This is a genomic window from Leeuwenhoekiella sp. ZYFB001, from assembly GCF_011784865.1.
In the GTDB taxonomy this organism is placed as follows: domain Bacteria; phylum Bacteroidota; class Bacteroidia; order Flavobacteriales; family Flavobacteriaceae; genus Leeuwenhoekiella; species Leeuwenhoekiella palythoae.
Map to the genome: position 1 here is coordinate 3,495,040 of NZ_CP050460.1, position 230,686 is coordinate 3,725,725.

Consider the following 230,686-nt stretch of genomic DNA (forward strand, 5'->3'; position numbering starts at 1 on the left):
TGCCGGCATCTATAGCGTGTATTGTCATAAATTTTTAATCTTAAACGTTTTGAGTGAAATACTTCGTAGTAAGAATATGAAGCATTAAATCTCGATTATCGAGTAAAACGTCCCTAAAGGAAATTTGTAATAGATTCATTTAGCTTCAGGTCCCACGGTAAAGAATTTCAACTTCATCTGGCTTAAAAAAGCAGACAAATAATGTAAACTCGATTATCAAGACGCGACTTGCAAATTACTAAAAGCACGTTAAATCAAATTTTTTGCCCCGAGTAATTAAGCTATATTTAACAAAGAATCGCTAGTCAGGGCTTTAGCATCATACAATAAAGCCGTATCATAGCAAAAAAATTGAATTCATGTTAGAACTGGGAGGAATCATCATTCTTGGTATTTTGGCGCAATGGGTCGCCTGGAAATTTAAAATACCGGCAATCTTACCCTTAATCTTAATTGGGCTCTTTGTGGGGCCTATTTCTACGTTATTTACCTACGATGGTTCAAAGTGGATTGAACCCATCTGGGACGGTGAAGTAGGTATTTTTCCGGGAGAGCGGCTCTTTAACTTTGTATCGCTTGCCATTGGGATCATCCTTTTTGAAGGTGGTCTTACCTTACGCTTTAGCGAGATAAAAAATGTAGGTCCGGTAATTACAAAGTTGATCATTATTGGTTCTCTGGTAACCTTTTTTGGTGCCGGGGCTGCGGCCTATTATATTTTTGATCTAAGCCTGCGTATCTCATTCTTGTTTGCTGCTTTGATCATCGTTACAGGACCAACAGTAATCACACCGATCTTACGTAATATTCCACTTAAGAAAGATATTTCTGCCATTCTTAAATGGGAAGGTATTCTTATTGATCCTATTGGTGCTTTAGTGGCGGTATTGGTGTTTGAATTTATTAGTGTTGGTGCCGGAAGCGAATTTACCCTTACCGCGCTTGAAGAGTTTGGTAAGATTGTATTATTTGGTTTTACTTTCGGATTCACTTTTGCGCACGCACTAGCGATTTGTATCAAACGAAACATCATTCCGCATTATTTATTAAACGTTTTTACCTTAGCCTGTGTGCTGGGTGTTTTTGTGCTTTCAGACCTTTTTGCACACGAGAGCGGACTCCTTTCTGTAGTGGTGATGGGTATGGTGATGGGTAATATGAAACTTCCTAACATCAAAGAATTACTGTACTTTAAGGAATCACTCAGTGTATTGTTGATCTCGCTGCTGTTTATTTTGCTTTCGGCAAATATTGAAATGCAAGATCTGTATTTGGTTTACACCTGGAAGGCAGCCTTACTATTTGCTGTAGTGGTTTTTGTTTTGAGACCTATTGGAGTTTTTCTCAGCGCAAAAGGTTCGGGCTTAAAATTCAATGAAAAACTTTTTGTGAGCTGGGTGGGACCACGTGGTATTGTTGCCGCGGGTATTGCGTCGCTCTTTGGATTACAGTTGGTGAGTGAAGGCGTTGAAGGTGCAGAATATATTACGCCTTTGGTATTTATGATCGTGCTGGGTACAGTTTTGCTCAATGCTACTACAGCCCGGTTGTTTGCTAAAATTGTTGGCGTATTCCTTAAAGAATCTAAAGGAATTGTCATCATTGGTGCTTCTAAAGCCTCACGAATTATTGGCGAGTATTTAATGCAAAATGGGCGTCACGTGGTGCTTGTAGATAGCAACAGTTATAATATTGAAAAAGCTAAAGATCGTGGTCTCGAAGCTATTGAAGAAAGTATTTATTCAGACAGCTTGATGAATAATATTGAATTGAATGACGTAGGCTATTTAATGGCGTTGACGGGTAATGGGGACATCAATGAATACGCGATCAATCGCTTTAAAAATATATTTGGAGAAAATGGTTCGTTCAGACTTATTACACCTGATGAAATGCGAAGTCCACAGGCATCTCCACACGAAGGGCTCTTCTCTCCTACTGATGATTTTATTCGCCTCACCGAAGTCGCGCGGGCACATCCTACTATTCAGGAAATTGATATCGAATCTAAGGAAGCCTTCGTTAAACTGGTTAAAAGCACCCGTGCCGATGAAAATATCGTTCCTATTTTTCTGAAAAAGGAATCGGGCGAACTAGAAATTTTAAAGTCGAATCTTGATGAGGTTGATGTTGAAAGTTTTGCGAATACCAAGTTGGTTTACTTAGGGAAACCTTTTGATCCCGAAGAAGTCGCTGTCGCTAAAAAAGAAGCTGAAGAAACAGAGACTGAAGATTAAAAGTCTTGTTGAAATACAAAAAAGGAGATCATTTTTGATCTCCTTTTTTATGCTAAGTGCAATGATTACAGTCTATTAAAATTATACTAATGCGTTCTTTTTAAGAATTTTGTAAAGGATTGTTCTGTAACTTTCTACAAAACATTCTTATGAAAAACAGACGCAGCTTTCTCAAAACTACTGGTCTAGCGCTTGCCGCGAGCACTTTACCACTACCCCATTTTGCTAATGGAAATCCTCAAAAGAAGCTTGGTGTTGCTTTATTAGGTTTAGGAGGTTATGCTACTAATAATCTAGCTCCTGCCCTTATGCAAACCAAGCATATTGAATTACGCGGGATTGTAACCGGAAGTCCGGAAAAAATACCAGTCTGGCAGGAGAAATACGGAATCAAAGATAAAAATGTTTACAGTTATGAAACGCTGCCTGAAATTGCTAATAATGAAGATATAGATATAGTGTACATCGTTACCCCTACATTTTTGCATAAAAAATATGCGGTGATGGCTGCAAACGCGGGTAAGCATGTGTTTTGTGAAAAACCCATGGCGATGACTGTAAGTGAGTGTCAAGAAATCATAGACGCTTGTGAGAAGAATAATGTGCGCTTGGCGATAGGATATCGTATGCAACACGAGCAAAACACCCAAACCATAATTAATTGGGCAAAAACCAATCCGTATGGCGCGTTGCAGAGTGTTCATACCGAAGCCGGTTTTAGAATTGGCAGCTCGGGTGGTTGGCGTTTAGATGGTGCAAAAGGAGGCGGCGCTATCTATGATATGGGCGTTTACCCTATCAACGCTATGCGATACGCTACGGGATTAGAACCTATTTCGCTCACTGCTTCACACGAGACGCAAAGACCCGATCTATTTTTAAACGGAGCTCCTGAGATCACGTATTTTGATCTTGAATTTCCTAACGGAATTACCGCTAAAGGCCGCGTGACTTATGCTGATAATGTCAATTTTTTAAAAGTAAACTGCGCTGATGGAAATTATGAGTTGGCTCCTTTTCAAAGTTATAATGGCGTAAGCGGAAGCACGAGTGATGGTAAGTATTTGGCTCCTTGCGAGTGTAATCAACAAGCGATCCAGATGGATGATGACGCGCTTGCGATTATGAATGATAAACCTATGATCGCTCTGGGAATCGAAGGTTTACGTGATATACAAATTGTTGAAGCTGCTTTGGCTTCAGGCCGCAATAATGGCGAAAGAATAGCATTGAAACAGTATTAAACAAAAACCCTCGCATAAATTGCGAGGGTTTTGTTACGTTATTTTTTCTCTTTGGAAGTAAAATAGTCAGAGATCACCATCAGGATTCCTGCTACAGCACCAAGAGCTAACAACCAGACTAAAAATTGATTTTGTGTGGCGTTTGTATACTGACTGATCATTCCGCAGATAATGATCAAGGCTAAACCTATAAACTGAATGCGTTTCATCTAGTCGTTAAGTTTCAGTACCGCCATAAATGCTTCCTGAGGAATTTCAACATTACCTACCTGACGCATACGCTTTTTCCCTTTTTTCTGTTTTTCAAGAAGTTTTCGCTTACGCGAAATATCTCCACCATAACATTTGGCTGTAACGTCTTTACGAAGTGCTTTTACCGTCTCTCTAGCGATGATCTTGGCTCCAATTGCAGCCTGAATAGGAATATCAAATTGCTGACGCGGAATAAGCTCTTTAAGCTTCTCACACATCTTTTTACCTATATCGTAGGCATTGTCTTTATGCAGCAAAGCAGAAAGTGCATCTACAGTGTTTCCGTTTAATAAAACATCTACTTTAACCAAGTGTGAAGCACGCATTCCTATAGGTGCGTAATCAAACGAAGCATAACCTTTAGAAACCGTTTTAAGACGATCGTAAAAGTCAAAAACGATCTCGGCAAGCGGCATATCAAAACTCAACTCAACACGCTCTGGTGTCAAATAAGTTTGGTTAGTGATCTGACCACGTTTTTCGATACATAGTGACATTACCGGACCAACAAAATCAGCTTTAGTAATGATCGAAGCTTTTATAAAAGGTTCTTCAACACGATCCATTCCCGCAGGATCTGGAAGGTCTGAAGGATTATTCACCAAAATAGGTGTTTGCTTATCTTTTATGGTATAGGCCTGGTAAGATACGTTAGGAACTGTAGTGATCACCGTCATATCAAATTCACGCTCTAAGCGCTCTTGAATGATCTCTAAGTGCAACATTCCCAAAAACCCACAACGGAAACCAAAACCTAAAGCTGCTGAACTTTCCGGCTGAAAAACAAGAGACGCATCGTTAAGCTGAAGCTTTTCCATCGAAGAACGTAAATCTTCATAATCTTCAGTATCTACAGGATAAATTCCTGCAAAAACCATAGGTTTTACATCCTCAAATCCTGAGATCATATTGGTTGTAGGGCTCTTCGCATCTGTTATAGTATCACCAACTTTTACTTCTTTGGCCTCTTTGATTCCGGTAATTAAATAACCTACATCACCGGTTTTGATAACTTTTTTAGGAGATTGTTTGAGGTTTAGTGTCCCTACTTCATCTGCGTGATAATCCTTTCCGGTCGCCATAAATTTAATATGCTGACCTTTTGTGATCTCACCGTTAATAACTCTAAAATAGGTCTCAACTCCTCTAAATGGGTTGTAAACCGAATCAAAAATAAGAGCTTGTAGCGGCTCATCAGGATTTCCTTTCGGCGCCGGAATACGCGTAATGATCGCATCAAGAATTTCTTGAATTCCTATACCAGTTTTTGCACTGGCCGGAATTACATCTGCTGCATCGCAACCTAGAAGATCAACAATATCGTCTGTAACTTCCTCAGGGTTTGCACTAGGCAGATCTACTTTATTCAATACCGGAATGATCTCAAGATCATTTTCTAATGCTAAATACAGGTTAGAAATGGTTTGCGCTTGAATACTTTGAGCAGCATCAACCACAAGTAAGGCTCCTTCACAAGCAGCAATACTACGCGAAACCTCATAAGAGAAATCTACGTGGCCCGGAGTGTCGATTAGATTTAAAATAAATGGCTCTCCATTGTGTATATAATTCATCTGTATCGCGTGCGATTTAATGGTAATACCACGCTCGCGCTCCAGATCCATATTATCTAAAAGTTGCTCTTGTTTTTCACGTTCGGTTACCGAACCGGTAAAATCAAGTAAGCGGTCTGCCAGCGTACTTTTTCCGTGATCAATGTGAGCGATAATGCAAAAATTGCGAATGTTCTTCATAAACGTACTTCATCAATGTTCGCAGTAAGCGAACTTTAGCCTGCAAATATACAGTTTAGGTTATGCATTTTCTAATAAATAAATTTTAGTTCAAACAATAGGCTTTCAACAGAAATTCTTTTCTTTTAAATTTATTTTAACAAAGATTTTACATTAGTTTTGAGCATATATGAAGCACCCGATATTACTCTCCGTTTTATTAATTTCATTTGTATCTGTTGCTCAGACCGGAAGTATAACCGGTAAAATTGTTGACACCAATAAACAAGAGGTGTCTTATGCTAACGTCTTGTTGCTTAAAGCAGCAGATTCTTCGTTTGTAAAAGGAGCGGTGAGTGAAGAAAATGGTGCAATTCTTTTTGCTGAAATACCTTCCGGAAGGTATTTGATCAAAGCCAGTTTTGTGGGTTTTAAAGATGGTTTTAGTAATCCGTTTGAGCTGAAAGATCAAATACGTATCCCAGATTTAATGCTTCAGGAAAACTCTGAAGCTTTAGAGGCTGTCAGGGTTAACTATAGAAAACCTACCATCGTACGCGGGATAGACCGAATGGTTTTTAATGTGGAGAATACAGCCATTTCTTCAGGTACCACGTATGATATTTTACAGCGAACTCCCGGGGTGGTTGTCAATCAGGGGCAACTCTTGGTAAAAAATAGACCTGCGCAGGTTTACATCAATGATCGTAAGGTGTATTTGACTAATGAAGAATTGCAGCAATTACTAGAAGGTTTTGCCGGAGTTAACATAAAATCAGTTGAAGTGATTACCAATCCACCGGCGAGGTATGATGCTGAAGGTGGCGCGATTTTGAATATTATAACTTCTAAAAATCTTTCCATAGGATATAAAGGAAGCATCAACGCTTCAAATACGGTAGGGATCAAACCGAAATACAATGCAGGAACCAGCCAATATTATAAAACCGATTGGCTAAATGCATTTGCGAGTTATAATTTCAATTCGCGTTTTGATGTAAAAACTGATGAAGGGTTTGTTCAATTTTACAACCCAAACGGAAGTGAAAAAGCAACTTGGGAAGATTTATTCCAGCGAGAAACCCGAACCATTTCGCACAGTTTAAATACGATCTTAGATTTCACATTAAGTGAAACAGAACTGGTGAGTTTTACGGCTAATATTCTGCATACGCCAAAAGCCAATTCAGAAATTAGCGGAAGAACGGAAACCTATAATCCGCAAGGTCAATTAGATTCTCTTTATACCACGCAAAGCCGATTAGAAAACCAGCGTGACAATTTGCTTTTCAATTTAAATTATGAGAAGCAGTTGGGCGAAAATGGAGCAACGCTTTCAGCCAACGCCAATTATATAGATTATACAGACGATCAAATGCAAGCTGTGGCTACGCGTTATGTTTCGGCTCAAGGCGACCTTTTAAATTCTAATGCATTCAACACCATCCCAACTCAAAAATCCCAGATTTATACGGGGCAATTAGATTATTTAGGTAATTTGGGAAGCTGGGCATTTGAGGCCGGAGCAAAATATTCTGGGATCAATTCTGAAAGTAGACAGGAGTTCTTCAATACTGCAGGAAATGTAAGCGATGCTGATGCGATCTTGAATGATCATTTTGATTATACCGAAGCTATTTATGCGTCGTATTTCAGCTTTGCCAAGGATTGGGAAAAATGGAGTTTTAAAGCCGGATTGCGCGGAGAATACACAGATGCTAACGGGAACTCGAGAACTTTAGGCGTTGTGAATACGCAGGAATATTTAGAGTTGTTTCCTACGGTTTACTTGATGCACAATCCTTCTGATAATCATTCTTTTGGAGTAGACTACAGCAGAAGAATAGATCGTCCTCGTTTTCAAAGTTTGAATCCATTTCGCTATTTTTTAAATGAAAACAACTTTCAAGAAGGAAACCCCAATATTCAACCGGCAATTGCAAACAGGGTTAATCTTAATTACACGTATAAAAACAAGTTGAGTTTTGACCTTTATTGGGATCGTATCGACAATGCGATGAGTAGATTACCCTTTCAGGATAATGAAAATTTAACCTTGAGAAGCGTAAATACCAATCTCAATTATGAGCAACAATACAGTCTGGACGTTAGCTATTCAGAATTTGTAAATAATTGGATGTGGATGAGTATCTATGCATCCTTCTTTAATATGCAAAATGAGTTTACCAGTCTAGATGAAAATCAAAGTAAAATTGAAAATGAGATAAATGGATTTTTCTTTCAAAGCGTAAACTATCTCATTATCAATTCTACCCTTAATGTGACTATTTCAAATAATTTCACCTCAAATTATCTTGTGGGCTCTTATGAATATGATCGTCCTCAATACCGTCTTAATGTCGATATTCAGAAGCGTTTTTTAGATGGGCGCTTGATACTTAATTTAAGTTCTGAAGATGTATTCAATACGATGAAAACACCCCTTAAGTCGCGTTATTTAAATCAAAACAACACCTTCTTTGCAATGCCGGAGTTCCAAAAGATTCGTGTAGGATTGCGGTATAACTTCGGAAACTTTAAGCTGAGTGATAATAACAGAGAAACTTCAGTTGATGAAGAATCCAGATTACAAGAACTCGGTGCTAACTAACGGCATACTACTTAATAAAACATTCCTTAATTTTGCGCCAGAAAGTCTTGGACAAACCTGACTGAAATTTTTTAGGTATTCCAAGAATTTATTTTAAAAAGTATTGCTTTGGCTAAAATAGGAGATATAGATGTAGGAGACTTCCCGTTGCTTTTAGCACCTATGGAAGATGTGAGTGACCCACCTTTTCGCGCACTGTGCAAAGAGCAAGGGGCAGATGTGGTATATACCGAGTTCATCTCGAGTGAAGGCCTCATTCGTGACGCTGCAAAAAGTGTTATGAAGCTTGATATTTATGAGAAAGAACGTCCCGTAGGTATTCAGATTTTCGGAGCCAATCTCGAGTCGATGCTTCAGAGTGTTGAAATTGTTGAAGCTTCAAAGCCAGATATTATTGATATCAACTTTGGCTGTCCGGTTAAGAAAGTAGTTTCTAAAGGTGCCGGCGCGGGGATTTTAAAAGATATTGATCTGATGGTTTCGCTTACCGAAGCCATGGTCAAGCATACCAACTTACCAATTACCGTTAAAACCCGTTTAGGCTGGGATCACGACTCGATCAAAATCGTTGAGGTTGCCGAACGTTTACAAGACGTAGGTTGTAAGGCGATTGCGATTCACGGAAGAACGCGAGCGCAGATGTACAAAGGCAATGCCGACTGGAAACCTATTGCTGAGGTAAAAAATAATCAGCGTATGCATATTCCTGTTTTTGGAAACGGTGATGTTGACACTCCCGAGCGTGCTGTAGAAATGCGGGATCAATATGGACTTGACGGCGCGATGATCGGCAGGGCGAGTATTGGGTATCCTTGGTTTTTTAGAGAGGTAAAGCATTTTTTCAACACCGGTGAGCATATGGTGCCACCAACCATGCAAGAGCGTGTTGATGCTGCTCGCAGACACTTACAAATGTCTATAGACTGGAAGGGGGAAAAACTCGGCGTATTTGAGACGCGCCGGCATTATACGAATTACTTTAAAGGAATTCCTGGGTTTAAGCCATATCGTATGAAAATGGTAACCAGCGATGCACCGGAGGATGTTTTTGCTGCTTTTGATGAGGTTGAAGAACTGTTTGCTGATTATGATTTTGCACAACAAACGTACTAGAGCAGAGAACGCATCAATCTTCTAAAAGCTTCGGTCTAATGGTCGAAGCTGCGAGGTAGGATGCTAAAATTCCCAAAAAAGAAATAGTTAAGAAAACCGCTAAGAAATTTACGAGTGTAAATTCCATGGGATAGGGAAGTGTTGGCGTGATCATTTTAAGCTGAAACTGCAATTGCGCTCCCACAATCAAACTCCCCAAAACCAAGCCGATTATACCGCCAAAAACACTCATCATCGCTCCTTGTAAAAAGTAAATCTTTTTGATGTCTTTTAAAGACGCGCCTAGGCTATGCAGCGTTTTAATATTGGCTTTTTTATCGATGATGATCATAATGATACTTCCCACAAGATTGAAAAGCGCAATGATCAATACCAAGGTAAAGATGAGATAAACAGCCAAGTTTTCAGCATTCAGCATTTTGTAAAGCTTATCATTAAGCTGAAACCTTGTTTTTACTTGGGTAGTAGTACCAAAAATTTGCTGAACCTCACGCTGAACCTTTAAAGGATCTGCATTAGGATTGATTTTAATTTCGATAGCACTTAAGGTTGTATCCTTATAGTTGAGCAGTTTACGGGCGTAATTAATATTGGTAAATATATATTTCTGATCAAGTTCTTCATTTACTTGAAAAATATCAGAAACGACCAATTGCGAACTATTAAAAGCTTGCGTAGGATCTGTGATTTGACCGGTTCCGGGTCTGGGCACCATCACACGAAGCAAGTCGGTATAATTATTTACTCCTAATGAAAGAATGCGAGAAATTCCAAAACCTATAGCTGCTACAGGCTCTTCGGGAGTGATCCAATTGCCATAAAGTAAGGTGCTGTCAATACTATTTACGCTTCGGTAATTTTCATCAACACCTTTAATATAGGCGATGTGGTTTTTCCCTCTAAATTCTAAAAAAGCGCGTTCTTCAATAACCTGAGTATAGCTAGCGATATCAGGATTATCTTCAAGTTCAGTAGCTTGCTCTGAAGTGAATTTTATGATTTTTCCGCTTGCGGGAAGCACTTTTAAATCAGGATCAAAAATGGACGCAAAAGACAAACTAAAATCCTTTAAACCCGAAAATCCGGAAAGTACGACAAACAAAGCCGCTGAACCTGCAATAATACTTACCGCCGAAATAAGTGTTATGATGTTTATAGCATTATTACTGCTCTTAGTAAACAGGTAACGTTTTGCTATAAATACAGGAAATTTCAATAGAGAGGTGACTTATGATTTTTTTCTACGCGGAAGTAAATCTGGATTTTGAATTGGATCTTCAGAGCCTTTAAGAGATTTGTCAATCCCATCTATATATTCTAGAGAATCGTCAACATAAAATTGCAATTCAGGCATACGACGCAATTGATGACGCGTACGATTTGCGATCTCATGTTTTATAAAAGGCTTTACGGCACTGACTTCTTTTAAAATTTCTGAAGCTTTATCGTGAGGAAAAATACTTAGATAGACTTTTGCCTGTGAGAGATCTGTAGTTACATTTACTTTGCTCACAGAGACAATAATATTTTTTACACCTGCCTGCATCAATGCCTTTTGAATAACATCAACCAAATCGCGTTGAAGTACTCCGGCTACTTTCTTTTGTCTATTTGTTTCCATACGGCAAAAATACATTTTTTATAAATGCGCTACCTTTAGCATGAGATGGAAATGCATACTGCATAAAATAGAATGAAACTTTAATAATGAAAAAGATAGAACACATAGGAATTGCAGTTAAAAGTCTGCAAGATTCTAATGAAATGTACACGAAGCTACTGGGAAAACAACCTTATAAAACCGAAGCTGTAGCTTCTGAAGGCGTAACTACTTCATTTTTTGAAATGGGTGATTCAAAAATTGAATTGCTTGAAGCAACTAAAGAAGATAGTCCTATTGCAAAGTTTCTTGAAAAGCGGGGAGAAGGTGTTCATCATATCGCATATGCGGTTGACGATATCAAAGCCGAAATGAATAGATTGAAATCTGAAGGCTTTACCGTTTTAAACGAAACCCCCAAAAAAGGAGCTGATAATAAGTGGGTCGTTTTTTTGCATCCCAAAACAACAGGAGGTGTTTTAATAGAGTTATGTCAAGATATTGTCTAGCTCAGAGCCGAGCCGTGATAAAATGCTTGTGACAAATAAAAATTAATCTTATTTTTGCGCCCGCTTTAATGTCTAAATGATATTGAAAGCAGGTCCTATAGCTCAGTTGGTTAGAGCACCTGACTCATAATCAGGTGGTCCCTGGTTCGAGCCCAGGTGGGACCACTAGTAAACACTAAGCCTCAGAAGATTTTGTCTTCTGAGGCTTTTTTAATTTGCAAGTGATTTATTTACAGGTCTTAACGCGTTTATAGTAAGAAATATAAGACTTTATCCTTAAAGCGGTTAATTTAGCATATTGTTAAGGTTAAAAACCTACAAGAGCCGACAAAATGTAGTGTTAATTAGTTGAAATAATGTATTTTTTCTTAATATTGCGCTGTTCATTCAACTGAAGCCCCCATCTTCTATGCGTTTAAAACTATATACATATGTAGTTACGTTAATCCTCATTGTAGGTGTTAAGACTGTGGTCTATGCTGAAGATAAAAATCCACCACCTCCGGGTGCTCGGAATGCAGCACCCCCGCCACCAGGTTTACAAGTACCAATAGACAACTATATTCCGCATCTTTTCATATTAGGCGTTTTTATAGGTGGATTTTTCTTTTATAAAGCAGATCGTCAAAAAGTTACAAATTCATAAGGCGCTTTACATATTTCCCTATTACGTCAAATTCTAAATTTACTTTTGTGCTTTTTTCAATGAAATTAAATGTGGTGTGTTCATAAGTATAAGGGATGATAGCGACACTAAATTCATTGATTTTAGAGTTGACTACAGTCAGGCTTACCCCATTGATGGTTATAGATCCTTTTTCAATGGTAACATTATTTAAATCAGGATTATAACTGAATGTAAATATCCAGCTTCCATCTTTATTTTCTTTATGAATACACGTAGCGGTTTGATCCACATGACCCTGAACAATATGACCATCTAAGCGGCTGCCTAGAATCATGGCGCGTTCTAGATTCACAAGATCTTGCTCTCTAAGTTCGTTAAGATTAGTCTTGTTTAGCGTTTCTTCAATTGCAGTAACGGTGTACGAATTATCGTTCAAACTTACTACGGTCAGACACACTCCATTGTGTGCAACACTCTGATCAATTTTCAGTTCAGCGGTAAGCCTACTTGAAACTGTAATATGTAAATTATCTCCCTCGCGTTCTAATTTTTCAACCTTCCCTAAATCTTCAATAATACCGGTAAACATGTTTGCGTTTTAATTAAGTACTTTTACATTATAATTTACAAAAGAAAACCAAAGCGGTTTCACATGAAAGAACAAAGTATAAAATTAGGAATTAGCATAGGAGATTTAAATGGAATTGGCGGAGAGGTTGTTCTCAAAACCTTTGAAGACGCAAGAATGCTTGATTTCTGTACACCTGTGATTTTTGCTTCGGCTAAAACAGTAAGTTTCCTTCTAAAGCATTTTGAATTGGATATAAACTTTCAAGGAGTGAAAGAAGCAAGCAATGTGATCGAAGGTAAAATCAACGTGGTAAACGTTTGGAAAGATAATCCTAGAATTAATTTTGGTTCCGAAACTCCAGAGGCGGGTAGTTATGCAATAAAATCGTTAAAAGCAGCGGTTACAGCACTAAAATCTGGAGAAATCGATGCCTTGGTGACCGCACCTATCAATAAAGCGAATATTCAGGGAGAGGAATTCAATTTCCCGGGACATACCGATTATTTGAATCAGGAGTTAGAAGGGCATAGCCTTATGTTTATGGTATCACAAAAGCTCAAGGTTGGTTTACTTACAGACCATGTGCCTGTAAAAGATGTGACAACTAAAATCACAGCCAATTTAATCAAACAGAAGTTTAAAACGATTCATCATTCGCTGGTTCAGGATTTTGGCGTGAGTAAACCTAAAATCGCATTCTTAGGGATCAATCCACATGTGGGAGATAATGGAGTGATAGGTAAGGAAGACGATGAGGTTCTGATACCTACATTAGAAGAACTGCGCGATCAAGGACATCTGACGTATGGGCCGTATGCTGCAGATAGTTTCTTCGGAAGCGGAAACTATAAGAATTTCGATGCGATCATTGCAGCCTATCATGATCAGGGCTTAATTCCTTTTAAAACATTAGCTTTTGGAAAAGGGGTTAATTACACGGCCGGATTGAACAAAGTACGTACTTCTCCAGATCACGGAACCGCATTTGAAATTGCCGGAAAAGGCATTGCTGACATCAATTCGTTTAAAGAAGCAGTATATATGGCGTTAGATATTTATAAGAAAAGAGAAGAATATGCTGTCTTGACCGAAAATATTTTGCAAAAACAACCGCGAAAAAAACAATATTCCGGTCGCTCTCGTGGAAAATAAACATATTTAAAAAATTTATCCACACTTAATTAACAGCTAAATAAAAATTTATATCTTTGCACCCGCCTTTTGCGGAAGTGGAGATTTTAGGAAAGAGAAAGGTAATGAAGCATTTGAAAACGTATACCATACAATTTGTTGGTTTAAAACAAGGGGAACACGATTTTCAATATGATATTGACAATACGTTCTTTGAGCATTTTGATTATGATGACTTCAATAGCATCGCAGTAGACTTAAAGGTAACTTTGATTAAAAAGTCAACCTTGATGGAGTTTTACTTTGATGCTGAAGGTACTGTAAATGTAAATTGTGATTTAACTAATGAACCTTACGATAATCCATTAGAAACGTCGTATAAGTTGGTGGTTAAGTTTGGTCAGGAGTACAATGATGAGATTGATGATATTTTAATTTTGCCGCATGGTGAATACGAAGTAAATATCGCACAGTATATTTATGAAACTTTGGTTCTGGCGATGCCTGCAAAAAGAGTGCATCCGGGAGTTGAAGACGGTACTTTAAAGTCAGACATATTAGATAAACTTGAAGAATTAAGTATAAAAGATAATCAAGAGGAAGAGGAACAAGAACCTCAACCAAAAAAAATAGATCCCCGTTGGGACAAACTAAAAGATTTTTTAACAGATAATTAATAATTAACGGTAATGGCACATCCTAAGAGAAAAATCTCGAAAACAAGAAGAGATAAGAGAAGAACACATTACAAAGCTGCAATGCCTAAAATTGGTGTAGACGCCACTACTGGTGAAGCTCACCTTTATCACCGTGCACACTGGCACGAGGGCAAACTTTATTATAGAGGGCAGGTTGTAATTGATGCAACAGCTGGCGAAGAAGTTGCTTAACAAAGACTTATAAAAAGATTAAACTCCCATCAAAGTGGGAGTTTTTTTTATTTTTTAGAAGGAGCAAAAAACGTTAATTGTAGGCTTTAATTGTTCTATTTTTAGTACTTTTCCTCCCATTTTTTAAGCGAAAAACCTTGTTTTTTCGTAGAAACCAGATTTATATGAGTAAAATCACTGCAGCCATAACTGCTGTTGGCGCTTATGTGCCAGAATATGTGCTTACCAATGAAATTTTGGAAACCATGGTTGAGACCAATGATGAATGGATCACAACCAGAACAGGAATTAAAGAGCGCAGAATCCTAAAAGATCCCGATAAAGGAACTTCTTTTTTAGGTATTAAAGCTGCCGAAGACCTAATCAACAAAAGCGGTATTGACCCATCAGAAATTGATATGGTGATTATGGCTACCGCAACTCCCGACTTACCCGTAGCATCTACCGCTGCTTATGTTGCCACACAAATAGGTGCAACAAATGCATTTTCTTACGATTTACAAGCTGCGTGCTCCAGCTTTTTATATGGAATGTCTACAGCTTCTGCATATGTAGCTTCAGGAAAATATAAAAAAGTCCTTTTAATAGGAGCAGATAAAATGTCTTCTATTATAGACTATACAGATCGTACTACCTGCATCATTTTTGGTGATGGTGGTGGCGCTGTCCTTTTTGAACCTAATGAAGAAGGCCTAGGACTTCAAGACGAATTTTTACGTTCTGATGGTATAGGAAGAGATTTCTTGCGTATCGAAGCGGGAGGGTCTTTGATGCCGGCTTCAGAAGAAACGGTAGCAAATAAAAAGCACTACGTTTTTCAAGACGGTAAAACAGTATTTAAATTTGCCGTCTCAAACATGGCAGATGTAAGCGAGCGCATTATGCAGCGCAATAATTTGAGTCACGATGATGTTAGTTGGCTTGTAGCACACCAGGCAAACAAACGTATTATTGATGCAACTGCCCGACGTATGGGGCTTGACGACAGTAAAGTGCTGATGAATATTGCACGCTACGGAAACACAACATCTGCGACACTTCCCTTGCTTTTAAGCGATTTTGAAAAGCAGTTTAAAAAAGGGGATAATTTAATATTTGCCGCTTTTGGAGGCGGTTTTACTTGGGGCTCCATTTATTTAAAATGGGCCTACAATGCTTAATTTTTAATCTAACTAACGTTATTAATTATGGATTTAAAAGAAATTCAGAATCTTATCAAGTTTGTTGCTAAATCTGGCGCAAGCGAGGTTAAACTTGAGATGGACGATGTGAAAATCACCATTAGAACTGGTGAAGACAGTAAAGGTGAGACCACAATCCTTCAGCAAGTACCTATGATGGGTTCTGCAATGCCACAGCAAGCAGCTCCTGCAGCACAACCCGCAGCACCGGCACCAGCCCCTGCAGCTCCAGAAACTGAAAAGCCTAAGGCAGATGATAGTGACAAATACATTACTGTAAAGTCACCAATCATTGGTACATTCTACCGTAAACCAGCACCAGACAAACCTACTTTTGTTGAAGTTGGAGCAAGTATCAAAGAAGGTGACGTACTTTGCGTTATTGAAGCAATGAAATTATTCAACGAGATCGAAAGTGAAGTTAGCGGTAAGATCGTTAAAGTTCTTGTTGATGATTCTTCTCCGGTTGAATTTGACCAACCATTATTCTTGGTAGACCCTGCATAATTATTTATTTGATCTAAAGTTTCCATTAATGGTAAGCATACGCTGAAACTCGGCGTTTAAAAGATCAAATACTATAGATTAAAGCCTTATGGCTTAAACTATAAAGACAACAGATATGTTTAAAAAGATACTTATAGCAAACAGAGGGGAGATTGCACTACGTGTAATACGAACCTGTAAAGAAATGGGCATCAAAACTGTAGCGGTTTATTCTACTGCAGATGCCGAAAGTTTGCACGTACGTTTTGCAGATGAAGCGGTTTGTATTGGGCCGGCTCCAAGTAGCGAATCGTATTTGAAAATAGCAAATATTATGGCTGCTGCCGAAATTACTAACGCAGACGCCATTCACCCGGGTTACGGATTCCTTTCTGAAAATGCTCGTTTTTCAAAAATTTGTCAAGAGCACGATGTGAAATTCATCGGGGCATCTCCTGATATGATTTCAAAGATGGGAGACAAGGCAACCGCAAAAGCTACCATGAAAGCAGCCGGAGTTCCTTGTGTTCCCGGAAGTGACGGGATTATTGAAGATTTTGAATCTTGTGAGCGCATCGCAGAAGAAACAGGATATCCTGTAATGCTTAAAGCTACTGCCGGTGGTGGTGGTAAAGGTATGCGTGCGGTTTGGAAAAAAGAAGACTTGCGTAAAGCTTGGGATTCTGCGCGTCAAGAAGCTGCTGCATCTTTCGGAAATGACGGAATGTATATGGAAAAGCTTATTGAAGAGCCACGCCATATCGAGATTCAGGTTGTAGGAGACAGCAACGGTAAAGCGTGTCATCTCTCTGAGCGTGATTGTTCCGTTCAGCGTCGTCACCAAAAACTTACCGAAGAAACACCTTCACCATTTATGACCGATGAACTTCGTGAGAAAATGGGAGCTGCAGCCGTTCGTGCCGCAGAATTTATTAAATACGAAGGTGCCGGTACTGTAGAATTTTTGGTAGATAAACACCGCAATTTCTACTTTATGGAAATGAATACGCGTATTCAAGTAGAACATCCTATTACGGAGCAAGTAGTAGATTATGACTTGATTCGCGAGCAAATTCTCGTTGCTGCCGGAGTTGCAATTTCTGGTAAAAACTACTATCCACAATTGCATTCTATCGAGTGCCGTATCAACGCGGAAGATCCTTATAACAACTTTAGACCTTCACCGGGTAAGATTACTAACTTACACGCGCCGGGCGGTCACGGGGTTCGCATAGATACGCACGTTTACAGCGGGTATTCTATCGTTCCTAACTACGATTCTATGATCGCAAAATTGATCACTACGGCACAAACCCGTGAAGAGGCGATCAATAAAATGAAGCGTGCTTTAGATGAGTTCGTTATTGAAGGAATTAAAACAACGATCCCATTCCACAGACAGTTGATGGACGATCCTGCATACATTTCAGGAAACTACACCACTGCCTTTATGGATGATTTTAAAATGAATCCACCGGTAGAAGAATAAAGTCTACCTTTCAATAGATATCAACCCTGAACATTTGTTCGGGGTTTTTTTATGGCTAGCGACAAAGGGTTTTATACCTTAAAGAAGTTTCTTTTGGGCATTACCTGCGCTAACGCTTAGGTCAGGTTTTAATAAGGAATCGCTTTTTGCCAAAAAGGGCAGAAGAGCTCAAACAAATCCTTCAATCCCTAATGCAAAATTCTGCTATCTTTAAGCTGTTATGCAAGAACCCTATTCTAATCTCTCGTATTGGGAATACAAATCCTGGCTAGCAGACGTCGACTTTACCATTGTGGGAAGTGGCATCACCGGGCTCAGTTGTGCATTGCAGCTGCGTAAACGCTTTCCCGAGGCAAAAATTCTAATTCTTGAACGCGGAAGTCTTCCGCAGGGAGCGAGTACAAAGAATGCTGGTTTCGCTTGTTTCGGGAGCGTTTCTGAGCTTTTGTCAGATTTAGAACGTCATAGCGAAGACGAAGTTCTAAAACTGGTTAAAATGCGCGTAGAGGGGCTGAAGCTTTTGAGAGAAACCCTTGGCGATCGCGCTATCGATTTTCAGAAGTGTGGCGGCTACGAACTATTTCTAAATACAAACCTTGGGCTTTATGAAAACTGTTTTAATCAGATCGAATATCTAAATGAATTGCTTGCACCGGTTTTTAAAAAGCCTATTTTCAGTAGTGTTGCGAACAGATTTCAGTTTAAGAATGTTCAAGAAAGATTGCTATTTAATGCTGAAGAAGGTGCGATAGACACTGGGAACATGATGCAAGGCTTGCTCCAAAAAGCACTTCGGCAAAATATTTTGATCTTAAATGGTTGGACGGTTACCGGTTATGAAATGCTATCGAATAGCGTAGAAGTACGAGCAAATTCCATCTCATTCCAAACAGAAAAACTATTCATAGCAACCAATGGTTTTGCAGCACACTTAGGAATTACTCAAGTGCAACCTGCACGCAATCAAGTATTGGTGACCAAACCTATTCCTGACTTAAACATTAAAGGCACGTTTCATCTGGATGAAGGCTATACCTATTTTAGAAATATCGATAACCGAATCCTTTTAGGAGGCGGCCGCAATCTGGATTTAACCGGGGAACAAACCGATGCGCTCGGCACTTCAGCAATCATTCAAGCGCATTTAGAAAAGACACTCAGTCAAATAATTATACCCCAAACTTCAGTTGAAATCGACTATCGCTGGAGCGGAATTCTGGGTGTTGGAGCTCAAAAGAAGCCCATCCTAAAACCGCTTTCTGAACACGTTTTTTGCGGCGTAAGACTTGGAGGAATGGGTGTAGCTATTGGCAGCCAGATAGGGAAGGAGCTGGCTGATTTATTGGACCCGCCAAAAAATATGAAAGTATAGCGCTAGATTAGAGCTTCAGTTTTAAATAAACAAAAGTGTCTTTATCTAAAGCATAAACAGTATTAAAGTAGATCTTTTGTCCTTGAGCTTCAGCTTCCACGAGATAGTAACTTCCTTTAAAATACGATTTAATCACGGTGGCTTTTAACCCGGTTTCAGATTCAGAAACCTCAAGTTGATGCGGCATAATCAAATGTTTTTCACCATCAAGTTCTAGCGTATTCACATCACCAAAAAACGAAGCGACATAAGCATTCTTTGGGTTTTTGAACAAAGCTTTCGGAGTTGCGGTTTGTATAAATTGACCCTCGCGCATCATTTTAATTTCGTCTGAAAAAGAAAGTGCTTCTTCGCTGTCGTGCGTGGCAGTAATACAGGTAATGTTTTCTTTTTTCAGATACGCGTAGAGATTTCGGCGTAAGGCATTCCGTCTAAAGTTGTCGATGTGGCTAAAGGGTTCGTCCAGCAACAATAATTCGGGCTCTTTGGCAATCGCACGCGCGAGTGCAACGCGCTGTTTTTGTCCGCCACTCAAAAGTTTTACGTGTACATCGGCAAAAGCGGTCATATCAACCACTTCAAGAAGTTCGTTGATGCGTTCTTCTCGCTGCTGCATAAAACGACGCGACAGGTGTTTCCCAATATTATCTGCCACTGAGATATACGGCATCAAGTCAAAATCCTGAGCGAGATATTTGATAAAAGGCTCTCCAGGAACCAAGTTAAAATTAGGGCCTAAAAGTTCGTTGTCGTTCCAAAAAATAGTCCCGTTTTCAACGTGAAGTAAGCCATAGATGATTTTGAGCAAGGTGCTTTTTCCGCAGCCGCTTTCCCCTAAAATAGAAATGTGCTTTCCTTTTTCTACCGTGAAATCAAGGTTTTTTAAAACGGTTTCTTCGGTATAGCCGAAGTCGGTTATGTCTACTTTTAGCATAATAGAATATAAAAAGACCTCAAAAGTTATCAAAGCCTTTGAGGTCTTAATTTAAGTGGTTACAAAAGGCTCAGCAGTTAGCCTTTAATCTCTGATTTAGTTTTTTCCGGAAGCACGTCAAAGCCCATATTGTAAAGCGTAAAGGCAAAAATATCTGCTGTTTGCTCAATTTGTTTGCTTACCGGAGTTCCAGCACCATGGCCGGCATCTGTCTCAATACGTATCAAAACAGGCGCATCACCGGCTTGTTTCTCTTGCAATTCTGCAGCAAATTTAAAACTGTGCGCAGGAACCACGCGATCATCGTGATCTCCTGTGGTTACTAAAGTCGCAGGATATTTTGTTCCGGTTTTTACATTATGCACAGGAGAATAACCTTTAATGTACTCAAACATTTCTTCGCTGTCTTCTGAAGTTCCGTAGTCGTATGCCCAGCCGGCTCCGGCGGTGAAGGTGTGATAACGCAGCATATCCATCACACCCACTGCAGGAAGCGCTACCTTCATTAAATCGGGTCTTTGCGTCATCGTTGCACCCACGAGCAAACCACCATTAGAACCACCACGAATGGCCAAATAATCGCTTGAGGTATAGTTTTCTGAAATCAGGTATTCTGCCGCAGCGATAAAGTCATCAAAGACATTTTGCTTTTGCATTTTGGTACCGGCGTCGTGCCATTCTTTACCATATTCGCCGCCACCACGCAGGTTAGGCACGGCATACACACCGCCCATTTCCATCCAAATGGCATTTGTGATGCTGAATGATGGCGTAAGCGAAATATTAAAACCACCATAACCATAAAGAATCGTCGGGTTCTTACCGTTAAGTTCTAAACCTTTTTTAAAGGTGATGATCATAGGAACTTTTGTACCGTCTTTTGAGGTATAAAATACTTGCTTGCTCTCGTAATTTTCAGGATCAAAATTGATCGCCGGTTTACGGAACAATTCAGAAGCTCCAGACTTGATGTCGTATTTGTAAATACTTCCTGGAGTGGTATAGTTGGTAAAGCTGTAATAAAGTTCTTTATCTTCTTTTTTAGCACCAAACCCGCCGGCGCTTCCGATACCGGGAAGTTCAACTTCGCGTACGAGCTTACCCTCGTAATCGTATTGTTTTACTTGCGAAACCGCATCAACCATATACTCTGCAAAAAAGTAACCACCACCGGTAGAGGGCGAAAGCACATTTTCGGTTTCTGGAATAAAATCTTCCCAGTTTTCTGGAGTTGGATTAGCAGCGTCCACGGTAACGATTTTGCGGTTGGGCGCATCTTTGTCGGTAACAATATAAAGTTTGGAGCCTACATTTTCGATCACAGAAGTATTGGTCTCTTCCGTATCAACAATCGCAACAAAATCAGCATTTGGCTTGCTCAGATCTTTGATATAAAGCTTGTTTCCTGACGTTGCATTACTAGCGCTCAAGATCAAGTATTTATTGTCTTCTGTGGTCCCGGCGCCAATGTAGCGATGCTTTTGCTCAGGCGTACCGCCAAAGATCAGTTTGTCTTCTTTTTGAGCCGTATTCAGCTTGTGGTAATACACTTTGTGCTGATCTGTTTTTGCTGAAAGTTCGCTGCCGTCTGGCTTGTCATAACTCGAGTAGTAAAACCCGTCGTTCTCACGCCAAGAGATTCCGCTAAATTTGATATCGACCAAAGTATCTTCGGTGATCTCTTTGGTTTCAGCATCCATAACCAGAACCTTCCTCCAGTCGCTTCCTCCCTCAGAAATACTATATGCAGCCAGTTTTCCATTATCTGAAAAACTGAGTCCGCCTAACGAAACCGTACCGTCTTCGGCAAAGGTGTTGGGATCTAAAAATACTTCTGCAGTTGAAGGGTCTTCACCGATTTTGTAACGGTAGATCACATATTGATTTTGCAGTCCGTCATTTTTATAGAAATAGGTGTAATCACCTTCTTTAAAAGGAGCGCCAATTTTCTCGTAGTTCCAGATTTTTTCAAGCTTTTGCTTGATTTCATCTTTAAACGGAATCTTATCTAAATAGCCAAAAGTGGCCTTATTTTCTGCTTTTACCCAAGCCTCAGTCTCGGCACTGCGATCGTCTTCGAGCCAGCGATACGGGTCGGGAACTTCGGTGCCAAAATAGGTGTCAACGGTATCTACCTTTTTCGTTTCAGGATAAATCATATTTAATTTTTTTGTTCGGATGGTTTGTGCTTGTAGAATTATTCCGAAAGATGCAAAACAATATAGGAGTGTTAATTTTTTCATTTGAAGCAAAATTGAATTCTTTCAAATATAGTCAGTAAACTATCTTATGGCAAGCCCATGACATTGCTTGGAAACGAATTTTTAATTTCCAGAAAAGCCTCGGAGTTTTAAACCCTTTGGCGGTGCCAATAAAAAAACCTCCGAAACGCCAGGTCTCAGAGGTTTATGTAATTATTAGGTTCTTTTGAATTAAACCAATTCTTTAGCCGCTAGATATTCAGCGATTTGAACCGCATTAGTGGCTGCACCTTTTCTTAGGTTATCTGCAACCACCCACATATTTAAAGTGTTTTCTTGAGAAAAATCACGACGTATACGACCTACAAACACATCATTTTTACCTTCAGCATAAATAGGCATTGGGTAGGTATTGGTATCCGGGTTATCTTGAACGGTAACTCCATCTTGCGCCTGAAGCAGTTGGCGAACTTCCGCCAGGTCAAAATCATTTTCAAACTGCACGTTAATCGCTTCAGAATGGCCACCCACAACCGGGATGCGCACCGCTGTAGCGGTAACAGCAATGGTTTTATCACCTAAGATTTTCTGAGTCTCGTTAACGAGTTTCATTTCTTCTTTAGTGTAACCGTTTTCGGTAAACACATCGCAAGCAGGGATTGCATTTCGGTGAATAGGATACGCGTAAGCCATATCACCTTGCTCACCTTTGTATTCATGTTCTAATTGCTGAACCGCTTTAACTCCGGTTCCTGTAATCGACTGATACGTAGAGATCACAAGACGCTTGATCTTGTATTTCTTGTGTAAAGGCGCCAAAGCCAAAACCATCTGAATGGTAGAACAGTTAGGATTAGCGATAATTTTATCTGAGTCTTCTAATTCTGAAGCGTTGATCTCAGGAACAATAAGTTTTTTGTCAGGATCCATTCTCCACGCAGAAGAGTTGTCTACAACGGTAGTACCAACTTCGGCAAACTTAGGAGCAAACTCTAACGAAGTGCCACCACCTGCCGAAAAAATCGCAATATCAGGACGTGCTGCGATCGCATCTTCCATAGAACTAATGGTGTATTCTTTGTCTTTATAGGTAACCGTTTTACCTACTGAGCGTGCGCTGGCAACAGGTATTAATTCGGTTATGGGGAAGTTGCGTTCTGCTAATACTTGCAACATTACGTGGCCTACCATCCCGGTGGCACCTACAACAGCTACTTTCATAATTTTAATCTTTAGCGTGTGTCAATCTCAATATCCTTGAGAAAATTTAGTTTGTTAGTTCCGCTGAAAATCGGCCAGCCTGAAGGCTTTTAGCTTGCGGACGCCAAAAGTAGCAACACTTTATAAAAAAGCAGACTATCTTATTAAAAATATACACATTTGTTTAAAAAGTGACATTTTGTATGTTTTATAAACATTATGTTATTTATATAACAAAAAGAACCCCCGAATTTCTTCGAGGGTTTAGTTAAAATTAGTCTGCAGTGCAGCGGTTTGTGCCTTAAGGCACACGAGTCTTTATTTCTTTCTCAATTCGTCACGAATTTCGATAAGTAATTCTTCTTGAGTAGGTCCTTTAGGAGCAGCTGGTTTAGGCTCTTCTTTTTTCTTGGTTTTCTCATAACCTTTCAATAACCAGAAGATCACAAAACCGATGATGATAAAATCAATCACAGCTTGCAGGAAGTTACCGTAGGTCATAATTGCTCCTCCAGCTTCAATAGCAGCGTCAACCGTTTCGTATTCTCCGCCGTCCAGAGAAAAGAATAGATTGTTGACATTCTTACCTCCCATAATCACACCTATTACGGGCATAATCACATCTTTAACTAAGGAGCCTACAATTTTGTTGAATGCTCCACCTATAATTACCGCAGTTGCTAGAGCAACGATGTCACCTTTCATTAAAAAGGCTTTAAAATCTTTAAAAAATGCCATTATTTCGTTGGTTTAAGTAGTTAAATAAAGTTCTAATATAGGTAAATATTAAAAAGACTAAAAGCAGAAGCTGTTAGTTATTCTATAATTTTTCGTTGTACGCGTTGAGAGATCGCTGTAATCAACTCATACGGAATACTTTTTATGCGTGCTGTTAAGGCTACTGCCGAAGCATCCTTCCCAAAAATAATCACTTCGTCGCCTTCTTCGCAATCAATCTTGGTAACATCAACCATAATCATATCCATACACACATTGCCTATGATTGGTGCTTTCTTTCCTTTGATCATCACATAGCCGCGACCTTTACCGTAAGCGCGTGAAATACCGTCAGCGTGGCCAATAGGTAGTGTTGCGCTTCGCCCTAGTTTTGCAGCAGTATGCGCACGATTGTATCCTACCGTTTCTCCAATGGCAATATCATGAATTTGCGAAATAACCGTTTTTAAGGTAGCCACCGGTTTTAGTTTTAAATCTTCAGCTTGAATGTTTCCGTAGCCATAAAGGCCTATTCCGGTGCGCACCATATCAAACTGTGCCTGAGGATAATTTATAATCGCCGAAGTGTTGCTTTGATGCAACATCGGAGTATAGCCTAAACCGGCAATCATATGTCTTGCATTACTTTCAAAGGCGTCAATTTGCTGCTGGGTAAACGTGCGCTCATTCATATCTTCACTGGCTACAAGATGTGAGAACAGCGATTTAACCTTTAGCGCTTCGGTGGCGTGCAATTGTTCTAGAATATCTTTTTCATTCACATCTTTAAACCCTAGTCGGTTTAAACCGGTATTGAATTTTATATGAATGGGATAATCTTTTAAACCTTTTGCTTCAGCTATTTCGGTAAAAGCTTTTAGTACTCTAAAACTATAAATACTTGGCTCGAGCTTATGCTCAATCACCTGATCAAAATTTTCAATCTGCGGATGTAAAACAAGAATAGGAGTTTTGATTCCTGCATCGCGTAAAGCAACACCTTCTGGGGTATAAGCGACAGCAAAATAATCTATACCTTTTTCTTCCAGTTTACGGGCAACAGCTACAGACTCGCTTCCGTAGGCATAAGCTTTTACGACGGCGAGCATCTTTACATCTGGTTCTAGTTTAGACCGTAAATAGTCATAATTATGGCTTAGGGCATTTAGGTCTATTTCGAGAACAGTGTGCGGCATTTAGTCTTTTGTTTTTGGGTTTTTAAGTTCTTCGGGGTCTTTAACTTCTATAGTTTTTAGACGCTCTCGAAGCATTGCTTTATAATAAGCACTACGGCTTAGGGGTTCGTATTCTTCGGTTTCTCCCAGCAATACAAGATCATCGCTGGTAGCCTTTCTGTAGCTGAATTGCGCCAGATTTCCCGTACGGGTACACACAGCGTGTACTTTAGTAACATACTCGGCGGTAGCCATAAGTGCAGGCATTGGGCCAAAAGGATTTCCTTTAAAATCCATGTCAAGTCCGGCAACTATGACTCTGATTCCGCGATTGGCAAGGTCATTACACACCTTTACGATTTCTTCATCAAAAAATTGCGCTTCGTCAATACCTATCACGTCGCAACCGTCTGCAAGAATAGGAATATTAGCAGCGGCAGGTACCGGAGTTGATCTAATTTCGTTGGCATCATGAGAGATAACCAACTCGTCATCATAGCGGGTATCTATCGCAGGTTTAAAGATCTCAACCTTTTGTTTAGCAAACTTGGCGCGTTTTAGTCGGCGAATTAATTCTTCGGTTTTACCCGAGAACATAGAGCCGCATATGACTTCTATCCATCCAAATTGCTCTTTATGATTAACGGTATTTTCGAGAAACATTTCGTACTTTTCAACCTCTTAAAGGGCAAAGGTGCTATTCTTAGAGGGCTTAGCAAATTTATTAAAAACCCCAGCAAATAAACAGAGCAAACAAAAAACTTATGAAGAAGAAATTAAAATCTGACTTGGTGAGCCTGGCGCACAAGATTTTAAAACTTGACTCAGAGAGTGATTACGAGACCCTAAAAATTGAAGCTCAGAAGATTTATGAAGCACTATCAATTTTAGCTTATGTAGAAGCGCATTTTGACACTGCAAAACCTACCATAGGCAAAGCCGAAATCATCAAAGCTTTAGAGGAAGAAGATAGTGAAGTGATTGCTGAAAGTATACAGGAAATTCAACAAGAACAGGTTGATGAAACTCCGGCTGAAGCACCTCAAAAAGAAGAAACCGAATTAGAACGCATTGCCCGTATAGCCGCTGCTAACGAAGAACTCTTTGAGCGCTTAAGAACACCACAAGAAACACAGCCTAAAGCAGAAGACCCTAAACCAAAAGAGCAAAAAGAGCCCAAGATCAATCAGGCTTCGTTGCACGAACCGGTGATGGAAAAGATCAAAGATATTGTCGCTCAAATGCCGCCTGAAGCAGATGCTATTGAGGCGATGTTTCAGCAAATCACCCAAAAGCCTGATGTGGTTAAAAACGATAAAGACGAGATTGGTGAATATGGTCGCATTGCCGAGTTTGAAGACGATGCAAAACCACAGGAAAGCAAGCCTAGAAAACTGAACGACCGTATCTCTCGCGGACTTTCTTTTGGCCTTAATGACCGCATTGCATTTATAAAACATCTTTTTAACGGAAGCGATACGGATTATAATCGCGTGCTTTCACAACTCAACACGGCAAATTCAGAAGAAGAAGCGTTTAACCTTATCGACCAGATGGTAAAACCAGACTATAACAATTGGGACGGAAAAGAGATGTATGAGATACGCTTTAAAGAGCTGGTAGCCCGCAAATTTGACTCCTAATGGGTAAGCTATTTCTTGTACCCACACCCATTGGCAATCTGGAGGATATGACCTTTAGAGCAGTTAAAGTACTGCAAGAGGCAGATCTTATTCTTGCCGAAGATACCCGCACTAGTGGGAAGTTGCTTAAGCATTTTGAGATCACTACACAGATGCACTCCCATCATATGCACAACGAGCATAAAACGGTTGAGGGTCTTGTAGACCGCATCAAAAACGGTCAAACCCTTGCTTTGATAAGTGATGCAGGAACTCCGGCTATCTCTGACCCCGGGTTTTTATTAACACGCGCTTGTGTAGAAGCAGGCCTAGAGGTTGACTGTTTGCCGGGCGCTACGGCTTTTGTTCCGGCGTTGGTTAATAGCGGTTTACCTAATGATAAATTTGTTTTTGAAGGATTTCTTCCGGTAAAAAAGGGGCGACAAACCCGATTTTTACTTTTGGCGGAAGAAGAGCGCACGATGATCTTTTATGAAAGTCCGCACAAGCTGGTAAAGACTTTAAAAAATATGGTCGAATTCTTTGGCGAAGACCGAAGCATTTCGGTTTCCAGAGAGATCTCAAAACTTCATGAAGAAACCGTGCGTGGTACTGCAGCTGAGGTGTTAAAACATTTTGAGGCCAAAGCGCCTAAGGGAGAAATTGTGATTATCGTAGGGGGGAAGCCTAAAGGCTAAACGGTTTCCGAGGTGTGTTCAGTTTCGGGCTGTAATAAGTCTAGAAGTCGGTTTATGTCAGCTTTTGCATAACCTTCGATTCTAACTTTTTCAGACTTCTTTTTTGAGGTGTAAATGACCAAACGATCTTCGTAAGCCTCCACATATTTTATTTGAGAAAACCTGTAGTGGTAACTTCCGCCTTTTTCTAATTTAAAGGAAATCATCCGTCTGGTAAACCGTACATAGTTCTTCAGCTTAAAAGGAATAAAATGCGGAACAAACATGAGCAGCATACCCAGAGGTTGAATCACCGTCCCTAATGCCGTTTCTTTTAAAGCAAGCATTCCCACTAAAAACAGAACAAAGCCTACCGAAGGAACAGCTAGTCGCCAAGGCTCATTTTGATTGATAAAAGTGATTTTCTTAGCGCTCATGAATAGTTGTTTTTTAAAATCTTCTCAAAAAGAAGCACATCTTCAGTAGCGTAAGACTCTAGATTAAGCACCAATCCCGGACTTGCTTTAAATAAAATTTCAATGGATTTTCCGTTTACTTTAATTTTTGAGATCGCTTTTCTTTTTATGATTTTTTGAACCCCGGCAAGCTGCAGATTAATGCGTTTTTGGTCATATTGAACCCAATGTGCTTTTTGTTTGCGGTAACTATAGATGATAACGGGCAGTACACTAACCAGACTATTAATAATGACGTAGGTGCTTACATCTTCAGTTTCTGAAAAAAGAATTTTATAACTAGAAAAGCCCATCGCCAGCAGAACGACTCCTAAAATAAGTAGATTGCTTGTAGAAAAGGTTTTATAAAATTTAATGCGTTGCATCTGTATAGTATAGGTTTACAATTTACCTGATCTTGACCAAAAATAAAAGGGGTTATTTGTAACTTGGCACAACTCTCATTAATCTGGCACTATGCATATAAAATTACTCGTAAGCTTTTTGTTTTTTTCTGTTTTGAGTTTTGCTCAAGGAGTAGCTTTTAAAAAAGTAAATGAATTTTACTTAAAAGGCGATACACGAGTTATAGGCAATACGATTTTAGGCGATCATCCTACCCGTGCTTATGTGCGTCCTAAGGGCTTAAACGATCGTACAGAAATGGTGTATGTTGATGTAGATAAAAATGCTAACACCTTTAGTTCAAGTAGTGCCACGCTTACAATGCCTAAAGATGCCACTATTAAATATGCCGGGCTTTACTGGGCGGCTACGTATCCCGGAGAGCGCGGTAAACAACGCGTGCGCAATGACCGTATAGAATATAAACTCATTAAGAAACGTAGTAAACCTTTTGACCTTGTTAAACTACAGCTGCCCAACAGCAAAACCTACCATAACATTCAAGGGGAAGTCTTATACGATGGGATGCGCGATGAAGTTATCGAACTCCAGAATGCCGCGCCTTATGTGTGTTACAGCGAAATTACATCGCTTTTAAAATCTCAAAAAGCCTCGTCAGGCACGTACACTCTTGCAAATGTGACTGCATTAGAAGGCTATATGTACGGCGGAAGTTCTGCCGGATGGATGCTGTATATTATTTATGAAGATACGCAAGCACCTTTACAGTATTTTACGGGGTATCATGGGTTTAGCTTTATCAATCCGAATAATTCACAGGAGATAGACTTTAATAATTTTAGAGTAGTCGAAAACGGAGCCGTAAAAACCTCGATCACGCTGGCGGCTTTAGAAGGTGACCTGGTATTGCCCGGAGATGCAGTTTCAATTTTTAGCGAACGAGAAAACGAATTTTTAGAGCTTCAGAGCCGGGTGCGTTATGCCAATAACTTTTTTAATAGCAGCATCACGGTCAAAGACAAAAAGTATGTAAACAGAACTCCTAAGAGCTCCAATACATTAGGCTTTGATCTGGCTAAAGTGGATATACCGAATGAAAACAATGCATTGATCGCTAACGATGCAACCCAAGTAAAGCTTCAGTTTAAAACAGAATCAGACCGATTGTTTGTGTTTTTTAATGCTTTTCAAACCGAAATAAGCACTGCTTATTATCAGCGCGTGGTTGTAGAAGGCAAAGCTGATAGTATTCCATCAAAAATGCCGGTGGAAATTCCGCAGACCAAACAAGATATAGTAGAAGAACCTCTTCCTCAAACCGAAAGCCCTTCGGAAACCGAAGAAGAAGTACAACAGTACGGTAAAGACGGGGAGCCCATACCGTCTAAGTCTTTGAGCACTATTAAAAATAGCACAAGACCTCAGGCGTTGCAAGATATGCTGGCTTCCAAACCTTTAACTGTACCGGGAATGGATCAAGGTTATTACATCGTAAATCACGTTTTTGCGCAACGTGATAATGCATTGCGTTGGCAAGAAAAGATGAAATTAAGAGGTCTTACGCCCGTCAGGTTTGTAAATCCGGCAAACTACTATCATTACATTTATATTGATTACAGTGCCGACCCTGATGCCTTATACGAGCGATTGGTTGAGTATAGAAAGTTGAATGATTTTGAAGATGCTTGGATTATAAAAGTAAATTTGTAATCAAATAGCTGTTGGTTGAGACCAACGAGAATACGAATCCCGCTTAAAACTTGTTGCAGCAATGCGATGGACACTCAAACCTATTCCCGAAACCGAAAAAATCAATGCTTTTGCAAAGCAACTGTCGATTCCAGAAAAAATCGCGCAGCTTTTAATTCAGCGTGGAATAGACACATATGACAAAGCCAAAGCGTTTTTCAGACCTTCGCTTGATGATTTGCACGATCCGTTTTTGATGAAAGATATGGATAAGGCCGTCGCACGCCTTAATCTTGCAATTGCTCAAAATGAAAATATTTTGGTTTACGGGGATTATGATGTAGACGGGACAACAAGTGTTGCGCTGATGAGTAGTTATCTCCAGACGTTGCACCCACAAGTGGCGACCTACATTCCTGATCGCTATGCCGAGGGTTACGGTGTTTCTTATACGGGTATTGATTATGCGCACGACAATGACATTACGCTCATTGTTGCGCTTGACTGCGGTGTAAAAGCAATAGAAAAAGTAGCCTATGCCAAGAAGCTCGGGATCGATTTTATTATTTGTGATCACCACCGTCCCGGTGCTGAAATTCCGGAGGCTGTTGCGGTTTTAGACCCAAAACGGGAGGATTGTGAATATCCGTACAAAGAGCTTTGCGGTTGCGGTGTGGGTTTTAAATTGATTCAAGCAATGGAGCAGGAGAAGGGCCTTCCGGTTAAAACTTTGGTGCCTTATCTTGATCTTGTGGCAACTGCAATAGGAGCCGATATTGTACCCATTACCGGTGAAAATCGCGTGTTGGCATTTTACGGTCTTGACGTGATCAACACCTTGCCTCGAACCGGAATTCAAGCTTTGATCGAAAATGTGAACAAAGACGAACTCACAATCACCGATGTGGTCTTTATCATCGCACCACGCATTAACGCGGCGGGAAGAATCAAACACGGTCTACACGCCGTAGAATTACTTACCGAACAAGATTATGATCGTGCACAGGAAATCGCTTCAGGGATCGAAGGTTTTAACGCAGAGCGGAAAGATCTTGATAAGGTAATCACGCAGGAAGCCTTATTGCAGATTGAAACGAATAAGGAAGAAAACCGAAAAACCACCGTGGTTTTTCAGGAGAATTGGCACAAAGGAGTCATTGGTATTGTAGCCTCCAGACTAACCGAAACCTATTACCGCCCAACCTTAGTATTCACGAAAAGCGGAGAAAAGTTAGCCGCGAGCGCGCGTTCAGTAAAAGGTTTTGACGTGTATGATGCTTTAGAGCAATGTAGCGAACATATTGAGCAGTTTGGTGGGCATAAATATGCTGCCGGACTTACTTTAGCCGAACATCAATATGAGGGTTTTAAAAATAAGTTTGAGGAGGTTGTGGGCAGTTCTATAGATGAGCGCTTGCTTATTCCTGAAATTACTATTGATGCGGAGCTAGAACTTGATGACATCACTCCAAAATTTTACCGTATCCTTCGGCAATTTGCGCCGTATGGTCCGGGAAATATGACACCGGTGTTTATGAGTAAAAACCTTACCGATACCGGTTTTGGTAAATGCGTAGGCGCAGATGAAACGCATTTAAAATGTAGCGTAAAGCAAAAGGACAGCCAGACTATTGGCGCCATAGGTTTTGGGTTAGGTTCCAAATGCGATTTGATTCAGCATAGAAAACCATTTAAAGCTGCTTACTCTTTAGATATCAACGAATGGAATGGCACCAAGAGTATTCAGTTGAAGCTTCGGGATCTACAAGAATAATTAGCATTCTATTTAGATTTGTTCTAAATAACTTTAGTATATTTGTTTCAAACCTTAGGTTATGAAGAATATTGATATCATTTACCGCAACGATAGTGGCATTTCCTTTTACTGGAAAACTTCAAAATACAGCAGTATTAAAGCGCAGGTTGTTTTTAGGGATATGGGTTTTTATTTCTCACTAGATCAGCTTAAAGAATTTGCACATTTAACTCAAGATACTTTAGCGCAATACACCTGTAAAGACTGTCCTGCTCCAAGAGAATGCCGTTCCTTATTGCTCAAAACCCCGTCTCCGGATGTAGATTTAGCGGTAAGTCGTGATGAGGTTTATGAGATTCAAGACCTTTTAGATCAGACCATTTTAAGAATGGAAATGCATTTCTTTATGCAAACGGCTTTAAACTAAATGCTGTATTCTTTTAGCTGAAAAAAGTTCCCATCAAAAACACCGTAAGTGTAATGTGTGATCCAATCGCCTAGATTGTAGTAGGTTGATTGAGGACCTACTTGGATTTCCATAGGCAAATGCCGATGGCCAAAAATGAAGTAATCATAATGTGCGGTTTCTAATTTCCGCTTTGCGTATGCAGCCAACCATTCATTTTCTTCACCAAGGAAATTTTGATCGTCTTCTCCGCTTATCAGTTTATTTTTTACTGAAAGATGCTGTGCTACTCGCACTCCAATATCAGGATGCACCCAACGAAATAACCACTGAAAGAACGGCGAAGTAAACACTTTTTTCATTCGTTTGTAGCCCTTGTCTCCAGGGCCCAGACCGTCGCCGTGGCCTATAAAAAAGCGCTTGTTGTTCAGATCAAAAATGCGGGGCTCGTGATACACAGGAATGTCGAGTTCGGTTTTAAAATAATCTTTCATCCACAAATCGTGATTTCCTACAAAAAAGTAGATCGGGATGCCCTTATCGCGCAGTTGCGCCAGTTTGCCTAGCACGCGTACAAAACCTTTAGGAACCACGGTTTTATACTCAAACCAAAAGTCAAACAGATCACCCAATAGAAAAATCGCTGCAGCATCTGCTTCGATCGCGCTCAACCAAGCGATAAATTTTTTCTCGCGGGGTTTGCTCGCTTCAGCAGTAGGTGCGCCCAAGTGATTGTCACTAGAGAAATACACCTTTTTTCCTTCAGGGATATGTATTGCTGTTATGGCTTGATTCATACTTGAAGATTACGCATTATCAGCGGCATACCATTCAGCAAAACTGGTATCGGTCTCTTGTAATTTCAGTGAAAATAACGTGATGTTTTCCGGAAGGTGTTTCTTTATTTTTTCAGCAAAATCAATCACCATCATCTCGCTGGTGGGTTGATAATCTACCAGCAACACATTGTGACCACGGTCTGAAAGCTCTTTGGCCAGCTCAACGTGCGGTGTGTTTTTATTAAAAACCGTGGCGTGGTCAAACACATCTACGATCTCACTTTTCACAATTTTTTTTAGGTCACCAAAGTCGATCACCATCCCAAACTTCACATTGTTGTTGTCTGAAATAGGCGTCCCGATCACCGTTACCGAAAGCTTATAACTGTGCCCGTGTACATTGCGACACTTACCGTCATAGCCATAAAGCGCGTGACCGGTTTCAAAAGAAAACTGTTTGGTGATGCGTATGTTGCTCATAATTACTTTTTAAATTTTCTAACCAAAACCACTACTATGAGTGCAATCGCAAAGATCAAGTATATGCCGGTTCCGCTTAAAAACTGTAAAATATCCATAAATGATATGATTAATTAGGCAAAAGTAACAAAGTCTAAGCGCCGTACCTAGAAAATAATCAAGGGCTTGAAAATTGCGAAATTCGCAATGTTTTTTGTGCGTTATTTGCGCGCAATTTTCGATCTCATTTTTGAGGATTTTGACGCCTATGAACACGCAGCTTTTTGAGCAGGTAGATTTTATTGAAAACCCAGCCTACGAGCAGGTAATCACAGATTTACTAGAATGTAATTATGCCATTGTTGATGACTTTTTTTCTTCGGAAGAAATTGAGGAATTAAGACAATCGCTAAAGGAAGTTTACGAGGCAGACAGTTTTAAAAAAGCAGCCATTGGCAACAAGTTTAATGAGGAGATCGATAAAACCATTCGAGGAGACTTTATTAAATGGATCAATGAAGCCGAAGCCAGACCTAAAGAACGTCTGTTTTTTGAGAAGATCAATGATCTTGTAGCTTATCTAAACCGCACGTGTTTTTTGGGAATTCTTCAGAAGGAATTTCACTATGCGATTTACCCCAAAGGTACTTTCTATAAAAGGCATCTGGATACCTTTCAAAATGACGATCGCCGTAAACTCTCGATGGTTTGTTATTTAAACGACGACAGTTGGGTGGCGAGCAATGGAGGCGAACTCACGATCTATTTACCTGAAGGAAACGGAGAACGTGCGCTTGATATTATTCCTAAACCCGGGCGCGTGGTGATTTTTGAAAGTCAAATTCTGGAGCACGAGGTAAAGCCGGTATTGGCTTCAGAGCGCTTGAGCATTACAGGCTGGTTAAAGACCCGATAGCTTTTTAAGCGACTTTTGGTTTAAAGCGTTTTCTGAATTTGAGAATCAGCGCGCCGCTTCGCACCATCATCCAAACGGAAAAGGCGATCCAGACCGCGTAGAGTTTCAGGCCAAAATAATCTCCTATAAAAATAGCGGGAACAAAGCCCAGAAATGTGGCGGCCATCAGCACGTTGCGCAGGTATTTCATTTCGCCCATTCCTTTAAAGATTCCGTCAAAAATAAAGGCGAGGGCGTTTAAAGGCTGCATAAGAATTACCACAAAAAACAGCGCTGTAAATCGTGCGATCACTTCGGGTTCTTTGCTGAAAATTAATCCGATAGGTTCATATAAAAAGGCGGAGATAAGCATCAATCCGCCGGCAATGATCAGGCTGTATTTACTTAGTTTTTTACTTAATTCCCAAAGGCTGGTATAATCTTTAGCGCCTAGAAAACGGCCTGCGAGAATATTTCCGGCAGCGGCATAGCCATCAATAAAAAATGCCGAAAATAACCAGATGTTGATCAAAATAGTTTGTGCCGCAATGTAGGAAGCGCCATAATCTGTAGCAAACGAATTGGCGAGATATAAGGCGAGATTTAAAGCGATGGTACGCACAAAGAGGTTGAGCGCCATACCCACGAGCCTCCATAGTTCGGGATGAATCGGAAAGCGCAGTTTTAGGCTTACGTTGGTTTTGATAAGCACAAGAATGAGTGATAAAACCGCCATTAACGCCTGCGCGCCCAGACTGGCATACGCAGCACCTTCAATCTGCATTGCGGGAATGTAGCCCTCGATTCCATAGACCAAAATAAAGTCAAGCAGAATATTCACACCGGCACCAATTATCGCAACCACCATAGGCCAAAAGGTGTTTTGCAATCCTCTAAAAATGCCAAACACAGCAAAGGTGAATAAGGTGAGAGGGAAACCCCAAACCCGAATTGAATAATACTGCACGCAATAGTCGAGGATGAGCCCCGATGCGTTGTACAGTGAAAAAATAGCTTCAATAAAAGGAAGCGTGGTAACCAAGATTACAACACTCAACAGGATATTGAAATAGATCGCTTGCGCCGGAAGCGTGCTGATCTCGTCAATTTTATCGGCACCATAATACTGCGCGATAATGGCTTGCAATGCGCTACGCGTTTGGCCTAAAATCCAAATAAGTGCCGACAAAAACGAACCTACAATACCCACTGCGGCGAGGACTTCTGTAGCATTATCGGGCACATTGCCCACCACGGCCGCATCTGTAGCAGAAAGTATAGGTTCTGCAATACCCGCCAATAACGCCGGAACAGCAAGACGGTTAATATTTTTAAAAGAAAGCGGACTGGTTGTGGTCATGAGTTTTATTGTATGGCGAAAATAAGATTTCTAAAGCCGGTATTTACAACACCAGTTCGTAGCAGTAAAACGGAAATTCACTTTGCTTAGGAAAATAGACCGGATCAAGTTTTTGATAACCCCGTTTAGTATAAAAAACATTATTCCTCTCATTTTTACTGAAGGTGTCCAGCCTAACGGAAGCAAAACCGTGCTCTCGGGCATAATCTTCTGCAAATTGCATCATTTGCTGTGCGATTCCCTGACCCTGCGCTTCAGGATGAACCGCTAGCCGGTGAATGTAGATACAACGGGCTTCAGAAGGTGTCAGCCAGGTGATTTCCTCATAAATCTCATCTTTCAAAGTGGAAACCACAACAGTACCCAGAATACGCTCTTCGTGAGGGTAGATGTAAAGTTCGTTGCGTTTAATATCTTCTTCAAAAGCTGCGCGCGATGGGTAGTGTTCATTCCATTGGTAAATACCATTAGCGATCATTGTCTTTGCGCAAGCGGCGGTCACTTGCAAGATTTCATCAACATCTGCAGAAGTAGCGGGTCGTATCATTTAGGGAGGTTTTTTGCAAAAATGAGGCATTTACGCTGAATGTAAAAAGCATCAGCAGCAAAAATGATAATTGGGATGTTTATTAAGGAATTTGGTTATATTTACGCCCTCCAAATGGGGATGTAGCTCAGTTGGTGTATAGCCGAAAAACTTAGGCGCAAAAAATGGGGATGTAGCTCAGTTGGCTAGAGTGCTTGACTGGCAGTCAAGAGGTCGTGGGTTCGAATCCCATCTTCTCCACAAAAGAAAACCTGAAGCAGTTCTGCTTCAGGTTTTTTGGTTTTATACGATGTTGATTTACTTTGCGTTATACATTTTGAGTTGGTATTAGCAGCTCACAAACTAATCAACGCGCAAAATGAATGTCAGACCCGTATTAATTTCTATTTTAATTTATTTACCCTCAGTGTTGCTCGCTGTCTTTTATGTTCCAACGGCGCTAGACAAATTGCTTGATCCTCATCAAACAGGAAAAATTGTACAAAGCAGTGCGGTGATGCTTACCGCAGGAGTTTTTATTCTTACGGGACTTGCCTTATTTTATTATCACAAAACAATGCTGTGGGGCGTAACGATGCTTTCGCTTTATATGCTTCCGGTTATTGGCATTCACCTGTATAAAGGCAAACCCGCCGAAGTATTAATGCTTATTCTGACGAGTACGCTTTTTGCAGCATACCTTAGAAAGCCAGAAGTGTTTGCGAAGAATTAAAACTCTTTATTTGCTCTTTTCTCGCTGATTTCAGAAAGCAAACTGCCTTTTTCGTTGTTGTAATGGCTGTTTTTAGGACTTCCGATAATTTGCGCAGCGTAAACTCCTGAATGACCAGAAAAGAGGTAAGCGGTGCTACACGCAATGGCGATAAATACGCCAGATTCGATCCCAAAAAGTTCGATACCCATAATGGTGCACGCAATGGGTGTGTTGGTCGCGCCGGCAAAAACAGCAACAAACCCCATACCTGCGAGAAGATCCATTGGTAAGGGAATAAACCAGATCAATGCATTTCCTAAAGTTGCACCAATGTAGAACAAGGGAGTTACCTCGCCACCTTTAAAACCGGCTCCCAGTGTAAATGATGTGAACAATACTTTGACTAGAAAATCATATTTGTTCATCGCTTCGCTAAACGAATCCACAATGGTGGGAACTCCAAGTCCTATGTATTTTGTGGTGCCTATTAAATACACAGCAATGGCGATCACAACACCTCCAATAAACGGTCTTAGCGGCGGATACTTAATGTATTTTTTGAATTGCGAACTCCAAAAATGTGTGCTTTTTGAGAACAGCATACTCACCAAACCGAAAATAATTCCGGCGAGAAGTGCCCATAACAGATTGGCCGGGTTCATTTCGGCAATTGAATTGATATGATAATGCGTGTGACCCACATTCCAGGCTTGGCAGAAATAATCGGAAAGCACGGCGGCAAGAAAACTCGGTACAATAGCATCTAGCCGAATTCTTCCGAGAATAAGAACTTCTAAAGCAAAAATCCCTCCGGCGAGCGGTGTTCCAAAAACCGACGCAAAACCGGCACTTATCCCGGCGATGAGTAGAATTTTTCGGTCTTGATTATTCAGCTTAAAAATTTTGGTAAACTGATCGGCCACTGCGCCACCTATTTGTACTGCCGTACCTTCACGACCGGCTGAACCTCCAAAAAGATGCGTGGCGATGGTGCCAAATAATACCAAAGGCGCCATTTTAAACGGAATCACTTTTTTGGGCGTATGAAACTCTTCCAGCAATAGGTTATTTCCTTTTACGACGCTGTTTCCATAGAGATGATAAGAAAGACCAACAAGGAAACCGCCAATAGGAAGCAACGCAATAACCCATAAATGTGCTTCTCTGTAATTGGTCGCCCATTCTAAACTGAGCAGAAAAAATGCCGAAATACTTCCTGCAATCGCCCCGATCAATGTGCAGATAATAATCCATTTAAAAAGATAAACCAGAGAAGGAATTTGCTCGATTGAAGTGAGCGAGCGCTTGAATTTGTCTAAGTTCATACTGCCGTATATAAATGATTCTACTTTGACCTCGCGTTTGCGGGCCGGTTAAGTAGAAGTCATCAGCTTGCTAAGAAGCGGTTTGAGGCAGACCTCATTGCCTGTGATTGAAGCAACAAAGATAAAATAAATCTTTAAAGCGCTTGATGAAAACAGCTTTTACTGAATAATCAAGATTTAATACTTCGATTCTATTTATTCTGCTCAAACAAAGCTTTTACGTGCGGCTTGTTGATCTCAATAATTGAAAAGATTCCCAGAAGAATTCCCAAAATACCGGTAAGGCAATTGAGAATGGCAACAATAAGCACAAAGGTATAATTGCGTGCTTCACCAATGTATTTAGCGCCCATTAGGGTTACAATCCCAAAAATTAAACTCACGACAAAGCCTATTCCGCAAATGATGCCGAAAAATGTAGTCATATCAAAAGGTGTCTCGGTATTTTGGTTTACTTCAGTGAAAATAAAATTCATAAAGAATCCGTAGCCTATAAAGAAAACTGCACCTAGAAGGTTGAAGATACCTTTTATGATGTAAAGTATGCGGTAGGTGTTGAGGTTGTTGGTTTGAGTTTCCATAATTTGATTGATGTTGATGATTTAAACTATAGGTAGGTAAAATCGAAAATTGTTACATTTCAATAGATCGCATAAAAAACCCCGAAGGCGAAAGCATTCGGGGTTTTACTTTTAAAAAGCTAAACTTAGTTCTGGTATTGTGCTACCGGCCAGCTGTCGTTTGAGAAATTTACATCTGGAAGCATTTTGCTAGGGTCAATAACTACTTTAGAAACTTCCTTATTTGTTTCTAAAAGATAGTTCCATTCATTGCCGCGTTGCCAGATCTCAACAGGAAGTTCTACCATTTGAGTAGTATCATCTGCAAAAGTAACTTGCATTTTTACTGGCATCGGGATATCACCGTTGTTTGAAAGGCTAATCACATAATTACCTTGATATTGACGCACGCTATTTACAGCTAAATCAATATTACCGGTTCCATAAAACCAACCTTTAAAGAACCAAGCTAGGTTTTCCCCGGCCACATTTTCCATATGATTGAAGAAATCACGTGGTTGTGGATGCTTGTATGCCCAGGTTTTAATATAAGATTTAAAGGCGTTGTCAAAGCGCTCCGGGCCTAAGATATACTCGCGTAACATAAATAATCCTTGTGCAGGCTTTGCATAAGCGATCATCCCTAAGTTTCTCAAATTGGTAACATCAGGGTAGGTGTCAATGCCTTCACGATTAGGATTTGTATACCATCCTAGCGCATTTCGGGTTTGATTGAGGTTTGAAGGATATTCGCCGTTATTAAATTTGTTTGAGCTGTAGTGATTGATGAACGTATTGAAACCTTCGTCCATCCAAGCATAGCGGCGCTCGTTTGTGCCAACGATCATCGGGAACCAGTTGTGACCAAATTCGTGATCGGTAACACCCCATAAACCTGCACCGGTAGACTTCCAACTACAAAAACTGAGACCGGGATATTCCATTCCGCCGATCTCTGCAGCAACGTTTACAGCTACAGGATAAGGATATTCAAACCACATCTCCGAGTTGTTTTCAATTGAATGTTTGGTGTATTCTGTAGAACGTGCCCAAGCGCCTTGACCGTCACTTTCAATAGGATAAACCGATTGTGCTAACGCTTTCTTTCCGCTAGGCAAATTGATTTTTGCTGCATCCCAAATAAAGGCTTTAGAAGAAGCAAAAGCAACATCACGGGTGTTTTCCATTTTGAAATGCCACGTGAGTGTACCACTTTGTTTTGCTCTTAACGACATATCGTCAAGCTCGTCTGCTTTTACCAACATCACCGTCTCATCGCTGTTTTTTGCTTTTTCCAAACGATCGCGAAGTGTTGCTGAAAGTATGTCTCTTTCATTTTGCAAAGCGCCGGAAGCAACTACGATGTGATTGTAAGGAGCAGTGATTTTAAAATCATAATCTCCATAATCGAGATAGAATTCGCCAGCACCTAAATACGGCTCGATATTCCATCCTTCGATATCGTCAAGAACTGCTGCGCGTGGAAACCACTGTGCTAATGCGTAGATGGTTCCGTTTTCGGTTTCCAGACGACCCATACGGTCCATTCCTTTCACCGGAATTTTATAGGTAAAGTTCATAGAAACCGTCGCTTCACCACCATCTGCCGGAATAGGTTCGTCAAAAAAGACCTGCATACGCGTGTCTGTAATGATATGTTTTGATGAAGAACTGCGTTTTACTTTAGCCTCCAAATTGGTGATGGTATAACCGCCGTCTACATCACCATTGTAACGATTACCGTTAATAGGTGTTGTTAATGTTCCGCGAGAATCTGCTGTAAAGCGATTTTGTTCTAAATGCATCCAGATGAAGTCAAGCTCCTGCGGACTGTTATTGGTATATTCTAAAGTGAGCTTTCCAGTGATCGTGTGTGCTTGATCATCGAGTGTAGCTTCGATTTTATAATCGGTTTCGTTTTGCCAATAATCTTCTCCCGGTTTACCGGTAGCTGTGCGGAATTCATTTCCGTTATGATCTAAGAATTCATCAAAAAGCGATTGATTGCTTTGCACTTCTTGTGCGTTGATTCCTGCATATCCGCCAAACATAAGAAGGACCGCAGCGATTTTGTTTTTCATTTTATTCATTAACTAAAAGGTTTTACTTTAATTGTTAGATCCACTCAATTTATAGCGGTTTTGGAGCTCTACTCAAACGCTTCGTTGCAAGTATTGCCGGTTGTTGAACTTGAAAAAAGTTATTCTACCGAAAACCAATTGAAAGAATCTGCTGATCCAAATTTAAAATTTAAGCAGCAGCTAAAGCCAACTTCTCTCTTAAATTATGAGATGGCTAGACCTCCTTTTCCATAAATGGCATATCGATATTCAAGAGTTCATCGATGAGTTGTAGCAGGTATTTTTCAAAAGTTTGTAGAAGTTCTTGGGAGACTATGGTGTTTCGGTCTTCCGTAAGTTTTAAAAAGCCTGATTTTAAATTTTTAAAGGAAATGATTCCGGCCTCACAATTGGCGGGCAGCCCCTCATTTTTGGAGATCATAAGCGCATAGCACAAAACTTGAAACGCCTTAGATTGCTTTTTGTAATCTGTGATTAATTCGTCCCAATCTTTAATAACAAGTTGGCCTTTTTCGACCTTTCCGGTTTTATAATCCAGAATTCGGGTTATTCCGTTTACGGCATCTATGCGGTCAACGGTTCCTTTCAGTTTAATCTCAGGGGTTAATTGTGCAACGTGTTTTGCTTCAAGCGCTTTAATGATGATTTCATCTCCGGCTTCAATGCGTTGCAATTCCTGATTCAAAAAATTATGCACAAACTGCTTAGCTACATTAAAAATGATGAGGTTTTTACCGGTTTTAATATTAACCGCATTGTAGTTTTTTTCAAATTGCAGGCTTACTTCGGCATCAACTTTGGCTCGAATGGCTTGCAATATAGGTTTGCTGAGTTGGGTGTTCAAATAAGGTTGATACAACTGATCTAATGTTTCGTGCACAACAGTACCCAATGTGTTGTGGGCTATGACATCTTCAACAGCATCTAATTCTTCAATGCCCAGGACATAATTGTAATAAAAATCAATAGGATTTCTAATGTAGGTGGATAAAGCCGAAGGTGAAAATCCGGAAGCCGCGTGCTTCATCAGGGCTTCAATAATTTCCGGAGTTTTTTTGATCTGTTTTAGGGCTATCGGTTCAACAGCTACCGAAGCTGCAGCACTCTGGTCAACAAAATTATAGTTAGCAGAAGTGTCGGTTGCCAGCTGTAATAAAAATCTACTTTTCTCACCGCTTTTAAGTCCGCCTGCTTCATTGTTGTAAATCAGGTTTACAGAAGCTGCACGTTGCAGGATTCTGAAAAAGTGATAGGCATATATCGCGTCTTTCTCGCGATAGGTGGGAAGCTTGGATTCGATCTTTAAATCAAACGGGATAAAACTATTTTGACTTTTACCTGACGGAAAAGTGCCTTCGTTAAGGGAGGTAATGATAATGTGTTCAAAATCGAGCACGCGAGACTCTAGCACTCCCATAATCTGTAGTCCTTTGTAAGGATCGCCTTTAAAATCTAGCGTTTCTTGACTTAGGATTTCTTTATAAAACTGTTTTAAGGTTTTTAAATCGCCGAGGTATGAGTAGGTTTCGTTTAAGTTTTTCAAGCGAGTAAAAACTTCTAGAAAAGCATAGAGAAATTCAAGTTGTAACCAGTTCTTTTTAGGAAAAAGGAGTTCTTTAAGCTCTTGAATACTACTTAGAATTTGCTGTATTGCGATGCTGCTGTCATTTACCCAATCTTTAAATAAAAGCTTACAATGGGTAGATGCCTGATCATCTAAAAGCTGCAGTGGATCTAGGTAAATCAGATTTTTTTCGGTGATTGATTTTTTTAAAAGTTCGCGTTCCTTATCGAGTAAAAGGATGGCATATTGCTGGTCTAACACAGAGAGAACATCTTTATAGTAATAGCCGTTATGTTGACGATTGATGTGCATTTGAAACCAGCTTTCAAAAAAAGCGGCCTGAGCAACTTGTTCTAGAGGTAATCCCATAGTAACATTCAAATGTGTTACAGATTCCGGCAAGGAATTTAGTAAAGGAAGAAGGAGTGCTTCATCGCCAAGAATAACCGCTGTGTTGTTTAATGCTGTGGCATCTAATGAATTTAATAATTGTCCTACGTATTTAACCTGGCCAATATTTTGTGCAACTCCTGTTGCAGTTATGGTTTTGGTCGTATTAAAATTGCTTTCAGATTTTGGGAAAAATAGATTTTGTTTAGAATCTATTGCCCAGTGTTTCATATAAGATTTGATGAATTTGCTTGCAACGTGATTATCGTCATCTAAAAAATAAGGATCTATGTCCCAATAAATCTTGGTCGAAGGAATTTCTAGAAATCGGGTGATGATCTTTTGCTCGGCAGCATTAAGAGCGTTGAATCCACAAAACAAATAGTTCTGCGATTGATTTGCATCTAGAAAAGGTTCTAAATTTTCAACAGCCTTGCGATAGAGCATTCCTTGATAGCCTAAGCCTAGGCGTAACAGATGCTCTTGAAAGCGATCGTAATATTTATTGATCGACTTCCAAAAAGTAAGATAATTTGAAATCAGTTGAGAATCCTGATCTGTATACCAATGGTTTAATTCTTTGACTGCAGAGAGGTAATTAAAAAAGGGTTTCGTATCGATTAAGTGGCGATCAATTTCATTCAAATCGCCTAATAAGGTTTGTCCCCATCCTAAAAAGTTTAAAAAGGGATCGGGAGTTTCACCCTCATAAACCGTTTGATAAATGTGGTATAACTCAATTTGTAATTGCGTTTGCGAGGCACTAGTTAAACCGGAGATTTCTTCAACAAGTTCTTCGATACTTATAACCTGCGGAAGAAAGCAAACCGTATCACCTAATTGCTGTTGTAAGCTTTGCAGAAAAAAGTTTCCGGCACGCCGAGAAGGCAGCACCACTACGGTTTGAGTAAGAGAAGGAGAGGCAGCTAAAAGGTCTGAGATTACCTCGTCAATAAATGTAGTCATAGACTAAAAATAAAAAACGCCCTGAATATTCAGGGCGTTTTCCATTTATATATTTCAGAATTTAATCTGAAGTGTTTCTTACTTTAAAGTAAGTTTTACACGTCTGTTAAGTTGCATGCCAGCAGCAGTAGTGTTAGGAGCAATTGGCTTCTCTTCACCGTAAGCTTTGATTGAAAGCTGGCTACCGTTTACACCTTCTTTACTAGTTAAGTAATCAACAACAGATTGAGCTCTTCTTTCAGAAAGATCCATGTTGTAAGCATTACTTGCGCGGCTATCAGCGTGACCTTCAACTTCAAAAGAAGCAGTAGGATATTCTTTCACGATGTTAGCAATTCTAGTTAAGGTCTCGTAAGAGCTCTTTCTGATTGTAGCTTTATCAGTATCAAATAAGATACGACCAGCTTCACCATTTAAAGTTTCTAGTACAGCAGCGTCAACTTCTGGGCATCCGTCGTTAGAAGCAGGACCAGCAACATCTGGACACTTATCATCTTTGTCAGCTACACCGTCACCGTCTCTATCTGCAAATGGGCAACCATTGTTAGAAGCAGGACCAGCTTCGTTAGGGCACTCATCTTCTGAATCAATTACACCGTCACCGTCAGCATCTGGGCAACCGTTAGTTGCAGCAGGACCAGCAACATCTGGACAGTTATCTTCATTGTCAGGAATACCATCACCGTCAGAATCAGGACATCCGTTAAATTCTGGAAGACCAGCAACCTCAGGACAAGCATCTTCAGAATCTTTGATTCCGTCACCGTCAGTGTCAGGACATCCGTTGAACTCTTCTAAACCTGGAGTTTCTGGGCACTCATCCTCATCGTCATAGATGCCATCACCGTCAGTATCAGTTCCGCCAAATGCAAAACCTACACCTACGATATGCTGCATGTGTCTTGTGTAGTAAGTACCAGGCATCATTGCGTGCTTGTAAGTAGAAGATAAATCAAGGTTGATGTTATCGCTTAACCAGATCTTTAAACCTACAGTACCGTTAAGAGTTCCGTGACTTGGCATATCACCAATAAACACGTAACCACCACCACCACCTAGGTATGGGTCAAACCAACCGCCTTCTCCAAAAAGAGCATCACGGAAGCTGTAAGAGAACATACCGTCAACAGCGTAGTACGCTAAATCATCAACAGGAAGATCTCCCATTTTGTCAATCTTGTTGATAGATCCTCTAACACCAAGAGCGAAACCTGCTCCAATGTAACGTCCTACGTAAAGTGTAGATACAGATGGAAGAATGTTCCAGTGATCGCTTACATTGTAAAACTCATCAGGGAAACCTCCAGTTAAAGGTCTGTTGTCTGGTGGGTATACAGGATAAGTATCCACTGCATTTACACCAATACTAACAGCCCAAGGGTTGTTTTTGTCTTGTGCGTTTGCAGTGTTAAGACCCACGAAGGTCAAAACTGCAAACAGAAATAATTTAGTAAGATTTTTCATGTTAAGTAAGTAAAATTTAAGTGTTAATTGAAGCAAATGTAATTTGTTAAAATCTAGCAACAAAGTCAAATTTAATAAAAATCATCAGTGCACATTAAAATTGAATCATTTTAGACCTGAATCTGTTGCTAGAATTATAACAGTTGTTTTACATTATTCTATAAGTGAAAGTTCTACACGTCTATTTTGCTGTCTACCAGCGGCAGTAGCATTAGTTGCAACCGGCTTAGATTCTCCAAATCCTTCTGAAGATAATCGTGATGCAGGTAAACCTTGTTTAATTAAATAATCTTTAACTGAAGCAGCTCTTTCATCTGAAAGTTTCAAGTTATAAGCATCAGAACCTTGGCTGTCAGTATGACCTTCTATTAAGAATCTCGTATTAGGATATTCTTTCATAGTTTCTGCAACTGCATTTAAAGTTTCGTAAGACTCAGCTCTAATGGTTGCTTTATTCAAGTCAAACAATACAGTTCTTACTTGAACATTGATTTCTTCAAGTACTTCAACAGTTACTTCTGGACAACCATTATTTGCAACAGTTCCTGGTACAGTTGGGCACTCATCATCTTTGTCTAAAACACCATCGTTATCTTGATCTTCATAAGGGCAACCATTGTTCTCAGCAGGACCTGCTTCGTTAGGACACTCATCTTCAGAATCTTTAACTCCGTCGCCATCAGCGTCAGGACATCCGTTTAAAGCAGCAATACCAGCAACATCTGGACACTCATCTTCTGGATCAGCTATACCATCACCATCAGAATCAGGACATCCGTTAAATTCTGGAAGACCAGCAACTTCAGGACAAGCATCTTCAGAATCTTTAATTCCGTCACCGTCAGTATCAGGACATCCATTAAACTCTTCTAAACCTGGAGTATCAGGACACTCATCTACGTCATCATAAATTCCGTCACCATCAGTATCAGTTCCGCCAAAAGAGAAACCTATACCTGCAGTGTGCTGCATATGTCTGGTATAGTACCCTTCCATTGCGTGTTTGTAAGTAGATGAAAGGTTAATGTTGAAGTTGTCGCTTAACCAGAGTTTTAATCCGGCTGTACCGTTTAAAGTTCCGTGGCTTGGCATATCACCAATAAACACGTAACCACCACCACCGCCTAGGTATGGGTCAAACCAGCTGTCCTCTCCAAAAAGTAAATCTTTAAAACTGTAAGAGAACATACCATCAACTGCGTAGTATGCAAGGTCGTTAGCTGGAGCGTCTCCTAATTTTTCAATCTTATTAAGAGAACCTCTTACTCCAAAAGTAAAACCGCTTCCAATGTAGCGGCCTACGTAAATTGTAGAAATCGAAGGAAGAATATTCCAGTGATCATCAACATTGTAAAATTCATTTGGGAATCCTCCGGTCGTTGGGCGTTCTCCAGGCCATACAGGGTATGTATCGACTGCATTTACACCAACACTTAAATACCAAGGATTATTTTCGTCTTGTGCTGTTGCGTTTTGTGAACCCGCAAATAAAGCAACAAGTATAAGTAGCAAACTTGTATTTCTAATCATATCGGTTTGGTTGTGTTAACAATTATCGGGGTAAAAGTAGTTTGTTAAAATCTACCGACAAAACGACAAGTGATAAAGTTTTATTAAACCTTTATTGTGAGTAATACCCAAGCACAAATAGCTGTTAAACAGAAGTTCATAGTAATTTTAATGTGGATTTACATCCTTAATGCCTAAAAATAAGAGAGTTAAGCTCGGGTGTGGATGATGTTGAAAATGAGCGATTTACTTTGTAGGAATACTTATAAATTGTTAAATCGACACTACAGATTCTGGTGCATTTAAGTAAATTATAGCTTTCTTTTTAATGTGAAGTCCCATTTTTTGCAAGCTTTTTACATATAATTCTAATTGATCCTTATGCGAAATGTTAGGGCTTCCGGTCTTATAATCCAGCAGCCAAACATTATTGTTTTTATCAATTTCTACACGATCAGGTCGTATCATCTGACCTTCTAAATGTATAGCGCGCTCGTTTAAAACAGTATGCCTGTGATCAAAAAATCCGTGCGCTTTTAAGTCTGAAATAAGACGATGTAGCTGTGCCTGCAAGGTTTCTTTTTGATCGTTTTCAATCATTCCTCTGGTGAGTGCCCGTTTGATGGCGATTTCAATATCTGCTTCAGATTTTATGTCAGCCATCAGTTCGTGAATAATGTTTCCAAAAGTTATGGCTTCCTTTCTTTCAAAATCCCACAGGGCTTCAGCTTGAGTTACAATCGCTAGATTATGATCTTCCTTCGCAGTACTTATTAAATCAAGAAACGCAGCATCTTGTTTTAAACGCTTCGGTTGAGAAACGCGAGAAGCGCTTCCAAATGTGTAAACGTTTTGATTGCTATCAAAGAGCTGTTGCTGTTCTAGAAATTGAATAAACAGATCAGAGAAATTCTTTGGTTCTCCCTTGGTTTTACTGGTTTTGGTAATGATGTGCAGTTGCTCTACACTTCGCGTGAGTGCGACATATAAGACATTAATGGTGTCCAGTTGTTGCTGCATACGCTTATATTCATACAACATTGCGGTTTGCTCATTATAGGAGGAGAGCTCTGCTTTTTGACCAATTAATAAAGCCTCAAAGCCTAAGAATTCTTCTGGTTCCGGCAGATACCAATTGTAGGTGTCTGAGCGGTTATCATACAATTCGGTGTGAGCAAAAGGGTAAATTACCACCGGAAACTCTAAACCTTTACTTTTATGAATGGTCATAATTTGTACCGCTTGGGATGCGGGCGGAGTGCTTATGCTCAATTTATCTTGCTTTCGGTCCCACCACGTGATGAATTCTGGAATTCCGCCCGAATGCTTTTGAGAAAAATCATAGACAGCATCTAAGAAAAACTGAAGATAGGCTCCGCCTTTTTGATGAAGATCAAAGGCCCTGATGATATACTCTGCAGATTCATAAATAGGAAGCAACGCACATTGCTCAAAATCAAACCGCGAAGTAGCAGGGAAAATTTGATTAAAAAGAGCTGCGCCGTTTGATTCTAAATGGTTTTTATAAAACGTATGACTATCTTCAAGATCAAAATAGTTTTCGGCCAAAAAGGTCAATATTTTAATGCTTATGGCCTTTGAATTCGGCTCTACGGTATAATGTAAAACATCAACAATAAATTGAACTTGTGGTGATTGTTTCAGCAATAAGCTTTCACTGGAGATCACCGGGATATTTTCTTCTTGTAAGCGTTGTGCGATTTCAATTCCTTCTGCGTTGCGACGAACTAATATGCACAGTTCGTGTAATTCAAACCCATGTTCAACACAACTGTTTACTGTTTTTACTACCTCGTCCAGATATAAAGGTTTTGCTTCTTCGGATTTGTCAGCTTCAATGAAATTTATTGACACATAACCTCCTTTACGATGATTGTATTTTTGGGAATTACCTGATAGATAGAGCTCTTTATATTCCGGATAGGCAAAGTTGTTTGCCACTTGAGTAAAAAACGAATTATTAAAATCGATCACCTGATCATAACTGCGGTAATTATGGGGAAGGGTAATGGTTTTTTTATCTTGATTCTGAAAGGGATTATTCTCATTTTTTGAGAGACTTATAAATTGCTCAGCTTCACCACCGCGCCAGCGATAAATAGCTTGTTTAGGATCGCCAACGATCATCAGGCTATTAGCAAGTGTTTCGGTTTGAGCGGTACTAAGGGCATTGTCTATCAGAGGCACTATGTTAGACCATTGTAAAACCGAAGTGTCCTGAAATTCATCTATAAAATAATTTTCATAACGTTCTCCTAAGCGCTCGTAAATAAAAGGTGTGGGTTGATTCGCTATATTTTTATGTATGAGTTCGTTGAAATCTGAGATCAAAACCAAATTATTTGCAGATTTGATCTTTTCCACTTCTTGCTGAATACTTTGCAGTACAGATAACGGCGTGATTTTTTTGTAAAGTTCGTCTTCTAATTTCAGCTGAAGGATCAACGCCTTTATTGCATTAAACTGTAAGGTGATTTCTGGTGCAATTTGGTCTAAAATAGCCTTGATGCCTTCCTTTTGGGTCTTTGTATATAAAGGTTCTTGCCCTAAATTTTGCACCCATTTCGTATCAAAATTCACGTTAAAATCAGCTTCAGCTATTTTGCTGAGTGTGTTGGGTAAATATTTTCTCGTGAAATGAGCGTGCTCTAATTGGTTTTCAGCAATAAACTGCAGCAAGCGCTGTGCTTTATCAACGATTACTTTTAATTTCTCATTTCGGGAAGTATTGAAATGCTTCTTTAAAGCAGCAAAATCTTTCAAGGACCTTGACTGAATTTTCTTTAGATACTCGCGGTCGTTTTCGCTGAGCAAAAGTTTACTGATCTCATAAAAGTCTCTAGAGATGTCCCAGCTTTTGTCATTATCTATTTTTTCAAAGGCAAAGTCCAAGAGTACATTGGTGATCAACTGATCCCTACCGGCTTTATCAATAAGGTTATCTACAGCTTGTTCTAAGATGTCTTGAGTGTTCAATTCGACTTCAAAATTCTGTGGAATTTTTAAATCGTAAGCAAATGTGCGAATGATGCGGTGCGTAAAATTATCAATAGTCACCACGTCAAAAGAAGCGTAATCTTGAACAATATGTTTTAAAATACGTTTTGCTTTAAGCTGAATTTCCTCCGGAGCAAGACCGGTGGCTTCAACAATGGCGTTAAACATCGCATCTTCTTCAATTTGCTCATCACTTTGAGCAAAAGCTTCTAGATTTTCAATAATTCGAAGCTTCATTTCGGCCACCGCTTTATTGGTGAAGGTAATGGCCAGAATGCGCCTGTATTTAAAGTCGTTTTTACTGCTAAAAAGAATGGTGAGGTAATTTTTGACGAGCGCAAAAGTTTTACCTGCGCCGGCAGAGGCGTTATAAACAGAGATAGAATGATGATCTTGCATTAGGTCAAGTTAATATTTTCTGTCTGAGAAAATTTTGTTTGTAGAGAAAAGAATTACACAAATAAAATTAGAATAGTACAAAACCTTAAGACTATTATAACACGCTAAGCTTTAGATAAGGCGTATGAAGTCTTATCTTTGATTATCAACTATTCTATTAACGAAAAAATATTAAAATATGTCTTTTCAACTTCCAGAATTAAAATATGCGAAAGATGCTTTAGAGCCGCATATTGATTCAAAAACTATGGAAATTCATCATGACAAGCATCATGCTGGATATACAAGCAAATTAAACGCAGCAATTGAAGGAACTGATTTAGAAGGAAAAACTATTGAGAACATCCTGATAAATCTTGATATGACCAATAGCGCAGTGCGCAACAATGGTGGTGGTTTTTACAACCATAGCCTATTTTGGGAAGTAATGTCTCCAGACGGAGGCGGAGAGCCTACAGGAGAATTGGCAGAAGCTATTGATGCTGCTTTTGGTTCTTTTGAAGCGTTCAAAGATAAATTCAGTAGTGCAGCAGGTACTCAATTTGGTTCAGGATGGGCTTGGCTTTGTGTTCACGAAGGTGGTAAAGTAGAGGTTTGCTCAACGCCTAACCAAGACAATCCGCTAATGCCTGAAGTAGGTTGCGGAGGTACTCCAATTTTAGGTATTGATGTTTGGGAACACGCATACTATTTAAAGTATCAAAACCAGCGTCCTGCATATATTGACGCGTTTTTTAATGTAATCAACTGGAAAGAAGTTTCTAGCAGATATGCACAAAATAAGTAAGAAGCACTAAGTTTCTGATGAAAAGCCCGGTTATCCGGGCTTTTTTTATTGGTGCTATCAAGATATATTAGTGTTTATTCTTTGAAATAAATTTTCAATTTCGAGGTATCCCAATACTTAACGGGTGATAGTATTAAACCCTTTGATGGTGCCAAAAAAAAGGTGAAAAATCTCAAGGAGTGAAAACGGCTCGCGGCGCAGGTTCGACATTACTAGAGTAGCAATTATTTTCAGTTTGTTTAGGAATTCTTTTATTCAGATGATAGCTCGCCACCCTAAAAAGGTGGAAAATCGCAAGGAGTAAAAACGGCTCGCAGCGTAGGTTTAGTACTACTAGAGTAAGAATTGTTTTCCGCTAGTTTAGGTATTCTATTATTTAGATTGATGCTCGCCACCCCGATTTGGTGCAAATAAAAAAGGTGGAAATCTCAAGGAGTGTAAACGGCTCGCAGCGTACGTTTGGCATTATGAGAGCAAGAATTGTTTTCGGTTAGTGAAGGAATTTTTTAATTCAGATTGATGCTCGCCACCCCGATTTGGTACAAATAAAAAAGGTGGAAAAAATCCACCTTTTTTGCCCCAAATCTACCATGAACTTAACCTACTTATGTTATGGCAGTCACTAAAATATTATATGTTGCGGGATGCAACCAAATCTTTTAGATAAAGTGCTGAATTATTAGTTAAAGCGCCTGTTTAATACGCTCTCTTTAAATTTCCTTCTACATAATTGATAAAAGCACGGTTTACCACACGATTTCCTCCTACGGTAGGGTAATCTCCTGTAAAGTACCAGTCGCCCAGATTCTTAGGGCACGCCTTATGCAAATCGCTTACTTTTTGATAAATCACGCTAACCTCTGGAGCGATGGTTTCATCTTTTAAAAGCTCAGCAATTTTATTAGAAATTTCTTCATCTGTAAAGGGTTCATAAATTTCTTTGACATAGTTAATTACATCTACATCTTCAAAATCAACCTGACTTACACATTTCTCATAAACCTGATTGATGATCTCTTCTTTACCATTTTCTTTGAGCAAATCAATAGCAGCTCTAAAGGCAATGAAGTCTTGAAGTTTAGCCATATCAATTCCGTAGCAATCCGGATAACGAATTTGCGGCGCAGAAGAAACCACTACAATCTTCTTAGGGTTTAGACGAGAAAGCATTTTTATAATACTCTTTTTAAGTGTAGTACCGCGTACGATACTGTCGTCAATAATCACAAGATTGTCAGACTCTTTAACCACACCATAAGTCACGTCATATACGTGTGCTACAAGATCGTCTCTACTGCTGTCTTCGGTAATAAAGGTGCGTAATTTTACGTCTTTTATTGCGATTTTTTCAGTGCGCAATTTTTTAGACAGAATCGCTTCAAGCCCTTGCTTGTCTAATTCGTTTCTACGTTCTAAAATTTCTGCGGCTTTCTGCTTGTCTAATTCGGCTTGAGCGGCTTCAACCATTCCGTAGAATGAAGTTTCGGCTGTATTAGGAATATAACTAAACACACTGTTCTGCGTGTCGTGATCAATATGCTTGAGCACTTCAGGCATCAATAATCTACCTAATTCTTTTCGCTCTTGGTAAATTTCGGCATCACTACCTCTCGAAAAATAGATGCGTTCAAAGGAGCATGCTTTACGCTCGTGTGGCTCCTGAATCTTTTCAATCGAAGTTTTTCCGCTCTTTTTAATGATCATTGCGTGACCGGGATCAAGCTCTTTTACGTCTTCAAATTTCGCATTAAAAACAGTCTGAATCACTGGGCGCTCACTGGCAACTACAACAACCTCGTCGTCTTTATAATAATACGCCGGGCGAATCCCTGAAGGGTCTCTCAATACAAAGGCATCGCCATGACCTAAAAGACCAGCCATCGCATAACCACCATCCCATTCTTTTGACGCTTTCTTTAGAATTTTTGCAATGTTAAGACGCTCTGCAATTTGAGGAGAAGCTTCAAATTTAGAGAAACCTTCTTTTTTTAATTTCTTATAAATCTTAGCTACCGCGTCATCGAGAAAATGGCCTATTTTTTCCATCACGGTGATGGTGTCTGCTTTCTCTTTTGGGTGCTGACCGAGCTCTACAAGCTTATTAAAAAGCTTAAAAACATTGGTCATATTAAAGTTACCGGCAACGATAAGGTTACGGTGCATCCAGTTATTTTGACGTAAAAATGGGTGAACACTCTCTACACTATTTTTACCAAAAGTACCGTAGCGCACGTGACCTAAAAGCAGTTCGCCCACATACGGAACGTGTCTTTTTTGCAAAGCAACATCATCTGCATACTCCGGGTTTTCTAACAAAACCTGATTGATTCTCGAATTTATTTGCGCAAAAATATCCTGAATAGGCTGTTGCGCAATAGAGCGTTGTCTGCTTATATAACGCTCTCCAGGCTCCATATCTAATTTTATGCTGGCAAAACCTGCACCATCCTGACCACGGTTGTGCTGTTTTTCCATCATTAGGTACATTTTATTTACACCATAAAATGCAGTGCCATATTTTTCTTTATAATACTCTAGGGGTTTTAAAAGACGTATTACTGAAATTCCGCATTCGTGCTTTATTGCGTCACTCATAGCTTGTTTAAATGTTTGCGCCCCCTTCTGGTTAAGAAGAGGGCGCGCGTTGTTTTATAGGTCTAAATTAAATTGCGTTAAGGCTTTAAATTTCAGCAAACGCTTTTCGATTTCTTCGGGTTTTAAATTTTGCATACGCTCGGTTCCAAATTTCTCTACGCAAAACGATGCGAGGTTAGAACCGTGTATGATTGCTCTTTTCATATTTTCAAAAGAAAGGTCTCCGGTACTGGTTAAATAACCGGCAAAACCGCCGGCAAAGGTGTCGCCCGCGCCTGTAGGGTCAAAAACTTCTTCAAGCGGCAAAGCCGGAGCAAAGAAAATTTTATCCTCTTCAAAAAGTAATGCACCGTGTTCTCCTTTTTTTATAACCACAAAGCGAGGTCCCATTGCTGAGATTTTCTGTGCTGCAGTTACTAAAGAATACTCTCCACTTAGCTGGCGCGCTTCTTCATCATTTATTGTGATCACATCTACACGAGCAATCACTTTCTTAAGATCTTCAAGAGCGCTATCCATCCAGAAGTTCATAGTGTCTAGAATGGCAAGCTTAGGTTTTTTGTTCATTTGATCTAATACAGAAAGCTGAACGAGCGGGTGTAAGTTACCCAGCATAACAATTTCAGCATCTTTATAAGTCTCAGGAACAACCGGATTAAAATCGGCCAGAGTATTAAGCTCTGTAATAAGCGTATCTCTAGAATTCAGATCGTTGTGGTAGCGGCCTTTCCAGAAGAAGGTTTTGCCGTCTTTTACAACTTCAAGCCCTTCCATATTGATACCTCTATTTTTAAGCAGGTCAATATATTCCTGAGGGAAATCTGATCCTACAACAGAAACGATCGCTTGGTCAACCTCAAAATTAGAGGCGGCTAGACCGATGAAGGTTCCGGCTCCACCAAGAATTTTTCCGGTTTTTCCAAACGGAGATTCAATTTCATCAAAGGCACACGTGCCTACAATTACCAGTTTATGCATCCAAAAATTTTATGCAAATATACAGTTTTGATAATGCAATTTTAAACTATGGTCGTTAGAGTGTTTCTAAAATTACGGTGCGCTTTTGTCTTAAAAGCAGAACTCGTATTACGTTGATGCTATTACGAATAGGATCTTAGGTTTTTTATTTTCTGCCAAAATCAGCCGGAATTTCGCCCCAGGCTTTCGTTTCCCATTTGACAATTACCGTCTTATAAGTGTTGTTTTGAAGCCAGTTTTCGGCACGACGTACCAGATCGTACACATCTTTATTCTTTGAATTTTCTGTGAGCTTGGTATTGCATTTTTTCTTTTTTACCCAGCCAATGGCGATACGCGAATCTGAATAAATAATGCGGTCGCTGTTTTTTTGTTTGAGTAGCGCAAGACCGTGTACGAGCGCAAGAAACTCTCCTATATTGTTAGTGCCTTGTTTAAACGGACCTTGATGAAAGAGTTGCTTGCCGGTTTGGGTGTCTACACCACGATATTCCATTATGCCGGGATTGCCGGAGCTTGCTGCATCAACAGCAATCGAATATAAATTAGGTTCGCCATATTTAGCTTTTTCTTCGGCAGTGAGCGTTTTTTTCTTCTTAGCAGAACCTTTTACGTCTTTGTAGTCTTTATTATAAGCAGCTTTAGCTTCTGGGAATGTAGCAAACGACTTGTATTGTGCTCCCGCAAAACCGTCTATCATAGCTTTGCAATCTTTCCACGACGTATAAATGCCGGGTTTCTTGCCTTGCCAGACTACATAAAACTTTTCTTTCTTCGCCATAAATAATCAATCTCTTTCATTTCCGCGAAGGCGGAAATCCCTTCAACGCTATGCAGTTATTGGCACCGCCAAAGGGTCTAATACTCCGAGGCTTGCCTCGAAATTGAACATTCGTTTCTAAACAAAGCCTCATTGGCTTGCCCTGAGGTGGTTTATTGGTTTTCTAAAATCTCTGCGATCACACGCGGAAAGTGCTCGTATTCCAGTTCGTGAATTTTTGTCGCTAAACTAGCTGCGGTCTCCTCAGGCTCTAATTGCGTTTTAGCCTGAAAGATGACCGCTCCTTTATCATACTCAGCAGTCACTTCATGAATAGTGATCCCAGATTCTTTTTCGCCGGCCGCTACCACAGCTTTGTGTACGTTCGCCCCGTACATACCTTTTCCACCATAAGCAGGCAACAGTGCCGGATGAATATTTATGATCTTGCCGGGGTAGGCTGCGATAATATTTTTAGGGAATAACCATAAAAACCCGGCCAGTACGATCAGGTCCGGCTGTGTAGCTTTAATAAGATTTAAAACTTGATCTGTCTCATAAAAGGCGCTTCGGTTAAAACTGAAGGCGCTAATTTTAAGATTATTTGCTCGTTCAAGAACTTTTGCAGTGCTTTTATTGCTTAAAATCTGAACAACTTGCGCATCTTTTCGGTCTTGAAAAAACTCTGTTATTCGTTGTGCGTTAGAGCCGCTTCCAGAAGCAAAAATTATGATTCGTTTCATATATTATAGGTGTTGCGAGACTACAAAACAACGCATTATTATTGTTTTAAAAGTGCAGTTTGCGTTTTATGTTCAGGAGGAAATGTTTAAATTAACGACACATTTTAGATAGGTAATGTGGTAAAACGGTAAAGTTTGCTATTTTTGCCTCCTAATTAAAATTTAAAATTAAATATTATGTCAGACATTGCATCAAGAGTAAAAGCCATCATCGTAGATAAACTTGGCGTTGATGAGAACGAGGTTGTTGCAGAAGCTAGCTTCACAAACGACCTAGGAGCAGACTCGTTAGATACAGTTGAGCTTATTATGGAGTTTGAAAAAGAATTTGATATTCAGATTCCAGACGACCAGGCAGAAAATATCGCGACTGTAGGTCAAGCTATTTCCTACATAGAAGAAGCAAAGTAAGAAGAAAGCAAATTACCATATGGAGTTAAAGCGAGTTGTAGTAACAGGTCTTGGTGCGCTTACGCCAATCGGGAACAATATTGAAGAATATTGGGAAGGGTTGAGTACAGGTAAAAGCGGCTGTGCTCCTATTACTTATTTTGACACAGAAAAGTTTAAAACCAAATTCGCTTGTGAGCTCAAAAATTTTAACGCTCAGGACTATTTTGACCGAAAAGAAGCTCGAAAGTTAGACCGTTTTGCACAATATGCATTAGTGTCTTCTGATCAAGCGATTAAGGATGCAGGAATAGATCTTGATGTCGTAGATAAATTTAGAGTTGGTGTGATTTGGGGAGCCGGTATCGGCGGCCTAGAGACTTTTCAGGACGAAGTAATAAACTTTGCCGAAGGTGATGGTACTCCTAGATTTAACCCCTTCTTTATTCCAAAAATGATCGCAGATATTGCCCCGGGTAACATCTCGATCAAACATGGATTTATGGGGCCAAATTATACCACGGTTTCTGCATGTGCGTCATCTGCCAATGCATTGATAGATGCACTAAACTACATACGTTTAGGGCATTGTGATATCATTGTAACAGGAGGTAGTGAAGCAGCGGTAACAAAAGCGGGTATGGGTGGTTTTAATGCAATGCATGCCCTTTCGACCCGTAATGAAGATCCCGCAACCGCTTCAAGACCCTTTGACGCTACACGAGACGGTTTTGTTTTAGGTGAAGGTGCCGGTGCGCTTATTCTTGAAGAATATGAGCACGCAAAAGCACGTGGCGCCAAAATTTATGCCGAGGTCGTAGGAGGCGGAATGTCTAGTGATGCACATCACATGACCGCACCGCACCCTGACGGAATAGGTGTAGAGCGCGTAATGCTTAATTGCTTACGTGATGCAAACATCAAACCGGAAGAGGTAGATGCCATAAACACTCACGGTACGTCAACTCCACTGGGAGATGTGGCCGAGCTTAAAGCGATTACCAAAGTATTTGGAGAGCACGCTAAGGACATCAATATCAATTCAACTAAGTCAATGACGGGGCATCTTTTAGGTGCAGCAGGAGCTATTGAAGCGATTGCTTCAATCCTTGCGATGGAGCATGGTCTTGTGCCACCAACCATCAATCACACGACTGTTGATGAGAACATTGATAGTTCTTTAAACCTTACGCTTAATAAAGCACAAAAGCGCGAGGTTAATGTGGCGATGAGCAATACCTTTGGATTTGGAGGTCACAACGCTTGTGTCTTATTTAAAAAGTATAGCGAATAATCTCAGATGAGTGTAATTCGCAACATATTTACTTCCCGTCCTGAAAAGGGCGGGAATTTTTTTGTTACCGTCAAAAAAATCATAGGCTTTAAACCAAATACGCTAAGGCATTATGAAGAAGCATTTACTCATAGATCTATGGCGCTTCAGGATGATAAAGGCAATGCCTTTAATTATGAGCGGCTAGAATTTTTAGGCGATGCGATGCTGGGTGCTGTGATTGCCGCCTATTTATTTGATGAAGTGGGCAAAGGCGATGAAGGCTATTTGACAAAAATGCGCTCTAAAGTAGTAAGCAGAGAGCACCTTAATGAATTAGGTCGGGATCTGGGTCTGTTAGGCTTGGTGAAATCGGCTATTCCTAAAGAGAATTTTGGAGCCAACATTCACGGAAATCTTTTTGAAGCGCTCGTAGGAGCAATATATCAAGATAAAGGCTATAATTATGCTAAAAAGTTTATCAACAAACGAGTGATAGATCCTTATGTTGATATTGAAAAGTTAGAAGGCCGTGTTATAAGTTACAAAAGCTTACTTATTGAATGGTGTCAGAAAGAAAAGCACAGTTTTGATTTTGATACGTATGAAGACACTGGTCAGGATGTAGTACGTCATTTTTCGGTGCGGTTGTCAATAGATGAGAAACAAGTGGCAAAAGCCAGAGCAACTTCAAAAAAGAAAGCTGAAGAAAAAGCGGCAAAGCGCGCCTACTATGTGTTTCAAAATAAAATAGATGTACATCGCTTTAACTAAAAAGGCAGGCTACTACTAGTCATTTTTACATTTAGATAAAGCCTAAGCCTATTATATCTCTTATAGTTTGATTATATTTAACGCTTATTTAAGAGTATGGCTGCCCTCAAACTTTTGCTAGATGATGCGTTTGATTTTGACTTTAGTTTAATAGCAATACACTGTTCTTTAGAAGATTATAGGCTTGCTTTTATGGCTAATAAATATGCGGGCTTACACTTAAAGAGTTCAAAAGACGTTGACTTTTATATCAAAAAACTAAAATATAGCTTTGCCTCGTTTAAATATGATGATCAAAAAAACTATCAAACCTTTACTTTGATAGCTAATAAATATAAATTAAAACAAGCACAGCGCTTGGTAACCAGCGATTTGTTTGCAGATTCTGAGTCAGAGCACTACAAAACAGTTAACTTGATTCCAGAAGTTAAAAATGCAGATTATCTTTTAAAAATAGAGAGTGACAACGGCAAGTCTCCCAGATTAAAATTGCTTGCTCACTTGAATCAAATACCACAAATAATTACCGCTTACGAGGTTGAGGTAAGCGCGTTAAAATCTAAACAAAATTTAATTTTTGAATAATGTCAAACACAAAGAAAACTAAAATTGTTGCTACACTAGGTCCTGCTACCAGTAAGAAGGAAGTCCTTCACAATATGATCAAAGCAGGTGTAGATGTTTTTAGAATTAACTTTTCTCACGCCGACTATGATGCGGTAAAAGAGCGTATAGATATGATACGCAGCCTTAGCGAAGAGTTTGGTTATAACACAGCAATATTAGCAGATTTACAAGGTCCCAAATTGCGAGTTGGGATTATGAAAGATGAAGTTGTAGTTAACCCGGGAGACAAAATTATCTTTTCAACAAAAGAAGAATTTGAAGGCACTAAGGAGCGTGTTTATATGAACTATCAGCACTTTCCTCGCGATGTAAATAAGGGAGAGCGCATACTTCTGGACGACGGTAAATTGATCTTTGAGGTTTTAAAGACAGATAATGAAAACGAAGTTGAGACTGTTGTAATTCAAGGCGGACCTTTAAAGTCAAGAAAAGGGGTAAACCTTCCTAATACTAATATTTCGCTTCCTGCGCTTACCGAAAAGGATGTTGAAGATGCCATTTTTGCGATCAATCAAAAGGTTGACTGGATCGCCCTTTCCTTTGTGCGTCACGAAGGTGATTTAATTCAGCTTCAGGATTTAATTAAAGAACACTCTGAGCATAAAATCCCTATCATTTCTAAGATCGAAAAGCCAGAGGCAGTAAAAAATATAGATAAGATCGTAGCCTATAGTGATGGTCTTATGGTTGCGCGTGGTGATCTTGGTGTGGAAGTTCCTGCTGAAGAAGTTCCGCTTATTCAAAAGCAATTAGTACTTGCTGCTAAAAAAGCACGTATTCCGGTAATCATCGCAACACAAATGATGGAAACAATGATCGACAGCCTTACGCCTACGCGCGCTGAGGTGAACGACGTTGCAAACTCTGTGATGGATGGTGCAGATGCGGTAATGTTGAGTGGAGAAACCTCTGTAGGTAAATATCCTGTTCAGGTGATTGAGCGTATGGCTTCTATCTTAGCTAAGGTTGAAGATTCACCATTGATCAAAGTACCTCAGAACCCACCTCACATTCGTACTAAGCGCTACATCACAAAATCTATTTGTTATCACGCAGCGCTTATGGCAAATGATATTGATGCTAAAGCCATCACCACACTGACTAACAGTGGTTATACCGCATTTCAAATTTCAGCGTGGAGACCTAATGCGCATATTTTAGTCTTTACCTCAAACCGAAATATTTTAAGTCAGCTTAATTTACTTTGGGGTGTTAAAGCATTTTATTACGATAAGTTTGTTTCAACCGACGAAACTGTGCGTGATGTAAACCGCATCGCTCGCGACAGCGGTTACCTTAATGTAGGTGATATGGTCATTAGCCTTGCGGCAATGCCTATCAGTGAAAAAGGTATGGTAAATACGCTTAGAGTACGTGAGATTCAAGGGAATTAATTATTCCCAATCTCTTAAAAGTTCAAAGCTCTTTCCTGATCGGAAAGAGCTTTTTTTATTGGTGCTGTCAACTAAAATTCAAACTTGAGTTGTACGGCGATTTCCTTTTTTTCAGCGGGTTTCTCGCGTTTATCTTCGGTATTTAAATTGGCCAAGGTTATGCCTAATAAGCGCACGCTGTTTTCCATCTTTTCTTGATACAGAAGTTCTTTTGCGGTCTCGTAGATCACTTCTTTAGACCTGATGTAATATTGAAGTGTTTTGCTTCGGGTTTTCAGAGTAAAATCGCTGTATTTTATTTTGAGCGTCACTGTTTTGCCGGCGACATTAGATTTTTTGAGTCGGCGTTCTATTTCTTCAGCGATATTCTCCAGGCGTTCAAGCATAAAAATTTCCGAAGAAATATTCTCGCTAAAGGTACGCTCTGCACCTAGTGATTTTCTAATGCGATGCGGTTTCACTTCGCTCAGGTGAATACCACGCACCACATTGTAATAGTGGTTTCCACTTTTACCAAATTTCTCCTGTAAAAATTCTAGACTTTTGCCTTTTAGGTCATTTCCTGTAAAAATACCCAGTTGATACATTTTTTCGGCGGTAACCTTACCTACACCATAAAACTTTCTGATGTCTAAGGCCTCTAAAAACGGAAGCACTTCTTCTGGATTGACTGTTTTTTGTCCGTTGGGTTTGTTGACATCACTGGCAACTTTAGCAATAAACTTGTTGATAGAAATTCCTGCGGAAGCATTGAGCCCGGTCCTCTCTTTGATTTTAGCACGGATCTCCTTTGCGATCAACGTGGCGCTGGGATTTCCCTTTTTGTTCTCGGTGACATCCAGATAAGCCTCATCGAGAGAAAGTGGTTCTACAAGATCTGTATATTCGTGAAACACCTCTCGAATTTGCCCGCTGATCTCGCGATAACGATCAAAACGCGTTTTTACAAAAATAAGATCAGGGCAAAGTTTACGAGCCAGGGCACCCGCCATCGCACTACGAACACCAAATTTACGCGCTTCATAGCTTGCAGCACTTACTACTCCCCGTTCTGAGCCGCCACCAACGGCAACAGGCTTTCCGCGCAATTCGGGATTGTCCAATTGCTCTACAGAAGCGTAAAACGCATCCATATCAACGTGTATGATCTTTCTATTTTTAGGAGTTTCTTGCATCAATTCTGCAAATTTAACTACAAAACTTCAGCCAAACTGCGCGACCATTTGATACTTGTGCGATTATAAAATCAAATTGTACCTTGTATACTCATATTTAGATACAGACTTTGAAAAAAACAGCACTTATTCTCGGTATTACCGGCGTTACAGGCACGCTACTTGCGAGACATCTTTTTGATGATGATCGTTTTGAAAAGGTAATCAGTTTTCATCGCCGTAAATCGGGTTTACAGCACCCTAAGTTAGAAGAGCATATTGTTGATATGTTCGAGTTAGACAAACATCAAGATAGGTTTAAGGCAGATGTGGTTTTTTGCTGTGTAGGCACCACGCAATCTAAAACCAGCGATAAAGAAACCTACAAAAAGATCGACTACGGAATTCCGCTGGCGGCGGCAAAACTTTGCGTAGCCAATGGTGTCGAGCGCTTGGTTGTGATTTCGGCATTGGGTGCAGATCCTGAAAGTAGGGTGTTTTACAACAAAACAAAAGGCGAGATGGAGCGTGATGTTTTAGCCGAAAAACCAAATAATACCTATTTGTTAGAACCGGCATTGCTAGCTGCAGATCGAGAGGAAAAGCGCACTGCAGAAAAAATAGGAATTATGGTATTTAAGGTACTCAATCCGTTTTTGATTGGGCCGTTGAAAAAGTTTAGAAGTATCAAACCGGAAGCTTTAGTGAAAACGATGCTTTATTTAAGTTTCAATTCCTATGAAAACGCCCGAATCACTTCAGATGAAATTCAAAAAATAGCTGATAATGCTTGAAATCGAACGAAAATTTTTAGTCAAAACAGATGCTTTTAAGGCGGAAGCATTCCGAAATCACGTGATAAAACAAGGTTATCTCAACAGTAATCCTGAACGTGCCGTGCGCGTGCGTATTAAAGACGCCTCGGGTTTTTTAACTATTAAAGGGAAATCTGATGACACAGGAACCACGCGATTTGAGTGGGAAAAAGAAATAAGCAGAGAAGAGGCCGAAGCCTTGCTCAAATTATGCGAACCGGGAGTTATTTCTAAAGTGAGATTTCTCGTGAAAGCGGGGCAGCACACCTTTGAGGTAGACGAGTTTTTTGAAGAAAACCAAGGCTTATTTCTGGCGGAGATAGAACTGCAGTCAGCTACCGAAGATTTTAATAAACCAGACTGGTTAGGGGAAGAGGTAACAGGAGATCCGCGTTATTACAACTCCCAACTCAGTAAAAATCCGTTTGTATTATGGAAGTAAAAACTATGGTTAAAATAGGGCTTTGGAGCCTGCTTTTATGGGCGTGTAAGGAAAAGGAAACCGAAAAGGAAGTTCCTGTGTTGCAGGAAGAAAACAGCAAAACGGTTTCTGAACTACAAGCAGAACTTAAAGAAGCGGGGTATCTGACGATGAATTATGTTGATGAGAAGACTAGAGATACTGTGATTATGCAGCAGTATTTTATCGCTTTTTTAAAAAGCGGCCCTAATCGGGATCAGCCAAAAGAAGTTGCAGACAGTCTTCAGAACCTACATTTAGAACATTTAGGTAAAATGTATGAGTTGGGCTATGCTGATATTTCTGGGCCTTTTGGTGATGATGGAGAAATCCGCGGAATTACAATTTATAACACCCCAACACAGCAGATGGCAGATAGTCTGGCGAACCTTGACCCTATGGTGCAAGCCGGAAGGTTACAGATTGAAATTCATCCGTGGTGGGCAGCAAAAGGCTTTCCGCTACGGTAATAATCTACTTGTGCGACACCCATAAAAAAATCCGAAGTACTATGAGGCACTTCGGATTTTTTACAATTCAGGAATGAAAGGCGATTTGAGATTTATTGCCAGCCTCCGCCTAAGGCTTCATAAAGGTCAACTACAGATTGTAGTTGCGTTAATCGTGTATCTATAAGGTCAAGACTTGAGTTGAGCGCGTTTTCTCGCGCGGTTAACACCTCTAAATAATTAGCAAGACCATTGTTTAACAGCTCTTCAGAATATTCGGTAGCGGTATTGTACGATTCAAACTCGTTGCGTTTTACTTCTAGTTTTTCGGTTGAAGCCTGATAGGTGTATAACGCGTCAGAAACTTCCTGAGAAGCAGTGAGCAAGGCTTGCTTAAATTGAAGGCGTGCTTGCTCCTGTTGTGCTTGAGCCACCTCATATTGCGTTTTAATAGCTCTTCGGTTAAAAATAGGCTGCGTTAGTCCGCCAATAAGTGTAGCAAAAAGCGAATTTGTATCAAACAATTGATCTAACTGTAGCGCTTGCAAACCGCCGGTCGCACTCAACGTAAGTGAGGGGTAAAAGCTGCTGCGCGCTACATTAGTAAGTTCAAAAGCGTTGATAAGTGCAAATTCTGAAGCGCGCACGTCAGGTCTATTGCTTAACAACTGAGAAGGAACTCCGGTTTTTAAAGGAGTATCTATGCGCTGCTCGCGCAAACTTCCGCGAGTGATACCGCCCGGTTGCTGTGCTAAAAGAATAGAAAAACTGTTCTCTAACAAACGTATCTGATTCAATAGATCAATTCGTAAAGCTTGAGCTGTATAGAGTTGCGCTTCGGTTTGTTTAACACCTACTTCGGTCACATTACCAGCCTCTTTTAGAGCTTTAGTAGTTTCTAGACTGCTGCTGCGCGTTTCAATGGTTTCTTCGGTAACGCGCAATTGCTCGTCTAAAGCCAAAAGCTGATAATATGAGGAAGCGATCATCGCTACCAACTGGGTTTTTACAGCCTTGTGCGCTTCTACAGTTTGCAAATACTGCGCTCCGTATGCGCGCTTATTACTTCTGATTTTCCCCCAGATATCGGCTTCCCAAGAAAGACTTCCGCTTAATTCATACTGATCAAGAGAAGAGAACAAACCACCAAACTGACTATTAGAGGAAAGCTCTTGGTGCGTCAATTGTGCGGTGGCATCAAGTGTAGGGAAATATCCTGCTTTACCTTGTTTAAAATAAGCCTCTGCGGCAAGAATCTGTTGTACCGCGACTCTGATGTCTATATTGTTCTCAAGACCAGTCTCAATATAAGACTGTAAGGTAGGGTCAGAAAATAACTCTTTCCAAGAAACCACTGCCATATTTGTGCTGTCTTGCTCAATAGCATCGGTGCGGTAGTAGGTTTCATCGATCAATTCTTGAGGACGCTCATATTCCTTAGCTGCAAAGCAAGAAGCCAGCAGCATAGGAACAGAAGCGATTAACAATAATCTATATATTAATTGCTTTTTCATATTAATGAGTTTCTTCGGTTTGAGTTGGAGTTCCTGAGATCTTTTCTTGTAGCCACTGGAACATGATGTATAAGATAGGGATGACAAAAACACCAAGCAGGGTTCCTATCAAAAGACCACCTACCGCACCGGTACCAATAGAGCGGTTACCTTCGGCACCAACACCAGTAGCGAGCACTAATGGCATTAAACCTAGAATAAAGGCAAAAGAGGTCATCAGAATAGGTCGTAGTCGTGCCTTAGCGCCATCAATAGCAGAGTCTACTATAGACTCCCCGTTTTTACGCCGCTGTATGGCAAACTCTACGATAAGAATCGCGTTTTTGGCCAGCAGCCCCACCAGCATTATCAGTGCTATCTGGAAGTAGATGTTGTTCTCAAGACCCATTACTTTGGTCGAGAAAAAGGCTCCAAAAATACCTAGCGGAAGCGATAAGATCACGGCTAATGGCAGCAGGTAACTCTCGTACTGCGCCGAAAGTAAGAAGTATACAAAAACCACACAAAGCAAGAATACCACTATAGTTTGGCTTCCTGCACTTACTTCTTCACGTGTAAGACCTGAATACGCGATATCATAATTATTGGCAAGTTTTGCTGCTTCGGCTTCAACAATAGAGATACCGTCTCCCGAACTGTATCCCGGGTTCATCGAAACATTCACTTTCGTTGAATTGAATAGGTTGAAACGCGTAACCGCTTGTGGCCCATATACACGTTCAAAACTTACATATTCGCTCAATGGTGTCATATCGCCGGCACTGGTTCTGATATACATAGAGTTCAAATCATCAGTATCTGCGCGGTAGTCAGGATACGCCTGAATGTACACACGGTATTGTTTACCAAAGCGAGAAAAGTCTGCTGCATAAATTCCACCAATGTAGCCTTGTAGCGAAGAGAATATATCGCTGATCGCGACACCGGTCTGTTTTGCCAGTGGCACGTTGATATCCATTTGATATTGTGGGTATCTGGTGTTGAACGAAGACTGTGCATATTGAACTTCAGGGTGCGCCATAATGTTACCCATAAATTCTTGATTAGCCTGGTCAAGATCTGTGATCGAGCCACTAGCACGGTCAAGTAGGTTTACTTCAACTCCAGAAGAAATACTAAAACCTGGAATACTTGGAGGCGCAAAGAAAATTATGTTGGCGTCAGGATATCCTGCTGCAATTCCAAAGAGTTTTGCAGTAATCGCATCTACAGAAAGCGAATCTTCTTCACGTTCTGAGAAGTCATTAAGTTTGATAAATCCTAAAGCATTGTTGCTACCTTGACCACTGATCAAACCACGTCCTGCAACAGTACTTACACCTTCAATACCCGGCACATCTTTAATCTTATTGTATAAGTCGGTTACCGCTTCATTAGTACGGTCAAGAGACGATCCCGGAGCAAGAGAAAGATCTATAAACAATACTCCACGATCTTCATTAGGAACAAATCCTGTACGTGTAGTAGTGGCAGACCAGTAGATTCCTACACCGGCTAAAATAAGCATAGCAAAAGTGATCCACTTTCTTTTGTATAAGAATTGAAGCGAACTTCCGTAGCGTTTAATTGTTGCGTCAAAACCTTTATTGAACTTGTCATAAAAACGCTGAAGGAAGCTTTTTTTCTTATGCTCGTCCTCTTCATCATGTGCTTTTAAGAAAAGTGCACATAAAGCTGGACTCAAAGTCAATGCATTAATAGCCGAAATTATGATCGCAACGATTAGGGTGATACCAAACTGCTCATAGAAAACTCCGGTAGGTCCTGTGATAAAAGTTACCGGAATAAATACTGCTGCCATTACCAGCGTAATCGAGATGATCGCTCCCGAAATTTCGTGCATAGCAGTCGTCGTCGCAGATTTGGCACTTTTTGCTCCTTCGTCAATCTTTGCGTGAACGGCTTCAACAACTACAATCGCATCATCAACCACAATACCAATAGCCAGTACCAGTGCAAATAACGTAAGTAGGTTTATAGAGTAACCAAAGAGATTCAGGAAGAAGAATGTACCTACAATAGATACCGGTACCGCAATTGCAGGAATTAAGGTAGATCTAAAATCTTGTAAGAAGATAAATACCACAATAAATACGAGAATAAAGGCCTCGATTAAGGTATGGACCACTTTTTCAACAGAAGCTTCTAAGAATTCATTGGTGTTATACGGAATAAAAACCTCAAGCCCTTCCGGAAGGTTGGCCTCAATGGTTTCTAATTCGCCCATTACGGTTTCAATAATTTCCTGAGCATTAGAACCCTTAGTTTGATATATCGCAAAACTTACACTTGGGTATCCTTTTGTCTGCGAACTCGCACTATACGTTTGTGCATCAAGCTGAATATCTGCAACATCTTTTAATCTTAAGAATTGGCCATTGTCAAGAGCTTTGATGATAATATCTTGATACTGACCTTCTTCTTTATAGCGCCCGGGATATTTAATGGTATATGAAAAGGTTTCCCCATTGTTTTGTCCTAAGGTACCGGCAGCTGCTTCTAAACTTTGCTCGTTAAGTGCTGCAGTAACATCAGCAGGTACGAGATTATAAGCTTTTAAACGATCTGGCTTTAACCAAATACGCATTGCATAATCTTGCTGCGAGAATACGTTAACATCACCCACACCATTAATACGCTTAAAGGCAGGCACTACGTTAATGTTAAGGTAGTTGTTGATAAAGGTCGCGTCGTATTCAGGGTTTGTTGAATACATAGACATAAACATCAACGACCCTGTCTGGCGTTTTTGAGTAACAACACCTGCTTGTGTTACCTCTTGCGGTAAAAGCGGACTAGCAAGTGCCACACGGTTCTGTACGTTTACCGCATCAATATCTGGGTCTGTGTCCTGATCAAAATATACCGTGATTTCAGCAGTACCATTATTAGTTGCAGTAGAAGTAATATAGTCCATTCCTTCAACCCCGTTGATTTGTTCTTCAATAGGGATGATCACACTTTCTAGAATGGTTTCGGCACTGGCACCGGTATAGGTAGCAGTCACCTGAACGGTAGGCGGAGCAATATCAGGATATTGTTCTACCGGTAATGAGGTAAGTCCTAGTACTCCCAGAATCACTATGATAATAGAGATTACGGTAGAAAGTACAGGTCTTTCTATGAATGTTTTTAACATGATTTCAGCTTCTTTTTATTGAAATAATTTCTCCACAGGTTTGGCAATACTGTCAAAAGGAACTTCTTGAGGTTCTAGTGCCGTGCCGGGACGTACTTTGTTAGCCCCTTTCGCAATAATTTTATCTCCGGCTTGTACGCCAGATTCAACCACATATAAATTACCAATGGTAGCACGCGTAATTATTTCAGCTGTCTGGGCTTTGTTGTCATCGCTAACTTTGTAAGCAATGATTTTACCTTGTTGCTCAAACGTAGAGTTTAGCGGTACTACAGGTACATCTTTATATTCAATAGGAATTTTTAAGGTTCCGCTGTTACCGTTAGTGATAAGTTGGTTAGGGTTGTCAAAAATAGCTCTAAAGCTAACCGTACCGGTAGTGCGATCTACTTGCGCTGTAACCGTCTGAATCTTTCCTTTTTGCTCATATTCTTTACCATTGGCAAGAACCAGAGTAACCTCCGGGAAATTTTCAATTTTTTCCTGAAGTGAGGCACCTTCAGTTTTCTGAATAAAGTTTAAATATTCAGACTCGTTCATTGAGAAGAAAGCATATACCTGCTCAATATCAGCAACTGTGGTAAGTGGTGTAGTATCAGTAGGTCCTACCAATGCTCCTTCGCGATACGGTATCGCTCCAACATAACCGTCTACCGGACTTTTTACAGTAGCATAGCTAATGTTTGCTGCGATACTTTCATAATTACTTTTAGCCTGCTCTAGTTGAGCTTTAGCAGTTTCTAATTGCACATTACTGATGATGCCTTTGTCTACAAGAGGTTTCAGCTTGTCAACTTCAACCTGAGCAGCGTTTACATTAGCTCGTGCAGCATTAGCATCCTGGCTTAAAGATTGAGTCTCTAGTTTAAAGAGCGCCTGACCTTTGCGCACTTTTGCTCCTTCATCTACAAGTACATTAGAAATGTAACCTTGTATTTTAGCACGCACGCCACTGTTTACAATACCTTCTATACTGGCAGGGTATGAACTGTAACCGGTAAGCGTTTGTTGAGGGATACTAATTACAGGTAATTTTTGCGCTTGTTGAGCTTGCGCCTGAGCCTCACCAGATGACTTGTCTTCTCCACAGGAGGTAGTAACAAGAACTCCCAGTAGGGCGGGAATGAGATAATTAAATATTCTTTTTTTCATGGTTGAGGATTTATTTATTGTTTGTTCTTTTCTAAAAGTCTTTCGCGTATGCGTTTTAAAGATTCACTCGCTTGCTCCAGATAGTTGAGGTAATCCAGATGAAACTCGAGGTCAAAATGCAAATCGATGTTTTCAGGATCTACTTCATTTATCTTCTCTTTATAATTCATTATTGCGATATGAAGATGCTTTTCTTTCTCCCAAGTATCTAGCATTTCCCCCATATGAATGATCATACTATTCGGGTTCATGATGAAATACTTCTTGCGATCTCCACAAACTGTGTAATAGGTGATGGTTTTTAAATGCTGAAGGTTGTTAAGATGTGTAGAAACCGTGCTTTTACTGGCTTGAAGATTGGTGACCAATTCTTCAAAAGTGCAGCCTTTTTTTCCGGTTAGGATCAAAGTCGAAACAATACGCGCAGCAAGTGGGGGAATATTATCCTTCTTTTCAATGTGAACACCTAGGCGTTCTATCAACAATTGTTTTTCTTCATTCAACGCTTCCAACTCCATATCTTGACCATTTGAACGAGCAAAATTAGTATTGGTTCGGAAAAAACCGAACCAAGCGTACTATAAAATTTTGTTAAGAGAAAAGTTAAAACTAGGCAGGCCTTATTTCTAACGTTTGCGCCTGCGTGTTGCCCTGCGCGTCAGTTGCCGAAATCGTGTATTTTCCGGGCTTTAAAGCCATAGAAAGCTCGTGAAATGTAGTTGTAGAGCCCACATAAATGCCATCTAAATACCAATAAACTGTAATGTCAGGATCACGATGTGCAAGTTTAAAAACTACTTCTTGTGTGCCGCTGAAATCCTTCGGAAGTAAAACTTGCTCTCCTTTTTTAGGGAAAATAAAGGCCATCACAGCTTGTTCTTCAGGGGAGCATCCTGGTGCAAAAGGAGGCAGGGTTTTATATTCCGGATGCAGCGGTGCATAATAATATTCCCAAACGGTTGGCAGATCAAACCAGGGTTCTGCAATGAGTTTTCCTATAGGGTAGCAGTTCGCGTTGACTTGTAAACTACGCGCTTCGTTTAAAATTACTTGCTTATGGTAGGAGCAGGCCGTTGTGCGCGTTCCATTTTTAGGAATCCATTCTGTTGTGGTTTCTGGGCAATACAACCCAGCAAGATCGCCGCTTTGCGTGCAAACCGAAGCTTCTACAAGTTCATCATAAGGTGTTTCAAACCAAGAAGCATTAGGCAACAGGTTGAGCACGTCAAAAAGAATAGGCGCTGCGGCTTCGACGCCCGTGATTCCCGGTCTGCCTTCTCCGTCTGCATTACCTACCCAAACCCCAATGGCATATTTTGGAGTCACACCTACTGCCCAGGCATCTTTAAATCCATAGCTGGTACCGGTTTTCCAGGCTAGCGGTTGCGCATCGGTAAAAAACTCCCAGTTTTCTGAGCCCTGAGGGCGGTTCACTTCTTTTAAAGCTTCTAAAGTTTTGTATATCGCTCCCGCGTCAAGCACTTCGGGATTTGGCATTTTTTCGCCATAATTATAATTTGAATCTTGAATGTACACAGGATCTTGAAATGCGTGCTGCGGATATTCGCTCGAAGTATTATTGAAGTGATTGAGTGTTGCTGCTAATCCGGCGTAAGCATTGGTAAGGTCCCAAAGATTGCTTTCGGCACCGCCAAGAATCAAGGATAATCCATAATAATCTGCCGGTCGCTTGATGGGTTTAAAATGCAGCTGATGAAGCTTATTGTAAAATTTTTGGAGTCCGTATTCCTGAAGAAGCGTTACAGCGGGAACATTGAGGGAGCGCGCTAAAGCTTGAGAGGCAGGCACAGCACCTTGATAACTCTGATCAAAATTTTGCGGATTGTACCCGTTGATACTTGTGGGTACATCAGCGACCAAGCTATGAGGTAACAATTGGCCTTCACCCATTAAAGCCGCATATAAAAAAGGCTTTAATGTACTGCCGGTGCTGCGGTTGCTATTGATGATATCTACATAGTTTGCGTGTTCTTTAGTGGTAGGAGCATTGCCAACATAACTCAACACTTCTCTGGTATTTACATCTAAAATCAGAACCGCTAAATTGTGTATTTGATTTTGATTCAGCCTGTAATGGGCTTCTTCGGTGATTTGATTTACGCGTTTTTGAAGATTGAATTGCAACGTGCTGTTAATACGCTCGCCTTGATGTTCCCGGGCCAGTCTTTCGGTGAAATGCGAGGCGATATCCGGAAGCTCTAAAGGTTTTCCCGGAAGGCTTTCTGCAATAGCCAACTCGAAAGTGGTTGCGTCAATAATGCCATCTTTATGTAGTTTTTTTAAGAGGCGGTTTCGCTTAGCTTCAAAAATCAATTCGTTTTTCCCCGGAAATACAAGCGCCGGAGCATTGGGAAGCACCGCGAGTGCCGCTGCCTGACCCCAACTAAGTTCGCTAGGCTCAATACCAAAATACCGCCAACTGGCACTTTGCAAGCCCACGACATTACCACCAAAAGGAGCTTGGGAAGCGTAAAAACTTAAAATTTCTTTTTTAGAATAACCTGCCTCTAAACGTGTAGCAAGAAAGGTTTCAAGAAGTTTTTCAAAATAGGTGCGGTTAGGATTGTTGCGGGAAAGCCGTATGACTTGTTGGGTTATGGTGCTTCCTCCACGTCTTTTAGAAGTGGTTAGGTTTTGCCAAAAAGCTTTAGCCATGGAAACAGCATTAAATCCGGGGTGCTTATAAAAATAGGCGTCCTCAAAATTTAAAATACAAGTCTCAAAACGAGGAGGAACTTCATCAATCGGCGGAAATCTCCATTGTCCATCTTGAGCAATACGTGCACCCATAAGTCGGCCTTCGGTGCTGGTAACCACCGTGGCCGTTGGGGTATTAAAAAGAGGTTTGGGTAACGCAAATAACCACAGGATAAAAACAACTAAAAGCACCGCTAGCGCAATTTTATACTTGTTGCACCAAGCGTAGAGGTTACCGCGAAGGCTTTTGAACTTCAAACCGACTCTTATTGTTTTACTTCAACCCATTGTCCTTTTGAACGTGCAAAATAATCCCGATCGTACATCGCCTCTACTTGAGTACCCGGAAGGTAATAGGTTCCTAAGAAGGATGCATTGAGGTCTACCGTAAAGGTGCGCGTTGCTTTAGGCTTTAAATCAAAATAGAAATTCACTCGATCATCTCTAATGTCTTTATAGCGTGCTTGACCACTGGCACCACCATTTAGACTGGTGAAACTTGTATTTACAATTTCCCATCCACTCGGAAAAATTTGAGATAAAGCCACATTGTCAACGGCGTTTAACGTTGGATTGGTCACCGTGATCTTTGCGGTTATCCCGGTGGCTTGTCGCAGATTGCTGACGTCTATTTTCTTGCCGTTTCCGTCTAAGAATTGTGTGTTTAGAATCAAGTTGTTTTGGCTTGCTAGCTCCTTGCCTAAAGGTAATTGCCCCTGTTGAATCAAGCTTACATAGACACGATTGCTTTCTTTGTTTTTAATAGTCAGGGTATTCTTTCCTTCAGTAACCTTTAGTGCTTTTCGAGCAAATCCTTTAGCGGAACTTAAGGTTTGATCTGCTGCCGTTAGGTTAATGGTTTTTCCGCCGTTGGCGATTAACATCTTGGACAAACTCAATAACGCAAAGGCCGTAGTTTGTGTGCTGTGCCAAGTGGCGGCGTTTAGTTCTTTAGCAATACTGTTAGCCAACTCATTTTGTCTGGTGTCATTCAGTAAAACCATTGTTTCTAAAGCCATCGCTTTATTTCTTAAGACAGAACCATAAGTGTACTGAAGTTCTCGTTTTGTAGCAAAATCTAAAGATGCTTTATTAACGAGTTCTTGTGCCACTTGTTTTTTACCAGCTAACGCATAGGCAGCTGCCAAGCGCCATCTGGAATCATTGTTCAATTCACCCGATTCTCGCAAGCGGTTCATCGCAGCCAATTCCGGCTGCCCGGCTAGAGCTAAGGTGTAAAGTCGGTATGCTTGGGTCAAACTGCTGTTGTATGAGGTAGCACCATTGCGCCATTGTTTAGCTGCATTTTTCTGATAGTTCAGCCAGTTAGAAAGAAAGGTTATAGGCGGAGCATATCCTTGCTTTTGGGCCTCTAAAATAAAATGACCAGCATAACTGGTAGCCCAGGCATCAGACTCTCGTTCACCCGGCCAATAGCTTACACCACCAGATGGATTTTGCAGCATACCAAGACGATCTAACGTCGCTTTGATATTTTTTACGGTTTCTTGATTTTGAGAGGTTTCTAAATCAAAGATCGATGCAAGATACAGCTGCGGGAAGCCACTTGAGGTTGTTTGTTCAGCACAACCATAAGGGTAATCTATCAAATATTGAAGACGTTTGGTAAAGTCTATTTGAGGTAAGGTAGAGAACTCTAGGGTTGCACCATTGCTTCCAGCAACACCAAAGGGCGTAAAATCTACAGACAATTCGGCATCGGGCTCCAGCGTATAATAGGTCGCTTTCTGTGAAATAGGGTTTGGGTTTTCTACATCAAGAGTCACCTCATAACTGGCCTGTTCACCGCCTCCTTTTGCGACGATCTCAAAACGCTGAGGTTCTTGGGCTTCAAGTACCTCAAACTCAAAATTCACCATAGTTTCGCCGGGCTGGCTAAATGTGATTGTTTTCGATTTGGCACCAATCGCTTTGAGGGCGCTACTGCTTTTGATGGTTATGGTAGCTTGTTTCACTTTATCGTCCATTGCAAAAACCGTGACGGGCAATGTGAGTTGTTCTCCCGGAGCCAATCTGCGAGGAATAGAAGCTAAAACCATCAGAGGTTTACGCACCGGAGTTGTCTTTTCGGTGGTTCCGTAGGCACCGGTGGCGTTATCTCCTGCAATTAACATCGTGCGTACCGAGCCCACATAATTAGGCATATGCAATTTATGAGAGGCCGTCTGGCCTGCTTCTAAATGAAACGGACCTAAAAATTGTACTACCGGTTTAAAACGCTGTGCTTTTCGGTTTTTAGCACCCGCAGCCATATCACCACCACCTATTGCGTAAATATTATCAACACTTCCCGAGTAAGCGCCAATAACATAATCATAAATATCAAATGTTTTAACCCCTAAAGCCTGGCGGGCATAAAATGCTTTGTGAATATCAGGTGTTGCAAAACGTGTTAGATCAAGCAATCCTTCGTCAACCACGGCCAAAGTATAAGTCATCTCTTTATTTGACGCTTCGCTGACTTTGATGGTATAATCCGTTTCGGGTTTTAATTCTTGTGGCATTCCAAGTTGAGGTTGCAATACAGTTTGCGGATCTTCTACTAATAGCGGAATGACGCCATAAAGGCGTATGGGCCTGTCGTTCAATGTTTGTGCGTGTGGTTGCAGCAGGCTGATGTGTACATAAACATTTGGAGCCATTGCCTTGGTGATCGGGATGCGTACGACAGTTTCTTCTTTGGTGGTTTTTACCCATTGTTTGGAAAGAACTTCAGTACCATTTTCTAAACTTACCAATGCGTTTCCGGCTTCTGCGGAAGGAAATTTGATCACGGCTTCTTCGCCTACCGTGTACTGTTCTTTATTTGCATTGAAGATCAGCATTTTTGCGCTTTCGGCATTTGCCGAAGGTGCATTGCTCCAATTACGGTAAAAATAGGTGATGAGTCCGGTAGCGTGCCCGGCTTCTTTATCTATCACACGCAGTAAATAACGGCCACCATCTTTCTCGGGAACATTGATCTTTGCTGAGGCTTTTCCTTTAGCATTGGTGGTTACTTCAAAATCTTGAACAGGTTTATACACCGAAGTATTCTCATACCGCGATAGATTATCGTAGCCGCGACTGTACCACCAGCGCCATTCCATTTTAAACAGTTGTACCTGCAGGTTGCGATTAGGGGAAGGTTTACCGGTTTCAGTAAGGCTTACGAGATCAAACTGAACGTCTTCATCTGTAAAATAAGCATCATATTTATGAGGCTCAGGCGCTTTAAGACCTACAAAATGAGAGTACGGAGCGATCGTTTTAGAAAAAACATCTACCGAAAAGTCGCCACCTCCTTCAAAGACCTTGGTTAAAAAGTTGGCTTTTAGCATTCCCGGAGCTTTGTTACTCAATTCAATTTTTTGATTGAAGTTAAGTTTACCATTGGCATCAAGCGTTTTGTCTTTAAGCAGCAGCAACTCTACTTCAGAAAATTTTCGCACAGGATCTGTAAAACGATACTGCTCATAATTTTTAAAGGAAGCTTCGGTAGCTGTTAAGGTCGTAGTTAGCTCAGCTTTTAAGTTTCGGGCTGTGGCGCCATGAAGCCATTGGGCAGAAATGCTTCCGGTAAGTGGTTCTTTAGTCGATAGTATTTCAGAATTAAAATCAAGAGCAATTTTTAACCGGTTGGGTTTTACTGTAGCAACGCGTAAGGTTTTTGAAAATTGAACTCCTCCCACGCTTATGGTCGCGTGCCAATTTCCTGTAGGATCAGTGCTTTTAGTTGGGATGGGGAAATAATAAAATCCGTGGCTGCTTCTGCCGGAAACATTTTTATTAGTCAAGGTTGAACTCAACAAGGTGCGCTGCACTAGTTTTCCTCGTGCATCTGTCACCTCGAGTTTTACAGGGTGTTCTTTAGGTAATGGGTTGGCAATGTCGTTGAGAACAAAGCTAAGATGGATGCTGTCTCCTGGACGATGTACGCCACGTTCAGTATATATAAAACCGCGCAGACCTTTTTGAAGTTGTGTTCCGGCAATATTAAAATTACTTAGCGATAGTGCATTCCCATCATCTAGCTTGGCATAAGCAAAATTGTTGCGTTGTTGTGCGACCACAAAGGCTGCATTTTTATCACTTTTAAATGAAGCAAAACCTTTTAAATCTGTTTTTAGATTTTTAATAAGTTGCTGTTGATAGTTGTATATTCTGATGTCTACACCTATTTCCGGAGCGGCGGTCAGGAGGTTACTGGTCACAAAGTCATAAGAGCCGTTGTCGCTTTCTTTTACGATCAAACCAAGATCAGAACCTATAATGTTAGTCTGTGCAAACCGCTCTTCATTGTAATAAGCCGGGTGGCAAGGGTTGTCCTCTTCTTCCCAGTTGTATACTCTATTTCGCCAAGAATACAATTCGTTATCCCAATAACGCTCTTCTCGTTCTTCTTCCTCGTTATCTAGATTGGTCTTGTAATAATCTTCATAAGATTCTTCAAGATAGATGTCTTCTTTACTTCTGGTAATTTCTTCAGCGTCATCGCTACACGGGTACAGGCTGTATTTTTGATCAAAACTGAATTCAACCCGATACATAGCCCCGGGATCTGCTTTAAATAATTCTGAAAGATCTACGGCATAGGCTTTCCATAATCCGGTTTGGCCAATGCTGTTATTGATTAGAGGAATGGTTTTTTTAGCGACGCGTCTTCCTACGCGCTGTAAATCATAAGTCGAAGTGCTGTTGAGATTTGACTCCTGCAAATACTGAAGCATATTATCTTCAAAAACTTTGATCACACGCACGTCAACCGCAGATAAATTTACTGCCTCAAAGTATAGCGGTGTTTTCATCGATGCGGGTAAAATGCTTCCTTTAGAGAGTAAGCGTACTTGAGGTTTAAGTTGTTGAAAAGATATTTTTTGAGCATAAGTAGCGGGTAGTGCCACGCCTTCAGCATTTTTAATTCCTTTATTTAGCGTGAGATCTAACGTGCCAGAAACCGGTTGCTTGGGATAAATATTGAGCACATTACCCTGTACTTCGTAGCGCAAATTTGTCAAACTGTCTAATTGAACAAGTCCTTCAAAGTTCTGTTCCATCATCAGCGGATCAGAAAAATTAACACTTATTGCACTTTCCGGACTTAAAGCACTTACTACATCGACCACAGTAAATTGAGCTTGGCCAGGAATATTTAAGGTGCTTTGACCTTGCGTAGTACTTTCAATAGGTTCACCATCCCAAGCTATGCGTATTTGAGAATTCTCTTTTTTGCGATGAATACTGTCTATAGTAAAATTAAAAAAGGTGCCGTTTTGTTGCTCATTTGGCCAGTCAATGTGCAGATTTTTTCCTTCTTGGGAAGCGCGCACGAGTTGACTGGCTAGTGTAGCATCAACCTGATCTGAGGTTTCTACAGAGCCCGTGAGGTACTGCCATTCTTTAGAATACGACTGCAGATTACCTAAGTTCAGCTTAAAATTAGGCGTGATGGTTTTAAACCCAAACGTGTAATTTTTGTATTCGGGATCTATGTCTTCAAAAAACCGACTCAATTTAAGTGTTACGCTGTATTCTGTGTCTGGGCGTAAAGGTTCTTCGGGCTTAAAAAGCAGGGTTGAGCCATTTTCTATATAAAAGGAACCTTCAGTTTTAGGATTGATTACCAGATACTCTGACGGAATTTCTTGATTGTTTTGATACTGATCAGTTGGCTGAGCTAGAACTACGCGAATGGGTGAGGCAATTGAAACCTCGCCAAACGTATTGAAGGCGATATATTCTTTGAAACGAAAAATATTATCCGGCTCAGGTTTTGTTTTTGTACAAGAAAGTACAGAAATAAAGACAAGAGCGATATAGAGAAATTTAGTGGTTTTCATAGGAAGAAGTATCAGAATACTTTAAGAACTGAAAATTACTGTATTTATCGTGGAAGTACTGTAATTGTTTACACATTTTACTAGCGCATTAGCCAGAAGGGCGTTGCTAAAGGTCTTGTTTTATTGTACTTGTATAAAATTTATATCCAAATGCGACTCAATTTGTCTTACAAAATAAGAGTTGATAAAACAAACAACGAAGAAGTACATTTAATTATCGATTAAATGCATACTTTTGCGTTGGTAATCGATAAAGTACATTTTTAAACCATCGACAAAATGCATTTTAGAACGCTATAAAGCGTTAAATTTTAGCTTAAATTTGTTAAAATTAGACAAATAATCGATGAAATACACAAAATAACGGTTGAAGTGTTGTAGGAACAAAAAATCCTACTTATGTTTGTGCCAACATAACTCATAAACCCCAAATCATGAGAACTTTTACAACCAACTTGTTGGCGATTACTTTTGCCATTTTCCTTACCAGCTGTTCACAAGATGAAGAGCTAATGACTACTAATGATGAAGCAACATTAGAAGTTTCTGCAGATCTAACTGTTGAAGACGCTTTTGCACAAGAAATTCTTGTGGAAGTAAACAAACACCGCTCAAGCATTGGCCTTTCTGAATTAGCCTTTAACAACGATTCTAAAGTGAAGGCGATTGAGCATTCAAAGTATATGGCTACTAAAAATGAGATCAGCCACGATAATTTCTTTCAGCGTTCAGATTATTTAAAAGCAAAAGGTGCAGCACGTGTAAGTGAAAATGTAGCTTACGGATACCGTAGCGCACAAGAAGTAGTTGCTGCTTGGTTGAAGAGTGAAAGCCATAAAGAAGCGATTGAAGGTAACTTTACCCATAGCGGTCTTTCGGTTGTGAAGAATGAAAAAGGTATTGCATTCTTTACTCAAATTTTTATCACAAAATAAAACGCTTATAATTTTAAGCAGTTTACCCCCCAAATCTTAAATCCCCCAATGACCTGACCCAACAGGTCGCAAAATCAATTACGACACACAACATATTTACAAAATTTACAGCTTTAAGTTGGTTTTGTTATGTTAGATGCAGCAGGTGGGGGCCTGCTGTTTCGCTTTTCTCCTCGCGAGAATTACTTACTGAAAAACCCTTAAGTTTTTACTTAAGGGTTTTTTCATGATTAAATAGTTGAGGTAAGTTACTGCCTTAGTTTTCCGAATTAAAATGATATTCACGTTCTACTTTACATACACGTACCGAATATTTTGAATACCATTTGTCCTTTCCGGTTTTTTGCGCTACGAGATGATCTACTTGATTTTTCCAACCGGCGATGGCAGCTTCGGTTTTCCAATAGGATATGGTAATCCCAAGTTCGCTTCGGGCGTGTTCCATTCCTAGATAACCCGGTTGCTCTTGTGCAAGGTTTTCCATTTGGGCAGCCGTTTCGGCGTAGCCGGAAGTGTTTTCAGCTTGAATTGATGTAAAAATTACCGCGTAATATGATTGATCTTCGGTGAGCTCCACGAGAACTAGTTTTCGCTTTCTTTATAAATACCAAGAGTCAAATCGCCTTGGTCATTCATATAAGCACGGTACATTCCTTCGGTATTAAATTCCATCGAAGGATTTCCGTAGTGATCTAGCGCGACAATTCCGCCAGTACCGCCTAGCTTTGTCAACTTTTCTTGAATTACATTCGCTGTAGCTTCAGACAGACTTTTTTCAGCATATTCCATTTGCGCGCTGATATCATAAGCCACCTGACCACGGATGAAATACTCTCCCCAGCCGGTTGAAGACACGCCGCAAGTTGCATTATTTGCATACGTCCCGGAACCAATAATTGGCGAATCACCGATGCGGTTATAACGCTTGTTGCTCATCCCGCCGGTCGAAGTCCCTGCGGCAATATTTCCGTTTTTATCTAATGCTACGCAGCCAACAGTACCAAATTTTTCATCCTTAATATAAGGATCATAAAAAGCAGTTGCTTTACTGATAGAATCTTCTTTCTCGCGATCAAGCGCACGTTGCAGAGCATCGTATCTATTTTGAGTAAAAAAGTAAGACGGGTCCACGAGTTCAATGCCTTTTTCTTTAGCAAAAGTTTCTGCGCCTTTGCCGCTAAGCATCACATGTTCAGAATTTGTCATGACCTCATAGGCCAGATTGATTGGGTTTCTCACTGTGGTAACGCCGGCAACCGCGCCCGCATTTAAAGTAGCACCATCCATAATAGAGGCGTCTAGTTCATTTTTACCCTCGTGAGTAAACACCGCACCTTTAGCCGAATTGAACAGCGGAGAATCTTCCATCACATTTATAGTGCGTTGTACCGCTTCAAGACTTTTTCCACCATTTTTAAGGATCTCATAGCCAGTTTTGATGGCCTCAGTAAGCTTAGCTTTATAAGCCTGTTCCATAGAATCAGTCATATTCTTTTTAAGAATCGTTCCGGCTCCGCCGTGTATGATAATGGCAAATTCTTGTTGTTGGGGCGTTGGTTCAACAGTTGTTTGAGGTGCGTTTTCTTGGTTACAAGCGAAACATAAAAAACTTAGCAATAAAACGGGTAGCAATGACTTCATAAAGATTGAATTTTAAGCTTCTAAAATACAGAAAAACCTTTGAGAAACTCTGTGTCGCTATTGTTTTATCCCACTTTATTATGTTGTAATTTTAGCCTAAATACGAGATTATGGCTATTGCAAAACCTTTTAACTTAACCCAATGGGTTGAAGAAAACCGGGATTTATTAAAACCACCGGTTGGGAATAAAAATTTATATAAAGACGCAGACGACTATATCGTTATGGTGGTTGCGGGACCTAATGCCCGAAAGGATTATCATTATAATGAGACCGAAGAATTGTTTTATCAACTAGAAGGTGAAATCGAAGTACACGTGCAAGACGAAGGCGAAAAGCGAACGATGAAATTAGGTCCCGGCGATATGTATTTGCATCCTGCAAAAGTGCCGCATTCTCCAGTGCGTAAAGCTGGTTCTATAGGTCTTGTTGTTGAACGAAAACGCGCAGATCTTGACGGAAAAGACGGTTTATTATGGTTTTGTGATAATTGCAATCACAAACTCTATGAGGTTTATTTTCCACTGAATGATATCGAGAAAGACTTTTTAAAGCACTTCAAAGTATTTTATGGAAGCGAAGAATTACGTACCTGCGATAAGTGCGGTACGGTGATGGAAGCTGATGCTCGATTTGTAGAATAGTTGGAATGCTACATGATTTAAAAATGCGCTGTTTTAGGCGCATTTTTAGTTTGCTAATCTTCTAAATTTCACTTTAAATAGAGGTTGGTATTTATTAACTTCGAAGAATACAAACATAAATTATAAGAAAACTATAATATAATGGCTCAAATCACTGATAACGCAGCAATAGCTGAAACGCTAAAAGCATTGGAGATCACCTCTGAAAATGCAGGAACTTCAACCGGTTTAAAAACGAGTAATTCAGGTAAAGTGATTACTTCCGTTTCTCCCGTTGACGGAAAAGACATTGCATCAGTGACGCAAACCACTCCGGAAGAATATGAGCAAGTAGTTCAAACAGCCGCCGAAGCATTCAAAGTATGGCGCGTGATGCCGGCACCACAGCGAGGCGAAGTGGTGCGCCAGTTTAATGAGGAGTTACGCCGACTTAAAGAGCCTTTGGGAAAACTCGTTTCTTATGAGATGGGTAAAAGCTATCAAGAAGGTCTAGGCGAAGTGCAGGAAATGATAGACATCTGTGATTTTGCTGTGGGACTTTCACGTCAACTACATGGCTTGACGATGCATTCTGAGCGTCCCGGGCATCGTATGTATGAGCAGTATCATCCGTTAGGCATTGTTGGAATTATTTCGGCATTTAATTTTCCGGTGGCGGTATGGAGTTGGAATACGGCTCTGGCTTGGGTTTGTGGTGATGTATGTATCTGGAAACCTTCAGAAAAAACACCGCTTACGGGGATTGCTTGTCAAAAAATCGCAGCACGTGTGTTTGCAAAGAATAACCTGCCTGAAGGTATTTCGTGCCTAATCAACGGCGATTATACTGTAGGCGAATTAATGACTAAAGATGAGCGTGTACCACTGGTTTCGGCGACCGGTTCTACCCGAATGGGAAAACAAGTAGCGCAAACCGTTGGTGCTCGATTAGGAAAATCTCTCTTGGAACTCGGCGGAAACAACGCGATTATCGTTACTCCGGATTCTGATCTTAAAATGACGGTGATTGGTGCGGTATTTGGCGCGGTCGGAACTGCCGGCCAGCGCTGTACTTCAACCCGCAGGCTGATCATACACGAGAGCATTTATGATAAAGTAAAAAATGCAATTGTAGATGCATATGGTCAATTACGCATTGGGAATCCGCTAGATGAAAACAATCACGTGGGGCCGGTAATCGACAAAGACACGGTGAAAAATTATCAAAATGCTCTGACTAAAGTAGTTGAAGAAGGTGGTAAAATTCTAGTGGAAGGCGGGGTTCTGGAAGGTGAAGGTTATGAGAGTGGTTGCTATGTAAAACCAGCCATTGCAGAAGCAGAAAATCATTATGAGATCGTACAGCACGAGACTTTTGCTCCGGTACTTTATTTAATGAAATATAGCGGAGAAGTGGAGAATGCGATTCAACTGCAAAACGGCGTACGACAGGGATTGTCTTCAGCGATTATGACCAATAACCTGCGTGAAGCAGAACGCTTCTTAAGTGTAGCTGGTAGTGACTGCGGAATCGCAAATGTAAATATTGGTACCAGCGGTGCAGAAATTGGAGGTGCTTTTGGTGGTGAAAAAGAAACCGGTGGCGGGCGTGAGAGCGGTTCTGATGCCTGGAAGGTGTATATGCGTCGCCAGACCAACACGATCAATTATACCACAGAGTTACCGCTGGCACAGGGGATTAAATTTGATTTGTAAGAGAAAAAAATATTGCAAATAAAAAAGCCGCTACTAAGCGGCTTTTTTTATTGGTGTTGCCCAATACGTTGGTATTCTGATTTATTTACTGAACAAATACACTATTCCAAAAAGGAGAATACCCGCTAATACCGCAAAGAAAATCTTCCAGAAGGAATACGGGCGTTTACCTGAAATGCTTCCGTTTTCTCCATTTACAAAGAAGCTGTATTCTTTTCCTTTATAGCGATACGCCGAGATATAAACCGGCAACAAAATATGTTTGAAAGTTTCTTCTTCCAGGTTGATGTTTAACGTATTTACCCGTTGCTCGTCTCCGCCAATATCGCGACGCGCCCACGTGTCTGCAATGCGACGCATTTCTTCCTGAGCTTCGAGATGCCCATCTTTAAGTGGAATTGTATATTTTTCAGTTACAAAGCCAGCAAGAAAGCTGCTTTCAAAAGGCTGTAGCTTTTTTAAATTCCACAGTGCGACACCACGAGGTACTTTACCGGTGTGTTGCTTTGAGGCGTTGATAAGGGTGTCATCTACAAAACCACTAATGTTTCCGCTGATGGGAATCCAACGAGTTTTGCGCACGCGGCGTGTTTGTCTTCGGCCTTTGCTGTCTTTGTAGGATTGTGTTTCGTAATAATAATCACCCCGAGCACCGCTATATTGACCATACAGTTGCGCGTCAAACGTCCAATAGGGTAAATACAAACCTTTAGTGAACTGCGGGTCTAGCGTTGCTTTTTTTAAATCGTTGGGCGCCCACCAAAGTCCGTTTACCCATTTTTTAAACCGAAGAATCGCCTCTTGTTGTGTAAGCTGAAAAGGCAAAACCGCGCCTGGAAGAATCCACTGTTCTGTTTTTGCGTCTTCTCTGATTAGCGGCGTACCGCAATACACGCAATGCAAAGACTTATAATTCTCTTCAACATGCTGATTGGCGCCACAATTTTTGCAATGCAGTATGCTTATTTCTTCGCTGTTTGCCTGTGCTCCTTTTTCCTGAAGAAATTGCCGAAGCGGTAATTCTTTGATAGGATCGGTTTCCAGTGCGATTTGCTCTTGGTTTCCGCAGTATTCGCACGTAATCGTTGTGGTGCCTGGTTTGTATTTAAGCTCGGCACCACAATTTTTACAGGCTTTTTTGAGTTCAGATTTTTGAATGGAAGGTTCGGTCAAAGCAGCTTTGAAATTAATTATTGACCCGGAAGTGGCGGTGGTGTGTTTCCGCCTAAAAAGGGTTTCAATTCTTCGATCTCCTGAAGTGCTTTCCATTCGCTCATGCCTTGTTTCCAGATCAAGGAATTTCTATTGATCGCACGCGAGGCGAAAAGTGCCTGTAACTGATCAAAACTCACAGGTCCCTGCTGTGCATTATTTTGTGCATAATAATACTGTGTAGCGACCGACATTGGAGGAGGCGTTGCAGCGGCTTGCGGTTGCTGAGCTTGTGGCTTGCTCATTGCATTTCCCATTTGTTGGGCAAGCGCAAAGCCCATTCCCATTCCCATACCGGCACCGGCGGTACCTCCTTCATTATTTGCAGCAGCTTCAATAGCTTTTGCAGTTTTGAATTTGGTTAATTTATCAAGGTCAAGTTTATCAATTCGGCTGTATTCGAAGATCTCTTTTTTGAGCTCTTCAGGCATCGATACATTTTCGATATAAAATTTTTCAAGCGAAATTCCCACCGAAGTAAACTCGGGTTGCATCACTTCTTTACACGTCTCAGAAAGTTCTGTAGTGTTTGCTGCATACAATTCTATCGGAAGGTTGGCTTCTCCTACGGTGTCTGTAAATCGCGTTGCGATCAGACTTTTGAGATGCTCGTTGATCTCAAAGTTGGTGAAGTTATTATCAGTGCCTACAATGTCTTTAATGAACGTTCCGGCGTCGCTTATTTTAAAAGCGTAGGTTCCAAAGGCTCTGATTTCTACCAGGCCAAAACGATCGTCACTTAAGGTAATTGGGTTTTTTGTTCCCCATTTTTCGTCAGTAAATAAATGGGTGTTTACAAAATATACTTCAGCCTTAAACGGACTGTCAAAACCGTATTTCCAACCTTTAAGTGTAGTAAGAATAGGAAGGTTTTGTGTGTTTAGCGTGTAGGTTCCGGGTGTGAAAACATCGGCAAGTTGGCCTTCGTTTACAAAAACAGCAGTCTGCCCTTCACGTACAATGAGTTTAGCGTTGTTTTTAATTTCGTTTTGATAGCGCTCAAAACGATGTGCAATGGTATCTGGCGTATAATCGAGCCACTCGATGATATCGATAAATTCGTGGCTGAGTTTTTCTTTAATCTTATCAAATATTCCCATAGGATGTTTCGGTTTTAATAAAGCTGTATGCTTATGAGTATCAAAAGTCTATATTTTGTTTCAAACTATTTTTTTGATAATCGAGATTTAAGTGCTTCAAAGTCTGCTCTAGGTTTACCCATTTCGGCCTTCTTCATTAGGATACAAGGTGTAAACAGGATCACTTTGCCAGAATTCTTTAGTATCAGCATCTATGATCGAGAGCTTTCCTTTAAAGGCGGCTCCGGTATCTACATTCCAAACATTGGCCATTTGTGTAGGTTCATCTCTAGCGATGCGGGTTACAGGGGTGTGACCAATAAAGATCTCTTTGTGGTATTGCAGCCGCATAGGATATTCCGGGTCATCTTTTTTTATGCGTTTGTCTAAGCTTACCGCCATCTCCCAAAAGGTGCGATCCCAGTAGAATGCGGTGCTGTAATGTTCAAACTCGGGGCCGTTTCGGTTTTGAAATCCAGCGTGAACATACATGCGATTTTGCTCATCGATGTAATAATCTTTGAGGTTTTTATAGAATTCTAAATGCTCTTCTTTGGTTTCTTGAGACGTGTTTTCATAAGACTTTAGTGTACTTCTACCGCCGTGATTGAGCCAAGTGTCATTTTTAGTATTGTCCCGCAACCACTGATAGGTCAGATCATCGTGGTTACCGCGCATAAAAATGCAGTTGTGGGTTTTTGATAATTCGATTAAAAAGGAAACTGTTTGTGCGCTTTCGCTCCAGCCGTCAACATAATCTCCTAAAAAAATCAGTAAGTCGTCTTGGGTTGTTTTAGCGCGCTCAAGAATTTGTTTAAGTGCTCTCAGGCCGCCGTGAATGTCGCCTATGGCGAGGGTACGTGTCATGAATTGTATTTTACTTTTCGCAAAATGCGAATGTTTTCTTTGTATGCATTATAAAGTTTGGTTCCGTATTTTCTAAGATAAGGCCGAATACTTTCTAGCTTGTCAAGCGCCGGTTCAAAGCCATTGAGATAGCAAATCAAATACGTTGCCGGCAGATTGTACAGGTCTTCAAGTTCGCCTTTGTTGAGCTCTTTATTAGCCAATACTTTCTTAAGAATCGTATTGTTATTGTTATAAATGTGATAGAGCAATTTTCGGTCAAATTGTGGCGGCTCAAAAACCAGATTACTGTCAATGGTGTACGAACCATTTTCATTAAAATTGATCGTCAATTCTTCTAAAGGGTAATATTTATATTCATTTTGAAGCCCTAACAATACGTATTCTAAAATGGTAAAATGATCGCTGGTCATCTTGATCGAAACTTCGTCTAAAGCTGAATAAAAAAGGCGCACTTGCTCGTTGATCAATTCGATATCCACACGACTAAAATAGGTGTTGCCCTTAACCTCTTTTTTATTCCCTGCCCAGCATACCACAAATTGCTCTTTAAACACTTTGTACTGCGTAAACAGGTCTGCATGTCGCACGTTAATAAAATCAATCACACCATCTAAAGTCAGCTCAATACTGTTGTGCGCGTGTTTTTCGATCGTAGCGACGATCTCGCTGTTTATATCTAAAATCTCACTTTGAAAGACTTTAGGCATAGAGATGCTTCCGTCTCTAAAAAAGGCAGTGCCACCCCAATATTTCCAGATGTTTTTCTTTAGCGCTGTGAGTTTGTTAATGGGTCTGATCGTGACCAAACCAATCACCTGGTCTGAAGGCAAATGCGGAAACGGAATGTTTTCATAAGAAATCAGCGGCGGATTGGTCAAATAGGCGTTTACCAAATTTTGAATCTTGCTGTCGTCAAAAAACGGAACGCCTAAGATTTCGTTGGTTTCATCTTCAACTCCAATCACAATATAACTGTTGTTTTTGGGGTTTGAATTAGAAAGCGCACAGACGTGTTTTAAAAACTTGGCCTTGCCCTCTTTGGTGCTGATGTCAACTTTTCGCTTTTTGTCATAAAAACTGTTCTCGTCATTATGCGCGAGTAAGTTTTTAATGAGCAGGCGTTTGTTGATCATAGCATAAAGTTACGTGTTACCTGTTTAAAGTTGAACGATCATTCGTTTTAAAAAATTTCTAGATTTTTAAATGAGTTGTGATGTGCTATCTCGCAAGTCAACAAGTGTAATCAAAATAATAATTATTGCTTATTAACCACCGTAGAGGATGCTTGGTCTACACTCATAACCACTAGATCTGCAATGTTTACGTGGTAAGGGCGGGTGACAACAAAATGAATGATATCTGCGATATCTTCTGCTTGTAAAGGTTTAAATCCTTGATACACTTTATCTGCTTTTTCTGAGTCACCTTTAAAACGCACTTCGCTGAATTCAGTTTCAACCATTCCCGGGTTTACTGCGCCTACTCGTATGTTATAACCATTCAAGTCTATGCGCATTCCTTGATTAATTGCATCAACAGCATGTTTACTAGCGCAATACACGTTGCCTTTGGGGTACACTTCCTTTCCGGCAGTTGAACCGATGTTAATAATGTGACCACTGTTTTGAGCGATCATTTTTGGGATGATCATATCACTCACATAAAGTAAGCCTTTTACATTGATGTCCAACATCGCGTCCCAATCTTCTGTGTTTCCCTCTTGAATAGGGTCAAGACCGTGCGCGTTACCCGCGTTGTTGATCAAAATATCTATTTGCTGAAAAGCTTCCGGTAAGCCATTGATCGCATTTGCTACATCTTTTTTATTTCGCACATCAAAAGTCAAGGTGTGTACGTTTACTTGATTTTGCAGTTCAGCCTTTAGCGCATCTAGGCGTTCTTGACGTCTTCCGCAGAGAATGAGGTTGATTCCGTTTTTGGCAAAATACGTTGCTGTTGCTGCTCCGATACCGCTTGTGGCACCGGTAATAAATGCTGTTTTAGTCGTCATAGTTTAGGGTTGTAATACAAATTGAAAATTACAAGAATGTTTTTTGAATGCCTGCTTTAATCCAGATTCATTTATTGATAAAAAATACTAAATCCTGTATCTTTGAGGAGCAATCTGAAAAGGTTGCATTTTTTTTGCAACATTTCTCGTGAAATGTCGTCATTAGAATTACCCCTAAAAGCCTTCCATAAGCCGTGCTTACAGGGGATTTTAACCATTGCTTAACAAAATGGTTAGTAATAAAGTATAACCTTGTAGACCTCAGAGTCATATAAAACGCACATAAAATAAAAGTATGGAAGATACTAGCGCATCTGTTGATATAGGAGCGATTAACGAAAAGATCGAAAAAGAGAGTGCTTTTGTAAAAATACTTACGATGGAAATGAACAAAGTCATCGTAGGGCAAAAGCATATGGTAGAACGCTTGCTTATAGGCCTTTTAGGACGTGGGCATATTTTGCTGGAGGGAGTTCCCGGTCTGGCAAAGACCTTGGCGATTAATACGCTATCTCAAGCAGTTCACGGAAGCTTTAGCCGTATTCAGTTTACGCCAGATTTACTTCCGGCTGATGTTGTGGGTACCTTGATTTACAATATGAAACTGAATGATTTCAGCATAAAGAAAGGGCCTATTTTTGCTAATTTCGTCCTCGCAGATGAGATTAACCGTGCGCCGGCCAAAGTACAGAGTGCATTGCTTGAAGCGATGCAGGAGAAGCAGGTGACCATTGGTGATGAGACCTTTAAGCTAGACAGACCATTTTTGGTTATGGCAACTCAGAACCCGGTTGAGCAAGAAGGAACGTACCCACTTCCTGAAGCGCAGGTTGACCGTTTTATGCTTAAAACCGTAATTGACTATCCTAAACATGCCGAAGAACAACTCATCATTAGAGCCAACCTTAAAGGTTCTTTTGAGAAAGTGAATCCTGTGGTTTCTATAGAGCAGATCTTGCGTGCACAGGAAGCTGTAAAAGAGGTGTATATGGATGAGAAGATCGAGAAATACATTCTTGATATCATCTTTGCAACACGTTACCCTGAAAATTATAAGTTGGCAGATTTAAAACCCTTGATCAGTTTTGGATCTTCTCCACGGGGTAGTATCAACTTAGCAACAGCCTCAAAATGTTATGCGTTTATCAAAGGTCGCGGTTATGTGATTCCTGAAGATGTGCGTGCGGTAGTACACGATGTATTGCGTCACCGTATCGGGATCACTTATGAAGCGGAAGCCGAAAACGTAACTACTGTTGAAATTATAAACAAGATCGTAAACGAGATCGAAGTACCATAAACTAAGCATTAGAAATCAGTTCGCAGTTCTTGCTTGAAAAATAGCAACTACTGCCTACTGATTTTCTTTTTTGATTGATTACTCATGGACACTAAAGAACTTCTAAAAAAAGTACGCAAAATTGAGATCAAGACCAGAAGATTGTCTGATCATATTTTTGGCGGGGAATATCATTCTACGTTTAAAGGGCGTGGTATGACCTTTAGTGAAGTGCGTCAATACCAGTTTGGTGATGATGTGCGTAATATAGACTGGAATGTTACCGCGCGTTACAATGAGCCATTTGTAAAGGTTTTTGAAGAAGAGCGCGAACTTACAATGATGCTCGTGGCAGATGTGAGTGGTTCAGAATTCTTTGGCACAGACCAGCAATTAAAATCTGAAATTGTCACCGAAATTGCCGCAACCTTAGCATTTTCGGCTTTGCAGAATAATGATAAAATCGGACTCATTTTATTTTCAGATGGGATCGAATTATACATTCCGCCTAAGAAAGGTAAGTCGCACGTACTGCGCATCATTCGCGAACTTTTAGAATTCAAACCGAAAAGTAAAAAGACCGATGTGGCACAGGCTTTGAAATTCCTTTCTGGAGTGATGAAGAAAAAAGCCATTGTTTTTGTGCTTTCAGACTTTATTGCAGACGACTATCAGGACACAATGAAGATCGCCGCCAAGCGTCACGACATTACGGGTATACGTATTTACGATCAGCGTGAAGAGGAAATTCCGAGTTTGGGAATTGTGCAGATGGAAGATGAAGAAACCGGCGAATTATTGCTGGTCAATACCACCTCAAAAAAGGTGCGCAACAATTACTCAAAATATTATCGCGATCGTGTGGCGTATTATAAAGACAGTTTTACAAGAAGCGGTGCCGGCGTGATCGATGTGCGTACCGATGAAAGCTATGTCAAAAAATTACTAGGTTATTTTAAACGAAGAGGATAACACAACAATGAACAGTAACCTTAAGAATCATATTCCTAAATCAAGTTTTTATAGCATAAGTACGTTTGCTTCCGCTTTAATAATTGCTTTTTTAAGCGCATTGAATGTGCAAGCTCAGCAGGTTAAAGGAGCGGTTGACACCACGTCAATTCGTATTGGTGAGCAGATCACCTATGAATTTCAGGTAGAAGCAGATTCTACAGATTTGGTGCTGTTTCCTGAAGGGCAAACCTTTCAGCCTTTAGAAATGATCGAAGCCTATCAGGTTGACACTTCGTACGCCGGTGCAAAAATGAACTTGATCAAACGCTACGGCCTAACCCAGTTTGATAGCGGCTCGTACACGATTCCGCGGCAATTGGTGTCTATCAACCAACAACCTTTTTATACAGATTCGGTTGCGATCGAAGTGAACAATGTAGTGGTTGACACGACCAAACAAGGCCTCTACGATATTAAAGATATTGTCGCCGTAGAGCGTGCTACCAGTAAATTCTGGGAGTATTTACTGTACTTTTTGTTGCTTGCCGCCGTTATTGGTGGATTCCTATTTTTCATCATTCGCCGCAGTCGTAAAAAAGCTGCAGCAGAGCAAAAGCTTCCGCCGTTTGAGCAGGCACTATTTTCTTTAAAGCAACTTGACGAAGAGTATAAAGAACCGGCGCGAGGCATTGATGAGCGTGACGCGACTAAAGCATATTACTCAAAACTTACTGATATTGTAAGAAGGTATCTTGATGAAGAGGTTTATGACCGCTCGATGGAAAGTACTTCTTCAGAATTGATCGAGCGCTTAATGCTCGAAAAAGAGGAAGGTAAAATTGATTTGAGCAAAGAAACCATCCTCAAGCTTGACCAAATCCTAAAGCGTGCCGACCTTACCAAATTCGCCCGCACGTCTCCTGGAGCAGGTCAGGCTGAAGCAGACCGTATTGTAGCTGAAGAGATCGTAAAAGAGACTAAAGAAGCGATTCCGCCGCCTACAGAAGAAGAATTGATGCGTGATGCGGCTTACCGTGAAGCCTTGGCAAAGCGTCGCAAGCGTAAGCTCATTTTGACTTCGATCATTGGAGTATTTGGAATTTTAGTGATCGCTACAGGAATTTTGATTGCCACCAAAGGTTTTGATTTTGTAAAAGATAATTTCATCGGGCATCCTTCAAAAGATTTGCTTGAAAGCGATTGGGTGCGTAGTGAATACGGGTATCCGCCGGTGATCATCAGTACTCCTAGAGTTTTAGAGCGCAATGAGATTGCGTTGCCAGATTCGCTCAAGCAACAGATGGATATGAGCACCTTTACCTACGGAAGCTTGATCGACGACTTTTATGTGGTGGTGAATAATACCCGCTTTGGCGGAAAAAATGAAGCCAATTTAGAAGCCTCGGCACAAGGATTCATCAGTACGATTGAAGCCAACGGCGCTAAAAACCTGATCGTAAAAACCGAAAAGTACACCACACCGGAAGGAACCGAAGGTTTACGCGTTTACGGAACAGGAGATTTCCCAGAAACCTTGAACAAAGACGAATTCAGTAAAGGAGAATATGAGATGCTTCTATTTACGGCGCCCGGGGTTTTACAGCAAATTTTAGTAGCCCACCGAGAAGATGACACCTATGCAAAAGAGATGAGCGCGCGCATAATAAATTCAGTAGAACTTCAAAAAACTGTACCTACCGATGTTAAGTAATTTTGAATTTCAAAGTCCTGAATTTTTCTGGTTGTTTCTCCTGCTTCCGGTAGTTGCAGTGTGGTATTTCTTTAAACGAAATAAAATTACGGCTCAGGTTAAACTTTCAAGTTTAAAGGGATTTAAAGCAGGTAGCGGTGTGCTTGCAAAATTTCGTCCTGTTTTATTCGTTCTGCGTCTGTTGGCTTTGGCCTGTTTAATTACAGCTTTGGCAAGACCACGCAATGTTGATGTTTCTACGCGAACAAACACCACTCGCGGAATTGACATTGTGATCGCCATTGATGTTTCGGCGAGTATGTTGGCGCGTGATTTAAAGCCTAACCGTCTGGAAGCGCTTAAAGAGGTGGCTTCGCAGTTTATTGCAGATCGTCCCAGTGACCGGATTGGTCTTGTAGAATATGCGGGTGAGAGTTACACTAGGACGCCCATTACCAGCGATAAAAGTATTGTGTTGAGTTCGCTCAACGATATCGAGTACAACAGCATTATTGAAGGTGGTACCGCAATAGGAATGGGATTGGCGACTTCTGTAAACCGTTTAAAAGACAGTAAGGCAAAAAGCAAAGTGATCATTTTGATGACTGATGGTGTGAATAACGCCGGATTTATAGAGCCAACAACCGCGAGTGAACTGGCTCAGGAATTTGGGATCAAAGTCTACACGATAGGTCTGGGAACTAATGGGACAGCGCTTTCTCCTGTTGCGTTACGCCCTGACGGAAGTTTTCAATACGGAAGTATTCCTGTTGAAATTGATGAAACCTTACTGCAAGAGATCGCAGACAAAACCGGCGGACTCTATTTTAGAGCGACCGATAATGAATCTTTAGAAGAGATTTATGCCGAGATCAACAAGCTTGAAAAAACAGATGTTGAAGAATTTAAGTATACCAATTATGAGGAGAAATTCAGACCGCTGGTTATTCTGGCAGGTTTGCTTTTGTTGTTTGAATTGCTGTTGAGGTATACGGTGTTTAGAAGTTTTGTTTAAAATTTAGATTGAATACTAAATAGTTAATTTGTGTATTTACTAGAAGAAAAAATATGGTTTTGGGCGTTGCTGGTGATTCCGGTGGTGGTACTGCTTTACTTTGCAGTCACCCTTTGGAAACGCAGTGCGCAAAAACGCTTTGTGACTAACCGTGAATTGTTGGAGAAATTAACCCCGCAGCGTTCGGTTTTTAAACCGGTGTTGAAGCTTATCGTTTTGTGTCTCGCTTTGGCCTGTATGGCCGTGGCTTTGGTAAATCCAAAAATCGGTACCAAGTTAGAAACGGTAAAACGAGAAGGTGTTGATGTGGTTTTTGCGGTTGATGTTTCTAAAAGTATGGATGCTGAAGATATCGCACCCAGCCGAATCGATAAAGCAAAACAGCTGGTAACGCAGATCATTAACAATTTAGGCAGTGACCGCGTGGGGATCATTGCTTATGCCGGAAGCGCTTATCCGCAGTTGCCCATCACTACAGATTACAGCAGCGCAAAAATGTTTCTTAATTCGATGAATACAGATATGTTATCGAGCCAAGGAACAGCGATCAGAGATGCGATCGAGTTGGCAAAAACCTATTATAATGATGAGGAGCAAACAAACAGAGTTTTAGTAATTATCTCTGATGGGGAAGATCACGCGGGCGAGGTGGCTTCTATTGCAGAATCGGCTACAGAGCAAGGCATTCGCATTTTTACCATTGGTGTAGGTTCAGAAGCGGGTGATCGTATTCCTATTAAAAGAAATGGAGTTGTTCAGTCATATAAGAAAGATCAGAATGGAGAGACGGTGATCACTAAGCTTGATCCGGCAACACTTCAGGAGATCGCAGCGGAGGCTGATGGTGAATACATCAACGGAAACAGTACGCAAGAAGTGGTTGACAAAATGGCTTCCGCTTTAAATCAAATGGATAAAAAAGAATTTGAGGCTAAGCAATTTGCAGATTTTAAAGACCAGTTTCAGTGGTTTGTTGCTGCGGCATTATTCTTGCTAATTATAGATGTGTTCTTGCTGGAGCGTAAAACCGCTTGGGTGAGAAAACTGAATTTATTCAATGAAAATAAGTCTAAATCTTAATCTTTTTAAAGATGAAGAATTTTATAAATAATCTTTTGAGCTTGACCTTTATTTTGGTCACTGGTGTGGTATTTGCGCAAAGCGAAAAACCGGACCCGGCTATTCTGGAAGCACAGGATTTTGTGGCGGAAGCTAACGATGAGTTTGCTTCAAACGAGTTTGCAGCGGCAGAATCTGCCTACCGAAAAGCAGTTGCTAAAGATCCTGCAAATACGGCGGCCAAATACAATATGGGGAATAACTACTACCGAAACAAAAAATATGGCGAGGGGATGAATCGCTATATTCAGGCTGCAGAGGTAGCCCAAACAAAGGCTGAAAAACATAAAGCTTTTCACAATCTTGGGAATGCCTTTTATCAGCAAAAGGATTTTAAGAAAGCCGTCGAAGCTTATAAAAATGCGTTGCGCAATGATCCTACCGATGAAGAAACGCGATATAATCTAGCACTTGCTAAAAAGGAAGAAGAGAAGAACGGCGGTGGCGGCGGTGATGATGAGAATCAGGATCAGAACAAAGACCAGAATGAAGATCAAAAAGATCAGGATGGTGAAGGAGATGACAAAGAAAGCGACGATGGTAAGCCTAAGGATCAAGATGATCAAGGTGATGAAAAGAAAGATCAGGGCGATCAGAATAAAGACGATAAAGGCAAGCCCGAGGATAAAGATGGAGATCAAAAAGATGAGGGTAAAGACGGCGATAAAGAGAAGCAACAACAACAGCCACAACCCGGTCAGGGACAACTATCTCCTCAGCAAGTAAAGAGTTTGCTTGAAGCGATGAAAAACGAAGAGAATAAAGTTCAGGATAAAATTAATGCTCAAAAGGTTAAAGGAGCAAAAGTGAAAACAGATAAAGACTGGTAATTTAAGCCTGTAAAAAGCAGAAGTTATAATGAAGATGAAGCTAAAATTTTTGCTGATTGTTTTATTTACCGGATTCAGTGCATGGTCTCAGGTAGAATTTGACGCTGTCGTTAGTAAACAACGACTAGGGGTCAATGAACGTTTACGTGTTGATTTTGAAATGAATCAAGACGGAGACAATTTTAGGCCGCCCAGTTTTCAAGGTTTTACGGTAGTTGGTGGTCCTAACCAATCCATCAGTAAGCAGTGGATTAACGGTAAGGCGAGTTTCTCTAAAACCTTCTCTTACTTTCTTCAGCCTAATGCTACAGGTACTTTAAAAATCGGTCAGGCAGAAATTGAGATCGACGGGACGGTGTATAAAACGATTCCTATAGAAATCACCGTGACCGGTGCGGTCGAAAAACCCAAAGACCCTAATGATCCTGTAGCCGCTGCAGAAGATAATGTGCATCTGGTCGCTGAAGTTTCTAAGAATGATCCTTATTTGAACGAGGCGTTTACCGTGGTGTATAAGCTTTATGTAAGTCGGGAAACTGCTGTAAATGGCTGGAACGAGCTCGACGCACCTAAGTTTGCAGATTTCTGGAGTCAGAGCATTGATGAGAAGCAATTTAAAGTTTACGATGGTTCGTATCAGGGTAAACCCTATCGCTATGTGATCTTAAGAAGGACGCTGCTTTATCCGCAAAAAACGGGAGAACTTACCATTGAGCCTCTAGCGTTAAATATCAATGTGGAAGCACCAACCAATCGTAGAGATATTTTTGGAATGCGCATCACAAGACCGGCAAAAATTACGGTAACTGCACCAACCCGTAAAGTAAACGTAAAATCCTTACCGGAAGATGGGAAGCCCGAAAGTTTTACAGGAGCTGTAGGTAATTTTGATTTTGAAGTTACAGCCAGTAAAACGAAACTAGACGCGCAAGAGGCATTAGATCTTACATTAACTGCAAAAGGAAATGGGAATTTAAAACTGTTCACGTTACCGAAGCCTAAATTGCCTAGTGCACTTGAAGTTTATGAGCCAGAAAACCAGCAAGACGTTCGTGTTTCGCTTAACGGAATGGCAGGTTCTAACAGTGCACGTTATACGATTGTTCCACAACAAAAGGGAAGCTATCCTATTCCGCCTATTCGCTTTTCTTATTTTGATCCTGCGACAGAGCAGTATAAAACGCTAAGTAGTGATGAGATCGTGATTGATGTAGAAAATGGTCCTGCTACATTGGCTTCTTCAGATAAGGCCGATAAAATCCCTGTGGAAGAAACTAAGCAATTTGCATATATCAAATCTGACACAAAGCTAAAGTCGATGAATCAAGACCGATTTTTTGGTTCCACTACATTCTGGAGTTTACTGGCGACACCGGTGGTGTTGATTCCGTTAGCGATTTTATTCGGTCGTAAACGCAGAGCTTATCAAAATGATATCAAAGGAAATCGCTTACGTAAAGCGGATAAACTGGCCCGAAAATACTTAGGCGATGCCAAAAAGAGTTTGGGAAATCAAACCGCTTTCTATTTAGCCTTAGAAAAGTGTTTGCATAATTATTTAAAAGCACGGTTGAATATTCAGACGAGCGAAATGAGCAAAGAACGCATCAGCCAGTTGCTGCAAGATCGTGGCGTAACTGTTGAAACCACTGCGGCATTCCTCAAGCTTTTAGAAAGCTGCGAATTTGCGCGCTACACACCTTCAAGCAGTGACGCAATGCAACACGATTATGAGCAGGCGTCGCGTGTAATTTCAGAAATAGATAAACAGTTATGAAAACAATGATAAGATCAAGCTATCGTTTTGTGGTTCTTGTGCTGTTTATGGCTTCGTTGAGCTTAAATGCACAAACGCCGCAACAGCTTTTTGAAACCGGAAACTCGCAGTATGCTCAAAATAATTTTGAGGAAGCTATCAAGAATTATGAGAAAGTTCTTGACGCCGGTTACGAGTCGGCGGCTGTGTATTATAATTTGGCTAATGCCAATTATAAACTCAATCGCATTGCACCAAGCGTTTATAATTATGAGAAAGCTCTTGAATTGAAGCCTAATGATAAAGAGATCAAAAACAATCTGGAGTTTGCTCAAAATATGACCATTGACGCAATAACGCCGTTGCCTGAAAATACCTTTAAAAGATGGTGGAATCAATTGCTTCATATTTTTTCACTAGACGGTTGGGCGATCGTTACTGTGGTGTGCATGCTACTTTTTGCCTTGAGTTTTATCATTTATTACTTCGGAAAAACCACGGCTTTAAAACGCGGTTTTTTTACTACGGCTTTTGTGGCTTTGGGATTGGGATTGTTAAGTCTTACATTGGCGTTTCAGGCGCAATCCAATGAAAATAACAAGCAGTTTGCTATTGTTTTTTCAGCAGAAGCTGAAATTAAAAGCGAGCCTAATTTAGCCAGCGAGGAGGCTTTCGTTTTACATGAAGGAACCAAAGTTCGTGTACTAGAGACCGAAGGCGATTGGCAAATGATTCGACTGGCAGACGGGAAAGAAGGCTGGATTCCTACTACAGATATTAAAATTTTATAAATATTATAAACTCGCTTTATTCTCCGGGAATGAACAAGAGGTAGTTTTACCACTCAAGCAACTTCATTGACCATTTAGATATTCAAATTGGCTTTTTTAGCTTGAGAGCTACTTAATTTCTATTTTTAGCGTCTCTTTAATATAGGAAGACACAAGTAATGCTTAGTTTCACTAATTTTAGGATTGCATTAGCTTGATTTTTAACTAAAAACCAAAGATAGATGGATATTAAGAAGATATTTGAGAACAACAAAGAGTGGGTTCAAGAGCGGTTAAGCGCAGAGCCTGAATATTTTAAAAAATTATCACAGGGTCAATCGCCAAAAATTCTTTATATAGGTTGTAGTGATAGCCGTGTTTCTTCTGAAGAATTGATGGGTGTAGGTCCCGGAGATGTGTTTGTACACCGTAATATTGCCAATATGGTACCTAATACAGACCTTAATTCTATGTCTGTTATTAATTATGCGGTTGAGCATCTTGAAGTGGAACATGTGGTAGTTTGTGGTCACTATTATTGTGGTGGTGTTAAAGCTGCGATGCAATCTTCAGATTTGGGACTATTAAATCCTTGGTTGAGAAATATTCGTGACGTTTATAGAATACATAAGGAAGAGTTAAGTCTAATTGAGGATGAAGAAGAGCGTTATAAGAAATTTGTAGAGCTAAACGTTCAAGAGCAGTGTGTGAATGTTATTAAAACTGCTGATGTACAAAAGGCAATACGTAAACGTAATCTCAGCGTGCACGGGTGGGTTTTTGATATACATTCAGGAAAGCTAATTGATCTCAAAATAGACTTTGATGCCATCTTAGAAAACATTATGGAAATTTACAGGTTAGATGATTGACAGTGAGTTTGTTAACGCATAAAAATAGCGCTGCATTGCAGCGCTATTTTATTTTAAATCAAAAGCTTTTTTTTGAGATCCATTTTAAACAGATTGTAACTCAATTTTGCTTTTATCAGTGTCTTCATTCTCTCGAAACTCTTTTACTTCTTCTAATATACTTGGTAAAACCGCAGGAGCGATAGGCTTGATCAAGCTATAAAGAACCGAAGATTCTCGTGTTTCCTCATCAATGAGATTAAGACTACTGGTCATTGCAGCTAAAAACATCAGAATCACGCTCAGGATAAAAGCAGATTTTAAAAGACCGAATGCTGCGCCTAGAATTCGGTTTACGATGCCCAGCATCGCTAAAGAAGCGACTTTAGTTAAAATTCTTCCGGCGAGTGTAATAACCAAAACAATAATGATAAAAGTTACCGCAAATGCTGCGAGGTTAATCGCCTGAATACTCCAATCTACCTTTTCGGTTAAAAAATCTACCGCATAATAGGAGAAGTGAATGGCGCCATAAATCCCTAAAACTAAAGCGATCAATGAGGCTACTTCAATGAGTAGCCCGTTTTTAAGTCCTTTAAAAAGGCCTAAAAGAAGTAAAATTCCGATTATAATATCCAGATAATTCATTGGTTAAAGATACTATTTAGGGCTAAATAATCTTTTTAGGAGTTGGCTTTATGTTAGTATAGGTATTGTTTGATCTTGATTATATTTGCGGCATGGCTAGAGACGAACAACTTAAAGAACGCTGGGAGCAGGTGGTAAGCAAACTATCTGCACGTTTTGCTGATGGTGAGGTCTTAGATCTCGACGCGATTATTTATCTGATAGGAGTGCAAGAATTAGGCAAGCCAGATAAGCGCTTTAAAAAAGATGATAAGATCAATTTGATGCATATTGCAATTTGCAGACTGTTAGAACCTTTTGGGTATTATCGTTTTGATTATCAGGATGAAGATGGCTGGCCGCACTACGAAATGATTGAGCCATTACCCGCCTTAAAAGCTGGGGAGCAATCTTTGCTTATGAAAGAGGCCATTGTGCAGTATTTTCTAGAGAAAGAACTCGTTCAATAAACTATTTTTTTGCGGTTTTAAGGCTATGTTGCTAAGCATTTTACAAGAGCTGTTCCCTAATGATACGGGACCTATTTACAAAGAAACCATAGCCGGGCGCTTTCCGGTGGAGCCGTTTAATACCTACAGCAATCTTATTTTTTTGTTTATCGTGGTTTATTTTGGGATCAAAATTTACCGCAAGCCTAAAAAACAATGGTTTTTAATGATCGCCTTGCCGTTCATTTTTATAGGCTATGTTGGCGGAACGCTCTATCACGGGTTGCGCAACGCAGAAGCTTGGCTTTTGCTGGATTGGGTACCTATTCGCGGACTGAGCTTTGCAGCTTTGCTTTATTTCATTTTTAAATGGCAAGACACCTGGGGCAAACGCTTGATTTTTGTTTTAAGCATAGGTTTGGCATTTATAGGGTTAAGATATTTACCGCTGCCGAAGCATTTAGAACATAGCATCGGGTATTTGATCAGTGCATTAAGCATTCTGATTCCAATTTTGGGCTACCTCATAAAAACCAAATGGCGCTATGCGAAATCGGCTTTAACCGCTTTTGTGATTTTTGGTTTTGCCGTTTTGTTTAGAGTGCTGGACAACCGTCTGGATTTTGAGTTCTTCTGGATGGGAACACACTGGCTCTGGCATATTTTTGGCGGAACCGCTGTATTTTTTATTCTGCAATATATTTACCGGGACAACAAAGCCCAAGCCGCCGATATTTCATAAATTTGTGCCTCTGATACACTGGTCATTTTTTTGAAGAATGGCAGTTGCTCAGGGAAATTTTGATAAGGCCGATGGGCAGTATACAATAACCCAAAAGGGATTCAATTAGCATTATGTTAGATAAAATTAAGGAGCTTATTAGCGAGGCTGAAGCATTTACGGCGAGTTCGCTTGATGAAGTAGAAGCTTTTAGAATTAAATTTTTAGGAAAAAAAGGACTTTTCAATCAGTATTTTTCTGAATTTAAGAACATTCCTAACGAGCAAAAGAAAGCTTTTGGTCAAACGATGAACCAATTAAAAACTACGGTTCAGGATAAGATTGACACCTTAAAATCAGGTCTGGAATCGGCTGAAGAGCAAAGTGTTTACGGCGATCTTACACGTCCCGGAGATGCGATCACTTTAGGTTCACGCCACCCCATTTCTATTGTCAAGAATCAGATCATTGATATTTTTTCCAGAATAGGTTTTGATGTTTCAGAAGGACCGGAAATTGAAGATGACTGGCACAATTTTACCGCATTAAACCTGCCGGAACATCACCCGGCGCGTGATATGCAGGATACGTTTTTCATTCAGACTAATCCTGATGTCTTATTGCGTACGCATACTTCATCTGTACAAGTGCGTTATATGGAAGCAAACAAGCCACCCATACGCACCATCTCTCCTGGGAGAGTTTTTCGTAATGAGGCGATTTCAGCGCGTTCTCACTGCTTTTTTCATCAGGTTGAAGGTTTGTACATCGACAAAGATGTTTCGTTTGCAGACCTTAAGCAAACGCTTCAGCATTTTACCACAGAGATGTTTGGGAAGAGTAAAATTCGTTTAAGACCTTCTTACTTCCCGTTTACTGAGCCTAGTGCCGAAGTAGATGTGTATTGGGGCTTAGAGACGGAAACCGATTATAGAATGACCAAAGGAACCGGTTGGTTAGAGATTATGGGCTGCGGGATGGTAGACCCTAATGTGCTCGAAAATTGTGGCATTGACTCTAAAGAATACAGCGGTTTTGCCTTTGGTATGGGTATAGACCGTATCGCCTTATTATTACATCAGATCTCAGATATTCGTTTGTTAAGTGAAAATGACTTACGCTTCTTAAATCAGTTTAAAAGCGCTTTATAATCCATCTAGGCTATGAAAAAATATGTAGTTATCGCCGTACTTCTAATCGCTCTTGCGCTTGTCGCATACCTCACATTTGTGATCGCAGCGATCAAGATCATCATTGGTAGTATTTTCTTAGGAATTATGGCGATCGCTATTCTTGCGCTTTGGATTATGTGGAAGGTTAACGACGACTAATCATGAAAAAAGACATCACAATACCTGAAGTTGAAGGGGTGTACGTCGCAGCGGTAAAAGAGTTTAATGAAACACATCGCACCGATGACTGGAACGCATATCTCATTAATGATACCGGCGAACCTCTAGAAATGGTTTTGATTGTATCTAAAGGCTATAGCGCTAAACAGACGACGAGTCAAATGCGACACAAGTTGCAGACCTTACCGGCAAAAGCATTTGCCAAGATCGAGTTTATTGAAGATAGCGTGCTTAAACTTACTAATGAGTTTGCGGTAACCTTTTTTAAAGAAGGAAAACTCTTTGACAAGAAGTTCATTTTTCCGGCAAATAGTATTCAAGATAGCAAGGTGGGACCTTTGCCCTCTATGCTCAAAGAAGGCGTTCTAGCCGAATGATCTAAGTAAGTTTTTCGGTTAATTTTTTAAAAGTACTTTTGGGGTCTTTGCCTTTGTAAAGCACGTTATAAACAGCATTTATTATCGGGGTTTTGGCACCCAACTCTTGATTGATCTTAAAAGCACTTTCGGCAGCATAATAACCTTCGGCAACCATACTCATTTCCATCTGAGCACTTTTAACGGTATATCCTTTACCAATCATATTTCCAAACATTCTATTTCGGCTAAATACAGAATAGCCCGTAACGAGCAAATCTCCTAAATACGCCGAATCATTAATGTTACGCTTCATTTTATGCACTTTCTTGATGAACTTTTTCATCTCTCTTATGGCATTGCTCATCAGCACGCTCTGAAAGTTATCACCGTAACCCAAGCCGTGCGCAATTCCGGCGGCTATGGCGTAGATATTTTTAAGCATCGCGGCGTATTCTGTACCTATGGTGTCGTCGCTTATCGTGGTATTGATATACCAACTTTTAAGGTGATCTGCGACTACCTGTGCGTGTTGCTCGTCTGCACAAGCGATGGTAAGGTAGGATAGTCGTTCTAAAGCGACTTCCTCGGCGTGACAAGGACCGGTGATCACTCCGATATTTTCAAACGGAATATCATATTTATGGTGAAAATGCGCCCCAACGATCTGACCGGTTTCCGGAACGATCCCTTTTATGGCCGAAAAAATGATCTTATCCTTAAAACTTGCGGTCACTTTTTCAAGCTCCTTTCCTACAAAAGCAGAAGGCACGGCAAAAATGAGGTAATCTGCGTAGGCGATGATTTCATTAATGTCATTACTCAGTTTTAAATGAGCAGTATCAAACTCTACAGCGCTTAGATAATTGGGGTTATGTTTTTCTTTTTTAAGATGTTCTAAAGCATACACACTGCGCATATACCAGCCTACTTCTTCTAAGTTTTCAGTAAGCATTTTTACGATCGCAGTTGCCCAGCTTCCGCCGCCGATAACACCAAATTTTAAAGACATATTATTTTATTTTTCTGTAGAAACAGAATTATTTTTCAATTTATGAAGGCATTTGTAAAGCCTTATAAATCCTCAGTTTTAGGGCTGTTTTGCCTCTTTCAAAGATACTCATTTTAGAAGGCTCGTAAAATGCTGAAAGTCACTTTAATATTTTTTTGGCACGCGGTTTGGATATATTAAAATGCTATTCTACAGCACTGACGTCACCGCTAAGAATTTTAATTGACATCGCCCAAAGACATTTTTCCGAGGGCAGTTTAATCTGAATGTATTCAGAACATATTCATCTTTAAAACCGAACGATTATGAGAACGATAAAATTACTTAGCGCTTATTTTTTAATGCTTGGCGTATTTACCTCGTGCTACACTGATGTATTTATCGAGGACGATCTTGCAACACCTGTGGCGCCGTTATCTTCAGTGCTAGCGGATTACGAGTTGTGGTATGTAGATATTGATCAAACACAAGGCAACGGGAGTATCCCTTTTATGGATAAGGCTTTCACCTTTTCTTTCCTCAATGGAACCGTAATGGCCAATAACAACCTCGCCGGAATTGGCGATCAGGGCAGTGGTTTTGGTATCGAGGTGGGGTATTATGATGTTTTTGACTATGATCTAGACATCAGTCACGATATTGATGGTTTCTATTCATTTGAGGTTTCCCTGCTCTCTAATAATGCGATCGAACTGTATAATCGATATACTAATACGTCGTACGTGTTGATAGGTTATCAACGAAGCAATTTTGATTATGACCGCTTGTTTTATGACAACATTCATTTTTTCTTGCAGGAATATGCAGTTTGGGAAAAGGTTCATACCAGCCTAAGCGGAACCTCTAATGCGTTTGATGCAGAAAATTACCTGCAGTTCTTACCGGCAAATTCAGGCGTAAATTTTAGAAGTTCGCAAGACCCTATAGGTAGCTCAACTACTAATTTATATTGGGATTATAGCGGGATTTATGAAGTGAATAATGTCGTTAACAATGCCTATTTAAAAACATTGACATTAGATTATGACTATTTTGCTAACGAGTATTTTGAACTTTCTATACTTGATGATGCGACTATAGCGCTTTATCATCCTGCTTCAGGGAGTGAGTATCGTTTTAGAGGTCGTGGGTATATTCAATACAAAACGCCTTCAGAAGGAAAGAGCAGATTAAAGCAAAGCGAGATCGAACAAAATATTAAGGCGATCAAAGCGTTAGCCTTATAAGCAATAAATATTTTTTGGTTGGTTAGTTGAGATCGCCCCGTTGAGTTATTCGCGGGGCGATTTTTTTGGCGTTGCTTGATGGTAGTTTACTGCAAAAACATTCACATAGTTTTAAAGACCAATACACAAAGGGTTAAATAGGTATTTTGTAAATTGAATCTTTAAAACTAAGACTAACTTAAGAATAAAAACATGGGATTATTTTCATTTATTAAAAATGCCGGAGCAAAAATAGGTATTGGTAAAAGCACTGCCGAAGAAGCTGCGGAAAAGAAAGCTGAGGCTGCAGCAGCCGCTGCTGCTGCAACCAAAAAGGCTGAAGCTTCGCTTAAAGAAACTGTTGCAGATTTAGGTCTTGAAGTTGAAGGGCTAGATATTAAGATTGACGGAGAAACCGCAACGGTAACCGGTAAAGCAAAAGATCAGGCAACTAAAGAAAAGGTAGTACTTGTTGTGGGTAATGTAGACGGAATCGCTCAAGTTGATGATCAAATGAGTGTAGAGCATAAAGAGCCTGAGGCACAGTTTCACACCGTAGTTTCTGGTGATACATTGAGTAAAATCGCTAAAAAGTTCTACGGAAACGCTATGAAGTACCCTGTGATTTTTGAAGCAAACAAACCAATGCTAAAAGATCCAGACAAGATCTATCCGGGGCAAATGCTTAGAATTCCAAATTTGGATTAAGCATTATACGATCTCAAAAAAACAAAAAGCTTCAGTATTACTGAAGCTTTTTTTATATGTGCCATCGTAGGCTAAAAAACCCACGAAGTAGCTTTTTTGATGTGGTTATCTGTAAAAATTCATTTGATCTATATAAACCCATACCGAATGCGGTAGTAGCGGGCGGCAGTTTTTACCGGCTTTGATCGCTTTGCGTATGGCGGTTGAAGATATCTCTACCACAGGAGCATCAACCACGTGCACGTTAGGATGAGCAAGCAACTCAGGTTTAGTCTCTTGTTCTCCTATTCGGGGATAGACATAGATCTCGTGACGTTCTAAAATAACCTCGTAGTTTTTCCACTTGTGCAAGGTGCGCAAATTATCTTCTCCCATAATCAGACAGAACTCGTGCTGTGGGTATTTTTCTTGCAGATGTGCAAGTGTATTTGAAGTATAATTAGGTTGGGGTAGATTAAATTCAATGGTACTCGCTTCAATCTTTGGGTATTCTTCAACAGCTTCAAGAACCAACTGATACCGGTGATTATTATCAAGTAACGTCTTTTTTTTCTTAAACGGGTTGTGCGGCGTAATGACCATCCAGATCTTGTCAAGATCGCTATATTCAGCAAAGTGATTTGCGATAATCAAGTGCCCTATATGCACCGGATTGAATGTGCCAAAATAAAGCCCGATTTTCATATTACGCGTTGATGTGCTTGGTTACAAGTTCGTAAGCTTCAGCAAGCGCAGTATCCAGATCATTATTTTCTATGATGTAATCAAACTGCGGAGCGGTAGCAAGTTCAATACTGGCCTTGGCAACACGCATATTGATACGGTCTTCACTTTCGGTTTTACGCTTTTTTAATCTGATCTTTAATTCTTCGATACTCGGTGGTTTTACAAAAACAGCTAAGGTACGCTCAGGATACAGCTTTTTGATGTCTAGACCGCCCACAACATCAATGTCAAAAATAACGTGCTTACCTTCTTTCCAGATGCGCTCTACTTCGCTTTTTAAGGTTCCGTAGAAATTGTCGCGATAGACTTCTTCCCATTCCAAAAATTCATCTTCCTTGATGCGACGTTTGAATTCTTTAAGCGAAAGAAAATAATAATCAACGCCGTCTTTTTCAGTAGGTCTGGGCTCGCGAGAAGCCGCCGAAATACTAAACTCTAGATTAAGTTCTTTTTTCTCCAGAAGCCATCTTACGATAGTAGTTTTGCCACTTCCGCTAGGTGCAGAAAAAACGATGAGTTTACCCGTATCAGCCATTTTAAAGTACGTTTAAAAGTTGTTCTTTGATCTTCTCCAGTTCGTCTTTCATACGCACAACAACCTGTTGCATAGGCGCATAATTAGATTTTGAACCTATAGTGTTGATCTCACGTCCCATTTCCTGACTGATAAAAGCCAGTTTTTTACCATTAGAATCAGCAGAATCCAGAGATTTTTGAAAGTATTTTAGGTGATTGCTAAGACGTACTTTTTCTTCGGTGATGTCGTATTTCTCTAAGTAATAGGTGAGTTCTTGTTCAAAACGATTCTCATCAACTTCTGTCTTTAGATCGCTCACCGCTTTGGTTAGACGCTGGCGTACACCGGTCATCCGTTCCGGATCTAGAGTGATCACTTCATCAAGATTAGTCGCGATGTTTTTTATGCGTAATTCAAAGTCTTTTTTAAGCGCCTTGCCTTCGTCTACACGATAGGTGTCAATAGCGTTGAGCGCTTCTTCTACACCAGCAAGAATAGATTTATACTCCTCGTCATCAATCTCATCGCGTTCGGTTTTAAGCGCATCAGGAAGGCGGGTAGCGATTTTTAGCAATTCGATATCAGCTGCATCTGGAGTAACCTCACGCAGTTGTTTCATATATTGTTTAACCACATCTGCATTGATTGAGCTGCTGGTTTCTTCGCCATTAAGCTCAACATAAAGACTAAAGTCTATTTTACCACGCTCGAGTCTCTGAGCAACCAAGTTGCGTAGCTCCAGTTCTTTCTCTCTGTAAAAAGAAGGAATCCTCGCGTTTAGATCTTGATTTTTACTGTTAAGAGATTTAATCTCGATCGTTATTTTTTTTGTGGGTAATTGGGTCACCGATTTCCCAAAGCCAGTCATAGATTTAATCATGCACTTAATTTAAAACGGCAAAGATAGGAAAACCTATTGGGTTGCTCGTGAGGTGTAAGTTTATCCTACAAAAATAAAACCCGTAAGCAGGCTTACGGGTTTTCAATTCGTTTAGGGAGCATAGCTTACAGCTTGCGTACCCAGATATTTCTAAAACTTACAGGATTACCGTGATCTTGAAGTTTGATAGGGCCTTCACCGTGCGCCGGATTTTTGGGTTTGCCTATGTATTCGGTAGTACCTTGAATTTCGGTATTATCTTGTACTAGCACTCCGTTGTGCAAAACCGTTACTGTAGCCGCTTTGGTTTTGTTGCCATCTGCGTCAAACTCCGGCTGATGATAGATGATATCATAAGCTTGCCATTCTTCAGTAGGCTTTGTTGCATTAGCCAGCGGAATGCTTTGCTTGTATATCGCAGTTGCTTGTCCGTTTGAATAGGTTCGGTTTTCAAAGCTATTCAATACCTGAACTTCGTATAAACCTTGCAAGAAAATACCGCTGTTCCCGCGGCCTTGACCTTCACCCTCTACAACTTGAGGCGCTTGCCACTCAACGTGTAATTGCATATCGCCAAAACTTTCTTTGGTCTGAATATCTCCTGTGCCGCCCACAACGGTCATAGAACCATCTTTATTGATCTGCCAAGGCGCATTAACCACAGAATCTTTTGTGCTTTCCCAAGCATCCAGATTTTCTCCATTAAAAAGAACCACAGCATCAGAGGGTACGTTATTTTTATTAAAAGAAACCACCTCAGGTTCCGGTTCCCAAACTTCCGTAGCTTCAGGATCTGTGATAGGAGCTTCTTCTTCTACGGCAGTAGTATCTTCAACCGGTGCAGTGGTTTCTTCGCTTTTCTTTTCTGAAGTATCGCAAGAAAAAAGCAAACCAGCTGCTACAAACGGAACTATAAATTTTTTATTCATGACTAGAGTTTTTTAATTTTTATGTTTTTAAAGGAAACTTGATGTCCGTGATCCTGTAATGCGATAAGACCGGTGTCTGTTTTAGCGAAAGCTTCCCAGCTGGCAAACTTTGAATTTGACACTAAATCCTCCCATCCTTCTCCTTTTACAGGAAAGGTCACAACTTCTTCACCATTCAGTACAATAATGCCTTGATTGGTATTGTAATCAATAGTGATCTCGTAGCTGTTCCATTCTCCGGCAGGATTTACAACACCTTCTGGAGCACCTATCATATCATATAAAGCGCCTGATCTATGGCTTGGTCCAGCTTTAGTGTCCGGGTGACGCTCGTCATCCAGAATCTGAATTTCAGGTCCCGTAGCGTATGGCTCGTGGTATTTTGGGTCTTCTTCTACAGCCCACATAATTCCGCTGTTTCCACCTTCAGAGATCATCCAATCCATTTTTAAAACAAAGCTGGTGTATTCTTCATTAGTAACAAGATTTTCAGACCCATCTCTATTTTCTGCAGGAGTAAATACAAGGGCATCATCAACAATTTCCCATTGTGTGGGAGCTTCGCCGTTGTAGGCATGCCATTTGTCAAGATTAGTTCCGTCAAAAAGCACTTCCCATTCGCTATCTTCAGGCTGGGTTGCTTCGGTGGTAGCTACTGCTACTTCTTCGGTTTTTGCCTCTTCTGCTTTTTCTTTACACGAGGTAAAAAGCGCCATAGCAAGGGCTACCGACAGTATTAATTGTTTCATTGTTTGTGGTTTAAAGTCCTAAAATTCGTTTTAATTTGGCTTCGTCGGTTTTTGCTCCTGCAAAATCATCAAATGCTTTTTCTGTAGCTTCAATGATATGACTGGCGATAAACGGTGCGCCTTCGCGAGCTCCTTGCTCCGGAGATTTGATGCAACATTCCCATTCCATCACCGCCCAAACATCACAGCTATATTCGGTGAGTTTAGTAAAAATGGTTTTAAAATCTATTTGCCCATCACCAAGGGAACGATAGCGGCCTGCGCGATCTCGCCAATCACCATAGCCTCCAAATGCACCCTTTTTTCCGGTAGGATTAAATTCTGAATCCTTAACGTGGAACATTTTTATAAACTCGTGGTAATTGTCTATATACTCGATATAGTCTAATTGTTGAAGCACAAAATGACTGGGGTCGTAAAGAATATTAGCACGTTTGTGATTTCCGGTAGCTTCCAGAAAACGTTCAAAAGTTACCCCGTCGTGAATGTCTTCTCCCGGATGCACTTCATAACATACATCAACTCCTTGCTCGTCAAAAGCATTTAAAATAGGAGTCCATCTATTTGCCAATTCTTTAAAGCCCATTTCTACTAATCCCGGCGGGCGTTGTGGCCACGGGTGAAAGGTATGCCAAAGCAAAGAACCGCTAAAGGTACCGTGCACATCAATCCCTAAATTTCTGCTGGCTTTTGCAGCACTCATCAACTGATCAACCGCCCAAGCCTGACGCTTTTTAGGATTGTTCTTGTAATCGTCTGGCGCAAAGTTGTCAAACATCTCATCATAAGCAGGATGCACGGCAACCAGTTGCCCTTGCAGATGCGTAGACAGTTCGGTTATTTCTAGGCCGTAGCTTTGCACTTTTCCTTTTAATTCATCGCAATAGGTCTTGCTTTCTGCGGCTTTTTTCAGATCGATCAAGCGACCTTCCCAAGTGGGTATTTGAATGCCCTTGTAGCCTAGATCACTTGCCCATTTACACAACCCATCAAGCGAATTGAAAGGTTCTTTATCATCCATAAATTGTGCAAGAAAGACAGCGGGGCCTTTAATGGTTTTCATAGTAGTTGATTTATTTTATAAAAAATCAAGCGCCTCCTAAGAGACGCTTTTTTAAGATTATTCTTTTAGACTTACCCAAGCCGAATTGTTATCATTTGACGCCACAGCGGCATAGATAAATTGCATTCCTCTTAACCCGTCATCAATTGTCGGGAAATCGGGTCGCTCGCTAAATGCTGCTCCATCTTTAACCGATAGGACTTCTTTGGCAAAGCTTCGGTAAATGGTTGCAAAACCTTCTAAGTACCCTTCAGGATGTCCCGGAGGAACACGGGTGTACTCTGTGGAAGCTTCATACGTGCCATTTCCGCCAGGTGTGTAAATCTGTTTTGGTTTATCGAGCCAATATGCGGTAAGTTCGTTAGGGTTTTCTTGTCCCCAAGCGATGCTTCCTTTGGTTCCATAAACGCGAATGGCTAAGTTGTTTTCTTCTCCTGTTGCGATTTGCGAAATGCTCAAGGTTCCTTTAGCATTATCCTCTAGACGCAAAAGAATATTACCATCATCATCCAGCACGCGACCGGCACCAAAACTGGTAAGATCTGCTGCAAGCTCTACGATTTTTTTTCCGGTGATGTATTCGGTTAAGTTTTCTGCGTGGGTACCTATGTCGCCAAGCGCACCGCCTATACCAGATTTGCTAGGATCTACACGCCAAGAAGCCCCTTTATGCTCGGTTTCTTCAACAGCGGTTGACATCCAACCTTGTAGGTATTGTACAACAACCTTTCTAATATCGCCAAGCTCTCCGTTCTGGATCATCAAACGCGCTTGCTTTACCATTGGGTAACCGGTGTAATTATGGGTAAGCGCAAACACTTTTCCGCTTTGCTTAACTACTTTTTGTAGGTCAAACGCTTCCTCAAGACTAAGTGTTACAGGTTTATCACAAATCACGTGAAAGCCGTGCTCTAAAGCCATTTTTGCCGGTGGAAAATGCATATGATTTGGCGTTACGATCGAAACAAAATCCATACGCTCGTCTTCAGGAAGTTGAGCTTCCTTTTCGATCATTTCTTCAAAACTTTTATATGCGCGCTCAGGAGCAACGCCTAAAGCTTCGGCAGATTTTAGACTGCGCTCTGCGTTGCTGCTAAAAGCACCACAAACCAAATCTACCATTCCATCTATTCGGCTGGCACGTCTGTGTACATCGCCTATAAAAGAGCCTTGGCCGCCACCGACCATTCCCATTTTTAATTTTTTCATCGTTATACTTTTTCGCCTTTGTATTCTATTTTTTCATTTTTGAATGCGATCAGGAAGAAGACAAATACCGCAGCAGCAAAGGCCGCAGGATACAACCAAATGGTCTTCCAATCGTGAGTTTCTCCCACAAGATAATTATCTGTGATTTGGCCTGCAACCCAAAATCCTATTAACATTCCTACCCCGTAAGTGGCTAATGTTATAAGTCCCTGAGCAGCACTCTTGTTGCTCGATCCTGCTTTTGAATCGGTGTAAATTTGTCCCGAAACAAAGAAGAAATCATAACAAACGCCGTGAAGGGCGATACCGATTAGAAGCATAAAGGAAAGTTCGTCTGCGTTTCCGAATGCAAAGAGTACATAACGAATAACCCAAGCCAACATCCCAAAAAGCAATGTTTTTTTGATACCGAAGCGTAACAGAAAAACTGGAATTAAAAGCATAAACAATACTTCAGAAATTTGCCCGATAGATTGTTTAAGCGTTGGGTTTTCCATTTGCAATTCAGTCAAAAATGGATTGGTGTTTTGATAGTAAAACGCTAATGGAATACAGATCAAGATCGAAGAAATAAAGAAAATCAAGAAGTTTTTATTCTTTAGCATCGTAACCGAACTCAATCCTGTTTTTTCAAGAATTGATTGATTTTCGTCAGATTTAATAGGGGGTGTTTTAGGTAATAAAAAGCTAAAAACTCCTAAAAATGCCGAAGCAATAGCAGTCATTGTAAAGGTGTTGCTCAATAAACCTTCTTGAATTCCGCTTTGCGAATCCCAACCTAAAAGACTGATGATGAATCCGGCAACAATCCAACCTATGGTTCCAAAAACACGAATCCATCCAAAATCTTTTGATGGGTTGTTCATTTGTCTAAACGCTACCGAGTTTACTAAGGCTAAGGTTGGCATATAAGCGATCATATACCCCAAAACATACGGATAGAATACTGCAAAATCTGTAGTCTGACTCATTTGATACATTAAAAATGCACCCACGAGATGCAGCACGCCTAAGATGCGTTCTGCATTGAAAAATTTATCGGCAATAAGCCCAATGATAAAGGGTGCAATGATTGCTCCCCAAGATTGGGTTGAGAATGCCATTGCGCTTTGTGCGCCGGAGGCCTCTAAATTGTTTCCTAAAAATGTTCCCAGGGTTACAAACCAGCCTCCCCAAATAAAGAATTCGAGGAACATCATTAGTGATAATTGAAATCGAACAAGTGGTTTCATGTATGGTATTTTGATATTATTTTAAATTTTGAGCGGTATTAATTAAAAGCTCTTTAGTGAGCATAATGCCTTCTTCTGGTGTGTGGTTTTCGCCTTCATATTCTACACCTATAAAACCGGTGTATCCGGCATCTTTTACCGTCTGAAGAATTTTAGTAAAGTCCATTGAGGTTTCTTCACCGGCTTCATTAAAGTCATAGGTCTTGGCGCTTACGGCAAGTGCTTTTGGCATCAATTCTGCGATACCTTTGTATTTGTCATACTCTTTAACACAAGGCGCGCCCCACATTTCGCCGTTTTCGCGTTCTAGGCAAAAGTTACCAAAGTCGGGCAGCGTACCGCAATTGTCCATATCGATAGCATTGATAACTTCCATCAGCAAAGCAGCGTCAGAAGAAAAGCCTCCATGATTTTCTACGGTAACTTCTATGTTTTGTGATGCACCGTACTCAGCAAGTTTTTTGAGTCCGTCTATTGCACTGTTTTTCCAAATTTCACGGTCGGGTGAGCCTATGAGGTTAACACGAATGGCATGACAGCCTAAATATTTTGCGGCATCTACCCATTTTTTGTGGTCTTCAACAGCTTGATCACGTTCAGATTGGCTTTCGGCTGCGAGGTTTCCTTCACCGTCAACCATGATAAGAACGTTTTGTACCTCAAACTCGGCGCTCTTAGCTTTTAACTTAGGAAGAATAGAATCTAGTGCAACTTGATCGTTGTCGTAAGTTTCCATCATAGGAGTATACAGCTGACTTACGTACTCAATCCCTTCAAAACCCATTTCGTGTGCTTTTTCGGCAAAATCCAAGGGGTTCATTTCGCCATTTCTTATAGCTTCGTTGAGTGACCATTGCGCCAGTGAAATTTTAAAAAATGGCTGTTTTTGGGCTACTACAACGCTTTCATTAGAATTTTTTTCAGTTTTTTTTTCGCTTTTACACGAGAAGACAGCTACTGCAAAAAGAGCTGTCAATGCGAGTTTAACGTTCATTGAATAAGCAATTTAGGTTGTTGTTGGTGGGTTGAAAAACCTGCTTAACCCCCGATAAATATATAAGTTCTCTAAATTATACTTTTTTTGGTTTATCTAAAAAATAACTTAAAATTTATATATTTGATAGCATAGGCTAGATTATATTATTAAAAACTAAATAAAAAGTGAGTAGTATTAAACCTGAAGAGATGTACGATGCCATTGTGGTAGGTACAGGAATTAGTGGTGGCTGGGCTGCCAAAGAATTATGCGAAAACGGTCTGAAGACACTTGTTCTTGAACGTGGTCGTATGGTAAAACATATTGAAGATTATCCCACCATGAATATGGATCCTTGGGATTTTAAATTCAAAGGACAGCCAACCAAAGAAGAAGAGGCTAAACAGTTTAAGCAAGCCCGTACAGGGTATACTACAAACAAGGCGCATAGTCACTTCTTTGTAAACGACCTAGAGCACCCTTATAACGAGACCAAGCGTTTTGACTGGATGCGTGGGTATCACGTGGGAGGTCGTTCTATTATGTGGGGTCGTCAGAGTTATCGTTTAAGCGATATTGATTTTGAAGCCAATAAAAAAGAAGGTATTGCCGTAGACTGGCCGGTACGTTACAAAGATATTTCACCTTGGTATGATAAGGTTGAAGAATATATAGGAGTAAGTGGTGAAAATTTAGGATTGCCACAACTTCCTGATGGTAATTTTGGACCTCCAATGGAGCTTAACTGTGTTGAAGAGCACCTTAAGAAGAACATGGCGCAAAATTATAAAGATCGTCTTTTAACCATTGGTCGTACGGCGCACATTACCTATACAGATAAGACTTTTGAAGGGCGCTCTGCGTGTCAATACAGAAACCGTTGTATGCGTGGGTGTCCGTTTGGGGCATACTTTAGCTCTAACTCATCTACTTTACCTGCTGCAGAACGTACAGGAAATATGACGTTGAGACCTTTTAGTATTGTGAGCGAAGTGATCTATGATGATAACACAAAACTTGCAACAGGAGTAAAAGTAATTGATGCCGAAACTAAAGAAGAAATGATCTTCAATTCAAAGGTTGTTTTCTTATGTGCATCTGCAATTGCTTCGGCTTCCATCTTAATGCAATCTAAGTCAGACCGTTTTCCTAATGGATTAGGAAATGATAGTGGCGAATTAGGGCACAATATTATGGACCATCACTTTAATGTAGGTGCTTCAGCAAAATTTGACGGTTTTGAAGACCAGTATTATAAAGGTCGTCGCGCAAATGGATTGTATATACCTCGTTTTAGAAATGTAGGTGGTGATTCTGATCAAAAGAACTTTAAGCGTGGTTATGGTTACCAAGGTGGTGCAAGCCGTGGTGATTGGACCGAAGCGATCTCTGAAATGAAATATGGTGAAGATCTTAAGAAAGCGATCTCTGAACCTGGAGGTTGGACGATCGGGATCAATGCCTTTGGAGAGTGTCTTCCGTATCACGAAAATAAAATGACCCTTGACTATGATAAATTAGACAAATGGGGACTACCTACTATTACCTTTGATGCTGAGTGGAAAGAGAACGAGTGGGAAATGCGTAAAGATATGAAGCAGCAGGCAGCAGAAATGCTTACCAATGCCGGCTTTAAAGATGTGCAAACCTATGACAATCCTGGAGCTCCGGGTCTAGGTATTCACGAGATGGGAACTGCTCGTATGGGACGTGATCCTAAAACATCTGTACTTAACGGAAACAATCAAGTACATACGGTGCCTAACGTTTATGTAACAGATGGATCATTTATGACTTCTGCAAGTTGTGTGAACCCGTCACTAACCTATATGGCATTTACGGCGCGCGCAGCAAACCACGCAGCAGAACAATTTAAAAACGGAAAATTCGCTTAATTATGAAAAGGAGACAGGTATTAAAAAATTTAGGTCTGGGTGCTGGTTATGTGATAGCGGCTCCGGCGGTATTTAATATTTTACAGAGCTGTAAAAGCGAACCAAAAAGCGATTGGGAGCCGGTTTTTATGAATGCGGCTAATGGGTATGCATTAACTCAGGTACTTGATGTGATTCTACCAAAAACCGATACTCCGGGAGCTTCAGAATTGAATATTGCTCAATTTATTGATAGCTATATGGATGAGGTTGCTGGAGATAAACAACGTGAAGAGTTTAAAGCAGGTGCTAATGCTTTTGCGTTAAGCTTTAAAGAAAACTTTGATAAAGAACTCGAAGATGGTGATGCCGAAGATTTTGAGCAGGCAGTTGCTAAGTACCTTGGGGCAGATGAAGAAACGCGTAATGGATATTTAAAGCGTATTTCAGAAACACAGGATCCCGAAGCGCCTGAAGCTGATTTTGATGCACACGCAGGTTCTTATGCGTATCTCAATGCGGTACGCGATCTGGGTATTTGGGCTTGGAAGAACTCTGAGGCCGTTGGCGAAAACGTACTTTGGTATGATCCAATTCCAGGAGCGTATCTCGGCTGTATTTCTACGGAAGAAGCCGGCGGCGGAAAAACGATGTCACTCTAATGAAAAGAAGAAGTTTTATACAAAAAGGAGCCCTAAGTGGTTCCTTTTTGGCTTTAGGTGGGCCCGAACTATTTGCGATGCAACATAGGCTTGCCGCTATGCCTAAACATCACTTCAACTTAAACTATGCTCCACATTTGGGTATGTTTAAGAATCTGGCAGGCGATGATCCTATAGCTCAAATTAATTTTATGGCAGATCAGGGCTTTACCGCATTTGAAGATAACGAAATGCGCAACAGGCCGGTTGATGTGCAAAATAAAATAGGAGCTGCACTACAAAAGCATTCTATGCAAATGGGTGTGTTTGTAGCGCATAAGATCTATTGGACCGCCCCAAATCTCACCAGCGGTAAACAAGATCTAAGAGCAGAGTTCTTAGCCGATATCAAAGCGTCTATAGAAGTCGCTAAGCGCGTAAACGCGAAATGGATGACCGTTGTGCCGGGTTATGTTGATATGACTCAGGATATCAATTACCAAACCGCACACGTGGTAGAAACTCTACAGCAAGCTTCGGCTTTGTTAGAACCACACGGTCTAACCATGGTTCTAGAACCGCTTAACTTTTTTAATCATCCCGGTTTATTTTTGAAAGAAAGTCCGCAGGCGTATCAAATTTGTAAAGCAGTAGACAGTCCTGCTTGTAAAATATTATTTGATGTGTATCATCAGCAAATTCAGGAAGGAAATCTGATTCCTAATATTGATGTGTGTTGGGAGGAAATCGGATATTTTCAGATGGGAGACAACCCGGGAAGAAAAGAGCCTACAACCGGTGAGATCAACTATAAAAACATTTTTAAACACATACACCAAAAAGGTTTTAAAGGGGTCTTAGGGATGGAGCATGGCAATTCAATGCCCGGTCCAAAAGGAGAGCAGGCGGTGATTGATGCTTATGTGAGTTGCGACGATTTCCTTTAGATCAGGGATAGAGCGTTATAAACTGTTCACATACAATAAGCATTTCCTCATCAAATGAGTCGGATGAATTTTGCATTTCCCGAGTGTAAAACGCTCGGTGAACTTTTTTCCAATAGGCTAGAGAACCATCACCTTCCCCTTCAATCAAGGCAAATTCTGAGGTTACTTGATTAAAAGGAACCAGATCGATTTGTGTGGTTTTAATTACCGCAACTGCGTTTCCGTCCCAATCGGTAACAATGTTGAGATCATTTATTTCAGGAAGAGATTCCTTATGGGTCTCAAACCACCACAGCGAAGTAGCCGTGGCTTGTTTGATTCTTTTCAATACTAAATGGGCACAAGTATTTGCGTCCTTTTCATTATCGCAGAAGTAAAAGGAAGGCGGAATATTCTTGTCTCGATACTCTGGATGTTCATTTGTAAATGCGTCCCAGAGCTGTTTAATTGAAGATTGAATCTTTCCCATAAGTTCTAAAGATAAAAGGCTTCCGGAAATGGAAGCCTTTCAGATTATTTCTTCAAGTCAAGATAGACTCCGTTAGTCCACCCGAAGCCATCTTGAGTAGGATATTCTCCACCTCCGGCGACGAGGGTGGTATCGATCACATTGTATTTTTCCAGCATTTTACCTGTGCGTTTATAAACGCGGTCATTAAGGTGTAACCAGCGGCCGGTAATCTCATTAGCAAGATCGTTCAATCCGTAGGTTTGCAGTCCTCTGATTGCTAACCATTGATGTGGAGGCCAACCATTAGGGCTGTCCCATTGTTGCTTGTTATTGATCAGCGAGGTGACTAAACCGCCCGGCTTAAGAAACTGACTTTCTAAAGTAGTTGCAACGTGTTCTGCTTGTTGCGGAGAGGCTACTTTAAAATATAAAGGGTAGACCATCGCCAAAGAAAGTATAGGCGACAGGGCTTCGGCTTTTAGGTCATAGTCGGTGAACGTTTGTTGCGTAGCATCCCATAACCACTTATCAATAGCGTCTTTGCGGGAAGCCGCAGCTTTCACCATTTGCTCAGCGCCTTCTACATCGTCTGCATATCGACGCACTTTGGCCAAAGTTTGCTCTAAGTTATACATCAGCGCATTCAAATCTACCGGAACAATTTGCGTGGTTTGTATCGTGCTCATCTTGTTAGGATCTGCAAACCATCTGCTGCTAAAATCCCAACCGCTTTCACAAGCCGCGGCTATGTTGAGGTAAACTTCTTGGGCGTCGCGATCAGCTTCTTTAGCAGTGGTAATGTCTTCAAAATAACTTTCTGCACGCGGTGTTTGCGTATTACTAAAATAACGATTCAAAACGTGACTGTCGGGCATTTTAACGACACGCGCTTCGGTTTCAGAAGGCTTTAGACCCTGTGCGCCTTTCATCCAGAATGCATACTCCTTTTCTAGAACATCGTGGTATTTTAGATAGACGCTTTTTTCCTCTTTGATCTCTGCCAAAAGATTTACCATTTCTGCAAAAAACGGCGGCTGCGAGCGCCCCAAATAATAGGTGCGATTTCCGTTGGGGATAAAGCCAATGGTATTGATCTGATAGGCAAAATTGTCAAGAATATTTTCGATGAGATCAATTTCTCCGGCTTCTTTGAGCCCTAATAAGATAAAATAACTATCCCAATAATACACCTCTTGAAACCTGCCGCCGGGAACGATATAAGCGTTAGGTAAAGCGATTCTTGAGCCGTTTTCAACACTGTCTGCGTCACGCTTTAGATAGGACCACAACGCGTTAATATGCTCTTCGGTAGTACGGGTAGTGTCTGCTTCAAAACCTGAGGTTGGCGTGACCGGTAATGTGAAATGCTCCAAAACAAAAGCCTCCAGATCAAAATCTGGCTGCTCTTTTTGCTCTTGATACTTCTCAAGAATTTTCTCTGAAGGAATCTTGGGTTCACAATCAACAAAGGTTTTTCCGTCTGCAAAAACGTGATTGGTTTGTACAGCGACCAGCAGTTCGCCATAGCGATCAATAGGGTTGAGGTCTTTATCAGGAAATTGCGTTTTGGATACCTCGGTATCTTGCTGCTCGTTTTTACAAGAAGAAACAAAAATCATTACTAGGAGGGCGAATATTTTAGAATAAGTTTTAACCATAACGTTTACTCGATTTTCGAGATTTATTGGCGCTGCCAAAGAGTTTAAAAGTCAGGGGCTTGCCTTAAGATTGAAAATTTATTTCTACCGAATGTATCAAGGGTTTGCTCTGGGGTAGTTTACTGCTCTAAGGCATTTTACTAAATAAGCTAAAGCGCCCAAAAACTTATCGATTCAGATAATTTTTTGGGCGCTTAAATTATTGGCATCGCTAAAGGATTTTAATCCTCACAGCTTGCCATAAGGTTCTTTGCTGAAATCGTGTTATTCTACGATGAATTTACCTTTCATAACACTATAATGCCCAGGGAAGCTACAGATAAAGTCATACGTTCCCGGTGCTGGTGGGTCAAACTCGATTGTGTCAGACTGGCCACCGCCAAGCATTTTAGTATGTACGATTACCGCGTCTGTATCTTGAGGAATATATGCATTATCTCGTGCTGCTGAGGCTTTAGCGCCAAAAGCAGGAATTTCGGTTCCTTGGGTTAAAAGCACAAAATTATGCCCCATAACTTCCACGGCTTGTTTACCGGTGTGGCGCAAGGTTAGTTTAACCTTTTTGCCGGCAGGAACGCGAATTTCATTTTTATCAAATTGCATCATATCTGTTGCAAGAAGTACTACTTCAGTAACATTCTCATCAGATTTTTTTGAAGTTGAAGAAGAATTGGAACCTATTTTAACCGTCTCTTTTTCTTCTTTCTTTTTATCGTCTCCGCAGTTTACTAATATTAGCGAAAGCGCAAAAAGAAGTGTGATTTTTAAAGTTTTCATTAGAAATTGTTTAGATAAATGCTAATATACACAAGTTCTACCCGCACTGCAACAGTATTTTTGCGCTTTTTAGTCTAAATACTTTTGAAAAAACTGCAAGGTGCGATGTTCACAATAGGTATGCTCTTGATTTTCAATAAATCCTACATGACCGCCAAACGCGGGGGTTTCTAAAAAAAGTAGTTCGCTTTGAGAAGCTTCTTCAGTAGGATAGCATTTTTCGTTTAAAAATGAATCGTCTAAAGCATTGATTAGCAAAGTGGGAACTTCTATTTGTGGTAAAAATTGCCGACTGCTACTTTTAGTATAATAATCAAGCGCATCTGTAAAACCGTTGGCCGGAGCGGTGTATAGTTCGTCAAAAAGCATCAAGGATTTGATTTTACGATGATTCTCTTTGCTTAATTCGTTAGGAAAAACCTTCAGTTTAGCTTGATATTTCTTTCTAAGATCTTTTAAGAAAGACCAGCGATACACCCAGTTTTTTCGTTGTTCTAAGGCACCCAAAGAATCGTACAAATCTACCGGAGTCGATACCGCAACTGCAGCAGTAATACAATCCGGACGTTTTCGGTTTTCGCCTAAATATTTCAGAATTAGATTTCCGCCAAGGCTGAATCCGCATAAAAAGAGTTGGAGGTATTTTTGTTTAGCAAGAATGTAGTTAATAACATCACACAGATCTTCAGAAGCGCCTGAATGGTACGAGCGTATTTTAGAGTTGTCTTCCCCGCTGCAACCTCGTAGGTTGATGGAAGCGCAGTCAAAGCCGTTGGCATTGAGAATGCGGGCTGTACCTTGCATATAAGGTCGTTTTGCGTGACCTTCTAAACCGTGAACGATGATCGCAATTTTTTGGGTAGATCGCTCTGGCGCAAAACTAAAATCAATATCCAGAAAGTCACCATCACTCAAAGCGATGCGTTCGCGTTCATAAGTTAAGCCTCTGATCTTTCTGATTTTTGCTGCGTAAATGGTATTAAAATGACCATTGGTAAAAGGAACTCTTGGCTTGTATGACGAAGCGATTATGGGCATTAGTATAAAATATCGTCCTTAGGTTCTATTCCTGCGGGTAGGTCTTCTTCATCTAGCATATCGCGCAAATCAATTTCTATGGTGCGGCAAAGCGCAGTCATAGGGACGTCATTTGCTTTTCCTTCAAAAGGGTCTTCACTAGCATCGCCTACATATTCCATCGTGGTGAAAATCCACATAATCAGAATTGTAAACGGGATCATTTGTAAAAACATAATAGATATTTGCTGTGATGGATGCACAGTATCAGTCACGTGATTTTCAAAAATATTGAGCAAGCCTAGTGGCAACAATAACACAAAAATCCATGTAAATACCTTTGAGAAATACCCGTATTGTCTGGGGAATGGAGTGTTTTTGATGCGTTCACACATACCTTGAAAGTCATAGAACTTGGCCAAAGCTTCTTGCAATTGCATCTCTTGAAAACCATCTATCACGCCGTCTTTGCGTAAGCGCTGTACGATTAAACCCTGATTTTTAATAAGGTGTGTTGCGGGATTTACCCGTTTTTTAATTTCATCGTATTCCTCGTGACCTACAAATTGATAGGCTTGATTGCTCTCAATATTACGCTCGTTATGGCGGTCAAAAAGACGTTCTACATACCGGCCTTCTTGTAACGTCCAAGATCTGGGCTGTCGCAGTTGTACGCGTAGTGCATTAAGCCAGGCGATATGCCTATAGATCAGATCGCGTTTGATTTCCTTTTCGGCTTCTGCGTCGTCTAATTTTATAAGGCTCAGCGTACGAATTCCCCAAGTACGACTCCAGTTAACGATCATTCCCCAAATTTTTCGGCCTTCCCAAAAACGATCGTAACTCTGACTGTTTTTAAAACCTAAATAAAAAGAAACCGCAATACCAATCACGGTTAGAGGTTCAAACGGGATGTCTATATCTTCAAAGCCTAAATCGTGGTATGCATAAAATATAACCAGAGAATAAATGAGGAAGAAGATCAGGTTGCGCCAGGTTAGGCGTATGATGAGTTTCCAGCTTATATTCCTTTTAATCAGCATAAAGTTCTATTTGAGATTTAAAGATAAATGTAAACAAGAGAACAGCTCATCGTATTAAGGGAATTTTAAAATATTATGCGCGCATAAGGCTTTTAGGTATCTTTGCTCAAAATTCATTGGTGCTGCCAAAGAATTGATTATGCAGTCCCGAAAACTATCGGGATGCCTCGAAATTGAAATTTTGTTTCCAACTAATGCCTCACGAGTTTGCTCTGAGGTAGCTTACTTTTAAAACTATGTATACTAAAGAATTTGAGATACGCTGGAGTGATATAGATGCAAATAGACATTTAGCCAATAGTGCTTACATCAATTTTATGAGTCATACGCGTATGGCTTTTTTGATGGAAAATGGTTTTGGGCAGCACGAGATGGCCAAGCATAACATTGGCCCGGTGGTGTTTTATGAGCATATGTATTATTTTAAAGAAGTTTTTGCCGGAAAGCCGGTAAAGGTGACGCTTCAGTTAAAAGGACTTTCTGAAGACGGGATGTATTTTGAATTCATACATAATTTTTATGATCATAAAGGGCGAAATTTTGCCAGTTGCGAAATGATGGGCGCTTGGATCGATCTTAAAGAACGCAAACTTATTGGCCTGCCGGAAGCCTTATTTGTTAATCTTTCCTCCTTAAGTAAAACCGAAGATTTTAGAGTACTTACCAAAGAAGATACACGTAAGTTTGGCAAGAAACCTAAGGATTTAGCTTAGGCTGTTTTCTTTGTTCGGGTAGATAAATAGACTCCTAGAAAAATAAGTGCTGCGGCACCCGCACGTACCCAGCTCAAGTGGTCTGCACCTACAAGAACTGCAAATAAGATTGCGATCACCGGTTGCAAATAGATAAAAGCGCCAATGGTTGAAGCTTTAAGCGTTTTGAGCGCGTACAGATTTAAAAGATAGGTAGAAAAAGTAGTGCCCACCACTACAAAAACCATCACCCAAATGGCATGTGCCGGTAGATTGAGCCAGTCTACAGCAGTGAACTCAGTAAGTGTAAAAGGGAGGTTTAAAAGCACTCCAATAAGAAACAGCCATTTCATCAACGTGATCGTGCTGTACTTGTTGCTAATAGGTTTTACCAGAATCAAATAAACGGCGTAAGTCGCGCCATTTACAAAAAACAACAGATTTCCTAACGGAATATTAGGTGCATTGGGTTGTTCTGCAGCACCAAACAATACCAGTACCAGCGCGCCAAACATCCCTATGAGGATCCCTAGGATCTTGGTGAACCCAATACGCTCTTTTAAAAATAGCGCAGATAAAATGAGTAAAATCACCGGGCTTAACGTGATGATCACCGAGCTGTTAATGGGTGTAGAAAGACTTAATCCTTTAAAAAAGGCCAGCATATTTACAAACATGCCAAATACTGCACAGCCCAAAAATCTCCAATAATCAGCACGATCGATTTTTTCAGATTTGCTGAAGATACTCAGTAGCCAGAACAGCGCAGAGGCTCCTAAAACGCGTAGTAAAATAAATCCAAACGCCCCAATATACACCGGCATCACCCCTTTAGCAAGTGTGTGGTTAATTCCGTAGATAGCGCTGGCTCCGGTAGCTGCAGCAAGTGCAAGTACGCGTTGGTTCATAAATGGCTTTAAGGGTGAATAGCTTCTTTAGCGGCGGCAACCGTTTTTTTGCTGTTTCCTATAAAGATCTGGTCGTTATTTACGATCACAGGACGCTTTAAAAATGTGTAATGCTCCAGAATAAGTTCAGCGTAGTTCCCTTCTTCTAGCGTTTCTTTATTTAGACCACGCTCGCGATAAAGTCTGGCGCGTTTGTTAAACAAAGCTTCATAACTTTCGCTAAGGTTGTAAAGTTCGTCTAGTTGCTCTTCGGTAATAGGATCAGTTTTTATATCCTGTTTGATAAATGCAGAAGGCAATTCGATCTCATTCATAATGCGTGTGCAGGTGTCACAAGTAGAGAGGTAATATATTTTTTTCAAAACGTATATTTTTAGTAATTGAGTAAATTTAGTGGTCTTGTTTGCGCTTGCAAAGTAACCGCTTTTCGGTATAAAAAGGTATTTTTGACTCGATAATCGAGATTAAATACTTTGAGACATAGCTCGAGGTGATAGACTAAAAACTTTTCATGGAAGTATCAATAGCGTATACCTTAAAAATCACATATAAAACACGTGTTATTCTCAAGAATTATCTGGAGACTATCGCATTAGAAGATCTGAATAAAATCCCTGAAGGATACAACAATAATATTTTCTGGAACATTGCACATTTGGTCGCAACCCAACAGATTTTGGTTTATAAATTTTCAGAAGTGCCAGCTTTGGTTTCTGATGAAATCATCAATAAGTACCGAAAAGGAACAAAGCCGGAGGCAGATGCTACTCAGGCAGAAGTAGATGAGATCAAAACCTTACTTTTTAGCACGCTAGAGCAAACTGAAGAAGACTATAAAACCGGAAAGTTTAAAACCTATAACACCATCACCACCTCGATGGATAGTACACTTTCTAACGTTGATGAAGCAATCGCTTATAACAACTTCCACGAAGGTATTCATTTAGGTTCAGTGCTGGCGTTGCGTCACGCTATAGGTCTAGTTTAAGAAACTCTTGCACTTCGCTAAACTTAAATCTTAAAATGGTTTGGCCGTCAGCGTAGGATGCAATTTCATACGGATTGTACACCAACACCATTTCGTTTTCAGTAAACCCAATGGCACTAGGTAATGCAAAAACGTCATTCTCAAAATAAAAGCCGGTGCTGTTGATGTTTTCTTCGGCACTTAGCTTTTTTTGATTTCTAAATTGGGTTTCAGCCAATTTTAAAAAGCCGGCATAATCTTTAAATAAGGCCTCATTGTTCAGTGAGGTTTCGGCATCTTTATCAAAATTAAGATACGTAGTACTGCCGTATCCGTGCGCTCCTCCCCAATAAGTGTAATTTTCAAATTTTATACTCAACAATTGCGCACCGTTATAGCTTACTTGAGATGTGCTGTTGATCTCATATTCTGTACCGGCCTCGGGAAAATCACTTTTATATACGCGATAGCTAGAAATAAAATGCTCTAAAGCTTGATCTAGTGTTTTGATATCAGGCTCTTCTTCGGGAGCGATCACGAGGTTATTCAGCAATACTTGATCAACCGCGTTATTAATGGTGTCAGCAAAATGCTCACGACCGAAAGCCTTGATCTTTTCGATTTCTATAATTGGGCATATACCGTCAGCGCAGTGGTCTAAAGTTTCTGCTTTTAAGGTTTCGGTTTTAAACGTTAAGGGAGTCGTTCTCTTTTGGCAACTGCTGATACTAATTATTGTAAGCAGAAGCAATGCGATTTTTTTCAAAGCAATTAGGGTTTCGTGTTAAACAAAGAATAAAGGTACACGCAATTTTGGGAATAGGTCTTTGGCTTCCTAACTTTACCAAGACATTTAATGAAAGATTAAGAAAATGAAATTCAATACTAAAACCATACACGGCGGTCAACACAATACAGACCCTGCTTACGGAAGCGTTATGCCGCCTATATATCAAACCTCTACTTACGCACAATCTACTCCGGGCGGTCACAAAGGCTTTGAGTATTCGCGAAGCGGAAACCCTACGCGTAAAGCCCTTGAAGATGCACTGGCAAGTATAGAGAATGGCAAATTTGGTTTGGCTTTTGGTTCTGGTCTTGCTGCTATAGATGCAGTTTTAAAATTGTTTAAACCGGGAGATGAGATCATTTCGACAAATGATCTTTATGGCGGATCTTATCGCTTATTTACAAAGATCTTTGAAGATTTTGGTTTGAAGTTTCATTTTGTAAGTATGCAGGACACTTCAGCAATTGAAGCCGTTATTTCAGAAAAAACAAAGATGATCTGGGTAGAAACGCCTACCAACCCAATGATGAATATCATCAATATCGAAGCGGTCGCTCAGGTGGCTAAGAATCATAAAATTTTATTGGCGGTAGATAACACGTTTGCCACGCCTTACTTGCAACAACCTCTTGATCTAGAAGCTGATCTCGTGATGCATAGCGTCACCAAATATTTAGGCGGTCATAGCGATCTTGTGATGGGAGGCTTAGTGGTCAAAGATAAAGAGCTTGCAGATAAACTTTATTTTATTCAGAATGCAAGCGGTGCTGTCTGCGGACCTCAAGATAGTTTTCTTGCGCTTCGCGGAATCAAAACACTACACGTGCGTATGCAACGCCACTGTGAAAATGGTAAAGCGGTTGCGCATTATTTAAAGGAGCATCCTAAAGTAGATCAGGTTTATTGGCCGGGTTTCGAAAACCATCCCAATCACGAGATTGCAAAAAAGCAAATGAAGGATTTTGGTGGAATGGTTTCATTTACCACAAAAAAAGATAGCCTTGATGGTGCTGTTGAGGTAGTTGAAAAGCTAAAAGTTTTCACCCTTGCCGAAAGTTTAGGTGGTGTAGAAAGTCTTGCCGGGCATCCCGCAAGTATGACGCACGCGAGCATCCCTAAAGAAGAGCGCCAAAAAACAGGAATTAAAGATTCGCTTATTCGACTCAGTGTTGGGATAGAGGATATTGATGACTTGCTAGAAGATTTAAAACAAGCTTTAGGCTAATACTATTAGCCAGACGTTCTTAAAAATTAAGGTAATAAATATAACCGATATTCAGCCATACGATAGAATCATCGTATTTGTTCGGAGGGTAAAACTCGGGATCAGGATTTAAGCCGTCTACCCAATTGGAGTAGTATTTATGGTATCTCAATTCAAGATTAAGGTCACTTAAAACCGTTAGCTTGTATCTAATTCCTACGCTTCCGGTTAATGCCCAGGTGTTTCCAGAAGCGTCGCTGATTCCGCCAAGCTCCCCGCCGTCACCCACGAGAAAATCATCAAAATAAATATCCTCTGGTGTTGCTCCGGGTATATCTTGCGAGGATTCGTAGGAGGGGTTAAAGCCTACGTAGTGAGCGCCTAAACTAATATACGGGGCTATTCTGAATCCGCCGGCTTGAAAATCCCTAATACTCAACGGAAAATATTCTAGTTGCATACCCAGTTCAAACACAAGGGAGCTTCCGGTATGGTCACGTAGATCGCGACCTTCGTCGGTGTCTTTCTGAGACTCTATACCTTCGTGGGTGAATTTAGTATAATGCAAATCGGCTTCAGAGCGTAATTTAAAATGGTCGTTAAAATAGCGATCACGGGTATAACAGTTACAATCTGCGCGGTAAGAAAAGTTAAAATAATGCACGATACCAATACCCCAACCTTGATTGTTAATGTTGGTGTCTACGTTGTTTCTAAGCCCAAAATCTGATTGAAAAAGTAACGGTCCCGCAATTACACCAACTTCGTTAGAAAACGCAAGTTGTGCTTTACCTGCAAAAGGGATTGATAAGCAGATGATTAATACCGAAAATAGGATTTTGGTATTCATTAGTTTTGGGGACTTATGGTGCAACAAATATAGTAAAATTGAGGTTTTAACCTAGAATTATGCCCGCGCTACTAATTTCATCATAAATGTCGTAAAAACGAAATATCAATATTAAGAATATCTAAAAATAACACACCATTTTTTATTAATATCATATATTTGCATCGTTTTCGTATGTTAAAAATTATAAATTCAAAAAAATCATATAATGACAGATAGCATTAAAAATTTTGTTGATTCTGTTGAGAAAGCTAATCCAAACGAGCCGGAATTCATTCAGGCAGTACAGGAAGTCGCAGAAACTGTTATTCCATTTATAGAAAATAATCCTAGATACCAAGGCAAAAAGCTTCTGGAGCGTATGGTTGAGCCTGAGCGCGCGATCTTGTTCAGAGTGCCTTGGGTTGATGATCAGGGAGAAACTCAGATCAATAAAGGATATCGTATCGAATTTAATTCGGCTATTGGACCTTACAAAGGTGGTTTGCGTTTTCATCCTTCGGTTAACTTGAGTATTCTTAAGTTTTTAGGTTTTGAGCAAGTCTTCAAAAACAGCCTTACCTCACTTCCTATGGGTGGTGGTAAAGGAGGTTCTGACTTCAATCCGCGAGGAAAAAGCGATGCTGAAGTGATGCGGTTTTGCCAAAGCTTTATGACTGAATTATATCGTCATATTGGTCCTAATACTGATGTGCCTGCTGGTGACATTGGAGTTGGTGGTCGTGAAATTGGTTATATGTTTGGTCAGTACAAGCGTATCAAAAACGAATTTACAGGAATTCTTACCGGAAAAGGATTGTCTTATGGTGGTTCTAAAATTCGTCCTGAGGCAACAGGTTATGGTAATGTGTATTTCACAAAATATATGTTGAATAATGTTGGCGAAAAGCTGGCAGGAAAAACCATCGTGATCTCAGGATCTGGTAACGTTGCGCAATACGCTGCAGAAAAAGCAACCCAGCTTGATGCAAAAGTGGTGACGCTTTCTGATTCAGACGGATTTATTTATGATGAGGCCGGTATTGATAAAGAGAAACTTGCTTTTGTAATGGAACTCAAAAATGAGCGTCGCGGCCGTATCAAAGAGTATGTTGAGAAGTATCCTGAAGCAGAATTTCACGAGGGTAAAGCACCTTGGGGAATCAAGTGTGATATTGCATTGCCTTGTGCTACGCAAAACGAATTAGACAAAGAAGACGCTGAGCTGCTCGTTAAAAACGGCGTGATGGCTGTGGGAGAAGGTGCAAATATGCCTTGTACTCCAGATGCTGTTGCTGTGTTCTTAGAGAATAAGATTTTATTCTCTCCGGGTAAAGCGTCTAACGCAGGTGGTGTAGCGACTTCTGGTCTTGAGATGTCTCAAAACAGTATGCGTTACAACTGGTCTGCCGAGCAAGTAGATAAAAAACTGCACGAGATTATGTACGATATTCACAACGCGTGTGTAGAATATGGTAAGCAGGAAGATGGCTTTGTAGATTATGTAAAAGGAGCAAATATCGCCGGTTTTGTTAAGGTTGCCGAAGCGATGCTTGCACAAGGAATTGTGTAAAGGTTGAAAATTATATAAAAGATTTAGCCATAGGCTTCGGTGTACAACCGAAGCCTTTTTTTATAAACATACTGCGCCTTATATTGTATTTTTAGCACAAGACTTGTGCGCTGTTTATGTTCAAAAAGAATCTATACTTACTTCTCTTCCTATTAAATATATGCTGTGCATTTGCTCAAAAGTATTCAGAAGCATGGACGGCTTATTTTTCGTACAATCAGATTACCGCACTTGCAGAGGCTAATGAAAAGATCTTTGCAGCTGCGCAGAATTCGGTATTTAGTTACGATCTGAACACCAATGAAACACAGTTGTACAGCACCATTCAAGGGCTTTCGGGGGAAGCGATTAGCGCTATACATTTCAGTGAAGCTACCGGCATTTTATTTGTGGGTTACACTTCGGGGCTTATAGATGTTGTATTACCGGATGAAAGCGTTACCACTCTGGTCGCTATTCGGGACAAACCGGCGATTCTTCCTTCAGAAAAAACGATTAACAGTTTTGATGAATACAACAACACGCTGTACATCGCTACAGGTTTTGGGATTTCGCTATTTGATCTTTCGCGTTTAGAATTTGATGACTCGTATTTTATAGGAAATAACGGAGCCCGCCTAAACATCAAACAAACTGCTATTTTTGAGGAGTACATTTATGCGGCCTCACCTAATGGCGGACTGCGACGTGCACTGGCAGCCGATGATAATTTAATTGATTTTCAAAATTGGGAAACCTTAGATCCTACCGGTTGGGAAGGTATTCAAACCTTTGGAAATGCACTTTGGGGGGTAAAAAGCAATCAAAGCCTACAGCGTTTTGACGGAACTAGCTTTAATACACAAACTACTTTAGACCGGCTTCCGGTTTCTTTTTTAGCTTCAGAAGATGCGCTTACCATAAGTTTAGATAGTCAAATTTTGATCTATGATGCATCAGGAAATTTGACATCAACAGTGGCTGCTCTTGCTGATTATCCTGGCAGCTATACTTCCGCATTTACTTCTCAGGGTCAAATCTATTTAGGTACTGAAGCTAACGGTCTTTTAATTTCTTCAACCGCAAATACAACGACAGCGCTTCAGGTGTTGCCCGATGGTCCATTGCGCAATGACCCGTTTACTATAGAAGCTGCTCCGGGTCAACTATGGGTAGCGTACGGCGATTATTCAGATACTTATAATCCGTTTCCTTTAAAGCAGCGTGGACTGAGCCATTTTGTGGTAGATTCCGGGTGGTATAACCTTCCTTTTGAGGCGCTTTTGGAAACTAATAGTATCACTAACATAACCTATAATCCCGAGGATAATGCTCAGGTTTTTATGAGTTCGTTTAATGCTGGCCTTCTTGAAATCGTTGAAGAAGTGCCCTTGCAACTGTATGATGAGACTAATAGTGGCTTGAGTGATATTCCTTTCGCACCAACTGATATACGTATAAATGGAGCCGCTTATGACCGTAATGGAGTTTTATGGATGACTAATAGTTTGGTCGAAAATGCACTCGCACGCAAAACAGGAAATCAGATTGAAGGTATCTCCATAGCTTCTATTTTGCCAGACTTTGATGCGGTAAATGGCTATTCCGAATTGGTGATTGGTAGGTTAGGGAATATTTATTTTGGTTCTTCAAACCGAGGTCTCGTTGGTTACGATCCAGACACCAATAGCTTCAGGTTGCTCAATGCTGAGCGATCTAATTTGCCGTCAGATAATGTGCAGTCGCTTGCGGTTGATAATAATGGCGCGCTATGGATTGGTACCAGCTTAGGACTTAGACGACTTTTCAGTCCGGCGCAGATGTTTGAAAATGTCGAAATTCAAACACAACCTATAATCATTGAAGAATCAGGTAGCGCTGTAGAATTGCTTAACGACCAAGTTATTCGAGCCATCGCCGTTGACGGAAATAATAATAAATGGGTGGGAACCGTATCTAGCGGTGTGTTTTACTTTAGCGCTAATGGTCAGGAAACCTTACAACAGTTTAATACTACAAATTCGCCACTTCCTTCTAACAATATTCAAGATATAAGTATTGATGAAGATTCAGGAGAAGTCTATTTTGCGACTTCTTTAGGTTTGGTTTCCTTTTCTGGAAGTGCGGTGGCTCCTCAAGAAACTCTAGAAAATGCTCGGGTTTTTCCTAACCCGGTGCGACCTTCATTTACCGGCAGTGTAACCATTGATGGTTTAACCGAAAACGCCAATGTGAAAATCACTGATTTAAACGGAAATTTAGTCTATGAAGAAGTCTCAGAAGGCGGAAGCATTCAATGGGATACAACCGCTTTTGGAAGATACCGCGTGGCTTCGGGAGTCTATTTTATTTTGATCACCGCCGAAGATGCCGTGGAGACTAAAATTGTCAAACTTATGATCATTCGCTGATGCTGGTAACTACAAAAGCCATCGTGATTTCGGCAATTAAATATGGAGAAGCAGACCTCATTGTACGCTGCTTCACAGAAGAAGCCGGACTCAAATCGTACATTCTACGGCGTATTTTAAAATCAAAAAAAGGCAAACTTCGCACGGCGATGTTTCAGCCTGCAAGTCAGTTAGAACTGGTTGCGGTGCATAAAGACAAAGGCACGCTTGAGAGTATACGCGAGGCAAAAGTGATTCAACCTTATCTAAGTTTACATACTGATGTTTTAAAGTCCAGTGTGGTGCTTTTTCTTTCAGAAATGCTGCGGAATGCGATTCAGGAAGAAGAAGAGAACAGAGCGCTCTATGCCTTTTTAGAACACGCATTTTTATGGTTTGATCTGCACGAACAAACAGCCAATTTTCATCTGTTGTTTTTGTTAGAGTTGACCAAATATCTAGGTTTTTATCCAGATACTTCAGAGTTGCGTCACGCACACTTCAACTTAGAAACCGGAATATTTGAACCGCTAGAGAGTTTTTACAGTATTTCTGAAGAAAATTTACATACGCTCAAACAGCTCTTGGGTATAAATTTTGATGCACTTGCTACGGTAAAATTGAACCAAAAACGCCGCGCAGACTTTGTAAATATGCTGCTCGCGTATTATGAATTACATTTACACGGCTTTAAAAAACCAAAGTCACTTGCGGTGCTAACCGCATTATTTAACTAACCACATTTATGAGATTACCCCTTACTTTGTTGCTTTTTTGTGTTTTTTCGTTGACCCTTCACGCCCAAACGATCAAACTGCTGGATAAAGACACCCAAGCGCCGGTAGCCAATGCCGCGCTCTACAATACCTCAAAAGCAACCTATGTCGTAAGTGATGATGCCGGAAACGCAGATGTGTCTGCCTTTACAAAATCTGAAACTATTTTTATCACGCACGTCTCCCACATCACCTTGAAAACCACAAAGGTGGCGATCGTTGCTGAAGGGAATGTGGTCTATCTGGATGATAACGAGAACCAACTTAACGAGGTGGTGCTTTCGGTGTCAAAATTTGAGCAGGAGTCTAAAGATATCGCTCAGAAAATAGTAAGTCTGGATGCTGAAGATGTTGAACTTAAAAATCCGCAAACAGCTGCAGATTTTCTCAATCAGAGCGGGCAGGTTTTTGTTCAAAAAAGTCAGTTGGGTGGCGGTAGCCCTATGATACGAGGTTTTTCAACCAACCGATTGCTGTTGACGGTAGATGGGGTTCGAATGAACACAGCGATTTTTCGCTCAGGAAATCTTCAGAATGTGATTAATATCGATCCTTTTACCATTGATCAAACCGAAGTTATTTTAGGTCCGGGATCTGTGGTGTATGGTAGTGACGCGGTTGGCGGTGTGATGAATTTTTATACTAAAAAACCGGCCTTTTCTTTTGAAGAGGGTACTGCATTCTCAGGAATGGCGCTTACCCGATATGCTACTGCAAACAATGAAAAAACAGGTCACGTTGATTTTAATATCGGTGCTAAAAAGTGGGCGTTTTTAACCAGTGTGAGTTATTCTGATTTTGACGATCTACGTATGGGGAGTCACGGCCCTGAAGATTACCTGCGTCCCGAATATGTGGTAATCCAAAACGGTGTGGATACGGTGGTAGAAAATGACGATCCCAATGTGCAAACGCCTACCGGTTTTGATATGATCAACCTTACCCAAAAAGTGCGCTATATGCCCAACAGTATTTGGGATTTTAATCTGGGGTTGCATTACAGCAATACTTCAGACTATGCGCGCTACGACAGACTTACACGAACCAGAAACGGGCAGCTGCGTTCTGCAGAATGGTATTACGGTCCGCAATTGTGGTTTATGGGAAATCTTCAAATCGATAAAAAAGGAAACGGCGATTTTTATGATGATGCTAAGCTTACTGCGGCAATTCAATATTTTGAAGAAAGTAGAAACGATCGTGATTTTGGAGCAACTACTTTATTCACCACGCAAGAGCAGGTGAATGCCTATTCTTTAGATCTTGATTTTACTAAGAAAATGGGCTCAAATCAGTTGTTTTATGGGTTGGAATATGTGTATAACAAAATTGGTTCCTACGGAAAGCAAACCGATATCAACACCGGCGACCAGGCAGCAACTGCAACCCGCTACCCTGATGATTCTAGCTGGCAATCACTGGCAGCCTATCTAAGCGGACAGTTCAATTTGGCTGAAAGTTTAACCTTGCAAACAGGCGTGCGGTACAATCATATATTGATCGATGCCACTTTTGACGATACCTTTTATGATTTTCCGTTTGAAAAGGCAGATGTAAGCTTCGGAAACTTCACCGGAAACGCCGGCTTGAATTGGCAAACGGCAGAAAATTTCAATCTTAAACTGAATTTGGGCACTGCCTTTAGAGCGCCTAATATTGACGATATCGGCAAAATCTTTGACAGCGAACCCGGTTCTGTGGTGGTACCTAATCCCGATCTTAAAGCAGAATATGCCTATAATGCCGAGTTGGGTGCCGCGTGGCGTATTGATAAAAAGTTACGTCTGGATGTGGCAACCTACTACACGCATTTAAACAATGCGCTTGTACGTCGTGATTTTAGTCTAAACGGGGAGACAACCGTAGATTATCAAGGCGAGCCGAGTAATGTACAGGCAATTCAAAATGCCGCAAGTGCTGAGGTGTATGGCGTTGAAGCCGGTTTAGAATATTTATTTACCAAAAACATAAAACTCACCTCTCAGATAACAGTTACCGAGGGTAGTCAGGAAGAAGATGATGGCAGCGATGCGCCGTTGAGACACGCCGCACCACTCTTTGGAAATACGCACCTTATTTACCGTATGAAGCGCTGGAAGTTTGACGCTTCAGCCGAATATAATGGGCAGTTTGATTATGACGAACTCGCGCCGTCGCAACAGGGCAACGCCTATTTGTACGCGCTGGATGCTGATGGAAATCCCTACTCACCGCGCTGGTACACTTTGAATGTATATAGTGAATACCAGATTGCTCAAAACTGGAAAGCGACCGCAGCTTTAGAAAATATTACAGATCAACGCTACCGTCCCTATTCTTCAGGAATTTCAGCACCCGGACGTAATCTCATTATGGCGTTGAAGTATACGTTTTAATAGTTAAGAAATCTAAAGAAGATGAAACATTTATTTTTTGTTGTGTTTTTTTTGGTTTTTGCAGGTTGTGAGATTTCAAATGAAAGAAAAATAGTAAGTAAAGAGACTGCTATAAATTCTGAAATAAAAAATGAAGATTCATTTTACCGAGGGTTTATAAAAATAGATAAACAGTATTATATTTCTCAAAACACAAAGTCCATTTCAAATAATGAGCTTATTCAGTTGGGAGATATAGAACCGCCATATTCGCTTATTAAAAACAGGGGTAACGACACGCTTATCGTTATTAAAAATAGCGATACACTATTTTTTAAATTGATTGATTATTCCAAAGACAATCAATACGATCCTACATTTAAAGATTTGATAAGGAGTCTATTTGGTGATTCAATCCAGTAATAAACTTTTTTAAACCGGCTTTTGCAATGCCTGCTTGATCACCTCACTCCAGATCGCATAACCTTTTTTGTTGAGGTGCAAGCCGTCTGACATATACAGTTCAGGGTTGGGTTTGTCGTCTAGCGAGATCATTTGTGAGAACACATTAATGAATTGCGCATCCAAGCCCGTGATCACATATTCTGAAAGCAGTTCGTTAAGTTCCATAAATTGCGGGATGAGATGCGCGCGTTCTACGCTGGGTTTTAAGCTGATGACCGCCAGCGGAACTTTAGGATATTTTGCCTTTACCGCTTTGATAAGTTCTTTAAAGTCAGCTAAAACTTCAAGTGGTGTGCGGCCTTGGGTAATGTCGTTTTCTCCGGCATACAAAATAAGCTTCGACGGATTCACATCTTGAAAGATTTCCTCAAAATAGTGCAAACACCAAGCATACGTGGAGCCTCCAAATCCCAAGTTTAAAGTGTGCATGGGTGCAAGATCTTCTTGCATATGCACCCACAACCGCACCGAAGAACTTCCATAGAAGACATGCAGGTCCTCTTGATTTTTCAGTTTTTCGACACGACGACGCAGGCGTTTGATCTCATTAGCCCACATAACCGGTGGTTCTTCTTCCGGCACCGCCGAAAAATTACTGGTCATTAACCTTTTTACTTTTTCGCGAGCTTCGGCCACATAGTCTGCATACTTTTTTTGATAGTCTTCCACAAAAGCTTTGACCAAAACAGGGTCATTTTTAGCCACGTGATCACTCATTTTAAAAGGCTTCAGGATGTTGCAGTAAAACAACGTATCGTTGATGCGTTTATCAAAATTCACCAAAACAATAGGGACGATGAGCGGTTCGGTTTTGAGATTTAAGGCTAGGTTAAAGGCGCCTGTTTTAAAAGCTCCGGGAGATTCTTCAGAAGTGTACGAAGTGCCTTCCGGACTGATGATGAGATTCTTTTTGTTTTTTAAAAATTCGCTAGCAGCTGTGTAAAAAATACTGCGGTTGCTGGTTTTAGCAGCGGCTTCCGGCAGTTCGGATTCTTTGGTGTACACGTTAATGTAGCCTAGATTCTCATAATAGTTTTGATGTCCGTATTCCTGACCTTGAGCGATGCGCACGGTGCGTATGCCGGGCTCCCCGTATTTATCATCAAGTAAAACGCTGATAAAATGAGAGTCTAAAGTGATCTGAAATTGATTATTCAGTGTGTAAAATGGATGATTCAACAAGTGGTTGTAAATAAAAATATGCCCGGAATCCTCAGGTAGATTCTCTAAACCTTCCACGTGCACCATTACCTGTTTTAGCGCTTCACGTGTGGCTTGCGCACAAGCTTTGCGTTTGTGTTGCGGGCTGGTTTCAGGATTGTTTTCGGCGACAGCCTCATAAATACTGCGCAACGCATTTTTAAACTGATGTTCGCGCCTATCGTGTTTTAAAAACTCGAGACTCAGCGATGCGATATGTCGCTCTAAGCTTGAGCCTTGCGTAACTAAATTCTGTAAGGTTTCATACGCAAACGCTTTGGTGGTTTGATCTTTCAACAAATGAAATACCGAATGCAATCCCGAATTCACGGTAAGCCGCGAACGGTTATTTTCGATCAGTTGATATACGGCATCAATGCTGTGTTTGCCTAAGAGCGAAGTATACCTAATGAACGCCGCATTGATTTGATTGCCAATAAGCCAAATAAGGCGATGGTAAAAGCGTTTTTTGAGTCGGTCGTCTTCCTCCAGAAGTTGGTATAAATCCAGATGATTGATAAAATATACAGCAGTTTTTTCAGTGGTGATGGCATTGCAAATATCAGGAAGGTTGAGCAGGGAAGACCAGCCAAAAATAAATCCGGAATTAGAAATGCTACGTTGACTGATATCTACTTTTCCTTCTATGCGCTTGATGGCCACTTCGCCGTGAATCAAGATGTACAAACCCTCTGAAGCGTGATCTTGCGCATAAATAATTTCGTTAGGCTCATAGTCGCGGCGTTGCGCAAGTTTTGCGAGTTTGCCTAGATGCAGTTCAGAAAACTGATCAAGAAACGGGGAGCGCCGCATCAATTGAACGATCTCAGATTTCTCGATAGATGCATTTACATAATAATGTTCGTCTTTCGGAATCTGAAAATTACGCGGTTGTAAAAGCGAAGCCTGTTTACACAAGGCATTTTTGAGCAAGTGATAATTGTTTTGACCAATAGTGAGAAGCAAGCTGTTAACTTGTGGAATATCCGCTTTAAAATCCTTTAAAGGCACTTTATAAAAACGCGCTTGATCACTGGCAATTTTTGCGCTGAAGGTATAACGTTCAGGAGTAAAAAATCCATTCCAGCCCAGAGTGGTAAAAGGAATTTCGCAATGTGCTACTTGTATTTCTTGCTGCGGATTTTGTTGCTGCGTGTAAAAATCCAGATTCCCGTCAATGAGCCAGAAAAGATGCTTTACTTTTTTATGCATCGTACAAAGCGTATCGCCTTTATGGTGTGTAACGAGTTGGCCGGTGGGCAGAACTTCTTGTAAAAGATCTAGCGAAATTTTAGGAGCGGTGAGCGTTTTCAAATGGCATCGGGTTTTAAGTCTTTACAAATTATCGCATTATGCTTAAAAACCGATCGCCGTCGCACGTTCTCGCGGCATTTTTATGAATATGTAAATTTTAGATATCTAGAATTTTTATTTTGATAAATACCGCGATGCCTTCCATATAAATACAAGAAATCGTCGCTTGTGAAGTTGAGATTGAATATTTTAGATCGTAATTATTTTACGCGACAATCGAGATCGATTTGCGTGAGGTCTACCTCAATTTTTTAATATTTTTCGACTAAATGCTTCTCGGGTTTGCTCCCAGAGATCTGACTCTTTCTATGAATACGTTTACGACTTTTATGCTGTTCTGTTTTACGCTTGGAGCTCTGGCTCAAAATCGAACTTTTACAGCGCCTTTAGATACTCAACCGGTCACAAATGCAATTATTGACGCTCGGGTAGATTCGATTATGAATCAAGCGATCGAAGCAAAAGCATTTCCCGGAGCAACACTTTTAGTTGCAAAAAGCGGAAGCATCATTTTTAATAAAACTTATGGATTTCATACCTATGATAGTGTTCAAAAGGTAGCGCCAGGCGATCTCTACGATTTGGCTTCGGTTACTAAAGTTACCGCTGCCTTACCCGCGATTATGAAACTGATTGATGAAGGAAAACTTGATCTAGATGAGAAATTCAGCACCTATTGGAAACCTTGGAAACGCCGAAAAGATAAGCGGGATTTAACGCTAAGAGAAATACTCGCACATCAAGCCGGTTTGGAGCCGTATATTGTTTTTTTGAATGATGTTTTGAAAGAAGATGGAAGCTTCAAGCGCCGTTTTGTGCGTTCGGAAAAATCACGAAGATTTTCTGTAGAAACCTATAACGGACTTTTTCTTAACAAGCGTTTTGTGCGTAAATTGTATAGAAAGATCAATCGCTCTGAAGTTTCCGAAGAAAAAAAATATAAGTACTCAGGCCTAACCTTTTTGCTCTATCCACAACTTGTAGAAAACCTAACCGGCGTTCCTTACGAGCAGTATGTACAGGAAAATTTTTATACTCCGCTAGGCGCAGAAAATCTAATGTTTAATCCTGAAAAACATCACTTCCCAGAATCGCGTATCATTCCCACCGAAGAAGATTCGGTTTACCGAAAGGCTTATGTTAAAGGCTGGGTACACGATGAAAATGCAAGTCTGTTAGGTGGTGTGTCAGGAAATGCCGGGCTGTTTGCCACCGCAGAAGATCTGGCAAAATTGATGCAGATGTATGTAAACATGGGTATTTATAACAACAAGAGATATATTTCTGAAGCGACGTTGAAAGAATTTACGCGTGTGCAATATTCTGAGAATGATAACCGTCGAGGTCTAGGTTTTGACAAGCCCTATCTCAATAATGCTGAAAATGCCCTATCGGATTCCTACCCTAATCCAGAGGTAAGCGCATCTAGTTTTGGTCACAGCGGTTTTACAGGAACTTTCGTTTGGGCAGATCCCGAGCAAGAATTGGTTTTTGTTTTTCTGTCAAATCGGGTATATCCCACGCGTACACATACGGCCATTTATGATCTTAATGTGCGCCCACGATTGATGCACGTTTTTTATCAAGAGTTGCAATTAACCAAGTAGGATGAAGACTGAAATTATCGCTATGTTAAGGCATTCTTTTTATAGGTTTTTATCTAATCTAAATTCCGTAATTTTGCACACTTATTAGAAAACGCATATCATGAGCACAAAGTTCCCTGAATATAAAGGACTTGACCTGCCAAAAGTGGCTGAGGATATTTTAGCCTATTGGAAGGAAAACGACATATTTGAAAAAAGTATTTCTACGCGTGAAGGCAACGAACCTTATATCTTTTTTGAAGGTCCGCCATCTGCAAACGGAATGCCTGGTATTCACCATGTTATGGCGCGTGCGATCAAGGATATTTTTTGTCGTTTTCAAACCCAAAAAGGAAAGCAGGTAAAACGTAAGGCCGGTTGGGATACTCACGGACTTCCGGTAGAACTTGGTGTGGAAAAAGAATTGGGCATTACCAAAGAAGATATCGGGACCAAGATCAGCGTTTCAGAATACAACGAAGCCTGTAAAAATGCGGTAATGCGCTACACCGATGTGTGGAACAACCTTACCGAGCAGATGGGATATTGGGTAGATATGGAAGATCCCTACATCACCTACAAGCCAAAATACATGGAAACGGTATGGTGGCTGCTTAAGAATATTTATAACCAAGGCCTTATTTACAAAGGCTACACGATACAGCCGTATTCACCAAAAGCCGGTACCGGTTTAAGTTCGCACGAACTCAACCAACCCGGGACGTATCAGGATGTGACCGATACTACGGTAACCGCTCAGTTTAAAGTGGTTGAGGATGAAACCTATAAAGCTTCTCCGCTTGCTGCTTTTGACGGGACAAAATATTTGATGGCCTGGACGACCACTCCGTGGACCTTGCCTTCTAACACAGCATTGACGGTTGGGAAGAAGATTGATTATGTTTTAGTAAAAACCTTCAATCAATATACGTTTGAGCCTATTGAGGTGGTTTGCGCAAAAGCTTTGGTTGGAAAGCAGTTTACCAAGAAATTCTTTGCTGCAGAAAGTGAAGGAGATTTTGCAAACTTCAGTGCGTCAGACAAAAAGATTCCTTATCAAATCCTTTCTGAATTTAAAGGAAGCGAATTGCTAGAATTACGATATGAACCGGTGATCGATTATGTGCAGCCGCATGAAAATCCGCAGGATGCGTATCGTGTGATCGCGGGAGACTTCGTAACTACCGAAGACGGTACCGGTATCGTTCATACGTCACCGACTTTTGGTTCAGATGATGCGATGGTGGCTAAACAAGCCGAACCTCAAATTCCACCAATGTTGGTGAAAGATGAGAATGGTAATTTGGTACCGCTTGTAGACTTGCAAGGGCGTTTTCGTCCTGAACTGAAAGAGTTTGGTGGTAAGTATGTGAAAAACGAGTATTACGAAGACGGCGAAGCACCAGAGAAGAGTGTAGATGTTGAGATCGCGATCAAACTCAAAGAAGAAAATAAAGCTTTTAAGGTTGAAAAGTATGTGCACAGTTATCCAAACTGCTGGCGTACCGATAAACCTATTTTATACTATCCTTTAGATTCCTGGTTCATCAAAGTAACCGATGTGCGTGACCGTATGCACGAGTTGAATCTAGGCATCAACTGGAAACCAAAAGCAACCGGCGAAGGCCGTTTTGGTAACTGGCTGGCGAATGCTAATGATTGGAATTTATCGCGCTCACGGTATTGGGGGATTCCATTACCAATCTGGAGAACTGAGGATGGTAAAGAAGAAATCATCATTGGTTCGGTTTCCGAACTAAAAGAAAAAATAGCAGAAGCTGTTGAAGCCGGGGTGATGGAGAGCGATCCGTTTGCAGATTTTGTGCCGGGTGATATGAGCGAAGCCAATTATGACTTGGTCGACCTGCATAAAAATGTGGTTGATGAAATAAAACTGGTTTCGCCAAGCGGAAAAGTTATGCGTCGTGAAGCAGATTTGATTGATGTGTGGTTTGACAGCGGAAGCATGCCGTATGCGCAATGGCACTATCCTTTTGAGAATAAAGAAATGGTTGAAGAAACCTGGCGTAAAGCCGACTTTATCGCAGAAGGTGTTGACCAGACTCGCGGTTGGTTCTATACGCTGCACGCCATCGCAACGATGACTTTTGACGATGTTGCGTATAAAAACGTAGTTTCAAATGGACTTGTTTTAGACAAGAACGGCCAGAAGATGTCTAAGCGTTTGGGTAATGCGGTAGATCCGTTTACGACGCTGAATACCTTTGGTCCTGATGCGACGCGCTGGTATATGATCAGTAATGCGAATCCTTGGGATAACCTTAAGTTTGATCTAGACGGGATTACAGAGATTCAGCGTAAGTTCTTCGGAACCTTGTATAACACCTATTCGTTCTTTTCGCTGTATGCGAATCTGGATAATTTCACCTATGCGGAAGCTGATATAAAATGGAAAGACAGACCGGAAATCGACCGCTGGATTCTTTCAGAATTACACACGTTGATCGCGCAGGTAGAGAAGTTTTATTCAGAATACGAGCCTACTAAAGCTACACGTGCAATTTCAGACTTCGTTCAAGAAAATCTAAGTAACTGGTTTGTGCGTTTAAGTCGTCGCCGTTACTGGAAAGGCGAGTACGCACACGATAAGATTTCGGCGTATCAAACGCTTTATCAATGTCTGGTAACCGTGGCAAAGCTAGGAGCTCCGGTAGCGCCATTCTTTATGGATCGTTTGTATAAAGATCTTAACGGCTTAACCAACAAGGAAGCTGCAGAAAGCGTACACCTTTCAGATTTCCCTGAAAGCAATACCGCGTTTATAGATACGACTTTAGAACATAAAATGCAGAAAGCACAAACGATCTCATCGTTAACGCTTTCGCTTCGGGCTAAAGAAAAAATAAAAGTACGCCAGCCGTTACAGCGTATTATGATACCTGTGCTTGATGAAGCGCAACGCGAGGAAATTATTGCGGTACAAGATTTGATCAAATCAGAAGTAAACGTCAAAGAGATCGAGTTGATCGATGACGCATCAGGTATTTTGGTCAAAAATATCAAACCTAATTTTAAAGTGCTGGGGCCGCGTTTTGGTCGAGATATGAAAGTGGTGGCAAACGCTATAAACGCGATGAGCGCTCAAGACATCTCAACAATTGAAAATGAGGGCGAAATCACTGTGGACATTAATGGAAAAAGTGTTACTTTGGCGCCCGAAGACGTAGAAATCACTTCACAAGATATTGAGGGGTGGTTAGTTGCAAGCAGCGGCTCACTCACCGTTGCCTTAGACGTTACTTTGACAGACGAATTGAAAAAAGAAGGTATCGCAAGAGAATTAGTAAACAGAATTCAGAATTTGAGAAAAGATTCAGGATTTGAGGTTACTGATAAAATTGAAGTACAATTACAACGTGACGGTAAGGTCGAGCAAGCCGTTAACGACAACTTAGAATATATTAAAAGGGAAACGCTCACCGCAAAACTCGACGTTGCAGAGCAAGTTACTAACGGTATAGCTATAGCATTTGATGATGTAGAAACAAAGCTGGCTATAAAAAAACAGTAAACTACAATGGCGACAGACACTAAAGAACGTTACAGCGATGCAGAATTAGAAGAATTTCGCGTGATCATTCAGCAGAAAATAGATAAGGCTCAAAATGATCTTGACCTTATTAAAAGTGCTTATATGAATGATGGTAATAACGGTACTGATGATACTTCACCTACTTTTAAAGCTTTTGAAGAAGGTAGTGAGACTATGAGTAAAGAAGCAAATTCTGCGCTCGCCATCCGTCAAGAAAAATTTATACGTGACTTAAAGAACGCGTTAAACCGCATACAGAACAAAACTTATGGTATTTGCCGCGTTACCGGTAAACTTATCAATAAGGAGCGTTTAAAGCTAGTTCCTCACGCTACATTGAGCATTGAGGCAAAAAACATGCAGAAATAAGACACGTCATCATTGTTTACAAAAACGCTTCAGTAGAATCTGGAGCGTTTTTTGTTTATAGCGCCTTATGAGATCTATTAATCACATTACCTTATTTTTTGCTTTGCTAACTGTCTTGAATTCCGCTTTTGCGCAAAAGAAGATGGTATTGACGGAGCCTGCGGAACATCTCAAAGGTATTTTTATAGAGTCTGATCAAATTTTTCAGATCTATGTGAAAGCCACAAATTCTGACCAACTGGTTATCAGCACAGAGGTTGAGGGAGAAACTTTTGAAACCCTTGAGATCGACACTGCGCTTCAAAATGACCTGTTATACATCACCACCGGAAGATCGGTAGGTTTTAAAGCGTTTGATGATAAGTTGGCGGCGCACAAGGTATTGTCAGTAGTTTTGCATATTGAATTACCGGTGAATAAAGAATTGTGGGTAAATTCTTCGCTGGCTTCGGTTGAAGCACAAGGTGCATTCTCTTATCTGAATTTGAATCTTTCCGGCGGAAGGGTTAACCTTTTAGATTTTACCGGAAGCGGAGTGGTTAACACGCTTCGAGGGGCCATTGACGTAGAAACGAAAACTACTAAAATAGAAGCTTCAAGCCGCAACGGAAGCCTTCACGTAGCGACAAGCCCTGTGTCGCTTTACAAACTCACTTTAAAAAGTGTTGACGGAAGTATAAGCGTCACCCAATCTGAATAAATTAAGTATTTTTACCGCTCTTAAATACAGCACATGTCATTAAAAAAGGCCGTAGGCATTATCGTTCTTATTCTTCTTATAGACCAGATTAGTAAGATTTACATAAAAACGCATTTTCAGTTACAGGAGCAAATTGTAGTTTTTGATTGGTTCAGAATTCTTTTTGTTGAAAATGAAGGAATGGCTTGGGGTGCTAAAATTCCCGGAAACTACGGTAAGATAATCCTGACGCTTTTTAGAATTGGGATTCTTCCGCTTATAGGTTATTGGCTTTATGACAGCGTCAAGAAAAATGGTTCGCGCATTCTTATCGTGGGCATCGCGTTGATTTTTGCGGGTGCCTTTGGGAACATTATCGACTCTATTTTCTACGGGGTGATTTTTGACAGCAGTGCTGGTCAGCTGGCAACCTTTATGCCTGAAGATGGTGGGTATGCGAGCGTATTTTACGGTCGCGTGGTAGATATGCTTTATTTCCCTATTTGGGAAGGTTACCTGCCGGAATGGCTTCCTATCTGGGGAGGAGATTACTTTACCTTCTTTAATGCGGTATTTAATATTGCAGATATGGCAATAAGTACAGGAGTAGGTTTACTACTGGTTTTTAACAAGCGCGCTTTTGCGAAAGACAAAGCTTAAATGCTGGCGCTATAAGGTGATAATGAATTTGGTTCCGTAGCCTAATTTACTCGTTACCTCAATCTTACCGCCTAACGCCTCAATCTCGTTTTTAACGATGAATAAACCAACCGACTGGCTGTTCTCGTTATTGTCTGAACTGCGTGTCATATGAAAGAGTTGGTCTTTGTTTCGATCTAAATCGTAGCCTTTACCGTTATCCTCAATGATCAGAGACAGTTTCTTCTTATTTTCTAAACAGTAGGCTTTTATTTCAGGCTTACGCGCAGGACTTTTATTGATGATTCCGTTTTTGATAAGCGTAAATAAGATATTATCTAAAAAAGAAGGATTGTATTCAATGGTAGGAACTTCAGAAAAATCACAGTATAAATAGGCTTCTTCTTGTTCAATCAGGTTGCGTAATTTAGTTTTAGCCCGCTCAAAAGCTTCTTCTAGATTAATAGCTTCTAAAGGCTGCGCTGCCCTATTCTGAATGGAAACCACTTCTTTTAAACGTGCGACTGTACCGTTGAGACTTTCAGCAATTTCCTTATAATTATTAAAAAGCTCTTTTTGATCCTGAGGTAGTTTTGTCACATCAACTAATTGACTTGTGAGCTCTAGGTTGTTTACGTGCGATTTGATGTTGTGCGAAACATAATCTGCAAAAGTGAATAAGCGCGAATTGTTGGCTTCCACAGTCTCGATGGCTTTTTCGAGCATCAATTCGCGTTCTTTTTCTTTGTCAACATTAACAACAACGCCTCTTAGTCCTATGACTTTACCTTTTTTATCTTGTATAGGTTTAGAAATGGCGTGTGCCCAAAACGTCTTGTTAGTGTACGTCACCATTTTGATCACTTTATCAAAAGAGGGTGTTCCTGAAGATAATTGATTAAAGCTGTTTACCACAACATCGTGATATTCCATGTCAAAAAAATGCAGCGTGTGTTTTAAGGAAGGGGTGTAATTTTCAGGTGTTTCCAGAATATTACGCATTTGATCATCTATAAAACTTTTTTTGTTGATAAAGTCTATTCGCCAACTTCCGGCACCTACCATTGCGGCAATTTGCTCATAAAAAAAGCTTTCTTCTTGATCTTTAGTGGTCGTAGTAGGCTTTTTATTCAGAAATGAAAAAAATCCGTTTTGAGATTTTTCAGACATGCGCTAAGTATTTTTTGAAATGGGAGGCTGAATATAGTAAAAAAAATGCTGTGACGTTAAAACCTGTAGGTTTTGTTGGGTGTAACACAGTGTGTTAGCGGAATATCATAGGCTGAAAATTCTAATGCATCTTCCGCCTCAAAGAAAGAAAGTCCGATTTTTAAACAGTCGGTTTTGCAGGAAGCTAAAAACCTATCGTAAAAACCTTTGCCATAACCCAATCTATTCCCTTGTTTATCAAAAGCCAGTAGCGGAATAAAAACTACATCTATTTGTTGCGACTGCACTTCAAAACCATTTTGGGGCTCGGGAATTCCCCAGTTATTGATCTTGAGCGTCGTGTTATCGGTAAGCAAAAAATGCTGCATCGTCAACGCTTCAAAATCACTTTTAGAAACCACAATATTCTTGTCTTTACCGTTGAGGATATTCAGAAGATATTCGGTATTGATTTCCTTTAATTTTTCAATAGTGAGAAACACGTGATAGGTTTCAAAACTCCAAATATCAAGCTGAAGCAGGTTATTTGCAATAGCCAGGCTTTTTTCATCACAAGCGACTGGCGTTAAAGCTTCTCGCAATTGTTTGTATTTAGCCCGAAGTACTTTTTTTTCCATGTTAAACCAATTCGGTAGAGATATGAAAAATAGCGTCTCCTTGATACACTAAAGAAGCTTCGTTAGTATTGATGATGTAGCCGTCATTAGAAGCCTTCACTTTGTGTCTAAAAGTTCCGTATGGATCGGTGATGGTGGCGATGACTTCGTTTTTTTCTACAAAATCGCCACAAGTGCTTTTAAGGTGCAGCAAGCCGCTGTACTTAGCTCTAAGCCAAGAACTGCTTTTGATCGTGATAGAATCTTTGCTCTGTTGTGGCGCTTCAAAATCTTTAGAAAGCATTTTAAAGTGACTAAGAATACGCATCACTCCGTGCACGCCGGCACGCGCAATATCTTTATCACTTATTTGAGATTTTCCACCCTCAAAAAGCAACACAGGAATATTCATTTTCTCGCAGGTAGAACGGTAGGATTTTGAAATGTTTTTAGAATAAACAATAAAAGGCGCGCCAAAGAGCTTAGCGTATTGCATTAATTCTTCTTTGTCTGGATCTACGCGTATTTGCGCAACATTAAATCTGCTTCCGCCACCCGTATGAAAATCCATACAAAAATCTGCCAGCGGCAAAATCTTAGTGGTGAATTGATAGGCAAACCTACTTGCTAGAGAACCATTTTGGGTTCCGGGAAAAACGCGATTTAGATCCCTACCATCAGGAAAGGCGCGTTCCATATTGAGAAAACCAAAAACGTTGATTACCGGGATACAGATAATCGTTCCGCGTGCCGGTCTATTTATTTTCTTTGAAATTACCTGACGTACGATCTCTACTCCATTGATCTCATCGCCGTGAATTCCGGCGGTAATTAGAATACAAGGCCCCGGTTTTTTTGCACGTTGAATGATGATAGGCACTTCAACCGAAGTAGTAGTGTACAGCTTCGCCAGATTAAAATTTAGCGTGCGCCGTTGTCCCGGAGCGATTTTTTCACCCAGAATGTGCAGCACATCATTGTCGTCAAAACCAGTCATACTATTATACTCCGCGTTCTATATATCTAATAATGCTTTTAGCGATATCCTTTCCTGTAGCTTTCTCTATGCCTTCTAATCCCGGAGACGAATTGACTTCAAGAATTAAAGGTCCGCGGGCACTTTGTAGCATATCAACGCCGGCAACGCCAAGTCCCATAGCTTTTGCTGCTTTTATCGCCGCGTTTTCTTCCTCATCAGAAAGTGTGATCACCTCAGCGGTTCCGCCACGGTGTAGATTAGAGCGAAACTCGCCCTCTTTTCCCTGACGTTTCATAGCACCTACAACCTGCCCATCAATCACAAAAGCTCTGATGTCGGCACCTTTTGCTTCTTTGATGAATTCTTGCACGATCACCCGTGCTTGTAATCCATTAAAGGCTTCGATCACAGACTCTGCGGCATTTTTAGTTTCTGCCAAAACCACACCTAGACCTTGCGTTCCTTCAAGTAATTTAATGATGAGAGGAGCGCCGCCTACGTGATCGATAATTTCAGCAACGTCCCGGCTATAATTAGTAAAAACTGTTTTAGGTAAGCCTAAACGTGCACGGGATAATATTTGTAAACTGCGCAACTTGTCGCGACTGCGCACTAAAGCCTGAGATTCTGTCGTGGTAAAACAACCCATCATCTCAAACTGGCGTACCACAGCAGTACCGTAGTACGTGATAGATGCACCAATACGTGGGATGATCGCTTCGGTGTCAGAAAGATAGCGACCTTTATAGTATACTGAAGGTTTTTTCTTTTCGATAATCAAATCGCACTTCAGCGGGTCTATGACTTCTACATTATGCTTGCGCTTTTTTGCGGCCTCAATAAGGCGCGCGGTAGAATATAAACCAGAGTTTCTAGATAATATTTTTATGTTCATAGGGTTTGTTGAGCATGGGACACATCGGTCAGTTCTGTGTCTACGATAAATTTTTTGGTGAGAAATTTACGACCAATCAATACAGGAAAGCGCATATCCTCACGAGAACTTAAGGTAAGTGATATTTTGTAAACTTTACCAAACAGTCGGATGTTGCTTTGCACCACATAACGGTATTGAATCTCACCATTACTACTTTTAACGGCAGTGATGTCATAAGACTCAAACTGCATTTCTTTCCCGTTGTATTCTGGATGTTTAGGGTCTAAAAACGTACAGCGTAAGATGTTGTCTTCTTCGCGTATGTGATTACAATGAATAGACGAAGTATAGGCACCGGTATCGATCTTAACATCAATATCTGATAATCCCAATGCAGGGAAATCTGCTCGGTCGGTTCGGCCTATGACAACTTTTTCCATATACTGCAATTTACTAAAAGCATATTTCTTTTTTTAAGGCTCCCATTTAAAACTAGGTTAAACAATGCAACATAGTACTAAGCTGCGGCCATTAAGGCGTAAATATACTATGTTATTGGCATCCCAAACGCTTTAATATTCTATCCTGAAATTTAGGGTAATGTCTTGAAATTAAAATGTGTCACTATCAAACGTCTGATAGGCTTGGATATGTGAGAATTATCTAATGCTCATCGCGGCTTCTGTAAAGGCAGGTTAATAAATTTTTTTAGCGCGCGATAAGCCGTAAATTTGGTTGGTATGGAAACCCCTGAATTAGAAATACAACTTAAAACTTTACCCAACAGTCCCGGCGTTTATCAGTATTACGATAAAAAGGGGAAATTGTTATATGTGGGCAAAGCTAAAAACTTAAAAAAGCGTGTCTCCTCTTATTTCAATAAAAAGCACGACAATGCCCGCACCCATTTACTGGTAAAAAAGATTGCAAACATTAAGCATATTGTAGTTAACAGCGAGACCGATGCGCTTCTGCTGGAAAACAATATGATTAAAAATTATCAGCCGCGCTATAACGTGATGCTTAAGGATGATAAAAGTTATCCTTGGATTTGCATTAAAAATGAGCGGTTTCCCAGAGTGTTTCCTACCCGAAGATTAATAAAAGACGGTAGTGAATATTATGGTCCGTACACCAGTATGAAAACCGTACACACCTTGCTTGATCTTATAAAAGGCTTGTATCCACTGCGTACGTGTAATTATGATTTGTCTAAAGAAAAGATAGAATCGGGCAAATACAAAGTGTGCCTGGAATATCATTTAGGGAATTGTTTAGGGCCTTGTGAGGATAAAATTTCGGCGGAAACCTATCACGACAATATAGATGCGATTCGGGAGATCGTTAAGGGAAATTTTAAAGATTCGTTGCATCGCTTCAGATCACAAATGAAGGCGCATGCCGAAGCTATGGAGTTTGAAGATGCGCAGCGCATTAAAGAAAAAATCGAGGTGCTCGAGGGATATCAAGCCAAGAGTACCGTGGTGAATCCGTCAATCAATAATGTTGATGTTTTTAGTATCGTGTCTGATGAAGGTTACGGCTATGTCAATTTTTTACAACTTTCGCACGGGGCGATCATTAGATCACACACTTTAGAACTCAAAAAGAAATTAGACGAGTCTGATGCAGAGTTGCTCGCCATAGGAATCATTGAGATCAGACAACGCTTCAACTCGCAGTCTTCAGAAATTTATGTTCCGTTTGAACTTGATCTGGGAGATGGCATTCGGGTTACCGTGCCTAAGTTAGGAGACAAAAAACGCATTGTGGAACTCTCTGAACGCAATGCGAAATACTTCAGGATGGAACGTTTTAAACAAACTAAAATCGTTGATCCTGATCGTCACGTAAATCGCCTGATGGCACAGATGAAATCAGATTTGCGCCTTTCAGTAGAGCCACGCCACATAGAGTGTTTTGACAACTCAAACATTCAAGGAACCAACCCTGTTGCTGCTTGCGTAGTCTTTAAAGATGGGAAACCCAGCAAAAAAGATTATCGTAAGTTTAATATTAAAACTGTAACGGGAGCTAATGATTTTGCGTCTATGGAAGAGGTGGTTTTTAGAAGATACAGACGCCTGCTGAATGAAGATGAACCGTTACCGCAATTGATTATTGTAGATGGAGGAAAAGGCCAATTGTCGTCTGGAGTCAAAGCTTTAGAGACCTTAGGCTTACGCGGAAAGATTGCGATCATAGGGATAGCAAAACGCTTAGAAGAATTGTTTTATCCCGGAGATTCGATTCCGTTGTATTTAGATAAGAAGAGTGAAACGTTAAAAGTGATTCAGCAATTGCGTAATGAGGCGCATCGTTTTGGGATTACCTTTCATAGAAACAAACGCAGTAAAGCAGCAATTAATACCGAACTTGAAACCATTCCCGGAATTGGAGAAAAAACGGTGATAGAACTATTGAGACACTTTAGATCAGTAAGCAAAGTGAAAAAAGCTTCAGAAACCGCATTGAGCGAAGTTATAGGTCCGGCTAAAGCCAAGATCATCATTAAACATTATCAGCAAACCACAAATGAAAATTAATTACAGTCTACTTTTATTAGTACTCGTGCATTGGGCAGTGATCGCTCAAGACAGTACGGCTGTAGATTTTTCAAAAATTCCGCAAGGTGAAGAATTAAAAGTTGGTCTTGTGCTGAGCGGCGGTGGCGCTAAGGGTTTGGCGCATATAGGCGTTTTAAAAGAAATTGAAGCCGCAGGTATTGAAATTGATTACATTGGTGGTACCAGTATGGGCGCTATCATTGGTGGTTTATACGCCTCAGGCTATAACGCGCATCAGTTAGATTCTATTTTTGAGTCGGTTGATTTTGAAAAACTCATTCAAGATGATCTGCCACGAAGTGCGCAGTCATTTTATGAGCGGGCAGATCGCGAGCGCTATGCGATTGCGCTTCCTTTTGAGCATTTTAAAGTCTCTTTTCCTTCGGCTTTATCTAAAGGTCAAAATATTTACAACCTGTTTACCCAACTCACGCATCACGTAAAAGAAACCGATGATTTTGCAGCGCTTGACATTCCGTTTTTTTGTGTGGCTACCGATGCTGAAAAAGGCCAGGCGATCATTCTGGATAAAGGCTGTTTACCCGAAGCGATAACCGCTAGTGGGGCGCTTCCGTCGTTATTCAGTCCGGTGCTGCTTGATGATCGCGTGCTCATTGATGGTGGTGTGGTAAATAATTATCCGGTGGAAGAATTGCGCAAACGCGGCGCTAATTTTATCATCGGTGTTGATGTACAAGATGGCTTACGTGGCAAGGACGAATTAAAAAGCGCTCCTGAAATGCTGTTGCAGATCAATAACTATCGTACCACTGAAGCGATGCGGGATAAAGTCGCACAAACTGATATTTACATCAAACCCAATATTGAGGGGTACACGGTCGTTGATTTTGATCGCGGAGCGGAAATCATCAAGGGCGGTCAGGAAAAAGCCGAAGCTTATGATGATGCCTTTAGAAAGTTGGCGGCGCTTCAGCATAAAACCTATACAAAACCGGAGCTCAAGCTCAATCAGCACGATACATTGCGTATTAAAAGCGTTGCGATCAACGGAAATGTGTACTATACCCGCTCTTATATTTTAGGAAAACTAAAGATCAAAACGCCGGCAAAAATGACCTATCAAGAACTTTTTGATGGGATTAATAATCTCGCGGCGACTAACAACTTTCAGCGTATAAATCACCGGTTAGAACAATATGATTCCGGCGAAAGCCATCTGATTATTAACCTTACTGAGAGTGAGACAACCACGTATGCAAAAGCGGGCATTCATTATGATGATATTTATAAAAGTGCGGCGCTGATCAATGTTACTAAAAAACGTTTGCTGTTTAAAAACGATATTGCTTCGTTTGATCTGGCTTTAGGAGATAATATTCGGTACAACTTAGATTATTATAGCGATAATGGATTTTACATAGGTTTTGGTCTGCGCTCGCGGTATAACAGTTTTGAGAGCCGCGTAGATGCCCGTTTTGTTGAGGAAGTGAGCGATCTGCCACTAGAGAATTTCAACAGTTTACAAATTGATTATACAGATTTTACTAATCAAGTCTATTTGCAAACTTTGTTTCAGAAACAATTTGCTTTAAGTCTGGGGCTTGAGCATAAATTTCTTAAAATAGATACCGAAAGTATTCGGGTTGATGAAGACAATGAGGGGAAGTTATACTTTGATAACAGTCATTATTATAGTACTTACGGCCAACTTCTGCTAGACACATTTGATAATAAATACTTTCCTACTTCGGGATGGTATTTTAATGGGGATTTTCATTTGTATCTATTCTCCTCTGATTATAATCAGAATTTTGAAGAGTTCTCTATTGGCAAAGCCGAAGTAAAATATGCTAAAAAGTTGTTTCCTAAATTCTCTATGCAGCTTTCGGCTATGGGCGGATTTAAAATTGGTGCGACCGGAAATGGTACGCTTAACTTCGTTTTAGGAGGTTGGGGAAATGATTTTATCAATAACATCGTTCCGTTTTACGGTTACGAATTGATCAGCAGTAATGGTGACGGACTCGTAAAATCTGAAATTACGTTTGACTATAATTTTTACCGAAAGAATCACCTCAACTTTGGGGCAAACTTTGCCAATCTTGAGAACGATCTTTTTACTACCGGAAACTGGCTTAGCGCTCCTGACTTTACGGGATATTATGTAGGGTATGGACTGGAAACAATCGTTGGGCCTTTGCAAACTAAAATCTCGTATTCTCCGGAGATCGAAGATGTATTTTGGAACTTCAGTTTAGGATTTTGGTTTTAAGAAAATATTAGTCTGTTTAGCTGTGGATTTTACGATATTTGTGAAAAACTATATCGTTTTCGGAGAATGATTCAAAAGATGTAGTTTTTTAAGAACTTTAAAATTGAAACGCTATGCCTTTCTATCATCAATTAGGTAAAATTCCTCATAAACGCCATACGCAGTTTAGAAAACCAGACGGGAGCTTGTACTACGAGCAGCTTTTTGGTACCATTGGTTTTGACGGAATGTACAGTAATATGTACCACGAGCAGCGGCCTACACAAGTAAAAGAAATCAAAGGCAGCAAAAGTGTCAAACCTAAGGTAGCTAAGGCCAATCATATTCAATCGTATCGCTTTAGAGGTTTTGAGATCAAGCCCGAAGCAGATTATCTCGAAAGCCGGAAACCGGTTTTAACCAATAGCGATTGCACGATTATTTTGGCTGCCCCAAAGAATAAAACGCAAGACTATTTTTATAAGAATAGCGATGCAGACGAACTGATTTTTGTGCATCGCGGCAGTGGTAAATTCCGCAGTCATCTGGGGAATCTTGATTTTAAATATGGCGATTATCTGTTGATTCCGCGGGGAACTATTTACAAATTAGATTTTGATACTGAAGATAACAGGCTCTTTATCGTTGAATCTAGAAGACCCATTTACACGCCGAAACGCTATCGAAACTGGTTTGGTCAATTGCTAGAGCATTCCCCATTTTGCGAGCGCGATCTGCGTAGACCCTACGAATTAGAAACCAACAACGAGTCTGGTGAATTTTTAATGAAAATTAAAAAGCAAGACGATCTTTTTGATATGGTGTATGCTTCGCATCCTTTTGATGTAGTTGGTTATGACGGGTACAATTATCCTTATGCGTTTTCTATTCACGATTTTGAACCCATTACGGGCCGCGTGCATCAACCACCACCGGTGCATCAAACTTTTGAGACCGATGCTTTTGTGGTGTGCAGCTTTTGTCCGCGTAAATACGATTATCATCCTCAGAGTATTCCGGCGCCGTACAATCACAGCAACATCGACAGCGATGAGGTGTTGTACTACGTTGACGGTGATTTTATGAGCCGCAATGATATTGAAGCCGGGCATATTTCATTGCATCCGGCGGGTATCCCACACGGGCCACATCCCGGAGCTACAGAGCGCAGTATCGGCAAAACAGAAACCGAAGAACTCGCGGTTATGGTAGATACATTTAAACCGCTGCAAATCTGTGAAGACGCGATGCCAATTGCAGATGAAACCTATTATAAGTCTTGGCTAGAGCATTAATTTTTAAATGAGTATTAGAAGCTATTTCCTGCTTTCCGCTGTATCTTTTTAATGCTTTCGCCTTTAGGCTCAACCAGTAAAAAGGATGCCGCTGCAATCAGGGCTAAAACATAAAAACAATGAGTAAAGAATTGAAATCAGTCGATTACGGACTGGAAAAAATATTTGAAGGAGCGCAAGATTTTTTGCCGCTTTTAGGAACCGATTATGTAGAATTCTATGTGGGCAATGCCAAGCAGGCAGCACATTTTTACAAGACGGCTTTTGGTTTTCAGTCTTTCGCATATAGCGGTCTCGAAACCGGAAAAAAAGATCGCGTAAGCTATGTGCTCAAACAAGATAAAATCAGAATCGTTTTGACTTCTCCTTTAGGAAGTGCTTCGCCTATTAATGAGCATATAGTTAAGCACGGCGATGGGGTGAAAGTTATTGCGCTTTGGGTAGAAGATGCGCAAAGTGCCTTTGAAGAAACCACAAAACGTGGCGCAAAACCTTTTATGGAACCTCAGGTAGAAACAGACGAGTACGGCGAAGTCGTGCGTAGCGGAATTTACACCTATGGAGAAACCGTACATATGTTTGTAGAGCGTAAAAACTATAATGGGCAGTTTTTGCCAGGCTACCGCAAGTGGGAATCAGATTATAATCCGGAGCCTACCGGTTTAAAATACATTGATCATATGGTGGGCAATGTGGGTTGGGGCGAGATGAACACCTGGGTAAAATGGTATGAAGATGTCATGGGCTTTGTAAACTTCCTAACCTTTGACGATAAGCAAATCACTACCGAATATTCTGCTTTGATGAGTAAAGTGATGAGCAACGGTAACGGGCGAATAAAATTCCCGATTAATGAGCCGGCAGAAGGCATTAAAAAATCCCAGATTGAAGAGTATCTTGATTTTTACGAAGGTCCGGGAGTGCAGCACTTGGCTGTTGCTACCGATGATATTGTAAAAACCGTAGCTGCTTTAAAAGCCCGTGGAGTTGAATTTCTTCCGCCGCCACCTCAGACATATTATGATGATATTCCACGTCGCTTGGGTGCGCATATGGATACGATGAAAGAAGATTTGACCAAGCTTCAGGAGCTTTCAATTTTAGTAGATGCTGATGAGGAAGGCTATTTGCTGCAAATTTTCACCAAGCCACTTCAAGACCGGCCTACACTGTTTTTTGAGATCATTCAGCGAATGGGGGCAAAAGGTTTTGGTGCCGGTAACTTTAAAGCACTTTTTGAATCTATTGAGCGCGAACAGGCGCAGCGTGGTACGCTTTAGTTTTTGATAATCAACAGGAAGAACTTCCTTCGGATAAAGCTGAAAAGCTTGCGTTGAGAACGAAATTCTCCATTTTAATGGCTATTGGGTTGGAATATTAAATCCTTTGGCTATGCCAATAAATTTTAAAAATCTCTGTTTGTATTCAAGCAGGGATTTTTAGCTTTTGCTACTTTTGGAACAACTCTTGTAAAAGCATGATATACAACACCTTTGTTGTGCTTTAAAGTAATGTCGCTATGAAAAATAAATACTTAGTATTGTTGATGCTTTTAGTCTCAGGTTTGACCTATGCACAGGAGGCTGCTTTTCAAGATGGAGAATGGTTTCGGTTTAGGATCAGTTATAGCGGCTGGTGGAAAGCCGGGGAAGCAACCTTATCAGTAACCAACGAAATCCTTAAAGGAAAGCCTGTGTATCATGTAAAAGGGAAAGGCGTTACCACAGGGATGACTAAACTCTTTTTTGGGGTTGAGGATTATTATGAGACCTATATCGATAAAAAAACGACATTACCATATCGCTTTATCCGAAAGATCGATGAAGGTGGGCATACTAAAGATAAAATCATTGATTTTAATCAACAATCTAACGTAGCCACCGTAAATGATAAGAAGCATAATGAGGTTAAAACGTTTCAGACCGAGCCCAATATTCACGATATGGTTTCGGCGTTCTATTATTTGCGCAACAGTATTGATTCAGAAAACTTGAAGGATGGTGATGAGACCGTGATCAACATGTTTTTTGATCAGGAAAATTTCAAATTCAAATTGAAGTTTTTAGGTCGGGAAGAGGTGAAGACTAAATTTGGAAAAGTAAAGGCGCTAATCTTTAGACCTTATGTGCAAGCAGGTCGCGTTTTTAAAGAGAAAGAAAGTCTTACAGTTTGGATTAGCGACGACCAAAATAAAATACCTTTGCAAATCAAAGCAGATTTGGCGGTGGGTTCTTTAAAAGCTGATATTGACGCTTATAAAGGGCTTAAACACCCATTCTATATTATACAAGATTAATGACTTCAAAAAGCAGTCGAGAGACCCAGGAACAACTAGATGCGCTAAAGGACAAATTTGATGCAATGGGGCAAAACCTGGATCATCAGCTTGAAGGATTTGTACATAGCAAACCGGTAAATTATTGGGATTATATTCAGGTTGACGCGCTGCTAAGTCTTCAAAATCAACGCACGTTATTACCTGACGAGATGGTGTTTATTATGTACCATCAAATCAACGAACTGCTTTTTAAAATGATTCTGTGGGAAATAGAACAGGTGGCTTATGAACCTGAATTAACCACGGAGTTCTTTTCTGAAAAATTAAATCGCATCAGCAGGTATTTTGATATGCTCACCTCTTCATTCACCATTATGCGAGAGGGTATGAATATGGAACAGTACCTCAAATTCAGACGAACCTTGAGTCCGGCTAGTGGTTTTCAGAGTGCTCAGTACCGGTTTGTAGAATTTGGCTCAACCGAACTTTTAAATCTTATTGATGCACGCTTCCGGAAGGATTTTGCTCAAGAAGATGAGGCAGACCCATTGTATTATGACAAGGCTGTAGAGCATTTGTATTGGCAAGCAGCCGGTAAAGATTTTCAGACCGGCGATAAATCCTATACGTTAAAAGCATTTGAATTAAAATATAAGGAAGATTTCATTCGTTTTCTAAAACGTTACAAAACCTTAAATTTGTGGGCCAGATTTAAAACCTTACCTCTTTCTGATCAAAAGGATGCAACATTGCTTGCCGCAATGCGTCACTACGATTATACGGTTAATATCACGTGGGTAATGTCACATTACCATACGGCGTTGCATTATCTAAACCAAGGTAAAGAGCCTCTAGAGGCCACAGGAGGAAGTGATTGGGTAAAATATATGCATCCCAAATATCAAAAACGCATTTTTTTCCCAGGCTTATGGTCAGAGCAAGAGCGTGCAGAATGGGGCCAAAACATTTAAACAAAAGATAAATTTTCAACATACCCTAAATTGAAAAAACTAAGTATTGTACTACTAGCAATGCTCACATTAATGAGCTGTGCAGATGATGAAAGTAAAGAGAAAGAACCCGTTAAAAAGGAAGTTAAAAAGCCGGTTAATAAGCGGTTTGGTTATGTGCTTGACGACTATGAAGTAGTTTCTGATACGGTACAGTCTGGTGATAGTTTTGGTCAGATTCTTTTTGAAAACGGGATTGATTACGGTACTATTCAGCAAATAACAGACTCTGTAAAAAATACGTTTGATACCCGTAAAATCGTTGTGGGTAAACCGTATACGCTTTTAAAAAGCAAAGATTCTACCAATCAAGCTCAGGTTTTTATTTATGAGCAAAACAGAATTGATTATGTGGTTCTTGATTTTAAAGATGAGGTAGTAAAAGCTGCAGCAAAGAAGCGTCCGGTTACTATAAAAGAACGCGTGGCGCACGGGGTAATCAATGACAACTTATCAAGTACATTTGATGATCTGGGCGTAAATATTCTTGTAGCCTATGGGATGGCTGACATTTATGCCTGGACTATTGATTTCTTCAGACTACAACCCGGTGACAAGTTTAAAGTAGTCTATACCGAAAAATATATAAATGATACCATCCCGGCAGGGTTTGGTGAGATCAAGGCGAGCTGGTTTGAACATAAAGGCAAGCCTGTTTATGCTTTCGCTTATCAAGCTGATTCTATTAACGGAGGTCGAAGAGATTATTACGATCAGGATGCCGATAACTTAAGAAGAGCCTTTTTAAAGAGTCCGCTTAAATTTGGCCGTATTTCTTCGCGCTACAATTTAAAACGCCGTATTGCCTATTATGGAAACCGCATTCGTCCGCACAAAGGTACCGACTTTGCGGCGCCTGTAGGAACCCCAATTATGGCAACTTCAGACGGTACCGTAATCGCTTCAGAATATCGTGGCGGAAACGGTAATTATGTAAAGCTTCGACATAATGGAACCTATGATACGCAGTATTTGCATATGAGCAAACGAGCCGTGAGCCGTGGTGATTATGTGCGCCAAGGAGAAGTGATAGGCTACATAGGGATGACCGGGAATACCAGCGGTCCTCACGTGTGCTATCGTTTCTGGAAAAATGGAAAGCAAGTTGATCCTTTTTCAATAGATTTACCTACATCAGAGCCGCTTGCCGAAGAATTGCAGCCGGCCTATTTTGAATATATAGCTCCATTGCGAGCAGAATTAGATGCTATAACCTTCCAAAAATCAACATAAAATGCAAAAAGTAAATCCCACTCAGACTAAAGCCTGGAAAGCGCTTCAGGCACATTTTGAAGACATTAAAGATGTCAAAATGAAAAACCTCTTTGAAGATCAGTCAAGGGCTGAAGCTTTTACTTTAAAGTGGGAAGACTTTTATGTGGATTACAGTAAAAACCGAATTACTGAAGAAACTAAAACTTTGCTTCTTGATCTTGCTAAAGAGATGAATCTTGAGGAAGCTAAGGCAGCTTATTTTGGTGGTGCAGCCATCAATGAGACCGAAGATCGTGCGGTGATGCATACGGCATTGCGTCAGCCAAGCACTGCTAGTGTAACGATTGACGGTGAAGACGTTATTCCTGAAGTAAATGCTGTAAAGGAAAAAATTAAAGGATTTTGTGATACAGTGATCAGCGGAGCGCATAAAGGCTATACCGGTAAAGCTATTACAGATGTAGTGAATATTGGTATTGGTGGATCTGATCTTGGGCCGGTGATGGTTGCAGAAGCTCTAGCGTATTACCACAATCATCTCAAGGTACATTTCATTTCTAATGTAGATGGCGATCACGTTCACGAATCATTAAAAGACCTAAATCCGGAAACGACACTTTTTGTAATCGTTTCAAAAACATTCACTACACAAGAGACGCTTTCTAATGCAACTACTGCAAGAAAATGGTTTTTGAATAAAGTGGCTGGAGCAGTCGAAGATGGTGAGGCAGTGGCTAAACACTTTGTGGCGGTTTCTACTAATGAAACTGCGGTTAAAGATTTTGGTATAGACCCTAATAATGTATTCACGATGTGGGACTGGGTTGGTGGTCGTTTCTCACTATGGAGTTCAGTCGGACTTTCCATCGCTTTAGCTGTGGGATACAATAATTTTGAAAGTATGCTTGCCGGGGCACATAAAGCAGATGAGCATTTCAAAAATACGCCATTGGATGAGAATATTTCGGTAATGATGGCGCTGGTGACCGTGTGGTATAACAATTTCTTTGGTGCCGAAAGCGAAGCGATCATTCCGTATACACAATACTTGCACCGTTTTCCTGCATATCTTCAGCAGGCGATTATGGAAAGTAACGGTAAAAGTGTAGATCGAAACGGTAAACACGTGGATTACCAAACCGGTCAGATCGTTTGGGGTGAGCCTGGAACCAATTCGCAGCACGCGTTTTTCCAACTAATTCATCAAGGAACTAAAATTATCCCAACCCACTTTATTGGATATAAGGAAGCGTTGCACGGAGATAAAGACCATCATAATAAGTTGATGGCAAACTTTTTTGCGCAAACCGAAGCATTGATGAATGGGAAAACCGAGGCTGAAGCTAAAGCTGAATTAGAAGCTTCAGGTATGGATGCAGCTGCGATTGAGAAGCTAGTTCCATTCAAGGTTTTTGATGGAAATAAGCCTACAACAACCATTCTTATTGATAAGCTAACACCAGAAAGTTTGGGTGCTTTGATCGCGTTATATGAGCATAAAATTTTCACCGAAGGTATTCTGTGGAATATTTTTAGCTACGATCAATGGGGTGTTGAGTTAGGTAAGCAATTGGCTAAAAATGTACTAACCGACTTAAATTCAGATAGTATTGCGTCGCACGATGCTTCTACCACCGCTTTGATTAAAGCCTTCAAAAGCTAAAAATTACCAGCTTATTTAGATTTAGTTTTTTAACTGTTAAAGGTTAAAATAGAATAGTTAAGGGTTAAATGTTGACATTTTATGTCAAGATCTAATCCTTAACATTGCGTTAATATTTAATTAGGTCTTTATTAAGACTTTTGCGCAAAATCTAAATTTAAACAAGCACAATGAAAAAAATTACAAGTTCGCTAACACTTGTGTTTCTTTTGCTTACAGCTTTCATGCAAGCTCAAGGAACTATTCGTGGTACTGTAGTAGACGGTGAAAATGGAACGCCGCTACCTGGAGTAAACGTTGTTGTTGAAGGGACAACTAACGGAGTATCAACAGACTTTGATGGGGTTTTCGAAATCCAAGTTGTTGAGAATACAGGTTCACTACGTGTTTCTTACGTAGGTTTTAAGCCGTCAACACTGGCTTTTGATTTATCTGGTAAAAAAGTGGTTGACTTAGGAACCATCAATCTAGAGATGGATTCTGATGCACTTGACGAAGTAATCGTTAAAGCATACTCTCTTGCAATTGACCGTAAAACTCCTGTTGCGGTTTCTACCATTAAAGCAGAGACTATTCAAAACGAGTTAGGTAGTCAGGAATTTCCTGAGATCTTAAAAACTACTCCTGGTGTTTATGTGACCAGAGGTGGTGGTGGTTTTGGAGATGCAGAACTACGTATTCGTGGTTTCAACTCTGAAAACGTTGCTGTTATGATCAACGGTATTCCGGTTAACGATATGGAAAACGGTCGTGTATACTGGAGTAACTGGGCAGGTCTTTCTGATGTAGCAAGCTCTATGCAGGTACAAAGAGGTCTTGGTGCTGCGATGATAGGTCTTCCTTCTATTGGGGGTACTGTAAACATCGTAACAAAATCTACTGACATCGAAAAAGGTGGAAACGTAATGATGACTACCGGTAACGATGGGTACACCAAATATGGTTTCAAACTTTCAACCGGACTTTTAGAAAATGACTGGGCTGCTACTGTAAGTTTGTCAAGAACTACTGGTGAGCAATTTGTAGATGCAACTACAATTGATGCATATTCTTACTTCTTGAATGTTGCTAAGAAAATAGGTGAAAACCACGAATTATCGTTCACAGCTTTTGGCGCTCCACAACGTCACGGACAGCGTCAAAACCGACTTTTAATTGATGACTATAGAAGAAGTGAGCGTGGAATACGTACCAACACTGATTTTGGTTACAAAAACGGTCAGCTTGTTAATATTGAAGACAACTTCTATCACAAGCCACAAATGTCATTAAACCACTATTGGACCATTAATGATATTTCATCTTTAACTACTGCGGTTTACTATTCATTCGGTACCGGTGGTGGTGGTGGTACTGCAGGAACTAATAAATTTGGCAAGTATGATACAGATTATCGTACTCAAGAGTTTGGCCCTGTAGATCTTGATAAAATCATTGCTGAAAATAAAGCTTTAGGTCAGGCTACAAGTGCTGAAACCTTCTTAAGAGCGTCAAGAAACAACCACCAGTGGTATGGTGCACTTTCAACGTATAACACTGAGTTATCTGAATATATTGATTTAACTGCAGGTGTTGACATACGTTTTTACCAAGGAGATCACTATACTGAATTAACAGACTTATTAGGTGGTGCATTTTATGTAGATAACAATGACGTAAACAACCCAAATAAAGTTGTACGCGTTGGAGATAAGTATAACTACAATGATACAGGTTATACTAACTGGCAAGGTTTATTTGCTCAGGCTGAGTACAACAAAGATGCGATCTCTGCTGTAATCTCTGTTGCGGGTAACAATACTTCATATAAGAGAGAGGACTACTTCAAGTATACTCCAGACGATCCGCTAAGAGAGACTGACTGGGTAAACTTTACAGCTTTCAGTACTAAAGGTGGTGTAAACTACCGTATTGATGAAAAGCACAATGTATTTGGAAACCTTGGTTATTTTGAGCGTGCTCCATTTAGTAATGCTGTATTCCTAAATAATACTAACGTTACTAATGAAGATGCAGTAAATCAAAAGATTTTCAGTGCAGAATTAGGATACGGCTTTAGAGGAGATAACTTTAGAGCTGACCTTAACGTATATCGTACACAGTGGATGGATCGTACATACACAGTGTCTAGAACGGCAAACAACATTCAATACACTGCAAACATTTTAGGTATCGATGCGTTACACCAAGGTGTTGAATTAGAATTACAATATCGTCCTATTGAGACTTTAACCTTAACTGGTATGGCATCTCTTGGAGATTGGCAGTGGGCAAATGACGTAAATAACGTACAGGTATTTGACGATCAGCAAAACCCAATCGGTGATCCAATCGATATTTATCTTGACGGTGTAAAAGTGGGTAACTCTGCACAAACAACCTTTGCATTAGGAGCAGATTATGCAGTACTTGCTTCTACCACAGTAAGAGCTTCTTTTAACTATGCAGCTGACTACTATGCAGATTATGATGTAACCGGTCGTAGTGTTGAAGGACTTCCTCAAACTTGGAAAATGCCAGATTATGGGGTGTTTGATTTAGGTTTAACACACAGATTCAATTTTGGTGGTTTCAATACGCAAATCAATGCTAACATATTTAACGTATTAGGAACTGAGTATATCTCTGATGCACAGGACGGTGATGGTTCTGTAGCAGAAACTGCTTTAGTATATTATGGTCCGGGTAGAACATACACTATTGGAGCAATAATTAATTTCTAAAAAAATTAAGATGAAAAAATTAAATTATTTATTTACCACAATCATCATGGCTGTTTTAGCCTTAGGTTGTGATCCTGTAGAGGATATAAATGAGCGCTTAGAGGCTAATGAGCCGGGGATCAGTACGGTACTAGATTATACACTGACTGATGATGATTATGAGGCATTAGAACTTTCATTCGGAAACTTTAGCAGTATGGATGATGCTCGAGCTTTAATCCCTCAAGTATTAACTGATAATTTTCCGGTATTGGGAGAAGGTTCTTTAGCAAATGTAACTTTTGCTATTTATGATCCTATTCGTGTAGAAAACTATACTGTGGTAGCAGCAGACTATGAGGCTGCAGGGTTATCAAACACTTATTTTTCTGGTTTAGGTGAAATTCAAGATTTTCTTGACCTTCAATATCCTCAAGCAGAGAATGGTGACTACGTTAGCTTGACGTATCAAGTACTTGCTGATGAAATTCAGTACACTTTAGATACTGATGATTTTGATTTTATCGGAGAGGAATTAGCTGATGCTTACCCAGATCCTGCTGCTAATGCGGCTCAATATCATAGTTTTGATTTAAGAGATGACAGAGATAGCTACTGGACTGAAGAAATGATCCTTGAAGCAATTAATGTTGTTTTAGAAGATAACTTCGATAATGTAACTGGTCAAAAGTACAATGTTTCTTACGCAACCTATGATGGTACGACAGCTGCAGAATCTGTTACTCTTCAGTTTGATGGAAATGCTTATGTTGTTGTTGGTGGAACGTCTTATGTATTGACCGCTGCTGATTTTGATGCAATAGGTGTAGAGTTTGCTACAACTTATCCTAATCCTGCTTCAAGTGCTGCGCAATATGACAATTTTGAAAGAAGAGATGGTCGTGATGCTTACTGGAGTGACGCTATGATTCTTGAAGCTGTAAGTTTTATAGTTGATACGCAATACCCTGATGCTGCAGAAGGTGATCAGTTTCAAGTAACGTATGAAATTTATACCGGTAGTGCTGGTACTGAGATTTTATCTATAGTGAAAGAAGGTGATGCTTTTGTTGTTGATGCAACTGCTTCTGTATCTACAATTGAAACCACTACGGTTTACGCATTCACTAACGGAAACTGGAATGAGCCATTTGCATTAGATGCTGAAGACTATACAGAAATGGGACAGTCATATCCTAATTTTGATGATGAGGATGAAGCGATCTATAAATTAGCAATTTTCTTAGGTAGAACATTCCCTTATGCTGAAGAAGGTGACTTCGTAGCGGTGGCCTATGCATTCTATGACGGTTCTACTTCAACAGAGTATGCAAACTTTGTTTTTGAAAACGGTGCTTTTGTAAATATTCCTAGTGTTATTGAAACTTCATTGCAGTTTGGTAACGACGGTACTACTTGGGTTCCTGATAATACTATTGCTTATAGTTTAACTGCTGCAGATTATGCATTTATTGCTGCAGAACTTGGTGATACGTATCCTGCGCAAACTTCAAGTATGGCTAACTACGGCAATATGGATCGTCGTAGTGGTAACGCTGCTTACTGGACAGACGATATGATTCTTGAAGCATTTAATTTATTGCTTGATGATCTTAATCCTTCAGCAGAAGAAGGTCAGAAATACGCTGTTACTTTTGATATCTATAACGGTTCAAATACCACTGAAACGTTCTTATTGATCAAAACTGATGGTGTTTGGGTTATGCAATAATCCATAAGACATTTAAAGTTAAACCTCCTACCTCAAGTAGGAGGTTTTCTTTTCTATACCTATATTGAAATGCAATATTTAGAATTATGAAAAAAAATACGACCCCTAAATTTCTAGCGAGCTTCTTAAGCCTTTTTACACTGATTCTTTTTTTAGGATGTAGTGGTGGTGATGACAGTACGGTAACTCCAGAACCAGAACCTGAAGTTAATGAGCCTGTGGCTGCTGATGATGCCTATACTACTGGCGAAAATGAAGCAATAGTGATAAGTAGTCTTTTAGACAACGATACCATTTTTGATTTTGGTCGTGTGTCAGAGACCGACGCAGAATCTACACAAGGCGGAACCATTTTAGATAATCGCGATGGAACCTTCACATATACTCCACCAGAGAACTTCACGGGTGAAGATACTTTTAACTATACTTTGTGTGATGCAGAAACCCCTGTAAATTGCTCGTCAGCAACGGTGACCATTACCGTTACAGGTTCAGATCCTGTTGCAGTTGATGATACTTATGAAGTAGAAGAAAATGCAACCTTCAGAATTAATAATTTTCTTGAAAATGATGAGCTGCTTGATAATGCTACGGTTTCGGCGCTAGATCTTACCAATACCAGAGGAACTGCGGTACTTAATGACAACGGTTCGATCTCATACACTGCGCCTAACGGTTTTGCTGGCGAAGATACTTTCACCTATACGATATGTGATGATGATGAAACCCCTGTTTGTTCAACGGCTACAATTAGCATTAACGTGATCGATGAGGGAACGCCAATAGCTAATGACGATGCGTATTTCTTTGATCAAAATAATCAAGCATTATTAATTGAAGGGTTTACAGATAATGACGAACTAATTGATGATGCTGTAGTTACTGAGATTAGTTATTCTGGTACAGGTACTGCTGTATTGAATGAGGATGGTAGCATTACCTACACACCACAATCAGGATTTATTGGTGAAGATACTATTGTTTACACGCTATGCGATGATGATGAAACGCCATCGTGTGTAACTGCCGAAATTACAATTGAGTTGGTTGATGCGATAGCGTTCAATATACCGACTGATTTGACCTATTATTATGAGAACATCGCGATAACACAAAATGATCTCGATCGAAATTTTACGGTACTGCGTACACTTACCCAAAATATGCATACTACTATTTTGCAGTATACAGACAGACACCAATTTCTTTACGATGCAGATGCTGACTTAGATAATCAGGCTAATGTGATTTTGATGTATTCCGGCGAAAGCAGAGACCGAAGAGAATACACTTCAGGAAGTAACTCGCATTCACCACAAACGTTCAATACCGAACATATTTTTCCACAATCGCGATTATCAACCGAAGAAGCAGTAACAGATCTACATCACTTACGCTCTACAGATGACGAAGTCAACTCTTTACGATTGAATTATCCGTACACTGATGGTAGTGGTGCGTATCAATTAGTAAATGGTAATTCGTGGTTTCCGGGAGACGAATGGAAAGGAGATGTTGCGCGTATGGTGCTTTATTTAAATGTGCGCTACGGCGAAGATTATACAAAAGTGGGCACGTTAGATTTATTCCTCAAATGGAATCGTGAAGATCCGGTTTCTGACTTTGAACGTCAACGTAATGAAGTTATTGAAGGTGCTCAGGGCGTTCGTAATCCGTTTATTGATAATCCTTATCTAGCTACTTTAATCTGGGGAGGAACTCCAGCTGAAAATACTTGGGAGTAGCAGATTACTGATCAAAATGATTTTAAATAGCCCCTTTTTCATTTGGAGATGGGGCTATTTTTATGCAATGGTCTAAAGAGCGTGTTTCAAGCTAAAAAAGTATCTTTGAGGCTCAAATATTAGGCTATGTATACTACCATTCAATTTGTACACTCGTACTGGGCTTATCTAGTACTCATTGTACTCACATTAACAACCATCAACTCGCTGATATCTTATTTTGGAGGTAAAGAGTTTGGTGCTAGAGATTTCAGATTGGCATTGTTCACGCTGATTGTAACGCATATTCAATTACTCATAGGGATCGTTTTGTATTTTGTTTCACCACTAGGGGCAAAAGCGATCGCTTCCCAAGGTATGAGTGCTGCGATGAGTGATCCTAACCTACGCTTATATGTTGTAGAGCATCCTCTTGCAATGATTATCACTATCGTGTTTGTCACTGTAGGTTATAGCAAGCATAAAAAGAAATTGACCTCTAAACCGAAATTTAAATTGCTAGCTATATTTTATACCTTAGGACTTCTTGTGATGCTTACTAGAATTCCTTGGTCAAATTGGTTTTAGACTAGATTTAAGACTTTAGAAATAAGTATTGAGATAAAAAAATCCCTTGATTAGCTGACTAATCAAGGGATTTTTAATTTTGTTTAACGTGTACTAGCGATTCATCCAATCTTCGATTTCATCAACTTCTAAAGGAATGTTGCGCATCAAGTTGAAAGGTTCGCCATTTTCTTGGATAACAACATCATCTTCTAAGCGTATTCCGAATCCTTCCTCAGGAATATAAATACCTGGCTCTACCGTAAAAACGTTGTTTGCTTGCATAGGTTCGTGAAGCAATCCATAATCATGTGTATCTAAACCAATATGGTGCGACGTACCGTGCATAAAGTATTTTTTATAAGCCGGCCAGTCTTTATTTTCGTTTTGAACATCTACTTTATCTAATAAGCCAAGACCTAACAATTCTGAGGTCATCAATTTTCCTACTTCTTCGTGATAAGGTCCCCAAAGTGTTCCGGGAGTGAGCATTTTAGTTGCTTCCTTTTTTACGCGTAAAACAGCGTTGTAGACTTCTTTCTGGCGTTCTGTAAACTTTCCTGAAACCGGAATGGTGCGCGTCATATCACTGCTATAATTTGCATATTCTGCACCGATATCGAGTAGGATTAGGTCTCCGGCTTTACATTCGGCGTTATTCACTACATAATGCAACACATTTGCATTATTTCCCGAAGCTACAATTGGCGTGTATGCAAAGCCTCTGGAGCGGTTGCGCAGGAATTCGTGCATAAATTCAGCTTCGATCTCATACTCCATTACGCCCGGCTTAGTGAACTGCAAAACGCGTTTAAAGCCTTTTTCTGTAATGTTACAGGCTTGCTGCATCACATCAAGTTCAATGGCATCTTTTACGGAGCGTAAACGCTGTAAAATAGGATTGCTCTTAGCAACACTATGCGCAGGATATTGCTCCTTGATTTTCTTGTTGAAACGTGCTTCGCGTGTTTCCGTTTCCACATTAGCGCGATAGTGCTCGTTGGTGTTGATGTAAATAGTTTCAGCCTGAGTCATGAGTTCGTAAAAAACTTTGTCCCATTCCTGAAGCCAGTATACCGTCTCAACGCCGCTTACTTCTAGCGCTTTTTCTTTGGTGAGCTTTTCGCCTTCCCACACCGCAATATGATCGTTAGTTTCTTTTAAAAATAGTATTTCGCGATGCTTTTGTTTCGGGCAGTCTGGAAAAAGAACCAATATACTTTCTTCTTGATCTACGCCACTTAGGTAGAATAAATCTCTATTCTGCTGAAAAGGCATCGTGCTGTCTGCACCTATGGGATAAATGTCGTTACTGTTAAAAACGGCAAGACTGTTGGGCTTCATAGCCTCCATAAAATTCTTACGATTTTTAATAAACAGTTGGCGATCTATAAGGTCGTATTTCATATCTAAATTGAATTTTGCCAAAGGTAACGGAAATTAAACCGATGCTGAAATAAACTGAGGAAACATCCCCTCCAGACCTCCCCTTCTAAGGGGAGGCAAAACATAGGTTTTATACAAGCTAGTCTGTTTTAAAGGTTTTGGTATTTTTATATATGCCGAATAAGATTATTCCATATTGAAAAGATCTGAAACCATTAGCGCGACTTCTAAGGAAAAATCAAACAGATGCTGAGAAGCTTCTATGGAGTGTACTACGAAGAAAATCTTTAGGCATAGAGTTTCATAGGCAGGTTCCGCTTCTTGACTTTATAATAGATTTTTATTGTCACGAAATAGGCTTAGCTATTGAAGTTGATGGAAGCATACACGAAACTCAATTTTTTGAAGATGCGCAAAGAGCAGAAAAAATTGAGTCCTATGGTGTTACTATAATGCGTTTTACAAATGATGAAGTTCAAAGCGATGTTGAGCACGTACTTCTCAAAATTAGAGAAAAGCTAGAGCAACTACAGTAATACTAAAGTTAAAAGAATTCCCTCCCTTTTGAAGGGAGGGTTAGGGAGGGATGTTTTCCATTTAATTTACTTAGCAATTCTTTAACTAAATGGCTATTTTTAGAAGCATAAAACTTTTCTCTATGCAAACACGATTATTCTTCTCCCTCTTTCTTTTAGGTATTTGTTTTTCCACACAAGCGCAGCAGATGGCTACCGCTGCCCAGCAGGTTAAAACATCGCTTGAAGCTAAAGATCAAATGCTTAAAAATTCTATTGTAAAAAATATTCCCTTTACAAATGTTGGACCCACGATTATGAGCGGCCGTGTGGTAGACATCGAAGTCAATCCTGAAAACAGCACAGAATTTTATGTGGCGTATGCTACAGGCGGAGTGTGGCACACTTCTAATAATGGAAACACCTTTGACTCGGTTTTTGACACCGCACCTACTCAAAATGTTGGGGATATTGCGGTAAACTGGTCGGCAAATATCATTTGGGTAGGAACAGGAGAAACTATTTCTTCGCGCTCTTCTTATGCCGGCATCGGTATTTTAAAAAGTGTTGACGGTGGTAAAACCTGGGAGCAAAAAGGTCTTTTAGATTCGCACCACATTAGCGATATCGTTCTTGATGCGACCAATCCTGATGTGGCTCTGGTGGGTGCTTTAGGGCATTTATATTCTGATAATACAGAGCGCGGGGTTTTCAAAACTACAGATGGTGGTGATACGTGGGAGAAAACGCTTTTTATCAATGATAAAACAGGAATTATAAGTCTGGCTGAAGCTCCGGAGAATCCTTCGGTGCTGTATGCTACGGCTTGGGAGCGCGAGCGTGCCGCTTGGGATTTTAGAGGTTCAGGAGAAAATTCAGGAATTTACAAATCTATAGATGCCGGTGATACTTGGGAGTTGGTGACCACGGGTAATGGTTTTCCGCAAGGCAAAGGCGTTGGTCGTATCGGGGTTGCTGTGGTTGATGAAAACACAGTTTATGCCATTCACGACAATCAAGATATTCGAGAAGAAGCTAAAGAGCGAGGAGTAGAGCGCGATGATAAAGCACTTACACCAGAGACGTTTAAAGGAATGTCTAAAGGCGAATTTTTGGCTTTAGAGAATGAAAGTCTTGCTGATTACCTACGCTCCTATCGTTTTCCAAGACAATATGAGGTGGCCAAAGTAAAAGCGATGGTAGAGGACGACGAACTGAAGCCTTCTGATCTATTTTTATACACGTACGATAAAAATGCCGCGGATGCGGAAGGCGAAGTGATCGGGGCTGAAATTTACTTGACCAAAGATGGAGGAAAAACCTGGAAGCGTACCCACGAAGGATACATTGACGATTTCTTCTTTTCGTATGGATATGTTTTTGCAGAGATGGATGTAAATCCTCAAAATCAAGACGAAATTTATCTCGTAGGTGTTCCGTTAATCAAATCTACAGACGGAGGAAAAACGTTTACTTATATCGATGAGCCTAACGTACACGTTGATCATCACGTGATCTGGGTAGATCCTAAAATGCCGAATCATTTGATTAATGGTAATGATGGCGGACTCAACATGTCTTACGATGCCGGGAAAAGCTGGAACAAGCTTAACTCAATACCTTTGGGACAATTCTATGCGATCAACGTAGATTATGAAAAACCCTATAATGTCTATGGAGGTTTGCAGGATAACGGTACTTGGAAAGGTCCACATACGTATTCTTATTCTAAAGACTATGAGGCCGAAGGGCAATATCCATACAAATCTATTGGTGGCGGCGACGGGATGCAAGTGCAGATAGATCGCCGCAACAGCAATATTGTTTATGCCGGGTCGCAGTTTGGGTATTATAACCGTATGAATTTAGAAACCGGCGAGCGCAGCTTTATAAAACCAAGTCACGATTTAGGGGAAGCGCCTTATCGTTTCAACTGGGAAACGCCCATTTTACTCTCACCACACAATCAAGATATCTTATATATGGGAGGAAATAAACTGATGCGATCTATGAATCAAGGTGATGATTGGACGCCAATTTCGCCAGACTTAACCGCAGGCGGTAAAAAAGGAAATGTGCCTTATGGGACATTGACCAATATCTCAGAATCGCCTTTTCAGTTTGGTTTACTGTATACGGGTAGCGATGATGGGGTTATTCAGGTTACTCAAGACGCGGGCGGCAGCTGGGATATCATCTCCGCAGGATTACCTCAGAATTTGTGGGTGAGTAAAGTAATTGCTTCGTCTCACAAAAAGAGTCGGGTTTACGCAACGCTCAATGGCTATCGTTATGATGACTTCAAGCCTTATGTTTATGTGAGTGATGATTACGGGAAAAACTGGAAGGATATAAGTAGTGATCTTCCCTTGTCTCCGGTGAATGTGATCATAGAAGATCCGGTAAAAGAAAACATCTTGTATTTAGGTACAGATGATGCGAGTTACATCAGTTTTGATCAAGGGGCAAGTTGGCAGCTTTTAGATGGAAGCATGCCTAACGTAGCGGTTCACGATATGGTGGTGCAAACCGAAGCAAATGATCTTGTGATAGGGACTCACGGAAGATCTATCTATATAACCAACCTTGATGAAATCCAGAAATTTGATACAAAAAATGCTTCGGCTTTACAGCTTTTTGAATTAGATGCGGTTGATTATTCTACCAATTGGGGACGTTCTTGGAGCGCGTGGAGAGCAGCGAATACTCCCGAAATTAAAATCGCTGTATATGCCCCGCAAAGCGGAAAAGCAACACTTGAGATTTTGAGTTCCGAAGAAAAATCAATTAAATCTTGGCAGGTAGAGGTAGAGAAAGGCTTTAATTATATTCCTTATGATTTAAGCATTTCTGAAGCAGGAAAGAAACAACTGGAAAGAGAAACTAAAGATCTTAAAATTTCAAAAGCTCAAAACGAGGTGTACTACATTGCGCCGGGCGCCTACAAAGTTCAGGTGAGTCTTAATGGGAAATCGCAAACGACACCACTTAAAATCGATGAAGGAAGCAGACGTCGTGACCGTGCTGAGGCGGCAGCTAACGCTCCTGAAGAAGATTAAAGTCAATACAAATGGAATTAAGTTTAAGTATACCGGCATTGTTATTTCCGGCGATATCGCTAACAATGCTGGCTTATAACGCACGATATCTGGCAATCGCAGCGCTCATCAGGGAGTTGTATAAACGCTATCAGGAAGAATCCTCAAGTCCTATAAAAGCACAGATCTATCAATTGAGACGTAGATTAGGAATTATCAAAGCGATGCAGGCTATGGCGATCGTAAGTTTTTTGCTGGCAGTGATCACGATGTTCTTTATCTATATCGAAAAATCAGTTTGGGCGAATGTTATTTTTGGAGTGAGTTTGGTGGCGCTAATGATTTCACTGGCGCTTTCTTTTACAGAAGTGCAACTCAGCACTCAAGCATTAGAAATTCAGTTGAATGATATGGATGATTGACCGAAGCGTTTAACCAAAAGCTTAGTAGGAAATCGATTGCTTTTTTCAGCGTGTATATCTTATTCAGATTGGTCGAGGAAGATAGATTTTAAACATTCTTTAAATTTTTTGTTCAACAAAAACCCTTGATTTCAAAGGTTTTCGAAAGCTTTGTTGAACATTTTTCTTCTTATTTATAACGATTCCAAAAGCAGCCACAATGTTTGTGAAACAAACCGCTGAGCCGTAAATTTGTGCCACTAAATTAAAAACGTAAATAAATGGGAATCATTTCCTCTTCTATCGCCCGAAAGGTAGCTATGGCACTTTCAGGTTTGTTCCTTGTATTGTTTTTAGGTCAGCATTTTACAATTAACCTTACTTCGACCTTTAGCCCTGAAACCTTTAATGAGTTTTCTCATTTTATGGGGACTAATTTCTTAGTGCAGGCGATTCTTCAGCCGGTACTTATTTTTGGGGTTATCTTTCACTTTGTGATGGGTTTCATTCTAGAAGCGCGTAACCGTTCGGCAAGAAAGGTGAGTTATGTAAGCTATAAAGGAAACACAAATTCGAGCTGGGTAAGTCGCAATATGATTTATACCGGTATTGTTGTTTTAGCCTTTTTAGGACTTCACTTTTACGATTTCTGGTTTCCGGAAATCGCCTACAAGTATATCGAAGCAAACCCGAGCGACGCGACGCGTTATTACGGGGAATTGGTAGAGAAATTTCACAGCCCGGTAAGAACTGGTTTATACGTGCTTTCTTTTGTTTTTCTAGCATTACACTTGTATCACGGCTTCGCTTCTTCATTTCAGTCTGTAGGCTTCAATAACAAGTATGCGAGAGGGCTTAAAAAGTTTGCAAAAGTTTATGCAATCGTGATTCCTGCCGGATTTATTTTCATCGCGTTGTTTCATCATTTTAATCACTAGACGATGTCAGCATTCAAATCAAATATTCCAGAAGGTCCTCTTAAAGATAAGTGGACACAACATAAAAACGATATCAACCTGGTAAACCCAGCTAACAAACGTAACATTGATGTTATCGTTGTGGGTACCGGTCTTGCAGGAGGTAGTGCTGCGGCAACACTGGCAGAGTTAGGATATAATGTAAAGACTTTTTGCTATCAGGATTCTCCACGTCGTGCGCACTCTATTGCAGCACAAGGAGGGATCAACGCGGCAAAAAACTATCAGGGAGATGGTGATTCTAACTATCGTTTATTTTACGATACCGTAAAAGGTGGTGATTACCGCTCACGTGAGGCTAACGTATATCGTCTTGCGGAAGTATCAGCAAATATTATAGACCAGTGTGTGGCGCAAGGTGTTCCTTTCGCGCGTGAATATGGTGGTCTTTTAGATAACCGTTCTTTTGGTGGGGTTTTGGTATCCAGAACCTTCTACGCTAAAGGACAAACAGGGCAGCAATTGCTTTTAGGAGCCTATTCTGCAATGAACCGTCAAATTAACCGTGGAAAGATCAAATCGTACACCCGTCACGAAATGATGGATGTGGTTCTTGTTGATGGCAAAGCACGAGGAATCATCGCTCGTAATATGGTTACCGGTGAGATCGAGCGTCACTCGGCGCACGCAGTAGTATTGGCAAGTGGTGGATACGGAAACGTATTTTTCTTATCAACCAATGCAATGGGTTGTAATGTGATGGCGGCTTGGAGAGCACACCGTCGCGGAGCATATTTTGCAAACCCTTGTTACACGCAAATTCACCCTACGTGTATTCCGGTAACGGGAGATCACCAGTCAAAGTTGACGTTGATGTCAGAATCTTTGCGTAATGATGGTCGTATCTGGGTTCCGAAGAAGAAAGAAGATGCAGAAGCTATTCGTGCCGGAAAACTAAAACCAACACAGCTTAAAGAGGAAGATAGAGATTATTATTTAGAGCGTAGATATCCTGCCTTTGGTAACTTGGTTCCTCGAGATGTGGCTTCACGAGCAGCAAAAGAGCGTTGCGATGCCGGATTTGGAGTGAATAAAACAGGAGAAGCTGTGTATCTTGATTTCTCTAGTGCTATTGAGCGCTACGGAAAGGAAAAAGCGTATACTTCAGGACATAAAAATCCGTCTAAGGAAGAGATTATAAAGCTTGGAAAAGAGGTTGTTGAGGCTAAATACGGTAACCTTTTTCAAATGTATGAGAAGATCGTAGATCAAAATCCATACGAGACTCCTATGATGATTTACCCTGCGGTACATTACACTATGGGTGGTCTTTGGGTTGATTATAACTTACAAACTACGATTCCTGGCTGTTATGCTGTAGGAGAAGCAAACTTCTCAGATCACGGTGCTAACCGTTTAGGAGCTTCGGCATTGATGCAAGGTCTCGCTGATGGTTATTTTGTGCTTCCATATACGATAGGAGATTATCTTTCAAAAGATATTAGAACCGGAAAAATCTCTACTGAAACTCCAGAATTTGATGCAGCAGAAAAAGATGTGAAAGATAGAATCGCACGTCTAATGAATGCTTCAGGGCAACATTCTGTTGATTATTACCACAAGAAATTGGGTAAAATCATGTGGAACAAATGTGGAATGGCGCGTAACGAACAAGGCTTAAAAGAAGCGATTGAAGAAATTGCTGAGCTGCGTAAGGATTTCTGGGCAAATGTAAAAGTTCCTGGAGCTGCAGAAAGCAAAAATGCCGAATTGGAAAAAGCTGGTCGTGTAGCTGATTTCCTTGAGTTAGGTGAACTTTTTGCAAAAGATGCTTTACATAGAAATGAATCTTGTGGAGGTCACTTTAGAGAAGAGTACCAGACTGAAGAAGGTGAAGCGCTCAGAGACGACGAGAACTTTAAATATGTAGCTGCTTGGGAATACAAAGGCGAGCCTAAAGAAGCCCAGCTGCACAAAGAAGATTTAGAATTCAAGAATATTGAATTAAAAACTAGAAGTTATAAATAGATGCCGGTGTTGAGCTACGAAGTGTTAATGCTTAGCGACTCAATACTCAATACTAAAATCTAAAGAAATATGAAACTTACACTTAAAATATGGCGCCAAGAAAACGCTAACGCAAAAGGAAAGATGGTCACTTATCCTATTGACGGGATTGAAGATGATATGTCTTTTCTTGAAATGCTAGACGTTTTAAATGAGGAGCTTATTGCTAAAGGAGATGATCCGGTAGAATTTGATCACGATTGTCGTGAAGGAATTTGTGGGGCGTGTTCTTTACAGATCAACGGGGAACCACATGGTCCAGATCGTCTAGTGACTACCTGTCAATTACACATGCGTAAATTTAAAGATGGCGATACCATCGTTATTGAGCCATTTAGAGCAACTGCATTTCCGGTTATAAAAGATTTGATCGTTGACCGTTCTTCTTTTGATCGTATTCAGCACGCAGGAGGGTATATCTCAGTAAATACTTCGGGGAATACCATTGATGCGAACAGCATTCCTGTGAATAAACACGATGCAGATGATTCCTTTGCAGCAGCTACTTGTATTGGTTGTGGAGCTTGCGTTGCTGCTTGTAAAAATGCAAGTGCGATGTTATTTACCTCAGCTAAAGTTTCGCAATATGCTTTGTTACCTCAAGGTCAGGTTGAAGCTGTAGAGCGTGTTGAGAATATGGTGCGCCAGATGGATCTGGAAGGTTTTGGTAACTGTACCAATACCGGAGCTTGCGAGATTGAATGTCCTAAAGGAATTTCTTTAGAGAACATCGCGCGTATGAACCGTGAATACTTAAGTGCGACCACAAAAGGATAATGGAACCACAGTGCAGATAAAAAGAAAAGCGCCTTGATCAAGGCGCTTTTTTTTATGCATAAGGATTTCTTTTTAGCCAAATAACCATTCTACCACATCGTTCATTTTAGCAACGCGTACGATGGTGATTCCGTAGTTGTTCTTCGGAACTTTACAGTATTTAGAAATCATAATTGTACCGAAGCCTAACTTTTCAGCTTCAAGTATGCGTTGTTCTACACGGGTAACCGGGCGTATTTCTCCGGCAAGGCCTACTTCAGCAGCAAAGCAAATATCTTTAGCAACCGAAATGTCTTCGTTACTCGATAATATAGCAGCAACAACAGCAAGATCTATCGCAGTATCGTCTACTGAAATTCCACCGGTGATATTTAAAAACACATCTTTGGCGCCCAGTCTAAAGCCTGCGCGTTTTTCTAAAACGGCGAGGATCATATTTAAGCGTTTAGCATTATACCCCGTTGCGCTACGCTGTGGGGTGCCATATACCGCGGTGCTTACAAGTGCTTGTATCTCTATCATAAGCGGCCGCATTCCTTCTAAAGTTGCAGCGATCGCTGTTCCGCTTAAATCCTCATCATTTTTAGAGATCAGTATTTCTGAAGGATTAGAAACTTCACGCAAACCACTGCCTTGCATTTCATAAATCCCAAGTTCGCTGGTAGATCCAAAACGGTTTTTATGTGCGCGCAAAATGCGATAAATGTGATTGCGATCACCTTCAAACTGAAGCACAGTATCTACCATATGTTCCAGAATTTTTGGGCCGGCAATGTTTCCGTCTTTTGTGATGTGACCGATGAGAATCACCGGAGTGGCGGTCTCTTTAGCGAATTTAATGAGTTCTGTGGTGGTTTCTCTTATTTGAGAGATGCTCCCAGCTCCACTCTCAATATAGTCGCTATGCAGCGTTTGTATCGAGTCGATAATCACAATGTCTGGATTCACCGCTTCAACTTGCTTAAAAATGTTTTGCGTCTTGGTTTCGGTAAGAATCAAACAATTTTCAGCAGCAGGGTTAATTCGTTCTGCACGCATTTTGATTTGTTGTGCACTTTCTTCCCCAGAAACATAAAGCGTGGTGTACGGTAAGGTTAGTGCTATTTGCAGCATCAGTGTACTTTTACCTATACCGGGTTCACCGCCCAATAGTGTGAGAGAGCCGGGAACGAGCCCGCCTCCTAAAACGCGGTTGAGTTCGTTGTTTTCAGTATTTAACCGGGCATCTTTAGTGGTGTCAATCTCTTTGATGCGTTGTGGTTTAGCTACACGTTTGGTAGACTGCGGTTCTGTTTTCCAGCCGGTTTTTTCAACTTTTTGTACAACTTCTTCTGCAATAGTGTTCCATTCTTTACACGAAGTGCATTGCCCTTGCCATTTAGCAAATTGGGCGCCGCAGTTTTGACAGAAAAAGGTTGTTTTTACTTTTGCCATTAATATCCAAAATCATCTTTAATCTGTTGCGATCGTGCAACAAGAATATCTTTATTTATATCGCCTATTTCTTTTAAGACGAGAGCGCCTTCATAGGTGCGCATAGCTTTTTTAGGCTCGCCATTACCCTCATAAGAACGTCCCAAATAGTAGGGGCCTAAAATCGTTTCCGGGTATTCTTTACTTGCTAATTTACCAAGGTTTTCAAAACCATCCCAATCAGATTTTTTCTCGAGGGCCGCTGCAATCGCAATAAAATCGTTGATCCTGATTTTATCATCTAAGCCAAAAAGATTTTGCATTACCGTGTATTTTTCGATCAAGTAGTCAAAGGGCGAATCTGCTTTAAGTATTTTTTCGGTGAATTCTTTTTTGCTGATGGGGCGGTAAACCGCAAACACTTTTTCTAAAGCTTTAGGAATAGCACGCCCTACCAAAGAATAATGGGTGGCATCTTGAAAATCGTCAAAATAATAATGAAACTTTTCATTTTCTATTCCGCTTAGGGCTTGGTGAAGCGCTAATGTTTCTTCTCTTAAGGAAGGAATGTCTTCAGTTCCTGTTGCTTGATAATAAAAAATTTGTTGTTCGGTTTGCTTCAAAATGGTTGTAAGACGCTCATTCATCTGCGGAGCTAAGTCGGGACTCAACGAAATATAAGCATTGAATAACGGCGGATTTTTCATCAGATAATAATTAGCAAAACCAGCGGTGGCGTCGTGACCTACAACTACATTAAACGGTGCTAAACGGTATTGTTTGTTGAGCCACGGTAAAAGTTCCATTCCTAAAAACTCAAAAAAGTCAGCTCCTTGACCAGTAGGTAAAAAATTAGCATCGTCATAAAAGGTGTCTTCCATGCGGTCAGGCTGCATCACGCCAACGATGATCGCCTGTGGCATGTCTTCCCAATAGCTGTAATAATCGGCGCTTCCGGCTACCGGTTCAAAAAGATAGTCACCGTCAAGAACTAGAATGACCGGGTAATATTTATCTTCGTTTGCTTCGTAATTACGAGGAAGCTGAATTTTTACATTTCGGGGTTCGTTGAATTTTGAAGAAGGTACAGATTCATAAAGCACCTGAGCATTGATACTGCTGTATACAAGCAATATCAGAAGTAATATTTTTTTCATGGAAAAGTAGATTAAGGCAAGGTGAAGTTAAACATTATTCTCAAGTTAACTACGGCCTATTAATCAAACCAAAGCTGCTTATTTTTTCCTGTTGAGAATAGGAAGCAATAAAAAAGAAAGAGCTCCCAAAACCAACACAAGTAAGGTTTGAGACCCCCAAACGATCCACCCAAAAGCTTCACCACCTTCCTTGCTAAAGCCGAAGAAAATAAATAAGGCGCCAATACTTATAGGATATACTCCGATCCCGCCGTTAGTTACTGAAATGGCAAACGAACCAATCACAAACGCAGCAAGGATAACACCTGTAGAGGCATAAGATATTTCAGGAATCGTGAATTTGATCACCCAAAACATCAAGATATACATGATCCAAATAAAGAAGGTGTGTCCTATAAACGCCCATTTGTTCCGCATTTTTAAGATGCTTTTCATGCCTTCTACGAGGCCGGCCATAAAGTCTTTGAGCTTGGCTAAAATTCCTGTTTTGGCTCGTTGTATAATTTTAAAGCCCAGAGCGATGAGTAGTACGCCGGCAGCTAAAAACAATACGGTATATAGTGGATTGATATTTTGTTCGTGTAGGTAGCCTAATAAGGTGTCGGTTTGCAAAACAATAGCAATACCTACGACTAAAAGGAGCATCAAAAAATCGGCAATACGTTCTGAAATTATAGTGCCAAAAGCTTTTTCAAAAGGGACATCTTCATAAGTGGTAAGCAGCGCCCCGCGCAATAATTCCCCACTTCGAGGAATGCCTAAATTAGCCAGATAAGCAGCCATTACTGCCATAAAGCGGTTGCTTAACTTGGGGTGGTAGCCCATAGGTTGCAAAAGATACTGCCAGCGATAAGCTCGGGATAGATGGCTCAAAATGCCAAACATGAGTGAAACAGCGATGTAAACTGGAGGTGCGTCCTTAATGTTGTTCCAAAGGATGGCGCGCTCTTGTGGTGTGGCCGAACTTAACGAATAATAGATCAAAAGTATCCCGATCCCCAACGGGATGGCAACTTTCAATAATTTTATGAGGGATTTTTTGCTCAAGTTAATTGAGCAAATTAGTTTCTTCGTTAGGGAAAACTAGAGAAGGTTTAAACGCTTTAGCTTCTTCCAGCTCCATAAAAGCATAGGTGATAAGAATAAGGATATCGCCTTTTGCGACTTTACGAGCAGCAGCGCCATTTAAGGTGACTTCCCCGCTTTTGCGTGGCCCGGGAATCGCATAAGTCTCCAGGCGTTCACCGTTGGTAACATTTACGATTTGTACACGTTCTCCTTCAATAACACCGGCTGCATCCATAAGATCTTCGTCAATGGTAATACTACCTATATAATGAAGTTCGGCGCCGGTAACTTTTACGCGGTGTATTTTTGATTTTACAACGTTAACTAACATGGTGTAAAAATAAGGTTTTTAATTTAGGGCGATATTATCTATGAGTCGTACATCACCGGCAAAAACAGCGATGAATGCTCTGTATTTGTCTTCGGCTTTTTTGGTCGTGGCGTGCTTCAGTGTAATTGCATTTGCGATTTCAAAATACTCAAGTTCAAGATGCTCTTTTCCTTTAAATTCTTGCTCAACAAAATGTACGACATCTTCGACGCTTTGGTCGTTAAAATGTTCTTTTGCTTGCATTAAGGTTTTGTAAATAAAAGGCGAGGCTTCACGCTGTTTTTCAGTGAGTCTTTTATTTCTAGAGCTTTCAGCAAGGCCATCATCGTGGCGGCTGATAGGGCAACCTACGATCTGTACCGGAAGGTTTTCAATCTCAACTAATTTATTTACGATTTGAAGCTGTTGATAATCTTTTTCGCCAAAGAAAGCCATATCCGGATTCACAATCTCAAATAGATATTTTAATACGGTGGCAACGCCTTCAAAGTGACCGGGTCTAAACGCGCCTTCCATCACTTGATCTAATCCGTCAAAATTAAAATCTAAGGCTTTAATTTCGCTTCCATAAATCGTTGTCGTGCTCGGGGCAAAAACAAGCAGGTTGGGGTTGATGTGCTCTAAAAATTCAAGATCTGCCTGCAAATCTCTGGGATAGGTCTCAAGATCTGCGGGATTGTTGAACTGTGTAGGATTTACAAAGATACTCACAACGACTACATCGCAGTTTTCTAAAGCAAAATTAAATAGACTTCCATGACCTCTATGCAAAGCGCCCATAGTAGGTACAAAACCTATTTTAAGGCCCTTTTCTTTGTGTTTTGCAACAGCACTAGAAATTTCTGGTCTATTGGTATATACGTGCATCCCGATTAAATTAACAGGCGGCAAAATTACTATATTACTGGCAATCTGCATAAAATTTCGTAATTTTGCGTGTTTTTTAGCCTTAACAGAAACTTAGAAGCACATTTATGAAAAATAAGAGGATATTGTACGTATCATCTGAAGTTATACCGTATTTGCCAGAGACAGAGATCGCATCAATGTCGTTTGAGGTTCCTCAAATGGTAAATAGTAAAGGAGGTCAAATTCGCATTTTTATGCCACGTTATGGCAATATTAATGAGAGACGGCACCAGCTTCACGAAGTGATACGGCTTTCCGGAATGAATTTGGTCATAAATGATTTTGACATGCCGCTTATCATTAAAGTTGCCTCTATACCTAAAGAGCGTATTCAGGTTTACTTTATAGATAATGAAGAGTATTTTAAAAGAAAAGCTACGTTTACTGACGAGGACGGAAACTTATTTGCAGACAACGATGAGCGCGCAATATTTTTTGCAAAGGGTGTAGTAGAGACGGTTAAAAAGCTTAATTGGGCTCCAGACATCATTCACGTTCATGGTTGGTTAGCATCACTACTGCCTTTATATTTAAAGCAGTTTTATGCAAGCGAACCGCTTTTTAAGCAAAGCAAAATTGTGACTTCTGTTTATAATACCGGGTTTGACGACACGTTAAATGAGCAATTAATTGATAAAATAGCTTTTGACGGAATAGACAAAGATTCAATCTCTGAGCTTGAAAAGCCTTCTTATGAGAACTTAATGAAAGTAGCGATTAAAAACTCTGACGCTGCCATTGTAGGTTCTGCCGAACTTAGTGAAGATCTTTCCAAGTATTTGAATGTTACTAAAATCCCTGTGCTTCCTTATAAAAAGAGAGAAGAATTTGCGCAGGCGTACGAAGAGTTCTATACCACCAAGGTGCTAGATTAAAAAAACAAAAAAACGAATGAAATTGAATACGGTGTTGACAAGAACATTAGGTTTACTAATGCTTCTATTTGTCTTCTTTTCTTGTGAAGACGATTTTCTGGAGGTGGGAAGCGGTTTAGTTGATGACAGCAACTTCACTTCGGGTAACGAGAGTTATCCGGTAACTGCATATAGCGAGCGTTTTTTTGATTCTTTAGGCGTGCAAACAAATGGACTTAGTGCCGGCGTTTTAGGTTATTATCAAGATTCAATATATGGTTCTACTACGGCTTCGACACTTAGTCAAGTGAGTTTGAGTACTTATAATTCTACTTTTGGAACCAATCCGGTTGTTGATTCGGTGGTTTTTACCATGCCTTATTTTAGCACCGGAAGTGTAAATAGTGAGAATGAGACCGTTTACGAACTTGATTCGGTTTACGGTTCAGATCCTATTCGTGTTACGGCATTCAGATCTAATTACTTCTTGAATTCTAATAACGGACCTGATTTTGAAAACGGCGCGGTATATTATTCTAATGATTTAACCGAATTTAATGGGGTAGAAGGTGATACGCTTATGCAGCAAATCTTTGTTCCATCTAATGAAACTGTGGTGACCACAGTGCCGGCTACCACAGATGGAGAGGATGATGAGGTGACCAGTAATTCGCCTAGATTACGCATTCGTCTTGATGAGACTGCTTACGGTGAAACGTATTGGCAAGAAAATATTTTAGACCGGGGAGGTGAAGACGTACTGTTTAATGCTAATTCGTTTAGAAATTACTTTAGAGGGGTTTATTTAAAAGCCGAGCCAGTAAATGGTAGTGGTTCTTATTTTCTATTCGACAAAGCCAATACTTCTATCGCGATTTACTACACTTCGGGAGAAGAAGATTCAAGAAATCAATCAAGTGTAACTTTAAGCCTTGCCGGAAATGGTGTGGTTGGATATCAGAATGATTTTAAATCTGAGATCAAAACAGAACTGACCGGTATTGATAAAGAAAACGGAGAAGAAAATCTTTATCTAAAAGGCGGTCAGGGAAGTATGGCTGTTATTGAGCTGTTTGAAGATGTAGATGATGACGCTAACGGAATTCCCGATGAGCTTGATGCGCTGCGTGCGCAACCTCGTCTTATTCGAGAAGCTAATTTAGAATTTTTTGTAGATCAAGATAAGATTCAGCAGTATGCTGGCGCTTCAGTATCTGAGCCGCAACGCGTTTATATTTATGACCTGGAGACCAACTTGCCTTTGCGTGATTTTTCAGGTGATGCCACTATTAGTTCGTCAGGAACCATAACAGCGGTTGGAACTACGCATTTAGGTCCGTTAGAAACTGATGATAACGGGCAAGGGGTGAGCTATAAAATCAGAATCACAGAATTTTATAAAGCATTACTAGATCCTGAGAATGATACTCCAACAACTAAACTTGGCTTAGTAGTAACACAAAATGTACTTTCTACAGCCACAGCTACGATAGAAGGTAAAACTGATAGCGACCTCCCTAATAGAGTGCCTTATGCTTCGGTAATTGCTAATCGTGGAACTATTCTCTACGGAAGCAGTGTAAATGTTCCTGAAGCAAAACGACTGAAGCTAAAAGTTTTCTATTCAGAAGCTTCAAATTAATATCATTTTATGTGCGGAATTGTAGGTTACATTGGTCATAGACAAGCCTATCCTGTTGTGATAAAAGGCTTGCAACGACTGGAGTATCGCGGTTATGACAGCGCCGGGGTTGCTTTGTTTGATGGTGAAGAGATTCAGTTATGCAAGACAAAAGGTAAAGTTGATGACCTTAAAACTAAGGTTGAGTCAACCATTACTGCCGAAGGTACTTTAGGTATTGGTCATACGCGCTGGGCAACACACGGGGTTCCTAATGATGTTAACTCGCACCCACATTTTTCAAATTCTGGAGATTTAGTCATTATTCATAACGGGATCATCGAGAATTATGATGCCATAAAGCAAGAGTTGACCAAGCGTGGATATACCTTTAAATCTGACACAGATACAGAAGTGCTGGTTAATCTGATTGAAGATGTACAGCGCAATCAAAAAGTCAAATTAGGTAAGGCGGTTCAGATTGCTTTAAACGAGACCGTGGGCGCATACGCCATTGCGGTTTTTGATAAGAAAAAACCAAACGAAATTGTCGTCGCTCGTTTGGGTAGTCCGCTTGCGATAGGTATTGGTGAAGATGAGTATTTTATCGCTTCAGACGCTTCTCCTTTTATTGAATATACAAACAACGCACTTTACTTAGAGGATGGTGAGATGGCTATTGTGCGTAGAGGTAAAGAGGTGAAAGTTTTCAATATTCAAGATGACGCACTGGTAAGTCAGCCTTACATACAAGAATTAAAACTCAATCTTGAGCAGATAGAAAAAGGAGGGTATCCTCATTTTATGCTTAAGGAGATCTACGAGCAGCCTCAAGCGATACGTGATACGTTTAGAGGACGTATGCGTGAGAATAAAGGAGTTATCAAGATGGCTGGTGTAGATGATCATATTGATAAATTCATCAATGCAAAACGTTTAGTGATTTTAGCTTGCGGAACCTCTTGGCACGCAGGGCTAGTGGCTGAATATATCATCGAAGAATTGATGCGTGTACCTGTTGAGGTAGAATATGCGTCAGAATTTAGATACCGCAATCCGGTTATTGACAAAGATGATGTGGTGATCGCTATTTCTCAAAGTGGTGAAACCGCAGATACTATGGCTGCGATGAAGCTGGCTAAAGAAAAAGGAGCCTTTGTTTTTGGTGTATGTAACGTAGTTGGATCGTCGATCTCTCGAGAGGCACACGCCGGCGCATACACTCACGCCGGTCCTGAAATTGGTGTTGCTTCAACAAAAGCATTTACCACGCAAATTACCGTACTTACGTTATTAGGATTGAAAGTGGCGAAAGCTAAAGGACGTATTTCAACTTCAGACTTGCATATGCATCTTGAAGAGTTGCGCCTGATCCCTGAAAAGGTAGAGGAGGCGTTAAAAAGCAACGATCACGTCAAGGAGATTGCTTCGGTATATAAAAATGCTTCTAACTGTTTGTATCTAGGTCGCGGATTCAATTTCCCCGTTGCTTTAGAAGGCGCTTTAAAACTTAAAGAGATATCATACATCCACGCAGAAGGTTATCCTGCAGCTGAGATGAAGCACGGCCCAATTGCGCTTATTGACGAGCATATGCCGGTAATTGTTATTGCTACGCGCCGCGGTCATTATGACAAAGTGGTGAGCAATATTCAAGAGATCAAAAGTCGTAAGGGGAAAATTATTGCAATTGTTACTAAAGGCGATGTAACGGTAAAAGGGCTTGCAGATCACGTGATCGAGGTTCCAGAAGTGATGGATTCTATGTCTCCGTTATTAACTACGATTCCGCTTCAATTGTTATCGTATCATATCGCGGTAATGCTTGGTAAAAACGTTGATCAGCCTCGTAATTTGGCTAAAAGTGTCACTGTAGAATAGCTGATTTTCGCATAAAACGCAGGTGTTTTTAGAGGGCTGTAATTCTGAGGTTTATCAAGTGGTTTTATGCTTTTGTTAACGCTGAAGAAATTCAATAAAAGTCTTTTAGGTTTTTAAATATTAAAAACTATCTTTGCACGACGAAAAAAATAAGGGATATTTAGGTTTGTTTTGTTTTTTTCGGCTACATATTTTGCTAAACATTAAATAGTTAAGAATGTCAAAAGTTACAGGTAAAGTTGCCCAGATTATCGGCCCTGTTGTAGATGTTGAATTTGCAAACAATGCAGATCTTCCAAAAATTTATGATTCGCTAGAAATTACAAAAGCAGACGGAAGCCTTTTAGTACTTGAGGTACAATCGCACGTTGGTGAGAACACGGTAAGAACGATCGCGATGGATTCTGCTGATGGTTTGAGCAGAGGTGCTGAGGTAGTTGCTACTGGAGCGCCAATTCAAATGCCTATTGGTGACGACGTTTACGGGCGTTTATTTAATGTAATTGGTGATGCTATCGACGGTATTGGTGATCTTCCTAAAGCAGGAAAAGACGGTCTTCCAATTCACCGCGAAGCTCCAAAATTTGAAGATTTATCAACTTCAACCGAAGTTTTATTCACTGGTATCAAAGTTATCGACTTGATTGAGCCTTACGCAAAAGGGGGTAAAATTGGTCTTTTTGGTGGTGCAGGTGTTGGTAAAACCGTATTGATTCAGGAGTTGATTAACAATATTGCAAAAGGTCACGGTGGTCTTTCTGTATTTGCCGGAGTAGGTGAGCGTACGCGTGAGGGTAACGATTTACTTCGTGAGATGCTTGAGTCTGGTATTATTAAATACGGTGAAGACTTTATGCACTCTATGGAAGAAGGCGGTTGGGATCTTACTAAAGTTGACAAGGCTGCAATGAAGGAGTCTAAAGCAACTTTCGTATTCGGTCAGATGAACGAACCACCGGGAGCACGTGCTCGTGTGGCGCTTTCTGGTCTTACTATCGCTGAGTATTTCCGTGATGGAGCAGGAGACGGTCAAGGAAAAGACGTTCTTTTCTTCGTTGATAACATTTTCCGTTTTACGCAAGCAGGTTCAGAGGTATCGGCACTTTTAGGTCGTATGCCATCTGCGGTAGGTTACCAGCCTACACTAGCAACCGAAATGGGTGCGATGCAAGAGCGTATTACTTCAACTAAAAAAGGTTCTATTACATCTGTACAGGCGGTTTACGTTCCTGCGGATGACCTTACTGACCCGGCACCGGCTACAACCTTTGCCCACCTTGATGCAACAACCGTACTTTCTCGTAAGATCGCTGAGCTAGGTATTTATCCTGCGGTTGACCCGTTAGATTCTACTTCTCGAATCTTAACTAAAGAAATTCTTGGTGCAGATCATTATAACTGTGCTCAAAACGTAAAAGAGCTTTTACAGCGCTATAAAGAATTACAAGATATCATCGCGATTCTTGGTATGGAAGAACTTTCTGAAGAAGATAAGCTGGCCGTAAGCCGTGCACGTCGTGTTCAGCGTTTCTTATCACAGCCTTTCCACGTAGCGGAGCAGTTTACCGGTATTCCTGGAGTATTGGTTGATATCAAAGAAACTATCAAAGGTTTCAATATGATTATGGATGGTGAATTAGATCATCTTCCAGAAGCAGCCTTCAACCTTAAGGGTACTATTGAAGAAGCGATCGAAGCTGGTGAGAAAATGCTTGCGGAAGCATAAAAATGAGTGTGCAGTTATCAGTCTCAGTATTAGGTACTGCAAACTGTAAACTGTTTACTGTAAACTGAAAAATATGCATTTAGAAATAGTAAGCCCTGAAGCAACCTTATATAGCGGAGAAGCTACTTCGGTTATTTTACCGGGAACTGACGGAGCGTTTCAGTTGTTAGACAATCACGCAGCTATCGTTTCTCTTTTAGAAGAAGGTGTTGTGAAAGTTAAAGGAGCTACGCTTTCAGATAAAGCTAAAAAGCATTTCACTGCCGGTAAAGAATCTGGTGAGTTTGTACTCGCGATCAAATCTGGGACGGTTGAAATGAAGGATAATAAAGTAATTGTTTTGGCAGACTAACGCCATAAACGAGAAAATAAAAAAGCGCTTAATCTATTTTGGTTAAGCGCTTTTTTTATTGCCATTGTAAAAGTATTTTAGCAACGATGAAATCAGCAGATACATTGATTTTGAATCAAATGAACCGATCTTTGTTCGTTAGGATCTTAGCTGCATTGCTATTCACGTTTGCCTGCTTTTTGCTCTTCCTGATCTATTTTATCACCTTTAAAATCGGTTATGATTTAAGCAAGGAACGTGATTTTGTCAACTGGGGAAAAGATTTAAAATCAGTGCTGGTTTTTCTAATCCTTGCTATAGGTTTAGGTTTTTATTTAGCAAAGCGAAAGCGGATCATTTTCAATACCAAAACTCATAAATACAAGGTTGAATATTATTTAGGGCCGTTTTATTGGGGTAATTGGTCTGATTACGAAGCGCTGAAAATGGTTGGGATCTTCAAGAATTCAAAAGGGATCTACGAAGTGAATATTTGGTTTACGAATTCGAGACACTTAAAATTTGAACGATTTCACAATGAAGAAGATGCACTAGCCGAAGCAAAATATATTGCTAAACTATTTACTCTTAAAGTGTGGAATGCTTCAGACCCTAAAAAGGGATATTATTTAGATTAAAAGCTAGGTTTCAAAAACGGCTACCGCTCTTACAGGAGATCCGGTGCCGCCTCTTATTTTAAGAGGAAGCGCAATAAACTGAAACCTACCACGGCCTACCAACTTGTGCAAGTTGATCATATTTTCATAATGAGTAAAGCCTAAGGCGCCACAAATTTTGTGAACCTCAGTATTCGATATTTTTGGTACTCCCGGTGACATGGTTTCTACACCAAAAGCTGCAATTTTCAAACTTCCTAAATATTGGGCTGCCTCGGCGGTGATTCCGGGGCCTTTGGGCCAATTTTCGGTATCAAAGTGTTTTCGGTAATGGTCTGTGCAAAGAAGCACAGTGTCTCCTTTTTTGATGCTTACATCAGCTTTCAGGCAAGCTTCTTTAATGTCTTCGGTTGTGATGAGTTCTTGCAAACCTTTATACGAAAAATCAAGACAGATTCCTTCGGTAAAGAACATCGAAAGCGGCATAGTATCAATGGACTCGCCGGCATTCTTTCGATCCATATGATTGAGCGCATCTACGTGAGTACCGGTATGCTCACTCATTGTGATTTGATGAACACTGGGTGTTTGAGTTGTAGGATTTTCGTCCCCATCCCATAGCTCGTGTGTTGCGTAAACCCGCATAGAAACCGGTGACAGACTCTTGTACACCGGCATCCCGTCATAGATTTCTTGACTTAGGTCTATTATTTCTTTGCTAGCCATTTTTCTCGGGTTTGTATTACCGATTTTTTAGCATCAGGAGCAATGCTTATTGTATATGTAGGATCAGCAGTAAGTCTAACTTGGGTTGTAAATACTTCACCAAAACGCTCAAAGGTAACCTGAAGCACATCGTCAATATTCTTGCTGTTAAGAAAGTCTTTAAATGCGTCATTTGAATTCATGGCAATCCCATCTATTTTGATGATCAAATCGCCTTTATCTAAGTCTGCTTGATAAGCCGGACTGTCTTTAAACGTATTTCTAGAGATTTCTAGTCCGTTCTCGGTTGCTTTAAAGGAAGCTCCAAAGTAAGGCTTCTCAGAAGCGCGATCCAATTGTAAGCCAACCTGCTCAAAAAGGTTTTTGTAGTCAGGTATTTCACTTTTGTAGATATATTTTCCGAAGAAATCCTGTGCAAATGCTGCATCTGCATAAGCGGCAAGTGTAGCTTCAATATCTTTAACGGTATAGGCAACTTCGGTCTTTCCGAAGCGTTTCCACATCAATTGCATAAATTCGTCCAGATTCAAATTCTTTTCGCGTAAGCTTAGATCTAAAGCCAGGCCTAAAACACTTCCGTAAGAATAATACGAGATAAACATATTCTCGCGATTCACAGGATCAACCGAAGTAGCCGCATCTACAAAAGGCGCTTGATTGCTCATTTCAATAGGATTGAAATACTGTAAAGCAGGCGAATTCCATACATAATTAAAGGTGCCATTCAATCCGTTTACATAATCTTCGGCGCTTATAACTCCGGCACGCTCCAGAATCAAGTTGGTGTAATAGCTCGTAAACCCTTCAGCAAACCAAAGGCAATCGCTCATATTGGCTTGATCAAATTGAAAGGGCTCGAGGTCTGCGGGACGTATACGCTCCACATTCCAGCTGTGGAAAAATTCGTGAGATACAGTACCGATATTGCCGGTCATTCCACCATTAGCAAGGGTTTCGGTATCTGTGAGAATGGTGCTGTTGCGATGTTCCATCCCATCTCCCGAAACGTTAGGCGCATAACACGCAAGAAAAGTGTACTCGCCAAAATCATAGTTTGGCAACTCTCCAAAAACTGCTTTTTCCTGCAAAACAATCGCTTTTACCTTTTCCCAGTAGGTATCAAAATCACTCTCAGGATCAGGATCGTGTAATACAAATTTGATGGTTTGCCCATCTACCTTAAACTCGCGCTCTCGCAAATTGCTTATTTCCGTAGGGCTGTCCATAAAATAATACAAATTCGGACTCATAAATGTGTTGCCGGATTTGTGTTTCAGCTGAGTGGCAACTTTCCAATTCAAGTCTTTTCGAGCATTAAAAGTGATCTCGATAGGGCGTTCCTGTAAAGTTTCGGCATACATAAACGTTGCCGGCATATTAAGGTGCGCGTGCGTGAGATCTACTTGAGAGTACGTCCCGCCACCACGATTGGCAAAGAGAATATATTCAATATTGATTATTCCGTCTGTATTGGTGATGATCCAGCTGTATGGGTCATCACGTTTGATCTCTAGAGTTTCACCCGATCCGTTTGTCGCTTTAAAACCGTACACATTCTTAGCAAACTCGTGAATCGCATAGCGACCAGGAGAAGATCTGCTCATCTGTACGCGCAGTGTTTTTGACTTCACCTCAGGGAACGTGGCTTTGACGATAGCTTCGTGGTGCACGGCATTGTCAAAAGATATTTCGTAAGAATTGGTTTGCGCCTGTAGTGAAAGGCTTAGAAAAAGGAATGCAATCCAGAGTTTCATTTAAAGGAAATTTAGAATGAGCTTTAAAAGTACTCAAACCGCAGCAAAACTAATCCTCGGAATACTCCAAAATATCTCCCGGTTGGCAATCTAAAGCTTTGCAAATTGCTTCCAAAGTTGAAAAACGCACCGCCTTAGCTTTCCCTGATTTTAGGATGGAAAGGTTGGCTTCGGTAATGCCTATGATTTCTGCCAGCTCTTTACTCTTCATATTTCTATCAACCAATACCTGATCTAAGTTGATGATGATGGGCATTATTAGAGGGTTTTAAGCTTAAATTCATTAGAAAATGCGTTACTGAGGAGTAGAAATACTGCGCCAACAAGATGCAGGAATACAAAAAAGCTGAAGTTTAATATACTTAATGAAAAATGGATTTCTCTATCTCCAGTTAGTATCGAATTGACTACCACAAAAACCAACGAGCCCAAACCGCAGGCTGTAAAAAATTGACCGACTTTCTTTGTGCTTTTAATGACTTCTGATGAGAATAGTTTCTTTTTAAGGAGTTGACCTGCGAATTTTCTCAGTTGAAAGAAACCGGCAAAAAACAAGAGAAAAAGTATAAAGAAGCAAATTGTAAAAAGTAATGCCCCGCTTCCAAACACTTGCTCGGTATAGGGTATGTTTACTTTGATAATGCTCTGCTGAGGGAACATAAAAATATACAGGATTGTCCCTGGAAAGAATACCACAATGGGCACCATCAGGTAAAATGCCAGGTCAATAAGCCCTTTAAAAATAGAATTCAATTTCATTTATTATTGTTTTTCGATAACAAATATAAAATAATTATTGAAAAACAATAATTTATTGACGCCGCCAAAGGGTTAATATTTCGAGGCTTGCCCTGAGATAGTTTTCCTTCACTTTTGTTTCTACCCAAACTGTATCTTTGCCCAATGCTGCCCAAAAAATTACAAGAGAAACTCAATCAACGTCGCGAAACAAATGCCTTGCGCCAACTGAAAACACTCGATGTTGAGCTGGTTGATTTTTCATCTAATGATTATCTGGGGTTTTCTAAAAATTCGACTATTTTTTCTCGTGCAGGCGAAATTTTAAAAGAGCATAATCTGGAGTTGAACGGTGCAGCGGGGTCACGCTTATTGTCGGGAAATCATAAATTGTATGAGCTGACTGAACGTTTTATTGCTAAAACACACAAGGTAGAAGCAGCGCTGATCTTTAACTCAGGTTATGACGCCAATGTGGGATTCTTTGGATCTGTGCCACAGCGCGGTGACGTGATCTTGTATGATGAATTTATTCACGCCAGCATCCGTGACGGAATCCAAATGAGTCACGCGAAAGCCTATAAATTTAAGCACAATGATTTAGAAGATCTGGATCGGCTTTTGGCTAAGCAGGATGAGATGCTGAAACAAGTTCAGCATGACGCGTATGCTATCTACGTGGTCACTGAGTCGGTTTTTTCAATGGATGGAGACAGTCCAGACCTTTTAAAATTGGTAGAGCTATGCGAGCAGTTTTCAGCTCAGGTTTTTATAGATGAGGCGCACGCCATTGGAGTTTTTGGAACAGGGATTATAGATGAACTGGGTCTCGGACGCCAAGTTACGCGTTTGGTTACTTTTGGTAAAGCGATGGGCTGTCATGGCGCAGCGATCTTAGGTTCTGAAATCTTAAAAAGCTATCTCGTTAATTTTGCCCGAAGCTTGATTTACACCACTGCTTTACCGCCGCATAGTGTGGCGACCATATTGGCCGCCTACGAACACGCGGCGTCTGACGCAAAAAAGTCAAATTCCGCTTTAATAAAGCTGCGTAAAAACATCCAATATTTCTGTGAAGAGCTCAAAAAGCAACAGCTTCAAGAGTTTTTTATTAAGAGTGATTCGGCGATACACTGTGCGATTCTTCCGGGTAATGCGCGCGTGAAGCAAATTTCGACTGAATTATTAGAAGCAGGATTTGATGTAAAAGCCATTCTTTCGCCCACGGTTCCGACAGGTCAGGAGCGCTTGCGAATTTGTTTACACAGTTATAATTCTCAAAATGAGATAAAAACCCTGCTTGCGCTTCTAGCAAAATCTTTAGAATGATTTTCTGTAGATAAAGTTCGCCGCTGTACCTTTGCAGCACTATGGAAAAACAAACTTTCTTTATCACAGGAATTTCTACGGAAGTTGGAAAAACAGTAGCCTCAGCAATTGTAACCGAAGCTTTGGAGGCCGATTATTGGAAGCCTATTCAGGCGGGAGATTTAGACTATTCGGATACGCATAAAGTCAAAGAATTTGTTGACAATGACAAAACCGTTTTTCACGATAATGCCTTTAAGTTGCATACACCTATGAGTCCGCATGCGGCGGCAGACATTGATGGCGTTTCTATAAAAGCTTCAGAAATCAAAAGACCGGAGACCGAAAATAATTTGGTTATTGAAGGAGCTGGCGGATTGCTTGTACCGATTAGTGAAACCGAAACAATTCTCGATTTGATTCAGCCGGAAGATAAAGTGATCGTTGTTTCGAGACATTATTTGGGAAGCATCAACCACACGTTGCTTACGATTGATAAACTGAAGCAAGCCGTTAAAACCATTCACGGAATCCTGTTTAGCGGCGAAGAACATCCCACAACCGAATCGGTCATTGCAAAAATGAGCGGTGTAGCCATTTTAGGGCGAATAGATGAAGAGCCTTATTTTGATAAAATGGTTGTCAAAGAATATGCAGAGCTATTGAGAGAAAGGCTTCATTAGGTTGTTGTTTTTTGGTCACCCTGAACTTGTTTTAGGGTCTCACAAGCAAATGTTGTTAAGTATGAAACAGAGCTATGTTTATATTCTAACTAATACCTACAGAACCACTTTTTATATAGGTGTTACTTCAAATTTGCAGCAGCGGATTGTGGATCACAAGGAGAAAAAAGGTTCCGCTTTTACATCCAAGTATAATGTTTGTGATTTAATTTACTTCGAAGAGTTTTCAGATATTAATCAGGCTATTTCTAGAGAGAAACAATTGAAAAACTGGAAGAAAGATTGGAAATTGAACTTGATCAAGGAGAAAAACCCAAAACTTCAAACATTGAAAATTTTTAGTTAAAATAAATTACATGATGGGATGCTGAAACAAGTTCAGCATGACGTCTTCATTAAATATATCCTAGAATTTTGAATCTAACAGAACGCGATAAACAACATATTTGGCATCCTTTAACGCAGCATAAACTGCATCCTGAAGCAAAACCTATTGTGAAAGCTAAGGGAGCTTTGTTGTATGATGAAGAAGGTAAAACCTATGTAGATGCTGTTTCTTCCTGGTATACGGCGATGTATGGGCATTGTAATGATTTTATTGTGGAGCGTGTGCATCGTCAAATGCACCAGCTGGATCAAATCATTTTTAGCGGATTTACCCACGAGCCGGCGATTGAACTTTCTGAAAAATTAATGGCGATCTTACCTGATAATCAGCAGAAGTTGATGTTTAACGATAATGGTTCTACATCTACCGAAATCGGGATCAAAATGGCCTTGCAATATCATCACAACAAAGGCCAAACCCGCAAGACGCTTCTAGCTTTTGAAGAAGGTTTTCACGGGGATACATTTGGAGCGATGTCTGTGAGTGGATTATCGGTGTATAATGGTCCGTTTGAAGAGTTTTTTATTGATGTAAAGCGCATTCCGTTGCCTACAGCAGCTAATCAGGAAGAACTCATAAAAGCTATTGAAACGTTTCACGCAGAAACTCCCCTGGCAGGATTTATCTACGAACCATTGGTTCAAGGTGCAGCAGGGATGAAAATGTATCAGGCAGCGCATCTGGAGCCGATTTTACAGAAGTGTAAAGAACTTGGTATTATTTTGATCGCCGATGAGGTGATGACCGGTTTTGGTAAAACCGGAAGCTTTTTCGCTTCAGATTTTATTGAAGTGAAACCCGATGTCATTTGTCTTTCAAAAGCGCTGACAGCCGGTTTGGTGCCTATGGGCGTCACTACGTGTACACAGGCCATTTTTGATGCGTTCTATGATGATGATATTGGCAAAGCCTTGTTCCATGCGCATACCTATTCGGCGAATCCTATCGCGTGTGCAACTGCGATCGCTGCGCTCGACTTGCTTCAGTCTGAAGAAATTCAGCAGAATATAAAACAGATTCAAAGCTGGCACGCTGCGTTTGCTTCAGAGATTGAAAAGCATCCCAAAGTGCATTCCACTAGACAACAAGGAACCATTTTTGCTTTGGAGCTTGATGTGCCGATGGAGCGCTACGGAAACCTGCGTTATCAAATTTATGAGCGCTGTATGGCTGAAGGTGTGTATTTGCGACCGCTGGGATCAACTATTTATATTTTGGCACCTTTTGTGACTTCAGAGCAGGAAATGAAAAGGGTTTATGCTGCGATTAAAAAGGTTTTAGATAGTTTCTAATATGCTCCTTGATCCAACTGGTTTTGGTTTAAATCGATAAGTTCTCCTGTGTTGTCGACTTGAATTTCAAACACTTCGTAGATCAACGCATCATCACTTCCTGAGGTTTTTACGCGCAAGGTAGCGGTGCCGTTAGGTCCTTCGATAGGAATGGTCGCTTCACTAGTTTTGCGTCCGTTTTTGTAGTTCACCGAGTAGCTGCCCATTCCGTCTTTCGTTATGGGTTCGCCGAGTACTTCTATAACTTGCGGGTTGCTTTTTGCGATTTCCAGAGCATCATCGCCGCCGCTGTCGTTTTGAACACTTTTCACAAAGCCAAAAATGGCACCACCAAGAACCAAAACACCTATAACAATGAAGGTGAAACAGCCTCCTACAGGCACGACCCATTTCCAATTTCTTGACCACCAGCTGCGTTCTTCCGTTACGAGTTCGTTCATCTTAACTTCTTTTTGATTGATGCTACTAAACTAAGCGTTTTTGATCATTCTCCATTTTTGATGCCTTATTTTTGCAGCAGATTAAATGGATTTCTGTCTTCCTTTTGGAAACAGCAATAGAATAATATCTGCGGTGCAGATAAAGATTGAAGATGTGAAGCACGTGATCGCAATTACCGGAATGGCTGCAATTTCAGCAGCAGATACCACTGAAAACCAGCTTGGAAAACACGCCCTGTCCTACGACGCCCAGCTTGAGGCTTGGGTAGGCAAGCTTCCGTCAGTGCTTAAAGCTGAGATTGAAGCCATTCGTGCTGAAAACCGAAATTATCAGGCTTTGGATGCTTCGGTGTTGTATGCGATGTACGTCTCAAGATTGGCGACGCAACAAGCGGGTTGGCAAAAGGAAAGTGATTTTGGGATCAACATTGGGTCGTCACGTGGTGCGACGCAGCTTTTTGAACAGTATTTTGAGCATTTCCTTCAAAATAGTAAAAGCGAACCACTGGCTTCTCCAACCACAACCTTGGGAAATCTTTCTTCTTGGGTTGCGCAAGATTTACAAAATAATGGTCCGGATATTTCCCACTCCATCACTTGTTCAACGGCTTTGCATGCGATGCTAAACGGGGTTGCCTGGTTGCAAGCCGGGATGTGCGATAAGTTTTTAGTTGGTGGTAGTGAGGCGGCATTGACGCCGTTTACCATCGCACAGATGAAAGCCATCAAAACCTACTCGCGAGCTTCGGCAGATGCACAATTTCCGTGTTTAGCTTTAGATCTAGATAAAACTGAAAATACAATGGTTTTGGGTGAAGGTGCTGCTGCAGTTTGTCTTGAAAAAGGAAAGAATGAAAATGCACTGGCGTATATCACCGGTGTAGGTTATGCGACCGAAAAGCTCAAACACGCGGTATCGATTTCTGCCGAAGCACTATGTTTTCAAAAATCGATGCGTATGGCGATTGAGGATGCTTTTGGAACTGGTCAAGATGATGAGATTTCCGCCTTCGGGGAAATGGCTAAACAAGTAGATGCTGTGGTGATGCACGCGCCGGGAACGATTGCGGGCGATAAAACCGAATATCTTGCCATCAAAAAAATATTTGGAGAACGCCTTCCGTTATTAACAACCAATAAGTGGAAGATTGGGCACACCTTTGGGGCGAGTGGCTTGCTCAGTTTTGATACAGCGATGCACGTGGTTCAACATGGCGAATATGAGGAAGTTCCCTTTATTTCGGCGCAAAAGCCACCTAAACAAATTAAAAATATCTTGGTTAATGCGGTGGGTTTTGGTGGCAACGCGGTGAGTATTTTAGTAAGCAAGGCGTAGTTTGCGCTATTTATAAACAACATATTTAGTATTTTTGAAACCGCTTCCAGAACTTAAACTTCAGAGCGTTTGATTTTGAAGATTTAGGTTTAAGTAAAAAATTGAATTACATGAGACACAATTGGACCCGCGAAGAAATTCTAGAGATTTACAATAAACCGTTGATGGAATTGCTTTACGAAGCCGCAACGGTACATCGTGAGTTTCACGACCCAAATACGGTACAGGTTTCCACATTACTTTCTATAAAAACAGGAGGTTGCCCAGAAGATTGTGGGTACTGCCCGCAAGCAGCCCGATACCATACTGATATTGAGGGCAACGACTTGATGCGAGTAAGTCACGTAAAAGCGCAAGCCTTACGTGCAAAAGCTGCCGGTAGCTCACGCGTTTGTATGGGTGCTGCCTGGAGAAATGTAAAGGATGGTGAAGAGTTTGATCAGGTTTTAGAAATGGTGCGTACCATAAATAAACTGGATATGGAAGTGTGTTGTACGCTAGGTATGATCACCGAAAATCAGGCGCAGCGTCTGGCTGAAGCCGGTTTGTATGCTTACAATCATAACTTAGATACGTCAGAAGATTATTATAAAGATGTGATTTCTACACGCGCCTTTCAGGATCGTTTAGATACGATAGGCAATGTGCGTAAAACTAACGTCACGGTATGTAGCGGTGGAATCATAGGAATGGGAGAAAAAGTAGAAGACCGCGCAGGAATGCTGGTGGCACTAGCCACTTTAGATCCACAGCCAGAGAGTGTGCCTATTAATGCGCTTGTAGCAGTTGAAGGAACTCCGATGGAAGATATAGAACCTATTTCTATTTGGGAAATGGTGCGTATGGTTGCCACTACCCGTATTGTAATGCCGCAGACTCAAGTGCGACTAAGTGCAGGACGTACACAGATGAGCAGAGAAGGGCAGGCTATGTGTTTCTTTGCCGGAGCAAATTCGATCTTTGCGGGTGATAAATTACTTACCACGCCTAACCCTGATGTGAACGAGGATATGGAAATGTTCAAGCTGTTAGGATTAAATCCGCAAACGCCTTTTGTGAAAAAAGCACAGCCGGAAACTGTTGAAGCAGCAGATTCTAAACATTTGCCTAAAGGCGAAAAACCAAAATGGTCACGACCAGGGCATACCATTCCGCGTAATGAAGAAGCGAAAGCAAAGGCTAAAGCTTAATTAAATTTTAGAACATACTTGAAACTTACCGAAATACATAGGGTAAAAAGCATTACCAAAGCGGAGTTTGTAAAAAACTACCTAAAGCCACAAAAGCCGGTGGTTATAGAGAATCTCATAGGAGATTGGCCGGCGTATGACAAGTGGAGTTTAGATTATATTAAAGAGATCGCCGGCGATAAAGAAGTGCCGCTCTATGATGATCGTCCGGTAACGCACGAAGATGGTTTTAATCAGGCACACGCCAAAATGAAAATGGCAGATTATGTAGATCTGCTGAAGCGTGAACCTACCAACTATCGTATTTTCTTGTACAATATTATGAAGGAAGTGCCTTCGCTTAAGAAGGATTTTAAGTTTCCGAAAATAGGATTGCGGTTGATCAAGCAGATCCCGATGGTGTTTTTTGGGGGTGAGAACTCTAAAGTATTTATGCACCACGACATTGATTGGGCCAATATTTTACACTTTCATTTCCACGGAAAAAAGCGCTGTATTTTATTTCCGCCAGATCAAACCGAAAATCTGTATAAAGTACCACACTCCTTGATCACAAGAGAGGATATCGATTTTGATCATCCTGATTATGAGAAATTCCCGGTGCTTAAAAAAGCCGAAGGTTTAGTGTGTGATTTAAAACACGGAGAAACTTTATATATGCCCGAAGGCTATTGGCATTATATGAAGTATGTAACGCCCGGATTTAGCATGAGCTTGCGTGCATTACCAAGAAAGCCTAAACACCTCTTACAAGCCGTGTATAACGTTTTTATCATGCGTCATTTTGATAACTTGATGCGTCGCCGTAAAGGGCAAGCCTGGATTGATGAGAAAAATGAGCGAGCTATCGCAGAAACGCATAAAAAACACGGGTTGGCAGTTTAAGGAATCAACTCTTTAGCCTTTTCATAAACCCAATCTCCCGGCCAGCCGCGATAAAGGAGGTAATCAGCTAATTTTTTACGCTTTTTGTATTTGTCTTTTTCGGTGAGTGAGTCAAAACGTTTTTGTGCCAAAGCGTCAAACGTATTTCGGTATTCTTCTTCGGGGATTTCGGTAAAGGCTTTGTTTATGAGGTAAGTGCCTATTTCGCGTTGCTTCAATTCTTGTTTGATGCGGTTTTTTCCCCATTTTTTATGACGAAATTTTCCGCGGGCAAAACTACGGGCAAAGCGTTCTTCATCTAGAAATTTATGCTGGAGTAAGTGGTAGATGATCGCGTCTACAGCATCGGGTATCATTCGCATTTGAATCAACTTTTCACGCACCTCTTTGTGACAGCGATCTTGATAGGCGCAATAGGCTTCAAGCTTGCGCTTGGCTTCTTCTACAGTGTAAGTTTTTGTGGGTTGTTGATTCAAAATTCTAGGTTGAGAATTCAAATTTAAGGTCTTTTTAATCCACTACAGACCAATTTAGTTCAAAGCTTCTAATTTTTCTCCCTTTGGGAGAAATGCCCGTCAGGGCAATGAGGGTCCAATAAAAAACCCCCACCGTTTGCACGATGAGGGTTGTTTCAGTTTATCTAATTTCTTTCCCGTCTCTTGTAAAACGGTACTCGAGATACGTGTAAGCATCTCTGGGCATTATTTTAACCCATTTTTTGTGTTCTAAAAACCATTTAGAACGTACTGAAGGGAAGCCTTTTGTCAAGAAGGCTGCTATAAACGGATGCGTGTGTAACGTGATCTTTTTATAGTCTTTTTTGAATAGTTTGATCAAATCTGCTTGTATGCGATTTACAACACTAATAGGCGCTTCGATCTCACCGTCTCCGTTAGGGTCTTTTTCTCGAGTTTTTATATTCATCTCGGGACGCACACGTTGACGTGTGATTTGTATAAGACCAAATTTACTAGGCGGTAAAATTTTATGCTTGGCACGATCGTCGCTCATCTCATCACGTAGGTGATTAAACAGTTTTTTGCGATTTTCGGCTTTGCCCATATCGATAAAATCTACTACTATGATCCCACCCATATCGCGCAGACGAAGTTGTCTGGCAATTTCGGTGGCAGCGATCAAATTCACTTCTAAAGCAGTGTCCTCTTGACTTTTTGCTTTGCTTGAGCGGTTACCGCTATTTACATCTATTACGTGAAGGGCTTCGGTATGTTCTATTACCAGATAGGCTCCTCTACTCATAGAAACGGTCTTGCCAAACGAAGTTTTTATTTGACGCTCTATGCCGTGTTTTTCATAAATAGGCACAGTGTTTTGATAGAGTTTTACGATACTTTCTTTATTAGGTGCAATCTCTTGCAAGTAGTCTTTGATTTGGTAGTACAATGTTTCATCATCTACGCAGATGTTTGTAAACGAGTCGTTAAAGAGGTCTCTTAACATAGAAGAGGCTCTATTCATCTCGCCTAAAACTTTACTGGGCAAATGAGCATTGTGTAATTTTTTACACATGGCGGTCCAGCGGTCCACCAAGTTTTGTAGATCTTTGTCTAGCTCTGCAACCATTTTTCCTTCAGCGACGGTGCGTACAATCACACCAAAACCTTTGGGGCGAATGCTTTGCATCAAGCGTTTAAGTCTTGCTTTTTCTTCTCGGGATTCTATTTTTTGAGAAATAGAAATTCGGTCAGAAAAAGGAACGAGAACCACATATCTCCCGGCGATAGAAAGCTCACTGCTAATTCTTGGGCCTTTAGTTGAGATGGGTTCTTTTACCACTTGAACAAGAATTGACTGGTTAGATTTAACAGCATCTGCTATTTTTCCGTTTTTGTCAATATCTTTTTCTGTAGGAAAGTTTTTTAAGGAAAAATCCTTGAGTTTACCTGTGCTTACACGTTTTACAAATTTCAAAAGAGTGGGAAGCTGAGGTCCTAGATCGTGATAGTGCAAAAATGCATCTTTCTCGTAGCCCACATTGACAAATGCGGCGTTAAGACCAGAAACCGTTTTACGTATTTTAGCGATAAAAATATCGCCTACGCTAAACTGGTTATCTTCCTCATCCTTATGTAATTCTATTAGTTTACCATCTTTTAAAAGGGCAAAATCAACTGAAGTGGAACTGGATCGAATTATTAATTCATTATTCACGCTTCATTAAATTATATCCACAGCATCATCCATAACGGATTGCTGCAAAAGATTAAACATTATTTTTCACAGGAATTTGTGTTTACGTTAGGAGGGTCTGTTTTTCTAAAAATTTAGAAAACGGCTCCTGATGTCAATGAACGGTATTATACTAAACGTATAATAAAAGAAAAAGTAGTGCTAGACTACTTTTTCTTCTTGTGACGGTTAGCACGACGACGTTTTTTACGCTTGTGCGTCGCTACCTTGTGTCTTTTTCTTTTCTTACCACTTGGCATAAGAATTCAATTTAAAATTAATAGTTAGTTTTCGTCTACAGATACGTTTGACTTAACACCTTCAACAAATACCTTTGCAGGTTTAAATGCAGGGATGTTATGAGCTGGTATCTTGATTGTAGTATTCTTAGAAATGTTACGGCCGGTTTTCTCAGCACGAGTTTTAATGATAAAACTTCCAAAACCTCTTAGGTAAACATTGTCACCACCTTCTAAAGAATTTTTTACTTCAGTCATGAAGGTTTCAACAGTTGCTTGTACATCGTTTTTCTCGATTCCTAGTTTCTCAGAAATTTTGGCAACAATATCTGCTTTTGTCATTGCTTGTTATTTTAGGGGGTTAAAAATTTTCAAGGGTGCAAATATACATATTAATAAATCAATATTTCAAGCGTAAAAGATTAAAATATAACTAGATAAACGGTTAATTTGACCAAAAGGTATTTTTTGTGTTAAACTTTTCTAAAAAACTCATACACTGGTATTTACAAAATAAGAGAGAACTGCCCTGGCGACAAACTCAAGACCCTTATAGCATTTGGTTGTCTGAAATCATACTTCAGCAAACGCGTGTAGAGCAGGGAATGCCCTACTATTTTAGCTTTGTGGAGACCTATCCTGACGTAAAAGCACTGGCTGCTGCTCCAGAAGATGACGTCCTTAAATTATGGCAAGGCTTAGGTTATTATTCACGCGCCAGAAACCTGCACGCCACGGCAAAAAAGGTAGCTTATGATCTTGATGGTATTTTTCCGGATACGTATAAAGAATTAAAGAAGCTTAAAGGAGTGGGGGACTACACCGCCAGTGCCATTGCTTCTATATGTTTTAATGAAGCAACTGCTGTGGTTGATGGTAATGTATATCGCGTGCTCTCTAGAATTTATGGGATAGACACTCCTATTAATAGTACACCCGGGGCGAAAGAATTTAAAGCTTTGGCTCAAGGGCTTATAGATAAGAAGGATCCTGCTACGTTTAATCAAGCGATTATGGAATTTGGCGCCACACAATGTAAGCCTAAGAATCCGTATTGTTTGCATTGCCCTTTCAGTGAAAGCTGTGTCGCTTTTCAGCAAGGAAGGATTGCCGATTTACCCGTAAAGAAAGGAAAGATCAAAGTGCGAGATCGCTTTTTTAATTATTTGATCTTCATTACTCGTAAAGGTGAAACCCTGATTCAACAACGTAAAGAAAAAGGAATTTGGCGCGGACTATTTGACTTTCCGCTTTTAGAAACTGAAAAGGACTTGCAGGAAGAACACTTTCGCGAAAGCGCAAACAAGTTGATGATTTTAGGAATGGATAAACCGGTCAAATTTGAAGCGTTGCCGGTAGAAGAGATTATTCTGCAACAACGAGCGCCTATTATACATAAGCTATCGCATCAAAAACTACATGTGAAATTCTGGGTGGTAAAGCTTAGTGAAGCATCTGGTTTGCAGACGATGGCTTATGAGCGTCTAGGTGATTTTGCAATTCCGCGAGTAATAGATCGTTTTTTAGAAGACTTTGATTTTAAAGACTTTTTAGAATAAAATAAAGAATTTTGACCCGTATTTATTGTGAGGTGTTAACGCCATTTTAGTTGAGCAACTCCTTAATTTTAGTTACTTTTGACCTCTAAAACTTAGAGAATATGTCTGGTACGCTAAATAAAGTAATGCTCATAGGGCACACGGGTGATGATGTAAAGATGCACTATTTTGAAGGCGGTGGAGCGATTGGTCGTTTTCCGCTTGCGACAAATGAGACGTATACTAACCGTACTACGGGAGAGCGCGTAAGTAATACCGAGTGGCATAACATCGTTGTGCGTAATAAAGGAGCTGAGATTTGCGAAAAGTATCTCAAAAAAGGAGATAAAGTTTATGTCGAAGGAAGAATCAAAACACGTAAGTGGCAAGATGAATCTGGCGCTGAGCGTTACAGTACAGAAATTCAATGTACAGACTTCACTTTCTTAACACCTAAAGATGCTAGCGGAATGACCTCGCAGTCTACAGGTGTGCAGCCGGCACAAAGTACTGCTCCTGCAAGCACTCCTAAACCTTCTCCATCACCGGTCTCTCCCGGTTATGAAGATGACGATGAAGACGATTTACCATTTTAATTATACCGACTAAACAAATTAATTGCATTGGATCCTGACCCCCCAAGTTTATTAATTATTCAGCAAGGCTTTTCGGTAACTACGGTTATAGAGATTGTTGCTGTGATTGTTTTACTTATTTGTTCTGCACTGATTAGTGGTACAGAAGTCGCATTTTTTGCGCTTACTCCGGCAGATCTTGAGCTTGATGTAGAAAAGCAAACCAAGAAAGAAAGTCTTGTGGTGCGCCTACTCGAGAAGCCAAAAAAGCTGCTTGCGACTATTTTGGTTGCCAATAATTTCATCAACATTGCGATCGTACTCATTTTTGCCAGTCTTGGCGAAACCCTTTTTGCAGGTCTTGAGCAATACCAGTTCTGGATCATCAACCTTAGATTTCTTGTTGAAGTAGTTGCGGTAACTTTTTTAATCTTGATGTTTGGTGAGATTCTGCCTAAGGTTTACGCAAGTAGGAATAAAGTAGCATTTTCCGGTCAGATGGCTTATCCTATGCTGGTTTTGGATGTGATCATCTCGCCTTTGAGTATTCCTATGCGCGCAGTTACTTTGTTTCTTCAGGACCGTTTTGGGAAACAGAAAGCAAATATTAGTATAGATCATCTTGGTCAGGCTTTAGAGCTTACGAGTGAGGATGATACATCGGTAGAAGAGCAAAAGATTTTAAAGGGAATCGTAAGTTTTGGTAACACAGATACCAAGCAGGTGATGAAACCGCGGATGGATATTTTTGCGCTCAATGAGGAGCTGACTTATCAAGAAGTGATTCCGTTGATCATTGAAAATGGGTATTCGCGAATACCTGTTTTTACAGAAAACATCGACAATATTGCCGGAATTCTTTATGTAAAAGATTTGCTTCCGCATATAGATAAAGAGACTTTTGAGTGGACGAGCCTGTTGCGGGATCCGTACTTTGTTCCTGAGAACAAAAAGCTTGATGATCTGCTCAATGAGTTTAAAGACAAGCGTAATCACCTTGCAATCGTCGTTGATGAATATGGCGGGACCAGCGGTTTGATCTCTATGGAAGATATCATCGAAGAAATCGTGGGCGATATCAGCGATGAGTTTGACGATGAGGATATTATTTTCTCTAAACTTGATGACAACAATTACATCTTTGAAGGGAAAACTTCACTGAAGGATTTTTATAAAGTGATCAGGCTTGAAGACAATACGGCTTTTGAAGATAATAAAGGCGAAGCCGAAACGCTTGCCGGTTTTTTACTTGAAATATCTAAAGGTTTTCCGCGGAAGAACGAAATACTAAATTTTGAGCATTACGCGTTCACTATTGAAGTGATTGATCAAAAGCGTATCAAGCAAATCAAGCTTACTATTAAAGATATAGATTAGGCGTAAAATCATTTCCTTGAAGCAATTCAGAACATATTTTTTTATAGCATTTTGTTGCGGAATTCTGTTTTCTTGTAAAGAAGAAGTGCTCCCTAAACCTGATGGTTTTCTCGCGCTCGATTACGATAAACCTGACTACACTGCTTATACAAGTACTGATTGTCCTTATGAGTTTATGAAAAATACCAAGGCGGTCGTGCGTTATAAAAGTGACTGTTCTGCGGTGTTGGAATATCCCGAAATGAACGGTGCATTATACCTTACGTATAGACCGGTAAATAACAATATTAAAGAGTTGTTGGTGGATGCACAAAAACTCACCTATGAGCACGTGGTTAAAGCGGATAATATCGCCGAAGAAAAGTATGTAAATGACTATCACGGCGTATATGGGATGTTTTATGATGTGGCTGGTAATGCTGCTTCTCAATCCCAGTTTTACGTGACTGATAGTACTTCGCATTTCATAACCGGTTCTATTTACTTTAATGTGACGCCCAATTACGACAGTATTCTTCCTGCTGCGGCCTATCTTAAAAACGACATCAGACATTTGATGGAGTCTTTAAAATGGAAGAAATAAGCGTTTCTCGATACTTTTCTGCGTATTAAATCCCAATTTTGCAGCTCAAAATTGAGCTATGCAAGAGACCAATAAAAAGTGGTTGTATCTTTTTATACTTTCGTTGATCTGGGGTACTTCGTATATTTTGATCAAGAAAGGTTTGGTAGGTTTAACACCCTTGCAATTAGGCGCATTTAGAATTGTTTTTACTACGATTTTTCTCTTCCTAATCGGTTTTAAAAAGCTGTTTAAAATCTCAAAGCAGCAGTGGGGTTGGGTTGCTTTGAGCGCGCTACTGGGTACATTTCTACCGGTATTTTTATTCTCTTATGCTGAAACGCAAATAGACAGCAGTATCGCTTCGATCTTAAATTCGTTAGTTCCACTATTCACAATTGTTTTAGGATTTTTACTGTTTAACATCGCTTTTACCCGTAACCAAATTATCGGGGTTGTTTTGGGGCTTTTAGGAGCGGGAATACTCATTTTTCAAGGTGCTGAAGTGAACCCTGAACAAAATTATCTTTTTGCCGGTTTTGTTGTGCTTGCCGCGCTGTGTTATGCAGGCAACGCTAATATTCTAAAGGCGAAACTGCAGGAAGTTTCTTCTTTGGCAATTGCGGTGGGAAACTTTAGCGTAATGCTCATTCCTGCGTTAATCGTGCTTTATTTTTCCGGCGGAACGCAATTGAATATCGAAGACCCTGCAATTAAAAGTTCTTTGCTCTATGTATTGATCCTGGCGTTTTTTGGGACTGCACTGGCCAAAATTTTATTCAATAAATTGGTGCAAATATCTTCGGCGGTGTTCTCGACTTCAGTGACCTATTTGATTCCTATTGTTGGAATCTTTTGGGGCTTACTCGATGGAGAGCGTTTCACCTTAATCCATCTTCTTGGTGCCGGCGTCATTTTAACCGGCGTGTATCTGGTTAATGCGAATAGAAAACAAAAAAAGACCAACGGTTAAGTTGGTCTTTCTTGATTTATTGGCACCGCCAAAGGATTTAAAAACCCTTAGCGCATACGTTTAAAGCTTCTTTCTATTCAAAGTCTGCGTCACTTACACCTTCATTCACTTTGATTTCAGAGAATGTAAATTCGATGTTTTGAGGTCCCATAGATTGAGATAATTTGTAAGGAACAACAATCGCTCCCGCCGGCTTATAGTCATCAAACTGAATGGTCTGTACAAAGGTTTGACCTTGCATTTCTTGTGTGGTCTCTTCTTTAATTTTCAAACCGCTTTCGGTGTCATAAAATGCTTTTTTAGTATCAGTAAGTGCGACTGCGTACGCATTTTTACCGTCAACTTTTTCGATACCTAAAAGATTTATAGAAGCGTCGTTGATCATATTGACTTCCGGGATGATCGCAGCCTCTTTTTTCAATGCTTCAACTTGCTCCGGAGACGGATTCATAGTTTGTCCCTGCGCAGAGATCGAAGCATTATCTCCATTTAAGACCTGCTTAGACATCACATTACCCATTACCGAAATTTCTTGTAAAAATTGGTCTTTATTCGTTTTCTTGATGGTCAGTTTTAAAGGCGTGCCTTGAACGCTACCTTCTCCCATCATAACGATCGAATTAATTCCTGCAACAGCTTCTTTACCACCAATAGCTTCAATATAATTATTAAAAACGGTAGTTGCCGTAACACCTTCAGGAAGCGCTACTTCATAGGTAGGTTTTTCAACCGCATTGGCTTTTTTGTCAAAATACTTAACCGGAATGGTTTTTCCTTTATAGGTTACCTTTTCAAGGTTTTCAAGAACTTCACTTCCTTTACCCGCGATCACGATGCGTGCATTATCACCTAAGAAATATTTTTTAGCGACACGCTGCACATCTGCAACCGTAACGGCGTTTACTTTACTTAGATAATCTTGATAAAAATCATCGGGTAGGTTTTCGGTTTCCTTATTTAATGCAAAGCGCGCAATAGTGCTTGGCTGCTCTAACGAGCGTACAAAGCTTCCTACATATTTTGCTTTAGCATTTTTGAGATCTGTTGCTGAAACAGGCTCTTGACGAATCTTGTCAATTTCTTCTAAGAAAGCAACAACAGAACTGTCTGTTACCATATTACGTACACTTGCCGAAGCGCTAAACGAAGTTTTACCATATTTACTGTCGCTGATGCTTGAATACGCGCCATAAGTATAGCCTTTATCTTCTCTAAGATTTAAGAATAAACGACCTTCTCCGCCGCCGCCTAGAATTTGGTTAGCGATCAATACCGGGAAATAATCAGGATCGCTCATTTTTAAATCTACAAGGTTTTGTACGATTACCTGAGATTGTACGGCGTTAGGCATATCAACAAAATCAATTTCTGGAGTAGAAACGTTTTGAGGAGTTGCAAAATCATTGCTTAATGCAGCACCTTTTTTCCAATCTTTAAAATCGGCTGAAACCCATTTTTTGATGTCTTTAAAATCAACATCCCCAACCACTACGAGGTAAGCATTATTAGGAATAAAAGCCTTGTTGTAAAATGCTTTAGCGTCTGCCAAAGTTATTTTTTCTAAGCCTTCCTGAGTTTCAAACTCCCCTTTAGGATGATTCTTACCATAAAGTAGCGCCCGGCTTACTTGACCAGCTGCTGCCGCAACACTTTTTTCGTTGGTTTTTAAACCTTCGATCAATTTGGTTTGCTCTTTTTCAAATTCTTCCTGTGTAAAATTAGGATGAATTGCAGCGTCTGCGAGTAATTCTAGAATGCGCTCTGCATATTGCGAAAGTCCGCTAGCAGATGCGTATTGTGAGCCAAAACTCATACGAGCACCCATATAATCAACTTCTTCGTTAAAGTCATCTTTGCTGATGCTTTGCGAACCTTGGCCTAATAAAGATCCCGCTAAGGCTGCAGCGCCTGTTTTGTCCCCTTCGGCGATTGGTGGGTTGTCTAAAGTAAGTGTGTAGGCAACTCGTGGTAATTTGTGGTTCTCAACCACGATCACTTTAAGTCCGTTTTTTAAGGTAAAAGTTTCCGGCTCACTTAGATTGATTTCCGGAGCGGGACCAGCCTTAGGTTGAGTGCTTCGGTCTATTTGAGCTACTGCACTTAAGCTGCAGATAAATAGTAAGCTAAAGAATATATTTTTCATCTAAATCGTATTTTAATTCTGTTTCTGAAGTTTAAAGCGGATTATAAACTGAAGATTACTGATCTTCTTTTTTAGGTAAATATTCTACTTCTACGCGTTGGTTAGGCTTCAGGTATTTATTAGCAACTTCTTTGATCTCTTCTCTGGTGATCGAACGGTAAATTTCTATTTCAGAGTTGATCAAATTAGTGTCGTCATAAAGCATGTAATTGCGCGCCAAAGTGTTTGCAATACCCTCTACGCTAGAATTTGAGTTTACAAAATTAGTTTCGGCTTTGTTTTGCAATTTCTCGTAATCAGATTCAGAGATAAGTTCGTTGCGCAATTTGGTTATTTCTTCTTCCATACCTTCTATAAGCGTGTCAAGGCTTGTTTCGCCAAGCGGAAGACCAAAAATGATATACATACCATAGTCTTCTTGCTCAAGGTTTATAGCACCAATTTGAAGCGCTTTTTTCTCATCGTCAACCATCTTTTTGTAAAGCTTAGAACTTTTTCCGTCGCTTAAATAAGAGGATATCATATTGAGAACATAAGCGTCGCGGTCACCATATCCCGGGGTGCGGTATGCGGTTAGAATCGCAGGAACTTGAATGTTAGAGTCGTAAAATTGGCTACGTGTAGCCTCGGTAATTGGCTCTTCGGTAGGATAACTGCGCTCAAGCGCTGGTCCACTTGGGATAGGACCAAAATAGTCTTCGATTAATTTTTTAGTTTCATCAACTTCGATATCACCGGCAACAACTAAAACAGCATTGCTAGGCTTGTAATATTTATCAAAGTAATCCTTGAACTCCTGTAAAGAAGCTGCGTCAAGATCTTCCATATAACCTACGTTTGGATCTTTGTAAGGATGGTTTTCAAAAAGTTGCTCGCTGATTGCAAATAGAAACTGACCATAAGGCGAGTTGTCATAACGTAAACGGCGCTCCTCTTTGACTACTTCGTTTTGTGTATCTACACCGTCTTGCTTGATGACCGGGTGAAGCATACGCTCAGACTCCATCCATAAACCTAATTCAAGGTTGTTTGACGGAAACACTTCATAATAATAGGTGCGGTCTTGAGAGGTGTTGGCATTATTGGTTCCGCCGTTTGAACTTACGATTTCAAACCATTTTCCGTTCTCAATATTTTCGGTTCCCTCAAAGAGTAAATGCTCAAAAAAGTGAGCAAAGCCCGTGCGGCCATCCTCGCGATCTTTTCCTCCCACGTGATACATTACAGAAGTAGTGACTACAGGAGCGGTGTTATCCTGATGTAAAATAACGTGTAAGCCGTTATCAAGATCATATTCTTCAAATTCTACCTCTTGCGCCTGAATTGAAAGGCTCATCGCAAAAATTGAAGCCAGTGAAAAAAGCGTTTTTTTCATGAATAGAGTTTTTATTTTGTTTCGGTAATAAGTAATGGATATGGAGCGAATGTTACATACTGATTCAATTTTAACATTCATAGTAATTTTTAATTAGCAATAAAGTTAAGGTACTGCAAACTGAATTTTTGAATATTTAATTTTAACAAGATGTTAGCTGACATTGAGCGTTTTAATTATGAAATTTAGTAGGAATCAAAAAAAATAAAGTTATGCTTAAGATCGCACTTCCTATACGTTTTGGCATCGCCATATCTGCTGGCTTGATCGCTTACTTTCTCGTTTTAGCCTTATTTGAATTACACACCAATCCGTTGTTCAGTTTGTTTAATGGCGTGATAACCGGTTTTGGAATTTATGAAGCCATTAAATACTACAAACTCAGTAAAGGAAAAGATTTTGAGTACGGTGATGGTTTTTCTGTTGGCGTTGTGACTGGTTTTGTTGCAACGATCATTTTTACCGCTTTCTTTGCACTATATGCAGGTAATCTCAATCCCGATTTTTTAAGCAATATGATCGCGGCTTGGGAAACGACGTACAATACCAGTTTGGGTAGCGTGATTTTTGTAGTGGCCATTATGGGGTTTGCAACCAGTACAGTACTGACTTTGAGTTTTATGCAATTATTTAAGCCCAGCTGGAATTTAAAAAAGAAACCAAAAACTACTCAAGCGTAATTTTACATTATTGGTTTGTATTGTAAGTAAATAGCTGTATATTTGCGCCCTCTTAAATCAGAAGGTTTAAGAATTTTTAAAACTATTTTTTAATAATTACGCTATGTACGCAATTGTAGAGATAGCAGGGCAGCAATTTAAAGTTGCAAAAGACCAGAAGGTTTTTGTGAACCGCTTGGCAGGAGAAGAAGGAGACGAAGTTTCTTTTGATAAAGTTCTTTTGGCAGGAGATGGTGACAACATCACTTTAGGCGCCCCGGCTATAGAAGGAGCTCTAGTAGGAGCAAAGATTTCACGTCATTTAAAAGGAGACAAAGTAATTGTTTTCAAAAAGAAAAGACGTAAAGGTTATAAGAAGAAAAATGGTCACCGTCAATCTTTAACTGAGATTGTAATTGGCGATATTTCTTTAAAAGGAGGCAAAAAAGCTGCTCCTAAGACCGAAAAGAAAGAAGCAAAAGCTGAAGAGCCAAAGGCTAAAAAAGCAAAAGCTTCTTCAAAAGGAGATGATCTTAAAAAGATTGAAGGTGCAGGACCAAAAGCTGCTGAAGCATTAGTAGCTGCAGGAATTGATACTTTCGCTAAAGTTGCCAAGACTTCTCCAGAAAAATTGAGCGAAGTTCTTTCTGAAGCAAGCTCAAGATTAAGCCACATCGTTACTGAAACTTGGCCAAAGCAAGCTGCTTTAGCTGCTGAAGGAAAGTGGGATGAGCTTAAAGAATTACAAGATAGATTAGACGGCGGAGTAGAAAAATAAACGCTGAATTAAGTATAACCATAAAACTAGAATAAGATGGCTCACAAAAAAGGAGTAGGTAGTTCTAAGAACGGTAGAGAATCAGAATCGAAACGTCTAGGTGTTAAGATTTTTGGTGGTCAAGCAGCAGTAGCTGGTAACATCATCGTTAGACAACGTGGTAACACGCACCATCCAGGTGATAACGTTTATGGTGGAAAAGATCATACTTTACACGCTAAAGTAGACGGTATCGTTAAGTTTACTAAAAAGAAAGACAACAAATCTTATGTATCTGTAGTACCTACTGCAGAAGCTTAAGAACTTTGTTTAAGATCTAAAAAGCCTCATTATCGTTAAGATAATGAGGCTTTTTTTATGCCTTGATTTAAACTTAATCTAATAATGCGGTAACATTAGACCATTATATTGCTTGATTAAGCAGAAGCAATGTTGAGGTATTTATTTTTTATTCTTTTTTCTTGCGTAGCCGGCAGTATTCAGGCGCAGCAAATAAAAGAGCGTTTTCAGGTTTTTGAAGATTCTGTTTTTTATGCCTACAAAAACGAACTAGACTCTGCCAAAAAAAGTCAGGATGCAGCGCAGTTGAGTCTTGCGCATTTCAATTTAGCCCGGTTTTATAAGCAAAGTCAGATCTACACAGAAGCGGTCACGCATTATAACGCAGCGCTTGAAAATTCGCAGCAAAGCAGTCAGACTACCGCAACAATACAGAACGAACTCGCTGAAATATACATAGCGCTCAATAATTATACAAAGGCGATAGAGTTTTTAAACAGTAGCTTGGGCTATTCAGAAGCGCAGCAGTTTTTACAGCTTCAGGCGAAGAGTTATCAACTGCTTGGTACCTGCTGGGAAAAACAGGAGCAACCTCAAAAAGCCCTTGAATTTCAGCAAAAAAGTCTACAAATCTATCAAAATCTAGCTGATGTCACGGGTGAAGCTGTTGTTCTTGAAAACATCGGTAGCATTTATGAGGACCTGAAGGATTACGATAAAGCCTATACCTATTTTGAAAAAGCCTTCAGTTATTTTAAAAATACCGAAGACGAAAGGCAAGTTAACGCATTAAACAATCTGGCCGATGTCTACCGGAAAAAAGGAAACTACGCGCAAGCCATTGTTAAGACCACTGAAGCCCTAGAGCTTGCTGAGACGTTTCAAAATGCGCATCAGGTTGAAAGTGCCTATAAAGATCTGTCAAAAGCTTATGCATTAGCGCAAGATTTTAAGCTGGCGCATCACTATGCCTTAGCCTATCAAGATCTGGTAGAACAGCAGTTTTATTCTCAAAACTTTAATCAGCTTAACGCATTGCAAACGGTGTATGAAACCAAAGAAAAACAAGCTAAGATAGATTTGCTTCAGGCGAAAAACAAAACGGCCCAGATCAAGTTTATAGCGCTTTTACTGACCATATTTGTGCTGGTTGCTACTTCCGGATTGCTTTTTTACATACAGAAAAGAAAGCGACAAGCGCGGTTAGCTGTTGAGCTATATAAGCAACGAGCGCTAGAAGCTGAGTTGGAAACAAAAGCCGCTCAGGAGCAAAACCTACAAAATCAAATTCAGCTTAAAACGGCCACGCTTTCCAAATACAGTTTGAGTCTGGCTCAAAAGAACAAGCTGCTTGAAGAAGTCTCAGGAACTTTACAAAAATTGAGCACGCGTAAACGAATGGATATTCCTGCGAAACTCCATGAACTTTCTAACGATCTGAATACGCATTTGCAAGAGGAGAATGAATGGGAACAGTTTATGGGGCTGTTTAATGAGATTCATCCTGATTTTACTCGAAAGCTCAATCAGGCAGCACTACAAAAATTATCGGCTACAGAACTTCGCTTGTGTTTGTTACTTCGTCTTGATCTTTCGTCTAAAGAGATCGCTTCGGTATTGCGCATAACTCCAGACAGTGTTCGGGTGGCGCGTTACCGTCTGCGTAAAAAATTACCGCTAGAACGAGAAGATGAACTCGTGAATTTTATGCTAAAGTTATAGAAACACCTCGAGTTTTTCTTCAAGGTTACGCGTGTGTAAAGTTTAGGTAATTGTTGCCTTGTTGTAGCCTCTAAATTCTGGATTCTTTACAATTTGTTAGACTTTAATTTAGCCCGTGTTTAAAGGGCTCAGGTAAATTTGGTGCAAACAAAACATCAAAAAAATGAAAATAATTACTAGTCTAAAGTTGCTTGTTGTAACGCTGCTTTTTACCTTAAATTATTCCGGATTATCTGCTCAGGAAGGCATTATTCAGGGAGTAATTACAGATGAATACGGTATCAATGTTCCGGGTGCCGCGGTGATGATTGATGACCTTAATAAAGGAGCTGTTTCTAACCAAGACGGGAAATTTACCTTTGTTGAAATCCCTGAAGGCAATCACACACTTACCATAAAATATTTAGGTTTTGCAGATTTTACCAAAGAGGTGATGGTTACTGCGGGCAAAACTACTTCGGTTTCTATTTTATTAGCTTCAGAAGAAACCCAGCTAGACGATGTGCAACTTGTGGGATTTAGTGCCGGCGGTCAGGCCAGAGCATTAAATACGCAGAAGAACAATGTAAACATCACCAATGTGGTTTCTACAGATCAAATTGGGAAATTCCCTGATGCTAATATTGGTGACGCGACAAAACGTATTCCGGGGATCACGATGCAAGTAGATCAAGGGGAAGCGCGTAATATAATCGTGCGTGGTCTTGCGCCACAATTAAACTCGGTAACCTTAAACGGTAGCCGTATTCCTTCAGCAGAAGGAGATAATCGTAACGTACAGATGGACCTTATTCCTTCTGATATGATCCAGACCATTGAAGTGAATAAAGCGGTAACTCCAGATATGGATGCAGACGCTTTAGGTGGGTCTGTAAACTTGGTTACGCGCTCTACGCCGCAGAGTTTTAGACTTTCGGCAACAGGTGGTTCAGGAATCAATTTTATTACTGATAAACGCATTTTAAGCGGATCGTTCTTAGTAGGTGACCGCTCTAAAGACAAAAAGTTTGGTTGGATGGTTTCAGCATCGATCAATGATAACGACTTTGGTAGTGATAACGTAGAAGCAGAATGGGCAGATACGTTTGCTTATACCAATGCCGCGGGCGAAGAGGTTGAAGAAGACGTGAATCCGTATGCGAGTGTTTATGAGAACCGCAAGTATTTGGTACAGCGTGTGAGACGTAGTTTTTCGGCCAATTTTGATTATAATTTTGACGAAAACAACGAGATCTACTTAAAGACGATGTATAACTGGCGCGATGACCGCGAGAATCGTTTTGCGTATTCTAGTGAAGTTTTAGATGCCGAAGACATTATGGAAGGAGATTTTGAGATCGTAAACGGCACACCTTCTCGTTTTCCGGTAGAGGCAAAACGAGAGACTAAAGGAGGTATTCCCGGCGGAAGAATTCAAAACAGACGTCTTGAAGATCAGCGTATGCAAAATTATAGTTTAGGCGGAAATCACCTTTTCGGAAACCTGAAGTTCACCTGGATGGGTTCTTTCGCAAAAGCTTCAGAAGAGCGCCCTAACGAGCGTTACCTAGTGTATGCTACAGAATATGGAATCAATAATGAGATCAACGACACGCGCAAGCCTATTCATACGCCAGCTGCTGCTGAAGATTTAAGCGAATTTGAATTAGACGAGCTTACTGAAGAATACCAGTTTACCGAAGAAAAAGACATCAACTTCTTTGCTAATTTTGAGCTTCCTGCAGATTTCTTTGCTCAGGGTGATGGTAGTGTGAAATTTGGTGTACGAGGCCGTTTTAAAAACAAAAATAGAGCTAATAACTTCTTTGAATATTCACCGCTTACCGGTGCGTTAGATAATCTGGCAATGGTAGATCAGCGTGCGTATACGGGTGATGATTTCTTAGCAGGTGCAAAATACAGACCGGGCGTTTTTGCTTCACCAGAATTTTTAGGAAGTCTTAATCTTAATGATGCTGCTGCTTTTGAAGGTGAAGCGCTTCCTGATGAATATCTTGGTGACAACTTTGATGTGACCGAAAATGTATACGCAGGTTATGTAATGACCAATCAGAAACTTTCAGATAAATTGAGTGTACTTGTAGGTCTTCGGGTTGAAAATACACGAATAGAAAGTACGGGTAACAACTTTGATGTTGACGAGCCGGAAGCCTTTACGCAAATCAACGATGAGAGTTCGTATACTAACGTATTGCCAGGCGTGCATTTCAAATACAACGCTTCAGAAAATACGGTATTACGCTTTGCGTGGACAAACACGTTAGCTAGACCTAATTACATCGACCTTGTGCCTTACAGACAGCGAGAAGATGATGAGGTTTCTATAGGTAACCCACAGTTGAATCCTACCACGGCGATGAACTTTGATTTTATGGCCGAGAAGTATTTTAGTTCAGTGGGGATTCTTTCAGGAGGTGTATTTTATAAAGACTTAAACGACTTTATCTACACTAGCGTTTCAGAAGAAGAAAGTACCGGTTATGAATTGTACCAGCCGCTTAATGGAGATAAAGCACGTATTTTTGGTGCAGAAGTCGCGTTTCAGCGTCAGTTGGATTTCCTTCCAGGTTTCCTAAAGAATTTTGGTATCTACGTTAATTATACCTACTTGAATTCTGAAGCAAAAGGTATCGCTAACGAAGACGGTGATATGCGTGGTGATCTTGATCTTCCGGGTTCTTCGCCTAATATGTTTAACGCGTCACTCTCGTATGCAGACAAGTGGTTTAGCGCGCGGCTTTCAGGAAATTACTCTGATGCGTACATAGACGAATTAGGAGGTAACGCTTTTGAAGATCGTTTTTATGACGAGCAGTTTTTCTTAGACTTTAACGCGACCGTTTTCTTGTCACGAAATCTTCAAGTGTATGCAAACTTGAACAACATTACCAATCAACCCTTACGTTATTACCAAGGTGTTAAAAACCGTACCATGCAAATGGAATACTACAGCACGCGTTTAACTTTTGGTGTAAAATATGATTTATTCTAGAATGAGAAATTTAAAGTATATCGCCGGCATAGGCGCGGCAGTGGTTTTATTTTCCTGCGGAAGCAAAAAGTCGCAATTGCCGGAAATTAAACCTGATATTATTACCGAACATGTAAAGTATGATACCGATGATCCTGCGATCTGGATCAATCCGGAAGATGCATCGCAGAGTATCGTTTTTGGTACCGATAAGGATACAGATGGCGGAATTTTTGCCTTTGATCTCGAAGGAAAGATTATTCCTGAGAAATCAATTCCCAATATTCAACGCCCTAACAATGTGGATCTGCGTTACGGTTTTCCGGTAACCGATTCAACACAAACCGATATCATCGCGTTCACCGAAAGAGAGCGTAAAATGTTGCGTATTTATTCAGTGCCTGATATGAAGCCTTTAGATGGTGGTGGTTTTCCGGTGTTTGCTGATGACGCTAATGAAGCGTTTCAGTATCCTATGGGTGTCAGCTTGTATAAATCGGCTGTTGATGGCGCATTCTATGCGATTGTTGGCCGTAAAACGGGACCAACCGAGAATTACTTGTATCAGTACAAAATCACAACCCAAGCCGATAGTTTGGTAGGTTTTGATTTGATACGCAAGTTTGGGAACTTCAGTGGTAAAAAAGAGATCGAGGCCATTGCTGTTGACGATGCTATGGGGTTTGTGTATTATTCTGATGAGGGAGACAGCGTAAAGAAATATTATGCAGAACCTGCTAAAGGAAATGAGCAACTTGCCGCTTTTGGACAAGAAGATTTCTTAGAAGATATTGAAGGGATCGCGATCGCAGCTTACGAGGACGGTAGCGGAATGATCATTGTGTCAGATCAGCAATACGGTCAGTTTAATATTTATGATCGTAAAACCAATGAGCTGATTAAAGCTGTAAATCTTACCACAACAGAGACCGATGGTTGCGAGGTGGTGACCGTACCTTTAAATGACACGTTCAAAAACGGTTTGTTTGTCGCAATGAATGACGACGGAACCTTTTATTATTACGATTTGGGTAAGCTGAAATAGAAGATACCCCAAGTCATAATCAATAAAAAACCCGCCTGTGTGGCGGGTTTTTGTGTTTTAAAATAATACGGATTACAATCCTGGGTACGTGCCGGTAATGATCTCGATACCATCAATAACCCAACCTACGATAAAGAATCCTGCGGTTAAGATAAAGACAATGTTCCATAAAATCGGACTACCTAAATACCATCTGTGTGCTGCAAAGGCTCCTAAAAATAACCAAAGCAAGATCGCTACAGTTTGACGATCTGCCGCTACCGCAGCAGGAGAAATAAGTTCGCTTGAAGCTTCAGCAGCAGCGTTAACTTCAGTGGTTGCTTTTGCAACGCGCTCTACAGGAAAGCCGGCAAAAGTTGTTGTTGAAATCATTAGCAGAAGTGCCAGTGAAAAGATAATTTTGAAATTCATAAGATCTAAGGTTAATTAAACTACCTAAAATGTACGCTATTTTGAGAAACCCTTCCTTTCGATTATTCTTGTTTTTGATATGTTTAACTTTTGGCAGCAGCTTAAAAGCGCAAGAATATGAGTTCTTTGGCGTCATCAAATTGAACGATACTTCGTTCATCAGTTATAAGGTTTTGTTTGACCGTGTCAACGATTCTATACAAGGTTATTCCCTTACCGATTTCGCCGGGAAGCACGAAACCAAATCCAATATTAAAGGCTATTATAATGAAGCTGAAAACCTGCTAAGCTTCGAAGAGTATGACATCGTATATACTAAATCGCCTGTCGTACAAAAGGATTTTTGCTTTGTAAACTTTGAAGGAAAGGTGCGTAATTTAGATCGCGTGAAAGCCTTCAGTGGGGATTTTAGAGGGCTATATGCAGACGGTACTTCTTGCCTCGACGGAATGATCATTGTAAACTCTGGCCAGGAGGTTAAAAAACGTGTGGAGAAAATAGATAAAGTGGTACAGCGCTCCCGTAAATTTTCAGATTCTATTAAGAAAAATATCAAGGTGGCTAAGGTGCTTGACACCCTCACACGTAACATCATCGCAAAAAATGAAAACCTGAATATCTTCACTCGTGATCAAAAAATAAAACTAGCGATCTACGATGCCGGAAAGGAAGATGGTGATGTGATCAATTTGTTTGTAGACGATAAACCGGTATTAGAAAACTATACCGTGCTGCATGAGATTAAACACTTAGAATTTGATCTTAAAAATGTCGAAACTAAAATTAGAGTAGAAGCAGTAAGTGAAGGAACTTCGTCTCCTAATACTGTGCGATTAGAAGTAGAGGACAGTCGCAATTTTGTGCGTACCATCACCAACTTAAAAGAAGGAGAACACGCGCAAATGACGCTTGTAAAAAAATAACCCCCGCAATACTGCGAGGGTTATTATATCTTAAATCTAATCTCTTCTCTTAAATATTAAGTCTTTGATTAGTATCTGTAATACTCCGGCTTGTAAGGTCCTTCAACGGTTACACCAATGTATTCAGCTTGCTCTTCGTTAAGTTGCGTTAACTCAACGCCTATTTTTTCTAAGTGTAACGCAGCAACTTTCTCATCAAGATGCTTTGGTAGCATATACACTTTATTCTCGTAGTTGTCGCTGTTTTTCCAAAGTTCGATCTGCGCCAAAGTTTGGTTGGTAAACGAGTTACTCATCACAAAACTTGGGTGACCGGTTGCGCAACCTAAGTTTACCAGACGTCCTTCCGCTAGAAGAATAATATCTTTTCCGTCGATGGTGTATTTATCAACTTGAGGTTTGATCTCGTCTTTAGTATCGCCATAGTTTTCATTCAACCAAGCAACTTGGATCTCATTGTCAAAGTGGCCAATGTTACACACGATGGTTTTGTCTTTCATCGCTTTAAAGTGCTCACCACGTACGATATCTTTATTTCCGGTAGTGGTGATCACAATATCAGCTTTGTCAAGAACCGTTTCTAAACGTTTTACTTCAAAACCGTCCATTGCCGCTTGTAACGCACAAATAGGATCAATTTCAGTAACGGTCACGATAGATCCTGCACCTTTAAAAGAAGCAGCAGTACCTTTACCTACATCACCATAACCACAAACTACAACGCGTTTTCCTGCAAGCATAACATCTGTAGCACGACGTATCGCGTCTACTGCGCTCTCACGACAACCAAATTTATTGTCAAACTTAGACTTTGTTACACTGTCATTCACGTTAATCGCCGGCATAGGCAAAGTGCCTTTGTTCATACGCTCGTATAAACGGTGAACTCCGGTAGTGGTTTCTTCAGAAAGACCTTTAATTGCAGCAGCAAGTTCTGGGTATTCATCAAGAACCATATTGGTTAAATCTCCACCATCATCAAGAATCATGTTTAACGGCTCGCGCTCCTCTCCGAAGAATAGCGTCTGCTCGATACACCAGTTGAATTCTTCCTCGTTCATTCCTTTCCAGGCATAAACCGGGATTCCTGCAGCAGCAATAGCAGCGGCAGCGTGATCTTGGGTAGAGAAAATATTACAAGAACTCCAAGTAACATCAGCACCAAGCGCCACTAGCGTTTCGATCAAAACTGCGGTTTGTATGGTCATATGCAAACAGCCCGCAATACGAGCGCCTTTTAAAGGTTGTTCTGCACCATATTCTTCACGCAAAGCCATAAGGCCAGGCATTTCAGCTTCGGCAAGTTCTATTTCTTTTCTTCCCCAAGCTGCCAAAGAAATATCTCTGACTTTATAAGGAACGTACTGCACGGTTTTCGTTGACATAATCTTATATTTACAATTCTTATTTTTTGCAAAAATACGTAATATCTACTAGTTAACGTGCCACTTTTCAAAACTATAACGCCCAATCCTAGCACTCAGGTTTACATCTGGAAGGTGGAAGAATCTGTTGAGGCCTTGTCTGAAAATGTGAATCTTACACCTCATTGTCAAGCGCGTTTTGAGAGTATGAAATCGCAACTGCACCAACGTGGATTTTTAAGTATACGACACTTGTTGCACGTTGCGGGTTACACCGATCAGGACCTGTATTACACCGAAAATGGAAAGCCGCATCTTAAAGACGGCAAATACATTTCGATAACGCATTCTTACAATTTTACCGCGATCATTGTAAGTGAAACGGTTGAGGTTGGTATTGATATCGAAATGCAGCGCGATAAAATCTTGCGCATCGCCTCTCGTTTTACACCACTCAAAGAATATCGCACTTTGGCAAACGACGATGCAGTGATTAGAAAACTTACAATCGTTTGGGGCGCTAAAGAAGCATTGTATAAAATTTACGGAGTGAAAGGCTTGAGTTTTCTTCAGCATATCAACGTTACCGATTTTGATTTTGAGGATTATAAAACCGATGCGGTAATCAATTACCACGGAAAGCACAGCAAATATGCTATTGATTTCTTGGAGTTTGAAGGTTTTACGTGTGTTTATGCTCAGGCATTATGATCGAAAAATTAGCGCATAGCGGAACCAGTATTTATTCAGCGCTTTTAAAATCGATTGAAGCCGAAAAACCGCTTTTTGCTATACTTTTTGATCCCGAAGAACTTTCTGAAACGCTTTTGACGCAGCAGCTTTCAAAACTACCCGAATTCACCACACACATTCTCGTAGGTGGAAGCACCGCTACGCAAGCACAAACCCAGATTGCGGTTAATTTGATCAAGCAAAAGACCTCTTTGCCAGTGCTTTTGTTTCCCGGAGATTACCGGCAAATAACTGCAGAGGCAGATGGAATTTTGTTCTTAAGTCTTTTATCTGGAGAAAATCCGGAGTACTTGATACGGCAGCAAATTCAATCTGTGGGAAAATTGCGTGCTTCAGCCTTAGAGATCATTCCTACCGGTTATATCTTAATTGATGGCGGAAAGCAAACTACTGTGGAACGTGTGAGTCAAACGCAAGCGATTCCGCAAGAGTTGGCGCAACGTGTTGTAGATACGGCGCTGGCGGGAGAATATTCAGGTAAAAAACTCATTTACCTTGAGGCAGGAAGCGGCGCGTTAAATCCTGTTTCATCAGAAATTATTCAAGCAGTAAAAGAAGCGATTTCTATCCCGCTGATCGTGGGTGGAGGCATTCGCAATCCATCAAAATTGCAAGAGATTTACAATGCAGGAGCAGATCTCGTTGTGGTAGGGACGGCTTTTGAACAAGGTGATTTTCAGTATGAATGCAGTATTTGATTTTTTCTTTGGGCAATATGCAGAGTATGAGACTTCATCGATAATTCTCGAAATTATTGCCGTGATTTTTGGATTGCTTTCTGTGTGGTATTCTAAACAGAATAATATTCTCGTTTATCCAACCGGAATGATCAGCACTTCGATTTTTGTGTATTTATTACTCAAATGGGGACTGCTGGGAGATATGATGATCAACGTGTACTATTTCTCCATGAGTGTTTACGGTTGGTATGTCTGGACGCGCAAAGTAGATGCAACGCACGTGACACCCATTGCGAGAGCTACCATGAAAGAACATCTTTGGTCTGTGATCATCTTTGTGGCTACGGTTCTATTTGTTTTTGCGGTTTATACCTATTTTGAAAAATGGACGAGCTGGACCGCTTATGTAGACACGCTGACGACAGCAATATTTTTTGTTGGAATGTGGCTCATGGCAAAACGAAAAATCGAAAACTGGATCTATTGGATCGTGGGAGACATAATCTCAGTACCGCTGTATTTTTACAAAGGTTTCACATTTACCAGTTTTCAATATCTTATTTTTACTGTGCTTGCTATTTATGGCTTAATCGCGTGGAAAAAATACCTCAACAACACTCCGGAAACTGCATAAAAATTGTACTCTTTGGTCCTGAGAGTACCGGAAAAACGACACTTTCTAAGGCTTTAGCTAAGCAATATGAAGCTGCTTGGGTGCCAGAATTTGCCCGGGAATATCTTCAGCAAAAATGGGATCAAGAGCAAAAGATCTGCGAACCTAAAGATATCTTGCCTATTGCAATTGGCCAGATGAAGCTGGAGAATGCAGCTGCAAATTCCCGGAAAAAATTAGTATTTTGTGACACAGACCTTTTAGAAACCAAGGTGTATAGTGAGGCCTATTATAACGGATGGTGCGACGAGCAAGTAGTGGCAGCTGCTTTAGAAAACGAGTACGATCTGTATGTCCTGACCTATATTGATACCCCTTGGCAAGCAGATGATCTACGAGATCGTCCTGAGCAGCGTGAAGAAATGTTTGCTCTTTTTGAAAATGCTTTGATCAAAAATAACCGTCCCTATATTTTAGTAAAAGGCTCAATTGAAGAACGCATAAAACGAATAACTAACCACCTAAATTCTATTTTAAATTGAATTTTACCGACCAAGAAATCAACGAAATCAAAGATCACGGTTTGACTCCAGAACAAGTCAAATCACAAATTGATCTATTTACTAATGGGGTTCCTAATGTTAAACTGGTTGCTCCGGCGACAGTGGCAGACGGGATTTTTAAACTCGCGGAAGAGGAAGAGCTCAAGTATCTGGATTTTTATGAGAGCCATAAAAAAGAGCTTGATCTATTGAAATTTACGCCGGCTTCGGGAGCTGCGAGCCGTATGTTTAAAAAGATCTATCAGTTTTTGGAGGATTATGATGCTTCAAAAGAAACAATAGACGAGTATCTGGAGCGTACCGGCGATAAGCATATGAAAAACTTTTTTGCGGGCTATAAAAAGTTTCCGTTTTACAATCACATTATCGATGGTCTTGATGAGGAAACCAAAAAAGACGAGAACGCTACTAAATATGCGTTTATCAAAACGATGATGGCTGAAGATGGGGAGAACTACGGTAATCTGCCTAAAGGTTTGATTCCTTTTCATTATTACGGGTCGTACATGGCAACCGCTTTTGAAGAGCATTTACACGAAGCAGCGGCTTATGCAGCAAAAAATGGCCACGCCGATTTGCATTTCACGGTTTCACCAGAGCATAAAGACGCTTTTAAAAAGGAATTCGATAAAATTCACGCTTCGGTAAGTAATACGACCAATGTGAGTTTTGATGTAGATTATTCCTTTCAAAAACCGGAAACTGATACTGTGGCGGTTACGATGGATAACAAATTATACCGAAAAGGCGATGGTTCATTACTCTTTAGACCAGGTGGCCACGGTGCACTTATCGAAAACCTGAATGATGTAGATGCAGATGTGGTTTTCATTAAAAATATTGACAATGTATTGGTGCAGGATAATATTCAAGTATTGTCTAGAACGAAGCGTTTTTTAGCAGGTTTACTACTGAAAAAACAAGAAAGTGTATTTAAATACGCCGAACTTTTAGACAAAGATTCTATTGCTGAAGGTGAGCTGGAAGAACTGGTAACGTTCTTACAAGAAGATTTCAGTACGCGTATTGATGAGGCCTATGCATCTTTTTCTACCGAAGAAAAGAAAAGCTATTTAAAAGAACTTTTAGATCGTCCTATTCGCGTATGCGGAATGGTTAAAAACGAAGGCGAGCCTGGTGGTGGTCCGTTTTGGGTTGAAGATGAAAGCGGTAAAGTGGCTTTACAAATTATTGAAAGCGCTCAGGTAAATGACAAAGACGCAAAGCAGGAGGAGATCTTTAAGAACTCTACGCATTTTAATCCGGTGGATATTGTTGCCGGAGTGCGTAATTATAAAGGTGAAAAATACAACTTACTTGATTATGTAAATCCTGATCTTGCTTTTATTGCCTACAAAACCGACGGTGGTAACGAGATCAAAGCTTTAGAGCTTCCGGGATTATGGAATGGTGCAATGGCACGCTGGAACACGCTGTTTGTTGAAGTGCCGCTGGAAACTTTCAATCCGGTTAAAACAGTAAATGATTTACTTAAACCTTCGCATCAGGCACAAGCGTAATGAATAAAGAAGCGCTCTTACAAGAATGTGATTTTAAAGCTGTGCGCAGTAGCGGCCCCGGAGGTCAACACGTAAATAAAACATCTACAAAGGTTATGTTGCATTGGAGTCTCAAGGACTCCAATGTTTTTTCTGAAGAAGAAAAAGAGCTTTTATTTAAGCGGTTACAGTCTAAACTTACGAGTGATGATCAATTGGTTTTGTCTTATGATCAGAGTCGCAGTCAACATAAAAATAAAGATGAGGTTTTTAAAAATCTTGTCAGGCTTTTAGAAAACGGACTCCTAAAACCAAAGCGTCGCAAGAGAACAAAACCAACTCTGGCCTCTAAAAAGCGCAGGCTAGATTCTAAAAAGCGAAATGCTGAGAAAAAAGCCAATCGCAAGCCGCCTTCTTTCTGAGGGATTCAAAGTATTTTAAGTGATTTTTTAAAAAGTGTGGATTATGTCCACACTTTTTTTGTGGAAATCTTTCTTTTCTACAAAAATGGGTAAGGTCTCAGTTTTGATCAAAATGCACATTTACAAGGTTTTAGTTCGTTTGGTCAGGCTTTTTTGATGATGGTATGATTTTGCTACTTATCTAATCGAGCTTTTGATGATAAAGGCTTTTTAAAAACAGATTAAAAACAACAAAACATATTGATTATGAAAAATTTAGTGATGACCGTAGCAGCAGCTGCAACAATGCTTTTTGCTACTCAGAATATAAAAGCACAAGGAACTACTGAAGATGTAGCAATGATGCAAACTGAAGTTGAAGCACCCGTACAAGACGGTTTTGAGAAAATTGAAGCTTCAGCTTTACCTGAAACGGTAACCAATGCAGTAGCAACAGATAAAGCAGGAGCAACTGTAGCAGAAGCCTACTATAACGAAGAACTAATGGTTTACAAGTTAGTGTTAGAAGCTGAAGGTGCTGAGCCAGAAACAGCATACATTAATGAGGAAGGTAAATGGGTGAAAATCCAGAAATAAGAAGAGATTAATAATCTCGAAAACAAAAACTGATAAAAACGCACATAATGTGCATTAAAATATTTGAATTATGAAAAATTTAGTGATGACCGTAGCAGCCGCAGCAACTATGTTGTTTGCAGCAGAAAATGTAACTGCACAAGAAACACAAGATGTTGCAGTAACTACAACAGAATTACAAGCGCCAGTAGAAGGATATACTAAAATTGAAGTAGCAGATCTACCGGTGACCGTAACTGATGCGGTAGCAGAAGATAAAGAAGGGGCCAAAGTAACAGAAGCTTGGGTTGATGCCGAAAACAAGACTTTTAAGTTAACCTTAGAAGCTGAAGAGGCAGAACCAGAAACTGCATACATCAATGCAGCAGGTGAATGGATTGAGCCAAAAGAGTAGGTTAGGTTTCCCTAATTTGAATTTTTAATTGTAGAGTGGTTAAAAATTCAAAATTAAGCCCCGGCGCGAGTCGGGGTTTTTTTATGCGTTTTGGTCAAAAAGTGTTAACTTTTTTTATGATTTTTAACTGTAGCGCAGTACAGGGTATTTGTACTTTTAATCAAAACTTTTCGATTTGTCAAAAATCTTACTCATTGAAGACGACGTAGCATTTTGCAAAATGCTAGAGACCTTTTTGTCAAAAAAAGGATACGAACTCTCCAGCGCTTTTGCAGCTGCTGAAGCCTATAAAATTCTTGCGAAAGATACTGTTGATCTCGTGATTACAGATGTGCGTTTACCTGACGATGATGGTCTAAGTATTCTTAAGCACATTAAGGAAGATCACGGTAACATCCCTGTAATTCTAATGACAGGTTATGCTGAAGTAAACAAGGCGGTCGAAGCGATGAAAGAAGGAGCCTTTGATTACATCTCAAAACCGGTACGCCCAGACGAACTCCTAAAAATCGTGGATAAGGCTTTGCAAACGGAAACGGTATCAAAGCCTGAAACTCCTAAAAGCAAACCGGAAGTCTCTTCAACAACAACGCCAGATGAACCCCTGCAGCCTACCTCTGGATTTATAAAGGGCGTGAGTGATGCTTCGGCAAAACTCAATCAATATATAGATTTGGTTGCGCCTACAAATATGTCTATTCTTATTACCGGAGATAGCGGCACAGGAAAAGAGTATGTAGCCAAAAGCATTCACGATAAAAGCAAGCGCAATGGCGAACCGTTTATTGCGGTGGATTGCGGCGCAATTCCTAAAGAGATCGCCGGAAGTGAATTTTTTGGACACGTGAAAGGTTCGTTTACAGGAGCCGTTAACGACAAAGTAGGGCATTTTGAGGCCGCAAACGGCGGCACGCTTTTTTTAGATGAAATAGGTAACCTTTCGTATGAATTACAAGTGCAATTACTGCGCGCCTTGCAAGAGCGAAAAATCAAACCTGTAGGAAGCAATAAAGAAATAGCAGTTGATATTCGTGTGGTTGCTGCGACTAATGAGGACCTTGAAGAAGCAGTAAAAGAAGGGGAATTTAGGGAAGATCTTTATCATCGTCTCAACGAATTTTCCATTGAAGTTCCGCGGTTAAGTGAACGTCAGGAAGATTTGATGCTTTTCATAAACCTGTTTTTAGATCAGGCCAATAAAGAACTTGAGAAAGATGTAGAAGGTTTTAGTCCCGATGCTGTTGAATCTTTGATTCAGTATGCGTGGCCGGGTAATTTAAGGGAGCTGAAGAATATTGTAAAACGTATGGTGCTCTTGGCTCCTGCGTCACTTATTCCTAAAGAATTGCTGCCTCGCGAAATCCGCATGGCTAAGGTCGAAGATAAGAAGGACGATTATGCGTTATTTAATGCAAAAAATGAGCAGGAACGCATTTTAGATGCTTTAGAAAAAACCGGCGGAAATAAAAGCAAAGCTGCTAGACTGCTTGATATTGATCGAAAAACTCTTTACAATAAACTCAAGCAATACGATATTAAACTATAGATCTTGATCTTGTTTTAATTGCTTTAGAAGTAATTCAGTTTGCTCAATGGTTTGTTGCACTAGATCTTGAATAGCGATCGCCGATCTGTTTACCAAATCTGGTTTTTCTAAAATTACCAGAGGCTGTACGACATCATCAGCTTCCAGTTGCCGCATCATTGGCAGCATTTTATGCGCAACCTGATTAAGTTGTTCTGGATCTTCACGATGCTCTTTCAACTGACTTAAACTTTCTGCAGTACTTTCGGCAAAAACGATAAGAATGTTTTTTAGAGATGCATTATCGTCAGCAGTAAAGGCTTTAAGCTGTTTCAGATCATATAACCTGCCCGACGTTGTTGCAGTTGTTGCTGTTGAAGGAATATTTTGTTGTTCTTCAATTTCCGTTGAGCTTAAACCTTTTAGGATTGCGATCAGTGCAGCAGGTTTGTAGGGTTTTCTGAGATTTGCAGCGAAGCCAAAATGTTTATAATCGGCTTGTTTTAGGGTCTCGTTTCCGCTTAAAGCAATCACCGGAATATCTTGCGATCGGCTATTTGCTTTCAAGGCTTTAATAAATTCAATACCATTCATTACCGGCATTTGAATGTCAGAAAGAATGAGATCATATTCATTTTTTTCTAACTGTTGAAGCGCTTCTTTTCCATTAGAAGCGGTATCTACTTTTAAATTGAAGGGAGCTAGTGTAGCTTTGGTAAGTTGCTGCTGCACGGGTTCATCATCTACGATCAAAATTCGTCGCAGTGCATCAAGTTTAACTTCAGAAAGATCTTCTTCAAAATCGGCAGGTTCTTGTTGTTCGGTTTGCTCTACGGGAACGATCAAAGTAAACGTACTCCCTTTCCCCGGAATACTTTTCAGCTGAAGTTTTCCGTTGAGTAATTCGGTTAATTTTTGCGAAATCGATAGTCCGAGACCAAAACCACCATACTTGCGTTGCGTAGTTTCTTCAGCCTGAGAAAACTCTTTAAAGATCAGCTGTTGTTTCTCTTTAGGAATCCCGCAACCGGTATCGATTACTTTAAACCTCAGGTTTTTTCCGTCTTTATGAAGTGCAATGGTGATGCTTCCTTCTTCGGTGAATTTATAAGCATTGGTGATGAGGTTGGCTAGAATTTGCTTGATCCTAAAAGGGTCGCTTAAAAAAATCGCGTCCAGTTCATCAGGAATTTCGGTACGAATCTCAACACCTTCTTTTAAAGGTTGCGGGAGACTCACTACGATGACATCCTCGATTAACTTCTTAGGGTTAAAGGGGATTTTTTCAATGCTGATTTTTCCGGCTTCCAGCTTTGCAAAATCCAGAAGATCATTGACCAGTTTTAGAATATAATCGCCAGACTTCTGTACGGTATCCAGATAACGCATTTGTTTGGCATCTACAGCGGTTTTTTTCAGCAGATCCGTAAAGCCCAGAACGGTATTGAGCGGTGAGCGCATATCGTGCGTTATGGTCGCCATCAACTGTTCTCTACTTTTCAAAAGCGACTGTGCCGTAGCGTTACTTTGCTCTAAATTTTTGCTGTATTGCTGACTGCGAGATGCGTCCTTAAAAATCATAATTACAAACCCAATAGCCAGCACCACACTTATGATCCCAATGATCTTGAGCGTTTTTGTGATCTCTTGAATTCTGCTGTTCAAAAATGCCTCACGCTGTCTTGCGCTAAAACTTCCTTCGCGCTCAAGCGTGCTTAAGAGATTGCGTATTTTTAGGTTGATGTTTCGGTCGTTAGCCAGCAAGGTGTTTTCGCGATTGATGATATCGATCTCAAGCTCCTTCTTGCGCGCTTCAATATTTGAAAGCGTTTTACGCACGGTTTCAGCCATAGATTTCAAGCCTTGATCTTCATCGCGGGTATCTTTACGGATGTACTCATTAAAATCAACGATCACGCTTTTGATATACGGGTCAACCGAATCTAACCGCGGATCATTAGCATAATCTTCGAAATAGATATCCTCTTTAACGAGTTCGTCAAGCGCTTCATCATAGTAGTTGCGGGAGTATTGCTCGTCCCGCAGGCGCACCATTGCTCTGATGTTGCTAGTTTTGTTAGAAAGCAACATTTTTATGCTGTCTAATTGCTCATTTTGCTCTTTAGTGTCTGTTATACGCTGTAAGGAATCCAGTTCAATTTTTATACTATCTACCAGAACCTGATACTCTTTAAACTGCCGCTGAGAACCGGTGGCCATAGCGGTTCTGCCTATAGTCTCTGCCTCGTAAAGATAACTGAGCGCATTGCTGGTAAAGGTGAGTTTTTGATTTGTTGCTTGTTCTTTTTTAGGAGGATAAATAAAGGTTTTTATCTGCGGGTAGATAAAATAAATAGCAACTACAACCAGCAGACCAATCATGATATAGCCGGTAAGGACCTTAAGGGTAATTGATCGCTTGGTGTTTTTCATAGAATTTTAAAATTAATATTCGCTTTTACAAAAGCCCTTAATTTTTTTATAAAAGCATAAATATTGTATTACATTTGCGCCCTAAATCTCAAAGGGGTGCTTAAACTTCTGTATTTATGCAGAAAGCGAGCTGAGATCATACCCAATGAACCTGGGCAGATAATGCTGCCAAGGGAATCGCTTAAAAAGGCGGGTGACGACCTGCGTATTTTTAAGCAACATTGCATATTAACTTTTAGTAACACAGAATAATTGCCCCTTTTATTCGTAAAACTTTTTACGAATGAAAACTCTTTTATTCGCCTGTGCTGCCACTTTAACGACTTTTGGCGCACTCGCACAACAAACACCACAAGATTCTACCGATGTAGAAAAACTAGATGAGGTGCTGGTACAATCGGTAAGAGTTGATGCCGACTCGCCCATTACGTACAGCAACCTGTCTAAAGCCGAGATCAACGAGCGTAATCTGGGACAAGACCTGCCTATTTTACTCAATTATTTACCTAGTGTAGTCACCACTTCAGACGCCGGCGCCGGTGTGGGTTACACCGGTTTTAGAGTGCGTGGTACCGGTAACCGCGGTATTAATGTAACCATAAACGGAATCCCGTATAACGATGCCGAAAGTCTGGGGACATTCTTTGTGAACTTGCAGGATTTTAGTAGTTCTATCGAGAGTGTACAATTGCAGCGTGGAGTGGGAACATCAACCAATGGTGCCGGAGCTTTTGGTGCCAGTTTGAATATTTTAACCGATGCGGCTACGCCGGAAGCTTATGCAGAAGTAAATGCTTCTGGAGGATCTTTTGATACACGTCGAGCTAATGTGAAATTTGGCACCGGACTTATAAATGATCATTTTAGTTTTTCCGGAAGGCTTTCTGCTATAAAGTCTGATGGGTATGTAGATCGCGCCAGTTCAGACTTAAAATCTTATTACCTTCAGGGCGAATATCGCAATGAGAAAACCTTACTTAAAGCTGTTGTTTTTGGCGGTCACGAGGTAACTTATCAGTCTTGGAACGGTATCGATGCACAGACTTTAGCAACGGACAGAACCTATAATCCTATAGGTTTTCAATACGATGACGACGGCAATTTTCAAGGTTTTTACGAGGATCAGGTTGATAATTACATGCAAGATCACGTACAACTGCATTGGAATCAAAAATATGGTGGAGGCTGGTCAACACAGCTGAGTTTAAACTACACCATGGGGCGTGGCTTTTTTGAAGAATATGTAGACTCGTGGTATTATGCCAATGTCAATTTTTCTAGCGATGCTACTTTTGATTTTATCGGCTGGGAGCCTTATGAGGTTGATGGTGAATTACAAACTGATACTGATCTTATTCGCCGTCGCTGGTTAGACAACCGTTATTATGTGGCAAACTTGACGACCAATTATAAGTCAAATTCAGTTGATTTTGATGCCGGAGTTTTTGGTAGTATTTATAGTGGTGATCATTATGGTGAGATCACTTGGGCACGTTATTTTGCTCAGGATGAAGAGGCGGGTTATCGCTATTATTTTGGCACGGCAGACAAGAATGAGTTTACCACATTTGCTAAAGCGACCTGGCGTATTAACGATATGTGGAGTGTTTTTGGAGACCTTCAAGGACGTTTTATAAGCTATGAAACAGACGGGATCAATAGCGATATTGACGAATTTATCATCGATGAAAACTATTCGTTTTTTAATCCGAAAGCGGGACTAACGCTTACGCTGAATGAGGAGAATAAAATCTATGCCTCTTACGCCAGAGCCAATAGAGAACCTAGTCGTACCGATTTTGAAAATGGAAATCCGGTGCCGGAAACTTTAAATGATTTTGAGTTGGGTTATCGTTTTACTAAAGAACGTGCGCGTGTTTTTGCCAATCTGTATTTTATGGACTATCGCGATCAGCTGGTGCTTACCGGTGCGATTGATGATGTTGGAGCGCCCATTCGTCAAAATAGCGGTTCGAGCTATCGTTTAGGATTAGAAGTAGAAGCAGGATTTCAACTGGGCCGTCAATTTGCGATCACGCCGAATATCGCTTTGAGTACTAATAAAAACCGTGACTTTTTCTTCCAACGAGATGGTGAATTGGAAAATTTAGGGAATACCAATATTTCATTTTCGCCCGAAATCATAGCCGGAAACCGACTTGATTTCTTTCCGGTGCAAAATTTGCGCTTGTCACTACTTTCTAAATATGTGGG

205 protein-coding genes, 2 tRNA genes and 1 riboswitch (2 of these 208 running past the window's edge) are annotated in these 230,686 nt (G+C 40.4%); of the genes, 119 read left to right on the plus strand and 88 right to left on the minus strand.

The genetic code is table 11. The annotated features are described in order from the left end of the window. A protein-coding gene (locus tag HCN54_RS15005; protein ID WP_167598425.1) for an MBL fold metallo-hydrolase crosses the window boundary here: on the minus strand, positions 1-28 show its 5' end (the start). Its footprint begins 830 nt before the window's first position; the window shows 28 of its 858 coding nt (coding positions 1-28); the start codon lies at positions 26-28; its stop codon lies off the left edge, out of view. 331 nt (positions 29-359) lie between these two features. On the opposite strand from HCN54_RS15005, the gene HCN54_RS15010 reads away from it, so the two are divergent. Continuing rightward, on the plus strand, positions 360-2,237 hold the full coding sequence (locus tag HCN54_RS15010; RefSeq protein WP_072980963.1) for a cation:proton antiporter: 1,878 nt from the start codon (positions 360-362) through the stop codon (positions 2,235-2,237). Between the two features lie 149 nt (positions 2,238-2,386). Continuing rightward, complete coding sequence (locus HCN54_RS15015) at positions 2,387-3,481, plus strand: Gfo/Idh/MocA family protein (protein WP_167598426.1); 1,095 nt, start codon at positions 2,387-2,389, stop codon at positions 3,479-3,481. Between the two features lie 38 nt (positions 3,482-3,519). Here HCN54_RS15015 and HCN54_RS15020 read toward each other — a convergent pair whose 3' ends face one another. Continuing rightward, positions 3,520-3,690 carry a hypothetical protein gene (locus HCN54_RS15020; RefSeq protein ID WP_167598427.1) on the minus strand — a complete coding sequence of 57 codons (171 nt, stop codon included), beginning with the start codon at positions 3,688-3,690 and terminating at the stop codon, positions 3,520-3,522. After that, complete coding sequence (gene lepA / locus HCN54_RS15025; RefSeq protein WP_072980967.1) at positions 3,691-5,487, minus strand: translation elongation factor 4; 1,797 nt, start codon at positions 5,485-5,487, stop codon at positions 3,691-3,693. Between the two features lie 169 nt (positions 5,488-5,656). On the opposite strand from lepA, the gene HCN54_RS15030 reads away from it, so the two are divergent. Next, positions 5,657-8,077: an outer membrane beta-barrel family protein gene (locus tag HCN54_RS15030; RefSeq protein WP_167598428.1), complete on the plus strand. Its 2,421-nt coding sequence runs from the start codon at positions 5,657-5,659 to the stop codon at positions 8,075-8,077. Between the two features lie 108 nt (positions 8,078-8,185). Beyond that, positions 8,186-9,190, plus strand: coding sequence for a tRNA dihydrouridine synthase DusB (gene dusB, locus HCN54_RS15035; protein WP_167598429.1), 1,005 nt, complete (start codon positions 8,186-8,188; stop codon positions 9,188-9,190). Between the two features lie 13 nt (positions 9,191-9,203). Here the strand turns inward: dusB and HCN54_RS15040 are convergent, their stop codons facing one another. Together HCN54_RS15040 and rbfA are read right to left on the minus strand one after the other, a co-directional pair. Beyond that, positions 9,204-10,406: an ABC transporter permease gene (locus HCN54_RS15040; RefSeq protein ID WP_167598430.1), complete on the minus strand. Its 1,203-nt coding sequence runs from the start codon at positions 10,404-10,406 to the stop codon at positions 9,204-9,206. A 12-nt stretch (positions 10,407-10,418) separates the two neighbouring features. After that, entirely contained in the window at positions 10,419-10,811 is a 393-nt protein-coding gene (gene rbfA, locus HCN54_RS15045; RefSeq protein WP_167598431.1) for a 30S ribosome-binding factor RbfA, read from the minus strand. Between the two features lie 86 nt (positions 10,812-10,897). Here rbfA and mce point away from each other — a divergent pair, with 86 nt between their 5' ends. The 3 genes from mce (at position 10,898) to HCN54_RS15060 (ending at position 11,945) form a co-directional block, all read left to right on the plus strand. Next, positions 10,898-11,299 (plus strand): methylmalonyl-CoA epimerase, encoded by a 402-nt coding sequence (mce, locus tag HCN54_RS15050; protein WP_167598432.1) that lies wholly within the window; start codon positions 10,898-10,900, stop codon positions 11,297-11,299. Positions 11,300-11,390: 91 nt separating this feature from the next. Next, positions 11,391-11,464, plus strand: a tRNA-Ile gene (locus tag HCN54_RS15055). Positions 11,465-11,708: 244 nt separating this feature from the next. Next, the gene (locus HCN54_RS15060; protein ID WP_167598433.1) at positions 11,709-11,945 is read left to right on the plus strand and encodes a hypothetical protein; all 237 of its coding nucleotides are present in this window, start codon (positions 11,709-11,711) and stop codon (positions 11,943-11,945) included. Here the strand turns inward: HCN54_RS15060 and HCN54_RS15065 are convergent. Then, positions 11,932-12,516, minus strand: coding sequence for a riboflavin synthase (locus HCN54_RS15065; RefSeq protein ID WP_167598434.1), 585 nt, complete (start codon positions 12,514-12,516; stop codon positions 11,932-11,934). The genes HCN54_RS15060 and HCN54_RS15065 overlap by 14 nt on opposite strands. A gap of 63 nt (positions 12,517-12,579) precedes the next feature. Here HCN54_RS15065 and pdxA point away from each other — a divergent pair, with 63 nt between their 5' ends. From pdxA to HCN54_RS15100, 7 genes are all read left to right on the plus strand, one after another. Next, on the plus strand, positions 12,580-13,650 hold the full coding sequence (pdxA, locus tag HCN54_RS15070; protein WP_167598435.1) for a 4-hydroxythreonine-4-phosphate dehydrogenase PdxA: 1,071 nt from the start codon (positions 12,580-12,582) through the stop codon (positions 13,648-13,650). Positions 13,651-13,754: 104 nt separating this feature from the next. Beyond that, positions 13,755-14,306 (plus strand): YceD family protein, encoded by a 552-nt coding sequence (locus HCN54_RS15075; RefSeq protein WP_167598436.1) that lies wholly within the window; start codon positions 13,755-13,757, stop codon positions 14,304-14,306. Positions 14,307-14,318: 12 nt separating this feature from the next. Continuing rightward, on the plus strand, positions 14,319-14,519 hold the full coding sequence (gene rpmF, locus HCN54_RS15080; RefSeq protein WP_040533061.1) for a 50S ribosomal protein L32: 201 nt from the start codon (positions 14,319-14,321) through the stop codon (positions 14,517-14,519). Between the two features lie 164 nt (positions 14,520-14,683). Then, positions 14,684-15,679: a beta-ketoacyl-ACP synthase III gene (locus HCN54_RS15085; RefSeq protein ID WP_167598437.1), complete on the plus strand. Its 996-nt coding sequence runs from the start codon at positions 14,684-14,686 to the stop codon at positions 15,677-15,679. A 27-nt stretch (positions 15,680-15,706) separates the two neighbouring features. Further along, positions 15,707-16,207 (plus strand): acetyl-CoA carboxylase biotin carboxyl carrier protein, encoded by a 501-nt coding sequence (gene accB, locus HCN54_RS15090; protein WP_167598438.1) that lies wholly within the window; start codon positions 15,707-15,709, stop codon positions 16,205-16,207. A 115-nt stretch (positions 16,208-16,322) separates the two neighbouring features. Then, positions 16,323-17,675, plus strand: a complete 1,353-nt coding sequence (gene accC, locus HCN54_RS15095) for an acetyl-CoA carboxylase biotin carboxylase subunit (protein WP_167598439.1) — start codon at positions 16,323-16,325, stop codon at positions 17,673-17,675. A 220-nt stretch (positions 17,676-17,895) separates the two neighbouring features. Continuing rightward, the gene (locus tag HCN54_RS15100; RefSeq protein WP_167598440.1) at positions 17,896-19,047 is read left to right on the plus strand and encodes an NAD(P)/FAD-dependent oxidoreductase; all 1,152 of its coding nucleotides are present in this window, start codon (positions 17,896-17,898) and stop codon (positions 19,045-19,047) included. Positions 19,048-19,054: 7 nt separating this feature from the next. Here HCN54_RS15100 and HCN54_RS15105 read toward each other — a convergent pair whose 3' ends face one another. From HCN54_RS15105 to HCN54_RS15130, 6 genes are all read right to left on the minus strand, one after another. Continuing rightward, positions 19,055-19,981, minus strand: coding sequence for an ABC transporter ATP-binding protein (locus tag HCN54_RS15105; protein WP_167598441.1), 927 nt, complete (start codon positions 19,979-19,981; stop codon positions 19,055-19,057). Positions 19,982-20,058: 77 nt separating this feature from the next. Then, entirely contained in the window at positions 20,059-22,140 is a 2,082-nt protein-coding gene (locus HCN54_RS15110) for a prolyl oligopeptidase family serine peptidase (protein WP_410503574.1), read from the minus strand. Between the two features lie 273 nt (positions 22,141-22,413). Continuing rightward, complete coding sequence (locus tag HCN54_RS15115; RefSeq protein ID WP_167598443.1) at positions 22,414-23,403, minus strand: aspartate-semialdehyde dehydrogenase; 990 nt, start codon at positions 23,401-23,403, stop codon at positions 22,414-22,416. Between the two features lie 297 nt (positions 23,404-23,700). Continuing rightward, positions 23,701-24,120, minus strand: a complete 420-nt coding sequence (gene mscL, locus HCN54_RS15120) for a large conductance mechanosensitive channel protein MscL (protein WP_072980997.1) — start codon at positions 24,118-24,120, stop codon at positions 23,701-23,703. 77 nt (positions 24,121-24,197) lie between these two features. Beyond that, positions 24,198-25,295 carry an alanine racemase gene (gene alr, locus HCN54_RS15125; RefSeq protein ID WP_167598444.1) on the minus strand — a complete coding sequence of 366 codons (1,098 nt, stop codon included), beginning with the start codon at positions 25,293-25,295 and terminating at the stop codon, positions 24,198-24,200. Then, on the minus strand, positions 25,296-25,937 hold the full coding sequence (locus HCN54_RS15130) for a thymidine kinase (RefSeq protein ID WP_072981001.1): 642 nt from the start codon (positions 25,935-25,937) through the stop codon (positions 25,296-25,298). Positions 25,938-26,038: 101 nt separating this feature from the next. Between HCN54_RS15130 and HCN54_RS15135 the strand changes: the two genes are divergently transcribed. Then, positions 26,039-26,917 carry a hypothetical protein gene (locus tag HCN54_RS15135; protein ID WP_167598445.1) on the plus strand — a complete coding sequence of 293 codons (879 nt, stop codon included), beginning with the start codon at positions 26,039-26,041 and terminating at the stop codon, positions 26,915-26,917. Continuing rightward, positions 26,917-27,594: a 16S rRNA (cytidine(1402)-2'-O)-methyltransferase gene (gene rsmI, locus HCN54_RS15140; protein ID WP_167598446.1), complete on the plus strand. Its 678-nt coding sequence runs from the start codon at positions 26,917-26,919 to the stop codon at positions 27,592-27,594. The genes HCN54_RS15135 and rsmI overlap by 1 nt, the downstream gene beginning before the upstream one ends. Here rsmI and HCN54_RS15145 read toward each other — a convergent pair. Both HCN54_RS15145 and HCN54_RS15150 read right to left on the minus strand, forming a co-directional pair. Beyond that, a complete protein-coding gene (locus tag HCN54_RS15145; RefSeq protein ID WP_167598447.1) occupies positions 27,591-28,010 on the minus strand; it encodes a hypothetical protein in 420 nt (139 codons plus the stop codon). The genes rsmI and HCN54_RS15145 overlap by 4 nt on opposite strands. Continuing rightward, on the minus strand, positions 28,007-28,414 hold the full coding sequence (locus HCN54_RS15150; RefSeq protein ID WP_167598448.1) for a hypothetical protein: 408 nt from the start codon (positions 28,412-28,414) through the stop codon (positions 28,007-28,009). Before HCN54_RS15150 ends, HCN54_RS15145 begins: the two co-directional genes overlap by 4 nt. 91 nt (positions 28,415-28,505) lie before the next feature. Between HCN54_RS15150 and HCN54_RS15155 the strand changes: the two genes are divergently transcribed. The 3 genes from HCN54_RS15155 to HCN54_RS15165 all read left to right on the plus strand — a co-directional run bounded on the left by HCN54_RS15155 (position 28,506) and on the right by HCN54_RS15165 (position 32,266). Beyond that, entirely contained in the window at positions 28,506-30,104 is a 1,599-nt protein-coding gene (locus tag HCN54_RS15155; protein ID WP_167598449.1) for a hypothetical protein, read from the plus strand. 61 nt (positions 30,105-30,165) lie between these two features. Beyond that, the gene (gene recJ / locus HCN54_RS15160) at positions 30,166-31,857 is read left to right on the plus strand and encodes a single-stranded-DNA-specific exonuclease RecJ (RefSeq protein ID WP_167598450.1); all 1,692 of its coding nucleotides are present in this window, start codon (positions 30,166-30,168) and stop codon (positions 31,855-31,857) included. 61 nt (positions 31,858-31,918) lie between these two features. Further along, complete coding sequence (locus tag HCN54_RS15165) at positions 31,919-32,266, plus strand: hypothetical protein (RefSeq protein WP_167598451.1); 348 nt, start codon at positions 31,919-31,921, stop codon at positions 32,264-32,266. On the opposite strand, the gene HCN54_RS15170 is transcribed toward HCN54_RS15165, so the two are convergent. After that, complete coding sequence (locus tag HCN54_RS15170) at positions 32,263-33,042, minus strand: UDP-2,3-diacylglucosamine diphosphatase (protein ID WP_240924899.1); 780 nt, start codon at positions 33,040-33,042, stop codon at positions 32,263-32,265. The two genes, HCN54_RS15165 and HCN54_RS15170, sit on opposite strands and share 4 nt — an antisense overlap. A 9-nt stretch (positions 33,043-33,051) precedes the next feature. Then, the gene (locus tag HCN54_RS15175) at positions 33,052-33,504 is read right to left on the minus strand and encodes a 6-pyruvoyl trahydropterin synthase family protein (protein WP_072981013.1); all 453 of its coding nucleotides are present in this window, start codon (positions 33,502-33,504) and stop codon (positions 33,052-33,054) included. A 247-nt stretch (positions 33,505-33,751) separates the two neighbouring features. On the opposite strand from HCN54_RS15175, the gene HCN54_RS15180 reads away from it, so the two are divergent. Continuing rightward, a complete protein-coding gene (locus HCN54_RS15180) occupies positions 33,752-34,399 on the plus strand; it encodes a 2OG-Fe(II) oxygenase (RefSeq protein ID WP_167598452.1) in 648 nt (215 codons plus the stop codon). Positions 34,400-34,403: 4 nt separating this feature from the next. Here the strand turns inward: HCN54_RS15180 and HCN54_RS15185 are convergent, their stop codons facing one another. Both HCN54_RS15185 and HCN54_RS15190 read right to left on the minus strand, forming a co-directional pair. After that, positions 34,404-35,738 carry an MATE family efflux transporter gene (locus HCN54_RS15185; protein ID WP_167598453.1) on the minus strand — a complete coding sequence of 445 codons (1,335 nt, stop codon included), beginning with the start codon at positions 35,736-35,738 and terminating at the stop codon, positions 34,404-34,406. A gap of 43 nt (positions 35,739-35,781) precedes the next feature. Next, a complete protein-coding gene (locus tag HCN54_RS15190; protein ID WP_167598454.1) occupies positions 35,782-36,285 on the minus strand; it encodes a GNAT family N-acetyltransferase in 504 nt (167 codons plus the stop codon). A 166-nt stretch (positions 36,286-36,451) separates the two neighbouring features. Here HCN54_RS15190 and HCN54_RS15195 point away from each other — a divergent pair. Next, positions 36,452-36,525, plus strand: a tRNA-Ala gene (locus tag HCN54_RS15195). Positions 36,526-36,643: 118 nt separating this feature from the next. Next, positions 36,644-36,997: a hypothetical protein gene (locus tag HCN54_RS15200; RefSeq protein WP_167598455.1), complete on the plus strand. Its 354-nt coding sequence runs from the start codon at positions 36,644-36,646 to the stop codon at positions 36,995-36,997. Here HCN54_RS15200 and HCN54_RS15205 read toward each other — a convergent pair. From HCN54_RS15205 to HCN54_RS15235, 7 genes are all read right to left on the minus strand, one after another. Then, positions 36,994-38,304 carry a voltage-gated chloride channel family protein gene (locus HCN54_RS15205; protein WP_167598456.1) on the minus strand — a complete coding sequence of 437 codons (1,311 nt, stop codon included), beginning with the start codon at positions 38,302-38,304 and terminating at the stop codon, positions 36,994-36,996. The genes HCN54_RS15200 and HCN54_RS15205 overlap by 4 nt on opposite strands. 46 nt (positions 38,305-38,350) lie before the next feature. Continuing rightward, a riboswitch (Fluoride riboswitch) is annotated at positions 38,351-38,415 on the minus strand. An 80-nt stretch (positions 38,416-38,495) separates the two neighbouring features. Beyond that, on the minus strand, positions 38,496-38,885 hold the full coding sequence (locus HCN54_RS15210) for a hypothetical protein (protein WP_167598457.1): 390 nt from the start codon (positions 38,883-38,885) through the stop codon (positions 38,496-38,498). A gap of 125 nt (positions 38,886-39,010) precedes the next feature. Further along, on the minus strand, positions 39,011-40,954 hold the full coding sequence (locus tag HCN54_RS15215) for a M1 family metallopeptidase (RefSeq protein ID WP_167598458.1): 1,944 nt from the start codon (positions 40,952-40,954) through the stop codon (positions 39,011-39,013). Between the two features lie 205 nt (positions 40,955-41,159). Then, entirely contained in the window at positions 41,160-43,865 is a 2,706-nt protein-coding gene (locus HCN54_RS15220; RefSeq protein ID WP_167598459.1) for a PD-(D/E)XK nuclease family protein, read from the minus strand. A gap of 78 nt (positions 43,866-43,943) precedes the next feature. Further along, the gene (locus tag HCN54_RS15225; RefSeq protein WP_167598460.1) at positions 43,944-45,329 is read right to left on the minus strand and encodes an OmpA family protein; all 1,386 of its coding nucleotides are present in this window, start codon (positions 45,327-45,329) and stop codon (positions 43,944-43,946) included. Between the two features lie 153 nt (positions 45,330-45,482). Next, positions 45,483-46,856, minus strand: a complete 1,374-nt coding sequence (locus HCN54_RS15230) for an OmpA family protein (protein WP_167598934.1) — start codon at positions 46,854-46,856, stop codon at positions 45,483-45,485. Positions 46,857-47,111: 255 nt separating this feature from the next. Then, positions 47,112-50,255, minus strand: coding sequence for a UvrD-helicase domain-containing protein (locus HCN54_RS15235; protein ID WP_167598461.1), 3,144 nt, complete (start codon positions 50,253-50,255; stop codon positions 47,112-47,114). 178 nt (positions 50,256-50,433) lie between these two features. Here HCN54_RS15235 and HCN54_RS15240 point away from each other — a divergent pair, with 178 nt between their 5' ends. Next, positions 50,434-51,042, plus strand: a complete 609-nt coding sequence (locus tag HCN54_RS15240) for a superoxide dismutase (protein WP_072981024.1) — start codon at positions 50,434-50,436, stop codon at positions 51,040-51,042. Positions 51,043-51,738: 696 nt separating this feature from the next. Here HCN54_RS15240 and HCN54_RS15245 read toward each other — a convergent pair. From HCN54_RS15245 to HCN54_RS15260, 4 genes are all read right to left on the minus strand, one after another. Next, on the minus strand, positions 51,739-53,637 hold the full coding sequence (locus tag HCN54_RS15245) for an amidophosphoribosyltransferase (protein ID WP_072981026.1): 1,899 nt from the start codon (positions 53,635-53,637) through the stop codon (positions 51,739-51,741). Positions 53,638-53,691: 54 nt separating this feature from the next. Then, entirely contained in the window at positions 53,692-54,615 is a 924-nt protein-coding gene (locus tag HCN54_RS15250; RefSeq protein ID WP_167598462.1) for a PfkB family carbohydrate kinase, read from the minus strand. A gap of 145 nt (positions 54,616-54,760) precedes the next feature. Further along, a complete protein-coding gene (locus HCN54_RS15255; protein WP_167598463.1) occupies positions 54,761-55,396 on the minus strand; it encodes a viroplasmin family protein in 636 nt (211 codons plus the stop codon). A gap of 152 nt (positions 55,397-55,548) precedes the next feature. Next, complete coding sequence (locus tag HCN54_RS15260) at positions 55,549-56,118, minus strand: phosphoribosylglycinamide formyltransferase (protein ID WP_167598464.1); 570 nt, start codon at positions 56,116-56,118, stop codon at positions 55,549-55,551. Between the two features lie 177 nt (positions 56,119-56,295). On the opposite strand from HCN54_RS15260, the gene HCN54_RS15265 reads away from it, so the two are divergent. The 5 genes from HCN54_RS15265 (at position 56,296) to pyk (ending at position 60,576) form a co-directional block, all read left to right on the plus strand. After that, the gene (locus HCN54_RS15265; RefSeq protein WP_009778413.1) at positions 56,296-56,529 is read left to right on the plus strand and encodes an acyl carrier protein; all 234 of its coding nucleotides are present in this window, start codon (positions 56,296-56,298) and stop codon (positions 56,527-56,529) included. A 19-nt stretch (positions 56,530-56,548) separates the two neighbouring features. After that, positions 56,549-57,802 carry a beta-ketoacyl-ACP synthase II gene (fabF, locus tag HCN54_RS15270; RefSeq protein ID WP_072981030.1) on the plus strand — a complete coding sequence of 418 codons (1,254 nt, stop codon included), beginning with the start codon at positions 56,549-56,551 and terminating at the stop codon, positions 57,800-57,802. Between the two features lie 6 nt (positions 57,803-57,808). Further along, the gene (gene rnc / locus HCN54_RS15275) at positions 57,809-58,555 is read left to right on the plus strand and encodes a ribonuclease III (protein WP_072981031.1); all 747 of its coding nucleotides are present in this window, start codon (positions 57,809-57,811) and stop codon (positions 58,553-58,555) included. 96 nt (positions 58,556-58,651) lie between these two features. Further along, on the plus strand, positions 58,652-59,140 hold the full coding sequence (locus tag HCN54_RS15280; RefSeq protein ID WP_167598465.1) for an IPExxxVDY family protein: 489 nt from the start codon (positions 58,652-58,654) through the stop codon (positions 59,138-59,140). After that, positions 59,140-60,576, plus strand: coding sequence for a pyruvate kinase (pyk, locus tag HCN54_RS15285; RefSeq protein WP_072981033.1), 1,437 nt, complete (start codon positions 59,140-59,142; stop codon positions 60,574-60,576). The genes HCN54_RS15280 and pyk overlap by 1 nt, the downstream gene beginning before the upstream one ends. A 71-nt stretch (positions 60,577-60,647) precedes the next feature. On the opposite strand, the gene dinB is transcribed toward pyk, so the two are convergent. Next, the gene (gene dinB / locus HCN54_RS15290; protein ID WP_167598935.1) at positions 60,648-61,751 is read right to left on the minus strand and encodes a DNA polymerase IV; all 1,104 of its coding nucleotides are present in this window, start codon (positions 61,749-61,751) and stop codon (positions 60,648-60,650) included. A gap of 110 nt (positions 61,752-61,861) precedes the next feature. On the opposite strand from dinB, the gene HCN54_RS15295 reads away from it, so the two are divergent. Genes HCN54_RS15295 through HCN54_RS15305 form a run of 3 tightly spaced genes read left to right on the plus strand, consistent with a single transcriptional unit; the run spans position 61,862 to position 63,475 of the window. Then, positions 61,862-62,524 (plus strand): NAD(P)H-binding protein, encoded by a 663-nt coding sequence (locus HCN54_RS15295; protein ID WP_167598466.1) that lies wholly within the window; start codon positions 61,862-61,864, stop codon positions 62,522-62,524. Further along, entirely contained in the window at positions 62,517-62,987 is a 471-nt protein-coding gene (locus tag HCN54_RS15300; protein ID WP_167598467.1) for a CYTH domain-containing protein, read from the plus strand. Before HCN54_RS15295 ends, HCN54_RS15300 begins: the two co-directional genes overlap by 8 nt. Further along, entirely contained in the window at positions 62,978-63,475 is a 498-nt protein-coding gene (locus HCN54_RS15305) for a YciI family protein (RefSeq protein WP_167598468.1), read from the plus strand. Before HCN54_RS15300 ends, HCN54_RS15305 begins: the two co-directional genes overlap by 10 nt. A 92-nt stretch (positions 63,476-63,567) precedes the next feature. Here HCN54_RS15305 and HCN54_RS15310 read toward each other — a convergent pair whose 3' ends face one another. The 6 genes from HCN54_RS15310 to HCN54_RS15335 all read right to left on the minus strand — a co-directional run bounded on the left by HCN54_RS15310 (position 63,568) and on the right by HCN54_RS15335 (position 77,817). Continuing rightward, positions 63,568-64,968, minus strand: coding sequence for an efflux transporter outer membrane subunit (locus HCN54_RS15310; RefSeq protein ID WP_167598469.1), 1,401 nt, complete (start codon positions 64,966-64,968; stop codon positions 63,568-63,570). Position 64,969: 1 nt separating this feature from the next. Continuing rightward, the gene (locus HCN54_RS15315) at positions 64,970-68,107 is read right to left on the minus strand and encodes an efflux RND transporter permease subunit (RefSeq protein WP_167598470.1); all 3,138 of its coding nucleotides are present in this window, start codon (positions 68,105-68,107) and stop codon (positions 64,970-64,972) included. A 15-nt stretch (positions 68,108-68,122) separates the two neighbouring features. Further along, positions 68,123-69,259, minus strand: a complete 1,137-nt coding sequence (locus HCN54_RS15320; RefSeq protein WP_167598471.1) for an efflux RND transporter periplasmic adaptor subunit — start codon at positions 69,257-69,259, stop codon at positions 68,123-68,125. Between the two features lie 14 nt (positions 69,260-69,273). Continuing rightward, positions 69,274-69,777 (minus strand): GbsR/MarR family transcriptional regulator, encoded by a 504-nt coding sequence (locus HCN54_RS15325; RefSeq protein ID WP_167598472.1) that lies wholly within the window; start codon positions 69,775-69,777, stop codon positions 69,274-69,276. A 91-nt stretch (positions 69,778-69,868) separates the two neighbouring features. Then, positions 69,869-72,235 (minus strand): penicillin-binding protein 1C, encoded by a 2,367-nt coding sequence (pbpC, locus tag HCN54_RS15330; RefSeq protein ID WP_167598473.1) that lies wholly within the window; start codon positions 72,233-72,235, stop codon positions 69,869-69,871. Positions 72,236-72,243: 8 nt separating this feature from the next. Next, complete coding sequence (locus HCN54_RS15335) at positions 72,244-77,817, minus strand: alpha-2-macroglobulin family protein (protein ID WP_167598474.1); 5,574 nt, start codon at positions 77,815-77,817, stop codon at positions 72,244-72,246. A gap of 434 nt (positions 77,818-78,251) precedes the next feature. Between HCN54_RS15335 and HCN54_RS15340 the strand changes: the two genes are divergently transcribed. Further along, positions 78,252-78,752 (plus strand): CAP domain-containing protein, encoded by a 501-nt coding sequence (locus HCN54_RS15340; RefSeq protein ID WP_072981043.1) that lies wholly within the window; start codon positions 78,252-78,254, stop codon positions 78,750-78,752. 256 nt (positions 78,753-79,008) lie between these two features. Here HCN54_RS15340 and HCN54_RS15345 read toward each other — a convergent pair whose 3' ends face one another. Together HCN54_RS15345 and HCN54_RS15350 are read right to left on the minus strand one after the other, a co-directional pair. Then, positions 79,009-79,329: an antibiotic biosynthesis monooxygenase family protein gene (locus tag HCN54_RS15345; protein WP_167598475.1), complete on the minus strand. Its 321-nt coding sequence runs from the start codon at positions 79,327-79,329 to the stop codon at positions 79,009-79,011. Between the two features lie 5 nt (positions 79,330-79,334). Further along, positions 79,335-80,393 (minus strand): isoaspartyl peptidase/L-asparaginase family protein, encoded by a 1,059-nt coding sequence (locus tag HCN54_RS15350; protein ID WP_167598476.1) that lies wholly within the window; start codon positions 80,391-80,393, stop codon positions 79,335-79,337. Between the two features lie 110 nt (positions 80,394-80,503). On the opposite strand from HCN54_RS15350, the gene HCN54_RS15355 reads away from it, so the two are divergent. Next, a complete protein-coding gene (locus HCN54_RS15355) occupies positions 80,504-81,037 on the plus strand; it encodes a 3-hydroxyanthranilate 3,4-dioxygenase (protein ID WP_167598477.1) in 534 nt (177 codons plus the stop codon). A gap of 141 nt (positions 81,038-81,178) precedes the next feature. Beyond that, positions 81,179-82,732 (plus strand): aldehyde dehydrogenase family protein, encoded by a 1,554-nt coding sequence (locus tag HCN54_RS15360; RefSeq protein WP_167598478.1) that lies wholly within the window; start codon positions 81,179-81,181, stop codon positions 82,730-82,732. Between the two features lie 81 nt (positions 82,733-82,813). Here the strand turns inward: HCN54_RS15360 and HCN54_RS15365 are convergent, their stop codons facing one another. The 5 genes from HCN54_RS15365 to HCN54_RS15385 form a co-directional block, all read right to left on the minus strand. Then, positions 82,814-83,905: a DNA helicase PriA gene (locus tag HCN54_RS15365; protein WP_167598936.1), complete on the minus strand. Its 1,092-nt coding sequence runs from the start codon at positions 83,903-83,905 to the stop codon at positions 82,814-82,816. A 17-nt stretch (positions 83,906-83,922) separates the two neighbouring features. Then, positions 83,923-85,044, minus strand: a complete 1,122-nt coding sequence (locus tag HCN54_RS15370) for an SPFH domain-containing protein (protein WP_167598479.1) — start codon at positions 85,042-85,044, stop codon at positions 83,923-83,925. Positions 85,045-85,158: 114 nt separating this feature from the next. Beyond that, the gene (locus HCN54_RS15375) at positions 85,159-85,890 is read right to left on the minus strand and encodes a metallophosphoesterase (RefSeq protein WP_167598480.1); all 732 of its coding nucleotides are present in this window, start codon (positions 85,888-85,890) and stop codon (positions 85,159-85,161) included. Next, entirely contained in the window at positions 85,887-87,026 is a 1,140-nt protein-coding gene (locus HCN54_RS15380) for an ATP-binding protein (RefSeq protein ID WP_167598481.1), read from the minus strand. The genes HCN54_RS15375 and HCN54_RS15380 overlap by 4 nt, the downstream gene beginning before the upstream one ends. A gap of 122 nt (positions 87,027-87,148) precedes the next feature. Then, on the minus strand, positions 87,149-87,904 hold the full coding sequence (locus HCN54_RS15385) for an SDR family NAD(P)-dependent oxidoreductase (protein ID WP_167598482.1): 756 nt from the start codon (positions 87,902-87,904) through the stop codon (positions 87,149-87,151). Positions 87,905-88,199: 295 nt separating this feature from the next. On the opposite strand from HCN54_RS15385, the gene HCN54_RS15390 reads away from it, so the two are divergent. The 9 genes from HCN54_RS15390 (at position 88,200) to HCN54_RS15430 (ending at position 98,189) form a co-directional block, all read left to right on the plus strand. Next, positions 88,200-89,204, plus strand: a complete 1,005-nt coding sequence (locus HCN54_RS15390) for an AAA family ATPase (protein ID WP_072981053.1) — start codon at positions 88,200-88,202, stop codon at positions 89,202-89,204. 84 nt (positions 89,205-89,288) lie between these two features. After that, positions 89,289-90,155: a DUF58 domain-containing protein gene (locus HCN54_RS15395; protein WP_167598483.1), complete on the plus strand. Its 867-nt coding sequence runs from the start codon at positions 89,289-89,291 to the stop codon at positions 90,153-90,155. Positions 90,156-90,162: 7 nt separating this feature from the next. Beyond that, positions 90,163-91,848: a hypothetical protein gene (locus tag HCN54_RS15400; RefSeq protein ID WP_167598484.1), complete on the plus strand. Its 1,686-nt coding sequence runs from the start codon at positions 90,163-90,165 to the stop codon at positions 91,846-91,848. After that, positions 91,838-92,842, plus strand: a complete 1,005-nt coding sequence (locus HCN54_RS15405; RefSeq protein ID WP_167598485.1) for a vWA domain-containing protein — start codon at positions 91,838-91,840, stop codon at positions 92,840-92,842. The genes HCN54_RS15400 and HCN54_RS15405 overlap by 11 nt, the downstream gene beginning before the upstream one ends. 30 nt (positions 92,843-92,872) lie before the next feature. Beyond that, positions 92,873-93,922 carry a VWA domain-containing protein gene (locus tag HCN54_RS15410; protein ID WP_167598486.1) on the plus strand — a complete coding sequence of 350 codons (1,050 nt, stop codon included), beginning with the start codon at positions 92,873-92,875 and terminating at the stop codon, positions 93,920-93,922. Between the two features lie 11 nt (positions 93,923-93,933). Then, positions 93,934-94,791 (plus strand): tetratricopeptide repeat protein, encoded by an 858-nt coding sequence (locus HCN54_RS15415; RefSeq protein ID WP_167598487.1) that lies wholly within the window; start codon positions 93,934-93,936, stop codon positions 94,789-94,791. A 28-nt stretch (positions 94,792-94,819) separates the two neighbouring features. Then, positions 94,820-96,568 carry a BatD family protein gene (locus HCN54_RS15420; RefSeq protein ID WP_167598488.1) on the plus strand — a complete coding sequence of 583 codons (1,749 nt, stop codon included), beginning with the start codon at positions 94,820-94,822 and terminating at the stop codon, positions 96,566-96,568. Beyond that, positions 96,565-97,338, plus strand: coding sequence for an SH3 domain-containing protein (locus tag HCN54_RS15425; RefSeq protein WP_167598489.1), 774 nt, complete (start codon positions 96,565-96,567; stop codon positions 97,336-97,338). The genes HCN54_RS15420 and HCN54_RS15425 overlap by 4 nt, the downstream gene beginning before the upstream one ends. Positions 97,339-97,559: 221 nt before the next feature. Further along, positions 97,560-98,189, plus strand: coding sequence for a carbonic anhydrase (locus HCN54_RS15430; protein WP_167598490.1), 630 nt, complete (start codon positions 97,560-97,562; stop codon positions 98,187-98,189). Positions 98,190-98,273: 84 nt separating this feature from the next. On the opposite strand, the gene HCN54_RS15435 is transcribed toward HCN54_RS15430, so the two are convergent. Beyond that, positions 98,274-98,816 (minus strand): CvpA family protein, encoded by a 543-nt coding sequence (locus HCN54_RS15435; protein ID WP_167598491.1) that lies wholly within the window; start codon positions 98,814-98,816, stop codon positions 98,274-98,276. 92 nt (positions 98,817-98,908) lie between these two features. Between HCN54_RS15435 and HCN54_RS15440 the strand changes: the two genes are divergently transcribed. The 5 genes from HCN54_RS15440 (at position 98,909) to HCN54_RS15460 (ending at position 101,694) form a co-directional block, all read left to right on the plus strand. Further along, positions 98,909-99,265, plus strand: a complete 357-nt coding sequence (locus HCN54_RS15440; RefSeq protein WP_167598492.1) for a hypothetical protein — start codon at positions 98,909-98,911, stop codon at positions 99,263-99,265. A 25-nt stretch (positions 99,266-99,290) separates the two neighbouring features. Beyond that, positions 99,291-99,986, plus strand: coding sequence for a ceramidase (locus tag HCN54_RS15445; RefSeq protein ID WP_167598493.1), 696 nt, complete (start codon positions 99,291-99,293; stop codon positions 99,984-99,986). A gap of 113 nt (positions 99,987-100,099) precedes the next feature. After that, the gene (gene pheS, locus HCN54_RS15450) at positions 100,100-101,116 is read left to right on the plus strand and encodes a phenylalanine--tRNA ligase subunit alpha (protein ID WP_072981063.1); all 1,017 of its coding nucleotides are present in this window, start codon (positions 100,100-100,102) and stop codon (positions 101,114-101,116) included. A gap of 12 nt (positions 101,117-101,128) precedes the next feature. After that, complete coding sequence (locus HCN54_RS15455) at positions 101,129-101,296, plus strand: hypothetical protein (RefSeq protein ID WP_164916912.1); 168 nt, start codon at positions 101,129-101,131, stop codon at positions 101,294-101,296. Between the two features lie 2 nt (positions 101,297-101,298). Beyond that, positions 101,299-101,694, plus strand: coding sequence for a hypothetical protein (locus HCN54_RS15460; protein WP_167598494.1), 396 nt, complete (start codon positions 101,299-101,301; stop codon positions 101,692-101,694). Between the two features lies 1 nt (position 101,695). Here HCN54_RS15460 and HCN54_RS15465 read toward each other — a convergent pair whose 3' ends face one another. Further along, positions 101,696-102,685, minus strand: a complete 990-nt coding sequence (locus HCN54_RS15465) for an NAD(P)H-dependent glycerol-3-phosphate dehydrogenase (RefSeq protein WP_167598495.1) — start codon at positions 102,683-102,685, stop codon at positions 101,696-101,698. Positions 102,686-102,990: 305 nt separating this feature from the next. Here HCN54_RS15465 and HCN54_RS15470 point away from each other — a divergent pair, with 305 nt between their 5' ends. Both HCN54_RS15470 and lysM read left to right on the plus strand, forming a co-directional pair. Further along, positions 102,991-103,911 (plus strand): nicotinic acid mononucleotide adenyltransferase, encoded by a 921-nt coding sequence (locus HCN54_RS15470; RefSeq protein WP_167598496.1) that lies wholly within the window; start codon positions 102,991-102,993, stop codon positions 103,909-103,911. A gap of 192 nt (positions 103,912-104,103) precedes the next feature. Continuing rightward, positions 104,104-104,598: a peptidoglycan-binding protein LysM gene (gene lysM / locus HCN54_RS15475; protein WP_072981067.1), complete on the plus strand. Its 495-nt coding sequence runs from the start codon at positions 104,104-104,106 to the stop codon at positions 104,596-104,598. Positions 104,599-104,703: 105 nt separating this feature from the next. Here lysM and nadD read toward each other — a convergent pair whose 3' ends face one another. The 9 genes from nadD to HCN54_RS15520 all read right to left on the minus strand — a co-directional run bounded on the left by nadD (position 104,704) and on the right by HCN54_RS15520 (position 112,897). After that, the gene (gene nadD / locus HCN54_RS15480) at positions 104,704-105,282 is read right to left on the minus strand and encodes a nicotinate (nicotinamide) nucleotide adenylyltransferase (RefSeq protein WP_167598497.1); all 579 of its coding nucleotides are present in this window, start codon (positions 105,280-105,282) and stop codon (positions 104,704-104,706) included. A gap of 1 nt (position 105,283) precedes the next feature. Continuing rightward, complete coding sequence (gene gmk / locus HCN54_RS15485; RefSeq protein ID WP_009778464.1) at positions 105,284-105,859, minus strand: guanylate kinase; 576 nt, start codon at positions 105,857-105,859, stop codon at positions 105,284-105,286. A 1-nt stretch (position 105,860) separates the two neighbouring features. Next, entirely contained in the window at positions 105,861-106,721 is an 861-nt protein-coding gene (locus HCN54_RS15490; RefSeq protein ID WP_072981071.1) for a YicC/YloC family endoribonuclease, read from the minus strand. Between the two features lie 125 nt (positions 106,722-106,846). After that, a complete protein-coding gene (locus HCN54_RS15495; protein WP_167598498.1) occupies positions 106,847-107,650 on the minus strand; it encodes a DUF1080 domain-containing protein in 804 nt (267 codons plus the stop codon). 2 nt (positions 107,651-107,652) lie between these two features. Next, positions 107,653-108,399: a DUF1080 domain-containing protein gene (locus HCN54_RS15500; RefSeq protein WP_167598499.1), complete on the minus strand. Its 747-nt coding sequence runs from the start codon at positions 108,397-108,399 to the stop codon at positions 107,653-107,655. Between the two features lie 10 nt (positions 108,400-108,409). Continuing rightward, positions 108,410-109,462, minus strand: a complete 1,053-nt coding sequence (locus tag HCN54_RS15505) for a sugar phosphate isomerase/epimerase family protein (protein ID WP_167598500.1) — start codon at positions 109,460-109,462, stop codon at positions 108,410-108,412. Between the two features lie 57 nt (positions 109,463-109,519). After that, complete coding sequence (locus HCN54_RS15510) at positions 109,520-110,671, minus strand: Gfo/Idh/MocA family protein (protein ID WP_167598501.1); 1,152 nt, start codon at positions 110,669-110,671, stop codon at positions 109,520-109,522. A gap of 2 nt (positions 110,672-110,673) precedes the next feature. Continuing rightward, complete coding sequence (locus HCN54_RS15515; RefSeq protein WP_072981080.1) at positions 110,674-111,903, minus strand: nucleoside permease; 1,230 nt, start codon at positions 111,901-111,903, stop codon at positions 110,674-110,676. Between the two features lie 16 nt (positions 111,904-111,919). Then, positions 111,920-112,897 carry a sugar phosphate isomerase/epimerase family protein gene (locus HCN54_RS15520; protein ID WP_167598502.1) on the minus strand — a complete coding sequence of 326 codons (978 nt, stop codon included), beginning with the start codon at positions 112,895-112,897 and terminating at the stop codon, positions 111,920-111,922. Positions 112,898-113,088: 191 nt separating this feature from the next. Here HCN54_RS15520 and HCN54_RS15525 point away from each other — a divergent pair, with 191 nt between their 5' ends. Genes HCN54_RS15525 through HCN54_RS15535 form a run of 3 tightly spaced genes read left to right on the plus strand, consistent with a single transcriptional unit; the run spans position 113,089 to position 116,341 of the window. Next, positions 113,089-114,774 carry a GMC oxidoreductase gene (locus tag HCN54_RS15525; RefSeq protein WP_072981084.1) on the plus strand — a complete coding sequence of 562 codons (1,686 nt, stop codon included), beginning with the start codon at positions 113,089-113,091 and terminating at the stop codon, positions 114,772-114,774. A 2-nt stretch (positions 114,775-114,776) separates the two neighbouring features. Then, entirely contained in the window at positions 114,777-115,415 is a 639-nt protein-coding gene (locus HCN54_RS15530; RefSeq protein ID WP_072981086.1) for a gluconate 2-dehydrogenase subunit 3 family protein, read from the plus strand. Beyond that, the gene (locus HCN54_RS15535) at positions 115,415-116,341 is read left to right on the plus strand and encodes a hydroxypyruvate isomerase family protein (RefSeq protein WP_167598503.1); all 927 of its coding nucleotides are present in this window, start codon (positions 115,415-115,417) and stop codon (positions 116,339-116,341) included. Before HCN54_RS15530 ends, HCN54_RS15535 begins: the two co-directional genes overlap by 1 nt. Before the next feature lies 1 nt (position 116,342). Here HCN54_RS15535 and HCN54_RS15540 read toward each other — a convergent pair whose 3' ends face one another. From HCN54_RS15540 to HCN54_RS15560, 5 genes are all read right to left on the minus strand, one after another. Then, positions 116,343-116,810, minus strand: coding sequence for an ASCH domain-containing protein (locus tag HCN54_RS15540; protein ID WP_167598504.1), 468 nt, complete (start codon positions 116,808-116,810; stop codon positions 116,343-116,345). A gap of 44 nt (positions 116,811-116,854) precedes the next feature. Continuing rightward, the gene (gene treF, locus HCN54_RS15545) at positions 116,855-118,450 is read right to left on the minus strand and encodes an alpha,alpha-trehalase TreF (protein ID WP_167598505.1); all 1,596 of its coding nucleotides are present in this window, start codon (positions 118,448-118,450) and stop codon (positions 116,855-116,857) included. Between the two features lie 264 nt (positions 118,451-118,714). Then, entirely contained in the window at positions 118,715-119,227 is a 513-nt protein-coding gene (locus HCN54_RS15550) for a plastocyanin/azurin family copper-binding protein (RefSeq protein ID WP_072981090.1), read from the minus strand. Between the two features lie 69 nt (positions 119,228-119,296). After that, positions 119,297-120,265 carry a YheT family hydrolase gene (locus tag HCN54_RS15555; protein WP_167598506.1) on the minus strand — a complete coding sequence of 323 codons (969 nt, stop codon included), beginning with the start codon at positions 120,263-120,265 and terminating at the stop codon, positions 119,297-119,299. Further along, the gene (locus tag HCN54_RS15560; RefSeq protein ID WP_072981094.1) at positions 120,265-121,287 is read right to left on the minus strand and encodes a bestrophin family protein; all 1,023 of its coding nucleotides are present in this window, start codon (positions 121,285-121,287) and stop codon (positions 120,265-120,267) included. Before HCN54_RS15560 ends, HCN54_RS15555 begins: the two co-directional genes overlap by 1 nt. Positions 121,288-121,523: 236 nt before the next feature. Here HCN54_RS15560 and HCN54_RS15565 point away from each other — a divergent pair, with 236 nt between their 5' ends. Next, entirely contained in the window at positions 121,524-122,000 is a 477-nt protein-coding gene (locus HCN54_RS15565) for an acyl-CoA thioesterase (protein WP_167598507.1), read from the plus strand. Here HCN54_RS15565 and HCN54_RS15570 read toward each other — a convergent pair. Both HCN54_RS15570 and HCN54_RS15575 read right to left on the minus strand, forming a co-directional pair. Next, positions 121,997-122,887 (minus strand): DMT family transporter, encoded by an 891-nt coding sequence (locus HCN54_RS15570; protein WP_167598508.1) that lies wholly within the window; start codon positions 122,885-122,887, stop codon positions 121,997-121,999. The genes HCN54_RS15565 and HCN54_RS15570 overlap by 4 nt on opposite strands. Positions 122,888-122,895: 8 nt before the next feature. Then, positions 122,896-123,249 (minus strand): arsenate reductase family protein, encoded by a 354-nt coding sequence (locus HCN54_RS15575; RefSeq protein ID WP_167598509.1) that lies wholly within the window; start codon positions 123,247-123,249, stop codon positions 122,896-122,898. Positions 123,250-123,398: 149 nt separating this feature from the next. Between HCN54_RS15575 and HCN54_RS15580 the strand changes: the two genes are divergently transcribed. Continuing rightward, on the plus strand, positions 123,399-123,875 hold the full coding sequence (locus HCN54_RS15580; protein WP_167598510.1) for a DinB family protein: 477 nt from the start codon (positions 123,399-123,401) through the stop codon (positions 123,873-123,875). Here the strand turns inward: HCN54_RS15580 and HCN54_RS15585 are convergent. Next, positions 123,859-124,620 carry a DUF3298 and DUF4163 domain-containing protein gene (locus HCN54_RS15585; RefSeq protein ID WP_167598511.1) on the minus strand — a complete coding sequence of 254 codons (762 nt, stop codon included), beginning with the start codon at positions 124,618-124,620 and terminating at the stop codon, positions 123,859-123,861. The genes HCN54_RS15580 and HCN54_RS15585 overlap by 17 nt on opposite strands. 106 nt (positions 124,621-124,726) lie before the next feature. Here HCN54_RS15585 and HCN54_RS15590 point away from each other — a divergent pair, with 106 nt between their 5' ends. Further along, positions 124,727-125,869 (plus strand): cystathionine gamma-synthase, encoded by a 1,143-nt coding sequence (locus HCN54_RS15590; protein ID WP_167598512.1) that lies wholly within the window; start codon positions 124,727-124,729, stop codon positions 125,867-125,869. A gap of 19 nt (positions 125,870-125,888) precedes the next feature. On the opposite strand, the gene HCN54_RS15595 is transcribed toward HCN54_RS15590, so the two are convergent. Then, the gene (locus HCN54_RS15595) at positions 125,889-126,698 is read right to left on the minus strand and encodes a THC0290_0291 family protein (protein ID WP_167598513.1); all 810 of its coding nucleotides are present in this window, start codon (positions 126,696-126,698) and stop codon (positions 125,889-125,891) included. Positions 126,699-126,906: 208 nt separating this feature from the next. Between HCN54_RS15595 and gdhA the strand changes: the two genes are divergently transcribed. The 5 genes from gdhA (at position 126,907) to HCN54_RS15620 (ending at position 134,172) form a co-directional block, all read left to right on the plus strand. After that, the gene (gene gdhA / locus HCN54_RS15600; protein ID WP_167598514.1) at positions 126,907-128,250 is read left to right on the plus strand and encodes an NADP-specific glutamate dehydrogenase; all 1,344 of its coding nucleotides are present in this window, start codon (positions 126,907-126,909) and stop codon (positions 128,248-128,250) included. Positions 128,251-128,366: 116 nt separating this feature from the next. After that, the gene (locus HCN54_RS15605) at positions 128,367-130,640 is read left to right on the plus strand and encodes a two-component regulator propeller domain-containing protein (protein ID WP_167598515.1); all 2,274 of its coding nucleotides are present in this window, start codon (positions 128,367-128,369) and stop codon (positions 130,638-130,640) included. Further along, positions 130,640-131,356 carry a DNA repair protein RecO gene (gene recO / locus HCN54_RS15610; RefSeq protein WP_167598516.1) on the plus strand — a complete coding sequence of 239 codons (717 nt, stop codon included), beginning with the start codon at positions 130,640-130,642 and terminating at the stop codon, positions 131,354-131,356. Before HCN54_RS15605 ends, recO begins: the two co-directional genes overlap by 1 nt. Before the next feature lie 8 nt (positions 131,357-131,364). Continuing rightward, positions 131,365-133,770, plus strand: a complete 2,406-nt coding sequence (locus tag HCN54_RS15615) for a TonB-dependent receptor plug domain-containing protein (RefSeq protein WP_167598517.1) — start codon at positions 131,365-131,367, stop codon at positions 133,768-133,770. 21 nt (positions 133,771-133,791) lie between these two features. Continuing rightward, a complete protein-coding gene (locus tag HCN54_RS15620) occupies positions 133,792-134,172 on the plus strand; it encodes a hypothetical protein (RefSeq protein WP_167598518.1) in 381 nt (126 codons plus the stop codon). A 9-nt stretch (positions 134,173-134,181) separates the two neighbouring features. Here HCN54_RS15620 and HCN54_RS15625 read toward each other — a convergent pair whose 3' ends face one another. Continuing rightward, positions 134,182-136,728: a cyclic nucleotide-binding domain-containing protein gene (locus HCN54_RS15625; RefSeq protein WP_167598519.1), complete on the minus strand. Its 2,547-nt coding sequence runs from the start codon at positions 136,726-136,728 to the stop codon at positions 134,182-134,184. 269 nt (positions 136,729-136,997) lie between these two features. Here HCN54_RS15625 and HCN54_RS15630 point away from each other — a divergent pair, with 269 nt between their 5' ends. The 5 genes from HCN54_RS15630 (at position 136,998) to HCN54_RS15650 (ending at position 143,575) form a co-directional block, all read left to right on the plus strand. Beyond that, positions 136,998-138,335 carry a serine hydrolase domain-containing protein gene (locus HCN54_RS15630; protein ID WP_205881692.1) on the plus strand — a complete coding sequence of 446 codons (1,338 nt, stop codon included), beginning with the start codon at positions 136,998-137,000 and terminating at the stop codon, positions 138,333-138,335. Between the two features lie 100 nt (positions 138,336-138,435). After that, positions 138,436-141,846, plus strand: a complete 3,411-nt coding sequence (ileS, locus tag HCN54_RS15635) for an isoleucine--tRNA ligase (RefSeq protein WP_167598520.1) — start codon at positions 138,436-138,438, stop codon at positions 141,844-141,846. 6 nt (positions 141,847-141,852) lie between these two features. Beyond that, positions 141,853-142,236: a TraR/DksA family transcriptional regulator gene (locus HCN54_RS15640; RefSeq protein WP_072981122.1), complete on the plus strand. Its 384-nt coding sequence runs from the start codon at positions 141,853-141,855 to the stop codon at positions 142,234-142,236. Between the two features lie 67 nt (positions 142,237-142,303). Then, complete coding sequence (locus tag HCN54_RS15645) at positions 142,304-142,936, plus strand: hypothetical protein (protein WP_167598521.1); 633 nt, start codon at positions 142,304-142,306, stop codon at positions 142,934-142,936. A gap of 33 nt (positions 142,937-142,969) precedes the next feature. Then, positions 142,970-143,575, plus strand: a complete 606-nt coding sequence (locus HCN54_RS15650; RefSeq protein ID WP_167598522.1) for a lipoprotein signal peptidase — start codon at positions 142,970-142,972, stop codon at positions 143,573-143,575. Positions 143,576-143,584: 9 nt separating this feature from the next. Here HCN54_RS15650 and HCN54_RS15655 read toward each other — a convergent pair whose 3' ends face one another. From HCN54_RS15655 to HCN54_RS15675, 5 genes are read right to left on the minus strand one after another with little or no spacing between them, the layout of a single operon-like run. Further along, entirely contained in the window at positions 143,585-144,724 is a 1,140-nt protein-coding gene (locus HCN54_RS15655; protein WP_167598523.1) for a PAS domain-containing sensor histidine kinase, read from the minus strand. Positions 144,725-144,780: 56 nt separating this feature from the next. Continuing rightward, complete coding sequence (locus tag HCN54_RS15660) at positions 144,781-145,341, minus strand: 5-formyltetrahydrofolate cyclo-ligase (protein WP_167598524.1); 561 nt, start codon at positions 145,339-145,341, stop codon at positions 144,781-144,783. Between the two features lies 1 nt (position 145,342). Beyond that, entirely contained in the window at positions 145,343-146,317 is a 975-nt protein-coding gene (locus HCN54_RS15665) for a succinylglutamate desuccinylase/aspartoacylase family protein (RefSeq protein WP_167598525.1), read from the minus strand. Positions 146,318-146,321: 4 nt separating this feature from the next. After that, positions 146,322-147,194 carry a 30S ribosomal protein S6--L-glutamate ligase gene (gene rimK / locus HCN54_RS15670; protein ID WP_072981134.1) on the minus strand — a complete coding sequence of 291 codons (873 nt, stop codon included), beginning with the start codon at positions 147,192-147,194 and terminating at the stop codon, positions 146,322-146,324. Next, positions 147,191-147,616, minus strand: a complete 426-nt coding sequence (locus tag HCN54_RS15675) for an ATP-dependent zinc protease (RefSeq protein WP_072981136.1) — start codon at positions 147,614-147,616, stop codon at positions 147,191-147,193. Before HCN54_RS15675 ends, rimK begins: the two co-directional genes overlap by 4 nt. A gap of 300 nt (positions 147,617-147,916) precedes the next feature. Here HCN54_RS15675 and uvrC point away from each other — a divergent pair, with 300 nt between their 5' ends. The 12 genes from uvrC (at position 147,917) to HCN54_RS15735 (ending at position 166,162) form a co-directional block, all read left to right on the plus strand. Next, a complete protein-coding gene (uvrC, locus tag HCN54_RS15680; RefSeq protein WP_167598526.1) occupies positions 147,917-149,722 on the plus strand; it encodes an excinuclease ABC subunit UvrC in 1,806 nt (601 codons plus the stop codon). Further along, positions 149,712-151,976: a patatin-like phospholipase family protein gene (locus tag HCN54_RS15685; RefSeq protein ID WP_167598527.1), complete on the plus strand. Its 2,265-nt coding sequence runs from the start codon at positions 149,712-149,714 to the stop codon at positions 151,974-151,976. Before uvrC ends, HCN54_RS15685 begins: the two co-directional genes overlap by 11 nt. 113 nt (positions 151,977-152,089) lie before the next feature. Further along, positions 152,090-153,250: a homogentisate 1,2-dioxygenase gene (locus HCN54_RS15690; protein WP_167598528.1), complete on the plus strand. Its 1,161-nt coding sequence runs from the start codon at positions 152,090-152,092 to the stop codon at positions 153,248-153,250. 119 nt (positions 153,251-153,369) lie between these two features. Then, the gene (hppD, locus tag HCN54_RS15695) at positions 153,370-154,530 is read left to right on the plus strand and encodes a 4-hydroxyphenylpyruvate dioxygenase (RefSeq protein ID WP_167598529.1); all 1,161 of its coding nucleotides are present in this window, start codon (positions 153,370-153,372) and stop codon (positions 154,528-154,530) included. Between the two features lie 239 nt (positions 154,531-154,769). Continuing rightward, the gene (locus HCN54_RS15700) at positions 154,770-155,546 is read left to right on the plus strand and encodes a DUF3108 domain-containing protein (RefSeq protein ID WP_167598530.1); all 777 of its coding nucleotides are present in this window, start codon (positions 154,770-154,772) and stop codon (positions 155,544-155,546) included. Then, positions 155,546-156,499, plus strand: a complete 954-nt coding sequence (locus HCN54_RS15705) for a tryptophan 2,3-dioxygenase family protein (RefSeq protein ID WP_167598531.1) — start codon at positions 155,546-155,548, stop codon at positions 156,497-156,499. The genes HCN54_RS15700 and HCN54_RS15705 overlap by 1 nt, the downstream gene beginning before the upstream one ends. A 30-nt stretch (positions 156,500-156,529) precedes the next feature. Continuing rightward, positions 156,530-157,771 (plus strand): M23 family metallopeptidase, encoded by a 1,242-nt coding sequence (locus HCN54_RS15710; protein ID WP_072981148.1) that lies wholly within the window; start codon positions 156,530-156,532, stop codon positions 157,769-157,771. Between the two features lies 1 nt (position 157,772). Beyond that, on the plus strand, positions 157,773-159,416 hold the full coding sequence (gene pgi / locus HCN54_RS15715) for a glucose-6-phosphate isomerase (RefSeq protein WP_167598532.1): 1,644 nt from the start codon (positions 157,773-157,775) through the stop codon (positions 159,414-159,416). Positions 159,417-159,586: 170 nt separating this feature from the next. After that, the gene (locus HCN54_RS15720; protein WP_167598533.1) at positions 159,587-162,139 is read left to right on the plus strand and encodes a TonB-dependent receptor; all 2,553 of its coding nucleotides are present in this window, start codon (positions 159,587-159,589) and stop codon (positions 162,137-162,139) included. 10 nt (positions 162,140-162,149) lie between these two features. Beyond that, complete coding sequence (locus tag HCN54_RS15725) at positions 162,150-163,850, plus strand: hypothetical protein (RefSeq protein ID WP_167598534.1); 1,701 nt, start codon at positions 162,150-162,152, stop codon at positions 163,848-163,850. Between the two features lie 86 nt (positions 163,851-163,936). Then, positions 163,937-165,595, plus strand: coding sequence for an Ig-like domain-containing protein (locus tag HCN54_RS15730; protein WP_167598535.1), 1,659 nt, complete (start codon positions 163,937-163,939; stop codon positions 165,593-165,595). Positions 165,596-165,721: 126 nt separating this feature from the next. After that, positions 165,722-166,162 carry a hypothetical protein gene (locus HCN54_RS15735; RefSeq protein ID WP_072981157.1) on the plus strand — a complete coding sequence of 147 codons (441 nt, stop codon included), beginning with the start codon at positions 165,722-165,724 and terminating at the stop codon, positions 166,160-166,162. A gap of 93 nt (positions 166,163-166,255) precedes the next feature. Here the strand turns inward: HCN54_RS15735 and HCN54_RS15740 are convergent, their stop codons facing one another. After that, entirely contained in the window at positions 166,256-167,548 is a 1,293-nt protein-coding gene (locus tag HCN54_RS15740; RefSeq protein WP_167598938.1) for an aminopeptidase P family protein, read from the minus strand. 185 nt (positions 167,549-167,733) lie between these two features. Here HCN54_RS15740 and HCN54_RS15745 point away from each other — a divergent pair, with 185 nt between their 5' ends. From HCN54_RS15745 to HCN54_RS15770, 6 genes are all read left to right on the plus strand, one after another. Then, complete coding sequence (locus HCN54_RS15745) at positions 167,734-168,063, plus strand: endonuclease domain-containing protein (RefSeq protein ID WP_240924979.1); 330 nt, start codon at positions 167,734-167,736, stop codon at positions 168,061-168,063. Positions 168,064-168,185: 122 nt separating this feature from the next. After that, positions 168,186-171,101: a VPS10 domain-containing protein gene (locus tag HCN54_RS15750; protein WP_167598536.1), complete on the plus strand. Its 2,916-nt coding sequence runs from the start codon at positions 168,186-168,188 to the stop codon at positions 171,099-171,101. An 11-nt stretch (positions 171,102-171,112) separates the two neighbouring features. Continuing rightward, positions 171,113-171,502, plus strand: a complete 390-nt coding sequence (locus tag HCN54_RS15755; protein ID WP_167598537.1) for a DUF2721 domain-containing protein — start codon at positions 171,113-171,115, stop codon at positions 171,500-171,502. 260 nt (positions 171,503-171,762) lie between these two features. Then, a complete protein-coding gene (locus HCN54_RS15760) occupies positions 171,763-172,419 on the plus strand; it encodes a succinate dehydrogenase cytochrome b subunit (RefSeq protein ID WP_072981163.1) in 657 nt (218 codons plus the stop codon). 3 nt (positions 172,420-172,422) lie between these two features. Next, positions 172,423-174,426, plus strand: a complete 2,004-nt coding sequence (locus HCN54_RS15765; RefSeq protein ID WP_072981165.1) for a fumarate reductase/succinate dehydrogenase flavoprotein subunit — start codon at positions 172,423-172,425, stop codon at positions 174,424-174,426. Positions 174,427-174,495: 69 nt separating this feature from the next. Then, positions 174,496-175,242, plus strand: coding sequence for a succinate dehydrogenase/fumarate reductase iron-sulfur subunit (locus tag HCN54_RS15770; RefSeq protein WP_167598538.1), 747 nt, complete (start codon positions 174,496-174,498; stop codon positions 175,240-175,242). 72 nt (positions 175,243-175,314) lie between these two features. Here the strand turns inward: HCN54_RS15770 and radA are convergent, their stop codons facing one another. The 5 genes from radA to panC form a co-directional block, all read right to left on the minus strand. Continuing rightward, a complete protein-coding gene (gene radA / locus HCN54_RS15775; RefSeq protein WP_167598539.1) occupies positions 175,315-176,676 on the minus strand; it encodes a DNA repair protein RadA in 1,362 nt (453 codons plus the stop codon). Beyond that, positions 176,676-177,812 carry an alpha/beta hydrolase gene (locus HCN54_RS15780; protein WP_167598540.1) on the minus strand — a complete coding sequence of 379 codons (1,137 nt, stop codon included), beginning with the start codon at positions 177,810-177,812 and terminating at the stop codon, positions 176,676-176,678. Before HCN54_RS15780 ends, radA begins: the two co-directional genes overlap by 1 nt. A gap of 78 nt (positions 177,813-177,890) precedes the next feature. Continuing rightward, positions 177,891-178,832, minus strand: a complete 942-nt coding sequence (locus HCN54_RS15785; protein WP_240924901.1) for a YbhN family protein — start codon at positions 178,830-178,832, stop codon at positions 177,891-177,893. 28 nt (positions 178,833-178,860) lie between these two features. Beyond that, positions 178,861-179,211, minus strand: coding sequence for an aspartate 1-decarboxylase (panD, locus tag HCN54_RS15790; protein WP_072981173.1), 351 nt, complete (start codon positions 179,209-179,211; stop codon positions 178,861-178,863). An 18-nt stretch (positions 179,212-179,229) separates the two neighbouring features. Next, positions 179,230-180,129: a pantoate--beta-alanine ligase gene (panC, locus tag HCN54_RS15795; protein WP_167598542.1), complete on the minus strand. Its 900-nt coding sequence runs from the start codon at positions 180,127-180,129 to the stop codon at positions 179,230-179,232. Between the two features lie 56 nt (positions 180,130-180,185). On the opposite strand from panC, the gene HCN54_RS15800 reads away from it, so the two are divergent. The 6 genes from HCN54_RS15800 to HCN54_RS15825 all read left to right on the plus strand — a co-directional run bounded on the left by HCN54_RS15800 (position 180,186) and on the right by HCN54_RS15825 (position 187,171). Continuing rightward, positions 180,186-180,995: a glycogen/starch synthase gene (locus HCN54_RS15800; protein WP_167598543.1), complete on the plus strand. Its 810-nt coding sequence runs from the start codon at positions 180,186-180,188 to the stop codon at positions 180,993-180,995. Between the two features lie 16 nt (positions 180,996-181,011). Next, positions 181,012-182,616: a DUF4270 domain-containing protein gene (locus tag HCN54_RS15805; RefSeq protein ID WP_167598544.1), complete on the plus strand. Its 1,605-nt coding sequence runs from the start codon at positions 181,012-181,014 to the stop codon at positions 182,614-182,616. Positions 182,617-182,625: 9 nt separating this feature from the next. After that, positions 182,626-184,476, plus strand: a complete 1,851-nt coding sequence (gene glmS / locus HCN54_RS15810; RefSeq protein WP_167598545.1) for a glutamine--fructose-6-phosphate transaminase (isomerizing) — start codon at positions 182,626-182,628, stop codon at positions 184,474-184,476. Positions 184,477-184,693: 217 nt separating this feature from the next. Next, a complete protein-coding gene (gene atpD, locus HCN54_RS15815; RefSeq protein WP_009778532.1) occupies positions 184,694-186,202 on the plus strand; it encodes a F0F1 ATP synthase subunit beta in 1,509 nt (502 codons plus the stop codon). A gap of 73 nt (positions 186,203-186,275) precedes the next feature. Next, positions 186,276-186,554: a F0F1 ATP synthase subunit epsilon gene (locus tag HCN54_RS15820; protein ID WP_167598546.1), complete on the plus strand. Its 279-nt coding sequence runs from the start codon at positions 186,276-186,278 to the stop codon at positions 186,552-186,554. A gap of 86 nt (positions 186,555-186,640) precedes the next feature. After that, complete coding sequence (locus HCN54_RS15825; RefSeq protein WP_167598547.1) at positions 186,641-187,171, plus strand: hypothetical protein; 531 nt, start codon at positions 186,641-186,643, stop codon at positions 187,169-187,171. A gap of 3 nt (positions 187,172-187,174) precedes the next feature. Here the strand turns inward: HCN54_RS15825 and HCN54_RS15830 are convergent, their stop codons facing one another. From HCN54_RS15830 to HCN54_RS15845, 4 genes are read right to left on the minus strand one after another with little or no spacing between them, the layout of a single operon-like run. After that, positions 187,175-187,876: a cyclase family protein gene (locus HCN54_RS15830; protein WP_167598548.1), complete on the minus strand. Its 702-nt coding sequence runs from the start codon at positions 187,874-187,876 to the stop codon at positions 187,175-187,177. Beyond that, positions 187,858-189,630: a M61 family metallopeptidase gene (locus HCN54_RS15835; protein ID WP_167598549.1), complete on the minus strand. Its 1,773-nt coding sequence runs from the start codon at positions 189,628-189,630 to the stop codon at positions 187,858-187,860. Before HCN54_RS15835 ends, HCN54_RS15830 begins: the two co-directional genes overlap by 19 nt. A gap of 49 nt (positions 189,631-189,679) precedes the next feature. Continuing rightward, positions 189,680-189,886, minus strand: coding sequence for a helix-turn-helix domain-containing protein (locus HCN54_RS15840; protein ID WP_167598550.1), 207 nt, complete (start codon positions 189,884-189,886; stop codon positions 189,680-189,682). A gap of 2 nt (positions 189,887-189,888) precedes the next feature. Beyond that, positions 189,889-190,389, minus strand: a complete 501-nt coding sequence (locus HCN54_RS15845) for a DUF2975 domain-containing protein (RefSeq protein WP_167598551.1) — start codon at positions 190,387-190,389, stop codon at positions 189,889-189,891. Positions 190,390-190,533: 144 nt separating this feature from the next. Between HCN54_RS15845 and HCN54_RS15850 the strand changes: the two genes are divergently transcribed. The 4 genes from HCN54_RS15850 (at position 190,534) to bioA (ending at position 194,039) form a co-directional block, all read left to right on the plus strand. Next, entirely contained in the window at positions 190,534-191,697 is a 1,164-nt protein-coding gene (locus HCN54_RS15850) for an aminotransferase class I/II-fold pyridoxal phosphate-dependent enzyme (RefSeq protein WP_167598552.1), read from the plus strand. Positions 191,698-191,738: 41 nt separating this feature from the next. Then, positions 191,739-192,359 (plus strand): dethiobiotin synthase, encoded by a 621-nt coding sequence (bioD, locus tag HCN54_RS15855; RefSeq protein ID WP_167598553.1) that lies wholly within the window; start codon positions 191,739-191,741, stop codon positions 192,357-192,359. 61 nt (positions 192,360-192,420) lie between these two features. Continuing rightward, a complete protein-coding gene (locus HCN54_RS15860) occupies positions 192,421-192,705 on the plus strand; it encodes a GIY-YIG nuclease family protein (protein WP_167598554.1) in 285 nt (94 codons plus the stop codon). A gap of 68 nt (positions 192,706-192,773) precedes the next feature. After that, a complete protein-coding gene (gene bioA, locus HCN54_RS15865) occupies positions 192,774-194,039 on the plus strand; it encodes an adenosylmethionine--8-amino-7-oxononanoate transaminase (protein WP_167598555.1) in 1,266 nt (421 codons plus the stop codon). On the opposite strand, the gene HCN54_RS15870 is transcribed toward bioA, so the two are convergent. Further along, entirely contained in the window at positions 194,036-194,479 is a 444-nt protein-coding gene (locus HCN54_RS15870) for a cytochrome c oxidase assembly factor Coa1 family protein (protein ID WP_167598556.1), read from the minus strand. The two genes, bioA and HCN54_RS15870, sit on opposite strands and share 4 nt — an antisense overlap. 85 nt (positions 194,480-194,564) lie before the next feature. On the opposite strand from HCN54_RS15870, the gene HCN54_RS15875 reads away from it, so the two are divergent. From HCN54_RS15875 to HCN54_RS15885, 3 genes are all read left to right on the plus strand, one after another. Continuing rightward, complete coding sequence (locus HCN54_RS15875; RefSeq protein WP_240924903.1) at positions 194,565-195,815, plus strand: beta-ketoacyl synthase N-terminal-like domain-containing protein; 1,251 nt, start codon at positions 194,565-194,567, stop codon at positions 195,813-195,815. 110 nt (positions 195,816-195,925) lie between these two features. Beyond that, positions 195,926-197,005 carry a biotin synthase BioB gene (gene bioB / locus HCN54_RS15880; protein WP_410503575.1) on the plus strand — a complete coding sequence of 360 codons (1,080 nt, stop codon included), beginning with the start codon at positions 195,926-195,928 and terminating at the stop codon, positions 197,003-197,005. A gap of 18 nt (positions 197,006-197,023) precedes the next feature. Further along, the gene (locus HCN54_RS15885) at positions 197,024-197,890 is read left to right on the plus strand and encodes a cupin-like domain-containing protein (protein WP_167598558.1); all 867 of its coding nucleotides are present in this window, start codon (positions 197,024-197,026) and stop codon (positions 197,888-197,890) included. On the opposite strand, the gene HCN54_RS15890 is transcribed toward HCN54_RS15885, so the two are convergent. The 3 genes from HCN54_RS15890 to HCN54_RS15900 form a co-directional block, all read right to left on the minus strand. Further along, the gene (locus tag HCN54_RS15890; RefSeq protein WP_167598559.1) at positions 197,887-198,366 is read right to left on the minus strand and encodes a regulatory protein RecX; all 480 of its coding nucleotides are present in this window, start codon (positions 198,364-198,366) and stop codon (positions 197,887-197,889) included. The two genes, HCN54_RS15885 and HCN54_RS15890, sit on opposite strands and share 4 nt — an antisense overlap. Before the next feature lie 160 nt (positions 198,367-198,526). Continuing rightward, the gene (locus HCN54_RS15895) at positions 198,527-200,062 is read right to left on the minus strand and encodes a ribonuclease E/G (RefSeq protein ID WP_167598560.1); all 1,536 of its coding nucleotides are present in this window, start codon (positions 200,060-200,062) and stop codon (positions 198,527-198,529) included. A gap of 302 nt (positions 200,063-200,364) precedes the next feature. Further along, positions 200,365-200,661: an HU family DNA-binding protein gene (locus tag HCN54_RS15900; RefSeq protein ID WP_009778552.1), complete on the minus strand. Its 297-nt coding sequence runs from the start codon at positions 200,659-200,661 to the stop codon at positions 200,365-200,367. 128 nt (positions 200,662-200,789) lie between these two features. On the opposite strand from HCN54_RS15900, the gene mutY reads away from it, so the two are divergent. The 5 genes from mutY to HCN54_RS15925 all read left to right on the plus strand — a co-directional run bounded on the left by mutY (position 200,790) and on the right by HCN54_RS15925 (position 205,344). After that, complete coding sequence (gene mutY, locus HCN54_RS15905) at positions 200,790-201,878, plus strand: A/G-specific adenine glycosylase (RefSeq protein ID WP_167598561.1); 1,089 nt, start codon at positions 200,790-200,792, stop codon at positions 201,876-201,878. 101 nt (positions 201,879-201,979) lie between these two features. Further along, positions 201,980-202,453 (plus strand): single-stranded DNA-binding protein, encoded by a 474-nt coding sequence (locus HCN54_RS15910; protein WP_167598562.1) that lies wholly within the window; start codon positions 201,980-201,982, stop codon positions 202,451-202,453. A gap of 27 nt (positions 202,454-202,480) precedes the next feature. Then, complete coding sequence (locus tag HCN54_RS15915) at positions 202,481-203,809, plus strand: gliding motility-associated protein GldE (RefSeq protein ID WP_167598563.1); 1,329 nt, start codon at positions 202,481-202,483, stop codon at positions 203,807-203,809. 16 nt (positions 203,810-203,825) lie between these two features. After that, positions 203,826-204,392 carry a gliding motility lipoprotein GldD gene (gene gldD, locus HCN54_RS15920; RefSeq protein ID WP_225599864.1) on the plus strand — a complete coding sequence of 189 codons (567 nt, stop codon included), beginning with the start codon at positions 203,826-203,828 and terminating at the stop codon, positions 204,390-204,392. A gap of 58 nt (positions 204,393-204,450) precedes the next feature. After that, positions 204,451-205,344 (plus strand): DMT family transporter, encoded by an 894-nt coding sequence (locus tag HCN54_RS15925; protein WP_167598564.1) that lies wholly within the window; start codon positions 204,451-204,453, stop codon positions 205,342-205,344. 73 nt (positions 205,345-205,417) lie between these two features. Here HCN54_RS15925 and HCN54_RS15930 read toward each other — a convergent pair whose 3' ends face one another. Together HCN54_RS15930 and HCN54_RS15935 are read right to left on the minus strand one after the other, a co-directional pair. Further along, the gene (locus HCN54_RS15930; RefSeq protein WP_167598565.1) at positions 205,418-207,487 is read right to left on the minus strand and encodes an insulinase family protein; all 2,070 of its coding nucleotides are present in this window, start codon (positions 207,485-207,487) and stop codon (positions 205,418-205,420) included. A 55-nt stretch (positions 207,488-207,542) separates the two neighbouring features. Further along, positions 207,543-208,862 (minus strand): M16 family metallopeptidase, encoded by a 1,320-nt coding sequence (locus tag HCN54_RS15935; protein ID WP_167598566.1) that lies wholly within the window; start codon positions 208,860-208,862, stop codon positions 207,543-207,545. Between the two features lie 212 nt (positions 208,863-209,074). On the opposite strand from HCN54_RS15935, the gene HCN54_RS15940 reads away from it, so the two are divergent. The 6 genes from HCN54_RS15940 (at position 209,075) to HCN54_RS15965 (ending at position 216,316) form a co-directional block, all read left to right on the plus strand. Continuing rightward, positions 209,075-209,542 carry a DUF4199 domain-containing protein gene (locus HCN54_RS15940; protein WP_072981220.1) on the plus strand — a complete coding sequence of 156 codons (468 nt, stop codon included), beginning with the start codon at positions 209,075-209,077 and terminating at the stop codon, positions 209,540-209,542. A 103-nt stretch (positions 209,543-209,645) separates the two neighbouring features. After that, a complete protein-coding gene (rplU, locus tag HCN54_RS15945) occupies positions 209,646-210,299 on the plus strand; it encodes a 50S ribosomal protein L21 (protein ID WP_167598567.1) in 654 nt (217 codons plus the stop codon). A gap of 36 nt (positions 210,300-210,335) precedes the next feature. Further along, positions 210,336-210,599 carry a 50S ribosomal protein L27 gene (gene rpmA / locus HCN54_RS15950; RefSeq protein WP_072981224.1) on the plus strand — a complete coding sequence of 88 codons (264 nt, stop codon included), beginning with the start codon at positions 210,336-210,338 and terminating at the stop codon, positions 210,597-210,599. A 129-nt stretch (positions 210,600-210,728) separates the two neighbouring features. After that, positions 210,729-212,300, plus strand: coding sequence for a tetratricopeptide repeat protein (locus tag HCN54_RS15955; RefSeq protein WP_167598568.1), 1,572 nt, complete (start codon positions 210,729-210,731; stop codon positions 212,298-212,300). 163 nt (positions 212,301-212,463) lie between these two features. Continuing rightward, positions 212,464-215,292, plus strand: coding sequence for a TonB-dependent receptor (locus HCN54_RS15960; protein ID WP_205881693.1), 2,829 nt, complete (start codon positions 212,464-212,466; stop codon positions 215,290-215,292). Between the two features lies 1 nt (position 215,293). Beyond that, positions 215,294-216,316 carry a phytase gene (locus HCN54_RS15965; RefSeq protein ID WP_167598569.1) on the plus strand — a complete coding sequence of 341 codons (1,023 nt, stop codon included), beginning with the start codon at positions 215,294-215,296 and terminating at the stop codon, positions 216,314-216,316. A gap of 72 nt (positions 216,317-216,388) precedes the next feature. Here HCN54_RS15965 and HCN54_RS15970 read toward each other — a convergent pair whose 3' ends face one another. Further along, entirely contained in the window at positions 216,389-216,727 is a 339-nt protein-coding gene (locus HCN54_RS15970) for a TM2 domain-containing protein (protein WP_167598570.1), read from the minus strand. Positions 216,728-216,756: 29 nt separating this feature from the next. Between HCN54_RS15970 and HCN54_RS15975 the strand changes: the two genes are divergently transcribed. Further along, positions 216,757-217,650 carry a hypothetical protein gene (locus tag HCN54_RS15975; protein WP_240924905.1) on the plus strand — a complete coding sequence of 298 codons (894 nt, stop codon included), beginning with the start codon at positions 216,757-216,759 and terminating at the stop codon, positions 217,648-217,650. Between the two features lie 68 nt (positions 217,651-217,718). Here the strand turns inward: HCN54_RS15975 and ahcY are convergent, their stop codons facing one another. Next, entirely contained in the window at positions 217,719-219,035 is a 1,317-nt protein-coding gene (ahcY, locus tag HCN54_RS15980) for an adenosylhomocysteinase (protein WP_167598571.1), read from the minus strand. A gap of 57 nt (positions 219,036-219,092) precedes the next feature. Here ahcY and HCN54_RS15985 point away from each other — a divergent pair, with 57 nt between their 5' ends. The 9 genes from HCN54_RS15985 (at position 219,093) to HCN54_RS16025 (ending at position 226,060) form a co-directional block, all read left to right on the plus strand. After that, the gene (locus tag HCN54_RS15985) at positions 219,093-219,725 is read left to right on the plus strand and encodes a 4'-phosphopantetheinyl transferase family protein (protein ID WP_072981232.1); all 633 of its coding nucleotides are present in this window, start codon (positions 219,093-219,095) and stop codon (positions 219,723-219,725) included. Next, positions 219,722-220,465, plus strand: a complete 744-nt coding sequence (locus HCN54_RS15990) for a geranylgeranylglyceryl/heptaprenylglyceryl phosphate synthase (RefSeq protein ID WP_167598572.1) — start codon at positions 219,722-219,724, stop codon at positions 220,463-220,465. Before HCN54_RS15985 ends, HCN54_RS15990 begins: the two co-directional genes overlap by 4 nt. Further along, positions 220,449-221,081: a nicotinamide riboside transporter PnuC gene (gene pnuC, locus HCN54_RS15995; protein ID WP_167598573.1), complete on the plus strand. Its 633-nt coding sequence runs from the start codon at positions 220,449-220,451 to the stop codon at positions 221,079-221,081. The genes HCN54_RS15990 and pnuC overlap by 17 nt, the downstream gene beginning before the upstream one ends. Continuing rightward, on the plus strand, positions 221,042-221,602 hold the full coding sequence (locus HCN54_RS16000) for an AAA family ATPase (RefSeq protein ID WP_167598574.1): 561 nt from the start codon (positions 221,042-221,044) through the stop codon (positions 221,600-221,602). Before pnuC ends, HCN54_RS16000 begins: the two co-directional genes overlap by 40 nt. After that, positions 221,599-223,143, plus strand: a complete 1,545-nt coding sequence (locus HCN54_RS16005; RefSeq protein ID WP_167598575.1) for a DUF4301 family protein — start codon at positions 221,599-221,601, stop codon at positions 223,141-223,143. The genes HCN54_RS16000 and HCN54_RS16005 overlap by 4 nt, the downstream gene beginning before the upstream one ends. Further along, complete coding sequence (gene arfB / locus HCN54_RS16010) at positions 223,143-223,544, plus strand: alternative ribosome rescue aminoacyl-tRNA hydrolase ArfB (protein WP_167598576.1); 402 nt, start codon at positions 223,143-223,145, stop codon at positions 223,542-223,544. Before HCN54_RS16005 ends, arfB begins: the two co-directional genes overlap by 1 nt. Before the next feature lie 246 nt (positions 223,545-223,790). After that, positions 223,791-224,120: a hypothetical protein gene (locus HCN54_RS16015; RefSeq protein WP_167598577.1), complete on the plus strand. Its 330-nt coding sequence runs from the start codon at positions 223,791-223,793 to the stop codon at positions 224,118-224,120. A gap of 70 nt (positions 224,121-224,190) precedes the next feature. Continuing rightward, complete coding sequence (locus HCN54_RS16020) at positions 224,191-224,514, plus strand: hypothetical protein (protein WP_072981246.1); 324 nt, start codon at positions 224,191-224,193, stop codon at positions 224,512-224,514. Between the two features lie 175 nt (positions 224,515-224,689). After that, complete coding sequence (locus HCN54_RS16025; protein ID WP_167598578.1) at positions 224,690-226,060, plus strand: sigma-54-dependent transcriptional regulator; 1,371 nt, start codon at positions 224,690-224,692, stop codon at positions 226,058-226,060. Here the strand turns inward: HCN54_RS16025 and HCN54_RS16030 are convergent. Next, positions 226,055-228,472, minus strand: a complete 2,418-nt coding sequence (locus HCN54_RS16030; RefSeq protein ID WP_167598579.1) for an ATP-binding protein — start codon at positions 228,470-228,472, stop codon at positions 226,055-226,057. The genes HCN54_RS16025 and HCN54_RS16030 overlap by 6 nt on opposite strands. 283 nt (positions 228,473-228,755) lie before the next feature. Here HCN54_RS16030 and HCN54_RS16035 point away from each other — a divergent pair, with 283 nt between their 5' ends. After that, positions 228,756-230,686, plus strand: partial view of a TonB-dependent receptor gene (locus HCN54_RS16035; RefSeq protein ID WP_167598580.1) — the 5' portion only. 286 nt of this gene lie beyond the right edge of the window; only the first 1,931 of its 2,217 coding nucleotides appear in the window; its start codon is at positions 228,756-228,758; its stop codon lies beyond the right edge, outside the window.

Bases quoted from the DNA above. Each gene is read 5' to 3' on its own strand.
- HCN54_RS15395 (WP_167598483.1), top strand. From the start codon at position 89,289: ATGGACACTAAAGAACTTCTAAAAAAAGTACGCAAAATTGAGATCAAG.
- HCN54_RS15705 (WP_167598531.1), top strand. From the start codon at position 155,546: ATGACTTCAAAAAGCAGTCGAGAGACCCAGGAACAACTAGATGCGCTA.
- radA (WP_167598539.1), bottom strand. From the start codon at position 176,676: ATGGCAAAAGTAAAAACAACCTTTTTCTGTCAAAACTGCGGCGCCCAA.
- HCN54_RS15355 (WP_167598477.1), top strand. From the start codon at position 80,504: ATGGCTATTGCAAAACCTTTTAACTTAACCCAATGGGTTGAAGAAAAC.
- HCN54_RS15430 (WP_167598490.1), top strand. From the start codon at position 97,560: ATGGATATTAAGAAGATATTTGAGAACAACAAAGAGTGGGTTCAAGAG.
- HCN54_RS15860 (WP_167598554.1), top strand. From the start codon at position 192,421: ATGAAACAGAGCTATGTTTATATTCTAACTAATACCTACAGAACCACT.
- HCN54_RS15770 (WP_167598538.1), top strand. From the start codon at position 174,496: ATGAAACTTACACTTAAAATATGGCGCCAAGAAAACGCTAACGCAAAA.
- HCN54_RS15170 (WP_240924899.1), bottom strand. From the start codon at position 33,042: ATGAATCAAGCCATAACAGCAATACATATCCCTGAAGGAAAAAAGGTG.
- recJ (WP_167598450.1), top strand. From the start codon at position 30,166: ATGCGATGGACACTCAAACCTATTCCCGAAACCGAAAAAATCAATGCT.
- HCN54_RS15440 (WP_167598492.1), top strand. From the start codon at position 98,909: ATGGCTAGAGACGAACAACTTAAAGAACGCTGGGAGCAGGTGGTAAGC.
- lepA (WP_072980967.1), bottom strand. From the start codon at position 5,487: ATGAAGAACATTCGCAATTTTTGCATTATCGCTCACATTGATCACGGA.
- HCN54_RS15755 (WP_167598537.1), top strand. From the start codon at position 171,113: ATGGAATTAAGTTTAAGTATACCGGCATTGTTATTTCCGGCGATATCG.
- pheS (WP_072981063.1), top strand. From the start codon at position 100,100: ATGTTAGATAAAATTAAGGAGCTTATTAGCGAGGCTGAAGCATTTACG.
- HCN54_RS15835 (WP_167598549.1), bottom strand. From the start codon at position 189,630: ATGAAACTCTGGATTGCATTCCTTTTTCTAAGCCTTTCACTACAGGCG.
- hppD (WP_167598529.1), top strand. From the start codon at position 153,370: ATGAGTAAAGAATTGAAATCAGTCGATTACGGACTGGAAAAAATATTT.
- HCN54_RS15305 (WP_167598468.1), top strand. From the start codon at position 62,978: ATGGAAGTAAAAACTATGGTTAAAATAGGGCTTTGGAGCCTGCTTTTA.
- HCN54_RS15550 (WP_072981090.1), bottom strand. From the start codon at position 119,227: ATGAAAACTTTAAAAATCACACTTCTTTTTGCGCTTTCGCTAATATTA.
- pdxA (WP_167598435.1), top strand. From the start codon at position 12,580: ATGAAAGAACAAAGTATAAAATTAGGAATTAGCATAGGAGATTTAAAT.
- HCN54_RS15940 (WP_072981220.1), top strand. From the start codon at position 209,075: ATGCTTAAGATCGCACTTCCTATACGTTTTGGCATCGCCATATCTGCT.
- HCN54_RS15910 (WP_167598562.1), top strand. From the start codon at position 201,980: ATGTCTGGTACGCTAAATAAAGTAATGCTCATAGGGCACACGGGTGAT.
- HCN54_RS15700 (WP_167598530.1), top strand. From the start codon at position 154,770: ATGAAAAATAAATACTTAGTATTGTTGATGCTTTTAGTCTCAGGTTTG.
- HCN54_RS15505 (WP_167598500.1), bottom strand. From the start codon at position 109,462: ATGAAAACCATTAAAGGCCCCGCTGTCTTTCTTGCACAATTTATGGAT.
- HCN54_RS15685 (WP_167598527.1), top strand. From the start codon at position 149,712: ATGAAAATTAATTACAGTCTACTTTTATTAGTACTCGTGCATTGGGCA.
- HCN54_RS15720 (WP_167598533.1), top strand. From the start codon at position 159,587: ATGAAAAAAATTACAAGTTCGCTAACACTTGTGTTTCTTTTGCTTACA.
- HCN54_RS15565 (WP_167598507.1), top strand. From the start codon at position 121,524: ATGTATACTAAAGAATTTGAGATACGCTGGAGTGATATAGATGCAAAT.
- HCN54_RS15180 (WP_167598452.1), top strand. From the start codon at position 33,752: ATGAACACGCAGCTTTTTGAGCAGGTAGATTTTATTGAAAACCCAGCC.
- HCN54_RS15360 (WP_167598478.1), top strand. From the start codon at position 81,179: ATGGCTCAAATCACTGATAACGCAGCAATAGCTGAAACGCTAAAAGCA.
- HCN54_RS15930 (WP_167598565.1), bottom strand. From the start codon at position 207,487: ATGAAAAATATATTCTTTAGCTTACTATTTATCTGCAGCTTAAGTGCA.
- HCN54_RS15590 (WP_167598512.1), top strand. From the start codon at position 124,727: ATGAAATTCAATACTAAAACCATACACGGCGGTCAACACAATACAGAC.
- dinB (WP_167598935.1), bottom strand. From the start codon at position 61,751: ATGCAAGAAACTCCTAAAAATAGAAAGATCATACACGTTGATATGGAT.
- HCN54_RS15135 (WP_167598445.1), top strand. From the start codon at position 26,039: ATGAAGAAGAAATTAAAATCTGACTTGGTGAGCCTGGCGCACAAGATT.
- HCN54_RS15075 (WP_167598436.1), top strand. From the start codon at position 13,755: ATGAAGCATTTGAAAACGTATACCATACAATTTGTTGGTTTAAAACAA.
- HCN54_RS15750 (WP_167598536.1), top strand. From the start codon at position 168,186: ATGCAAACACGATTATTCTTCTCCCTCTTTCTTTTAGGTATTTGTTTT.
- pyk (WP_072981033.1), top strand. From the start codon at position 59,140: ATGTCAAACACAAAGAAAACTAAAATTGTTGCTACACTAGGTCCTGCT.
- ileS (WP_167598520.1), top strand. From the start codon at position 138,436: ATGAGCACAAAGTTCCCTGAATATAAAGGACTTGACCTGCCAAAAGTG.
- HCN54_RS15675 (WP_072981136.1), bottom strand. From the start codon at position 147,616: ATGGAAAAAGTTGTCATAGGCCGAACCGACCGAGCAGATTTCCCTGCA.
- HCN54_RS15060 (WP_167598433.1), top strand. From the start codon at position 11,709: ATGCGTTTAAAACTATATACATATGTAGTTACGTTAATCCTCATTGTA.
- HCN54_RS15645 (WP_167598521.1), top strand. From the start codon at position 142,304: ATGAGATCTATTAATCACATTACCTTATTTTTTGCTTTGCTAACTGTC.
- HCN54_RS15165 (WP_167598451.1), top strand. From the start codon at position 31,919: ATGAAGAATATTGATATCATTTACCGCAACGATAGTGGCATTTCCTTT.
- HCN54_RS15595 (WP_167598513.1), bottom strand. From the start codon at position 126,698: ATGAATACCAAAATCCTATTTTCGGTATTAATCATCTGCTTATCAATC.
- HCN54_RS15220 (WP_167598459.1), bottom strand. From the start codon at position 43,865: ATGACTACATTTATTGACGAGGTAATCTCAGACCTTTTAGCTGCCTCT.
- HCN54_RS15655 (WP_167598523.1), bottom strand. From the start codon at position 144,724: ATGTCTGAAAAATCTCAAAACGGATTTTTTTCATTTCTGAATAAAAAG.
- HCN54_RS15690 (WP_167598528.1), top strand. From the start codon at position 152,090: ATGCCTTTCTATCATCAATTAGGTAAAATTCCTCATAAACGCCATACG.
- HCN54_RS15975 (WP_240924905.1), top strand. From the start codon at position 216,757: ATGTACGCTATTTTGAGAAACCCTTCCTTTCGATTATTCTTGTTTTTG.
- HCN54_RS15870 (WP_167598556.1), bottom strand. From the start codon at position 194,479: ATGAACGAACTCGTAACGGAAGAACGCAGCTGGTGGTCAAGAAATTGG.
- HCN54_RS15875 (WP_240924903.1), top strand. From the start codon at position 194,565: ATGGATTTCTGTCTTCCTTTTGGAAACAGCAATAGAATAATATCTGCG.
- HCN54_RS15760 (WP_072981163.1), top strand. From the start codon at position 171,763: ATGGGAATCATTTCCTCTTCTATCGCCCGAAAGGTAGCTATGGCACTT.
- HCN54_RS15960 (WP_205881693.1), top strand. From the start codon at position 212,464: ATGAAAATAATTACTAGTCTAAAGTTGCTTGTTGTAACGCTGCTTTTT.
- HCN54_RS15085 (WP_167598437.1), top strand. From the start codon at position 14,684: ATGAGTAAAATCACTGCAGCCATAACTGCTGTTGGCGCTTATGTGCCA.
- HCN54_RS15110 (WP_410503574.1), bottom strand. From the start codon at position 22,140: ATGATTTATCCTGAAACGAAAAAGGTAGATACCGTTGACACCTATTTT.
- HCN54_RS15765 (WP_072981165.1), top strand. From the start codon at position 172,423: ATGTCAGCATTCAAATCAAATATTCCAGAAGGTCCTCTTAAAGATAAG.
- HCN54_RS15065 (WP_167598434.1), bottom strand. From the start codon at position 12,516: ATGTTTACCGGTATTATTGAAGATTTAGGGAAGGTTGAAAAATTAGAA.
- uvrC (WP_167598526.1), top strand. From the start codon at position 147,917: ATGGAAACCCCTGAATTAGAAATACAACTTAAAACTTTACCCAACAGT.
- HCN54_RS15405 (WP_167598485.1), top strand. From the start codon at position 91,838: ATGTTAAGTAATTTTGAATTTCAAAGTCCTGAATTTTTCTGGTTGTTT.
- HCN54_RS15255 (WP_167598463.1), bottom strand. From the start codon at position 55,396: ATGGCGAAGAAAGAAAAGTTTTATGTAGTCTGGCAAGGCAAGAAACCC.
- HCN54_RS15435 (WP_167598491.1), bottom strand. From the start codon at position 98,816: ATGAATTATCTGGATATTATAATCGGAATTTTACTTCTTTTAGGCCTT.
- HCN54_RS15115 (WP_167598443.1), bottom strand. From the start codon at position 23,403: ATGAAAGTAGCTGTTGTAGGTGCCACCGGGATGGTAGGCCACGTAATG.
- HCN54_RS15640 (WP_072981122.1), top strand. From the start codon at position 141,853: ATGGCGACAGACACTAAAGAACGTTACAGCGATGCAGAATTAGAAGAA.
- bioB (WP_410503575.1), top strand. From the start codon at position 195,926: ATGAGACACAATTGGACCCGCGAAGAAATTCTAGAGATTTACAATAAA.
- fabF (WP_072981030.1), top strand. From the start codon at position 56,549: ATGGAGTTAAAGCGAGTTGTAGTAACAGGTCTTGGTGCGCTTACGCCA.
- HCN54_RS15800 (WP_167598543.1), top strand. From the start codon at position 180,186: ATGAAAAATAAGAGGATATTGTACGTATCATCTGAAGTTATACCGTAT.
- HCN54_RS15350 (WP_167598476.1), bottom strand. From the start codon at position 80,393: ATGAAGTCATTGCTACCCGTTTTATTGCTAAGTTTTTTATGTTTCGCT.
- HCN54_RS15315 (WP_167598470.1), bottom strand. From the start codon at position 68,107: ATGTTAAAAACATTCATAGAAAGACCTGTACTTTCTACCGTAATCTCT.
- lysM (WP_072981067.1), top strand. From the start codon at position 104,104: ATGGGATTATTTTCATTTATTAAAAATGCCGGAGCAAAAATAGGTATT.
- recO (WP_167598516.1), top strand. From the start codon at position 130,640: ATGCTGGTAACTACAAAAGCCATCGTGATTTCGGCAATTAAATATGGA.
- HCN54_RS15225 (WP_167598460.1), bottom strand. From the start codon at position 45,329: ATGAAAAATCTTACTAAATTATTTCTGTTTGCAGTTTTGACCTTCGTG.
- HCN54_RS15465 (WP_167598495.1), bottom strand. From the start codon at position 102,685: ATGTCTTTAAAATTTGGTGTTATCGGCGGCGGAAGCTGGGCAACTGCG.
- HCN54_RS15560 (WP_072981094.1), bottom strand. From the start codon at position 121,287: ATGCTGATTAAAAGGAATATAAGCTGGAAACTCATCATACGCCTAACC.
- HCN54_RS15415 (WP_167598487.1), top strand. From the start codon at position 93,934: ATGAAGAATTTTATAAATAATCTTTTGAGCTTGACCTTTATTTTGGTC.
- glmS (WP_167598545.1), top strand. From the start codon at position 182,626: ATGTGCGGAATTGTAGGTTACATTGGTCATAGACAAGCCTATCCTGTT.
- HCN54_RS15725 (WP_167598534.1), top strand. From the start codon at position 162,150: ATGAAAAAATTAAATTATTTATTTACCACAATCATCATGGCTGTTTTA.
- HCN54_RS15500 (WP_167598499.1), bottom strand. From the start codon at position 108,399: ATGAAACAATTAATACTGTCGGTAGCCCTTGCTATGGCGCTTTTTACC.
- mce (WP_167598432.1), top strand. From the start codon at position 10,898: ATGAAAAAGATAGAACACATAGGAATTGCAGTTAAAAGTCTGCAAGAT.
- HCN54_RS15015 (WP_167598426.1), top strand. From the start codon at position 2,387: ATGAAAAACAGACGCAGCTTTCTCAAAACTACTGGTCTAGCGCTTGCC.
- HCN54_RS15020 (WP_167598427.1), bottom strand. From the start codon at position 3,690: ATGAAACGCATTCAGTTTATAGGTTTAGCCTTGATCATTATCTGCGGA.
- HCN54_RS15370 (WP_167598479.1), bottom strand. From the start codon at position 85,044: ATGGGAATATTTGATAAGATTAAAGAAAAACTCAGCCACGAATTTATC.
- rpmA (WP_072981224.1), top strand. From the start codon at position 210,336: ATGGCTCACAAAAAAGGAGTAGGTAGTTCTAAGAACGGTAGAGAATCA.
- HCN54_RS15825 (WP_167598547.1), top strand. From the start codon at position 186,641: ATGAAATCAGCAGATACATTGATTTTGAATCAAATGAACCGATCTTTG.
- atpD (WP_009778532.1), top strand. From the start codon at position 184,694: ATGTCAAAAGTTACAGGTAAAGTTGCCCAGATTATCGGCCCTGTTGTA.
- HCN54_RS15150 (WP_167598448.1), bottom strand. From the start codon at position 28,414: ATGCAACGCATTAAATTTTATAAAACCTTTTCTACAAGCAATCTACTT.
- HCN54_RS15190 (WP_167598454.1), bottom strand. From the start codon at position 36,285: ATGATACGACCCGCTACTTCTGCAGATGTTGATGAAATCTTGCAAGTG.
- HCN54_RS15100 (WP_167598440.1), top strand. From the start codon at position 17,896: ATGCAAGAACCCTATTCTAATCTCTCGTATTGGGAATACAAATCCTGG.
- HCN54_RS15965 (WP_167598569.1), top strand. From the start codon at position 215,294: ATGAGAAATTTAAAGTATATCGCCGGCATAGGCGCGGCAGTGGTTTTA.
- rpmF (WP_040533061.1), top strand. From the start codon at position 14,319: ATGGCACATCCTAAGAGAAAAATCTCGAAAACAAGAAGAGATAAGAGA.
- nadD (WP_167598497.1), bottom strand. From the start codon at position 105,282: ATGAAAATCGGGCTTTATTTTGGCACATTCAATCCGGTGCATATAGGG.
- panD (WP_072981173.1), bottom strand. From the start codon at position 179,211: ATGTTAGTTAACGTTGTAAAATCAAAAATACACCGCGTAAAAGTTACC.
- panC (WP_167598542.1), bottom strand. From the start codon at position 180,129: ATGCAGATTGCCAGTAATATAGTAATTTTGCCGCCTGTTAATTTAATC.
- HCN54_RS15530 (WP_072981086.1), top strand. From the start codon at position 114,777: ATGAAAAGGAGACAGGTATTAAAAAATTTAGGTCTGGGTGCTGGTTAT.
- HCN54_RS15510 (WP_167598501.1), bottom strand. From the start codon at position 110,671: ATGAAAAAATTAAAAATGGGAATGGTCGGTGGCGGCCAAGGCTCTTTT.
- HCN54_RS15310 (WP_167598469.1), bottom strand. From the start codon at position 64,968: ATGAAAAAGCAATTAATATATAGATTATTGTTAATCGCTTCTGTTCCT.
- HCN54_RS15935 (WP_167598566.1), bottom strand. From the start codon at position 208,862: ATGAAAAAAACGCTTTTTTCACTGGCTTCAATTTTTGCGATGAGCCTT.
- rbfA (WP_167598431.1), bottom strand. From the start codon at position 10,811: ATGGAAACAAATAGACAAAAGAAAGTAGCCGGAGTACTTCAACGCGAT.
- HCN54_RS15850 (WP_167598552.1), top strand. From the start codon at position 190,534: ATGCTGCCCAAAAAATTACAAGAGAAACTCAATCAACGTCGCGAAACA.
- HCN54_RS15555 (WP_167598506.1), bottom strand. From the start codon at position 120,265: ATGCCCATAATCGCTTCGTCATACAAGCCAAGAGTTCCTTTTACCAAT.
- HCN54_RS15390 (WP_072981053.1), top strand. From the start codon at position 88,200: ATGGAAGATACTAGCGCATCTGTTGATATAGGAGCGATTAACGAAAAG.
- HCN54_RS15665 (WP_167598525.1), bottom strand. From the start codon at position 146,317: ATGACTGGTTTTGACGACAATGATGTGCTGCACATTCTGGGTGAAAAA.
- ahcY (WP_167598571.1), bottom strand. From the start codon at position 219,035: ATGTCAACGAAAACCGTGCAGTACGTTCCTTATAAAGTCAGAGATATT.
- rsmI (WP_167598446.1), top strand. From the start codon at position 26,917: ATGGGTAAGCTATTTCTTGTACCCACACCCATTGGCAATCTGGAGGAT.
- HCN54_RS15520 (WP_167598502.1), bottom strand. From the start codon at position 112,897: ATGAACGTTAAACTCGCATTGACAGCTCTTTTTGCAGTAGCTGTCTTC.
- HCN54_RS15925 (WP_167598564.1), top strand. From the start codon at position 204,451: ATGCAAGAGACCAATAAAAAGTGGTTGTATCTTTTTATACTTTCGTTG.
- HCN54_RS15630 (WP_205881692.1), top strand. From the start codon at position 136,998: ATGCTTCTCGGGTTTGCTCCCAGAGATCTGACTCTTTCTATGAATACG.
- HCN54_RS15460 (WP_167598494.1), top strand. From the start codon at position 101,299: ATGAAAAAAGACATCACAATACCTGAAGTTGAAGGGGTGTACGTCGCA.
- alr (WP_167598444.1), bottom strand. From the start codon at position 25,295: ATGCCGCACACTGTTCTCGAAATAGACCTAAATGCCCTAAGCCATAAT.
- HCN54_RS15215 (WP_167598458.1), bottom strand. From the start codon at position 40,954: ATGAATAAAATGAAAAACAAAATCGCTGCGGTCCTTCTTATGTTTGGC.
- HCN54_RS16020 (WP_072981246.1), top strand. From the start codon at position 224,191: ATGAAAAATTTAGTGATGACCGTAGCAGCCGCAGCAACTATGTTGTTT.
- accB (WP_167598438.1), top strand. From the start codon at position 15,707: ATGGATTTAAAAGAAATTCAGAATCTTATCAAGTTTGTTGCTAAATCT.
- HCN54_RS15620 (WP_167598518.1), top strand. From the start codon at position 133,792: ATGAAACATTTATTTTTTGTTGTGTTTTTTTTGGTTTTTGCAGGTTGT.
- HCN54_RS15455 (WP_164916912.1), top strand. From the start codon at position 101,129: ATGAAAAAATATGTAGTTATCGCCGTACTTCTAATCGCTCTTGCGCTT.
- mscL (WP_072980997.1), bottom strand. From the start codon at position 24,120: ATGGCATTTTTTAAAGATTTTAAAGCCTTTTTAATGAAAGGTGACATC.
- gdhA (WP_167598514.1), top strand. From the start codon at position 126,907: ATGACAGATAGCATTAAAAATTTTGTTGATTCTGTTGAGAAAGCTAAT.
- HCN54_RS15900 (WP_009778552.1), bottom strand. From the start codon at position 200,661: ATGACAAAAGCAGATATTGTTGCCAAAATTTCTGAGAAACTAGGAATC.
- HCN54_RS15325 (WP_167598472.1), bottom strand. From the start codon at position 69,777: ATGGAGTTGGAAGCGTTGAATGAAGAAAAACAATTGTTGATAGAACGC.
- HCN54_RS15380 (WP_167598481.1), bottom strand. From the start codon at position 87,026: ATGATCAACAAACGCCTGCTCATTAAAAACTTACTCGCGCATAATGAC.
- rplU (WP_167598567.1), top strand. From the start codon at position 209,646: ATGTACGCAATTGTAGAGATAGCAGGGCAGCAATTTAAAGTTGCAAAA.
- pnuC (WP_167598573.1), top strand. From the start codon at position 220,449: ATGAATGCAGTATTTGATTTTTTCTTTGGGCAATATGCAGAGTATGAG.
- HCN54_RS15260 (WP_167598464.1), bottom strand. From the start codon at position 56,118: ATGAAACGAATCATAATTTTTGCTTCTGGAAGCGGCTCTAACGCACAA.
- HCN54_RS15385 (WP_167598482.1), bottom strand. From the start codon at position 87,904: ATGACGACTAAAACAGCATTTATTACCGGTGCCACAAGCGGTATCGGA.
- HCN54_RS15735 (WP_072981157.1), top strand. From the start codon at position 165,722: ATGTATACTACCATTCAATTTGTACACTCGTACTGGGCTTATCTAGTA.
- HCN54_RS15805 (WP_167598544.1), top strand. From the start codon at position 181,012: ATGAAATTGAATACGGTGTTGACAAGAACATTAGGTTTACTAATGCTT.
- HCN54_RS15970 (WP_167598570.1), bottom strand. From the start codon at position 216,727: ATGAATTTCAAAATTATCTTTTCACTGGCACTTCTGCTAATGATTTCA.
- rnc (WP_072981031.1), top strand. From the start codon at position 57,809: ATGAGTGTAATTCGCAACATATTTACTTCCCGTCCTGAAAAGGGCGGG.
- HCN54_RS15540 (WP_167598504.1), bottom strand. From the start codon at position 116,810: ATGGGAAAGATTCAATCTTCAATTAAACAGCTCTGGGACGCATTTACA.
- HCN54_RS15030 (WP_167598428.1), top strand. From the start codon at position 5,657: ATGAAGCACCCGATATTACTCTCCGTTTTATTAATTTCATTTGTATCT.
- HCN54_RS15335 (WP_167598474.1), bottom strand. From the start codon at position 77,817: ATGAAAACCACTAAATTTCTCTATATCGCTCTTGTCTTTATTTCTGTA.
- pgi (WP_167598532.1), top strand. From the start codon at position 157,773: ATGCAAAAAGTAAATCCCACTCAGACTAAAGCCTGGAAAGCGCTTCAG.
- HCN54_RS15650 (WP_167598522.1), top strand. From the start codon at position 142,970: ATGTCATTAAAAAAGGCCGTAGGCATTATCGTTCTTATTCTTCTTATA.
- HCN54_RS15660 (WP_167598524.1), bottom strand. From the start codon at position 145,341: ATGGAAAAAAAAGTACTTCGGGCTAAATACAAACAATTGCGAGAAGCT.
- HCN54_RS15105 (WP_167598441.1), bottom strand. From the start codon at position 19,981: ATGCTAAAAGTAGACATAACCGACTTCGGCTATACCGAAGAAACCGTT.
- HCN54_RS15340 (WP_072981043.1), top strand. From the start codon at position 78,252: ATGAGAACTTTTACAACCAACTTGTTGGCGATTACTTTTGCCATTTTC.
- HCN54_RS15400 (WP_167598484.1), top strand. From the start codon at position 90,163: ATGAACAGTAACCTTAAGAATCATATTCCTAAATCAAGTTTTTATAGC.
- HCN54_RS15420 (WP_167598488.1), top strand. From the start codon at position 94,820: ATGAAGATGAAGCTAAAATTTTTGCTGATTGTTTTATTTACCGGATTC.
- gmk (WP_009778464.1), bottom strand. From the start codon at position 105,859: ATGGCTGATACGGGTAAACTCATCGTTTTTTCTGCACCTAGCGGAAGT.
- HCN54_RS15780 (WP_167598540.1), bottom strand. From the start codon at position 177,812: ATGAAAAAAATATTACTTCTGATATTGCTTGTATACAGCAGTATCAAT.
- HCN54_RS15830 (WP_167598548.1), bottom strand. From the start codon at position 187,876: ATGGCTAGCAAAGAAATAATAGACCTAAGTCAAGAAATCTATGACGGG.
- HCN54_RS15210 (WP_167598457.1), bottom strand. From the start codon at position 38,885: ATGGAAACTCAAACCAACAACCTCAACACCTACCGCATACTTTACATC.
- HCN54_RS15425 (WP_167598489.1), top strand. From the start codon at position 96,565: ATGAAAACAATGATAAGATCAAGCTATCGTTTTGTGGTTCTTGTGCTG.
- HCN54_RS15130 (WP_072981001.1), bottom strand. From the start codon at position 25,937: ATGTTTCTCGAAAATACCGTTAATCATAAAGAGCAATTTGGATGGATA.
- HCN54_RS15730 (WP_167598535.1), top strand. From the start codon at position 163,937: ATGAAAAAAAATACGACCCCTAAATTTCTAGCGAGCTTCTTAAGCCTT.
- HCN54_RS15185 (WP_167598453.1), bottom strand. From the start codon at position 35,738: ATGACCACAACCAGTCCGCTTTCTTTTAAAAATATTAACCGTCTTGCT.
- HCN54_RS15845 (WP_167598551.1), bottom strand. From the start codon at position 190,389: ATGAAATTGAATTCTATTTTTAAAGGGCTTATTGACCTGGCATTTTAC.
- HCN54_RS15955 (WP_167598568.1), top strand. From the start codon at position 210,729: ATGTTGAGGTATTTATTTTTTATTCTTTTTTCTTGCGTAGCCGGCAGT.
- HCN54_RS15155 (WP_167598449.1), top strand. From the start codon at position 28,506: ATGCATATAAAATTACTCGTAAGCTTTTTGTTTTTTTCTGTTTTGAGT.
- HCN54_RS15320 (WP_167598471.1), bottom strand. From the start codon at position 69,259: ATGAAAAAAAGAATATTTAATTATCTCATTCCCGCCCTACTGGGAGTT.
- HCN54_RS15535 (WP_167598503.1), top strand. From the start codon at position 115,415: ATGAAAAGAAGAAGTTTTATACAAAAAGGAGCCCTAAGTGGTTCCTTT.
- HCN54_RS15175 (WP_072981013.1), bottom strand. From the start codon at position 33,504: ATGAGCAACATACGCATCACCAAACAGTTTTCTTTTGAAACCGGTCAC.
- HCN54_RS15820 (WP_167598546.1), top strand. From the start codon at position 186,276: ATGCATTTAGAAATAGTAAGCCCTGAAGCAACCTTATATAGCGGAGAA.
- HCN54_RS16015 (WP_167598577.1), top strand. From the start codon at position 223,791: ATGAAAAATTTAGTGATGACCGTAGCAGCAGCTGCAACAATGCTTTTT.
- HCN54_RS15840 (WP_167598550.1), bottom strand. From the start codon at position 189,886: ATGCCCATCATCATCAACTTAGATCAGGTATTGGTTGATAGAAATATG.
- HCN54_RS15300 (WP_167598467.1), top strand. From the start codon at position 62,517: ATGCTTGAAATCGAACGAAAATTTTTAGTCAAAACAGATGCTTTTAAG.
- HCN54_RS15515 (WP_072981080.1), bottom strand. From the start codon at position 111,903: ATGAAACCACTTGTTCGATTTCAATTATCACTAATGATGTTCCTCGAA.
- HCN54_RS15470 (WP_167598496.1), top strand. From the start codon at position 102,991: ATGAGAACGATAAAATTACTTAGCGCTTATTTTTTAATGCTTGGCGTA.
- accC (WP_167598439.1), top strand. From the start codon at position 16,323: ATGTTTAAAAAGATACTTATAGCAAACAGAGGGGAGATTGCACTACGT.
- HCN54_RS15145 (WP_167598447.1), bottom strand. From the start codon at position 28,010: ATGAGCGCTAAGAAAATCACTTTTATCAATCAAAATGAGCCTTGGCGA.
- HCN54_RS15990 (WP_167598572.1), top strand. From the start codon at position 219,722: ATGATCGAAAAATTAGCGCATAGCGGAACCAGTATTTATTCAGCGCTT.
- HCN54_RS15580 (WP_167598510.1), top strand. From the start codon at position 123,399: ATGGAAGTATCAATAGCGTATACCTTAAAAATCACATATAAAACACGT.
- HCN54_RS15740 (WP_167598938.1), bottom strand. From the start codon at position 167,548: ATGAAATACGACCTTATAGATCGCCAACTGTTTATTAAAAATCGTAAG.
- arfB (WP_167598576.1), top strand. From the start codon at position 223,143: ATGAATAAAGAAGCGCTCTTACAAGAATGTGATTTTAAAGCTGTGCGC.
- HCN54_RS15205 (WP_167598456.1), bottom strand. From the start codon at position 38,304: ATGAACTTAGACAAATTCAAGCGCTCGCTCACTTCAATCGAGCAAATT.
- HCN54_RS15200 (WP_167598455.1), top strand. From the start codon at position 36,644: ATGAATGTCAGACCCGTATTAATTTCTATTTTAATTTATTTACCCTCA.
- treF (WP_167598505.1), bottom strand. From the start codon at position 118,450: ATGGTTAAAACTTATTCTAAAATATTCGCCCTCCTAGTAATGATTTTT.
- HCN54_RS15240 (WP_072981024.1), top strand. From the start codon at position 50,434: ATGTCTTTTCAACTTCCAGAATTAAAATATGCGAAAGATGCTTTAGAG.
- HCN54_RS15495 (WP_167598498.1), bottom strand. From the start codon at position 107,650: ATGAATAAAAAATTTATAGTTCCGTTTGTAGCAGCTGGTTTGCTTTTT.
- HCN54_RS15250 (WP_167598462.1), bottom strand. From the start codon at position 54,615: ATGCATAAACTGGTAATTGTAGGCACGTGTGCCTTTGATGAAATTGAA.
- rimK (WP_072981134.1), bottom strand. From the start codon at position 147,194: ATGAACATAAAAATATTATCTAGAAACTCTGGTTTATATTCTACCGCG.
- HCN54_RS15525 (WP_072981084.1), top strand. From the start codon at position 113,089: ATGTACGATGCCATTGTGGTAGGTACAGGAATTAGTGGTGGCTGGGCT.
- HCN54_RS15245 (WP_072981026.1), bottom strand. From the start codon at position 53,637: ATGAGTGACGCAATAAAGCACGAATGCGGAATTTCAGTAATACGTCTT.
- HCN54_RS15375 (WP_167598480.1), bottom strand. From the start codon at position 85,890: ATGACACGTACCCTCGCCATAGGCGACATTCACGGCGGCCTGAGAGCA.
- HCN54_RS15265 (WP_009778413.1), top strand. From the start codon at position 56,296: ATGTCAGACATTGCATCAAGAGTAAAAGCCATCATCGTAGATAAACTT.
- HCN54_RS15235 (WP_167598461.1), bottom strand. From the start codon at position 50,255: ATGCAAGATCATCATTCTATCTCTGTTTATAACGCCTCTGCCGGCGCA.
- HCN54_RS15280 (WP_167598465.1), top strand. From the start codon at position 58,652: ATGGCTGCCCTCAAACTTTTGCTAGATGATGCGTTTGATTTTGACTTT.
- HCN54_RS15010 (WP_072980963.1), top strand. From the start codon at position 360: ATGTTAGAACTGGGAGGAATCATCATTCTTGGTATTTTGGCGCAATGG.
- HCN54_RS15445 (WP_167598493.1), top strand. From the start codon at position 99,291: ATGTTGCTAAGCATTTTACAAGAGCTGTTCCCTAATGATACGGGACCT.
- HCN54_RS15490 (WP_072981071.1), bottom strand. From the start codon at position 106,721: ATGATTAAATCTATGACTGGCTTTGGGAAATCGGTGACCCAATTACCC.
- HCN54_RS16030 (WP_167598579.1), bottom strand. From the start codon at position 228,472: ATGAAAAACACCAAGCGATCAATTACCCTTAAGGTCCTTACCGGCTAT.
- HCN54_RS15605 (WP_167598515.1), top strand. From the start codon at position 128,367: ATGTTCAAAAAGAATCTATACTTACTTCTCTTCCTATTAAATATATGC.
- bioD (WP_167598553.1), top strand. From the start codon at position 191,739: ATGGAAAAACAAACTTTCTTTATCACAGGAATTTCTACGGAAGTTGGA.
- HCN54_RS15570 (WP_167598508.1), bottom strand. From the start codon at position 122,887: ATGAACCAACGCGTACTTGCACTTGCTGCAGCTACCGGAGCCAGCGCT.
- HCN54_RS15615 (WP_167598517.1), top strand. From the start codon at position 131,365: ATGAGATTACCCCTTACTTTGTTGCTTTTTTGTGTTTTTTCGTTGACC.